At 60.9% G+C, this 230686-nt stretch carries 188 protein-coding genes and 2 pseudogenes (1 of these 190 cut by a window edge); 87 read left to right on the top strand and 103 right to left on the bottom strand.

The annotated features are described in order from the left end of the window. A protein-coding gene (locus ACLD1Y_RS07690) for an MFS transporter (RefSeq protein WP_429476910.1) crosses the window boundary here: on the bottom strand, positions 1-65 show its start. Its footprint begins 1339 nt before the window's first position; 65 of the gene's 1404 nt are visible here — the first part of the coding sequence; it begins with the start codon at positions 63-65; the stop codon falls past the left edge of the window. Between the two features lie 395 nt (positions 66-460). Here ACLD1Y_RS07690 and proP point away from each other — a divergent pair, with 395 nt between their 5' ends. Further along, positions 461-1963: a glycine betaine/L-proline transporter ProP gene (gene proP, locus ACLD1Y_RS07685; RefSeq protein WP_429476908.1), complete on the top strand. Its 1503-nt coding sequence runs from the start codon at positions 461-463 to the stop codon at positions 1961-1963. A 51-nt stretch (positions 1964-2014) separates the two neighbouring features. Further along, positions 2015-2521 carry a GAF domain-containing protein gene (locus ACLD1Y_RS07680; protein WP_429476906.1) on the top strand — a complete coding sequence of 169 codons (507 nt, stop codon included), beginning with the start codon at positions 2015-2017 and terminating at the stop codon, positions 2519-2521. 2 nt (positions 2522-2523) lie between these two features. Here the strand turns inward: ACLD1Y_RS07680 and ACLD1Y_RS07675 are convergent, their stop codons facing one another. Continuing rightward, the gene (locus ACLD1Y_RS07675; protein WP_429476904.1) at positions 2524-3345 is read right to left on the bottom strand and encodes an AraC family transcriptional regulator; all 822 of its coding nucleotides are present in this window, start codon (positions 3343-3345) and stop codon (positions 2524-2526) included. A 97-nt stretch (positions 3346-3442) separates the two neighbouring features. Here ACLD1Y_RS07675 and ACLD1Y_RS07670 point away from each other — a divergent pair, with 97 nt between their 5' ends. Continuing rightward, complete coding sequence (locus ACLD1Y_RS07670) at positions 3443-4654, top strand: MFS transporter (RefSeq protein ID WP_429476902.1); 1212 nt, start codon at positions 3443-3445, stop codon at positions 4652-4654. A 109-nt stretch (positions 4655-4763) separates the two neighbouring features. Beyond that, on the top strand, positions 4764-5930 hold the full coding sequence (locus ACLD1Y_RS07665; protein ID WP_429476900.1) for a GGDEF domain-containing protein: 1167 nt from the start codon (positions 4764-4766) through the stop codon (positions 5928-5930). A gap of 1 nt (position 5931) precedes the next feature. On the opposite strand, the gene ACLD1Y_RS07660 is transcribed toward ACLD1Y_RS07665, so the two are convergent. Further along, on the bottom strand, positions 5932-6957 hold the full coding sequence (locus tag ACLD1Y_RS07660; protein WP_429476898.1) for a LacI family DNA-binding transcriptional regulator: 1026 nt from the start codon (positions 6955-6957) through the stop codon (positions 5932-5934). A gap of 123 nt (positions 6958-7080) precedes the next feature. Between ACLD1Y_RS07660 and ACLD1Y_RS07655 the strand changes: the two genes are divergently transcribed. Genes ACLD1Y_RS07655 through ACLD1Y_RS07645 form a run of 3 tightly spaced genes read left to right on the top strand, consistent with a single transcriptional unit; the run spans position 7081 to position 10024 of the window. Next, positions 7081-7926 (top strand): SDR family oxidoreductase, encoded by an 846-nt coding sequence (locus tag ACLD1Y_RS07655; RefSeq protein WP_429476897.1) that lies wholly within the window; start codon positions 7081-7083, stop codon positions 7924-7926. Continuing rightward, on the top strand, positions 7926-9059 hold the full coding sequence (locus tag ACLD1Y_RS07650) for a phytanoyl-CoA dioxygenase family protein (protein WP_429476896.1): 1134 nt from the start codon (positions 7926-7928) through the stop codon (positions 9057-9059). Before ACLD1Y_RS07655 ends, ACLD1Y_RS07650 begins: the two co-directional genes overlap by 1 nt. Before the next feature lie 41 nt (positions 9060-9100). Then, positions 9101-10024 carry a sugar ABC transporter substrate-binding protein gene (locus tag ACLD1Y_RS07645; RefSeq protein ID WP_429476894.1) on the top strand — a complete coding sequence of 308 codons (924 nt, stop codon included), beginning with the start codon at positions 9101-9103 and terminating at the stop codon, positions 10022-10024. A gap of 157 nt (positions 10025-10181) precedes the next feature. On the opposite strand, the gene ACLD1Y_RS07640 is transcribed toward ACLD1Y_RS07645, so the two are convergent. Then, positions 10182-10499, bottom strand: coding sequence for a DUF2834 domain-containing protein (locus ACLD1Y_RS07640; protein ID WP_429476892.1), 318 nt, complete (start codon positions 10497-10499; stop codon positions 10182-10184). 83 nt (positions 10500-10582) lie between these two features. On the opposite strand from ACLD1Y_RS07640, the gene ACLD1Y_RS07635 reads away from it, so the two are divergent. After that, positions 10583-11353: a helix-turn-helix domain-containing protein gene (locus tag ACLD1Y_RS07635; RefSeq protein ID WP_429476890.1), complete on the top strand. Its 771-nt coding sequence runs from the start codon at positions 10583-10585 to the stop codon at positions 11351-11353. 72 nt (positions 11354-11425) lie between these two features. Further along, entirely contained in the window at positions 11426-13120 is a 1695-nt protein-coding gene (locus ACLD1Y_RS07630; RefSeq protein ID WP_429477079.1) for an amidase, read from the top strand. A gap of 116 nt (positions 13121-13236) precedes the next feature. Here the strand turns inward: ACLD1Y_RS07630 and ACLD1Y_RS07625 are convergent, their stop codons facing one another. After that, positions 13237-13968 (bottom strand): CPBP family intramembrane glutamic endopeptidase, encoded by a 732-nt coding sequence (locus tag ACLD1Y_RS07625; protein WP_429476889.1) that lies wholly within the window; start codon positions 13966-13968, stop codon positions 13237-13239. 235 nt (positions 13969-14203) lie between these two features. On the opposite strand from ACLD1Y_RS07625, the gene ACLD1Y_RS07620 reads away from it, so the two are divergent. Next, complete coding sequence (locus ACLD1Y_RS07620; RefSeq protein ID WP_429476887.1) at positions 14204-14635, top strand: nuclear transport factor 2 family protein; 432 nt, start codon at positions 14204-14206, stop codon at positions 14633-14635. Between the two features lie 7 nt (positions 14636-14642). Here ACLD1Y_RS07620 and ACLD1Y_RS07615 read toward each other — a convergent pair whose 3' ends face one another. Then, complete coding sequence (locus ACLD1Y_RS07615) at positions 14643-15968, bottom strand: PLP-dependent aminotransferase family protein (RefSeq protein ID WP_429476885.1); 1326 nt, start codon at positions 15966-15968, stop codon at positions 14643-14645. 90 nt (positions 15969-16058) lie between these two features. On the opposite strand from ACLD1Y_RS07615, the gene ACLD1Y_RS07610 reads away from it, so the two are divergent. Beyond that, positions 16059-16949 carry a DMT family transporter gene (locus ACLD1Y_RS07610; RefSeq protein WP_429476883.1) on the top strand — a complete coding sequence of 297 codons (891 nt, stop codon included), beginning with the start codon at positions 16059-16061 and terminating at the stop codon, positions 16947-16949. Here ACLD1Y_RS07610 and ACLD1Y_RS07605 read toward each other — a convergent pair. Then, positions 16946-17512 carry a YceI family protein gene (locus ACLD1Y_RS07605; protein WP_429476881.1) on the bottom strand — a complete coding sequence of 189 codons (567 nt, stop codon included), beginning with the start codon at positions 17510-17512 and terminating at the stop codon, positions 16946-16948. The genes ACLD1Y_RS07610 and ACLD1Y_RS07605 overlap by 4 nt on opposite strands. A 96-nt stretch (positions 17513-17608) precedes the next feature. Between ACLD1Y_RS07605 and yghX the strand changes: the two genes are divergently transcribed. Next, complete coding sequence (yghX, locus tag ACLD1Y_RS07600; protein WP_429476879.1) at positions 17609-18496, top strand: YghX family hydrolase; 888 nt, start codon at positions 17609-17611, stop codon at positions 18494-18496. 414 nt (positions 18497-18910) lie between these two features. On the opposite strand, the gene ACLD1Y_RS07595 is transcribed toward yghX, so the two are convergent. Continuing rightward, positions 18911-20095 (bottom strand): DUF2252 domain-containing protein, encoded by a 1185-nt coding sequence (locus ACLD1Y_RS07595; RefSeq protein WP_429476877.1) that lies wholly within the window; start codon positions 20093-20095, stop codon positions 18911-18913. 75 nt (positions 20096-20170) lie between these two features. Then, positions 20171-21046, bottom strand: coding sequence for a LysR family transcriptional regulator (locus ACLD1Y_RS07590; protein ID WP_429476875.1), 876 nt, complete (start codon positions 21044-21046; stop codon positions 20171-20173). A gap of 132 nt (positions 21047-21178) precedes the next feature. Here ACLD1Y_RS07590 and ampC point away from each other — a divergent pair, with 132 nt between their 5' ends. The 4 genes from ampC to ACLD1Y_RS07570 all read left to right on the top strand — a co-directional run bounded on the left by ampC (position 21179) and on the right by ACLD1Y_RS07570 (position 25853). Further along, positions 21179-22321 (top strand): class C beta-lactamase, encoded by a 1143-nt coding sequence (gene ampC / locus ACLD1Y_RS07585; protein ID WP_429476873.1) that lies wholly within the window; start codon positions 21179-21181, stop codon positions 22319-22321. A gap of 162 nt (positions 22322-22483) precedes the next feature. Continuing rightward, positions 22484-23380, top strand: coding sequence for a dihydrodipicolinate synthase family protein (locus ACLD1Y_RS07580; RefSeq protein WP_429476871.1), 897 nt, complete (start codon positions 22484-22486; stop codon positions 23378-23380). A gap of 90 nt (positions 23381-23470) precedes the next feature. Beyond that, on the top strand, positions 23471-25006 hold the full coding sequence (locus ACLD1Y_RS07575; RefSeq protein ID WP_429476869.1) for an aldehyde dehydrogenase (NADP(+)): 1536 nt from the start codon (positions 23471-23473) through the stop codon (positions 25004-25006). Positions 25007-25154: 148 nt separating this feature from the next. Then, positions 25155-25853 (top strand): GntR family transcriptional regulator, encoded by a 699-nt coding sequence (locus ACLD1Y_RS07570; protein WP_429476867.1) that lies wholly within the window; start codon positions 25155-25157, stop codon positions 25851-25853. Between the two features lie 51 nt (positions 25854-25904). Here ACLD1Y_RS07570 and ACLD1Y_RS07565 read toward each other — a convergent pair whose 3' ends face one another. Then, positions 25905-26906, bottom strand: a complete 1002-nt coding sequence (locus tag ACLD1Y_RS07565; protein WP_429476865.1) for a 4-hydroxyproline epimerase — start codon at positions 26904-26906, stop codon at positions 25905-25907. Between the two features lie 21 nt (positions 26907-26927). Further along, positions 26928-28172 carry an NAD(P)/FAD-dependent oxidoreductase gene (locus ACLD1Y_RS07560; protein ID WP_429476863.1) on the bottom strand — a complete coding sequence of 415 codons (1245 nt, stop codon included), beginning with the start codon at positions 28170-28172 and terminating at the stop codon, positions 26928-26930. Positions 28173-28546: 374 nt separating this feature from the next. On the opposite strand from ACLD1Y_RS07560, the gene ACLD1Y_RS07555 reads away from it, so the two are divergent. The 5 genes from ACLD1Y_RS07555 to ACLD1Y_RS07535 all read left to right on the top strand — a co-directional run bounded on the left by ACLD1Y_RS07555 (position 28547) and on the right by ACLD1Y_RS07535 (position 32810). Continuing rightward, a complete protein-coding gene (locus tag ACLD1Y_RS07555) occupies positions 28547-29377 on the top strand; it encodes a transporter substrate-binding domain-containing protein (RefSeq protein ID WP_429476861.1) in 831 nt (276 codons plus the stop codon). Between the two features lie 51 nt (positions 29378-29428). Next, a complete protein-coding gene (locus ACLD1Y_RS07550; RefSeq protein ID WP_429476859.1) occupies positions 29429-30091 on the top strand; it encodes an amino acid ABC transporter permease in 663 nt (220 codons plus the stop codon). Between the two features lie 6 nt (positions 30092-30097). Continuing rightward, on the top strand, positions 30098-30757 hold the full coding sequence (locus ACLD1Y_RS07545; RefSeq protein ID WP_429476857.1) for an amino acid ABC transporter permease: 660 nt from the start codon (positions 30098-30100) through the stop codon (positions 30755-30757). Then, a complete protein-coding gene (locus ACLD1Y_RS07540; protein WP_429476855.1) occupies positions 30750-31475 on the top strand; it encodes an amino acid ABC transporter ATP-binding protein in 726 nt (241 codons plus the stop codon). Before ACLD1Y_RS07545 ends, ACLD1Y_RS07540 begins: the two co-directional genes overlap by 8 nt. A gap of 135 nt (positions 31476-31610) precedes the next feature. Continuing rightward, positions 31611-32810: an MFS transporter gene (locus tag ACLD1Y_RS07535; RefSeq protein WP_429476853.1), complete on the top strand. Its 1200-nt coding sequence runs from the start codon at positions 31611-31613 to the stop codon at positions 32808-32810. Here the strand turns inward: ACLD1Y_RS07535 and ACLD1Y_RS07530 are convergent. Continuing rightward, positions 32766-33368, bottom strand: coding sequence for a tRNA-(ms[2]io[6]A)-hydroxylase (locus ACLD1Y_RS07530; RefSeq protein ID WP_429476851.1), 603 nt, complete (start codon positions 33366-33368; stop codon positions 32766-32768). The genes ACLD1Y_RS07535 and ACLD1Y_RS07530 overlap by 45 nt on opposite strands. A 149-nt stretch (positions 33369-33517) precedes the next feature. Here ACLD1Y_RS07530 and ACLD1Y_RS07525 point away from each other — a divergent pair, with 149 nt between their 5' ends. Further along, positions 33518-34381, top strand: coding sequence for a universal stress protein (locus tag ACLD1Y_RS07525; RefSeq protein WP_429476849.1), 864 nt, complete (start codon positions 33518-33520; stop codon positions 34379-34381). 135 nt (positions 34382-34516) lie between these two features. Here ACLD1Y_RS07525 and ACLD1Y_RS07520 read toward each other — a convergent pair whose 3' ends face one another. Next, a complete protein-coding gene (locus ACLD1Y_RS07520) occupies positions 34517-34987 on the bottom strand; it encodes a DUF1289 domain-containing protein (protein ID WP_429476847.1) in 471 nt (156 codons plus the stop codon). 397 nt (positions 34988-35384) lie between these two features. Here ACLD1Y_RS07520 and acnB point away from each other — a divergent pair, with 397 nt between their 5' ends. Continuing rightward, complete coding sequence (gene acnB / locus ACLD1Y_RS07515; RefSeq protein ID WP_429477077.1) at positions 35385-37994, top strand: bifunctional aconitate hydratase 2/2-methylisocitrate dehydratase; 2610 nt, start codon at positions 35385-35387, stop codon at positions 37992-37994. A gap of 153 nt (positions 37995-38147) precedes the next feature. Here acnB and ACLD1Y_RS07510 read toward each other — a convergent pair whose 3' ends face one another. Continuing rightward, positions 38148-39425, bottom strand: a complete 1278-nt coding sequence (locus ACLD1Y_RS07510) for a serine/threonine transporter (protein ID WP_429476845.1) — start codon at positions 39423-39425, stop codon at positions 38148-38150. A 385-nt stretch (positions 39426-39810) separates the two neighbouring features. Between ACLD1Y_RS07510 and ACLD1Y_RS07505 the strand changes: the two genes are divergently transcribed. The 4 genes from ACLD1Y_RS07505 to ACLD1Y_RS07490 all read left to right on the top strand — a co-directional run bounded on the left by ACLD1Y_RS07505 (position 39811) and on the right by ACLD1Y_RS07490 (position 43439). Continuing rightward, positions 39811-40335 carry a cysteine hydrolase family protein gene (locus ACLD1Y_RS07505; protein ID WP_429476843.1) on the top strand — a complete coding sequence of 175 codons (525 nt, stop codon included), beginning with the start codon at positions 39811-39813 and terminating at the stop codon, positions 40333-40335. A gap of 163 nt (positions 40336-40498) precedes the next feature. Continuing rightward, entirely contained in the window at positions 40499-41452 is a 954-nt protein-coding gene (locus tag ACLD1Y_RS07500; RefSeq protein ID WP_429476841.1) for a 2-hydroxyacid dehydrogenase, read from the top strand. A gap of 129 nt (positions 41453-41581) precedes the next feature. After that, entirely contained in the window at positions 41582-42649 is a 1068-nt protein-coding gene (locus tag ACLD1Y_RS07495) for a phosphotransferase family protein (RefSeq protein WP_429476839.1), read from the top strand. 22 nt (positions 42650-42671) lie between these two features. Continuing rightward, entirely contained in the window at positions 42672-43439 is a 768-nt protein-coding gene (locus ACLD1Y_RS07490) for an SDR family oxidoreductase (RefSeq protein ID WP_429476837.1), read from the top strand. A gap of 36 nt (positions 43440-43475) precedes the next feature. On the opposite strand, the gene ACLD1Y_RS07485 is transcribed toward ACLD1Y_RS07490, so the two are convergent. Then, positions 43476-45212, bottom strand: coding sequence for a hypothetical protein (locus ACLD1Y_RS07485; protein ID WP_429476835.1), 1737 nt, complete (start codon positions 45210-45212; stop codon positions 43476-43478). After that, complete coding sequence (locus tag ACLD1Y_RS07480) at positions 45209-48520, bottom strand: calcium-binding protein (protein WP_429476833.1); 3312 nt, start codon at positions 48518-48520, stop codon at positions 45209-45211. The genes ACLD1Y_RS07485 and ACLD1Y_RS07480 overlap by 4 nt, the downstream gene beginning before the upstream one ends. 153 nt (positions 48521-48673) lie before the next feature. Here ACLD1Y_RS07480 and ACLD1Y_RS07475 point away from each other — a divergent pair, with 153 nt between their 5' ends. Both ACLD1Y_RS07475 and ACLD1Y_RS07470 read left to right on the top strand, forming a co-directional pair. After that, positions 48674-50107, top strand: coding sequence for a PLP-dependent aminotransferase family protein (locus ACLD1Y_RS07475; protein WP_429476831.1), 1434 nt, complete (start codon positions 48674-48676; stop codon positions 50105-50107). An 84-nt stretch (positions 50108-50191) separates the two neighbouring features. Further along, a complete protein-coding gene (locus ACLD1Y_RS07470; protein ID WP_429476829.1) occupies positions 50192-50593 on the top strand; it encodes a cupin domain-containing protein in 402 nt (133 codons plus the stop codon). A 135-nt stretch (positions 50594-50728) separates the two neighbouring features. Here the strand turns inward: ACLD1Y_RS07470 and ACLD1Y_RS07465 are convergent, their stop codons facing one another. Then, positions 50729-51358: a DNA-3-methyladenine glycosylase I gene (locus ACLD1Y_RS07465; protein ID WP_429476827.1), complete on the bottom strand. Its 630-nt coding sequence runs from the start codon at positions 51356-51358 to the stop codon at positions 50729-50731. A gap of 217 nt (positions 51359-51575) precedes the next feature. Here ACLD1Y_RS07465 and ACLD1Y_RS07460 point away from each other — a divergent pair, with 217 nt between their 5' ends. The 6 genes from ACLD1Y_RS07460 to ACLD1Y_RS07435 all read left to right on the top strand — a co-directional run bounded on the left by ACLD1Y_RS07460 (position 51576) and on the right by ACLD1Y_RS07435 (position 58556). Then, complete coding sequence (locus tag ACLD1Y_RS07460) at positions 51576-52901, top strand: C4-dicarboxylate transporter DctA (RefSeq protein WP_429477075.1); 1326 nt, start codon at positions 51576-51578, stop codon at positions 52899-52901. Positions 52902-53112: 211 nt separating this feature from the next. Then, a complete protein-coding gene (locus ACLD1Y_RS07455; RefSeq protein WP_429476825.1) occupies positions 53113-53814 on the top strand; it encodes a FadR/GntR family transcriptional regulator in 702 nt (233 codons plus the stop codon). Positions 53815-53831: 17 nt separating this feature from the next. Next, complete coding sequence (locus ACLD1Y_RS07450) at positions 53832-54518, top strand: GntR family transcriptional regulator (RefSeq protein ID WP_429476823.1); 687 nt, start codon at positions 53832-53834, stop codon at positions 54516-54518. 72 nt (positions 54519-54590) lie between these two features. Next, positions 54591-55127, top strand: a complete 537-nt coding sequence (locus ACLD1Y_RS07445) for a sigma-70 family RNA polymerase sigma factor (protein WP_429476821.1) — start codon at positions 54591-54593, stop codon at positions 55125-55127. Next, complete coding sequence (locus ACLD1Y_RS07440) at positions 55124-56053, top strand: FecR domain-containing protein (protein WP_429476819.1); 930 nt, start codon at positions 55124-55126, stop codon at positions 56051-56053. The genes ACLD1Y_RS07445 and ACLD1Y_RS07440 overlap by 4 nt, the downstream gene beginning before the upstream one ends. 94 nt (positions 56054-56147) lie before the next feature. Beyond that, positions 56148-58556 (top strand): TonB-dependent siderophore receptor, encoded by a 2409-nt coding sequence (locus ACLD1Y_RS07435; RefSeq protein WP_429476817.1) that lies wholly within the window; start codon positions 56148-56150, stop codon positions 58554-58556. Between the two features lie 320 nt (positions 58557-58876). On the opposite strand, the gene ACLD1Y_RS07430 is transcribed toward ACLD1Y_RS07435, so the two are convergent. Next, on the bottom strand, positions 58877-63736 hold the full coding sequence (locus tag ACLD1Y_RS07430; protein ID WP_429476816.1) for an NAD-glutamate dehydrogenase: 4860 nt from the start codon (positions 63734-63736) through the stop codon (positions 58877-58879). Between the two features lie 413 nt (positions 63737-64149). Here ACLD1Y_RS07430 and ACLD1Y_RS07425 point away from each other — a divergent pair, with 413 nt between their 5' ends. The 10 genes from ACLD1Y_RS07425 (at position 64150) to ACLD1Y_RS07380 (ending at position 77309) form a co-directional block, all read left to right on the top strand. Beyond that, a complete protein-coding gene (locus ACLD1Y_RS07425) occupies positions 64150-64503 on the top strand; it encodes a hypothetical protein (protein WP_429476814.1) in 354 nt (117 codons plus the stop codon). A 293-nt stretch (positions 64504-64796) separates the two neighbouring features. Further along, the gene (locus tag ACLD1Y_RS07420) at positions 64797-65756 is read left to right on the top strand and encodes an AAA family ATPase (protein ID WP_017739127.1); all 960 of its coding nucleotides are present in this window, start codon (positions 64797-64799) and stop codon (positions 65754-65756) included. 5 nt (positions 65757-65761) lie between these two features. Next, positions 65762-66694 carry a DUF58 domain-containing protein gene (locus tag ACLD1Y_RS07415; protein ID WP_429476811.1) on the top strand — a complete coding sequence of 311 codons (933 nt, stop codon included), beginning with the start codon at positions 65762-65764 and terminating at the stop codon, positions 66692-66694. Further along, positions 66691-67185: a DUF4381 domain-containing protein gene (locus tag ACLD1Y_RS07410; protein ID WP_429476809.1), complete on the top strand. Its 495-nt coding sequence runs from the start codon at positions 66691-66693 to the stop codon at positions 67183-67185. Before ACLD1Y_RS07415 ends, ACLD1Y_RS07410 begins: the two co-directional genes overlap by 4 nt. Then, entirely contained in the window at positions 67178-68266 is a 1089-nt protein-coding gene (locus ACLD1Y_RS07405; RefSeq protein WP_429476807.1) for a vWA domain-containing protein, read from the top strand. Before ACLD1Y_RS07410 ends, ACLD1Y_RS07405 begins: the two co-directional genes overlap by 8 nt. Further along, entirely contained in the window at positions 68263-70008 is a 1746-nt protein-coding gene (locus ACLD1Y_RS07400) for a tetratricopeptide repeat protein (protein WP_429476805.1), read from the top strand. Before ACLD1Y_RS07405 ends, ACLD1Y_RS07400 begins: the two co-directional genes overlap by 4 nt. Beyond that, a complete protein-coding gene (locus ACLD1Y_RS07395) occupies positions 70005-71645 on the top strand; it encodes a BatD family protein (RefSeq protein WP_429476803.1) in 1641 nt (546 codons plus the stop codon). Before ACLD1Y_RS07400 ends, ACLD1Y_RS07395 begins: the two co-directional genes overlap by 4 nt. 197 nt (positions 71646-71842) lie before the next feature. Then, positions 71843-73084, top strand: coding sequence for an exonuclease SbcCD subunit D C-terminal domain-containing protein (locus ACLD1Y_RS07390; protein ID WP_429476801.1), 1242 nt, complete (start codon positions 71843-71845; stop codon positions 73082-73084). Further along, positions 73081-76719: an AAA family ATPase gene (locus ACLD1Y_RS07385; RefSeq protein ID WP_429476799.1), complete on the top strand. Its 3639-nt coding sequence runs from the start codon at positions 73081-73083 to the stop codon at positions 76717-76719. The genes ACLD1Y_RS07390 and ACLD1Y_RS07385 overlap by 4 nt, the downstream gene beginning before the upstream one ends. Continuing rightward, positions 76716-77309, top strand: coding sequence for a glutathione S-transferase (locus tag ACLD1Y_RS07380; protein WP_429476797.1), 594 nt, complete (start codon positions 76716-76718; stop codon positions 77307-77309). The genes ACLD1Y_RS07385 and ACLD1Y_RS07380 overlap by 4 nt, the downstream gene beginning before the upstream one ends. Positions 77310-77437: 128 nt before the next feature. Here ACLD1Y_RS07380 and ACLD1Y_RS07375 read toward each other — a convergent pair whose 3' ends face one another. From ACLD1Y_RS07375 to ACLD1Y_RS07355, 5 genes are all read right to left on the bottom strand, one after another. Then, positions 77438-77617, bottom strand: a complete 180-nt coding sequence (locus tag ACLD1Y_RS07375) for a hypothetical protein (protein ID WP_429476795.1) — start codon at positions 77615-77617, stop codon at positions 77438-77440. Between the two features lie 156 nt (positions 77618-77773). Further along, positions 77774-78949, bottom strand: coding sequence for a lactonase family protein (locus ACLD1Y_RS07370; protein ID WP_429476793.1), 1176 nt, complete (start codon positions 78947-78949; stop codon positions 77774-77776). Then, a complete protein-coding gene (locus ACLD1Y_RS07365; RefSeq protein WP_429476791.1) occupies positions 78936-79232 on the bottom strand; it encodes a DUF5629 family protein in 297 nt (98 codons plus the stop codon). Before ACLD1Y_RS07365 ends, ACLD1Y_RS07370 begins: the two co-directional genes overlap by 14 nt. Positions 79233-79310: 78 nt before the next feature. Next, entirely contained in the window at positions 79311-81686 is a 2376-nt protein-coding gene (locus ACLD1Y_RS07360; protein ID WP_429476789.1) for an efflux RND transporter permease subunit, read from the bottom strand. 15 nt (positions 81687-81701) lie between these two features. Then, on the bottom strand, positions 81702-82757 hold the full coding sequence (locus ACLD1Y_RS07355) for a WD40/YVTN/BNR-like repeat-containing protein (RefSeq protein ID WP_429476786.1): 1056 nt from the start codon (positions 82755-82757) through the stop codon (positions 81702-81704). 278 nt (positions 82758-83035) lie between these two features. On the opposite strand from ACLD1Y_RS07355, the gene ACLD1Y_RS07350 reads away from it, so the two are divergent. Next, positions 83036-84151, top strand: coding sequence for a Gfo/Idh/MocA family protein (locus ACLD1Y_RS07350; protein ID WP_429476784.1), 1116 nt, complete (start codon positions 83036-83038; stop codon positions 84149-84151). Positions 84152-84306: 155 nt separating this feature from the next. Here ACLD1Y_RS07350 and ACLD1Y_RS07345 read toward each other — a convergent pair whose 3' ends face one another. The 12 genes from ACLD1Y_RS07345 to ACLD1Y_RS07290 form a co-directional block, all read right to left on the bottom strand. Continuing rightward, positions 84307-86010 carry an AMP-binding protein gene (locus tag ACLD1Y_RS07345; RefSeq protein WP_429476783.1) on the bottom strand — a complete coding sequence of 568 codons (1704 nt, stop codon included), beginning with the start codon at positions 86008-86010 and terminating at the stop codon, positions 84307-84309. Positions 86011-86041: 31 nt separating this feature from the next. Next, positions 86042-87340, bottom strand: coding sequence for an acetyl-CoA C-acetyltransferase (locus ACLD1Y_RS07340; RefSeq protein ID WP_429476781.1), 1299 nt, complete (start codon positions 87338-87340; stop codon positions 86042-86044). Continuing rightward, positions 87337-88227, bottom strand: coding sequence for a MaoC/PaaZ C-terminal domain-containing protein (locus ACLD1Y_RS07335; protein WP_429476779.1), 891 nt, complete (start codon positions 88225-88227; stop codon positions 87337-87339). Before ACLD1Y_RS07335 ends, ACLD1Y_RS07340 begins: the two co-directional genes overlap by 4 nt. A 3-nt stretch (positions 88228-88230) precedes the next feature. After that, positions 88231-89574 carry a 3-oxoacyl-ACP reductase gene (locus tag ACLD1Y_RS07330; protein WP_429476778.1) on the bottom strand — a complete coding sequence of 448 codons (1344 nt, stop codon included), beginning with the start codon at positions 89572-89574 and terminating at the stop codon, positions 88231-88233. A gap of 145 nt (positions 89575-89719) precedes the next feature. Beyond that, entirely contained in the window at positions 89720-92245 is a 2526-nt protein-coding gene (locus ACLD1Y_RS07325; protein WP_429476776.1) for an acyl-CoA dehydrogenase, read from the bottom strand. A 282-nt stretch (positions 92246-92527) separates the two neighbouring features. Beyond that, the gene (locus ACLD1Y_RS07320; protein ID WP_429476774.1) at positions 92528-93943 is read right to left on the bottom strand and encodes an outer membrane protein transport protein; all 1416 of its coding nucleotides are present in this window, start codon (positions 93941-93943) and stop codon (positions 92528-92530) included. A 135-nt stretch (positions 93944-94078) separates the two neighbouring features. Continuing rightward, the gene (gene praB, locus ACLD1Y_RS07315; RefSeq protein ID WP_429476772.1) at positions 94079-94600 is read right to left on the bottom strand and encodes an alkane oxidation protein activator PraB; all 522 of its coding nucleotides are present in this window, start codon (positions 94598-94600) and stop codon (positions 94079-94081) included. A gap of 70 nt (positions 94601-94670) precedes the next feature. After that, the gene (gene praB / locus ACLD1Y_RS07310; RefSeq protein ID WP_429476770.1) at positions 94671-95177 is read right to left on the bottom strand and encodes an alkane oxidation protein activator PraB; all 507 of its coding nucleotides are present in this window, start codon (positions 95175-95177) and stop codon (positions 94671-94673) included. Between the two features lie 93 nt (positions 95178-95270). Then, a complete protein-coding gene (gene praB / locus ACLD1Y_RS07305) occupies positions 95271-95795 on the bottom strand; it encodes an alkane oxidation protein activator PraB (protein ID WP_429476768.1) in 525 nt (174 codons plus the stop codon). A gap of 134 nt (positions 95796-95929) precedes the next feature. Continuing rightward, positions 95930-96424 (bottom strand): alkane oxidation protein activator PraA, encoded by a 495-nt coding sequence (gene praA, locus ACLD1Y_RS07300; RefSeq protein ID WP_429476767.1) that lies wholly within the window; start codon positions 96422-96424, stop codon positions 95930-95932. Between the two features lie 134 nt (positions 96425-96558). After that, positions 96559-97839, bottom strand: coding sequence for an alkane 1-monooxygenase (locus ACLD1Y_RS07295; protein ID WP_429476765.1), 1281 nt, complete (start codon positions 97837-97839; stop codon positions 96559-96561). 294 nt (positions 97840-98133) lie between these two features. Continuing rightward, positions 98134-99132 carry an alpha/beta fold hydrolase gene (locus ACLD1Y_RS07290; RefSeq protein WP_429476763.1) on the bottom strand — a complete coding sequence of 333 codons (999 nt, stop codon included), beginning with the start codon at positions 99130-99132 and terminating at the stop codon, positions 98134-98136. 262 nt (positions 99133-99394) lie between these two features. Here ACLD1Y_RS07290 and ACLD1Y_RS07285 point away from each other — a divergent pair, with 262 nt between their 5' ends. The 3 genes from ACLD1Y_RS07285 to ACLD1Y_RS07275 are packed head-to-tail and all read left to right on the top strand — an operon-like array spanning position 99395 to position 102678. Then, positions 99395-100933, top strand: coding sequence for a flavin-containing monooxygenase (locus tag ACLD1Y_RS07285; protein WP_429476761.1), 1539 nt, complete (start codon positions 99395-99397; stop codon positions 100931-100933). Next, positions 100930-101820 carry an SDR family NAD(P)-dependent oxidoreductase gene (locus tag ACLD1Y_RS07280; protein WP_429476759.1) on the top strand — a complete coding sequence of 297 codons (891 nt, stop codon included), beginning with the start codon at positions 100930-100932 and terminating at the stop codon, positions 101818-101820. Before ACLD1Y_RS07285 ends, ACLD1Y_RS07280 begins: the two co-directional genes overlap by 4 nt. Positions 101821-101835: 15 nt before the next feature. Then, entirely contained in the window at positions 101836-102678 is an 843-nt protein-coding gene (locus tag ACLD1Y_RS07275; RefSeq protein ID WP_429476757.1) for a metal-dependent hydrolase, read from the top strand. Between the two features lie 629 nt (positions 102679-103307). On the opposite strand, the gene ACLD1Y_RS07270 is transcribed toward ACLD1Y_RS07275, so the two are convergent. Then, the gene (locus ACLD1Y_RS07270) at positions 103308-105383 is read right to left on the bottom strand and encodes a PTS sugar transporter subunit IIC/EAL domain-containing protein (RefSeq protein WP_429476755.1); all 2076 of its coding nucleotides are present in this window, start codon (positions 105381-105383) and stop codon (positions 103308-103310) included. A 457-nt stretch (positions 105384-105840) separates the two neighbouring features. Here ACLD1Y_RS07270 and ACLD1Y_RS07265 point away from each other — a divergent pair, with 457 nt between their 5' ends. Beyond that, positions 105841-106170 (top strand): DUF6388 family protein, encoded by a 330-nt coding sequence (locus ACLD1Y_RS07265; protein WP_429476753.1) that lies wholly within the window; start codon positions 105841-105843, stop codon positions 106168-106170. On the opposite strand, the gene ACLD1Y_RS07260 is transcribed toward ACLD1Y_RS07265, so the two are convergent. The 16 genes from ACLD1Y_RS07260 to tssA are packed head-to-tail and all read right to left on the bottom strand — an operon-like array spanning position 106167 to position 125972. Then, positions 106167-107000, bottom strand: a complete 834-nt coding sequence (locus ACLD1Y_RS07260) for a serine/threonine-protein kinase (protein WP_429476751.1) — start codon at positions 106998-107000, stop codon at positions 106167-106169. The genes ACLD1Y_RS07265 and ACLD1Y_RS07260 overlap by 4 nt on opposite strands. Positions 107001-107002: 2 nt before the next feature. After that, positions 107003-107710: a PP2C family protein-serine/threonine phosphatase gene (locus tag ACLD1Y_RS07255; RefSeq protein ID WP_429477073.1), complete on the bottom strand. Its 708-nt coding sequence runs from the start codon at positions 107708-107710 to the stop codon at positions 107003-107005. Continuing rightward, positions 107710-111087, bottom strand: a complete 3378-nt coding sequence (gene tssM, locus ACLD1Y_RS07250; protein ID WP_429476749.1) for a type VI secretion system membrane subunit TssM — start codon at positions 111085-111087, stop codon at positions 107710-107712. Before tssM ends, ACLD1Y_RS07255 begins: the two co-directional genes overlap by 1 nt. Before the next feature lie 15 nt (positions 111088-111102). Beyond that, a complete protein-coding gene (gene icmH / locus ACLD1Y_RS07245; protein ID WP_429476747.1) occupies positions 111103-111966 on the bottom strand; it encodes a type IVB secretion system protein IcmH/DotU in 864 nt (287 codons plus the stop codon). 5 nt (positions 111967-111971) lie between these two features. Next, positions 111972-113300 carry a type VI secretion system baseplate subunit TssK gene (gene tssK, locus ACLD1Y_RS07240; protein WP_429476745.1) on the bottom strand — a complete coding sequence of 443 codons (1329 nt, stop codon included), beginning with the start codon at positions 113298-113300 and terminating at the stop codon, positions 111972-111974. After that, entirely contained in the window at positions 113287-113787 is a 501-nt protein-coding gene (gene tssJ, locus ACLD1Y_RS07235; protein ID WP_429476743.1) for a type VI secretion system lipoprotein TssJ, read from the bottom strand. The genes tssK and tssJ overlap by 14 nt, the downstream gene beginning before the upstream one ends. Positions 113788-113792: 5 nt before the next feature. Continuing rightward, a complete protein-coding gene (tagH, locus tag ACLD1Y_RS07230) occupies positions 113793-114953 on the bottom strand; it encodes a type VI secretion system-associated FHA domain protein TagH (RefSeq protein WP_429476741.1) in 1161 nt (386 codons plus the stop codon). A 16-nt stretch (positions 114954-114969) separates the two neighbouring features. Next, positions 114970-115101, bottom strand: a complete 132-nt coding sequence (locus tag ACLD1Y_RS07225) for a type VI secretion protein (protein WP_429476739.1) — start codon at positions 115099-115101, stop codon at positions 114970-114972. Between the two features lie 38 nt (positions 115102-115139). Further along, positions 115140-116651: a sigma-54 interaction domain-containing protein gene (locus tag ACLD1Y_RS07220; RefSeq protein ID WP_429476737.1), complete on the bottom strand. Its 1512-nt coding sequence runs from the start codon at positions 116649-116651 to the stop codon at positions 115140-115142. Further along, the gene (gene tssH, locus ACLD1Y_RS07215) at positions 116648-119218 is read right to left on the bottom strand and encodes a type VI secretion system ATPase TssH (RefSeq protein WP_429477071.1); all 2571 of its coding nucleotides are present in this window, start codon (positions 119216-119218) and stop codon (positions 116648-116650) included. Before tssH ends, ACLD1Y_RS07220 begins: the two co-directional genes overlap by 4 nt. 12 nt (positions 119219-119230) lie before the next feature. Beyond that, on the bottom strand, positions 119231-120238 hold the full coding sequence (gene tssG, locus ACLD1Y_RS07210; RefSeq protein WP_429476735.1) for a type VI secretion system baseplate subunit TssG: 1008 nt from the start codon (positions 120236-120238) through the stop codon (positions 119231-119233). Next, positions 120202-121989: a type VI secretion system baseplate subunit TssF gene (gene tssF, locus ACLD1Y_RS07205; RefSeq protein WP_429476733.1), complete on the bottom strand. Its 1788-nt coding sequence runs from the start codon at positions 121987-121989 to the stop codon at positions 120202-120204. Before tssF ends, tssG begins: the two co-directional genes overlap by 37 nt. Then, a complete protein-coding gene (gene tssE, locus ACLD1Y_RS07200) occupies positions 121979-122380 on the bottom strand; it encodes a type VI secretion system baseplate subunit TssE (protein ID WP_429477069.1) in 402 nt (133 codons plus the stop codon). Before tssE ends, tssF begins: the two co-directional genes overlap by 11 nt. Positions 122381-122394: 14 nt before the next feature. Further along, entirely contained in the window at positions 122395-123870 is a 1476-nt protein-coding gene (tssC, locus tag ACLD1Y_RS07195) for a type VI secretion system contractile sheath large subunit (RefSeq protein WP_429476731.1), read from the bottom strand. Between the two features lie 28 nt (positions 123871-123898). Beyond that, positions 123899-124396, bottom strand: coding sequence for a type VI secretion system contractile sheath small subunit (gene tssB, locus ACLD1Y_RS07190; protein WP_429476729.1), 498 nt, complete (start codon positions 124394-124396; stop codon positions 123899-123901). 31 nt (positions 124397-124427) lie between these two features. Next, positions 124428-125972: a type VI secretion system protein TssA gene (gene tssA, locus ACLD1Y_RS07185; protein ID WP_429476727.1), complete on the bottom strand. Its 1545-nt coding sequence runs from the start codon at positions 125970-125972 to the stop codon at positions 124428-124430. A gap of 478 nt (positions 125973-126450) precedes the next feature. Here tssA and ACLD1Y_RS07180 point away from each other — a divergent pair, with 478 nt between their 5' ends. Further along, a complete protein-coding gene (locus ACLD1Y_RS07180) occupies positions 126451-126966 on the top strand; it encodes an Hcp family type VI secretion system effector (RefSeq protein ID WP_429476725.1) in 516 nt (171 codons plus the stop codon). Positions 126967-127018: 52 nt separating this feature from the next. Here ACLD1Y_RS07180 and ACLD1Y_RS07175 read toward each other — a convergent pair whose 3' ends face one another. After that, on the bottom strand, positions 127019-127840 hold the full coding sequence (locus tag ACLD1Y_RS07175) for an aldo/keto reductase (RefSeq protein WP_429476724.1): 822 nt from the start codon (positions 127838-127840) through the stop codon (positions 127019-127021). 106 nt (positions 127841-127946) lie between these two features. On the opposite strand from ACLD1Y_RS07175, the gene ACLD1Y_RS07170 reads away from it, so the two are divergent. The 12 genes from ACLD1Y_RS07170 to ACLD1Y_RS07115 all read left to right on the top strand — a co-directional run bounded on the left by ACLD1Y_RS07170 (position 127947) and on the right by ACLD1Y_RS07115 (position 143559). Further along, entirely contained in the window at positions 127947-128441 is a 495-nt protein-coding gene (locus tag ACLD1Y_RS07170; protein ID WP_429476722.1) for a DUF1543 domain-containing protein, read from the top strand. Between the two features lie 105 nt (positions 128442-128546). After that, the gene (locus ACLD1Y_RS07165) at positions 128547-128828 is read left to right on the top strand and encodes a peptidylprolyl isomerase (RefSeq protein ID WP_010210937.1); all 282 of its coding nucleotides are present in this window, start codon (positions 128547-128549) and stop codon (positions 128826-128828) included. Positions 128829-128958: 130 nt separating this feature from the next. After that, the gene (locus ACLD1Y_RS07160) at positions 128959-130806 is read left to right on the top strand and encodes an extracellular solute-binding protein (protein ID WP_429476719.1); all 1848 of its coding nucleotides are present in this window, start codon (positions 128959-128961) and stop codon (positions 130804-130806) included. Then, on the top strand, positions 130806-131870 hold the full coding sequence (locus tag ACLD1Y_RS07155) for a microcin C ABC transporter permease YejB (RefSeq protein ID WP_429476717.1): 1065 nt from the start codon (positions 130806-130808) through the stop codon (positions 131868-131870). Before ACLD1Y_RS07160 ends, ACLD1Y_RS07155 begins: the two co-directional genes overlap by 1 nt. Continuing rightward, on the top strand, positions 131870-132892 hold the full coding sequence (locus ACLD1Y_RS07150) for an ABC transporter permease (RefSeq protein WP_429476716.1): 1023 nt from the start codon (positions 131870-131872) through the stop codon (positions 132890-132892). The genes ACLD1Y_RS07155 and ACLD1Y_RS07150 overlap by 1 nt, the downstream gene beginning before the upstream one ends. 10 nt (positions 132893-132902) lie before the next feature. Beyond that, the gene (locus ACLD1Y_RS07145; protein WP_429476714.1) at positions 132903-134474 is read left to right on the top strand and encodes an ABC transporter ATP-binding protein; all 1572 of its coding nucleotides are present in this window, start codon (positions 132903-132905) and stop codon (positions 134472-134474) included. Positions 134475-134630: 156 nt separating this feature from the next. Continuing rightward, a complete protein-coding gene (locus tag ACLD1Y_RS07140; RefSeq protein ID WP_429476712.1) occupies positions 134631-136040 on the top strand; it encodes a sigma-54 interaction domain-containing protein in 1410 nt (469 codons plus the stop codon). A 273-nt stretch (positions 136041-136313) separates the two neighbouring features. Continuing rightward, on the top strand, positions 136314-137705 hold the full coding sequence (locus tag ACLD1Y_RS07135) for a GntP family permease (protein ID WP_429476710.1): 1392 nt from the start codon (positions 136314-136316) through the stop codon (positions 137703-137705). A 7-nt stretch (positions 137706-137712) separates the two neighbouring features. Next, positions 137713-138486, top strand: a complete 774-nt coding sequence (locus ACLD1Y_RS07130; RefSeq protein WP_429476708.1) for a 3-hydroxybutyrate dehydrogenase — start codon at positions 137713-137715, stop codon at positions 138484-138486. 161 nt (positions 138487-138647) lie between these two features. Then, positions 138648-140600 (top strand): acetoacetate--CoA ligase, encoded by a 1953-nt coding sequence (locus ACLD1Y_RS07125; protein WP_429476706.1) that lies wholly within the window; start codon positions 138648-138650, stop codon positions 140598-140600. 142 nt (positions 140601-140742) lie between these two features. Beyond that, entirely contained in the window at positions 140743-143238 is a 2496-nt protein-coding gene (locus tag ACLD1Y_RS07120; protein WP_429476704.1) for a PAS domain-containing protein, read from the top strand. Positions 143239-143283: 45 nt separating this feature from the next. Further along, a complete protein-coding gene (locus tag ACLD1Y_RS07115) occupies positions 143284-143559 on the top strand; it encodes a peptidylprolyl isomerase (RefSeq protein ID WP_003174397.1) in 276 nt (91 codons plus the stop codon). 120 nt (positions 143560-143679) lie between these two features. On the opposite strand, the gene ACLD1Y_RS07110 is transcribed toward ACLD1Y_RS07115, so the two are convergent. The 8 genes from ACLD1Y_RS07110 to ACLD1Y_RS07075 all read right to left on the bottom strand — a co-directional run bounded on the left by ACLD1Y_RS07110 (position 143680) and on the right by ACLD1Y_RS07075 (position 150278). After that, positions 143680-144585: a sugar kinase gene (locus tag ACLD1Y_RS07110; RefSeq protein WP_429476701.1), complete on the bottom strand. Its 906-nt coding sequence runs from the start codon at positions 144583-144585 to the stop codon at positions 143680-143682. A 110-nt stretch (positions 144586-144695) separates the two neighbouring features. Continuing rightward, positions 144696-145904, bottom strand: coding sequence for an amino acid deaminase (locus ACLD1Y_RS07105; protein WP_429476699.1), 1209 nt, complete (start codon positions 145902-145904; stop codon positions 144696-144698). Between the two features lie 9 nt (positions 145905-145913). Next, complete coding sequence (locus tag ACLD1Y_RS07100) at positions 145914-146678, bottom strand: IclR family transcriptional regulator (protein WP_429476697.1); 765 nt, start codon at positions 146676-146678, stop codon at positions 145914-145916. Between the two features lie 184 nt (positions 146679-146862). After that, the gene (locus ACLD1Y_RS07095) at positions 146863-147252 is read right to left on the bottom strand and encodes a RidA family protein (protein ID WP_078742925.1); all 390 of its coding nucleotides are present in this window, start codon (positions 147250-147252) and stop codon (positions 146863-146865) included. Positions 147253-147267: 15 nt separating this feature from the next. Continuing rightward, on the bottom strand, positions 147268-148050 hold the full coding sequence (locus ACLD1Y_RS07090) for an amino acid ABC transporter ATP-binding protein (RefSeq protein WP_429476694.1): 783 nt from the start codon (positions 148048-148050) through the stop codon (positions 147268-147270). After that, positions 148047-148709 carry an amino acid ABC transporter permease gene (locus ACLD1Y_RS07085; RefSeq protein WP_025857548.1) on the bottom strand — a complete coding sequence of 221 codons (663 nt, stop codon included), beginning with the start codon at positions 148707-148709 and terminating at the stop codon, positions 148047-148049. Before ACLD1Y_RS07085 ends, ACLD1Y_RS07090 begins: the two co-directional genes overlap by 4 nt. Positions 148710-148720: 11 nt before the next feature. Next, positions 148721-149383, bottom strand: a complete 663-nt coding sequence (locus ACLD1Y_RS07080) for an amino acid ABC transporter permease (protein ID WP_105699205.1) — start codon at positions 149381-149383, stop codon at positions 148721-148723. A gap of 46 nt (positions 149384-149429) precedes the next feature. Beyond that, entirely contained in the window at positions 149430-150278 is an 849-nt protein-coding gene (locus ACLD1Y_RS07075) for a transporter substrate-binding domain-containing protein (protein WP_094951635.1), read from the bottom strand. 333 nt (positions 150279-150611) lie between these two features. On the opposite strand from ACLD1Y_RS07075, the gene ACLD1Y_RS07070 reads away from it, so the two are divergent. The 3 genes from ACLD1Y_RS07070 (at position 150612) to ACLD1Y_RS07060 (ending at position 152427) form a co-directional block, all read left to right on the top strand. Further along, positions 150612-150860, top strand: a complete 249-nt coding sequence (locus ACLD1Y_RS07070; protein ID WP_429476691.1) for a hypothetical protein — start codon at positions 150612-150614, stop codon at positions 150858-150860. A 73-nt stretch (positions 150861-150933) separates the two neighbouring features. Beyond that, the gene (locus tag ACLD1Y_RS07065; protein ID WP_429476689.1) at positions 150934-151299 is read left to right on the top strand and encodes a thioredoxin family protein; all 366 of its coding nucleotides are present in this window, start codon (positions 150934-150936) and stop codon (positions 151297-151299) included. Between the two features lie 48 nt (positions 151300-151347). Further along, complete coding sequence (locus tag ACLD1Y_RS07060; protein WP_429476687.1) at positions 151348-152427, top strand: GGDEF domain-containing protein; 1080 nt, start codon at positions 151348-151350, stop codon at positions 152425-152427. Here ACLD1Y_RS07060 and ACLD1Y_RS07055 read toward each other — a convergent pair. Then, a complete protein-coding gene (locus ACLD1Y_RS07055) occupies positions 152408-153964 on the bottom strand; it encodes a TerC family protein (RefSeq protein ID WP_429476685.1) in 1557 nt (518 codons plus the stop codon). The genes ACLD1Y_RS07060 and ACLD1Y_RS07055 overlap by 20 nt on opposite strands. A gap of 476 nt (positions 153965-154440) precedes the next feature. Between ACLD1Y_RS07055 and ACLD1Y_RS07050 the strand changes: the two genes are divergently transcribed. Together ACLD1Y_RS07050 and ACLD1Y_RS07045 are read left to right on the top strand one after the other, a co-directional pair. Beyond that, entirely contained in the window at positions 154441-155448 is a 1008-nt protein-coding gene (locus tag ACLD1Y_RS07050) for a substrate-binding domain-containing protein (protein WP_429476684.1), read from the top strand. A gap of 64 nt (positions 155449-155512) precedes the next feature. Continuing rightward, positions 155513-156628 carry an MDR/zinc-dependent alcohol dehydrogenase-like family protein gene (locus tag ACLD1Y_RS07045; RefSeq protein ID WP_429476682.1) on the top strand — a complete coding sequence of 372 codons (1116 nt, stop codon included), beginning with the start codon at positions 155513-155515 and terminating at the stop codon, positions 156626-156628. A 234-nt stretch (positions 156629-156862) separates the two neighbouring features. On the opposite strand, the gene sohB is transcribed toward ACLD1Y_RS07045, so the two are convergent. After that, entirely contained in the window at positions 156863-157888 is a 1026-nt protein-coding gene (gene sohB, locus ACLD1Y_RS07040; RefSeq protein WP_429476680.1) for a protease SohB, read from the bottom strand. A 194-nt stretch (positions 157889-158082) separates the two neighbouring features. On the opposite strand from sohB, the gene ACLD1Y_RS07035 reads away from it, so the two are divergent. Both ACLD1Y_RS07035 and ACLD1Y_RS07030 read left to right on the top strand, forming a co-directional pair. Continuing rightward, the gene (locus tag ACLD1Y_RS07035) at positions 158083-158793 is read left to right on the top strand and encodes a histidine phosphatase family protein (RefSeq protein WP_429476678.1); all 711 of its coding nucleotides are present in this window, start codon (positions 158083-158085) and stop codon (positions 158791-158793) included. Between the two features lie 56 nt (positions 158794-158849). Further along, a complete protein-coding gene (locus ACLD1Y_RS07030) occupies positions 158850-159164 on the top strand; it encodes an SCP2 sterol-binding domain-containing protein (RefSeq protein ID WP_429476676.1) in 315 nt (104 codons plus the stop codon). 100 nt (positions 159165-159264) lie between these two features. Here the strand turns inward: ACLD1Y_RS07030 and ACLD1Y_RS07025 are convergent, their stop codons facing one another. Next, the gene (locus ACLD1Y_RS07025; protein WP_429476674.1) at positions 159265-160608 is read right to left on the bottom strand and encodes an MFS transporter; all 1344 of its coding nucleotides are present in this window, start codon (positions 160606-160608) and stop codon (positions 159265-159267) included. A gap of 39 nt (positions 160609-160647) precedes the next feature. Then, positions 160648-161697 carry a gentisate 1,2-dioxygenase gene (gene gtdA / locus ACLD1Y_RS07020; protein WP_429476672.1) on the bottom strand — a complete coding sequence of 350 codons (1050 nt, stop codon included), beginning with the start codon at positions 161695-161697 and terminating at the stop codon, positions 160648-160650. A gap of 111 nt (positions 161698-161808) precedes the next feature. Between gtdA and ACLD1Y_RS07015 the strand changes: the two genes are divergently transcribed. Next, positions 161809-162762, top strand: coding sequence for a LysR substrate-binding domain-containing protein (locus tag ACLD1Y_RS07015; protein WP_429476670.1), 954 nt, complete (start codon positions 161809-161811; stop codon positions 162760-162762). Positions 162763-162768: 6 nt separating this feature from the next. On the opposite strand, the gene ACLD1Y_RS07010 is transcribed toward ACLD1Y_RS07015, so the two are convergent. Then, positions 162769-165402 (bottom strand): MGH1-like glycoside hydrolase domain-containing protein, encoded by a 2634-nt coding sequence (locus ACLD1Y_RS07010; RefSeq protein WP_429476668.1) that lies wholly within the window; start codon positions 165400-165402, stop codon positions 162769-162771. A gap of 70 nt (positions 165403-165472) precedes the next feature. Next, on the bottom strand, positions 165473-166882 hold the full coding sequence (locus ACLD1Y_RS07005; protein ID WP_429476666.1) for an OprD family outer membrane porin: 1410 nt from the start codon (positions 166880-166882) through the stop codon (positions 165473-165475). A 289-nt stretch (positions 166883-167171) separates the two neighbouring features. Between ACLD1Y_RS07005 and hglS the strand changes: the two genes are divergently transcribed. Continuing rightward, a complete protein-coding gene (gene hglS, locus ACLD1Y_RS07000; protein ID WP_429476664.1) occupies positions 167172-168548 on the top strand; it encodes a 2-oxoadipate dioxygenase/decarboxylase HglS in 1377 nt (458 codons plus the stop codon). A 156-nt stretch (positions 168549-168704) separates the two neighbouring features. Here hglS and ACLD1Y_RS06995 read toward each other — a convergent pair whose 3' ends face one another. Next, entirely contained in the window at positions 168705-168929 is a 225-nt protein-coding gene (locus tag ACLD1Y_RS06995; protein ID WP_429476662.1) for a YdcH family protein, read from the bottom strand. Between the two features lie 174 nt (positions 168930-169103). Here ACLD1Y_RS06995 and tkt point away from each other — a divergent pair, with 174 nt between their 5' ends. Then, a complete protein-coding gene (tkt, locus tag ACLD1Y_RS06990; protein WP_429476661.1) occupies positions 169104-171158 on the top strand; it encodes a transketolase in 2055 nt (684 codons plus the stop codon). Positions 171159-171455: 297 nt separating this feature from the next. On the opposite strand, the gene uvrA is transcribed toward tkt, so the two are convergent. From uvrA to ACLD1Y_RS06955, 7 genes are all read right to left on the bottom strand, one after another. Beyond that, a complete protein-coding gene (gene uvrA / locus ACLD1Y_RS06985) occupies positions 171456-173963 on the bottom strand; it encodes an excinuclease ABC subunit UvrA (protein ID WP_429476659.1) in 2508 nt (835 codons plus the stop codon). A gap of 8 nt (positions 173964-173971) precedes the next feature. After that, positions 173972-175672 carry an ATP-binding protein gene (locus ACLD1Y_RS06980; protein ID WP_429476657.1) on the bottom strand — a complete coding sequence of 567 codons (1701 nt, stop codon included), beginning with the start codon at positions 175670-175672 and terminating at the stop codon, positions 173972-173974. Positions 175673-175781: 109 nt separating this feature from the next. Then, positions 175782-178874: an error-prone DNA polymerase gene (locus ACLD1Y_RS06975; protein WP_429476655.1), complete on the bottom strand. Its 3093-nt coding sequence runs from the start codon at positions 178872-178874 to the stop codon at positions 175782-175784. Continuing rightward, on the bottom strand, positions 178850-180265 hold the full coding sequence (locus ACLD1Y_RS06970) for a Y-family DNA polymerase (protein ID WP_429476653.1): 1416 nt from the start codon (positions 180263-180265) through the stop codon (positions 178850-178852). The genes ACLD1Y_RS06975 and ACLD1Y_RS06970 overlap by 25 nt, the downstream gene beginning before the upstream one ends. Positions 180266-180272: 7 nt before the next feature. Then, complete coding sequence (gene imuA / locus ACLD1Y_RS06965; RefSeq protein WP_429476651.1) at positions 180273-180887, bottom strand: translesion DNA synthesis-associated protein ImuA; 615 nt, start codon at positions 180885-180887, stop codon at positions 180273-180275. After that, complete coding sequence (gene lexA, locus ACLD1Y_RS06960) at positions 180887-181504, bottom strand: transcriptional repressor LexA (RefSeq protein WP_429476649.1); 618 nt, start codon at positions 181502-181504, stop codon at positions 180887-180889. The genes imuA and lexA overlap by 1 nt, the downstream gene beginning before the upstream one ends. Before the next feature lie 120 nt (positions 181505-181624). Continuing rightward, complete coding sequence (locus ACLD1Y_RS06955) at positions 181625-182062, bottom strand: DUF3995 domain-containing protein (protein ID WP_429476647.1); 438 nt, start codon at positions 182060-182062, stop codon at positions 181625-181627. A 93-nt stretch (positions 182063-182155) separates the two neighbouring features. Between ACLD1Y_RS06955 and ACLD1Y_RS06950 the strand changes: the two are divergent. Together ACLD1Y_RS06950 and ACLD1Y_RS06945 are read left to right on the top strand one after the other, a co-directional pair. Next, positions 182156-182545 (top strand): annotated as a pseudogene (locus tag ACLD1Y_RS06950) (DUF2946 domain-containing protein). 94 nt (positions 182546-182639) lie between these two features. Further along, positions 182640-184766, top strand: coding sequence for a TonB-dependent receptor (locus tag ACLD1Y_RS06945; protein ID WP_429476646.1), 2127 nt, complete (start codon positions 182640-182642; stop codon positions 184764-184766). 140 nt (positions 184767-184906) lie between these two features. On the opposite strand, the gene ACLD1Y_RS06940 is transcribed toward ACLD1Y_RS06945, so the two are convergent. Together ACLD1Y_RS06940 and ACLD1Y_RS06935 are read right to left on the bottom strand one after the other, a co-directional pair. Further along, positions 184907-185923, bottom strand: a complete 1017-nt coding sequence (locus ACLD1Y_RS06940; protein ID WP_429476644.1) for an ABC transporter substrate-binding protein — start codon at positions 185921-185923, stop codon at positions 184907-184909. Positions 185924-186037: 114 nt separating this feature from the next. Beyond that, entirely contained in the window at positions 186038-186487 is a 450-nt protein-coding gene (locus tag ACLD1Y_RS06935; RefSeq protein ID WP_429477067.1) for a hypothetical protein, read from the bottom strand. 417 nt (positions 186488-186904) lie between these two features. Between ACLD1Y_RS06935 and ACLD1Y_RS06930 the strand changes: the two genes are divergently transcribed. The 3 genes from ACLD1Y_RS06930 to ACLD1Y_RS06920 all read left to right on the top strand — a co-directional run bounded on the left by ACLD1Y_RS06930 (position 186905) and on the right by ACLD1Y_RS06920 (position 187823). Beyond that, entirely contained in the window at positions 186905-187180 is a 276-nt protein-coding gene (locus tag ACLD1Y_RS06930) for a hypothetical protein (protein ID WP_429476642.1), read from the top strand. A 110-nt stretch (positions 187181-187290) separates the two neighbouring features. Further along, the gene (locus ACLD1Y_RS06925) at positions 187291-187521 is read left to right on the top strand and encodes a hypothetical protein (RefSeq protein WP_429476640.1); all 231 of its coding nucleotides are present in this window, start codon (positions 187291-187293) and stop codon (positions 187519-187521) included. Between the two features lie 65 nt (positions 187522-187586). After that, positions 187587-187823 carry a DUF2789 domain-containing protein gene (locus ACLD1Y_RS06920; protein WP_135288323.1) on the top strand — a complete coding sequence of 79 codons (237 nt, stop codon included), beginning with the start codon at positions 187587-187589 and terminating at the stop codon, positions 187821-187823. A gap of 3 nt (positions 187824-187826) precedes the next feature. Here ACLD1Y_RS06920 and ACLD1Y_RS06915 read toward each other — a convergent pair whose 3' ends face one another. From ACLD1Y_RS06915 to ACLD1Y_RS06860, 12 genes are all read right to left on the bottom strand, one after another. Then, on the bottom strand, positions 187827-189059 hold the full coding sequence (locus ACLD1Y_RS06915; protein ID WP_429477065.1) for a methyl-accepting chemotaxis protein: 1233 nt from the start codon (positions 189057-189059) through the stop codon (positions 187827-187829). 547 nt (positions 189060-189606) lie between these two features. Beyond that, entirely contained in the window at positions 189607-190011 is a 405-nt protein-coding gene (locus ACLD1Y_RS06910; protein WP_135288325.1) for a TraR/DksA family transcriptional regulator, read from the bottom strand. A gap of 422 nt (positions 190012-190433) precedes the next feature. Further along, positions 190434-191456: an ABC transporter permease gene (locus ACLD1Y_RS06905; RefSeq protein WP_135288327.1), complete on the bottom strand. Its 1023-nt coding sequence runs from the start codon at positions 191454-191456 to the stop codon at positions 190434-190436. A gap of 27 nt (positions 191457-191483) precedes the next feature. After that, positions 191484-193037: a sugar ABC transporter ATP-binding protein gene (locus ACLD1Y_RS06900; RefSeq protein WP_429476638.1), complete on the bottom strand. Its 1554-nt coding sequence runs from the start codon at positions 193035-193037 to the stop codon at positions 191484-191486. A 64-nt stretch (positions 193038-193101) separates the two neighbouring features. Further along, a complete protein-coding gene (locus tag ACLD1Y_RS06895) occupies positions 193102-194037 on the bottom strand; it encodes a sugar ABC transporter substrate-binding protein (protein ID WP_429476636.1) in 936 nt (311 codons plus the stop codon). 49 nt (positions 194038-194086) lie between these two features. Continuing rightward, positions 194087-194272 (bottom strand): hypothetical protein, encoded by a 186-nt coding sequence (locus ACLD1Y_RS06890; protein WP_429476634.1) that lies wholly within the window; start codon positions 194270-194272, stop codon positions 194087-194089. Between the two features lie 128 nt (positions 194273-194400). Further along, on the bottom strand, positions 194401-195429 hold the full coding sequence (locus ACLD1Y_RS06885) for a Gfo/Idh/MocA family protein (RefSeq protein WP_429476632.1): 1029 nt from the start codon (positions 195427-195429) through the stop codon (positions 194401-194403). A gap of 155 nt (positions 195430-195584) precedes the next feature. Then, positions 195585-196595 (bottom strand): Gfo/Idh/MocA family protein, encoded by a 1011-nt coding sequence (locus ACLD1Y_RS06880; RefSeq protein WP_071490057.1) that lies wholly within the window; start codon positions 196593-196595, stop codon positions 195585-195587. A 19-nt stretch (positions 196596-196614) separates the two neighbouring features. Next, entirely contained in the window at positions 196615-198546 is a 1932-nt protein-coding gene (iolD, locus tag ACLD1Y_RS06875; RefSeq protein ID WP_429476630.1) for a 3D-(3,5/4)-trihydroxycyclohexane-1,2-dione acylhydrolase (decyclizing), read from the bottom strand. 10 nt (positions 198547-198556) lie between these two features. Next, a complete protein-coding gene (gene iolB / locus ACLD1Y_RS06870) occupies positions 198557-199345 on the bottom strand; it encodes a 5-deoxy-glucuronate isomerase (RefSeq protein ID WP_429476628.1) in 789 nt (262 codons plus the stop codon). Further along, positions 199342-200235, bottom strand: coding sequence for a myo-inosose-2 dehydratase (iolE, locus tag ACLD1Y_RS06865; protein WP_429476626.1), 894 nt, complete (start codon positions 200233-200235; stop codon positions 199342-199344). Before iolE ends, iolB begins: the two co-directional genes overlap by 4 nt. Positions 200236-200404: 169 nt before the next feature. Further along, complete coding sequence (locus ACLD1Y_RS06860) at positions 200405-202342, bottom strand: bifunctional 5-dehydro-2-deoxygluconokinase/5-dehydro-2-deoxyphosphogluconate aldolase (RefSeq protein WP_429476624.1); 1938 nt, start codon at positions 202340-202342, stop codon at positions 200405-200407. Between the two features lie 284 nt (positions 202343-202626). On the opposite strand from ACLD1Y_RS06860, the gene ACLD1Y_RS06855 reads away from it, so the two are divergent. After that, positions 202627-203535 carry a MurR/RpiR family transcriptional regulator gene (locus tag ACLD1Y_RS06855; protein ID WP_429476622.1) on the top strand — a complete coding sequence of 303 codons (909 nt, stop codon included), beginning with the start codon at positions 202627-202629 and terminating at the stop codon, positions 203533-203535. Positions 203536-203624: 89 nt separating this feature from the next. Here ACLD1Y_RS06855 and ACLD1Y_RS06850 read toward each other — a convergent pair whose 3' ends face one another. Together ACLD1Y_RS06850 and ACLD1Y_RS06845 are read right to left on the bottom strand one after the other, a co-directional pair. Next, positions 203625-204524 (bottom strand): hypothetical protein, encoded by a 900-nt coding sequence (locus ACLD1Y_RS06850; RefSeq protein WP_429476621.1) that lies wholly within the window; start codon positions 204522-204524, stop codon positions 203625-203627. A 391-nt stretch (positions 204525-204915) separates the two neighbouring features. Further along, the gene (locus ACLD1Y_RS06845) at positions 204916-205800 is read right to left on the bottom strand and encodes a hypothetical protein (RefSeq protein ID WP_429476619.1); all 885 of its coding nucleotides are present in this window, start codon (positions 205798-205800) and stop codon (positions 204916-204918) included. A gap of 411 nt (positions 205801-206211) precedes the next feature. On the opposite strand from ACLD1Y_RS06845, the gene ACLD1Y_RS06840 reads away from it, so the two are divergent. Further along, a complete protein-coding gene (locus ACLD1Y_RS06840) occupies positions 206212-206895 on the top strand; it encodes a response regulator transcription factor (protein WP_010564812.1) in 684 nt (227 codons plus the stop codon). Then, a complete protein-coding gene (locus ACLD1Y_RS06835; protein ID WP_429476616.1) occupies positions 206873-208267 on the top strand; it encodes a sensor histidine kinase in 1395 nt (464 codons plus the stop codon). The genes ACLD1Y_RS06840 and ACLD1Y_RS06835 overlap by 23 nt, the downstream gene beginning before the upstream one ends. Positions 208268-208403: 136 nt before the next feature. On the opposite strand, the gene ACLD1Y_RS06830 is transcribed toward ACLD1Y_RS06835, so the two are convergent. The 4 genes from ACLD1Y_RS06830 to ACLD1Y_RS06815 are packed head-to-tail and all read right to left on the bottom strand — an operon-like array spanning position 208404 to position 212631. After that, positions 208404-208814 (bottom strand): SRPBCC family protein, encoded by a 411-nt coding sequence (locus tag ACLD1Y_RS06830; protein ID WP_429476614.1) that lies wholly within the window; start codon positions 208812-208814, stop codon positions 208404-208406. Between the two features lie 55 nt (positions 208815-208869). Continuing rightward, a complete protein-coding gene (locus ACLD1Y_RS06825) occupies positions 208870-210165 on the bottom strand; it encodes an NAD(P)/FAD-dependent oxidoreductase (RefSeq protein WP_429476612.1) in 1296 nt (431 codons plus the stop codon). After that, entirely contained in the window at positions 210162-211250 is a 1089-nt protein-coding gene (locus ACLD1Y_RS06820; protein WP_429476610.1) for a polyamine ABC transporter substrate-binding protein, read from the bottom strand. The genes ACLD1Y_RS06825 and ACLD1Y_RS06820 overlap by 4 nt, the downstream gene beginning before the upstream one ends. A 22-nt stretch (positions 211251-211272) precedes the next feature. Then, positions 211273-212631: a glutamine synthetase family protein gene (locus ACLD1Y_RS06815; protein ID WP_429476608.1), complete on the bottom strand. Its 1359-nt coding sequence runs from the start codon at positions 212629-212631 to the stop codon at positions 211273-211275. A gap of 129 nt (positions 212632-212760) precedes the next feature. Between ACLD1Y_RS06815 and ACLD1Y_RS06810 the strand changes: the two genes are divergently transcribed. Continuing rightward, entirely contained in the window at positions 212761-213648 is an 888-nt protein-coding gene (locus tag ACLD1Y_RS06810; RefSeq protein ID WP_429476606.1) for a helix-turn-helix domain-containing protein, read from the top strand. A 132-nt stretch (positions 213649-213780) separates the two neighbouring features. On the opposite strand, the gene ACLD1Y_RS06805 is transcribed toward ACLD1Y_RS06810, so the two are convergent. From ACLD1Y_RS06805 to ACLD1Y_RS06795, 3 genes are read right to left on the bottom strand one after another with little or no spacing between them, the layout of a single operon-like run. Then, positions 213781-214884 carry an acetoin dehydrogenase dihydrolipoyllysine-residue acetyltransferase subunit gene (locus ACLD1Y_RS06805; protein WP_429476604.1) on the bottom strand — a complete coding sequence of 368 codons (1104 nt, stop codon included), beginning with the start codon at positions 214882-214884 and terminating at the stop codon, positions 213781-213783. Next, the gene (locus tag ACLD1Y_RS06800; protein WP_429476602.1) at positions 214881-215900 is read right to left on the bottom strand and encodes an alpha-ketoacid dehydrogenase subunit beta; all 1020 of its coding nucleotides are present in this window, start codon (positions 215898-215900) and stop codon (positions 214881-214883) included. Before ACLD1Y_RS06800 ends, ACLD1Y_RS06805 begins: the two co-directional genes overlap by 4 nt. Before the next feature lie 23 nt (positions 215901-215923). Continuing rightward, positions 215924-216901, bottom strand: a complete 978-nt coding sequence (locus tag ACLD1Y_RS06795; protein WP_429476600.1) for a thiamine pyrophosphate-dependent dehydrogenase E1 component subunit alpha — start codon at positions 216899-216901, stop codon at positions 215924-215926. Positions 216902-217199: 298 nt separating this feature from the next. Here ACLD1Y_RS06795 and ACLD1Y_RS06790 point away from each other — a divergent pair, with 298 nt between their 5' ends. Further along, on the top strand, positions 217200-219062 hold the full coding sequence (locus tag ACLD1Y_RS06790; RefSeq protein WP_429476598.1) for a sigma-54-dependent Fis family transcriptional regulator: 1863 nt from the start codon (positions 217200-217202) through the stop codon (positions 219060-219062). A 65-nt stretch (positions 219063-219127) separates the two neighbouring features. On the opposite strand, the gene ACLD1Y_RS06785 is transcribed toward ACLD1Y_RS06790, so the two are convergent. Further along, complete coding sequence (locus ACLD1Y_RS06785) at positions 219128-219907, bottom strand: acetoin reductase (RefSeq protein ID WP_429476596.1); 780 nt, start codon at positions 219905-219907, stop codon at positions 219128-219130. Between the two features lie 194 nt (positions 219908-220101). Here ACLD1Y_RS06785 and ACLD1Y_RS06780 point away from each other — a divergent pair, with 194 nt between their 5' ends. Beyond that, a complete protein-coding gene (locus ACLD1Y_RS06780) occupies positions 220102-222252 on the top strand; it encodes a TonB-dependent siderophore receptor (RefSeq protein ID WP_429476594.1) in 2151 nt (716 codons plus the stop codon). Positions 222253-222380: 128 nt separating this feature from the next. Here the strand turns inward: ACLD1Y_RS06780 and ACLD1Y_RS06775 are convergent, their stop codons facing one another. The 3 genes from ACLD1Y_RS06775 to ACLD1Y_RS06765 all read right to left on the bottom strand — a co-directional run bounded on the left by ACLD1Y_RS06775 (position 222381) and on the right by ACLD1Y_RS06765 (position 225475). After that, complete coding sequence (locus tag ACLD1Y_RS06775; protein ID WP_429476592.1) at positions 222381-222818, bottom strand: carboxymuconolactone decarboxylase family protein; 438 nt, start codon at positions 222816-222818, stop codon at positions 222381-222383. 98 nt (positions 222819-222916) lie between these two features. Continuing rightward, positions 222917-224362 carry a mechanosensitive ion channel domain-containing protein gene (locus ACLD1Y_RS06770; protein ID WP_429476590.1) on the bottom strand — a complete coding sequence of 482 codons (1446 nt, stop codon included), beginning with the start codon at positions 224360-224362 and terminating at the stop codon, positions 222917-222919. Positions 224363-224608: 246 nt separating this feature from the next. Then, complete coding sequence (locus ACLD1Y_RS06765; protein ID WP_429476588.1) at positions 224609-225475, bottom strand: pirin family protein; 867 nt, start codon at positions 225473-225475, stop codon at positions 224609-224611. A 180-nt stretch (positions 225476-225655) separates the two neighbouring features. On the opposite strand from ACLD1Y_RS06765, the gene ACLD1Y_RS06760 reads away from it, so the two are divergent. Together ACLD1Y_RS06760 and ACLD1Y_RS06755 are read left to right on the top strand one after the other, a co-directional pair. Further along, the gene (locus ACLD1Y_RS06760; protein ID WP_429476586.1) at positions 225656-226399 is read left to right on the top strand and encodes a response regulator transcription factor; all 744 of its coding nucleotides are present in this window, start codon (positions 225656-225658) and stop codon (positions 226397-226399) included. 20 nt (positions 226400-226419) lie between these two features. Beyond that, complete coding sequence (locus ACLD1Y_RS06755) at positions 226420-227739, top strand: ATP-binding protein (protein WP_429477063.1); 1320 nt, start codon at positions 226420-226422, stop codon at positions 227737-227739. Here the strand turns inward: ACLD1Y_RS06755 and ACLD1Y_RS06750 are convergent. Further along, entirely contained in the window at positions 227736-229676 is a 1941-nt protein-coding gene (locus ACLD1Y_RS06750; RefSeq protein ID WP_429476584.1) for a TonB-dependent receptor domain-containing protein, read from the bottom strand. The two genes, ACLD1Y_RS06755 and ACLD1Y_RS06750, sit on opposite strands and share 4 nt — an antisense overlap. Before the next feature lie 701 nt (positions 229677-230377). Here ACLD1Y_RS06750 and ACLD1Y_RS06745 point away from each other — a divergent pair. Next, positions 230378-230584: pseudogene (locus tag ACLD1Y_RS06745) on the top strand (efflux RND transporter periplasmic adaptor subunit); the annotation flags it as partial. Positions 230585-230686 lie beyond the last annotated feature (102 nt).

The following is a 230686-nucleotide window of genomic DNA, read 5'->3' as shown; positions in this document are numbered from 1 at the left end:
GTCCAGCGATAGTTGCCTACCGCTTGGCCAACGCGATGGGCGTTGATGGGCTCGTTCAAGTTCATGGCATCACTTTTTTATTTTTGTTAGGTAGGACATATGTAACGTCATATGTCGTCGTACAACTGTGGCTTTTATATCGGGGCAACTGAGGGGTGTCAATCGGAAAGATTCAGGTTTGTTGGAAGGCACGAAATGCAGTTGTAGGACGACGCCATTTATTGTGGTGAGCGGGCTTGCCCCGCGCGGCGCCCCTCCAGACAAAACTCGGTCGCCGGTTTTGGGGCCGCTTCGCAGCCCAGCGCGGGGCAAGCCCGCTCACCACAGAGTCCCGCTTTTTAGCCCTCTGCAAAAAATCGAAATTAGTGGTGAATTATTTCGTGTCGGCTTGTATCTGAACTGACAGAGCGGTGCCATCGCGGCGATGGCACTTCCCCTGTTCAGTTTTAGAGTGGTCCCCATGAAATCTCGTAAAAACCGCGTCAACCCCATCGGGTTGAAAGACATCACCATTGTCGACGATGCCAAGATGCGCAAGGCGATCACCGCCGCTGCGCTGGGCAATGCCATGGAATGGTTCGACTTTGGCGTGTATGGCTTCGTCGCCTACGTACTGGGCAAGGTGTTCTTTCCCGACGCGTCTCCCAGCGTACAAATGATCGCTGCACTGGCAACCTTCTCGGTGCCGTTCCTGATCCGCCCCTTGGGTGGCCTGTTCTTTGGTGCATTGGGCGATAAATACGGACGGCAAAAAGTCCTCGCCGCCACCATCGTGATCATGTCCCTGAGCACGTTTGCCATCGGCCTCATCCCCGGTTATGCCTCGATTGGCATCTGGGCACCGATCCTGTTGCTGCTGTGCAAAATGGCCCAAGGCTTCTCGGTGGGCGGTGAATACACCGGCGCCTCGATCTTCGTCGCCGAATACGCGCCAGACCGCAAGCGCGGCTTCCTGGGCAGCTGGCTCGACTTCGGCTCCATCGCCGGTTTCGTGCTGGGTGCCGGTGTGGTGGTGCTGATCTCCAGCGTACTGGGCGAAGCCGAGTTTGAAGCCTGGGGCTGGCGCCTGCCGTTCTTCCTCGCCCTGCCCCTGGGCATCATTGGCCTGTACCTGCGCCACGCCCTGGAAGAAACCCCGGCGTTCCAACAGCACGTCGACAAGCTTGAACAAGGCGACCGCGAAGGCCTGAGCCATGGCCCTAAAGTGTCCTTCAAGGAAATCGCCACCAAACACTGGCGCAGCCTGTTGACCTGCATCGGTATCGTCGCGGCCACCAACGTGACGTACTACATGTTGCTCACCTACATGCCGAGCTACCTGTCCCACAACCTGCACTACAAAGAAAACAGCGGCGTGCTGATCATCATCGCAATCATGGTCGGCATGCTGTTCGTGCAGCCATTCATTGGGTTTGTCAGCGACAAGATCGGCCGCAAGCCATTTATCATCGCCGGCAGCATTGGCCTGTTGGTGCTGTCGATCCCGGCGTTCATGCTGATCACCAGCGGCAAGATCGGCCTGATCTTCGCAGGCCTGTTGATCCTCGCCGTGGTGTTGAACTTCTTTATCGGCGTGATGGCCTCCACCCTGCCCGCGATGTTCCCCACGCACCTGCGCTACAGCGCGCTGGCCAGTGCGTTCAACGTGTCGGTATTGATCGCCGGTGTCACCCCGACGGCGGTGGCCTGGCTGGTGGAAAGCACCAACGACCTGTACATGCCCGCCTACTACCTGATGGTGTTTGCGGTGGTTGGCTTGGTCACCGGCCTGACCATGAAGGAAACCGCCAACAAACCGCTGCGTGGCGCAGCACCGGCGGCGTCGGACATGGAAGAAGCCAAGGAATTGCTGCAAGAGCACCACGACAACATCGAGCAGAAAATCGAAGACATTGATGCCGAGATTGCCGAATTGGAAGCCAAGCGCAAGAATCTGGTACAGCAGCACCCACGCATTAATTAGGGCGCGTCCCTGCGTGGCGACCCCGGTCGCCACGTCCTTGGAGTTTTGAGCATGGTTCCAAGTGTCACCGCAGCACATTCATTACTCAGCGCCGAAGAGCGCGCCGCCATTGCCGAAATCGAGGCCACCACCAGCATTCTTCACCTGGTCACTCGCCTGACCGGCATGCGCTTTGCCGGCATCGCCAAGTTCACTGACTTGGAATGGGTGGTGTGCTCGGTCTATGACCCATTGGAAATGGGTATCTGCGCCCATGACGTCCTCGACCTGGAAACCACCCTGTGCAGCGAGTTCTGCATCAACCCTCAGGCATTGTTCATTCCCGAGATCAGCAAGAACGGCCGATTCGCCACGCGCCCCGTGGTCAGGCAATTTGAAATCGAAAGTTATGCCGGGGCGCCGATCTTCCTGCCCGATGGCCGCCTGTACGGTGCGCTGTGCGCGCTGGACTCGCGCGCGATGCTGTTCGACGACCCCAACCTGCCGGAAACCCTGAGCCTGTTTGCGCGGCTGGTTGGCTGTATTTTCTACGCCAACCTGACGACGCCCCACCCGTAGCCCTACCGAAAAAACTGACTCGGCGTCTTACCAAACTGTTTCCTGAACATGCTGGTAAAGGCGCTGGGGCTTTCGTAGCCCAACTCCAAGGCCACATCGATAATCTTCTCCCCCACCGCGATGCGCTCCAGCGCCAGCAGCAAGCGTGCCTGTTGGCGCCATTGGCCGAAGGTCATGCCGGTCTCCTTGCGGAACAGGCGCTGGATGGTTTTCTGGTCCAGGTCCAGGCGCGCGCTCCAGTCGGCCACGGTGGAGGCATCCCCCGGATCGTGCTGCAACGCCAGGCAAATGCGGTTTACACGCGGATCGGCCGGCTGCGGAAGCGACAGCGGCAAGGCAGGCAGGATGGCCAGTTCGTCGAGGATCAGGTGCATGATGCGCGCATCACGCGAGTCTTCGGCGTAGGGCGGTTTTAAACTCACCGACGCCTTGATCAGCTCACTCAGCAGCGGCGAGATGCTGACCGTTTTCGGCTCACTGGGCATGTTGGGGAAGCGGTCCGGGCGCACAAACACGCTGCGCATTTTCAGGCTGCCGACACAGCGCAGGGAGTGCACTTGCCCGCTGGGCATCCACATGCCACGGTTGGGCGGCACGGTCCACTGGTTCAGTGCCGAATACACCACCATCACGCCGTCGATGGCGTACAGCAGTTGATGCTTCTCGTGGCTGTGGTCGGGGATCACCCAATTTTCGGGATAATCGGTGGCCGAACTGATGACAGCCCAATCGCCTTCGTCGATCTCCTGCAAAAATATATCCAGTGATTTGATCATTTCGCCCTTTTTGCGATGATTGCCGCCCGAATTTCGCGAGACAGGCATTTGTGGCAAATCTAGCATGAACGCCGAATTATTTTGAAATAGATGGCGGGCTCAAGTACTCGCCCTCTTTGTTTGCTGCCTTGTATGGAATGCCTGCATGTCGACCCTCACCGCGTCACCCGCTGCTGCAACCAGTACGCCCCAGACAAGCCCCTTGGTCATGCGCATCCTCGGCGCCTGCGCCCTGGCGCACTTGATCAATGACCTGATCCAGGCCGTGCTGCCGTCGATCTACCCGATGCTCAAGGCCAACTACGGCCTGAACTTTGCCCAGGTGGGCCTGATCACCCTGACCTTCCAACTCACCGCCTCCCTGCTGCAACCGTGGATCGGCTATCACACCGACCGTCATCCCAAGCCCTGGCTGCTGCCAGCGGGCATGGTGTGCACCCTGATCGGCATCCTGATGCTGGCGTCTGTCGGCAGCTTCCCGTTGATACTGCTGGCGGCGGGCCTGGTGGGCGTGGGCTCATCGACCTTCCACCCGGAAACCTCCCGTGTTGCACGCCTGGCCTCCGGCGGTCGCTACGGCCTGGCGCAATCCACCTTCCAGGTCGGCGGCAATACCGGCAGTGCTTTCGGACCGTTGCTGGCGGCAGCGATCATCATTCCCTATGGCCAGGGGCATATCGCTTGGTTCGGGCTGTTTGCAGTGTTCGCGATCATGGTGCTGTACGGCCTGAGCCGCTGGTACCGTAACCACCTCAACCTGTTCAAGCTCAAGCAAGGTGGCAAGGCGACCCACGGCTTGTCCAAAGGCCGCGTGACCTTTGCCCTGGTGATACTGGCGGTATTGGTGTTCTCCAAGTACTTCTACATGACCAGCCTGACCAGCTACTTCACCTTTTACCTGATCGAAAAATTCCACCTGTCGGTGGCCAGTTCCCAGATGTACCTGTTCCTGTTCCTGGGTGCGGTCGCGGTTGGCACCTTCGCCGGCGGCCCGATTGGCGACCGCATCGGCCGTAAAAAAGTCATCTGGTTCTCTATCCTGGGGGCTGCGCCCTTCACCCTGGCCCTGCCCTACACAGACCTGTTCTGGACAGCGGTGCTCAGCGTGGCGATCGGTTTTATCCTGTCCTCGGCGTTCTCGGCCATTGTGGTGTTTGCCCAGGAACTGGTGCCTGGCAATGTGGGCATGATCGCCGGGATTTTCTTTGGCCTGATGTTCGGCTTTGGCGGTATCGGTGCGGCGTTGCTGGGTTTGCTCGCCGATAGCCACGGCATCGAGTACGTGTACCAACTGTGCTCGTTCCTGCCGCTGGTGGGCATCCTGACCATACTGCTGCCGTCGACCAAGGGCGTTTGACCGGCCAATCATCGGGCTGGCTGTGTGCCAGCACGAAGATTGTTCTGTAAAACCTGCGTGTGCGCTTACAATCCCGTTCTAAACGCACACCAGGCAGACCCGGCAAGAAATGACGCTCGACCCTCCTACGATATTGGCCCTCACGGTGGCCCTCGCCGCCGCAGCTGCCCTGTACCTCTACATTGAATGGCGCAGTGTGCGCGAACCTTCGCTGCTGTTCTGGAGCGCGGGCTTTGCCACCATCACCATCGGTTCAACCCTGGCGTTGTTGCGCATCAATGGCTTCTTGATGATCGGCATCTGGTTCGCCAATGGTTTGCTGGTGACCGCGCACTTCCTGTTCTTGCTCGGTGTGGCACGGTTTACCCAGGCCAACCTGTCACGGCTGTGGCTGCTGATGCCCGCCATCTGGTTTGGCATGCTGACACTGCCCGTTGACCTGGCATGGTCCAAAGTCATGCTGGGGGTGCAATCGCTGCTGGTTGCCCTGCCCACCTTGCGCGCCAGTTTCCTGCTGCGCCCCCATGGCAAGTCCTTGAGCATTGGTGCGGTGCAACTGCGCTATGTGCTGCTGTTCCACGGCTCGTTCTACGTGGCCAAGGCGTTGTCGGTATTGATCCCCGGCACCTTGATCGACCTGGCCTCGTTCAAGGGCGAGATCATCCAGATCTCCTTGGTGGAAGGCGCGATGGCAATCATGCTGATCGCCCTGTCGATGACCGGCTCCGAACGCTACCGCCGCGAACAGCAAATCGCCCGCCTCGCCGCCCGCGACCCGCTCACCGCCCTGTACAACCGCCGCGCCCTGGACTTGCGCGCACCGCGCCTGTTGGACCAGGTGTCACCGGCACAACCGGGTGCGCTGTTGTTGATCGATATCGACAATTTCAAACTGGTCAACGACCTGTTCGGCCATACCGCTGGCGACCGCTTGCTGATCGCCTTGAGCGAGATGATCCGTAGCCTGGTGCCCCGAGGTGCGCTGGTGGCGCGGCTAGGCGGCGACGAATTTGTGATCCTGTTCAATCGCGCCACCACCGAGCAGATCGTCGAACTGGGCAGCCACCTGCGCGAGCAATTTTTTCGAACCGCCTCGCAAACCTTTGCGACCCCGGCGCCCGTGACGTTGAGCATTGGCGCCAGCCTGTTTGACCAGCCGCCGGCCAGTCTCACCGCATTGATCGAGCAAGGTGACACTACGCTGTACGAAACCAAGCGTGGCGGGCGCGACAGTATTCGGTTGGTGGATCGCACCGGGGTCAGTTCCTACAACTAGGTCACTGCGGCAAATTAAACGGCGTCACAATCTGCACCTGCGACGGCGCAATCGGCCCGGCCTTCCACAGCCGGTGAAATTGCAGGATGTGCAGGAACACATGGCGCGCATCGATTTGTAGGTTGTGGTCGATGATCGCCGCGACTTTCTCCTCGCGCAGCAACTGGCGGTTTTCTTCGTCCAGGTCGTGGGCGATAAACACCTCCAGTGGGCGTTCAAGACCGGCAAAGGCATCGACAATCGCCCGGTTGCCACCGCCGACGCTGTACACCGCCTTGAGCTCGGGGTGTTGTTTCAGCGCCTGGGTGACCCGCTCAAAGGTACGGTCGTACACCCCATAACCGCCGCTGATATCCAGCACCCGCAGGTGCGGCGCACGCCCACGCAGCCAGGCGCGAAAGCCCATCTCGCGCTCTTCTTCGCCACGGAACAGTTCGCTGCCGATCACCACCGCCACGTCTTGGGGCTGCGCGGGCAGCCAGCGCGACATCAAGTAGGCGGCGGTCTGGCCAGCGGTGCGGTTGTCCATGCCGACATAGCCGATGCGCTCGCTTTGCGGTAAATCCGTGACCAGGGTCACCACCGGGATGCCCGCCGCAATCAGTTGCTTGACCGCCAGGTTCACCGCCGGCTCATCGGCGGCCTTAAGCACCACGCCCTGGGTGCCGGTGCCCAGGCAGCGCAGCAGTTGGTCGTGCATGGCCTGGGGTTCGATCTCTTCGAACAGGTGAAAGCGCGGCGCGATGCGAAACGGCGCCAGGCTCGCCAACTGCGCAATGATCGCCGCCTTCACTGCGGCACTGAAGCGCTTGGGGGTGTGCATGATCACATCCACATGAAAGGTGCGCCCCACCGCCAGGCCGTTTTTCTCCTGGGACTCCAACTCATCCAGCGCCTGCTCGATCCTCCGTCGAGTCTGCGCATGCACGCTGCCACGCTGGTGCAGCACGCGGTCGACCGTGGCTTTGCTGACGCCCGCCTGGGTCGCCAGTTGCTTGATGGAGAAGTGTTTGGCGCGTTCGAGCATGCTGTCCGCCTGAGGTTTTTCTGAGGTGTTTTTTGGGTATTCCTGAGGTTTTGCAATGCTAATCTCAGTTTTGCCCGCCGTCGAGTCGGGCGTAGAACAACAACAAGAATTGCGGAGAACTGCATGCCTACTACCGATCTCGCCACCTCGTTCAGCGGCCAATACTTTGTCGTTACCGGCAGCACCCAAGGCCTGGGCGCGGCGGTGGCCCACACCTTGGCGCGGCGTGGTGCGGCCGGGCTGATCATCTGCGGACGTCGCCGCGCCCAGGGTGAAGAACAAGTACGTCAACTGGCCCAACTCGATTGCCAGGCTTTTTTTGTCGAGGCTGACCTGGAAAAGGTCGAGGATTGCCGCGCCATTATCGACGCAGCACGCACCCACTTTGGCACCCTGCACGGCCTGGTGAACTGCGCCGGCATGTCGGATCGCGGCACCATCCTGGACAGCTCGCCGGAACTGTTCGACCGCCTGTTTGCGGTGAATGTGCGGGCGCCGTTCTTTCTGATGCAGGAAGCCTTGAAGCTGATGATCAGCCAGGGCGTGGAAGGTGCGGTGGTGAACATCCAGAGCGTCACCGGGCATGGCGGGCAGTCGTTCCTCAGCGCCTATGCGGCGTCCAAGGGCGCACTGGCGATTCTCACCAAAAACGTGGCGTTCAGTGCGCTGCGCAACCGTATCCGCGTCAATGGTTTGAACATCGGCTGGATGGACACACCCCACGAAGATGACATTCAGCGCCAGTACCACGGCGCCCAGGACGGCTGGTTGGCCGAGGCCGAAGCCGCGCAGCCGTTCGGACGCCTGCTCAAACCTGAGGAAGTGGCGCAAAGCGTGGCGTTCTTGCTGTCCCGAGAGTCTGGGATGATGACCGGTTCAGTCATCGACCTGGAGCAAGGCGTGGTCGGCTGCACCGCCACCGGCAGTCCGCAACCGTTTGAGGCGCTGAGCCTGCCGGGAGGTGTGTGATGTCGGCGTTTGTCACCAGCGATGCCGTGCACCTGGCGGATTTCAGCCGGATTTGCACACAACAGGCCCATCACGAGGAGTACCCGCTGTGCGCCGAGGTGGTGAGCAATGTGGTGATCTACGAAGCCCACACCCTGCGCCACAGTGACCGCATGGCGGTGATGGATGAACTGCACCGTCTGTTTCGTGATGGTCCAGGGGTGATGGTGGTGCGCCGCGCTTATGAAGACTTGGAGGTGGTCGACCGCCACAGCCAAGTGTTCAACGAGATTTTTGCCCATGAGGCCGCCCAAGGCGTGGCGGCTGACCACTTTGCCAAGGCGGGCAGCAATGGGCGGATCTGGAATTCATTGCAGAAGGCGGCGGTGCAGTCGCCAGAATCCTTTGTCGAGTACTACGCCAATCCACTGCTGGGGCTGATTGCCGAGGCGTGGCTGGGGCCGAGCTTTCAAGTGACTGCCCAGGTCAATGTGGTGCACCCCGGCGGCCAGGCGCAACAACCGCACCGGGATTATCACTTGGGCTTCCAGACCAATGACGTGGTGGAGCGCTTCCCCCTGCCTTTGCATGTGTTGTCCCAGTACCTGACGTTGCAAGGCGCGGTGGCCCATTCCGACATGCCCCTGGAAACCGGCCCGACCCAATTGCTACCGTTTTCCCAACAGTACGCCTTGGGCTACCTGGCCTGGCGGCGCCCGGAGTTTATCGACTACTTCCAGCAACACGCGGTGCAACTGCCGTTGAACAAAGGCGACCTGTTGTTCTTCAACCCGGCGCTGTTCCACGCCGCCGGCACCAACCGCACGCCAGACCGCCAGCGCATGGCCAACCTGCTGCAAATCTCTTCGGCCTTTGGCAAACCCATGGAGGCGCTGGACCGCGACCGCATGATGCTGGCGGTGTACCCCGCCCTGATGGCCAACACCGCACTGGATGCCCAAGCCGTGGAGGCCGTGATCGGCTGCACGGCGGACGGCTACTCCTTCCCCACCAACCTCGACACCGACCCGCCGCTCAAAGGGTTGGCCCCACAAACCGGGCAGCAACTGATGGTGCAGGCCCTCAACGAACGCTGGCCACTCGCAGACTTCGCCGCGGCTGTAAAGCAGATGCGAGACAAACGCCAGGCGTGAAAAACCCGCTTTCACAACAACAAAAATAACGGAGCAAAACCATGAAGAAGCAACTCCTTGCCGCACTCTTTACCCTGGCTGTGACGCCTTGGGCGTTGGCCGATATCCGTATCGGCGTGAGCATCGCCCAGGTCGACGATGTATTCCTCGCGCAAATGCGTGACTACATGGCCGCCCACGCCAAGGAACTACCGGGCGTGACCCTGCAATTCGAAGACGCCCAGGGCGACGTGGTGCGCCAACTCAACCAGGTGCAGAACTTCACCGCCCAAGGCATGGACGCGATTATCGTCAACGCGGTGGACACCGCCGCCACCGCGAAAATGACCGTCAATGCCCAGCAGGCCAAGATCCCATTGGTGTACGTCAACCGTCGCCCCGAGTTCAAGGAAGTACCGACGGGCGTGGCGTATGTGGGTTCCGACGAGATCAAGGCCGGTGAGATCCAGATGCGCTACCTGGCCGAGCAAATGGGCGGCAAGGGCAACCTGGCGATCATGCTGGGGTTGCTGTCCAACAACGCCACCCATAACCGCACCCAAGGCGTGAAGAATGTGCTCAAGGACTATCCCGGCATCAAGATCGTCGAGGAGCAGAGCGCCGAATGGCAGCGCAGCAAGGCGATCGATCTGATGAACAACTGGATCGTGTCGGGCACCAAGATCGATGCGGTGGCGGCGAACGCGGACGAAATGGCCATCGGTGCGGCCATGGCCATCAGCCAGGCGGGCATGCAACCGGGCAAGGACATTTTGGTCGCCGGCAGCGACGGTGGCGCGGCGGGGTTGGACGCGGTGAAAAAGGGCTTGTTGCTGGTGACGGCTTACCAGGACAACAAAGGCCAGGCCGTCGGCTCGGTGGACTTGGCGGTGAAGATGGTCAAGAAGCAGCCCTATGACGCTGAACTGACCATTCCTTATCAGGAGATCACCAAGGCCAACTACCAGGCGTTTCTCAATCCTTAACCCCTTACAACCGCTCGCCATGTGGATGCGAGCTTGTGTGGGAGCGGGCTTGCTCGCGAAAGCGGTGGGTCAGATACGAGTCCGGTGGCTGACACTGTGCATTCGCGAGCAAGTCGAATCGTCGCACCGCCACTCCCACACTCGACCGACGGCGTGTTCAGGAAGGCTGGCTGGGCAGAGACCGCTCCTTCATGACGATATAGAGCAACGGCCCTATCGAAACGAATACCGCCGTCAGCAACAAATACGGCACCACCGAAGCCACCGAGCGCCCGCGCCGCCGCGTATCCCGGTACATCCACACGCACGCCAGCAGCGCCATCAGGTACAGGTCGATGACCACCTGCGCCGTGTCCGGCCGCGACATTAATTCCCGTCCAAATGCCCATAACGACTGCTCGGCCGTCAGCAGCGTGAACAGGGTGTACAACGAAAATCCCAACAGTCCGATCAGGGCGAAATAGGGTCTTGGCATGATGGCTTCCTTGGCGTGATGAAGGCCTACGTTAGTGATAAGGTTCTGCCCCTAGCAATGACCTCGGAGGTCATAAACGCCCCATGGACAAGCCCTCTACTGCTGGCGAGCAGCTGCGCCAGTTACGCTTTGGCGCCAAGCTGAGCCAACTCGACCTGGCGTTGATCAGCGGCATTTCCCAACGCCATCTCAGTTGCATCGAAACCGGCCGCGCCGTGCCCAGCCCTGGCACCTTGCACAATGTCCTCAACGCGCTGGAAACACCGCTGGTGCAGCGCAACCGCGTGTTCCTCGCCGCCGGCTTTGCCCCGCGTTACGTCACCACCCCGCTCGCCTCACCCGCCATGGAAGCGATTCGTGAAGCCGTCGATCATGTGCTCCATGCCAACAACCCCGCCCCCGCGGTCCTGCTGGACAGCCAGTGGGACGTACGCGCCGCCAATGCCAGTACCGGCGTCTTGTTCAAGCTGGTAGGTATCCCGCCAAACGCGGCCGAGGGCCTGAATTTGCTGGCCACGCTGCTGCAACCCGGCGGGCTCGGCGATCACTTGATCAATGCCGAAGAAATCCGCACCGTGGCCTGGCAACGGGCTACCCGTGAAGCGCTGGCCAATCCTGAACTGGCGACATTGCTGGCGGGTTTGCCTGCACCAACCCGCAACGATCTACTCAAAGAAATGCCGCCATTGGTGATGACCCGCCTGCGCTCAAGCCAGGGCGAGCTGAATTTCCTGTCTACCTTCACCACCTTCGGCATGCCCCAGGACATCACCCTCGCCTCCCTGCGCATCGAACACCTGATTCCCGCAGACGCCCACACCTGGCAAGTGATGCGCAACGCCTATGCCGAATAGGCCGCGCTGGTTTTGTGAAATATCTGTACGTAGACTGCCGCCATACCCCCACTTGAAGGCGGCGAAAAAAACCTGATGCAAGTTACCGAAGTCTCCATTGCCCAATTGCGCGCGGCGCTTGAATCCGGCCAGACCACGGCCGTTGAACTGGTCCAGGCGTACCTGGCACGGATCGAAGCCTACGACGGCGAGTTGAACGCCGTGGTGGTGCGCAACCCCGAAGCCCTCTCGGAAGCCGAAGCGTCCGATGCACGCCGAGCCAAGGGCGAAACACTGGGGCCACTGGATGGCATTCCTTACACGGCCAAGGACAGTTACCTGGTCAAAGGCCTGACGGCGGCATCCGGTAGCCCGGCATTTGCCAACCTCGTCGCCCAGCGTGATGCGTTCACCATCGAGCGGCTGCGGGCCGGTGGTGCCATCTGCCTGGGCAAGACCAACATGCCGCCGATGGCCAATGGCGGGATGCAGCGCGGCGTGTATGGGCGCGCAGAAAGCCCGTATAACGCCGACTACTTGACCGCACCCTTTGCCTCCGGCTCGTCCAATGGTGCTGGTACGGCAACCGCTGCGAGCTTTTCGGCCTTCGGCCTGGCCGAAGAAACCTGGTCCAGTGGGCGTGGCCCGGCGTCCAACAATGGCCTGTGCGCCTACACCCCGTCCCGTGGGGTGATTTCGGTGCGCGGCAACTGGCCGCTCACGCCGACCATGGACGTGGTGGTGCCCTACGCCCGTACCATGGCCGACTTGCTGGAAGTGCTCGACGTAGTAGTGGCCGAAGACCCGGACACCCGTGGCGACCTGTGGCGCCTGCAGCCTTGGGTGCCGATCCCCAGTGTTGCCTCGGTGCGTCCTGCGTCCTACGCCGAACTGGCCGTCACGGCCGAATCCCTGGCGGGCAAGCGCTTTGGTGTACCGCGCATGTACATCAATGCCGACGCGGATGCCGGCACCAGTGAAAAACCCGGCATTGGCGGCCCCACCGGGCAGAAGATCAACACCCGCGCCAGCGTCATCGACCTGTGGCAAGACGCACGCCAGGCCCTTGAAGCGGCGGGTGCCGAAGTGATCGAGGTGGATTTCCCGCTGGTGTCCAACTGCGAAGGCGACCGCCCTGGTGCGCCGACGGTGTTTACCCGTGGCCTGGTGTCCAAGGCGTTCTTGCACGACGAACTGTGGGAATTGTCGGCGTGGGCCTTTGATGACTTTCTACGCGCCAACAACGACCCGAGCCTCAACCGCCTGGCCGATGTAGAGGGCTTGAAGATCTTCCCCCACGACCCTGGCACCCTGCCCAACCGTGAAGATGACCTGGCCGCTGGCATGGACGAATACGTGCGCATGGCCGAACGCGGCATCACGCCATGGAATGAAATCAGCACCGTGCCCGACGGCCTGCGCGGCCTTGAACAAACCCGGCGTATCGACCTGGAAGAGTGGATGGACAAGCTCGGCCTGGATGCGGTGCTGTTCCCAACCGTGGCCGATGTAGGCCCAGCGGATGCCGACATAAACGAAGCCTCGGCCGATATCGCCTGGAGCAATGGCATCTGGGTGGCCAATGGCAACCTTGCGATTCGCCACCTGGGCGTGCCGAGCGTCACCGTGCCGATGGGCGTGATGGCGGATATCGGCATGCCGGTAGGGCTGACGTTTGCCGGGCGTGCGTATGATGACTCGGCGCTGTTGCTGTTTGCGGCGGCGTATGAGGCCACCGGCAGCAAGCGCCAGGTGCCGCCGCGTACACCGCCGCTGCCAACAGAATAAACGCGGTAACACATGTGGGAGCGGGCTTGCTCGCGAATACGGTGGGTCAGCCAATACATCAGGTGACTGATCCACCGCCTTCGCCAGCAAGCCCGCTCCCACAGTTAGCCAGCATTTCAGATCGGCACCGCAATCAGCAGAATGGCCGTGCCATGCGCAATCGTCGCCGGCAGCACGCCATAGCGCATACGCACCAACGCACACGCCAAGCCTTCAATCAAGGTAAACACCAACACCGGCCAGCCCAATTGAGTCACGCTCAAGGCCAGGAAAGCATGACAGGCCGCAAACGCCACCCCGCTGATCAACGCCGCACGCAACGGCGCTGTGTGCTGCTCCAGGTAACCCTGCAAACACCCACGAAACAACACCTCTTCCAACGCGTTGGCACCATAGGCCAACACCACCATGCCTGGCAGCCACACCCAGTACCCGGGGATCGCTGAGGCCGCGAGCCCTTGGTAAACCCGTAATGGCACGCCGATCAGGCACCCTACCCCCAGCCCGACAAGCACGCCAATGCCGGGGTTGCCGATAGACCAGCGAATCAGCGACCACAGGTCTGGTGCAATACGTGCGAGCACGAGAATCGTCAGCACCGACAGCCCGCCCAACGCTGCCAGCACAAAGGCATTGGCACTGAATGCAATCTGCACCTCACTGCCCAGCACCCACAGGCCCAGCGGTGTCATCACGTCGCGCATCAGCACAAAGGCCATTAACAAAATCAGGATGCGCAACGCAGTCAACGCCCTGGGCGTAAGCGCAAACCACAGCCCGAATAACAACAGGCCAGGCGCCAGGTGAGTGGCGTAATCGGCGAGTACCCACATGCCTTCGGTGATCACAGCCCTTGCCCCTCGTTTTATTGACTGAGCAGCAGCATAGCGATGTGCCACTTGCGCAGGAAGTTTAACCCCGCGCGACCCGTTGTCATGGGACGTCGCACAATAAGGAATAAATATTAAGTCCAACATTTACTGGATATTTCAAATTTCACTTTCCTAACCAGTGAAAATTATTGCATGGTTGTACGACGACATTAACTGTCGTCCACACCCCTACAACAATAAGGAAACACCCATGCCCAACGTCAAAGTGCTGATCGGTTTTCTGTGCCTGTTTTCCGGCTACGTCGCCGCCGCTCCAGCCCCCGCCGAAAAGGATGTAGCTCAAGCGGTCGACCAGTTGACCCAAGCCATGCTGCACCTGGACCTCAAGCAACTGCATGCCCTGACCTCGGACACACTCACTTACGGCCACTCCAGCGGCAAGGTGCAGAACAAGGCGCAATTCATCGCCGACCTGGAAACCCACACCAGCGCGTTCAAGACCCTGGAAATGCAGAACCAGACCATCACCTTGAACGGCGATACCGCGCTGGTACGCAACCATTTCCATGCCTTGGCGGTGAACAGCGGCGTCGAAGTGCCCACCGACATCGACAACTTCCAGGTCTGGCAGAAGCACCAAGGCAAGTGGCTGCTGATTGGGCGCCAGGCATACAAGTACTAAGGCCGGCTTACCACGCCACCACCTTGCGCACCTTAGCCAAGGCTTCGCCCAGCGCGGCCATTTCCACCGAGCCCAGCGCCAGGCGTAACGCGTGGGGCACATGGTTCGAGACGGCGAACGGCTCGGCGGTGGAGACCCAGACGTTCTCGCGCTGCAAGGTCATCGCGACCTGATCGGCGCGCACATCTTCGGCCAGGGGCAGCCATAGGAAATAAGACGCGGGGTGACCGATAGCGCCCATCCCGCTCAATACCTGGGCAGCCACTCGTTGGCGCGCTCGGGCATCCTCGCGTTTTTGCGCTTCGAGTCGGGCGACTGTGCCGTCCTCGATCCACGCCACCGCTATCGCACTCATCACCCCTGGGACGTTCCAGGTGGTCGCCATGATGGTGCGCTCCAACTTGCCCAGCCACGCGGCTGGCGCCGCAACAAACCCAACGCGCAAACCGGTGGCGACGCTTTTTGACAGCCCGCCGACATACACCGTACGTTCCGGCGCCAGGGCGGCTACGGGTGGTGGTGCGTCTTCCACCAGAAACGCGTAGGCCGCGTCCTCGATGATCATCAGATTGTGCTGACGGGCAATGCCCACCAACTGCTCGCGCTGCGCCTGGTCCAGCACCCAACCCAACGGATTGTGCAAGGTCGGCATGCAGTAGACCGCACGCACCGGACGCTTGCGACACAGGGTTTGCAGGTAATCCAGATCTGGCCCGTCGGCGCTCACCGGCACGGCGACAATTTCCAGGTGCAAGGTCTCGGCCAATACCTTGAACCCCGAGTACGTCAGCGCATCGACGGCAATCACATCCCCAGGCTTGAGCAACGCCATCATCGTTACAGCCAACCCATGCTGGGCGCCGCTGACCACCAGCACCTGCTCGGCCGTCACCGTCAGCCCGCGACTGCGCAGATGCTGCGCAACCACCGCGCGCTCATGCAGACGACCGGCGTGGGGCTGGTAGCGCAACAGCGCCTCCAGGTCGCCGGACAGTGCCAACTGGCGCAACGCCGTGCGCAGTAAATCCGCCTGGTCTGGTAATGAGGGGTAGTTGAAGTTGAGGTCGAGCATGCCCGTTGCCAGTGTCATCTGCCCGCTGCCCTGCCCCGGCGGCAACGCGATCTCGCGTACAAAGGTGCCCCGCCCGGTTTCGCCGCTGACCAGGCCCATGGCTTCCAGTTCGCCATACACCCGGCTGGCGGTGACCAGCGCCACGCCATGGTCGGCGGCCAATTGCCGGTGGGTCGGCAGGCGCGTACCCGGCGGCAATTTACCGCTGCGGATGGCTTCGGCGAAGGCGTCGACCAGCGACTTGTAGCGGGCACGTGGCATAGCGGATGTATCCATGACAATTTTTTGATTGTCTTAATCTTCAACCCTAGGATGACCGGCACACAATCTTTCTTTTTCAGGCATGCCTTCATGGAACGTACGTCACGGCTCAACACCCTGGACAACAGCACCCAGGGCTGGATCAACGGTTTTATCGGCGTGGTGATCTTCAGCGGTTCATTGCCGGCCACGCGCCTGGCGGTGATGGAGTTCGACCCGGTCTTTCTCACCATGGTCCGTGCCGCCATCGCTGCCGTGCTGGGGCTGCTTGTGTTGTGGCTGTTCCGGGAGAAGCGCCCCGCGCGCAACCAGTGGGTGCCCTTGGTGATTGTGTCCTTTGGTGTGGTGATCGGTTTTCCGCTGCTCACCGCACTGGCGTTGCAATACGTGACCTCGGCACACTCCATTGTGTTTATCGGCTTATTGCCACTGGCAACGGCAGTATTTGGCGTGCTGCGCGGTGGTGAGCGTCCGCGCCCGGTGTTCTGGCTGTTTTCGATCCTGGGCAGCGTACTGGTGATGGGGTATGCCTTCGCCCAGGGCCTCAGCGCCGCCCCTGCTGGGGATGTGCTGATGCTGCTGGCCGTGCTGGCATGCGGCCTGGGGTATGCCGAAGGCGCCAAGCTGTCGCGCAGCCTGGGTGGTTGGCAGGTGATCTGTTGGGCATTGGTGGTGTCGATGCCGGTGGTGGTGCCACTGAGCGTAGTTCTCGCACCGGCCAGCTTCAGCGGCATCAGCCTGCCCGCCTGGCTGAGCCTGGGCTATGTGGCGCTGTTCAGCATGCTGATCGGTTTTGTGTTCTGGTACCGCGGCTTGGCCCAGGGTGGCATCGCCGCCGTTGGCCAGTTGCAGTTGCTGCAACCCTTTTTCGGCCTGGCGCTGGCGGCCGGATTGCTGCATGAGCACGTCAGCCTGGGGATGGTGCTGGTGACTGTCGCAGTAATCGGCTGCGTGGCCGGCGCCAAAAAATTCGCCCGTTAACGCTGCGGCGCAACCATCTTGAATTTGATGTTGATGTCATTGGACACCACGCTGTTGCCAGCCCATTCACCCTCACCGATCTTGAAATCGCTGCGCTTGAGAATGAACTCGCCATCAAATACGCCGATGCCGTCCTGCTCCTTGAGCAGCACCTTCACCGTAACCGGGCGCGTAGCGCCCTTGATGGTCAGGTTGCCGTCGATCTTGTAACGGTTGCCTCCCAGGGCCGTGACGCTGGTGGACTCGTAGATGCCCACTGGGAAGGTCGCTGTGTCGAACCAAGAAGCACGTTGCAGTTCGTCGTTGGCGTCTGGGCTGCCCGCGTCGATGCTGGCGAGTTGGATCTTGAGCAACGCATGCCCCGCGCCGGGCCGTTGCGTATCGAAGTTCAGGCTGCCTTCGAAGTCACTGAAGGTGCCGTATACCCGCTGCCCCAACTGTTTATAGGTGAAGCTGATTTGGCTGGCGGCTCGATTGACGTCCTTGTACTCCACCGCCTGGGCAAAGGAGCCGTAGGAAAAGATCAGTGCCAATGCCGCAACCGGAATAGTTCGACGGTTCATACACCCCTCCGCAAGAAGTTAGGACACAGTGTTCCCATCCTGCGCCTGTCCTGCTAAACAGAGTAGTAGCCCGCAAAACTATCGAGGATTGCACCGATGACCCGTCTCACCGCGAAAGACTTTTCCCCCGAACTGCTGGAACTCTACGACGGCTACGCCCACGGCAAGATCAACCGCCGCGAATTTCTCGACCGCGCCGCGCTGTTTACCTTTGGCGGCCTCACCGCATCTGCCCTGCTGGCGGCCCTGAGCCCCAACTACGCACTGGCCGAGCAGGTGAAATTCACCGACCCGGACATCATCGCCGACTACATCACCTACCCCTCGCCCAAAGGCAACGGCACTGTTCGCGGCTACCTGGTGCGCCCGGCCAAAGCCAGCGGCAAGTTGCCCGCCGTGGTGGTGGTGCATGAAAACCGTGGCCTGAACCCCTATATCGAAGACGTCGCCCGACGCCTGGCCAAGGCTGGCTTTATCGCCCTGGCGCCGGACGGCCTGACCTCCGTGGGCGGCTACCCCGGCAACGATGAAAAAGGCGTGGCGCTGCAACAAAAAGTCGACCCGACCAAACTCATGAACGACTTCTTCGCCGCCATCGAATGGCTGATGCACCACGACAGCAGCACGGGCAAGGTTGGCATCACCGGCTTCTGCTACGGCGGCGGTGTGACCAATGCGGCCGCCGTGGCCTACCCGGAACTGGGCGCGGCGGTGTCGTTTTACGGGCGTCAGCCAGAGGCCAAGGATGTGCCCCGGATCAAGGCGCCGATCATGTTGCACTACGGCGAGTTGGATACGCGCATCAACGAAGGTTGGCCTGCGTATGAGCAGGCGTTGAAAGCCGCGGGCACGACGTACGAGGCGTATATCTACAAGGGCGCCAACCATGGTTTCCATAATGACTCCACACCACGGTATGACGAGGCGGCGGCGAACCTGGCGTGGGAGCGCACGTTGGGGTGGTTCCGCAAGTACTTGGCCTAGAGGCTTTCAAATATGTGGGTCTTGCCCCAATGCCTGTGGCGAGCGGACTTGTTGTGGTGAGCTGGCTTGCCCTAATGCCAGTCAGTTAAGGGCAAACACCGTCAGTGTGGCGAGGGAGCTTGCTCCCGCTGGGCCGCGTAGCGGCCCCAAAGATGGGACTGCTGCGCAGTCCNGAGCGGGCTTGCCCTAATGCCAGTCAGTTAAGGGCAAACACCGTCAGTGTGGCGAGGGAGCTTGCTCCCGCTGGGCCGCGTAGCGGCCCCAAAGATGGGACTGCTGCGCAGTCCAGCGGGAGCAAGCTCCCTCGCCACAGGTTAGCTTTTACTCTTTCTAACCCTTAACTGACTGGCATTGGGGCTTGCCCCGCTCACCACAACAAGCCCGCTTACCACAGAGGCCATCTTGCATGCGCGATCAGTGTTCCAGCGCATACCGCCGGCAATGGTTGAGATAGCCCTGTTCATGGCTGCCCACCAACTGCACCACGCTGGTCCACAGCCACGACGGTGCATCCAGTTGCTTGGAGCGGTTCTCTTGCAGCACCGCCATCCAGTCCTTGCGCGTGTCCCGGTCCATCTGCCGGGCATGGGCGATGCCGACCACCCGGGCCAGGTAACCGGCGGCGTGCATGGCATCGGTCTCGCTCAGCTCATCGAGCTCCAACTTCATATCCTGCGGCAGCAGTTCGCGGATGAAAAACCCGTGGTCCAGAAAACGCGTCGCCACCATGCGCTCACCCAAACCCGGTGACAGCTGGCGGGCGCCTTCCACTACCCGGCGGCCGTTGTCTCTTGGCATCTTCGCACGGGCTGCACGGGGGGCTGCGGCGCCGACGGCTTCCTTGATGTCGATCAGGCAATATTCCTGATCGTGCTTGTCACCCACGCCCAGCAACACCGCATAGCGCAGCAGCCCAAGGGAGCTGCAACCCTTGACCCAATAGGCCGAGTCCAGCAGCTCAACCCGAGCATCCTTGGGGCGGCCCTTCAGGTTGGTGACCAACTGGTGGATTTCATCCGAGGCGCACACCATTTCCAGCGCGTTTTTTTCGGCCCGCGACAACGACCAGAAATGCTTGCCCAACGGAATGGTCGGCCGGGCGTTTTCGATGCGCTCACGGGCGAGGTTCTTCCAGGTGCGCTCCACCGCGCTGCGCATCCCGGCCTTGACCTGGGAGGGGCGCGGCGGCGCGGCGTCGGGTTTGTCTTTGAAGGCCTGCTCGTAACCCACCATCATCTCTTCGAGCATGCGTGCCGTGGTCACACCGGGCAGGTCCGAACCGCGTGCCGCAGTGGCCAAGGACAAGGCCAGACGCACCAGGTCATGGGCGGGATTGCCGATCACCGCCTGGTCGAGGTCGCGGATATGCATGTCGATGCGGCCCTTGTTATCGCCGGTCGGGCCCAGGTTGCCTGCGTGGCAATCGCCACAGATCCAGATCGCCGGGCCATGGGGCAAACGCCGCCCCGGCAGGCTGTGCAGCCATTCATAGAACTGCACCGTACTGCCACGCACATAGGCGTGGGCGGAACGGGCCATTTTCAGATTACGCAATTGGGTAAGGTGGGGCATGCGGGCGGAGGGACGTGGACTGTTCATGAATGCGCTCGGGTCGGGGTACGGTAGAGGTTAGCCCGAAGCAAATGTTTCATTTTGTTTCTTGATTTCCAGTGCCTACGTTCTGATCGCTGCGCACAACCACGCCTTGAACGCCAGCATTGCCGCCGTCTCTGCCCGCGATTGCAAGCGGGTCAACCAGTAACTGCCGATGGTAATGCCCACGGCGAACGGCTGGCGAACCTCATCGGCCTCCAACTGCCGCGAAAACATCAGGGCTGGCGCCAGGGCCACGCCGGTGCCTTGCAGCGCCGCTTCCATCATCGCCAATGACGAATCGAACACGATGTTGCGAGGCATCAGGGTGTCGCCGGGCAAGCCAGCGGCCTGGAACCACAGGTTCCACTCATCAGCGCGGTAGGAGCGCAACAGTGTGTGCTTCAACAAGTCGGCAGGTACGCGCAGTTGCTCGGCGATCCGGGGCACACACAATACGGTGAGGGGCGCCTCGAGCAGTTGGCAGGCATCTGTGCCGTGCCAGGCACCGCTACCGAAGCGGATCGCATAATCCAGGCCTTCGGCGGCCACATCCACCCGGTTGTTGTGCGTGGACAGGCGCAGGTCGATAAACGGGTAGCGGCCTTGGAAATCCGCCAGGCGCGGCAACAGCCAACCTACCGCAAAGGTACCCACCACTCCCACCGAGAGCACTTCGCGGTAATGCCCACCTTCAAACTGGTCCAAGGTATGCGCGATGCGGTCGAAGGATTCGCGCAACACCGGCAGCAGGGTTTCGCCCTCGCGGGTCAGCATCAGACCACGAGGCAGGCGCTTGAATAACGTCACATTCAGTTGCACCTCCAGGCTTTTTACTTGATGGCTGACCGCCGCCTGGGTAACACATAACTCGATGGCAGCCCGGGTAAAGCTCAGGTGACGGGCCGACGCCTCGAATGCGCGCAGGGCATTGAGGGGCAGATGAGAGCGCAACATGCTTATACCCTAGATTTTCTAATGACTGATGCGAGATATGATCGTTTGTCCGCTGCACAGAATCCACCTAGATTTGCCACGCCTGCGTAGGCCTTGATCGCCTTTACATCATTTACATGGAAGCGAATAACCATGAACCCAAATGTACGAAACGTCTTTATTTCTGCCTTATTCATGACGTGCGGTACGGCTATGGCCGGTACCGACCTGCAAAAGGTGGTGGACGACAACGTCAAACCGTTGATGCAGCAACAAGGCATTGCCGGCCTGTCGGTCGCCGTGGTGAACCAGGGCAAGGTGCAATACTTTAACTACGGCGTTGCCAACAAGGACAATGGGCAGCCCGTCACCCAGGACACCCTGTTCGAAATCGGCTCCGTGAGCAAAACCTTCACCGCCACCCTCGGCGGCTATGCCCAGGCCAGCGGCAAGATCAAGCTGTCGGACAGAGCCAGCCAGCATCTGGCTGCGCTCAAAGGCAGTGCCTTCGACACCATCACACTCCTGCAACTGGCCACCTACACGCCAGGTGGCCTGCCGCTGCAATTCCCCCAGGACGCCGACAGCGCCGAGACCATGCTCGGTTACTTCCAACACTGGAAGCCGACCTACGCGCCTGGCACTCATCGCCTCTATTCCAACCCCAGCATCGGCCTGTTCGGCTACCTCACCGCCCAGAGCCTGGGCCAGCCGTTCAACGTCGCCATGGAGCATACGCTGCTGCCAAAACTGGGCCTGAAGAACACCTATGTGAACGTGCCAGCCGATCAGGCCGGTCGCTACGCCCAGGGCTATGACAAGGATCAGAAGCCCGTGCGTGTCGGCCCCGGCGCATTGGACAGTGAAGCGTATGGCATCAAGACCAACACCCAGGACCTGGCGCGCTATGTGATGCTCAACTTGCACCCCCAAACCCTGGAGCAACCGCTGCAGCAGGCGATCGCCGCCACACACACCGGTTACTACAGCGTAAACGGCATGACCCAGGGCCTCGGCTGGGAGTTCTACCCCTACCCGATCAAGCTGCGAGCGTTGATAGACGGCAACTCCACGCCGATGGCGATGGAGCCGCACACGGTCAAATGGCTGATTCCTGCACAGCCGCAACCCGCCAACGTGCTGTACAACAAAACCGGTTCGACCCGTGGGTTTGGCGCCTATGTGGCGTATCTGCCGAGCAAGGACAGAGGCGTGGTGATTCTGGCGAACAAGAATTACCCGAATGGGGAGCGTGTAAAGATAGCCCATAGGATTCTGAGCGCGCTGGATCAATAAAAAGCAGATACACCGAGCCCTGATCAGAGCGAAGGCGAGCCTGCCGAGGATTTTTTGCGGAGAAAACCGAGTTTTGGGTGGACAACTTAAATTGCAAGATTGTAGATTGGATACAGTTGACAATTTTAAGACCCACTCAAAACAACAAAAAAGGTACTCGAAATGGCAATCTGGAAAGGCGTTTTCCCCGCAGTCACCACCAAACTGAACAGGGATGGCGAAGTCGATTTGGCGGCCACCCAAGCCAGCATTGATCGCTTGATCACCAACGGCGTCTCAGGCGTTATCGTCCTGCCGATGCTGGGCGAGAACGCATCAATAAGCCTGCAGGAGCGCGAGTCGGTCATTCGCGCGGCGGTCGAAGTGGCAGGCGGGCGCGTGCCCGTGCTATCCGGCCTGGCAGAAATCACCCTGCAAACCGCAAAAAAAAATGCGGCGCTGTATAAGCATTTTGGTGCCCAAGGCTTGATGGTTTTTCCAAGCCTGGGATACAAGACTGACCATCGCGAGACGGTGCAGTGGTACAAGGGCATCGCCAGCGCAACCGACCTGCCGATCATGATCTACAACAACCCGATCGCCTACGGCGTGGACTGCACCCCGGCGATCCTGGCAGACCTAGTGGATACGCCCGAGATCGTTTGCGTCAAGGAAGAAACCGGAGACATCCGGCGCGTGACCGACCTGTATGTGGCGTTCGGCGATCGCTTTAGCATCTTTTGCGGGGTCGACGACCTGATCGTCGAAAGCAGTGCGCTGGGCGTGACCGGCTGGGTATCAGGCATGACCAATGTGTGGCCGGCAGAATGCGTAAAGCTCTTCAACCTGTGTGCCCAGCAACGGTTCAGTGAAGCCCGAGAGCTGTACCACATCCTCACCCCGTCCTTTCACTTGGATGTGCACGTTAAATTGGTGCAATACATCAAGCTCGCCGAGCACCTGGTCTACGGCGCGCCCGAGTGGACCCGCGCACCGCGCCTGGCCCTGGAGGGCCAGGAGCGCGAATACGTGATCAACACCGTCCAGAAAGCCATCGACACCCTTGCCGCTCGCGGTTAGCACAACGGGCCCCTTGCCATGGCAAGGGGTCCGTTTCATAAACAATCCCCACTATCCGACACAGTCATGTTCCATTGAGCGAGGCTTCTTATGCCCATTACAGGTGAGATGCTGATCGGCCAATCGAAGGTTCGCGGCAAAGCTGGCCAGGTCTGGGGAGTCAACGCCGCCACAGGCGAAACCTTGTCCCCGGCGTTCGGTGGTGCTACGCCAGGCGACCTCGATACCGCCTGCGCCTTGGCGAGCAGAGCTTTCGACACTTACCGCGAAACCACGCCAGAGCATCGCGCGGTTTTCCTGGAAACCATTGCGCGCAATATCCTCGCGCTGGGGGATGCCCTGATCGAACGCTGCATGGTCGAAACCGGCCTGCCGCGCGAGCGCCTCGACAGCGAACGGGCTCGCACGGTCAACCAGCTTGCCCTGTTCGCCTGCGTTTTGCGCGATGGCCGCTTCCAGGAAGCTCGCATTGATCCGGCGCGCCCTGGCCGCACGCCTCTGCCACAGCCGGATATCAGATTGCGCAACATCGCCCTAGGCCCGGTTGCCGTGTTCGGCGCGTCCAATTTCCCGCTGGCGTTTTCCGTCGCTGGGGGCGATACCGCGTCCGCATTGGCTGCCGGCTGCCCGGTGATCGTCAAGGCCCATTCGGCGCATCCAGGCACCTCTGAGCTGGTGGGCCAAGCGATTCAACGCTCAGTCAGCGAATGCAGATTGTCGGAGGGCGTGTTTTCTCTGCTGTTCGATTCGCAATACAGCATCAGCCAAGCCCTGGTTGCCGATCACCGGATCAAGGCGGTGGGCTTTACGGGCTCGCAACGGGCAGGCATGGCCTTGATGAACATTGCGGCAGCGCGCAGAGAGCCGATACCGGTCTATGCGGAAATGAGCGCGATCAACCCTGTGGTGCTGCTGCCCCACGCCCTGACCGAGCGCAGTGGGGCGATCGCCGATGCCTTCGTCGCCTCGCTCACCCTGGGTGCAGGCCAGTTTTGTACAAACCCTGGATTGATACTGGCGGTTAAGAGCCCGCAACTCACAGCCTTCGAGCGCGCGGCAATCGCCACCCTGAGCGCAGTACCGGCGGCAACCATGCTGACGCGCCTGACCTACGAAAGCTACTGCGATGGCGTTGCGAAGCTGAGCGCACAGCCGGGTGTAGAGCTGCTTGGACGAGGTCGGCCGGGTGGGCGTTTTCAAGGACAGGCCGCGCTGTTCGCCACCAGTGCACATGCGTTCCTCATGCACGTGGCACTGCGTGACGAGGTGTTTGGCGCTTCGTCGTTGATTGTTCGATGCCCTGATATTTCCACGCTGCTGCAGGTGCTGGAGGCGTTGGATGGTCAACTCACAATTGCCGTTCACGCCTGCGCTAATGACTACCCCACACTCACCTCGCTGTTGCCCACTCTGGAGAGAAAGGCCGGCCGTATTGTGCTGAACGGTTTTGGTACTGGTGTAGAGCTCTCTCAAGCCATGGTTCACGGCGGACCTTACCCAGCGACTTCAGACCCTCGCACCACGTCGGTCGGCAGCCTGGCGATCAACCGATTTTTGCGGCCCGTGTCCTACCAGGACTTTGCCCAGGCGCTGCTGCCCCCGATCCTACAGGGCGGTAACCCGTGAGGCCTCGGCCAGCGGGTGAACGGCACAGTAGAACCCTGACATGTTTCGTGCTTGTTAACTGGAAGCGTCCTACACCCGTGTGGCTGAGGTATGATCGACCGATGGGGATCTCAAATCCTGGATCCATTCACCTGTCAGTAGTTGAAGAATGCCTAAAAAAGAGCCTTTGCCCAACCTGCGCATCAAACGTCAAAGCTTGCCCGAAACCCTGGCCGAATCACTGCGTGAACGAATTCTCAATGGAGAGTTCAAGGAAGGCGAGTCGCTGATCCAAGAGACGATTGCTACCGAGTATGGCGTGAGCCGCATGCCGGTGCGTGAAGCGTTCAAGGAGCTGGAGGCATCCGGACTGATCACGACTCAAATTCACAAAGGCTCCGTGGTGAAATCCATCCCTGTGGAGCAAATTGCGGAGCTGTTTGATCTGCGTGCGTTATTGGAAGCCGAGTTACTGGAACGCTCCCTGCCGAACATGACAGAGGCACACTTTACGGCCACCAAACACCTACTACCGCAACTTGAAGACGCTTACCTCGACGATGACATTGCGCAATGGGGCAAGCTTAACTGGCTGTTCCATGAAAGCCTGTACGCAGCTGCCGATCGCGTGCAAACGCTGGCCATCGTTCAAGGGATCAACGTCCAGACGGATCGTTATATCCGCTTGCAACTGTTGCTGACCGCTGGAAAAAAAGAAGCCGAAGTTGACCACCGCGAACTGCTCAAGCTGTGTGAACAAGGCGATACCAAGAAGGCTGTCCAGTTTCTGCGCAAACACATCCAGCGCGCAGGCACTGACCTTGTAACGCTGCTGAAGAAAAAACGCGACAAAGACACCCAGGCTTGAACCCAGGCGCCTGCCCTTGCAGCAAAACGAGGGCGCCCGCTGTCTTGGGATTCACCCCAGTTGAAACCCGAGTGCCAGTGGGTCGCGGTCATCCACAAAAATCGTGTTGTAACCGGTCACTTGGGCCCAGCCGGCAATGCTCGGCATAATGCCTGGGAACCCGCCAACCTCCGTTGCCGATTCGACCCGACAGTCGAACAGTGTGCCGATGATGCTCTCGTGGACAAACCCATCGCCCACCTTCAGGCGGTTTCGCGCAACCAGTTGTGCCATGCGCGCCGAGGAACCGGTGCCGCAAGGCGAGCGATCGATGGCCTTGTCGCCATAGAACACGGCATTGCGTGCATGGGCACGCGGGTTCTTGGGTTTGTCGCACCACATCACATGACTGACGCCCTGGATACGGCTGTCTACCGGGTGTACCGGCGCCAGCAGCGTCTGCGCCGCCTGCCGTACCAGCGGGCTCAACCGAACGATTTCACTCGCCGCCATGGTATCCAGCCCCTCCCAACCCGCTTGCGGCTCGATGATCACGTAGAAGTTGCCTCCGTACGCCAGATCGACGTTCAGCTTGCCGAGGGTGGGCACCTCAAGCTCCACATCGGCGGCGTGAAGATAGCTGGCAACGTTATACAAGCGAACCTGCTCCACCGTTTCGCCCTTTCTGACGTAGTCGATAGCGACGCGCCCCGCAGGCGCCTCAATGGCCAGCGTGCCTTCAACCTTCGGCACCACCAAGCCGGCTTCCAGCGCGGCCGTCACCGTACCGATGGTGCCGTGACCACACATTGGCAGGCACCCACTGACCTCAATGAACAGCACGCCGATGTCGCAGTCTTCACGGGATGACGGATACAGGATGCTGCCCGACATCACATCATGACCACGGGGCTCGAACATCAAGGCTTGGCGAACCCAATCATGCTCACGCAGGAAGATCTGGCGTTTTTCAGCCATCGACACAGCGGGCAGCAAAGGCCCTCCGCCGGTCACGACGCGCACGGGGTTGCCGCAGGTGTGCGCATCGATGCAAAAGAAGGTATGACGAGACATAGGAACTCCCTTTTGAGCGATTTAGTTGAAACGGCTGATTGCATAGGGTGCAAGGTCGACCAACGAGGGATTGCCCAGTGCAATATCGCTGACCAAGCGACCAGTTGTAGCCGCCTGTGTCAGGCCCAGGTGACCATGGCCAAAGGCATAGATCACTGCGGGATGACGCGGTGAAGCGCCGATCACCGGCAGGCTGTCAGGGGTCGCCGGGCGATGCCCAGCCCAACAGGTGCCACCCTCCGTGCGCAGCCCAGGAAGATAGAGCGCAGCCAACCTGGCCAGGGCCTGGGAGCGCTTGAAGTTGGCAGGCGCATGCAACCCACCGAACTCAGCGGCGCCACCAATCCTCAAGCCACACCTCAACGGCGTGGCCACGAAATGGCGCTGCGCAAAGATAACTTCTCTGGACAAGACGACGCCTGGCTCCGCAAATGTAGTGTTGTAGCCGCGCTCGCTTTCCAGCAGGACCGTGTCCCCAAGGCACCGGACCAGCGCGCCCGACCATGCGCCAGCGGCGACCACGACCTTATCGGCGGTTATCCACCGACCATCGCTGAGCCCCACCGACACCGCGCGGCCCTCAACGCCAGGCCGAATATCGCAGACTTGGCCGACCTCGATATCAAGACCTCTGGCAAGCAATGACTGACGTAATTTATCAACCAGGGTTTTGGGGTCCCTGACATGCGACCACTGGGGAGTGAACACTCCTCGAGTGATCGACCGACCGAGCGCAGGCTCGATTTCACGGGCTTCATCACCACTCACGGTGCGCACCTCGATGCCCCAGGCACGCTTGATGTCCCACTGCATTGTATCCTTGTTGAACTCCGCCTCGTTCTCGTAAACCGTCAACGCGCCGAGCTGCTGCAATTCTTCGTGCAGATTATGTTCGGCGAGCAGCGGCAACAGGTCGTCATAGACCCGGGCGTTAATCGCCGCCAATGCCGACACTATGCGAGTGAACTCCGAGGGCCTGCCGGCACGGGAGAAGCGCAGCAGCCACGGTATCAGCCGGGGCGCGTGCCACGGACGTATCGCCAACGGCCCCAAGGGGTCCGCCAGCCAACCGGGTACCTTCCATAAAACCCCCGGCACCGAGGCTGGTATCACTTCCGTAACCGCAATGCCGCCAGCATTGCCGAACGACGCCTTGTCACCCTCAGGATCGCGGTCGACCACCGTGACGCGCACACCCCCAGTCAGTAGATGGTGCGCCGTCGCCAACCCCACGATGCCAGCGCCAATGACAATTACGTGCCTCATGAATCACATCCTTCTCAGATGGAAAGAAACGCACCTTTCTTAAAACGACCATGGCGAGTCTGTTCGCCCCATTCACTCGATGTATATTGGATACACTAAACACAAACTGTCAACCATCCGTGTAGCGCCCGACAAACGCCGATACATTTCATACGCAGCAACATCTTTTTAAAAATACATAACTAATTGTTTTTAAATTCTTTATGTTCAACCTCTCCTGCCCAACTGACGCAGCTATGCAAAAAACACATTGTTACCCCCTTCTTTTGCGGATAAACATTTGCTAGATTTTTACTCGGGATGTTGATTGGATACAAAATACACGAACGCCACACCCCCTCAATAATAAAATGACAACCAGATCGGGGACTCACATGAACATCACGCGCCGCGCAAGCGCCTCTCTCCTGCTCGCCCTCGCCACAACCGCAACCATCGCCTCAGCCGTTGCCGACTCGACCCTGGACCAGGTCATTTCGTCAAAAACCCTAAGGTGCGGTGTGCAACTCGACTATCCACCGGCCGGCTTTCGCAACCAGGCCAATGAGCCAGAGGGATACGACGTCCAATACTGCAAGGACATGGCCAAGGCCCTTGGGGCAAAGGCGGTGATTGTCGAAACGCCCTCCTCCGAACGCATTCCTGCGCTGGTGTCCAATCGCATTGACGTGCTGATCGCTTCCACCTCGATCTCACCCCAGCGCGCCTTGAGCGTGAGTTTTTCCCAGCCCTACGTGAACTACACAAACGTCGTGCTGACCCGCAAAGATGCCAAGATCGAAAGCTTCCAGGACCTGAAAGGCCGCAACATCGGCGGTGTCACAGGCACCACGACCGAGCAGGAGTTACAGGCTCTGCGCAAAGGCTGGAATGACCCGCGCGGCAGTTACACCGGTTTCGGCAGCGAAGCGGAGGGTTACCTGGCACTGGCCCAGGGCAAGATAGACGGCGTGATCATCGGAAATGCCTCGGCGGCCGCACTGGTCCAGAGCGGGCAATTCCCTACGCTGGCGATCAAGGGGGGCGCGCCTACACCGCCCGACCTGTGCGGCATCGCGGTGAGAAAGTCCGACGCGCAAATGCTCAATTGGGTAAAGACGTTCGTCTGGGCACAAGTCAAGAACGGTCGCTACCAAGAACTGTATGCGCAGTACTTCGGTGACGGTGAGGCGCCGTCGCTGACTGTCGCCGGCGTGGACTACTGACCTCACCCATTGAGCGGCCTGAAAAGGCCACTCCTGCTCGGAGGCTGCGCTATGTTCGGATACACATTTTACTGGTCAATGGTCTGGGAAAAGCTCCCCGAGCTGATCAATGGCGCCAAAACGACACTAGTATTGACCGTGCTTTCAATGATCCTCGGCACGCTGATCGCCCTGGCGCTGACCCTGCTGCGCCAACAGAACAAAGGCCTTGGATACGCCCTTGCCACATCCTGGATCGAAGTCGCGCGCAATACGCCCGCGCTATTTCAGGTGTACATGATCTATTTTGGCCTGGGCGCACTGGGGCTGCATTTCTCCAGCTACCTGGCGATGCTGCTGGCGCTATCGTTCAACAACGCCGGATACCTCGCCGAGATTTTTCGCGGCGGGATGCAGGCCATTCCACGACAACAACACAGGGCCGCCAGGTCGCTGGGCATCTCATCGCTCGGCACCTATACCCACGTGGTCTTTCCGCAGCTGTTCAGGATTGTCTATTTCCCGTACGTCAACCAGCTCAACTGGGCCCTGCTCAACAGCTCACTGGGCATGATCATCGGCCTGCGTGAGCTCACAGGCGCCACGCAAGCCGCCCAGTCGGAATCTTTCAGGACGTTCGAGTTTTTCATCATCGCCGCCATGATCTACTTCGCCATGTCCAAGCTTATCGAAGGCGGCGCCCGATTCACCTTCTGGCGCATGTTCAAGGGGTAGGCGGCCATGCAATTTCAACTGGCCTATTCAGGCTTGCACTGGGGCGATGTTCCCTTCGTGCTTATCGGCATCTGGCACACCCTGTTACTGACGTTGCTGGCCACCGTGATTGGCACCCTGCTCGGCGTACTCGTCGGCTGGCTTCGTCAGGAATCGGTTTTCGCCCGAGTCGCTCTTGGCCCCTTCGTCAACGTCATCCGCAGCATTCCACTGATCATCCAGTTCATCTTGGTCAACAGTCTCTTCGCCATGACCGGCTTCGGGGTGAGCCCGCTGCTCATTGGCGTCGTCGTCCTCAGCCTCTACATGGGCATGTTGACTTCGGAACTGGTTCGCTCAGGCTTGCAATCCATCCACCCCCAACTGAAAAAAGCCAGCCGGTCGCTGGGGCTGAGCTATTGGCAGGAGCTGCGCCACATATCCACCCCACTTGCCTTTCGCACAGTGCTTCCCGGCTGGATAGGCACGGTAATAGGCCTGACCAAAGATACTGCCCTTGTAAGCGTGGTGGGCTATATCGAGCTGCTGCGGGCCTCTCAGATCCTGATCAACCGCTCAAACGAAGCTCTCCTGGTGCTCACCGGCGCCGGGCTTTTCTACTTTGCGATCTGCTACCCGATTTCCCGCTACAGCCGCCATCTTGAAAAGGAACTGCACCATGATTGATATCAAGGATGTCCGCAAAAGCTTCGGCCCCATTGAAGTCATCAAGGGCGTCAACCTGACGATCCAGAAGAGCGAAGTCCTGTGCCTGATCGGCGCCAGCGGCTCTGGGAAGTCCACCTTACTGCAGTGCATCAATGGTCTGGAGCCGATTCAAGGAGGCAGCATCCTGGTAGACGGGATTAATGTGCACGCCAAGGGAACCGACTTGAACACGTTGCGCCAGAAACTCGGCATCGTGTTCCAGCAATACAATGCATTCCCCCATCTCACCGCCCTGGAGAACGTGGCGCTGGCTCCGCGCCTGGTAAAGAAGCTGCCCAAGACCCAAGCTTTGCAATTGGCCCACGATCACCTGGCCTTCGTCGGCCTCGGCGATCGCGCAGACATGCGCCCCGCAAGCCTGTCCGGAGGCCAGCAACAACGGCTGGCGATTGCTCGCGCCCTGGCGATGCAGCCCGACTACATGCTGTTCGACGAAGTCACTTCCGCCCTTGACCCTGAACTGGTGGGAGAAGTGCTGGACACTATCCGCAAACTCAAGGATTCAGGCATGACCCTCATCATGGTGACCCACGACATTGCCTTCGCCCGTGAGTCGGCCGACCGAATCGCGTTCTTCGACAAGGGCTTGATCTGCGAAGTAGGTGACGCTCGCCAGGTCATCAATGAGCCACGTGAGGAGAGGACTCGGCAGTTCCTCCAACGGGTATTGCACTGACTGTCAACGTGCTGACGCCGATTGAACAGCGACCATTGCAGGTGGCAAGCTAGACAACCAGCCGACGACGCCTCTTACTACTGAGCGTGTCCAAGCAAAAGGCTGCCTGCTTAAACGCCACTCACAGGGAGTTGTATGCGCAAGGATTACCTGGCGTTTTTTGTGTCGCTGTTCCTGTCGCGGTTGGCGGACCAGATCCTGCTGTTTATCGTGCCCTTGATCGTGTTCCAGACTACACAAAGCGTGTCGCTGGCCGGCCTGGCATTTTTCGTCGAGTCGCTGCCACGCTTCCTGGCGTTCCCGGTATGCGGGGCACTGTGCGACAAGTATCCGCCGGTGCGCATCCTGCATATCAGCCAGGTTTACCGCGCACTCGCGTGCGTGATCGCGGTGGCGCTGTACGGTGTTTTCGACGGGATCTACTGGATCGTGTTGCTCTCGGCGCTGTGCGGGGTGTTGACCACCCAAGGCATCATGGCCCGCGAGGTGCTGATGCCCCATGTGTTCGCGCAGTACAGCTACGCCAAGACCCTCTCTTACTCGCAGATCGCCGACCAGAGCGGCCTGGTACTCGGGCCCCTGGTGGCGGCATTGATGCTGGACGTGTGGGCGTGGCACTGGGTGGTGCTGGGGGTGGCCGCGCTGTTTGTGCTGGCCGACCTGGCGATGGGCGTGTGGCAGCGCGTCAACACGGTGAACCTAGAGCGGTTCGAACAACATCGGGATATCTGGCTGCAACCGTTGCGGATTGCATTCGGGCATATCCGCAGCCTGGCGGGGTTGAAGCGTTTGATTGCACTGACGGTGGGGGTGAACCTGATCATCGGTGTCACCCTGGCCACGTCCGCCGCAATGGTCACCGGCCAGTTCGCCGAGGGCAAGGATGCTTATGCCGGGCTACAGGCAGCAGGCGCGCTGGTGACCATCGCGATTCTTTTCTACCTGGCCCGCACCACCTTGCCATTGAAATGGCTGGGCGGGTTGTCTTACGCACTGATCACTGTGGGCGCGCTGGTCATGGCGATCAGCCCGAACCTGTGGGTTTACGCCCTGGGGTTCCTGCTGGTGATCGGCTTCGACAAGATGTACAGCGTGTACATGCGCAGCGTGCGCCAGAAGGTCATTCCGGTGCAGGACTTCGGCAAGACAGTGGGCGTGATCACGCTGCTCAACAACTTGCCGCAACCGCTGGCAGGCCTGGTGGTTGCCCTGTTGGCGGCACCCTTGGGCACGCAAACGGTGATCCTGCTGCTGAGCGGGATCACTGCACTGATCGGCGTGGCGGTAGCCTCAGGCTGGCACGCCGCTGTGAAAGCGGAACTCGATATCGGGTGATTCGATCAGCTCCTGCTCGGTCGCTCTTACCCGCTCGATCACTTGGGCAACATCCTTGGCGTCACCGTATTGGTAGGCCAGCTTGAGGTAACCCTGGAAATGCCGGGCTTCGCTTTTCAGCAGGCCAAAGTAGAACTTGCCGAGTTCTTCGTCCAAATGCGGCACCAACGCTTCGAAACGCTCGCAACTGCGTGCTTCGATAAAAGCGCCCACCACCAGCGTATCCACCAGTTTGACCGGTTCATGGGTGCGCACCACTTTGCGCAAACCCGAGGCGTAACGCCCAGCATTCAATTGACGCAGCTCGACCTTGCGCTTTTTCATCAGGCGCATGACTTGTTCGTGGTGCACCAGCTCCTCGCGGGCCAGGCGCGACATCATATTGATCAGGTCGACATGGCTGTAGTACTTGGCGATCAGGCTCAAGGCGGTGCTGGCGGCTTTGAATTCACAGTTCTTGTGGTCGATCAGCAGGGTTTCCTGATCGGCCAGAGCGGCCTGGACCCAGGCGTCGGGGGTGCGGCAACCGAGGAATTCGTGGATTTCTGGCAGGTTCATCGGGCTCACGGGCAAAAGGATCACAAAAGGGCGCCGATTATACCGACCACGCCGCAGACCACCAGCCACTGGCCTTGATGTGCATCAACATGCCGTCTGGCAGGCAGCAACTATAGTTGTTGCATGCCCCTTTCCTGGAGAACCCGACCATGCAAGCCATCCGCAGCATCCTGGTGGTCATCGAGCCCGAACATTCGGAGAGCCTGGCCCTCAAGCGCGCCAAGCTGATTGCCGGGGTGACCGGTGCGCACCTGCATTTGTTGGTGTGTGACAAGAAGCATGAACATTCGGCGTTGCTGAGCTTGCTCAAGGCCGGTTTGCAGGAGGATGGCTACAGTGTGACCACCGAGCAGGCGTGGAGCGACAGCCTGCATAAAACCATCATCGAGGTGCAGCAAGCCGAAGGCTGTGGCCTGGTGATCAAACAGCACTTCCCCGACAGCCCGCTGAAAAAGGCATTGCTCACTCCGGCAGACTGGAAATTGCTGCGCTACTGCCCGACGGCGGTGCTGTTGGTGAAGACCTCTACACCTTGGGCTGGCCGGGTGATCCTCGCGGCCATAGACGTGGGCAACAGTGACGGCGAGCATCGCTCACTGCACAACGCCATCATTGACCATGGCTTCGACATCGCCAGCCTGGCCAAGGCGCAACTGCACGTGATCAGCGCTCACCCATCGCCGATGCTGTCGGCAGCGGACCCGACCTTTCAGCTTAAGGAGACCATCGAGGCGCGTTATCGCGAACAGTGTCGGGCGTTCCAGGCTGAATTCGACGTGGACGACAAGCACCTGCATATCGAAGAAGGCCCGGCGGATGTGTTGATCCCCCACCTGGTGCATAAACTGGAAGCGGCAGTGACCATTATCGGCACCGTGGGACGCACCGGGATTTCCGGGGCGCTGATCGGCAATACGGCGGAGGTGGTGTTGGATGCGGTGGAAAGTGATGTGTTGGTGCTTAAGCCTGAAACACTCATGGCACATCTAGAAGAACTGGCCAGCAAGCCCTGAAGCAATCTATAGAACGAAGGAGATCAAAATGTGGGAGCGGGCTTGCTCGCGAAGGCGGTGGGTCAGTCACCTAAGATGTCGACTGGCCCGCCGCCTTCGCGAGCAAGCCCGCTCCCACATTTGTTTTGTGTGGTGTCAGTTGGAAAACACATCTTTCAGAAACCCCGGCGCGATATAGCGCTGGTAGTGGGCCTCGGACAGGATAAAAAACTCACGATCAATGGCATCGCGCAGATCCGGCAAGGCCCACTCACGAAATTCCGGCAATAGCACCATGCCGTAAGCTTCCAGGTTGGAGATGACCCGTGCGCCCCGGGCGATCAACTGGTACGCCCAGCAGTACTCGGACTGGTGCGGCACGAAGCGAATCTTGCGCTGCTCCAATTGGCCACGCAGCATCTTGGGGTCAAAAACCTCCACCTTACCGGCCATCACCTGCACCAGCAGTTGCTCCAGGCGCAGCCAGACCGCGCGTTTTTCTTCCTCGTTGTAGCCATTCCACTGGATCACTTCGTGGTGGAAACGCTTGCAGCCACGGCACACGAGATCGCCGTAGACCGTGGAGCACAGGCCTACGCAGGGGGTCTTGATGGTTTGGTTGGACATGGGCGACAACACGCAAATCAGCGAAACAATGCGCCATGTTAGCCCTTTGTCTAACCTTCATCACCCTGCAAACTTACCAAGGCAACTTACCTTTAGAAATTTTTTGCCGTAGAATCATCCGGCCTTGTAAGGCGCCAATAATCCGCTGGAAGCTGTTTTCAAAGCGTCACGAGCACAGTCGTTCCTTCAGAACGGTGTTGGCGATGGTCAATGACTCGGTAGGTCAATGCCCTCGCCAACCCTCATCAGCTCCGTTCTGCAGGCGTAAAACTTTGAAAGCAGCTTCTGTGAGGAATGCCGGCAGCGCTGGCTTTGCGGCCCAAAAAGCCCCCGAGCGCATGCGTGCCGTTCATTTCTGGATGAGCGTCCCGTGGGACCACTGATGAGGGTAATAACTGTGCTTGAAGCCTACCGCAAACATATCGAAGAGCGTGCAGCCCTGGGTATTGTTCCCCAGCCGCTTAACGCCGAACAAACCGCAGGCCTGGTCGAGCTGCTGAAAAATCCTCCGGCTGGCGAAGAAGAATTCCTCGTTGACCTGATCACCAACCGCATTCCACCAGGTGTTGACGAAGCTGCCTACGTCAAGGCCGGTTTCCTGTCTGCCCTGGCCAAGGGCGAAGCCACTTCCCCCCTGATCAGCAAACAACGCGCTGTTGAACTGCTTGGCACCATGCAAGGCGGCTACAACATCGTGACTCTGGTCGAGCTGCTGGACGATGCCGAGCTGGCACCTGTCGCCGCCGCCCAACTCAAGCACACCCTGCTGATGTTCGATGCGTTCCACGACGTGGCCGAAAAAGCCAAGAATGGCAACGAGCACGCCAAAGGCGTGATCCAGTCCTGGGCTGACGGCGAGTGGTTCCGCAACCGCCCTACCCTGGCCGACAAGATCAGCCTGCGCGTATTCAAGGTCACCGGCGAAACCAACACCGACGACCTCTCCCCTGCGCCTGATGCCTGGTCCCGTCCAGACATCCCGCTGCACGCCCTGGCCATGCTGAAAATGGCTCGCGAAGGCATCGTGCCAGACGAGCAAGGCAAGACCGGCCCGATGAAGCAGATCGAAGAGATGCGCGGCCAAGGCTTCCCGATCGCCTACGTGGGTGACGTGGTAGGTACCGGTTCGTCCCGTAAGTCGGCGACCAACTCCGTACTGTGGTTCTTCGGCGACGACGTTCCTTACGTGCCGAACAAGCGCGCCGGCGGCTTCTGCTTCGGCAGCAAGATCGCTCCAATCTTCTACAACACCATGGAAGATGCTGGCGCACTGCCAATCGAATTCGACGTTTCCAACATGAACATGGGCGACGTGATCGACCTGTACCCGCATGCTGGCAAAGTCTGCAAACACGATTCCGACGAAGTCATCACCACCTTCGAAATGAAGACCCCGGTGCTGTTGGACGAAGTGCGCGCTGGCGGCCGTATCCCGCTGATCATCGGTCGCGGCCTGACCGACAAGGCCCGTGCTGAACTGGGTCTGGGTCCTACCGACCTGTTCAAGCTGCCAGAAGCGCCGGTCGACACCGGCAAAGGCTTCACCCTGGCACAGAAAATGGTCGGCAAGGCGTGCGGCCTGCCAGAAGGCAAAGGCGTTCGTCCTGGCACCTACTGCGAGCCGAAGATGACCACCGTGGGCTCCCAGGACACCACCGGTCCAATGACCCGTGATGAACTCAAAGACCTGGCGTGCCTGGGCTTCTCGACCGACCTGGTGATGCAGTCCTTCTGCCACACCGCGGCCTATCCAAAGCCGATCGACGTGACCACCCACCACACCCTGCCTGACTTCATCATGACCCGTGGCGGTGTATCGCTGCGTCCAGGCGACGGCATCATCCACAGCTGGCTGAACCGCATGCTGCTGCCGGACACCGTGGGCACCGGTGGTGACTCCCACACCCGTTTCCCAATGGGCATCTCGTTCCCGGCCGGTTCTGGCCTGGTAGCGTTTGCCGCAGCCACTGGCGTAATGCCACTGGACATGCCGGAATCGATCCTGGTGCGCTTCAAAGGCAAGATGAAACCTGGCATCACCCTGCGTGACCTGGTTCATGCCATTCCTTACTACGCGATCCAATCGGGTCTGCTGACAGTAGAGAAGAAAGGCAAGAAGAACGCCTTCTCCGGCCGCATCCTGGAAATCGAAGGCCTGAACGACCTGACGCTGGAACAGGCTTTCGAGCTGTCCGACGCCTCGGCTGAACGTTCGGCTGCCGGTTGCACCATCAAGCTGTCCAAAGACTCCGTCACCGAATACCTGAACTCCAACATCACCCTGCTGCGCTGGATGATCGGTGAAGGCTACGGCGATGCACGCACCCTGGAACGTCGCGCCCAAGCGATGGAAGCCTGGGTTGCCAACCCAGAGTTGATGGAAGCCGATGCCGACGCGGAATACGCCGAAATCATCGAGATCGACCTGGCTGAAATCAACGAGCCTATCCTCTGCGCACCAAACGACCCGGACGACGCCCGTCTGCTGTCGAGCGTTGCTGGCGAGAAGATCGACGAAGTGTTCATCGGTTCGTGCATGACCAACATCGGTCACTTCCGCGCTGCCGGTAAACTGCTGGAACAGGTCAAGGGTCAGCTGCCAACCCGTCTGTGGCTGTCGCCGCCGACCAAGATGGACGCTCACCAACTGACCGAAGAAGGCTACTACGGCATCTACGGCAAAGCTGGCGCACGCATGGAAATGCCGGGCTGCTCGCTGTGCATGGGTAACCAGGCACGGGTAGAGCCGAACTCGACTGTTGTGTCGACTTCGACCCGTAACTTCCCGAACCGTCTGGGTGACGGCGCCAACGTCTACCTGGCCTCGGCCGAGTTGGCGGCAGTTGCTTCCACCCTGGGTCGCCTGCCGACCGTCGAAGAGTACATGGGCTACGCAGCGAAACTGGACACCATGGCCAGTGACGTTTACCGCTACCTGAACTTCGACCAGATCGCCGAGTTCCGCAAGATCGCAGCAAGCGCCAACATCCCGGTGATTCAAGCCTAAGGTGTTGATGCAATAAAAACGCCGCGTATCGCAAGATACGCGGCGTTTTTTTATGCTTGGAATACTGACTTGATAACACCACAAAAAAATGTGGGAGCTGGCTTGCCTGCTCCCACATATTAGATCTGCACAGTCAGCCAGACCGCGTCAGCCTCAAGGAATCAGCGAATACACCACCGCCGTAATCGCCACCAGGCCTACCGCCGTAACGAACACATTGGAAGCCTGCCCACGGTACTTGGCCATGGCCGGCACCTTGCGAATCGCGTACATCGGCATCAGGAACAGGATCGACGCAATGATCGGGCCGCCCAGCGCTTCGATCATGCCCAGAATGCTTGGATTGAGCGTGGCAACGATCCAGCACACCACCAACATGAACGCAGCGGTCATGCGGTCCAGAGTCTTCGGCGCCGGACGGCGACCGGTCTTCACCACCAGGCCTTTAAGGCCTTCGCTGGCACCGATGTAGTGGCCCAGAAACGACTTGGCAATCGCCACGAACGCAATCAACGGCGCGGCAAAGGCGATCGTCGGGTTATCGAAGTGGTTAGCCAGGTACGACAAAATCGACAGGTTCTGCGCTTTCGCTTCGGCCAGTTGTGCCGGCGACAGGGTCAGCACGCAACTGAACACGAAGAACAGCACCATCACCACCATCAGCAGGTGTGCGCGGGACAGGATCTGCGAGCTGCGCGCATCGGCGTGGGCGCCGTACTGGCGTTTCTGGTCAACGGCAAAGGCCGAGATGATCGGCGAATGGTTGAACGAGAACACCATCACCGGAATCGCCAGCCACAAGGTGCTAAGCAACGCAGACGGCGCGGGGATCTCGCGGGCGGTGCTGAGGATGCCGCCATTCCAATGGGGGATCAGGTACACGGAGAGGAACAGCAGAGCGACGATAAACGGGTACACCATCAGGCTCATGGCCTTGACGATCACTTGCTCGCCGCAACGCACCACGGCCAACAGGCCAAGGATCAGCACAAACGACAGGATCGCCCGTGGCGGCGGCAAGATATGCAACTGGTGCTCCATGAAGCTGCCGACGGTGTTGGTCAAGGCCACGCTGTAGATCAGCAGAATCGGGAAGATCGCGAAGAAGTACAGCAACGTGATCAGCGCGCCAGCCTTGATACCGAAATGCTGCTCGACTACGTCAGTGATGTCGGCACCTTCACGACCGGACAGCACGAAACGGGTCAGGCCACGGTGCGCGAAGAACGTCATCGGGAAGGCCAGCAGCGCCAGGATCAGTAGCGGCCAGAAGCCTCCCAGGCCTGCGTTGATGGGCAAAAACAAAGTACCGGCGCCGATGGCGGTGCCAAACAGACCGAGCATCCAGGTGGTGTCCTGGCGGCTCCAGCTTGTGAGAGTTGCAGGTGTCGTTGCATAGCGCTCGTCGACGCTATTGGCCTGATCATTCATCCGGTCGGATCTCCGCATTTACACGGCCGGGACGAGTCAGAAAAACCTGACAGGCAGCGCCCCGACCATAGAAGGGCCGCGATTGTCCGGGATTCTTGTGAATAAGCAAAGACTTAGCTGAGGAACGATGGCGTGGCGCATCGACGCGTGACATTTATTTCAGACACATTTATTGACAACATAACGCCGCTCTTAGCATGATCGACCCATGAAACGTATTCAGCTGAACCTCACCCGTACCACCACCACGACCGCTTACGGCGGGCTTTGCGGTGGCTGTGGGTGCTTGAGCTAGACACTTCACAGATTCAACCCAAGGCCCCGCCAGCAATGGACGGGGCCTTTTTATTGCGCCGTCCGCCCGGCAACTACAAGGAGTAACACCATGGCTGACGCCCTGCTGATCATCGATATGCAAACTGGCCTGTACGACGGCCCGGAAAAGCCCTACGAGCGCGAACGCTTGCTGGACAACATCAATCATCTGATTGAACGCGCCCGCAAGGCCAACACCCCGATCTTCGTCGCCCAGCACACTGGCCCGGCAGGCTCGCCCATTGCAGCGGGTAGCCCGCTGTGGCAGGTGTGGCAAGGGCTGGATGTGGACGCGTCCCGCGACCATCTATTCAACAAGACGCGCCCCAGCTGTTTCCTGGGCACCGACCTGGAGCAGCAACTGAACGCTGCTCAGGTCAAGGCGCTGGTGATCGTGGGCATGAAAACTCAGTTTTGCATCGACACCACTTGCCGCGTGGCGGTGGAGCTGGGCTTTTCAGTGGTGCTACCGGAAGACGGCCATAGTTGCATGGACACCCCGGCATTGAAGGCCGAGGCGATTATCGAGCATCACAATGCGACGCTGGCCGGGGCGTTTGCAAAACGCGTAAAAACGCACGAAGTCGAGTTTTAAGTCTGTAGATACTGTAGGAGCGAGCTTGCTCGCGAAGAACGCTCAGGCACTGCGGGTATCCAGGTTTCCCGCGTTATCGTTGACGTTTTTCGCGAGCAAGCTCGCTCCTACAGTAAACATTCCCACATACTGCCCCCTCCAACCCCTCAGGAAGAGCCTGCCGATGTCCACCACCGTTCTGGTCCTGGTTGAAACCATCAACGAATACCTGCAAATCATCGAGAGCAATGACTTCCACGTCATTCTGGCGCCCACGCCAACGGAACGTGCCCAAGCCATCAAGACCCATGGCGCGCAGATCAAGGCCGTGCTCACCCGTGGCCCGCTGGGTTTATATGCCGAGGAAATCGCCGCCCTGCCCTTGCTGGAGATCATCTGCGTGATCGGCGCCGGCTACGAGCATGTGGACCTGCAGGCCGCCAGCAACCGTGGGATCGTGGTCACCAACGGTGCCGGGGTCAACGCACCGTCGGTGGCGGATCACGCCATGGCGTTGCTGCTGTCACTGGTGCGCGGCATTCCCCAGACCGACGCCGCCGTGCGCCGCAGCGAGTGGCCAAAAGTCATGCGCCCTTCCCTGGGCGGCAAGCAATTGGGCATCCTCGGCCTTGGCGCCGTGGGCCTGGAGATCGCCAAGCGCGCCGCCCTGGGGTTCGGCATGGAGGTGAGCTATCACAACCGCCAGCCCCGCGATGATGTGGACTACACCTACTGCGCCACGGCCGTGGAGCTGGCCCGCACCTCGGACTTTCTGATCCTGGCCACACCCGGCGGCGCAAGCACCCGCCATCTGATCGACCGTCACGCGTTGGACGCCCTGGGCCCCAATGGCTTCCTGGTGAACATCGGTCGTGGCAGCGTGGTGGTTACCGACGACCTGGTGGCCGCCCTTGAGCAACGCCGTATCGGCGGCGCCGCGCTGGATGTGTTCGACGACGAGCCCAAAGTGCCCGACGCCCTCAAGCGCCTGAGCAATACCGTGTTCACCTCCCACGTCGCCGGCCTCTCGCCGGAAGCCGCCCACGACACCGTGCAACGCGTGGCCGACAACCTGCTGGAGTACTTCGCCGGCCGCCCAGTGCTCACCCCCGTCCCATTGCCCGCGCCCGTAAAGTGACCGATCAGGCACGCTGATCATCATCCAACACGCTAACCTATTAAGCCGCCCCGACCTTGTCGCTGGGCGGTGCTGCGCATTAGATTAGGAAATAGTCCAAGGCCTTTAGAATAAGCAGAAGGGATAAGCATGGCGCTGAACGACCAATCGACCCAGATTCGCCCAGGCGAAGAACTTGATGCCAGCCTGATCGATCCCTACCTCAAGGCCCATATCCCGGGCCTTAGCGGCACGCCCACCATTAGCCAGTTTCCCGGTGGCGCGTCCAACCTGACTTACCTGCTGGAATACCCCGGCCAGGAATTCGTGCTGCGCCGCCCGCCCTTTGGTCACAAGGCCAAGTCCGCCCACGACATGGGCCGCGAATACCGCATTCTCAACCAGCTCAAGGATGGCTTCCCGTATTGCCCCAAGGCTTACGTGCATTGCACCGACGAATCGGTGATCGGCGCCGAGTTCTATGTGATGGAGCGGGTCAACGGCATCATCCTGCGCTCCGATCTGCCGCCGGAGCTGGGCCTGGATGCAACTAAAACCCAAGCCCTGTGCAAAAGCTTTATCGACAAGTTCGTCGAACTGCACCAGGTGGACTACGCCGCGTGCGGCCTGGCCGACCTGGGCAAGCCCGAAGGCTACGTGGAGCGCCAGATCCGTGGCTGGAGCGACCGCTACGAAAAAGCCCTGACCCCCGACGCCCCGCGCTGGGAAGCCGTACGCGCCTGGCTCAATGACAAGATGCCGGCCGATCACCCCACCTCCAGCATCGTGCACAACGACTACCGCTTCGACAACGTGATCCTCGACCCCCACAACCCGATGCAGATCATCGGCGTGCTGGACTGGGAGCTGACCACCCTGGGTGACCCGCTGATGGACCTGGGCAACACCCTCGCCTACTGGATCGAAGCGGCCGACCCCGCGCCCGTGCAACTGATGCGCCGCCAGCCCAGCAACGCCCCCGGCATGCTCACCCGCCGTGAGTTCGTCGACTATTACGCCGAGCGCTCGGGCATCCAGATCGACAATTTCGACTTCTACTACACCTACGGCCTGTTCCGCCTGGCCGGTATCGTGCAGCAGATCTACTACCGTTTCTTCCACGGCCAGACCCAGGACAAACGCTTTGCGCAGTTCATCCATATGAACAAGCTGCTGGAGCAGATGAGCCTGAATGTCATCGGCAAATCCGCGCTCTGATCGCCCATAACAAGGAACTCCCATGTCCAAGACCCATCTGTTCGACCTCGATGGCAAGATCGCCTTCGTCTCCGGCGCCAGCCGTGGCATCGGTGAAGCCATCGCCAAACTGCTGGCCCAGCAAGGCGCCCACGTGATCGTTTCCAGCCGCAAGCTCGAAGGCTGCCAACACGTGGCCGACGCGATCATTGCCGAGGGCGGCAAGGCCACCGCTGTTGCCTGCCATATCGGTGAAATGGAGCAGATTACCCAGGTGTTCGCCGGTATCCGCGAGCAATTCGGTCGCCTGGATATCCTGGTCAATAACGCCGCGACCAACCCGCAGTTCTGCAACGTATTGGATACCGACCTGGGCGCGTTCCAAAAGACCGTAGACGTGAACATTCGCGGCTACTTCTTCATGTCGGTGGAAGCCGGCAAGCTGATGCGCGAGAACGGCGGCGGCAGCATCATCAACGTGGCGTCGATCAACGGTATTTCCCCCGGTGTGTTCCAGGGCATCTACTCGGTGACCAAAGCCGCCGTGATCAACATGACCAAGGTGTTCGCCAAGGAGTGCGCCGAGTTCGGCATCCGTTGCAACGCCCTGCTGCCGGGCCTGACCGACACCAAGTTCGCCTCGGCGCTGGTGAAGAACGACGCCATTCTGAAAATGGCCCTGGCGCAGATCCCCCTCAAGCGCGTGGCCGACCCGAGCGAGATGGCTGGCGCGGTGCTGTTCCTGGCCAGTGATGCGTCCAGCTACACCACGGGTGTGTCGTTGAATGTAGATGGGGGTTTCCTCTCCTGACCTGAAGCTGCCGCCCCTCATAAGGGGCGGCATGCCTTACAGGCGCACCGGCCTCATATCGATCAAAAACAACAACAGCCGTCCCTCTGGCGTGGTCGCGCCGATCACCTTGAACAGTCGATTATACCGCATGGCCTGTCGCACCAAACTACCCGCCTCGCTGCGCCCAGCTTCAGTGCCCAACGTATAGTTGATCCAACCATCTTCCATCTGGAAGTCCGGGTTCACCCGCGCCATGTTCACATTGGAAAAACGGCCGCCGCTGGATGTTGAGACGTGCTTGACCTCCAGCAGATACACCGCATTGGTCGGGCCCAGGAAGACCAGATCAAAACCGTTCTGGCCCTGGTTGTAGGTGCCTCCCGGGATGATCCGATAACCTTCACTGGCGAGGAAATCCCGATACATCTGCTCATTCTTTGCCCCTCGCGCCAAGTTGGCATTTCTGTCCAGCGCACGCCATTCATTGAGCAGCACATCCTGCTCAGGTGTCCGCAAACGTGCCGGATAATGAAGCTGATCATTGGCTACCACCGCGTTGATGTTGAACCCACCTTCCCGGGTGGAACTTACCAGCCCCATACCCTGTAACGCATCGAACCTAGGCAGCCCAACGGGCAGCGCCTGGGCGTTGGCCTCGGCGGCGACAGCGGCACGCAAGTCATCGTAGGGGTAGCCATGCTGCCAGATATGCGCGTCGATCAGCCGCCCCTGTTCAAGCGCCGGCGCCGATTTGATGGACGGGGTATTGAATGCAATGAGCTGGCGCGCGTACTGGCGCAGGTAGCAGTAGGTCTTTCGATTGCTTTGCGACATGACCCCAACGGCCATAGAGCCACCGTCTGGGGTATAGCCGTGCAGGCGCCGTGCATCACGAATGATGTCGGTGATAGCGTCCAGCCGCAGTTCCGGGACCCATGCGCCTGTTCGGCCACCGGTCTCGATAGGGATATCCGGCAATCCGGCACTCGTGTCAGCGCACACCGTTCGCATTCTCCTCACCGGATCGACACCAATTCGACACACCGAACCTTGAAGCAATAGGTAGGTCCCCAAGCTTTCGCCATGGATCTGGATCATTGCGTCTTCTTCTATTTTCCCGCAGATCTTCCGGCTGCCCTGCGCATCGATTTTCTCAACGACAGATTTAGGCAGCCCCGCCTGTTCAAAGCAGTAATCACCCGACGGGGTCGAAAAACAGCGCTTGCCAGCAATCGAGGGCGTTGTGTGCCCAGCAGGGCCGTGCACTTGGTAGTCCGCCAGGGCCCACCAGGGATCCAGGCGCCCGGTCACGCGTACGGACGGTAAAGGCACCGACGCGGTGCCGAGGGGCGCGCCGGGCGCCAATCGTGTCCAGGTCAAGGAACCCGGTACCGGGTGCAACACAGGGCCGCTGGCATGCAGTGCATGGGGCAGGCGCTGTCGGTAGGTGCCGCTGGCGGGATCTTGGTCCACAAGGATCGTCTCGTTGCTGTCCAGGTTCAGGTAAGTACGTTGATTGACCGTACGTACACCGGTTGTCGAAGGCTCGCCCAGCGCGGCACTCTGTGGAACCAGTACCGCAACCGGAGCCGTCGGGGCAAAGTCAGGCAGCTCAAGCAGGCTTGGCACCTGCGCCCGCACCAGCGTCTCGCTGCCTTGAAGCCTTGGTGTGGAAGGAATACCAACCGCTCGCGGATGCTGCACGGCAAAATCCCGGGTAGTTTCACCCGTAGGCGTACGCCGGGCCTGGGTGGATGTGTCGGCAGACGTTGATTTGGGTGGCTTGTTCATAGCGTGGCAGGCCTCATCACCAGTTGTGCATGGGTCAACACGCGCGCGGGGTCAGATTCCAGCCCCCAGCGATCGCCCAACACGTCGTAAAAAATCACCGATTGCTCGTCACCGGCCAACCCCAGGCCGATCACCCGCAGCGTGCGTATCATCAGCGAGAGGAACTGGCGCAAGCGTTGCAAATGCGCCCAAGCGGCGGCGACGGTGGTGCAAAAATGCAGGTTCAGTTGCGACGGATACACGCTCGCCAGATCCTGGCGCACCTCGTAGACATCCCCGTCGCTGGTATGGATGCTCACGTGTTCCAGAGGGACAGCCGGGTCGGTGCTGTCGGGCAGGTGCAGCGTCACGTCCCCCAAGGTCAACATTGCCCCCTGGAGGCCGATTCGCCCGTAGTCGAGGGGCTCGGTGCGCAACAACCAGGAAGAGGCGTCGGCTGCCTTGGACAAGGCACCAGGCGTCGACAGATAGAGGGTTGCCCCGGGGCTTGTGATGACTTCATACGTCGAGGAGCGCCCCAGCAACACGTAGTCCTGCCGGTGCGGTGGCGCAGGAATCACGACCTTTTGCGGCAGCGACTGCAAGTGCACGCCTTTACCAACACGTGGCCGCACGAACGGATACACCCCAGCCCGAAGTAACAATGCGACGCGTCCATCCAGCGTCTTCAAGCCGGGTTCGGCGCGGTCCTGCAGATAGTGTTGCGGCACCGGGTCAAGCCGATAAGACACGCCATCGCTCAGAATCAAGACAAACCGGCAATCGAGTTTCAAACGGTTGGCCATGATGCTGGAGGTGACATTGGTGCGCGTCCCGCCTCTATCACTGGCGTAGTCCCGCACGACCAGGCGGCTACCGTCGCAGAAGACCAGAGTCAGGGCTACCTGCCCATACGTCAGCTGATCGAAATGCCCGAGCCGTCGGCAAGTCACGTGATAACGCGCCTGCACATGGACCAACTCCGAGGCGTCATAGTCCAGGTACAAGGTGCACGCCGTGACGTCCCCCTTGAGCGGTACCCGCACGGTTTTCTCTGCCGGCCCGCGCGTGATGAAGCAGCGACTGGCCAGGCCCGAAGGCACCACAAACTCACCCTCGCCCAACAAGTGTCGCAACTCGGGGCTGTCACGCGGGCCGTGCAAGGCAACCGTTACCGTACCGGCATCCTCTTCAGTCAACTCAGCCGCCAGCACCGGCACCAAGGTGTAGCCGTCTGCCGTGATGAAACGCAGGCGGTTGTTTCTCAACACCCGCTTGCCCGACTCACGTGCGTACACGCCTTCGATCTTGATTTCACGCTCAGCCAACTCACCGTCCTCACCCCGTCGCGACAGGATGATCAGCGCGCAATCGCGAATAAACCACGCGGCAATGGCGGCCGCCTCCCAACGCATCTCGACCAGGCTGTCTTGGTGCCAATCCTGCTCATGCAAGGTGACCGTGCCGCGATTGCTGGCAATCACATAGCGGTCCTTGCCCGAGCCGCCATCCACCCAGGCGTAAGTACCCTGCACCAACAGCGTATCGTCGCCGGGGCCGCCCTCGATCCGGTCGTTTTCGCCCTGGGCGATCAGGATATTGGCAGCGGACGTCCCCTTGACCTGGCTGGCCACGCCTGCCGGTGTCGAGACGTTTTCGATGGACTCCAGAACCATCACCTGCCCGGCATCAGCCAATCGCGTCACGCTGCCTTTTTCCAGGTCGATCCCATAGCCCTGGGTGTCTTCCGGATACTGGCTGGTATTGAGCAGGTGCAGCGTATTGTTGCCCTCACCGCCGCGCAGCGTATTGGCCGGCATTGCACTCGCCTTGTTGCCAAAGGTGCCCGCTGGAATATCAAACAAGAACTGGTCGTCGCGGCTGCCGCCGGTCAATTGCTTATGCCCATCGCCGTACGCAAAGAAATTCGGCAGGTTGCCCACGCCCTTTACATCGTCGTTTCCGCCCCCTAGCCGCCAGAGAACGCCCGCATCCGCAGACGCCTGGCCCTTCACTACACCGGGTAACTCATCAACGGTCAGCGAAGACGCATCGATAGCGTCGTCCGCATCACTGACCCGCGGCTGCGTGGTATCAACATAGGGCAACTCCCCCAGCGCCTCGTGCCATTGGTGCTTCCAACCCAGAACAGGGATCAAGCGAACCACATAGGCGCCATTGACCACCGCCTGCACCGTGCCCTTGAGCGCCCCCGTAAGCCAGGCCTCGGCTTGGGACGTCAGTTGCATGGCATACGTCTTGTCCATCTTGGATACGACGTAGCGGTCGTGCACGTCCTTATCCAGCGTCTTGCCGAGAAACGTGAACCACCCCGCCCGCAGCCGCTCATGCGTACTCAGTTCGATATAGTCATCGATCTCGTCCACCTGGCGCGCCGCGCCATAAATCTGCGCCCCCACAATCAGCACCACCGCGGCACCGATACCCAGGGGCCCGGTATAGCTGAACCCCGCCAGGGCGGCGATGCCCAGCACCACGCCCAAGGTGGCGCTGGCGATGCTGAAACCGGCGCTGACGTAATGGTCCATGGCTTCTTTGCCGCTGGTTTTTATCGCTTGCTTGAGAGAAGTAACAGCACTGGCGATGTCGAACGGCAACGTCAGGGCCAGGGCGAACAATCCTGCGCCTCGACGCAACAATTGGCCCGCCGAACTGACGGTAAAGCCTCTGAACAGGCGGGCACCGTTACCCAACATCCGCGTGCCCAGTGATTCCAGCGCAACTTCCAGTGCGCCAGCGGTCAGTTCCGCGAGCAATTCGGAACCGGTAGTCAGCACCTGCTCGATATCACCCTGCTGGATCGCCTCGACCAACGCATTGATCGCGCTGTAGTACCCATAGAGTTGCAGCCCATACGCCACGGTCGACAAGCCCCGACTTTTCGCGAGGTCCGCCCAGGGTGGCGCGCCCTCAAGGCGCGCCGCCTGGGTTAGGTTGATGCGTTGGACCGCGTTAAGCAGGCTGTCGAGTTTTCGCCAGGAGCCTTTGAGCGCCTCATTCGGGATCGACTGCATCAGGGGCGGCGCTTGCAGCGAACGCAAGCTGGCAAATTCGAACAGCAGGTTGGAGCTGCTGTCGCTGAGCGTTAAGTGAAGGCCGAGAAATTGCTTGAGCCTGGGTTCGGGGAAGCGGATCGAATCGATCAGTGTCTGATCGGCTTCGCGCCCTTTGAGGTGATCGGGATTGACGGGTATGCCCTGCACATGTGCGCCCATCTCGGCCAACGTGGTGCGATTGATCCTTAGCTCACCTACCACCAACGGGCCCAGGCGGGCATCCAGGCTGGCGTGTGTCTGTGTTGTGGTCATGCGTGCGGTTCCCTGTGCCATGCCATTGAAGGGCGCAGGGTGGCTGGAAATAAAACGCATGCAGCGGTAGATAAGCCTATTGCGCTGCCAAGTCGATTTTCAAGCGAACGCCTGAACGCGTAACCTTGGGACAGACCCAGCCCCGGAAAACCCATGGAACTGCACATCGTCATCACCGGCCGCAAGGACCTGGCCGCCCAGCTTTACCAGCAATTGCGCGACGCTATCGCCTCGGGGCGCCTCGCCGCCGGCGCCCAACTGCCGCCCAGCCGCCTGCTCGCCGAGCAATTGGGCGTATCGCGCAAAACGGTATCCGACACCTACGCCACGCTTACCTACGAAGGCTTGCTGGTGGGCAAGACCGGCAGTGGCACCTTTGTGAACGCCTGGGCGCCCCAGCCCGGCCGCGTGCAAACCGCCACCGACCTGGCCTGCGCTGCCAACCTCGCAAAGTGGGCGTCGCTGCCCTCACCCATGCGCCACCCCACCCGCGACAGCACCTTGCGCTATGAATTTATCGGCGGCGCGACGTCGCGCAATCAATTCCCCCAGGATGAATGGCGACGCTGCACCCAGGACGCCTTACGGCGCATCGCCCAGCACAGCGGTTTTTACAGCCAGCCCGAAGGCTTGCCGGAACTGCGCAGTGCCATCGCCGGGCATATCGCGTTTTCTCGCGGGGTGAAATGCCGTGACAGCGACATCGTGGTCACCAACGGCGCGCAACAAGCCCTGGACCTGATCGCACGCGTGGTACTGGAGCCGGGCACCATCGTGGCCATGGAAGACCCCGGCTACAGCCCGGCGCGCCAGTTGTTCGTGGCGATGGGCGCCAGCGTCGCCAGTGTGCCGGTGGATGAGCAGGGCATTGAGGTCGACAAAATCCCGGATGGCACGCGCCTGATCTACGTCACACCGTCCCACCAGTTCCCCCTCGGCATGCCCATGAGCCTGGCGCGCCGTGAAGCCCTGCTGGCCCGCGCATTCGAGCTGGGCGCGATCATCATCGAGGACGACTACGACAGCGAATTCCGCTATTCAGGGCGCCCTACCGACTCCCTGCAAAGCATGGACACGCGTGGTGTGGTCACCTACGTGGGCACCTTCTCCAAAACCCTGTTGCCCGAACTGCGCCTGGGCTATGCGGTATTGCCGCCAGCCATTCATGGCGCGGTACTCAAGGCCAAACAACTCACCGACCAACACAGCTCCACCCTGGCGCAATGGGCGCTGGCCAAGTTCATCAGCGAAGGTTACCTGCTCAAGCACATCCGCCGCTGCCACACGGTGTACGCCGGACGGCGCGAGCGCATCTTGCAGCGGTTGGCCGGCGACTTGTCGCCGTGGTTCGAAACCATCCCTACGGTGGCGGGATTTCACATGGCCGCACTGTGCAAAGTGCCGGTCGATGTCCCACTGCTGATCGCCCAGGCACGCGAGGTGGAGGTGGGGTTGTATCCGCTGGAGGTGTTCTTCCATGACGTGCCGGTGCGTTCGGGCCTGATCCTTGGTTTTGGCGCTATCGAGTCCCTGGACATCGACCCGGCGCTGGACAAGGTGCGCGACATTCTCCAGCAAATTGGCTAGGGCATTTTCCGCCGGATTGGACATTGGTCACCTGCGCCCACGGGCGTAGGGTGACCAGGTCTCGAACCACTCGGAAACCTCACCATGAAAACCCTGCTCGCTGCCGCCATGATGCTCGCCTCCCTCAGTGCCTTCGCCCATGAACCGGTGTACAACCAGGAATCGATCAAGGTGCTGCAGGAACACGCACTGACCAATGTGCCTGGCAAGAAAACCATCATGCTGACCGTGGACTACGCGCCGGGGCAAGCCACTGTGCCCCATAGCCATACTGGGACCGCAGTAGCGTACGTACTCGAAGGCGCCATCACTTCGCGGGTCAATGATGAGAAGGCGGTCACCTACAAGGTCGGCGAGTCGTTTTATGAGCCGGCCGGTTCCCGGCACTTTGAATCGAGCAATGCCAGCCAGACCAAGCCGGCCAAACTGCTGGTGGTGATGGTGCTGGATGATAAGGCCGAGGTGCTGACGCCCCTGCCCCAATAACCCGCCACACCACAAAACCCATGTGGGAGCGGGCTTGCTCGCGAAAGCGGTGTGTCCGTATCAGATGTACTGACTGATGTACCGCATTCGCGAGCAAGCCCGCTCCCACACTTTGATCTGTGTTTAAACCGAGGTTCAGGGGCGTTTGAACTGGCGCCGTAGAGCCTCAATCTGCGGGCGGCACACACAGCCCTCCAGATGATCATTGACCATCCCCATCGCCTGCATCAGCGCATACATCGTGGTCGGCCCCACGTAGGTCCAGCCACGTTTCTTCAGGGCTTTGGATAACCGTACCGAGGCTGGCGAGGTTGGATTACCGTTCCAGAAAGCCATATCCACCACGTCGGGGCGCTCGTCCTCGGCGGGCTCAAATCCCCACAACCAACGCGCCAACGAGCCGGTCTCGTCCACCAACTCACACGCACGGCGCGCATTGTTGATCGCCGATACGATCTTCGCCCGGTTACGCACAATGCCCGCGTCCTGCATCAACCGCTCGATATCCGCCTCGCCATACTGCGCCACCCGGCGAAAATCAAAGCCCTCGAACGCCACCCGGAACTGCTCGCGCTTGCGCAGGATGGTGATCCACGCCATGCCCGCCTGGAAACCTTCCAGGCAAATCTTCTCGTACAGCGCACTATCATCCGCCACCGGCACGCCCCATTCATGGTCGTGGTAGCGCGGGTATTCCGGCGCGGCCGTGCGCCAGGTGCAGTGCGTGAGGCCTGTTGCATCGGTGGTCAGCCCTGGTTTGTCCATCCATCACCTCATATGCCGAGCGGCGGATGATAAGCGAAAAAAATTTCAACCTGCCAACCGCTCAAGCCTCGCCCTCACCGACCAACTGGTCAGACCGGGACCGGTCAACCCTTGAATATTTACTTGTGATTTCAAAAAAACCCGGCGTAGACTGGCCCAGCACTGGACTTACCGGTATGACCACAACAATTAAGCCCTGGAACCACCAGGGCACCGAATAGAGATCCCTCCCATGCTCAGATGGTGCTCGCGTTCGATTTTCCTGCAAGTCGTGATTGGCCTGATGCTAGGCGTAATCTGCGGCCTGGCCCTTCCCGAATTCTCCACACAACTCAAACCCCTGGGTGACGGCTTTATCAAGCTGATCAAGATGCTGATCGGCCTGATCGTGTTCTGCGTGGTGGTCAGCGGCATTTCCGGCGCGGGCGACCTGAAAAAGGTCGGACGCATCGGCCTCAAGTCGGTGATCTACTTTGAGATCCTCACCACCGTCGCCCTGGTGATTGGGCTGGTGATGGCGTTCAGTACCGGCATCGGCACCGGCGCCAATATCCATCTGGAACAACTGTCGTCTGCCGGCCTGAATGAATTGGCCGACAAGGGCCAGCACATCCGTGGCACCAGCCAGTTCCTGATGGACCTGATCCCCAACTCGGTGATCGGCGCCTTTGCCGACAACAACGTGCTGCAAGTGCTGCTGTTCTCGGTGCTGTTTGGCAGCGCGCTGAACCTGGTGGGCGAAGCCGCTTCCGGCATCTCGCGGCTGATCAACGAACTGAGCCATGTGATCTTCCGCATCATGGGCATGATCGTGCGCCTGGCGCCCATCGGTGTGTTTGGTGCGATTGCCTTCACCACCAGCACCTACGGCCTGGACTCGCTGCAACACCTGGGCAGCCTGGTGGGGTTGTTCTACCTGACCTGCTTTGCCTTCGTCGGGCTGATTCTGGGCCTGGTGATGCGCCTGTCGGGCCTGCGCATGTTGCCGTTGCTCAAGTACCTGCGCGAAGAACTGCTGATCGTGATGGGCACCGCTTCGTCCGACGCCGTGCTGCCACAGATCATGCGCAAGCTGGAACACCTGGGCATCGGCAGCTCCACCGTGGGCCTGGTGATTCCAACCGGGTACTCGTTCAACCTCGACGGTTTCTCCATCTACCTGACCCTGGCCATCGTGTTTATCGCCAACGCCACCGGCACACCGCTGTCGATGACCGACCTGCTGACCATCTTGCTGGTCTCGCTGATCACCTCCAAGGGTGCCCACGGCATACCGGGTTCGGCCCTGGTGATTCTGGCGGCCACACTTACCGCGATCCCGGCGATTCCGGTAGTTGGTTTGGTGCTGGTGCTGGCGGTGGATTGGTTCATGGGCATTGGCCGTGCGTTGACCAACCTGATCGGCAACTGCGTAGCCACCGTGGCGATTGCCCGCTGGGAAAAAGACATCGACATCCAGCGCGCTAATAAGGTGCTCGACGGCCAGCAAGGCTATGCATTCCAGGCCAAGAAAGCGGTGTTGCCGGCGCATCAGGAGTTCTAACAGATTTCACGAGCGACGCAGGTCCAAATGTGGGAGCGGGCTTGTTGTGGCGAGCAAGCTTGCTTGCGCTGGGGTGCGAAGCGCCCCCAAAAAGCCGGCTCCAGCTGCGCTGTCGAACGGGAGCAAGCCCCCTCGCCACAACAAGCCCGCTCCCACACTTTGGCCATCGCCAATTTCACTATTGTGTTTGTAACTTAAAGGAGGCGTAGACGTGATCAGCACCTCAACCGTCGTCAATTCAGTGGTAGAAAAACTGCGCGCCGCCCTCAAGCGCGGCCAGTGGCGCCAGGGCGAAATGCTTCCTGGCCAACGCGAACTGGCCGAACAAATGGGCATCAGCCGCCCAAGCCTGCGTGAAGCGGTGATCGTGCTGGAAACCCTGGGCCTGGTGCGTTCCATGCCCGGCAAAGGCGTGGTCGTGCTGGAAACCAGCGTCAGCGAGCCGCAATCGGCCGACGCCGTGGCTGACGCCAGCCTGGAAGATATCCTGCAACTGCGCTACACCCTCGAACCCTTTATCGTCGGCCTGGTGGCGCAGTCCATCAGCAGCAAGGAAGTCGGCCAACTGCGCCTGACCCTGATGGACATGCGCGAAGCCCTCGACGCCGAAGACGCCGAGGCGGGCATGAATGCCTATATCGACTTCCACGAAGAACTGTTCGCGCTGACCTCCAACCCGATCTTCCAGAACGTGGTGCAACAAACCAGCAATGCCCTCAAGCAAAGCGCCCAAGTGTTACGCAACTCGCCGGAACACCTGGCCGAGCGCCTGCGGGAAAACGAGGCGGTGGTGCGCGCCATTCGCAACAAAAACAGCGCCCTGGCCAGTGCCGAAATGCGTCGGCACATCCTCCAGGAAGGCCTGCGCATGGGCATTCGCTTGAACATCCCGGACGACCATCTGGGCAGCTGACTTATTGGAGACTGGCCATGACTGCTTACGCGTTGCAACGCGACCCTATCTTCCCTGCCCTGCGCTTGATTGCCGGCAAAAAGCCCTCGGTGGATGACATCTACCCGCGCCTGTTTGACGCCATCCTCGAACAACGTATCGCCCCGGCCAGCCGTTTTACCGAAGAGAGCCTGGGTGAAACCTTTGGTGTCAGCCGCAGCGTGATCCGTCGGGTGCTGGCCAAACTGTCCCATCAGCAAGTGGTAATCCTGCGCCCCAACCAGCGTGCCCAAGTGGCCGCGCCGGACGCCCAACAAACCCGGCAGATCCTCGAAGCCCGGCGCCTTACGGAAATCACCGTGGTGCAACTGGCCTGCGTACACGCCACACCGACCCAAGTGCGCCAACTGCGCGAGCTGATCGCCCGCGAGCGCGAGTGCATCGAGCGTGACCAGCGTGGGCCGGCGATTCGTTTGTCGGGTGAATTTCACCTGCAACTGGCAGCCATGGCACGCAATGCCCCATTGGCGCAATTCCTGAACAGCCTGGTGCCGCTGACCTCACTGATCATTGCCCAATTTGAGACCAAAGCCTGCACCTACTGCGCGTGGCAAGAGCACGAGGCGATTGTCGATGCGGTGGAACAACGGGACGCCAACGCCGCCGTTGGCCTGATGACACAGCACCTGGATCATCTGGAATCGAAGTTGCTGAAACGCAACTGACGGCGGTCGCTGGTTGTCACCTGCGAGGGAATAATTGATAATCGCTCTCATTCCCGCACAGATTGTTACAAAATGCCGCCAGCCACCGCCCTTGATCGCCCCGAAGCCACTCCCCTGCGCGAACAGATTCTGAGGCAGTTGTTTGGCGATCATCACGGCTGGCTGCTCGACCGTCTGCGCGCCCGCCTGGGTTGCCGCCACGATGCGGCCGACATGGCCGCCGAAACCTTTGTGCAGGTCGTCGCACTGCCGGCGCCGCAGACGATCCGCGAACCCCGGGCCCTGCTCACCACCATCGCCAAGCGCCTGATCTACGACACCTGGCGCCGCCGCGACCTGGAGCGCGCCTACCTGCAAGTGCTGGCCGCCCAGCCCGAAGCCGTCGAGCCCTCCCCCGAAGAACGTGCACTGGCAATGGAAAGCCTGATGGCCGTGGACGCCCTGCTCGATGGCCTGTCGCCGCGTGCGCGCACGGCGTTTTTGTGCAGCCAGTTGGACGGCATGAAGTACGCCGACATTGCGGCGATGCTCGGCGTGTCGACCATCCGCGTGCGCCAATACGTGGCCAAGGGCTTGCGCCTGTGCTGCCGTGAGTTGCTTGAGCCATGAGTTCACGTGCCGCGATCGAACAAGCTATCGAGTGGAGCGCTTGCCTGCGGGATGAGTCGTTGCTGCCCAGCGAACGCCATGCGTTCGAGCGTTGGCTCGACGCCGACCCACTGAATGCCCAGGCCTGGAATGCCGTGCAAGGCCAAGTGCAACGCGTATTGATGCCAGCGGGTGAAACCCATGCACGACGCGTGCTGCAAGCCCCGCGCCCGAGCCGTCGCCATCTGCTGCGTGGCGCCTTGGCCATTGCCGGGATGGGCGTCGTCACTCAGGTGTTGCGCCAGCCGGGCATGCCATTGGCCGAGTTGAGCGCCGACCTGCGCACCGGCACCGGGGAGCGCCTGAACACCCAATTGGCCGATGGCAGCCGCGTGGTACTGGATGCCCAAAGCGCCGTGGATATCGAAATGGGCACGGATGTGCGCCGACTGTCACTGCGCACCGGCAAGATCATCCTCGACGTCAGCGACGACCCACGCCCCTTCAATATCCTCACCACTTTTGGCAACGTGCAGGCCAATGGCACGCGATTGATGGTGGCCGCCCATGAACACTTCACCCATGTCTGGGCCTTGGGTCCAGGCGTGCGCATCACCACCCGCCGCCATGCGCAGTTGGAACTGCAAGCCGACCAAGGCGCGCGCTTCAACGACCGCATCGAGCGCCTGGCCGCCAACCGCAGCGGCGAAAGCACCTGGCAGGACGGCTGGCTCAACGTGCAGGACTGGTCCCTGGGCGACGTGATTGCCGCCCTGCAACCCTATCGCCGTGGTGTGCTGCGCGTCAGCCCGAATGCCGCACGGCTAAGGGTGTCTGGCGTGTTCTCCCTCGACCACAGCGACCGTGCCCTGGCGGCGCTGGCGCAAACCATGCCGCTGCGCATCCAGCGCTACAGCGATTGGTGGGTCAGCGTCGACCTCGCCTGAAGTATTTTTACCCAGGCCTATATCGCTTTTCCGATCTCGTTGGACATACCCCATGAACCGCCCACGAATGCGGACCGCCAATGGAGCCCTCGTTATGTCCCGCAGCACCCGTACCCTGCTTCCGCTCGCCCTGTTGATGGCGCCAATGGCCTTTGCCGCCAACTTCGACTTGCCGCCCGCCAGTCTGGCCACCACCTTAGGCCGCATCGCCCAGCAAAGCGCCCGTGAAATCGTGTATGAGCCCAGCCTCGTCTCGGGCCTGCAAGCACCCGCCGTGCGCGGAGACATGAGCACCGAGCAGGCACTGAGCCAGGCGCTGTCAGGTTCGGGCCTGGGCCTGGACACCACCGAGGGCGGCGTTTTAACCCTCAAGCCACTGCCCTCCGGCACCGTCAACCTGGACGAAACCAGCATCAATGCGCGTGCCGCAGATAACGAAGAAATCGGCGACACCAGCTACGTGGTCAAACGCAGCCGTGGCGGGACCAAGACCGACACGCCGTTGGTGGAAGTCCCACAATCGATCTCGGTGGTTTCGCGCAAGCAGATGGATGACCAGGCGGTGCAGGATGTCAGCCAGGCGGTGCGCTATACGCCGGGCATCTACGGCGAATACACCGGCAGCAACAACAGCCGCGAACAGTTCCGCGTACGCGGTTTTTCACCCTATGTGTTCCAGGACGGCCTGATGTTGCCGTATGGCGAAAGCGGCCAGGGCAGCATGTCCGAGCCCTATGGCTTGCAAAGCGTCGAAGTGCTGCGCGGCCCCAGCTCAATGCTCTATGGCCAGAGCCGCCCGGGTGGCCTGATCAACCTCACCAGTAAAATGCCCAGCACCACACCGATTCACCAGATCCAGGTGCAAGGCGGTAGCCACGACCTCAAACAGTTCGGCTTCGACTTTGGCGGCCCCCTGGATGACCAAGGCGAGTGGAGCTATCGCCTGACCGGCCTGGTCAAAGACAGCGGCACCCAGGTCGATCACGTCGACAACAACCGCAACTTCATCGCCCCGGCCCTGACCTGGCGCCCCAACGATGACACCTCGCTCACCCTGCTCGCCCAATACCAGCGCGACTGGGGCGGCACCACCGAACAGTACTACCCGCAAAAGGGCTCGCAGCAAGGTTCGCCCTGGGGTCATATCGGCAGCGATACCTTGCTGGGCGATCCGAACTACGACCAACTGCGCCGCGAAAGCTACCAGCTCGGCTACCTGTTCGAGCATCACCTGAACGACACCTGGACCCTGCGCCAGAACCTGCGCTGGAGCAAAGTGAATATCCAGAACCGCTCGGCCTTCAACAACGGCTACGCCAGCGCCACCAGCCCCACGCTGCTGCGCCTGGCGTCAGACATCAAGCGCAATATCCAGATCTTCAACGTCGACAACCAGGCCCAGGCCCACTTCAATACCGGCGCGCTGGAGCACACCTTGCTGATGGGCGTGGACTTTCGCCGCAACGCCCTGGACAACGATGTGGTCAACGGCACCTTCACTTCCATCGACCCCTACAACCCCACCTACAACGGCAGCGTGAGCAACCAGTACGTTGGCCGCGACATGTACCAGACCCAGAAACAGACCGGCGTGTACCTGCAAGACCAGATCAAGCTCGACCGTTGGATCCTGACCTTGGGCGGGCGCTACGACTGGGCCAAAGCCACCAGCGACTTTCGCCCCGACCGCGCCACGCCGCGTGACCGCGTGATCAAGCAGAACGACGAAAAAGGCACCTGGCGGGCGGGCCTCGGCTACCTGTTCGACAACGGCGTCATGCCCTACGTCAGCTACTCGCAATCCTTCGACCCGACGCTCAACACCAGCGTCAGCTCGACCACGCCGATCTTCAAACCCACCGAAGGCGAGCAATACGAAGCCGGCGTGAAATACCAACCGCCCGGCCAGGACAGCTTTATCACCGCCTCGGTCTACACCCTGACCCAGAAAAACCTCACCACCGTCGACCCCGTAGACATCCGCAACACCGTGCAAATCGGCGAAGCGCGCAGCCGTGGGTTTGAGCTGGAAGGCAAGGCGGTGCTGAGCCATAACCTGTCGTTGATCGCCTCGTACACCTACACCGACAGTGAGATCACCAAGAGCGGCTATGTGACCTCGGCCTACACCGACAAGGGCTACGAATTGCCGTTCACCCCACGTCACCAAGCCTCGGCGTGGCTAGATTACACCCTCGATGACGGCCCGCTCGCAGGCCTGGGTTTGGGTGCCGGCGCACGTTACACCGGCGTGTTGTGGGGCAGCTCGGCAGTCTCGACCACCGCTGCACGTAATCGCATCGAGAGCGGCAATGTGACGGTGTTTGATGCGGCGGTGCACTACGACTTGGGCAAACTCTCCAGCGAGTTGCAGGGCACGCGGGTGGCGGTGAATGCCAGCAACCTGTTTGACAAGGATTATGTGACCGCGTGTACCAATGTCACCGCGTGCTACTACGGGCCGCGCCGTAATGTGACAGCCACCCTGACCTACGACTGGTAAAACACCGGTTTCAAGGCAATCGAGATTTAATGTGGGAGGGGGCTTGCCCCAATGCCAGTCAGTTAAGGGTTAGAAAGAGTAAAAGCTAACCTGTGGCGAGGGAGCTTGCTCCCGCTGGACTGCGCAGCAGTCCCATCTTTGGGGCCGCTACGCGGCCCAGCGGGAGCAAGCTCCCTCGCCACACTGACGGTGTTTGCCCTTAACTGACTGGCATTAGGGCTTGCCCCCTCCCACATTTAAACCCCGTCGCTTCGAGAGGTAATAAAAAGCCCCGTATCTCGCGATACGGGGCTTGTTGTTTTAACGCTGAACAGCTGCCGTTACAGCACCGACTGACCGCTCAACGCCAGGTCCAGCAACTCACGGTTGGCCACCGCATACATGGCGTAGTCCGTACCCACAGCAGCACGGATTTCCACCATCATCGACACCCAACGATCCGCCATGTCCTTGTGCTGCTCAAGCCAAAGGGCCACGCGGGCTTCCATGTCTTGTGGCGCATCGGCCATTTGCAGGACCGAAATGGTGATCGCACGTTGCTGCCAGTCCACATCGTCGCGGAACGCTTCGCGGGCCTGGGCCTGCCAGTTGTTGGCCACCGGCAGATCGCTGATCTGCTGCAGGTACCACGGCAAGTCCAGGGCGCTGCCCACGGCGAAATAGGCCTTGGCCACTTCGGCGGCGTCGTGCCCGGTGACGTCGGCGGCTTCGATGATCGGCAGCAAGGTGTACAGGTGCGTGGTGCCTGCAACCATGCGCGCCAACAACTCCGGCACACCGGCTTCGGTGTATTTGCCGTAGCGGTTCTGCCAGCCTTCGCGGGTCGGGCCTTCCAGCAGTTCGTCGAGTTTGAGACCCAACGCTGCCAGGTGCGGACCGAAGTGCGCGGTGTCACGACCAGCGTCCTGCTCGTTGCGACGGCTGCGCAGGAACCAGCGCGTAGCACGACGGCCCAGGCGCATCAGCTCGTCCATCAGCTCCAGTTGCACGTCAGCGGAAACCTGGTGGTCCAGGGCTTCGATCTGGCGGAACCAGTGCGGGAGATGGAAGATGTCGCGCACGATCACATAAGCGCCCGCCACGTTCGCCGGGCTCATGCCCGTTGACTCTTTGAGTCGTTGAACGAAGGTGATACCCATGTGGTTGACCAGGTCGTTGGCGATCTGGGTGCTGACGATTTCGCGCTTCAGGCGGTGACGACGCATGGCCTCGCCGAACTTGGCCACCAGGCTCGGTGGGAACGCGGTCTCCATGTCACGGGTCAGGTAGTCGTCATCCGGCACCTGAGACTTGAGCAAGGCTTCCTTGAGGTCGATCTTGCTGTAGGAAATCAGCACCGACAGCTCCGGACGGGTCAAGCCCTTGCCGTTCGCGGCGCGCTCGACGAGCTGCTCCTCGGTCGGCAGGTACTCGATGGCGCGGTCCAGCTTGCCACGGCCTTCCAGGTCGCTCATCAGGCGCTTGTACTCGGCAGCACGCTCGTAGGCACGGCGCGCCGCCAGGGACAGGGCCTGGGTTTGCTTGTAGTTGTTGCCCAACACCAGGTTGCCGACTTCGTCGGTCATGCTCGCCAGCAACTGGTTGCGCTGCTTGTCGGTCATGTCACCGGCCTGCACCACTTCGTTGAGCAGGATCTTGATGTTCACTTCGTGGTCGGAGCAATCCACGCCACCGGCGTTGTCGATGAAGTCGGTGTTGGAGCCGCCGCCATTGAGGCCGAATTCCACACGACCCAACTGGGTCATGCCGAGGTTACCGCCCTCGCCCACCACCTTGCAGCGCAGCTCATTGCCGTTGACGCGCAGTGCGTCGTTGGCCTTGTCGCCCACGTCGGCATGGCTTTCGGTGCTGGCTTTGACGTAAGTACCGATACCGCCGTTCCACAACAGGTCCACCGGCGCCTTGAGCAAGGCGTTCAGCAGTTCGGTCGGGGTCAGCTTGTCGGCCGAGATGTCGAAGCGTTCTTTCATCTGTGGCGAGATGGCGATGCTTTTCGCGCTGCGCGAGAAGATACCGCCGCCTTCGGACATGATGCTGGTGTCGTAGTCGGTCCAGGCCGAACGCGGCAGCTCGAACATGCGCTGACGCTCGACGAAGCTGGTGGCCGGGTTCGGGTTCGGGTCGATGAAGATGTGCAGGTGGTTGAAGGCCGCAACCAGTTGCAGCTTGTCGGACATCAACAGGCCGTTACCAAACACGTCACCGGCCATATCGCCGACGCCAACCACGGTGATGCTGTCTTCCTGCACATTGATGCCGCGCTCACGGAAGTGACGCTGCACGCCGACCCACGCGCCCTTGGCGGTGATGCCCATTTTCTTGTGGTCGTAACCGGCCGAACCACCGGACGCAAACGCATCCCCCAGCCAGAACCCGTAGTCGATGGCGATGCCGTTGGCGATGTCGGAGAAGGTCGCAGTGCCCTTGTCCGCCGCTACTACCAGGTACGGGTCATCGTCGTCATGACGCACGACGTTGGCCGGCGGCACCAGGGCGCCGTCCTTGAGGTTGTCGGTGATGTCCAACAGACCGGAAATGAAGATGCGGTAGCAAGCGATGCCCTCGGCCGCGATCTCGTCGCGGGTGCCGCCCAGTGGCAGGCGACGCGGCAGGAAGCCACCCTTCGCACCCACCGGCACGATCACCGAGTTCTTAACCTGCTGGGCTTTTACCAGGCCCAACACTTCGGTACGGAAGTCTTCTTCGCGGTCGGACCAGCGCAGGCCGCCGCGAGCGACGTTGCCGAAGCGCAGGTGCACACCCTCAACCCGTGGCGAGTACACGAAGATCTCAAACTTCGGCACCGGCTTAGGCAGCTCAGGGATCGCACGCGGGTCGAACTTGAAGCTGAAGTACGACTTGTTCTGGCCGTTGGCGTCGGTCTGGTAGAAGTTGGTACGCAGGGTGGCCTTGATCAGGTCCAGGTAGCGACGCAGGATGCGGTCTTCGTTGAGCACCTGAACGTCGTCCAGGGCGCTGAGGATCGCTTGTTCCAGGCGCTGCTGCTTGTCTTCCAAGTCATCGCTGGTGAGCTTGCGCGCCAGGTAGAAGCGGGTCTTGAACAACCGGGTCAACTCGCGGGCGATGTCGGTGTGGTTGTTCAGGGTGCTGGCGATGTAACCCAGGTCGAAGCCCAGGCGGATCTGCTTGAGGTAACGGGCGTAGGCACGCAGCAGCGCCACGTCACGCCATGGCAGGCCGGCAGTGAGTACCAGGCGGTTGAACGCATCGTTCTCGGCATCGCCGTGCACGATGTGTACGAACGCGTCTTGCAGGGTGTCGTTGAGCTGCTGGATATCCAGGTTCACGCCTTCGGCGGCGATGAACGCAAAGTCATGGATCCAGAACTCGCGGCCATTGGCATGGCGCAGGCGATACGGGAATTCACCCAGCACGCGCAGGCCAAGGTTTTCCAGGATCGGCAGCACGTCGGACAGTGCCAGCGGGGTATCGGCATGGTAGAGCTTGCAATGCAACTCACGCTGGCCGGAAACCTGGCCCAGCGGCTGGTAGAAACTCATCACCAGCGGGTTGGCTTCGGTCAGGCTGTTGAGGTGCTGCATGTCGACCACGGCCGAATGCGCCGCGAAACGCTCGCGGTAGCCGGCCGGGAAGCCTTTCGGGAAGTCTGCCAGCACGTTGGTGCCCTGGGCTTCGCCGAAGCTTTCAATCACCAGGCTCGAGTAGTCGTCCTGCCAACTGCGGCAGGCCTGCACCACTTCTTTTTCCAGTTGCAGCGGGTCGATGTCGAGGCGGTTCTTCGGGTCAACCCGCAGAATCAGCTGTACACGGGCCAGCACGGACTCGGAGAAGAACGTCCAAAACTCGCAATCCGAGGCTTTCAGGCGATCCATCAGCACTTGCTGGATTTTCTGGCGCACTTCGGTGGAATAGATGTCACGCGGCACGTAGGCCAGGCAGTAGCAGAAACGACCGTAAGGGTCTTTGCGCAGGAACACGCGGATCTTGTTGCGCTCCTGGATCTGCACGATGGACATCACAGTGCTGAACAGCTCGTCCACCGGGGTCTGGAACAGGTCATCGCGAGGCAGCACCTCAACGACTTGTGCCAGCTCCTTGCCCAAGTGGGCCTTGGCCTGGAAGCCCGAGCGGCGCTCGATTTCCGCGACCTTGCGACGGATATAAGGGATCACCCGCACGCTTTCGCCGTACACCGACGAGGTGTACAGGCCCATGAAGCGGTGTTCCTTGATGACCTTGCCGTCGGCGCTGATCTCGCGGATCGACACATAGTCCGGGTAGGCCGGGCGGTGTACACGGCTTGGGTGCGCGGCCTTGGCGAACGACAACACGGTCGGTTCGCGCAGGTAAGCCACGGCGTAGTCTTCGATGCGCAGGTCATCGGCGGTGAGGCCGGCACGTAGCAGCTTGGTCAGACCGAGGAAGGAATTGGCGTCATATTCGATATGACCACCGTCCGCCTCGTCACGTACCACGAATTCTTCGTAGCCGAGGAAGGTGAAGTGGTTGCCCACCAGCCATTCCAGGAAATTCTTGATCTCGGCTTTTTCTTCACCGTCGATGGCGAACTGGCTGGCATCGATACCGGCCAGCAGGTCCTGGACCTTGGCTTTCATCGGCTCAAAGTCAGCCACCGCCACGCGCACTTCGCCCAATACCTGCTCAAGCTCTTTGCTCAGCACGTTCAATTCGGCGGCGTTGGCGCAACGGTCGATTTCCAGGTACATCAGCGATTCTTGCTGGATGCCTTCGCCCTGGGTGCCTTTTGGCAGGATTTCCAGCAACTCGCCCTTGGCCCCACGACGCACGCTGAGCACGGTGGTTTGCAGGGTGTGGATGCTGTAGCCGCGACGGTTCAGCTCGGTACGCACCGAGTCCACCAGGAACGGCAGGTCATGGTGCAGCACTTCGACCGCGGTGTGGGTCGATTGCCAGCCGTGACGTTCGTAATCGGGGTTGTACACCCGCACTTGCGGTTGGGTGTGGTCAAAGCGCTCAAGCAGGCGCCACGCAGAGAGGGTGCAACCGGCCAGGTCGGAAAGGCGACGCTGGGTCAGTTCGTCCAGGGAAATGATGCCGAAAAATTGTTCAGCGAACAGCGCCACTTGTGGCAGTGCCTGTTCACTGATGTGCTGCGCCAGTGCCGCTTGCAGTTGATGCTGGAAGTCGGCCTTGCTGGCTGCGGTGAAGAACGCCATCTGTGGTACTCCGCTTGGGCTTGTTATTGATGAAAGCGTCGCGTGTTATCCCCTTGCGGGGAGACCGTCTGCTCTGTTCGCACGTTAACCATAGCGAATCAAAGCGACAGGAGGGTGAAGCTGCACAAGACAACGGGGTCACATACAACTTCCACAAGATGTACACCTGGCCAGATGACGGTACGACGGGCAGGTCAGGCGCCTGGCCCATGCACATCCGTTGCGCAGCTTAACGAGTGTGGGAACGCCGCTGCTTGCGGTGCTGCGACATATTCGGACATCGGTACGCAGGGGCGGGGTTGCGACGGGTGCAACCCGGCAGTTATGCAACAGGTCTGACACAGGATGCAGCACAAAATACGCCGCAATGGCACAATCCCCGCATTACGCCCTACCCCAGACAGGATTGCCCCATGCTGCAACTGAAAACCGACGCCCTGATGGCAACCCCGTGCGACGACGAAGAAGACAACATGGCGATGCTCTGCTGCCACGGCAAGAACGGCGAAATGTTCATGCTCACCCGTTACCCGGATGAAGATGAGGTCGAGCTGACCTGGGATTATGAGCCGTCGACGCTGGATGGGCTCAAAGTCACCTTGAGCGCAACTACCTTGCTGGTGGAGCTGGCGGCTGGCGATGCGGACGCGCTCGGCGGCAAGGATCAGTTGGAAATCAGCCACACCACTGCTGCATCCGACTTGGTCGAAGTGGAAGAAACCTTGCAAAACATCCTCAAGGGAACGGGCACTTTCACCCGCACCTAAAGGCACCGCCGATCTAATGTGGGAGGGGGCTTGCCCCCGATGGCAGTGTGTCAGTTGATACATCGATGACTGACAGTCCGCCATCGGGGGCAAGCCCCCTCCCACATTGCTGGTGTTCACAACAGCAAGTCCTGCTGCAACCATTCCTGCACTCCACACAAAAATCCTACAAGTTTCGCCAAAAATACCCGTTACGCCGTTAGTCGCCACCCCCCTCGATGCATTAAAGTAGACGCCCCAGCCCGGCGTCTGCCCCAAACCGCCCGTGCTTATCTTTCCAGGAACCGTCATCGATGGAACATCGTGAAGCGCTGCTTGCGCTGCGAACCTTTCTTTCTACGCAGATTCTCGGCCAGGAAAAACTCATCGATCGCCTGCTGATCGCCCTGCTTGCCGACGGCCATATGCTGGTGGAAGGTGCGCCAGGGCTGGCCAAGACCAAGGCCATCAAAGAGCTGGCCGAGGGCATCGAGGCGCAGTTCCATCGCATCCAATTCACCCCCGACCTGTTGCCCGCCGACATCACCGGCACCGAGATCTATCGCCCGGAAACCGGCAGCTTCGTGTTCCAGCAGGGGCCGATCTTCCACAACCTGGTGCTGGCGGACGAAATCAACCGCGCCCCGGCCAAGGTGCAATCAGCCCTGCTGGAAGCCATGGCCGAGCGCCAAGTCAGCGTCGGGCGCAGTACCTACGAGCTGTCGCCGCTGTTTTTGGTGATGGCCACGCAAAACCCGATCGAACAGGAAGGCACCTACCCGCTGCCCGAAGCCCAGCTCGACCGCTTCTTGATGCACGTAAAAATCGGTTTCCCGGACGCTGCCGTTGAGCGGCGCATCCTGCAACAGGCCCGTGGTGAAGCCCTCAACGGTGAAACCAAGCCCGAGCGTCGCGTGAGCCAACAGGCGATCTTCGCCGCCCGCAAGGAAATCCTCGGCCTGTACATGGCCGATGCGGTGGAGGAATACCTGGTGCAACTGGTCATGGCCACGCGCACCCCAGCCAAATTCGACCCAGAGATGGCCGAGTGGATCGCCTACGGCGCCAGCCCGCGCGGCTCCATTGCCCTGGACCGCTGCGCCCGCGCCCATGCCTGGCTGGCCGGTCGCGACTTCGTGAGCCCGGAAGATATCCAGGCGGTGCTGTTCGACGTGCTGCGTCATCGCATCATCCTGTCGTTCGAGGCCGAAGCCGCTGGCATTGACCAGGACCGCGTGGTGCAGCGCATTCTTGACGTCGTTGCCGTCGCTTGAAACCCATGAACACCGGCGATGGCATCCGCGTCTCCCTCAGCGAATTGATCGAGATGCGCCATCGCGTGCGTGAAGTGCAGCTGTTTTCCACGCCGAGCCAGCGCAGCCCGCTGATCGGCCTGCACCACTCCAAGCTGCGCGGACGCGGTGTGGATTTTGACCAGGTGCGCGTGTACCAGGCCGGTGACGATGTGCGCACCATCGACTGGCGTGTGACGGCCCGTACCCAGGAGCCGCACACCAAACTGTTCCATGAGGAACGTGAGCGGCCGATCTTCATCATGGTGGAGCAAAGCTGCCGGCTGTTTTTCGGCTCGGGGCAGATGTTCAAGTCGGTGCTGGCAGCCCAAGCCGCCAGCCTGATCGGGTGGGCGGCCTTGGGGCATAACGACCGCGTGGGCGGCCTGGTGTTCGGCGACAACGAGCACTACGAGATCAAACCCCGGCGCAGCAAGCAAAGCCTACTGCAATTGCTCAACCGCCTGGTGCGCGTCAACCAAAGCCTGAACACCGAGAGCCGCCCCGAAGCCGACGCCCTGGGCATGGCCCTGCGCCGAGGCCGGGAAGTCTTGCGCCCCGGCAGCCTGGTGATTGTGATCTGCGACGAGCGCGCCCTCACCGAAGGCGCCGAGCAACAACTGAGCCTGCTGTCGCGCCATTGCGACCTGCTGCTGTTGCCGATCTCCGACCCTCTGGACCACGCCCTGCCCGCCGCCGGGTTGCTGCGTTTCGCCGAACGTGGCGCTCAGCTGGAGTTGGATACGCTCAACTACGATCTACGCCAGGCCTACAAGGCCCAGGCCGAAGCGCGTATCGCCCGCTGGGAGTTACTCGCACAAAAGCTGCGGATTCTGCTGATGCCCTTGAGCACCCAAAGCGAAATGGTTGAGCAATTGCGCGAATACCTCAACCCGCAACGCCCGGTTAAAAAGCAATGAGCAGCCTCGACCAACTACAGCCGCTGATCGCCCCGCCGGCCATCGGCTTCTGGCCACCTGCGCCCGGTTGGTGGCTGTTGCTGGTATTAATTCCGCTGTTGGGCTGGGGCTTGTGGTCGCTGCGCCGCTTCCTGCCTACCCGCCGCCCGGTGGCACGTGCCGAGCAACCCTTGGACCCACTGCGCATCGCCGCCCTGGCCGAACTGGCACTGATGCCCAAGCCCTACGACGGCGCCCCCGCCGGTGCCTGGCTGCAGCAACTCAATGGCCTGCTCAAACGCCTGTGCCGTAACGACTACCCCTACAGCCAAAGCCACACCCTCAACGGCCGCAAATGGCTGGCGTTCCTCGACAACCGCTGCCCCGCTGCCGGCCTCACCCGCTGGATGATATTGGTAGAGGGCGCGTATAAACCCGAATGCAAACTCGACGACAAGGCCATCGCCGGCCTGACCCAAGCCGTTGATACCTGGATTCGTAAACATGTTTGAGTTCGCCTGGCCGTGGATCTTCGCCCTGCTGCCGCTGCCGTGGCTGATGCGCCTTATCCTTCCGGTGGCCGACAGTGGCGAGCCCGCGCTTAAAGTCAGCTACCTCAGTGACCTCGAAGGCCTGGCCCGCCGCCGCGCCCGCGTCAACCTGCCGGGCTGGCGTCAACAAGCGCCGTTCGTGGTGCTGTGGCTGTTGCTGCTGACCGCCGCCGCGCGCCCGGAATGGCTCGGTGAACCCTTGCCGATTGCTGCCAGTGGCCGCGACTTGCTGGTGGCGGTGGACGTGTCCGGCTCCATGGACTTCCCCGATATGCATTGGCAGGGCGATGACGTCAGCCGCCTGAGCCTGGTGCAGCACCTGCTCGGGGACTTCCTGGAACACCGCGAAGGCGACCGCGTCGGCCTGATCCTGTTTGGCAGCAAGGCGTACCTGCAAGCACCGCTGACCTTCGACCGCCGCAGCGTGCGCACTTGGCTGGATGAAGCACGCATCGGCATCGCCGGCAAAAACACCGCCATCGGCGATGCCATCGGCCTGGCCCTCAAGCGCCTGCGCCAGCGCCCTGCGCAAAGCCGCGTGCTTATCCTGGTCACCGACGGCGCCAACAACGCCGGGCAGATCGACCCGCTGACCGCCGCGCGCCTGGCCGCCGAAGAAGGCGTGAAGATCTACCCCATCGGCATCGGCGCCGACCCGGAACAAACCGGTTCCTTAGGGATTCTGGGCGTCAACCCGAGCCTGGACCTGGACGAGCCTGCGCTCAAGGCCATTGCCGACGCCACCGGCGGCCAATACTTCCGTGCCCGCGATGGCGAAGAACTGCAAACCATCAAGCAAACCCTCGACCAGCTCGAACCGGTGGAACAGCAACCGACCCAGGCGCGCCCGGCCCAGGCGCTGTACAGCGCGCCGCTCGCGTTGGCGCTGGTACTGAGCATGCTGCTGGTGATCCAGGAGCGCTGGCCAAACAACGCGCTGCAACGGCTGTTCAATAAGCTCACCAGCAAGGGGATTTTCCTGCAACAGCACCCGGAATGGCGCCAACGCCTCAAACGCCTGCGCTTGCGGAGGCGTCGATGATCGACCTGTGGCCGCATTGGTTCCGTCCCTGGTGGCTGTTGCTGCTGCCCCTGCTCGGCTGGTTGCTGTGGCAGCTGTGGCACCGCCAAAAACGTGCCGGGCGCTGGCAAATGATCCTGCCGCCAGCCTTCCACGCCGTGTTGCTCAGCGGCGGCAATGGGCGTGAAAGCAAATCGCCGTGGGTGGTATTGGGGATTGCCTGGCTGCTGGCCGTCCTGGCCTTGCTGGGCCCGAGCTGGCAGCGGGTCGAGCAGTCCAGCCAGAAACCGTCCGACCCGCTGGTGGTGCTGCTGGAGCTGACCCCGGAAATGCTTGCCACCGACAGCCCGCCCAACCGCCTGGAGCAAGCACGGCGCAAGCTGTATGACCTGCTGCAAGCGCGCAGCGACGCACAAACCGCCATCGTCGTGTATGCCGGCAGCGCCCACACCCTGGTGCCGCTATCGGACGACCTCGCCACCAGCCGCAACCTGCTGGAAGCCCTGCGCCCGTCGATCATGCCCGAGCCGGGCCATCGCGCTGACCTGGCGGTGGAGAAAGCCCTGGGGTTGCTCAAGCAAGGTGGCCTGGGCCAGGGCCGCCTGCTGCTGATCGGCTCATCCCTGTCCAAGCAGGAACGCCAGGGCATTCGCCTGCTGCTGCAAAGCGCGCAATCGCCCAGCCTGTCGATCCTTGGCATCGGCAGCCGTGAAGGCACCCCGGTGACCCAGGAAAGCGGCGAGTTCCTCAAGGACGAACAAGGCGCGATCCTCGTACCACGCCTGGACAGCCCCACGCTCAAGGCCTTTGCCAGCGAAATGGGCGGCCGTTACCGCGCCGCGCGCCTGGACGACAAGGACCTGCGCCAACTCGGCGTGATGGATACCCCGCAAGCGCTGCGTAACGACGGGCAATTGCTGCACCTGGATACCTGGGCCGACCAAGGCTATTGGTTGCTGCTGCCGCTGTTGCTGCTGGCCGCCTGTGCCGGACGGCGGGGCTGGTTGTTCTGCCTGCCCTTGCTGCTATTGGGCGCGCCCCAGCCCAGCTATGCCTTTGGCCTGCAAGACCTGTGGCTGCGCCCCGACCAGCAGGGCCAGTATTTGCTCAAGAAGAAACGTCCTGCCGAGGCCGCCGAACACTTCCAGGACCCGCAATGGCAAGGCGTCGCACTCTACGAAGCGGGCAACTACGCCGAAGCCATCAAGCGTTTTGCCGAAAGCGATAGCGCCTACGCCCACTACAATAGGGGTAATGCCCTGGCCAAGTCCGGCGAGCTGGAGGCCGCGATCGACGCGTACGAGCAAGCCCTGGAAGCCCAGCCCGACCTGCAACCGGCCCTGAAAAACAAGGCCCTGGTGGAAGCCCTGCTACAAGAACAGGAACAGGCACAGCACGACGCCGAAAAACCGGCAGAAAACGAGGATGACGAAACCACCCAACCCGGCCAAACTGCGCAACCAGGCGCCAGCGGGCAAACGGACACGGGGGGCGAGCAATCATCCCAGGGCCAGGGTGAAGCCGGTGCCGGCGATAAGCAGGCGGACGCCACCGCGCAAGCCGGTGGCAACGAAGTACCGGGCAGCGAGCTTGAAGATGAGCAAACCACCACCCCGCCGCTGCGCCCCAACGATGCCAGCCTCGACGGTGAACACCGCCAGGCCCTGGAGCAATGGCTGCGGGAGATCCCGGACAACCCCGGCGAACTGCTGCGGCGCAAATTCTGGTACGAACAGCAACAACATCAGGACAAGACTCGATGAGCCGCCGCACCACCCTACTGCTCCTGCTCGCCTTGTCGGCAGGCCACGCCCAGGCGGCGAACCTGGTCGCCAGCGTTGACCGCAGCCGCCTCAATTCCGGCGAAACGGTCGAGCTGACGGTGGAATCCAACGACGTCACGCTGTTCGGCAAACCCGACCTGTCGCCCCTGGATGCGCAATTCGAAGTCAGCGGCACCCGCCAGTTGAACCAGCTCACTACCTTGGGCGGCGATAACCACGCAACCACCCGTTGGATCATCACCCTGCTGCCCAAACAAAACGGCACGGTGGTCATCCCGCCACTACAGGTGGGCGACTACACAACCCAGCCCATCAACTTGACCGTGGTGGAAACCTCAAGCCAGGACACCAACGCCGAACTGGCCCCCGTGTTTGTCGAAGCCAACCTCGACCAGACAGCGGTGTACGTGCAGGCCCAGGCGCTGTTGACCGTGCGCGTGTACCACTCGGTGTCGCTGTATGACGACAGCAGCCTCACACCGTTGCAGATACCCGATGCCCGTGTGGAGCAACTGGGGGAATCGCGCACCTATGAAAAAGTGATCAACAGCATCCGCCATGGCGTGATCGAAACCCGCTACGCGATCTACCCGCAACACAGCGGCACCCTGGACATCCCCGCGCAAACCTTCAGCGCCACCCTGGTGGAATCGCGCCCGCCCCAAGAGAACACCCTGCAAGGCACCAAGCCGGGCAAGTTGATCCACGTGAGTTCAGCGCCATTGCCGTTGACGGTAAAGCCCAAGCCGGCGCTGTATCCCGCCGATACGCCATGGCTGCCAGCGCGTAGCCTGACCCTGAGCGAAAGTTGGAACCCGGAACCGGAACACGTCCAGGTCGGCGACTCCCTGACCCGCAGCCTCACGGTCAACGCCGAAGGCCTCTCCAGCGCGCAGTTGCCCGCTTTGCCCAGCGTCGAAATCAACGGCCTGCGCCGCTACCCGGACCAACCCGTGCTGGGCAACCAAACCAACGAGCGCGGCTTGATCGGCAGCCGTGAAGACCGCGAAGCCCTGGTACCCACCCGCGCCGGCGCCATAGAGATGCCCGCCGTCGAAGTGGTGTGGTGGAACACCCACGAAGACCACCTGGAACGCACCAGCCTGCCAGCGCGCACCCTGCAAGTGGCCACCAACCCAAGCCTGGTGGTGGACACCCCTGCTACCCCCACCATCATCACCGCGCCCGACGACAGCCGCCTGTGGCTGTGGCAACTGAGCACCTTGATGCTTGCCTGCACCACCCTGCTGGGATTCGGCCTGTGGTGGCGTGCGCGCTGGCAACCGGCCGTGCTGCGTGCCGCACAAACCGGCCCAAGCCCACGCACCTTGCTGGACGACCTCAAGCGCGCCACTCAGGCCAACGACCCCCAAGCCACCCGCCAGGCGCTCGACGCCTGGGCGCGCCAACAGCCGGAAACCCTGGCCGACATGGCGGCGCGGTACATCCCCTTGTCCGATGCTCTGGACGGGTTGAACGGCGCGCTCTACAGCGAAAGCGGCCAGTACTGGCTGGGCGAAGACCTGTGGCGGGCGGTCAAGTCCATCCCGGTGGCCGAACGTGAGCTGGACCCCGCCACCGACGCCACCAGCTTGCCGCCGCTATACCCCAAGTAACCCCCCCCTGATTCAACACAAATCAAAATGTGGGAGCGGGCTTGCTCGCGAAAGCGGTGTGTCAGTTGCAGATGAGCTGACTGACACACCGCTTTCGCGAGCAAGCCCGCTCCCACATTTGATCTCTATCGCCTGGGGCAACGGGGTCGCATAACAGGTAAACTCCCCTCCTTTTCCTATTCTCCACGGAGTTCGCCTTGCGTCTGTTTCACACCTCCGACTGGCACCTTGGGCAAAACCTGCATGGCCAGGAACGCGATTACGAACACGCCTGTTTCCTCGACTGGCTGCTGGGCCAATTAAAGGCCCACGCCCCGGATGTGTTGCTGATCGCTGGCGATATCTTCGACACGGTCAACCCGCCGCTCAAGGCCCAGGAGCGGCTGTATGACTTCATCATCAGTGCCCACGAACAAAACCCCACGCTGACCATCGTGATGATCGCCGGTAACCACGACTCCGGCTCGCGCATCGAATTGCCTGCGCCGTTGATGCGCCGTTTGCGCACCCACGCCCTCGGTCGCGTGCTGTGGCTCGACGATGGCCAACTGGACGCCGAACGCCTGCTGATCCCGCTGCCGAACGCCAAGGGCAAGATCGCCGGCTGGTGCCTGGCGCTGCCGTTCTTGCGCCCGGCGGAAGTCACGGGTGCGCAGTTGGGCGACGACTACCTGCGGGGCATCGGCCAGGTGCATGAACAACTGATCGCCGCCGCCAATGCCAAACGCAAAAAAGGCCAGGCGCTGATTGCCATCAGCCATGCCCATATGGCCGGTGGCTCGGTATCGGAGGACTCCGAGCGCAGCTTGATCATCGGCAATGCCGAGGCGCTGCCCGCCAGCCTTTTTGATCGGACTGTTGGCTACGTTGCTCTCGGCCATTTGCACAAGCCGCAAAAGGTCAATGGCGAAGACCGCATTCGCTATAGCGGCTCGCCGATTCCGCTGTCGTTTTCCGAGATCGGCTACAAGCATCAGGTGCTTGACGTGACGTTCCAAGGCCAGAGCCTGGTGAGTGTCGAACCGCTGCTGATCCCGCGCTCGGTTGACCTGCAACGCCTGGAAGCCGCGCCCCTGGCCGACATCCTCACTGCCTTGGCCGCGTTGCCGGACGTCGACCTGCTGGCCGAAACCCAACGCCACCCGTGGCTCGAAGTGCGCGTACGCCTCGACGAACCCCAGCCCGACCTGCGCCAGCAAATCGAAACCGCCCTGCAAGGCAAAGCCGTGCGCCTGGTGCGCATCGCCGCTGAATACGCAGGCGTTGGCCGCCGTGAAGACGACAGCGACGACCCACTCATCGAACTCGACCAGCTCACTCCGCAAGAATTATTCAGCCGCGCCTGGCAGGACAGCTACGGCAGCGAAGTGGACGAACAAACCTTGAAGGACTTCGCCGTGCTGCTCCAGGAAGTGCAACAGGAGGACGAACAGCCATGAAGATCCTCGCCATCCGCCTGAAAAACCTCGCCTCCCTGGCCGGCCCGTTCGAGATCGACTTCACCGCCGAGCCGTTGGCCAGCGCGGGCTTGTTCGCCATCACCGGCCCCACCGGCGCCGGCAAAAGCACCCTGCTCGATGCGCTGTGCCTGGCGCTGTTTGGTGCAGTGCCGCGCCTGGGCGATACCGGCCAGGCCAAGATGCCGGACGCCGACAGCGACATTTCCATTGGTGACCCGCGCACCCTGCTGCGCCGGGGTACTGGCGGCGGGTATGCCGAAGTGGATTTCGTCGGCGTCAACGGCCGACGCTACCGTGCGCGCTGGGAAGCCAACCGTGCCAGGGACAAGGCCAGCGGCAAGTTGCAGAACAGCCGCCAAAGCCTGATCGACCTCGACAGTGATCAACTGCTGGCCAGCCAGAAAACCGAATACAAGACCCAGCTGGAACTGGCCCTGGGCCTGAACTTCGAACAGTTCACCCGCGCCGTGCTGCTGGCACAAAGCGAATTCAGCGCCTTCCTCAAGGCCAACGACAACGAACGCAGCGAACTGCTGGAAAAACTCACCGACACCGCGCTCTACACCCAGCTCGGCCGTCGTGCGTTCGACAAGGCCAAGGACGCCAAGGACGCCCACAAACAACTGCAAGACCAGGCCACCGGCGTTGTGCCGCTGGCGCCCGAAGCCCGTGCCGAGCTGGATCAACAGTTCAACCAGGCCCAGCAGCAGCTCAAGACCCAACAAGCCCAACTCAAGCAGTTGGAGTTGCAACACACCTGGCTCAAGGAACTGCGCGAGTGGCAGGAACGCCAGCTCAGCGCCACCGAACAGCTGCAACGCGCCCAGGCCGATTGGGACAGCCAAGGCCCACAACGCCAGGACCTGAGCCGCCTGGACCAGTTGGCGCCGCAACGTCACCACTTCGCCCGCCAGGCAGAACTCGGCCAGCTGTTGTCGCCGTTGGCCGCGCAGATTCAGCAACACATCGAACAGCAAGCGGTGCTGAACACGCGCCAGGAACAGGCCCAGCAACAACAGGCGAGCGCCCAGACCGCCCTTGCCGACGCCTTGAAAAGCCAGGGCGAGGCCGCGCCTCTATTGCGCCAGGCGTTTGACGAACAAAGCACCCTCGCCCACTTGACCAAAGACCTGGCCAAGCGCAGCGAAGACCAGTTGCAACACGAACAGGCCTGCACCGAAGGCCAGGCCCTGCTCAACGGCTTGCTGGACAAACAAACCCAAGTCGCCGAACGCCTGCAACGCCTGGCAGCCGGCCTTGAACGCAGTGCCGCACTGGCCCCGCTGAGCGATGCCTGGACGCTTTATCGCGAGCGCCTGCAACAACTGATGCTGATCGGCAACCGCCTGAACAAAGGCCAAGGCGAACTGCCACAGTTGGAACAACGCGCCACCAGCGCCGCCGAACGCTTCACCCAGCAGCGCGAAGCCCTGGACGTGCTGTACCAGGAAGCCGGCGCCGAACCCCATGCCGTGGCCGAACAGATCCAGTTGCTGGCCAGCCTGCTGCAAGACAATCGCAAGCAGCAACGTGCTTTCGAAGACCTTACGCGCCTGTGGGACAACCAACGCCAACTCGATCAACAGGCCGCAGCCCTCACACAAAAACTCACCGATGCCCAGCAGCAACGCGAACAACTGAACCAGACCGGCCTGCAAACCAAGGCCGAGCTGACCGTCGCCGAACAAACCCTGACGGTGACCAAGCAGTTGCTGGAGCGCCAACGCCTGGCCCGCAGTGCCAGCGTCGAGGAGTTGCGTGAACAGTTGCAGGATGATCAGCCGTGCCCGGTGTGCGGCAGCCACGAGCATCCGTATCACCAGCCCGAAGCCCTGCTGCAAAGCCTTGGCCGTCATGACGACAACGAAGAAGCTGCGGCGCAGAAAGCCGTCGACAGCCTCAAGGAAAAACTCAACGAGCTGCGCGGTGAAGTCGGTGGTTTGATCGCCCAGCAGAAGGAATTCCTGCACCAGCAAGAGCTCCTGGCAACCCAACAGCAAGCCCTGGCCCCGAGCCTGGACGCACACCCGTTAGCCGCCTCGCTGTTCAACCAGGACGCGGCCAAGCGCAGCGACTGGTTGGCCCAGCAAACGGGCCAACTGACCCAAAGCATCACCCAGGACGAACAGCGCCAAGGCGCCCTGCTCAACCTGCAACAAAACGCCGGGCGCTTGCAGCAACAACTGCAAGCGGCCCAGGACGCCAGCCAGCAAGCCCGACAATTGCTGGTGGACCAGCAGCGCGAGTTGTCCAACGACCGCGAGCGCCTGGACGAAGAACTCAATGCCTTCGCCAGCTTGTTGCCCGCCGACACCTTGGACGGTTTGCGCAGCGAGCCTGCGGCGACCTTCATGCAGTTGGACCAACAGGTCAGCCAGCGTCTTGAGCAATTGGGCCAACAACGCGATGAACTGGCAGAGCGGCAAGAGCGCCAGCAAACCCTCGAAAATCAACAGACCCACCAACAGCATCGCCAACAACAACTGGACGCCCTGCGCCTGCAAGTCAGCGAACTGACCGCTCAGCAACAGGCCGCCCAGGCAACACTCGGCGCACTGCTGGGCGACCACACCAGCGCCGAGCATTGGCAGCAGCAATTGGATCAAGCCGTCACCCAGTCGCGCCAACGCGAGACCGATGCCAACCAACAGTTGCAGGACACCCGCAATGCCTTGATCCAACTGGCCGCCGACCTCAAGGCCCAGCAAGAACGCCAACACGCCCTGCACACCGAACAACAGGCGCTCGATACCCGCATCAACGAATGGCGCGCCCTGCATCCTGAACTGGACGACAGCGGCCTCACTCGCCTGCTGGCCTTTGATGACGCGCAAGTCAGCGCGCTGCGCCAGCTCGTACAGCACAGCGAAAAGGCCGTCGAACAAGCCAAGGTCCTGCTGCAAGAGCGCGAACAACGCCTGGCCGAACACCAGGCCCTGCACAACGGCAACCTGGATGCCGAGGAACTGGACAGCACCCTGGCCGCGCTCAACCAGCAATTGGCCGATGGCGAGAAAGCAGTCGCCGAACTGCGTGCGCGCCAGTCCGAAGACCAGCGCCGTCAGGAGGCCAACCACACCCTCGCCGAGCAGATCGCCAAGGCCTATGACGAGTGGCAGCGCTGGGCACGCCTCAACGCGCTGATCGGCTCAGCCACCGGCGATACCTTCCGCAAGATCGCCCAGGCCTACAACCTCGACCTGCTGGTGCACCACGCCAACGTGCAACTGCGCCAACTGGTGCGCCGCTACCGCCTCAAGCGCGGCGGCAGCATGCTCGGCCTGCTGGTGCTGGACACAGAAATGGGCGACGAACTGCGCTCGGTGCATTCGTTGTCCGGCGGCGAGACGTTCCTGGTGTCGCTGGCGTTGGCCTTGGGCCTAGCCTCGATGGCGTCCAGCACCTTGAAGATCGAGTCGCTGTTTATCGACGAAGGCTTTGGCAGCCTTGACCCCGAATCCCTGCAATTGGCCATGGATGCCCTGGACGGTTTGCAGGCCCAGGGCCGCAAGGTGGCGGTGATTTCCCACGTACAGGAAATGCACGAGCGCATCCCGGTGCAGATCCAGGTCAAGCGCCAGGGCAATGGCTTGAGCACCCTGGAGGTCAAGTGAGCGAGGCGCTGCTGTATTCGTTCCGCCGCTGCCCGTACGCGATGCGGGCGCGGTTGGCCCTACGCTACTGCGGCGTACCGGTGCGAATCGTTGAAGTCAGCCTCAAGGCCAAGCCGGACGAGATGCTGGCGCTGTCGCCCAAGGGCACAGTGCCGGTGCTGAGTGTTGACGGTCGGGTGATTGATGAAAGCCTGGAAATCATGCAGTGGGCCTTGGCCCAGCACGATCCCGAGGATTGGCTGCTGCAAGGTGACCCGGCGGTCTTGGCGTTGATCGCCGAGAACGATCAGCAATTCAAGCATCACTTGAATCGATACAAGTACGCCGAGCGCTACCCGGAACACCCGATGGAACATTATCGGGCCGAGGGCGAGGTGTTCTTGCGCAAGCTTGAGGGATTGTTGGCCGAGCGGGATTACCTGCTGGCCAACCACCTGACCCTGGCGGATGCTGCACTGGCGCCATTTGTGCGCCAGTTTGCCCATGTGGATCGAGTGTGGTTTGCCGGTACTTCGTATAAGCGGTTGCAGGTTTGGTTACAGCGTTTTCTGGAATCACCGCTGTTTGTGGCGGTAATGGCAAAGGCTTGAACGCAACGCAATCCAAATGTGGGAGCGGGCTTGCTCGCGAAAGCGGTGTATCAGCTAAAGATGTTTCGACTGACCCACTGCATTCGCGAGCAAGCCCGCTCCCACATTTGAACTCATTGAGTTCAAGATCAGTGTTGAATCTTGTGATCCAACGCCGCATAGAAGTTGGCACTCTGTTGCAGGTATTTCTGGGTATAGGCACTGGTGCTGGATTTTTTACCGGCAACGTCCACGCTGGCAGCGGCTGGCAGGGCCACGGTAGCGGAAACAGCGGAAGCGGCGATGATGGAGAAGAGATTCAAGTTCATGTCGGTAACCCTTGTGTTCGTTTGGTTAGGTGGCCGGGGAAGGCCTTGGAACCAAACTTACGCCCGAGGGCTAAACCTTAGAAATGCTTTGAAACACTAGCCGCTATCAACAGAATTAATAGAAAGGCTCAGGCCCCGCAGTGCGGGGCCTGTGGCTTATTGACGCACCAGGAACTTGAGGTCGCTGGGGGCATCGATGGCCAGTTTCTGCACGGTTTTGCCAAGCAAGCCGGTCTTGGGGTCACGTTCGACCACCACGATTTCGTTGCTTTTCTGGTTGGCAATCAGCAGGAACTTGCCGCTCGGGTCCAGGCTGAACTCACGCGGGTGATCACCCTCGACGCTACGGCGTTGCAGTTCCTTGAGATGCGCGGTGGCCGGGTCGATGCTGAACACCAGCATCTGGTTGGCCGTGCCACGGTTGCTCACGTACAGGAACTTGCCATCGCTGGACACATGCAGCGCCGCACCGGCCTTGTCGGACACCGGTTGGCCGGCGGCGAAGTCCACCAGCTGGGTTTGGCTGAGCTTGCCGTCGTTGTAGTCAAACACCGCGACCTGGGCGCTCATCTCAGTGGTCAGCCAGGCGTGCTTGCCATCCTGACTGAACAGCAAGTGGCGCGGGCCGCTGCCCGGTGGCAGTTGCACCGACGCGGGAGTGGCCGGGGTCAGCGGCAGTTCGTGGTTGGCCTTGGGGTCATAGCGGTAGGCAAACACCTTGTCCGCCCCCAGGTCCTGCACAAACACGTACTTGCCATCCGGCGATGACACCACCGAATGCACATGGTTGGACGCCTGGCGCTCAGGGTTGACGCCACTGGCCGGGTGCCCGCTCAGTTGCACCGGGGCCGACAGTTTGCCCTTGGCATCAACCGGCAGCACCGCCAGGCTTCCACCCGGATCTTCCAGCACTGAATAGTTGGCAACGAACAGGTAGCGCCCATCAGCGGCCAGGCTGGAATGGGTCGGCTCATTGCCCAGGCTCTGCACCTGATTGATCAGGGTGAGCTGGTGATTTTGCGGGTCGATGCTGTAGCTGCTGACGCGACCCACGGCATCTTTTTGCCCTGGGCCGTTCTCGTTGACCACAAACAGGTGCTTCTGGTCTTTGGAAACGGTCAGCCAGGACGGGTTGGCCGCCTTGGCCGCCAGCACCGGCTGGCCTTGGAACGTGCCGGTACGGCTGTCGAATTGCAGGCGATAGATGCCTTCGCTGGTGCCTGCGGTGTAGCTGCCCACCAACAGTTCATAAGTATCGGCCGGCGCGGCCTGTACCGACATGGCGCCGACACTGCCAGCCATCAGCAGGGGCCAGAATTTACGCATCATCATCCGCTTCGTCCTCGTCGTTATTGTTGTCGCCCTTGATCGCGCTGAGGCAAACCAGACGGTGTTCACCGTCTTCGTTGATCAGGAGCCAGCTTTGCAAGCTGTCATCAAAGGTGGCGGCATTGAGTTGTTCTGGACTGAACTTCCAACGCTTGAGTTCCCGACCGTCCATGCTTTCGATCAGCAAGTGCTGGTCAAACGTGAAGTCGAAGGCGTGCAGCCCATTGATGATCAGCATGTCGCTGTCTTGGAGGGCGGTGCTCAGGTTGGGTGATGCGTCGGTCATGATGTGAAGTCACTGCGGGGGAAAAGACACATGATAGGTCAATTCCCCCGCCGTGCCTTGCGGCAATGGTCTAATCGATCAATGGGCGAACAGTGAGTTGCCCTTCTGCCCGGCCAGTTTCTCCGGCTTGATCAAGAACCGCGCCAGTGCCGGCAACAGCCACAGCGCCCCGAACATGTTCCACAGCAGCATGAAGGTGAGCATCAGGCCCATGTCAGCCTGGAACTTGATCGCCGAGAAGATCCAGGTGCACACGCCAATCGCCAGGCACAGGCCGGTGAACAGCACGGCTTTACCGGTGGATTTGAGCGTCTGGTAATACGCTTCTTGCAACGGCAGCCCCGCACGCAGGAAGCTTTCCAGGCGGCTGTAGATGTAGATGCCGTAGTCCACGCCAATGCCCACGCCCAGTGCCACCACCGGCAGGGTCGCAACCTTCACGCCAATGCCCATGAACGCCATCAGCGCGTTGCCCAGCACCGAGGTCAGCACCAGTGGCAACACGATGCACAGGGTTGCCGCCCACGAGCGGAAGGTGATCATGCACATGGTGGCCACGCACAGGTACACCAGGATCAGGATGGTCAGCTCGGACTCCTTGATCACCTCGTTGGTGGCCGCCTCGATCCCGGCGTTGCCGGCGGCGAGGATGAACTCCAGGCCCTCCGTGTTGTTTTCCTTGGCGAAGTCCTGCACCGCATGCACCGCACGGTCGAGGGTTTCGGCCTTGTGGTCGTTGAGGAACACCAGCACCGGCGCCAGGGAGCAGTTGTTGTTGTACAGGCCATCGGCGCGGGCGATGGAGTTGTTCAGCACATCCGGGTTGCGCGACAGGGTTTCCCATTTCAGGTTGCCCTCGTTCATGCCCTTGATCATCTGCTTGGACACGGTCACCAGCGAGATCGCCGACTGCACGCCCTCGGTGTTCTGCATCTTCCACATCAACTGATCGATGGGCGCCATGGCCTCATACCGCGAGCAGCCTTCGGCCTTGGTCTTGACCATCACCACCAGCACGTCGGAACTGGTGGAGTAGTTGCTGATGATGAAATTGTTGTCTTTGTTGTAGCGCGAGTCCGGGCGCAGTTCCGGCGCGCCCTGGTCGAGGTCGCCGATCTTGAGGTTCTGGCTGTACCAGAGGCCGCCGCCGAAGGCGACCAAGGCCAGGGCGATGGAGATCGGCGCGACTTTGGGGCTGGCAAAGTTCGACAGCAGGCGCCAGAACGAATGCTCGCGGTTCGCATCCTTCTTGCTCTTGGCGATGGCGCGCTTGCTGATGCCCACGTAGGAAATCGCCACCGGCAGCAGGATCAGGTTGGTGAACACGATCACCGCCACGCCGATGGACGCGCCGATGGCCAATTCGCGGATCACGCCGATGTCGATGATCAGCAAAGTGATAAACCCTACCGCATCCGCCAGGATCGCGATCATCCCCGGCAGGAACAGCTGTCGGAACGTACGTCGCGCGGCCGTCAACGCGTTATCGGCCTCACTGGATTGCAGGGCGATCCCGTTGATTTTCTGCACACCATGGGAAATGCCGATGGCGAAGATCAGGAACGGCACCAGCATCGAATACGGATCAAGGCCGAAGCCGAAAAAGTGCATCAAGCCCAATTGCCATATCACGGCCACCAACGTGGTACTCAACACCGCGATGGTGCTGCGCAGGCAGTTGGTGAACCACAGCAGCAGGATCAAGGTGATGACAAAGGCGATGCCGAAGAACATCACGACCATCACCAGGCCATCGATCAGGTCGCCGACCTTCTTGGCGAAGCCGACGATGTGGACCTTGACGTTGGGGTTCTGCGCTTCGAACTTGTCGCGGATCTTGTCTTCGAGTTCATGGGAGAACTTGCGATAGTCCAGGGCCAGCAACTTGCCTTGATCCTGCGGGTCCGGGTACGACTCCAACAGTGGGATATCCACAATGCTCGACTTGAAGTCGTTGGACACCAAGCGCCCGACCTGGCCGGACTTGAGCACGTTGTTGCGCAACTGATCAAGGCTTTGGGGCGAGCCGTTGTAGCTTTGCGGGATCACTTCACCACCGGCAAAGCCTTCTTCGGTCACTTCGGTCCAGCGTACGCTGGGGCTCCACAGGGATTTGAGGCCCGAGCGGTCAACGCCGGAGATGTAGAACACCTCGTCGTTGATCTGGCGCAGGGTCTCCATGTATTCCTTGGTAAAGATGTCGCCGTCCTTGGCCTCCACCGAGATGCGCACGGTGTTGCCCAGGTTGGCCAGGTCGTTACGGTGCTCCATCATCTTTTCGATGAAGGGGTGCTTGAGGGGGATCATCTTTTCGAAGCTGGTGGACGGGCGAATCAACGTCGCCTGCCAGAACAGGAAAATGCTCACCAGCAGGCAGATCACGATCACTGCCGGGCGGTTGTTGAAGATCAGGCGCTCAAGAAAGGTTGCTTTATCGTTGTGATGACTGCTCATTCTGTCCCCGCCTTCTTATTGTTTTACGAGTTCGGCGCCAGCCGGTGTTGCAACACGCACACCACCCTGCCCCGCGAGGATCAAATTGCCATTGCCTGCCGCCGTGACGGCCGACAGTGAAATACGATCCGGGCGATTGAACACGCTGAACGTCACCCCATCGTCATGGCTGACCACCACGCTGCCGCCGTTGCCCACCACCACGATGGAACCGTCATCGAGCAGGGTGGCGCCCGACAACCCGAACTCCAGCGCTCCCCGCGCGGCGTTCAGCTCGACTTGCTCCCAGGTGCTGCCGAAATCGGTGGAGCGGTACAGGTTGCCGCGCAAGCCATAGGCCAACAGGGTTTGTGGTTGCGCAGTGCTGATCACGCCAAACAGCGAACCCTCGTAGGGGCCTTCGAGTTTTTCCCAGATCTGGCCGTCATCGCTGGAGCGGAACATGCTGCCCTGCTCGCCGACGATAAACAGGCCGGCATCCTTGATATGCGCGATGGCGTTGAGGTGGTACTGGTCTTCGTTGTCGAGGCGCTCGCTTACATCGGCCCAGGTTTTGCCACCGTCGGTGGTTTCGATCAGCGCACCGTAGGCGCCCACGGCCAGGCCATGGCTGGCGTCGTTGAACCAGATATCGAGCAACGGCGCTTCGCGCTTGAGGTCTTGGTATTGCTGGGTCCAGGTGGCGCCGCCGTCGGTGCTGGCGAGGATCTGCGCATCATGGCCCACTGCCCAACCTTGTTTGTCATCGACGAAAAACACCGCCGTGAGCAGTTGCCGGGTCGGCACTTTGGCTTGGGTCCAGGTGGCGCCCTGGTCATCGGAATAGAGGATATGCCCACGATCACCGACCGCCACCAGGCGTTTGCCGGCGTGGACCACATCGATCATCAGGCCTTTAGCGGCCTTGGGGGATTCAATCGCAAACGCAGGCGTGGCTGCGGTATCGCTGGCTGCCAGCAGCGGTGTCGACAACGCGGCACCGGCCAGCAACGAGAGCGCTGTGGCCAGCAACGCAACCTTGCGTGCGGCGCGTGGGGGGCAAACAACCCAACCCATGACAGGCTCACTCATAGACCTTTCTCCTATTTATTATTGTTAGGGCCCTGAAACCTGCAATCTAGAGCGCCTGGAGACAGCAGCGGCCATCCTACGGGGCTTTCGAATCGTCTGACAATCGGCGCTACGTTATCTTTTGTTAACTGACGGCATTTGGCCACGGCCTGAATATAGCTGCATTCGCCAAAGTGATTACTGGCCCATCAATGAATTTTTATTCCATCTATTGAATTTAAGGAATTTTTATTCCATTAATAGCGCCTCTCACAACAATAATGCAAAGGACCACGGCTATGCGTGAACTTGGAATCGGCTTGATCGGCACAGGCTTCATGGGCCGCGCCCATGCCTTGGCGTTCAACAACGCCCGTGCAGTATTTGAACTGCCGGTACACCTCAAGCTGGCCGCCCTGGCCGACGCCGACACCGAACGCGCCGGGCGCTGCGCCAGGGATTGGGGTTTTGCCCAGGCCCATGGCGACTGGCAGGCGCTGATCAACGACCCCAACGTGGACGTGGTCGCCATCACCACCCCCAACCATTTGCACTTCCCCATGGCCATGGCGGCGATCGCCGCAGGCAAGGCGGTGTACTGCGAAAAACCCCTGGCCGTGAGCCTCGAACAGGCCGACGCCATGCGCCGCGCCGCCAGCGCCGCCGGTGTGGTGACGCGGGTCGGCTACAACTACCAGCACAACCCGATGATCGTGTTGGCCAAGCAGATGATCGCCAACGGCGAACTGGGCGAGATCATCAGCTTCCAGGGCGAGTTCAGCGAAGACTTCATGGCCGACCCTGAGTCGCCGTGGTCATGGCGCTGCGAGGTGGAACACGCCGGCGGTGCCCTGGCGGATCTGGGCAGCCACTTGCTGTCGATGGCTCGTTACCTGGTGGGCGACGTGGTCAGCGTGTGCGCCGACACCCAAACCGTCCACGCCCAACGTCCCGCGGTCAAAGGCAGCAGCGAACACAAAACCATTGCCGTGGACGACCAGGTGCATGCGCTGCTGCGCTTCGCCAACGGCGCGCGCGGTACGGTGAGCAGCAGTTGGCTCAAGCATGGCTACAAGAACCACCTGAGTTTCGAGATCAGCGGCACCAAGGGCACCTTGGCCTTCGACCAAGAGCGCTTGAATGAACTGCAGCTGTGCCGGGTCGGCCAGCAAGGCTTCCAGCGCTTACTCGCAGGCCCTGCCCTGCCCGGCTATGCGGCGTTCAGCCCGGCGGCGGGGCATCAGTTGGGGTACAACGAGTTGAAGACGTTGGAGGTGCAGGAGTTAATCCTGGCACTCGCGGGCCAAGGGGCCGATGGCACCGATTTTGAAGGGGCGTGGGCGGTGGAGCAGTTGGCGACGGCGATTCGTGTGGCGGCCAAGGAAGAGCGTTGGGTCAAAGTAGCCACAGTCTAAAAACCCAACTTCCCTCACATCTTGATTTGTGAATACATTCAAATGTGGGAGCGGGCTTGCTCGCGAATGCGGTGGTTCAGCCAACTTATCTGTAGCTGAACCACCGCTTTCGCGAGCAAGCCCGCTCCCACATTTGGATCTCCGGCAGGTTGAAATCAGCGCAAGGCCCGGCGTAAGACTTTACCCACCGTGGTCTTGGGCAACTCCTCCGTACGAAACTCCACATACCTGGGCAACTTGTACCCCGTCAAATACTCCCGGCAATGCGCCAGGATCTGCTCCTGGGTCAAGTTCGGGTCTTTGCGCACCACGATGATCTTGACCTTCTCACCGGTTACCGCGTCTTCCACGCCGATGGCGGCCACCTCACCCACCCCAGGGTGCATCGCCACCACGTCTTCGATTTCGTTCGGGTACACGTTGAAGCCCGAGACCAGGATCATGTCCTTCTTGCGATCCACCAGGCGGATATACCCGCGTTCATCCATCACGCCAATATCCCCGGTGGACAACCACCCCTCGGCATCCAGCACCTCGGCCGTCGCATCCGGGCGTTTCCAGTAGCCCTGCATCACCTGCGGGCCGCGCACTTGCAGTTCGCCCTGTTCGCCAATCTCGGCCAGCTCGCCGTCTTCACGCAGAAAACGCACCCAGGTGGACGGCAAGGGCACGCCGATGCTGCCGGTGAATTCCATCTCGCGCATGCGCGCAATGTTGATCGGGCTGATGCTCACCACCGGCGAACACTCGGTGAGGCCGTAGCCTTCGATGATCGGCAGCCCGGTGACTTCCTGCCAGCGCTTGGCCACTGCCGTATGGGTGGCCATGCCCCCGGCGATCACCATGCGCAGGTCGGAGAAGTCCCGCGCGCAGAATTCCTTGTTCTCCAGCAAGCCATTGAACAGCGTGTTGACCCCGGCAATCCCGTTGAAGCGCTCTTTGCGCAGGATCATCTGCACCCGTTTCACGTCCCGTGGGTTGGCGATCAGGATATTGCGCCCGCCCAGGCACATGAACATCAGGCAGTTCACCGTCAGGGAAAAGATGTGGTACAGCGGCAGCAAGGTGACGTTGGTCTCCTGCTTGTCCTGGTCCAGTTGGTCACCGACCCAGGCCTTGGCTTGCAGCAGGTTGGCGATGATATTGCGATGGCTGAGCATCACGCCCTTGGCGTCGCCTGTGGTGCCGCCGGTGTATTGCAAAAAGGCCAGGTCATCCAGGTGCATGTCCACTGGGAAGTGGTTGTACCCTCGCCCCTGTTTCAACACCTGGTTGAAACGCACCGAGCCGCGCAGGTTAAACGCCGGCACTTGCTTTTGCACACGACGCAGGATGAAGTTCATCGCCGCGCCCTTGAAGGTGCCAAGCAGGTCGCCGATGGCCGCCACCACCACGCGCTTGACGCTGCTGCCGGTGATGACTTTTTCCAGGGTGTGGGCGAAGTTTTCGAAGATCACCACGGTCTCGGCGCCGCTGTCCTTGAGCAAGTGCTTGAGCTCATGGGCGGTGTACAGCGGGTTGACGTTGACCACCACCGCCCCCGCCAAAATCGTGCCCAACAAGCAGATCGGGTACTGCAAACAGTTGGGCATCATCAGCGCCACGCGGTCGCCTTTCTTCACCCCTTGCCCCCGCAGCCAGGCGGCGAAGGCATAGCCTTGCACCTGCCAATCGGCGTAGGTCATTTCGGTGCCGATGCTGACGTAGGCCACCCGCTCGTGGAATTTTTCCAGGTGTTCCAGGAACACTTCACGCAGCGACGGGTAGTCTTCGATACCGGCATCGATGTCCGCCGGCACGCCAGGCAGGTAAGCGTTCAACCAGATCCGTTCGGTTTGTTCCAGGCTTACAGCGTTCATGGCAGTCTCCTTGTTGTTGTTTTTGATAGAGCTACTTTTCGACGATGGCGGTAATGCCCAGCCCGCCCGCCGCGCAGATCGAAATCAAGCCACGCCCGCCGCCGTTCTCATGGATGATCTTGGCCAGCGCCGCCAACTGGCGACCACCGGTGGCGGCGAACGGGTGGCCGCAGCCCAGCGAGCCGCCGTTGACGTTCATCTTGGCGCGATCGATGGGGCCCAACGGTGCGTCCAAGCCCAGGCGCTCGCGGCAGTAGTCGGGGTCTTCCCAGGCCTTGAGGGTGCACAACACCTGGGCGGCAAAGGCTTCGTGAATCTCGAAGAAGTCAAAATCCTCGAAAGTTAGCCCTTCGCGCTTGAGCATGCGCGGCACGGCGTAGGCCGGGGCCATCAGCAGGCCTTCGGTGCCGTCGACGAAATTCACCGCCGCGGTCTCGCCGGTGCGCAGGTAAGCCAACACCGGCCAACCGTTGGCCGCCGCCCATTCTTCGCTGGCCAGCAGCACTACCGAGGCGCCGTCGGTGAGCGGCGTAGAGTTGCCCGCCGTGAGAGTGCCGTTCTGGCGGTCATAGGCTGGGCTCAGGCTGGCGAGTTTTTCCAGGCTCGCGTCCGCGCGCAGGTTGTTATCCCGAGCCAGGCCGCGATGGGGGCTGATCAGGTCGTTGAAGAATCCGCGTTGGTACGCCGCGTCCAGCCGTTGGTGGCTGGTGAGGGTCAACTCATCCTGGGCCAGGCGTTTGATTTGCCAGCGCTTGGCCATTTCTTCGCAGTGCTCGCCCATGGACAGGCCGGTGCGCGGCTCGCCATTACGCGGCAGCAACGGCTTGAAAAACATCGACGGGCGCACCTTGAGCAGCGCCTTGAGTTTATCGCCCATGCCCTTGGCGCGGTTGGCCGCCAGCAAGGTGTGGCGCAGGGATTCATTGATGCCGATGGGGGCGTCGGAGGTGGTGTCGGCACCACCGGCAATACCCACCTCGATCTGGCCCAACGCGATCTTGTTGGCCACCAGCAGTGCCGCTTCAAGGCCGGTGCCGCAGGCTTGCTGCACGTCATAGGCCGGTGTGTCTGGGGACAAGGTGGTGGACAACAGCGATTCACGCGCCAGGTTGAAGTCCCGCGAATGCTTGATCACCGCCCCGGCAGCAAACTCCCCCAGGCGTTGGCCGTGCAGGTTGTAGCGGTCCACAAGGCCTTGCAGCGCGGCCACCAGCAAATCCTGGTTGCTGTCGTGGGCGTATACCGTGTTGGAGCGGGCAAACGGGATGCGGTTGCCGCCGATAATCGCCACGCGGCGCACCGGGGCGGGGTTGAAGCTGTAGTCAGTCATCTAAGGCTCTCATTCCAGATAAACAGCCCACGCATATGGGGTTTGTCGCCGGCAAAATTGCGCACTTCGAACGCGCGGCGCGGGCCGCTTGCGGGGTGGTTCCACAGCGCAACCTGGCCGGGCAGGAAGATCGGCAACTTGAAGTCGCAATGGGCCTCGGCCTGCTCCAGCCCGCCAGGCGGTTGCTGGGCGGCGAGCGCACGGCCGAGGGTCCACATGCCGTGGGCGATAGCGCGGCGAAAGCCAAAGATCTTCGCGCCAATGACCGAGGTGTGGATCGGGTTGAAATCCCCCGACACCTTGGCAAAACGTCGCCCCAGATCGGCCGGCAACACCCAGCGCTGGGTGCGTAACAGGCCGTCTTCCTGCAACGGTAATGCGTCGCCCCAGGGTTCGCCGACGGGGTCTTTAACGTCGCGGCGCAGGTACAGGCTGTCGCTCTCCCAAACCAGGGCGCCTGCGCTGTAGGCGCGGGTGGCGATGCTCAAGGCCTGGCCCTTGGGGTGAGCGACCCAGCGCTCGCAATACACCTCAAGGCGCAGGGCCTGGCCTTCGTGCAAGCGCTGGTGCTGACGGATGCGATTGGCCAAATGCACCATGCCGCTGGCCGGGTACGGAAAACTCGGGCGGGTCAGCAACATCAGGTGCAGCGGGAATGCCAACACATGAGGATAGGACAACGGCACGCCCTGCTCGCGACGAAAACCGCAGGCGCGACCGTAGGCGGCGATACCGGCGACGGACAGTTCTGCCGCCGAGCGCACCAAGCGTTCCTTGGGCAGCGCCGGTGGCCCGTCCAGCTTGGGCTTGCGCAAGGCACGCACACCGTCCATCAACAACTGCCCGCGTGAGGGCGGCGGGTCAATAATCTGCGTCACGTAGTCCATGGCTCAAGCTCCCAGCAGGCTTTGCCCGCACACGCGTACGGTTTGGCCGTTGACCGCGCCCGACGCCGGGTGTGCCAGCCAGGCAATGGTCTCGGCCACATCAATCGGCTGGCCGCCTTGGGACAGCGAGTTCATGCGCCGCCCCGCTTCGCGGATCATCAGTGGGATCTTGGCGGTCATCTGGGTCTCGATAAACCCCGGCGCTACGGCGTTCACCGTCACTTGCTGCGCCGCCGCACGCGGTGCCAGGCCTTGCACCAGGCCAATCACTCCGGCCTTGGAGGTGGCGTAGTTGCTCTGCCCCAGGTTGCCGGCGATACCGGAAATCGACGACACACAGACGATGCGCCCACCGGGGTTCAGGCCCTGGCTTTCCAGCAAGGCGTCGCTCAGATGCCACGGTGCTTCCAGGTTGACCGCCAGCACACTGCGCCAGGCCGCTTCGGTCATCTTGGCGATGGTTTTGTCACGGGTGATCCCGGCGTTGTGCACCACCACATCGAATGCGCCGTATTGGCTGATATGGGCTTGCAGTTGCGCGGCGGCATCCGCTGCGGTGATGTCCAGCGGTAACGACGAACCGCCGACACTCGCGGCCGCTTGTTCCAGGCTTTGCTGGGCCTGGGGCACGTCCACGCACACCACGTGTGCACCGTCGCGAGCCAACACTTGGGCAATCGCCAGGCCGATACCACGGGAGGCGCCGGTGACCAGCGCGCGGCGCCCGGCGAACGGTTTATCCCAGTTGACCGCGACATGGCCGTCTACCGGTTTATCCAGGCGCACCACCTGCCCCGACACATAGGCCGACCGGCGCGATAGGAAGAAACGCAGGCTGCTGTCCAGCGCGTCTTCGGCCCCCGGTGCAACGTAGATCAATTGCACAGTGATCGCCCGGCGCAGTTCCTTGGCCAGCGAACGCACCAGCCCTTCAAGCGCCCTTTGGGCGATGGCCTGGGGCAGGTCCTGGCAATGTTCCGGAGCGGTGCCCAGTACCACCACGCGGCCGTGTTGAGCGAGGCGCTTGGCGTTGGCGTGGAAGAACTCGTACAGCTCATCCAACTGTTGCAGGCCGTTCACGGCACTGGCGTCGAACACCGCGCCCTGTACCTTGACCGTGGACGGTGCCTTGAGGGTGGCCGGGGTGGCGGTGACGGTGTCGGTCGCTTGGAAAACCTGCTGTACCTGCGCAACCAGGCGCCCTGCCCCGGCCAGGATCACCGGGTTGGCCAAGCCTTGCTGGCCACTGCGATGGCGTTGCAAGGGTAAGGGTTGGGGCAAGCCAATGGCCTGGGCCAAGCGGCGGCCCCAGGGGGAATTAACAAAAGATAGGTAGCTGTCACTCATAAGGCACTCACACCACTGTATTGACCTGTAAACCCGTTACTTGTGGGAGCGGGCTTGCTCGCGAATGCGGTGGGTCAGCAGTGAATCAGTTGCCTGACACACCGCTTTCGCGAGCAAGCCCGCTCCCACATTGACCGTGTTTCTCTTAGTTGACCGAGGCGTTTTCACCTTGGTTAGCCTTGCGCTTTGCTGGCGGCTCCAACGCCTGTTTGCGCTGCTGCAACGCCTCCAGCAACCCAAAGTCCTGCGGGAAGTCGTCCACCTGGATGCCGTGGTCGGCGTATTCCACATAGCGCCCCAGCACGGCGTCTTCGTCTTCGCTGATCAGGTCCAGCGCTCGCGCCTTGACGCGCCAGGCGGTAAACGCCGAAGCGGAGATCGGCATGGGTTCGATCAGGCCTTGCTTGATGGCCGGCTTGAGCCGCGCCTCGATCAGCTCCACTTGCGGCAGCAAACGGAAGCCCAGTTCGCCGTAGGCCAACTTGTCGATTTCCGGGCGTGGGATGTAGGAATTGGCCAGCAAACGATCACGGGTTTCCCCGGGTGTCTGCACCACGTCAGCCACTTGGGCCAGCAGGCGATCCGACGGTTTGCGCAGAGGAATACCCAACGGGAAAGCCAAACCGCGCACCACCGCAGCGGCGGCCTTGGATGGGTAGTTTTCCAGCACTTCGGCCAGGGCTTCATGGGCCCGCAGCAACGCATCCTGGGCCGACCAGTGCACCAGCGGCAGATCAGCCTGGGGCCGACCGTCGTCCTCGAAGCGCTTGAGCACGCAGGACAAAATGTAGAGCTGCGACAGAATATCCCCCAACCGCCCGGTGATACTTTCCTTGCGCTTGAGGGCACCGCCCAGCACGCCCATGGAAATATCCGAGATCAACGCCAGGACCACCGACAGACGATTGGCCTGGCGATAGTAGGACGCCAGCGCCGGGTCGGTTTTGCCAGGTACGGAAATCAGCCGCCCACCGGTCAGCGAATGCACTGCGGCCCGTACGGTGTTGGCGAGTACAAAACTGATATGGCCGAACATCGCGCCGTCGAAATCTTCCAAGGCCTTGCGCCGGTCCGGGTTGCGCGCCGCCTCCATTTCGCGGAACACATAGGGATGGCAACGGATCAGGCCCTGGCCAAAGATGATCAGGCAGCGAGTCATGATGTTCGCGCCCTCCACCGTGATGGCGATGGGGCTTTGCTGGTAGGCGCGGGCCAGGAAGTTGTTCGGCCCCATGCAGATGCCCTTGCCAGCGACGATGTCCATGCCGTCATTGACGATAATCCGCGCCCGCTCGGTGACGTGGTACTTGGCAATGGCCGAAATCACCGAAGGTTTCTCACCCGCGTCCAGGGAGGCGACAGAAACCTTGCGCACCGCATCACAGGCATACAGGTGCCCGGCCATACGTGCCAACGGTGCCTGCACGCCTTCGAACTTGCCGATGGGCAGGCCGAATTGCTTGCGCATCGCCGCATACGCGGTGGTGCCCCGCACTGCGACCTTGCCCAGGCCAACGTTGGCCGATGGCAGGGAAATCGCTCGCCCCGCCGCCAGGCATTCCATCAGCATGCGCCAGCCGTTGCCGACCTGTTCACGGCCGCCGATCACCCATTCCAGTGGGATAAACACATCCTTGCCGGTGGTCGGACCGTTCTGGAACACCGCGTTGAGTGGCCAGTGACGCCGGCCGCTGTTCACGCCAGGGTGGGAGGTGGGAATCAACGCGCAGGTAATCCCCAGCGAACCGGCCGGGCCGAGCAAGCCTTCAGGGTCTTCGGCACGAAACGCCAGGCCCAACACCGTGGCAATCGGCCCGAGGGTGATGTAGCGCTTGTCCCAGGTCACGCGAAAACCCAGGACTTCCTGGCCTTCATGGGTGCCTTTGCAGACGATGCCCAAATCCGGGATCGCGCCAGCATCAGAGCCGGCATACGGGCTGGTGAGCGCAAAGCACGGAATGTCTTCACCCCGCGCCAGGCGCGGCAGGTAGTAATTGCGCTGGGCGTCCGTGCCGTAATGCAACAGCAGCTCGGCCGGGCCCAGGGAGTTGGGCACCATCACCGAAATCGCCGCCGCCGAGCAGCGCGTCGACAGCTTCATCACCACCTGCGAGTGCGCGTAGTGGGAGAAGCCTTTGCCGCCGTACTGCTTGGGAATGATCATGCCGAGAAACCCGGCATCCTTGGTGTACTGCCAGCCTGCGGGGGACATGTCCTGCCAGACCTGGGTGGTTTCCCAGTCGTTGGCGATGTCACACAGGGTTTCCACTTCATTGTCGAGAAAGGCTTGCTCTTCAGCGCTGAGGCTGGCCGGGGCCGCTTGCAGCAAGCGCTGCCAATCGGGCTTGCCACTGAACAGCTCGGCGTCCCACCACACGGTGCCGGACTCGATGGCGGCACGCTCGGTGTGGGACATCGCCGGCATAATCGTACGAAACAGGCCCAGGGCTTTGCTGGTCAACAACGCGCGCCGCAAGGGTTTGATGGTCATCAGCAACGCCGGTGCTATCACCAGCAACGCTGCGACAGTGACGCCGAAAGTGGCGACCACATTGAACAGGTAACCCGCCGCCAGCCACACCAGGCCAACGCCCAGCCACAGGGTGGCAGCGGCTTGTCGATACGCCAGGGCAATCGCTGCTGCGAAACCCGCCAATAACCAGATAACCATGGGGATACCTCTACTCGATTCAGGGTACGGCCTAGGCACGACAGGTCGAAATGACCTGCGGCGTAAAGCCACACTACAAACTTGCAAAGCTAAATTCAAATTTTGTTTTGAAATTTTTATTTAATGCTTTGGCGAAAAAATAGCGGCCGAACGAGTCAGCCTGATTGGTTGAATACATCAGAACATCGGAGCGGGTCGCGTGGGCAACCCGATGATGCATGTCCGGTGTGAAGAGTGCAGAAAGATGCGCTGACTGCACGTTCACACCGGCGTTGCAAACGATCAAAACTCGTAGGTGAACCCCAGGCTTGCGACATCGCCATAGGCTTTGGCTTTACCATCGAGCGACCCTGCGCCCAGCCGGTCCTGGTTTTGGGTTTTCAGTTTGGACTCTTCCACGAATTGGTGAGAATAAGAGAAATCAATGCCCAGACCTGGAATAGCGCGAACCTTATATCCGGCGCCCAGGGACGTGAAGATGCGGTCACCATCCGGGATACGGGGATCGCGAGTGGAGTTGCGGGTAGGTGTTTGGTCGGTTGCCACGCCGGCACGCAGGGTTAAATCGTCGGTGAGTTTATAATCGCCGCCGAGGGAGACCATCCAGGCGTCTTTATAGTTGTAAGGAATGGCGACGATGGTCGACCCATCGGATTTCAAGGTCAGGTTCTTAAATGATGACCACTGAGTCCACGTCACACTGGCACCGAGGGTGAAACGGTCCGTGAACTGGTGCAGCCAGTCAAAGGACGCATTGGCGGGGATATCAAGTTGGGTGGTCGCATTACCGTTCATTTGAAGGTTAAGGCCGGGGTACAACTGGTTAGGTAAACCCCCTTCAATCAACCCGGTCGACAATGGATCGGCGTAGATGTTGTACTTGCCTTCAAGCTTGTTCTTAATCTTGGCGTGATAGTTCAGGCCCAGGGTGTCTTGCGGCGTTGGCTTCCAGGCCACGCCGGCAAACCAGCCAACAGAAGTATTATCGACCTTAACGCGTATCAACGAAAAACCGACGCCAGCAGGAAACGGCGTATCGACACCTGGCGCATTCGCGGCAGCTGCGTATAAGTCAATGTTCTGGCTGACGAAGCCTTTGGTGTGCTGAACAATGGCACCACCGCCGATGGAAAACTGATCGTTAACTTTGAACGAGAGAGAACCCGTAACGCCGACCGTTTCGATACGTGTGTCAACGGCAAAATCTCGACCGACCCAATCGTCGTCCCAGGTGGTCCGTGCGCCCATCGGTACGACTTGGCTCAAGCCGAAGGCAAAGCGATCGCCGATAGGCATCACCATGAACCCGGTAGGCAGCCACGCTGTAAAGCCACCTTGCCCGCCGTCACCAGTGCGGGGAACAGTCGTCATGGCACCTGTATTGGGGTCAAGGTCGATGGCCACGGGATCATTGCCCGCGTAGTCCTTAGCCGTACCTTTGTACTTGATATTGATACGCGCGTAGTCAATGTTGAACTGCGCTATGTTACGGTCGATGAACGCCATGGCGGCAGGGTTGTTGTAGGCGGCTGACGGGTCATTTTTAAACATCGAACCACCGCCAAAAGCGCGGCCCCAGCCTTCCGCTCCGAACGTTGGCGTTGCAAAACCACCCGCCTGAACCGAGCCCGCAGCGACCAGCCCACTTAATACTGCCAGCCCTAATAATGTGCGAGCGTGTTGTTTTTTATTATTCATTTACCACTCCTGATTATTTTTATTACTTGAACTACGGGCATGCCTTGTATTAACGCCCCTGCGCACACCCCTTGCCTGAGTGACAACGTCTATCGTTTCATACCCAACCACTCATCAACGCCTCCTGCACAATCATTATGGAATAACAACGATGGGGAAAGTCGATACAACTAATACATTCAAACTGGACAATGTGCAGCTTCCCGACAGTGGTTGATTGGAAGACGTTAACTGCCGCATCACGTTATCGTAAAACACTGCAACCGTCGAAGGCCCACAATGTGACGACGCTCCCGTGACCAAACTAACGTGGTAACCCATATTTTCTAGGTTTCCCATTGAAAAGCTGCCGACCAGGCTGGTGGGCGTCCATTTCATGGGGTAATTCAATGTCGCCTGAGGTGTGTTACATAGTGCACTGCTGCCCGACATCGTCGCTAAAGTAAATCTACCCAACCCCATACTGTCGACATATCCAGACAGTGTCACATTACAACTAACCGGAAGCTGAACAGACGATGGAGACTTCACAACAACTGTGCCACTGGCCGTAAATGACTGATTGAGCGGAGACAAACTATACGCCCCGACATTCGACGCAGCACTGACACAAAAGATGATAGATATAAACGACAGGAGGCCATTGAAGACTTTCATTGTTTACCCTCATGATCCATCGGTGTGACGTCCTTTAAAAACACGAACTCCAGCCCCCATAAAAGTTCTATCAGGGCGTAACGGTAATGGTGTGATCCGGGGTCGCCGACAGGTTGGTTACCGTGCAACTGCCGCTGAGGACTTGGTTCGTAGCCGTCAGCTTGCTGCCGTCCCAGGCCACGTTGATACTGCTAGGGCCACAGTCAGTATCTACCCCCAGATCAATGGTGAACCCCACGTTGGAGACAGTACCGGCGGTGGCACTTGTCGCCGTCAACACCCAACCGGGTGCAGGGAGGTTTTTCATGTGCGGGAAGGTACACAAGGCACTGTTACCACTCCCCCCCAAACTGACGCCGTTGATGGTCACCGTGCCATTCGTGTTGACCACGCCGCTGAAGTTGATATCGCAGGTCAACGGAATTTGTAATGTCGAAGGGCTCTTCACGGTAATCGTGCCGCCGGGCGTATTGAACGTCTGGCCTGCCGGGCCAATGGTTGCTGCAGTTGCCATCGACGCTGCACCGAAACAGGCAACAAGCAAAGTTGTACTAACGATACTGTTCCAAGGTTTCATTGTTTTCCCTCACATAAACCCATTTGCCAACAGGCGCCCCGTTAGAGGCGCCTGCCTTTTGGCGGGTGATCAACCCAGAGTGCTAACCCAACATCAAGGAACAACGGTGATCGGGGTGGAGGTCGCCGAAACAACTGTCACGCTCAAAGATTGCACGGTGCAGCTGCCAGCCAGTGACTGGTTGGTAGCGGTCAGAACTTTGGTGGTGTTGTTGTACGCCACCGCAATAGTCGATGGGCCGCAGTTCGACGGGATAAGACCCGAGCCGCTGATGGTGTAACCAACGTTGTCCACGGTGCCTACCGCAGTAGGTGCCGTCAGGGTGGTGGCGGTCAAGGTCCACGGTGTGCCAGTGATTTGAGGCAGACCACACAGCGAGCTGGAACCGCTGACTGCGACGCCGGTGATTTTTCCAAGCCCCACATTGTCGACATTGCCGGTAAACGTCACGTTGCAGGTGATTGGCAACTGGAACGATGACGGCGACTTAACGACAATCGTGCCAGCGGCAGTGAAGTTAGTGTTGAGCGGGCTCAGACTAACGGCACTCGCCATCGACGCAGCACCCATGCAAACAACCAAAGCAGACAACGATACGAGGGTTTTCAAACTTTTCATTATTTTTCCTCACATGTTATGGCGAAGTCATTTTCGCCAGGGGTAATGGCCATGAACGAGAGGTCACGGTGAAACAAGCGGAACTTCCCTTTCCAGCCAAATCTCAATTCAATTACCGCAACACCATCTGACGCTTATTCGACAACTTTGAAGTTCGGCGGCATCTTGATCGACACCGTCTTGATCTTGCAGTCTTCGCCAATGGGCACATTGGCGGCTTCCAACTTGCCAGTGGCGTTGTCCCACGTTCCGTCGGCAGTCGAAGGGCCACATTTGCCGCCCAGGCCGAAGGCGTGTACGTCCACGCTGATCTTCGACATGGAGCCGCTTTTGGTGTCCTTGGCTATTAATACCCACGGCAAGTTGATGGCCTCGACCCGGCTGCACTTGAGGCCGCCGTCGAATTCAACCTTGTCGACATTCACCGAAGAACCATCCGCGGCCACCTTGCCGGCAACCTTGATGGTGCAGTCGGCGCTGATCAGCGCGCCCTTGGAAAAACTGATGGGGCCTTGGGCCGTGAAGGCGCTGCCGGCCGGCTCGATGCGGGCAGCCTGGGCCTGGTGATAGGCGATCAGCCCCAGTGCGGCCAATACGATATGGGTGGTGAACTTGGCAGGTGTGTGCATGGTGTACGTCCTTCCCTTGAAATTATTTTTGTTCGGGTCAAACAACTTTCTTGCAACTTAACAAGCAACACGTAGGCGATAAGAAGCGGCGTGGTACACAGACCGCGAACACGTTACTTATTGCTTAATGCGGATCAAAACGGCTTGGCACTGCCGCTGTACTTCTCCAGGTATTTCAAACGCTGTGACGGTTGAAGATTGGTCAGGCTGATATCACCGGCATAGTGATTGAGTACCCGATGGTCCATTCGGCGTCGCCACAAGTACGGCACATAGGCCCAGACAATCATGCTGGCGTAGCCGTACGGCAGTTGTGGCGATTCATCAAAGTGGCGCAGCGACTGATAACTGCGGGTGGGGTTTGCATGGTGATCGGAGTGCCGCTGTAATTGGAACAGAAATATGTTGGTGACAATCCGATTACTGTTCCACGAGTGGCGTGGCGAACAACGTTCATAACGACCATTGGGCAACTTTTGGCGTTTAAGGCCGTAGTGCTCAACATAGTTCACCACTTCCAGCAACGAGAAGCCGTAGATGCCTTGGATAATCAGGAACGGAATCACCGCTGCCCCCAACCAGGCGATCATTGCGCCCCACAACACCACGCTGTACATCCAGGCACTGAGCACGCCGTTCTGCCAGTGCAAGGCCGGCAGGCCGAGTTTGCGCAGGCGTTCACGCTCAAGGTTCCAGGCCGAGCGAGCGCTGCACCACACCGAGCGTGGCAGGAAGGCCCAGAAGCTTTCCCCAAGGCGCGAACTGGCTGGGTCTTCCGGGGTGGCGACGCGCACGTGATGACCACGGTTGTGTTCGGTGTAGAAGTGCCCGTAGAAGGTCGGTGCCAAGGTGACTTTGGCCAGGAACACTTCCAGCGGCTTGGGTTTGTGCCCCAGTTCATGGGCCGTGTTGATGGCGATGCCCGTGGCGGCGCCGGTGGCCATGGCCATGCCCAGGTAGGTGAACCAGCTTGGTTCGCCATGCAGCTGGGTACGGGCAGTGATGAACTGGGCGGCATGGGCCAGCCAGCTGGAAGGGTCAAGGTGAACCGCGGCTTGCAACAGCCCGCCCTGGATGATCCATTCGATACCGCCGGCGGCGAGCCAGCCGGTGATCACCACCGAGGAGATCACAAAGAGCACGCCGGTGTAGACGATCCAGCGGTAGTAGCTCTGGGTTTCGAGGTGGCTGACGGCGGATTCGGGCGGGTTGCTGACGTCTTCGCCCAGCAGGCCGTCAATCAGCGGGATAAGGCCGAAGATCACCAGCACGCCCACCCACCACAGTTGCTGGATGCCGGTGCCGATAGCCAGGGCGCCGGACAACAGGGGCGTGGCCAAGGGCATGATGCCCAACCACCACAGGTGACGTTTGCCGTCAGTCCATACGCCGGGTGCTGCCAGGGTCTGGTTCATGGCAGCCTCCGCGGCAGGGAGGTGGAAAACAGGTTCAAGGAGCGCTGAATGCTCCAGGAAATCAACCATGCGATAAAAGACGTTTTTTTCATTTTTATTCGCTCTTAGGCATTTCAAAAATCATTTCAAAATAAACATTGAAATATTTTTTTAAAGAAATAACGCGGAATCGATAGGTCGTCAACTACTTTTTTAAACCCTTTTAAACATGACCGGGCAGTCGTGTTTCTACGCGTTTGGTCAGCTCTCTAGGGCAGGCATTTGCGACCGCCCGACCGGCAATGAACAACCTGATTATTTATTCGCCAGGGCCAGCGGCGCACGCATCACCGTCAGGTTTTCCGGCATACCTGTGCGCTTGGCCAGTTGCTGCACCGCCTCCACCACGCGTGCCGTGGCAGTGATGGGCAGCATATGACCGCGCCCTTCCACCAGTTGCAGCTTGAGGCCAGGCACCTTGTCTGCCAGGGCCTGGCCGTGCCGACGAAAGTCCAGCACCTTGTCCTTGGCGCCATAAATGAGGCTGATGGGTACGCTCAATTGGGGGTAGCGCTTGACCATCCCCGGCAGGTAGTCGTTGACCAGGGCAATCTCGCTGGATGCGGCATAGAAATTGTCAGGGCGCATCCCCAACATCCCCCCGCCACGGGTGGCGAAATCGTCGGGGGCATGGTCGGGGGCAAATACGCCTTTGACCACAGAGCCACTGGTGAGCATGCCGATCGGCACGGTCAGGGTGTGGGCCACCCATCGACGCAACCATGCCGGGCGCACCGCCAGTGACCAGAACACCATCGGTAATGTGGGTTGGGGATGGGTCAACGGGGCCACCAGGATCAACCCGCTCACCGCATCAGGGTGGTCCAACGCCAACGCCAGGGAAATCGCGCCGCCCAGGGAATGCCCCAATACCAACGGTTTATCCAAGTCGAGGGCCTTGATCAGCCCAAGTATTTGCCGGGCCTGGGCCGGTAGATCAGCCGGGGTGCCTTTGTGGCGCGTGGAATAACCGGAGCCTGGGCGATCAATTGTGATTACCCGGAACTGCTTGGCCAGTTGGCCAGACAAGGCATAGGTGAGGTTGCGACTGCTGCCCATCAGCCCATGAATCATCACCAGCGGCGGGCCTTTACCTTCTTCTACATAGTGAAAGCGCTCGCCCTCCACCTCGACGAAGCGCCCATTGATCGGTACCGCCGCTTCAATGCGCCGCCTCATCCGCGCACTGAACCCCCACAACAAAGCGCTCACGCCCACAAATACGGCGCCAGCGGCAACCCATTCGACAGCCATAGCTCGGTCCTCTGCTTCCCTGCTGCTGGCGACCCGACCGGTATTGGTGCAGGCCTCAGCTACCGTTAACGCTCTGATCCTTAACTGCGTGCGCAAGGTGCTGTCCGTCGGACAGGTCGCACATGAGGAGCCAATGACTAGCGTAGGCGATATTTTCAGGTAGATTATTTAAAATCTTTTTTAAAATAATTAATTCATTTTTCCTTTGCAATGGTGTTCTATCTAAAAGACAAAACAAAAACAGGAGCACGGGAATCCGCCTATGAATGCCCACAGTGATCTAATCGACATCGCCATCATCGGCTCAGGCTTTGCCGGCCTGTGCATGGCCATCAAGCTCAAGGAGGCCGGGCTCACCGACTTCTTTATCGCCGAACAGGCCGACAGCCTCGGCGGCACCTGGCGGGACAACCACTACCCCGGCTGCGCTTGCGATGTGCAGTCCCATGTGTATTCGTTTTCCTTTGCGCCCAACCCCGACTGGACTCGCCAGTTCGCGCAGCAAGGGGAAATCCGGGACTACCTGGAGCGGTGCGCCGAGCGCTTCGGGCTGGCGCCCTACTTGCGTTTCGGTATGGGCCTGGAGCGGGCGGTGTTCGATGAGGTGCAGCAACGCTGGCAACTGAGCTTCAGCAATGGCCGCCAGGTCAGCGCACGGGTGTTGGTCTCGGGGATGGGCGGTTTGTCGCGCCCGGCATTTCCGGATATTCCTGGGCTCGACAGCTTCAAGGGTGAACGCTTCCACTCTCAGCAGTGGAATCACAGCTATTCCCTCAAGGGCAGACGGGTGGCGGTGATCGGTACGGGCGCCAGTGCCATTCAGTTCGTGCCGCAGATCGCCCCGCAGGTGGCCCATTTGGACCTGTTCCAACGCACGCCACCGTGGATCATGCCCAAGCCCGACCGGGCGATTTCGCCGGCCGAGCGCTGGTTGTTCAAGCATCTGCCCTTCACGCAGCGCTTGGTACGTGCCGCGTTTTATTGGGCGTTGGAAGGCCGCGTGGTGGGCTTCGCCCTGCACCCGAGGCTGATGAAAATGGTGCAGAAAATTGCCCAGCGCCACCTGCATAAACAAGTGGCGCGCCCTTCCCTGCGCAAGACCTTGACGCCCAACTACACCATCGGCTGCAAGCGCGTGCTGATCTCCAACGACTACTACCCGGCCTTGGCCCGCAGCAATGTGGAGGTGGTGACCAACCCTGTGCTGCGTGTCGAAGCTGACGGAGTGGTTACCGCCGACGGCATCAAGCACCCGGCCGATTGCCTGATTTTCGGCACCGGCTTCCAGGCCACCGACCCCCTGCCCCGGGACTGCATCATTGGCCGTGACGGCGTGGACCTTATGGACACCTGGCGCGACGGCGCCCATGCCTATAAAGGCACCACGGTGCCGGGCTACCCCAACCTGTTCCTGATCGTCGGGCCCAATACGGGCCTGGGGCATAACTCGATGATCCTGATGATCGAAGCCCAGGTCACTTATATCCTCGACGCCCTCAAGCACATGCAGCGACATCGCATTGCGACCGTCGACGTCAAACCGGCGGTGGAAAACGCCTACAACCAGCAACTGCAGGAGAAGCTCAAGCGTACCATCTGGAATACCGGCGGCTGCCAGAGCTGGTACCTCGACCCACGCACCGGCAAGAACACCACCCTGTGGCCGGGTTCGACCTGGCGCTTCAAGCAGGTCACCCGGCAGTTTGCGCTCAAGGATTACGTGGCGAACCTGCTGCCGATCAACGCGCCAGCCCAGCCAACCGCTGCGCCCCTCCCCTCTGCAGAAGGTAGCCTGTCATGAAGTCATTCAACGGCCGCGTGGCAGCGATCACCGGCGCGGCATCCGGCATGGGGCGCGCCTTGGCCCTGGCATTGGCGCGGGAAGGTTGCCACCTGGCGCTGGCAGATAAGAACAGCCAGGGCCTGGAAGAGACTCAGGCACTGATCAAGACCTCCACCCTGTCCCCCGTGACCATCACCACCCAAGTGCTGGATGTTGCCGACCGCCAGGCCATGGTGGACTGGGCCGAACGCTGCCTGGTCGACCACGGCCAGATCAACCTGGTGTTCAACAATGCGGGCGTGGCCCTGTCGAGCACCGTGGAGGGTGTGAGCTACGCCGACCTGGAATGGATCGTCGGCATCAATTTTTGGGGAGTGGTGCATGGCACCAAGGCGTTCCTGCCCTACCTGAAGGCCAGCGGCGATGGCCACGTGATCAACACGTCCAGCGTGTTTGGCCTGTTTGCCCAACCCGGTATGAGCGGCTACAACGCCACCAAGTTTGCCGTGCGCGGCTTTACCGAATCACTGCGCCAGGAGCTGGATATGCAGCGCTGCGGCGTATCCGCGACCTGCGTGCACCCCGGCGGCATCCGCACTGATATCTGCCGCAGCAGTCGCATTGACGCGAACATGACCGGCTTTCTGATCCACAGCGAACAGCAGGCCCGCGCCGACTTCGAGAAGCTGTTTATCACCGATGCCGACCAGGCCGCCAAGGTCATCCTTCATGGCGTGCGCAAAAATAAACGCCGCGTGCTGATTGGCCGTGATGCCTACTTCCTCGACCTGCTCGCCCGTTGTCTGCCGGCGGCCTATCAAGCCCTGGTGGTGTTCGCCAGTAAACGCATGGCGCCAAAGGCGCGCCGGCCAGTGTTTGAAACCAACGACGAGCCCCGTCTTTGAACAGGAGCACGCACCATGTTGCCTATCCGTCGCGATATCCGTTTTGCCCTGCCCGCCGAACGCATCACCAACTGGCATGAACAGGGCCCGTTCATCACGCATTTTTTCAATGCGTTGTCGCTGCTATTTCCCCAGGGCGAATTGTTTTTCATGGACAGCGTGCGTCACTACCGCCAACACATCCATGACCCCGAGCTGAAAAAAGAGATCCAGGGTTTTATCGGCCAAGAGGCCATGCACAGCCGCGAGCACGTGGCCTACAACGATCTGCTGCAAGCGGCGGGGCTGCCGGCCCATACCCTGGATCGCCGGCTCAAGTTCATCCTCGACTTGCAGAAGAAACACTTCGCGCCATCGTTCAACCTGGCGATCACCATTGCCTTGGAGCACTACACGGCGATGCTCGCAGAGATCCTGCTCAGCGACCCCTCCCGCTTCGGTGATTCGCTCAAGGGCTATCAACAAATGTGGTATTGGCACGCCCTGGAAGAAACCGAACACAAGGCCGTCGCCTTTGATGTGTGGAACGCCGTGATCAAACCCGGACCCAAGCGCTACCTGCTGCGCACCGGGACCATGCTGACCACGACCGTGTTCTTCTGGCTGGTGGTGCTGGACTTCCACCTGCGCCTGCTGATTGCTGACCGCAAGGCGGTCGGGTTCTGGACCGGCCTAGGGCGCATGCTCAAGTTTCTGTATGGCCCCAAGGGCGTTTTCCCACGGATGCTGCGGCCGTGGCTGCACTACTTCAAACCCGGCTTTCACCCGTGGGACCACGACAACCGTGCACGCCTGGCGCGCATCGACACGCTGGTGGAAGAGATCGAGCAAACGCGGCGTGGTTTTGACCCTGCCTAGGACGGCCTGAAATAGCGGTGGGTCTTACGGCATTTGCGGTGACTGACACACCGCCTTCGCGGGCAAGTCGAATCGTCGCACCGCCGCTCCCACAGGGGATCTGCGGTGTACTCAGTTTCCCGGCCTGGCGCAGATCAAAATGTGGGAGCTGGCTTGCCTGCGATGGCTGTGTGTTGGGCGCTGGAGCGTTTGGGTCGGAGTACATATCCGTTGTTTAGGTGATGGCTGATATGGGTTCCGCCCTTACGGCGGCTCACTTTGGAAAAGCCCCAAAGTAAGCAAAGGGCTCTTGCCCCACCACTCGGTGCCTCGCCTAGGCTCGGCATGCCCTCACTCCGGCTTGAATCCGTGGGCCACCGTCATGGGCCATCCTTGGCCCAGGACGGCTAACCCGGCGTCCTGCCGGGTTACCCACGGATTCAAGCCTGCGTTCGGCCAGCGTGGTTTAACGGGGCGCCTAAGATCAAGATCAAAAGCCAAATCAAAAGCCAGAGCCAGAGCCAGAGCCAGAGCCAGAGCCAGAGCTTCGGGGTTGGTCAGGTTTAATCGTTGTGTAGATACCTCTGCTGCGACAGCGGTGGGTCAGCCAGCATTTGCAGTGACTGACACGCCGCCACTCCCGCAATTGCCTAGGTCTCAGCCAACGCGGCGCGCTCGCGCACGAACCCTTGCAACTGATCGCCCGGCAGTGCCTTGCTGAAATACCAGCCCTGGATAATCAACTCGGCGCCGGTGTTCAGGAAGGCCAGTTGCTCGGCGGTCTCCACCCCCTCCACCACCACCCCCAGGTTAAGCGCCTCGCAAAAGCGCAGCATGCCAGTCAGCACCTGGGCGCCCTTGGGGTCGTGTTGGGCGACCACAAAGCTACGGTCGATCTTGATGAAATCCACTGGGAACTGGTGCAGGTAACTCAACGCCGAAAAGCCAGTGCCAAAGTCGTCGATATAGACCTTGGCGCCAATGGCTTGAAGCTTCTGGATGGTCTGACGCGTGGCCTGGATGTCGCTGACCAGCGCGTCTTCGGTGATTTCCACCGACACCTGCCCATGGGCCTGCGCGAGTATCTCGACGAGGCGCTCGCCAAAGGCAGCATCGGTCAGGGTGGCACTGGAGATATTGATGGTCATGGGCAGCGAAAAACCCAGTTTCTGCCATTTCTGGTATTGGCGCACCGCCTGGGAGGCCACCCATACATCCACGTCCGGCATCAAGCGCGCCTGGGACAACCACTGCAAGAACTCCCACGGTGAATGCACCGTTCCCTGGGCATCCCGGGCGCGCATCAGCGCTTCGCAACCGGTACACAAACCGGTGCGAGTCGAGACTTGTGGCTGGAATTCGAGGTAAAACTCGTAGTCGCTGATCTGCTGGATACGGCTCAGTTCGCTGGCCTGGCGCGCCAGGGTCTTGTGGGACGCCAGCACCGGGTCCAACTCCCGCAGCCGGCCCTTTTCTTCCAGGCCACGAAAGGTCATGTCCAGGGACTTGAGGTACACCGTGCCACCTTCGGCGGTCTGGCGATGGATCGCACGCACATACGGCGCATACACCAACGTACCAAGGCCCAACAGCAGCAGTTGCAGCGCCACCGCCGCCATATCGCCATGGGTGCTCAGGTAGGCATTGAGCAGCACGGGCGCGGTGAATGGCACGCTGGCCACCGCTGGCGATACCCAGCCCAGCAGCACCACCGTCAACGCCAGCATCGTATTGATCGCCGGCACCAGCAAAAACGGGATAAACAACCGCGGGTTCAGAATGATCGGCAGACCGAACAGCAACACCTCGCTGACGTTGAACAAAGACAGCGGCAGGCTTGCCATCGCCAGCAGACGCATCGATTGGCTCTTGGAAAACAGCAAGATCGCTACCAACAGGCACAACGCACTGCCCGAGCCGCCAATAAACGCGAAGCTGCCGAGCAAGCCGCTGTTCAACACGTATTTGATCGGCTCGCCGGCCGCCAGAGCCGCGCTGTTCAACACCACCGCCTGGTCAAGTACATCAAACAGTGGCTGCATGGCGTACACGCCATGGATGCCAAAAAACCACAGCAGCGAGTTCATCAGGGTCACGAACAGGCCGCTGCCATAGGGCGATTCCAACGCATCGAGCACCTGAGGCCCTTGCAGTTGCGCCACATAGGGCACCTGCAATAGCAAGGACAGCACCACCACCAGCGCCAGGGCGGTAATCGCCCCCGGCAATACCATATTGATGGCGCCCCTGAGGTTGTGCCCCACCAGCTCCTCATTGACCAGCCGGGTCCAGCGATAGCGGTGCAGCCAGGCCATGGCCGGGACATTCAGCAGCGGTGAGGCAATGGCGATGAACAGCACAAAGGTGGCTGAGGCCCGGGGATATTCGCGCAGGACAAACGTCGCCACCACCACATGAGCCAGGCACAAAAACGCCACCGGTAACTGCGGTAGGCGATGCTGGATCGCCAGCATGTAGCCGATGGAGGCCGCCACCAGCAGCGGGATCACGGAGCTGATTTGGTTGTGCAACCCTGAGAGAAAGGCCACTACCTGCGGGTCGAACCCCAGTACCCGGGCACATTCGGACAAAATCAGAAAGCCTGCCGACACCAACAGGCACGGCAGGATCCACAGCAGTCCTTCGCGGATCGCACGCAATGATTCGGTACTGGCCAAGGCGGCCAGACGTTGGGTAAAGAAAAGCTTGAACAGCGTTTGCGCCATGACCCATCCCTCTGCCAACGCCTGCGCCCCTGGAAGACAGGGCCGTAAACACGGGGCTAACGCTACACGCCCTGGCACTGTGCGCGAAAGCCTTTTGCCATCTATCCAGGTGTTTTTTGCGTAATGAATGTCACGCACGGCCTGGTTTGCCCAATAATCGGATCTTCGGGGCTAGCCCTAATGCCAGTCAGTTAAGGGCAAACACCGTCAGTGTGGCGAGGGAGCTTGCTCCCGCTGGGCCGCGTAGCGGCCCCAAAGATGGGACTGCTGCGCAGTCCAGCGGGAGCAAGCTCCCTCGCCACAGGTTAGCTTTTACTCTTTCTAACCCTTAACTGACTGGCATTGGGGCTAGGCCCTCCCCTAATCTGCTTCAATCAGTACTATCTGTGTTTTTTACGCCCACGCTGCAATGAGCCTGGGTTTTGAGTGTTCAACCCACCTGATCAGGAGCACGCCATTGTCCCCACCCGGCGAAAACCACCAACGCGCACTCGATAGGTTCCTGGCAGAGCACCCGCAGGTGGCCATGGAGCTGGACAACCTGAACCCGCTGGCTGCCCAGGCCAAGGGCGAAACCCAGGCGCAGTACCGTGCCGAACGCCTGCATGAAGCCTTCGAAGCCGAGGCCGAACGCCAAGGCCTGTTTGCCTGGGAACTCACCCTCATGTTGACCACCGAAACGGTCGAAGCCTTTGAAGCCCAGCGGCTTGAGGTGCACAAGGAAGTCGCGCAGATGGCCGGCCTTAGTTGGGCGCAGTATTGCCAGTTGCATGACCTGGCAGGTTAAACGAACCAGTGGCGCCGTCGACTCACCAAGGCTTCACGCAACGCGTCGATGCCCACATTGCGGTGTTCGGGATCCAGAGCCAGGGCTGAACGCAGCGCCGGCCAACAGTGCCTGGGTAGCTGCCGTGGCCGGGCAAGGGGCCGACCCTCGCCGGGGCGTTTTCCCTGGGCCAGTTCATATAACACGCACGCGGCGCCATACAGGTCGGAGGGCGCCGACAGGCAACCACCGGCCAACAGTTCCGGTGCCGCGTAGGCCGGTGTCCAGGCATTCAAACGGCTGCGGCTCAAGCCTGGCAGCCCAGCTGCGTATTGGGCTTGGGCGTGGCCAAGGCCAAAATCAAACAGACGCACCCCCTGCTCTCCCAGCATGACATTGGCCGGTTTTACATCACCATGCAGCACCCCTTGCTGATGGCTATAGGCAAGCGCATCCAGCAGTTGCACGGCGATGGGTTGCAGCTCCGGCCACGGCAGGCCATCGGGGCACTCCACCAGCAATCGGTCCAGGGTCAGACCGTGCATCAACTCCATGGTGAAAAATGCCAACTGGTGGACAGTGTCCACTTCGAAGGAAAATACGCGCACCACATGTTCATGCCGCACGCTGCGGGTCAGCGCAAACTCGCTGTAAAGCAATACATGGGCGTCGGGAGATTCGGCAAATGCCTCGCCCAGGAGTTTCAGCGCCACACAGGAGTCGGGCTCGCCAAAGGCCTCATGCAATAGGTCGCGCGCACGGTAAACCACACCCATGCCTCCCACCCCCAATACCCGTTCAAGTTGGTAGCGCCCGGCCAGCAGGTTGGGCGTCCCCGTTGTCGAGCTCATGCTCATGGCTGTACCACCACGGCGGTGCAATCATCCTGCGCCGCCCCACGCAAGACAGCGCTAAACAACCGCTCCAGCACCTGCCGCGGCGCACCCACCGCCATGGCGCGCCCCAGCTCGCTATGGCTGAGGCCTTGGTACAAGCCGTCGCTGCACAGCAAAAAAACGTCGCCGGGATGGGTGCGCAACTCCAACACCTCAAGGTTCAACGGCTGGCGGGCACCAATGGCACGGGTCAAGGCACGGGCATCCGGATGGGCCTGGGCCTGCGCCAGGCTCAAGTGTTGCTGGTCCATCAATTGTTGCTGCAGGGAATGGTCCCGCGACAGTTGGTAAAGGCGCTGCCCTCGCCACAGGTAACAACGACTGTCCCCCGCCCACAGGCACGCAGCGCGACGGCCCTCAAGCAACAGCGCAACCACGGTGCTGCCAGTTATACCTGGCAGTCCATCGGTGTGACCCAGTTGGCTGTCGAGGGCCCGCATGCAGCGACGCACCTCTTCGATGCGCTGATCGAGGCTACCGTGGCACGATAATGAACCGAGGCTGCTGACCACCCGCTGACTGGCTACGTCGCCGGCCCGATGACCGCCCATGCCATCGGCCACAGCCCAACAACCAAGCTGCGGACAATCAAGGAACGCATCCTCGTTGCGTGAGCGTTTATTACCGCGTGTGGTGCGCCCCGCACTGCGCCATGCGGCCTGGATCACAGCTGCTCCGGCAGGCGAAAGGTGCGCCAAGCCGCCATCTGGAAGGGGCTGGGGTTGCGCTGGCTGGTCAACAGGTAGTTGGCGCGCAGCCCGCCCAAGTCGGCCTTGAGGATCTGGGCGCCCCTGCCACTGGCGGGTTCACTTTGCATCAGGTCCACCAAGCGAAACCACGTCCAGGCCCCGGTGCTTTTCTCGATACCCACCGGCCTTGCGGCACCGCGTTCCAGCACCAGGCTGCTGCGACCATTGCTGGCGTCACTGGGCCATTGGAAGGCCATGGGCACGATGGGGCCGTGACGGTACTCAAGCTGATGATCGCCGATCCGCAGGATCGCCCGGTTGACCGCCTGATCCAGGCTGTAGGGTGCCAGCGTGAAACGCACCGCCCACTCGCCCTGTTCCTCACTGAAAAAACCTTGGCGAATCACCAGGGCCTTGCCCATCTGGTCCAGCCACGCGCGTGAGAGCGGCAGGCTGCGCCCATCCAGGCCACGCAACCGATATCGGCCGCCCTCGATGCTGACAAAAGGTCGCAAGTACCCCTCGTTAAACCGCGACAGTATGCCCCGCCCCTTGAAAAACTCCTGGAAATCCGCCAGGGCAACCTCACTACTCGCATGGGCATTGAACGGGTACCGCCGCTGGATCGCCTTGGCGTAAAAGCTATGGACCTCGCTTTGGTAACGCTCGTTGACGTAGCCATAGGCCTCATCCAGCAACAGTCGCCAACTGTCGTCGGCAATGCCTTTGAACCAGCCCTTGAGTGGCAACGGCAGACGCGCAGACGCGTCACGCACATCACCCAGTAGAGGTTGCTGGCCCTCCATGCGCTGCTTCACAAACTTGAAGGCCGCCTGATCCGGCGCGCTCTCGCGATTCAACGCGGTTAATTGCAGGTGCAGCTCATCAAGCAGGCGCAAGGCCTGCGTCAACTCAGTACCGGGATTAAGGTGTTCATCCAGCAACTGGTGCAGGCGTTCGAAGCGACGCTGCAGCGCACGCCGGGCAGAATCGGGCGGCGCCGCCCCAGACAACTGATTGAGCAGCAACAGGCTCGACGCGGCCTCGCCCAACTCGCCCACCTGTTGACGGACCGCGTCAACGCGTTCGCTGGTCGATAGCAGGCGGGTGTTTTCACGAACCTGCTGCAACAGTTGCACCAACGCAGACTGGGCGGAAGTCAGGCTCCCCAGTTGATCGGTAACGTGGCTCAGGCTGTCGACATCCAGCAGGTGCACCTGGCCGAGGGCGTGACTCCAGGCATCGGCGTACTCACTGAAATAGCGCTGTTCCAGTTCCAGCATGAGCCGCTGCAAGTCCATGGCACTGAGGTCGGTACCCGCACCCAACACCCAGTTGTCCTGGGTAATCCCATTGACCAGTCGCGCCCCCTGGGTTTCAAAGTACTGCACATACCTTTTGGTGTAGAAGCCCGGAATGGGCGGTTCGACACCCGCCAATACCCGCCCTTCGGCCAAGCGCAGGGGCTCCAGGCCTGAAGCCTGCTCCCGCAGGGTACGGTAGACCACATTCGCCAAGGACTCACCGCGCAATTGCAGGCGCGCCTCGGCTACCAATTCATCGTTCAGCGATACCTGGAAAGGTTGTTCAAGCAGCCGCCCAAGGTGTTCATTCAGGCGCTTCTGCACCGAGATATCTCCCGGGTACTTTGTAGACCAATGGCCGGCTATATGCGTTGCCAGCCAGGCGCCGTCACGTCGCTCACGCAGGTTGAGCATCAGGTAGGCACGCAGGGTCTCCAACAACCGATCACGGTCGCCAAGGCTCACGCGCAGTTGCTCTTCCAACAGGCTTGCCACATGCGCTAACAGTTGCCGGCGCAAGGCGCCAGCATAAGCATCGACCAACAACGGGCGGCTGGCCTCCCCCTGGTACAAGCCAGCACGGTCCACCCATCGGGCGTCTGCCAGCGTTGGGAACACCCGGGTCGCCGCCAAGTGCCGGTCCAGCAGTTCCAGCAACACCTGGACCTCATCCGTGCCGCGCTGGGCGAGCGGTCGGGGCTTGGCCAATTCAGCCAGTTGCGCCAACCGCTGATGGTTGACTCCATAACTGTGCCCCCACAATGTCACCAGCGCACCGATGACTGCCAGCGCAGCCACCAGCGACAAGCGCTGACGACGCTGAATACGCTGGCGCTCTGGAGTATGCAGCCCGGCAAGATCGGCCTCGGCGAAGATCACCCGGTGAAACAGGCCGTGGGCAAAGTGCGCACGCTTGTCACTTACCCCCGTCCCCGTTAAATAGAACCCACGCAAACCGTTGATTCGCTGATAACGATGGGCCGAGAATGCGGTCCCGACAAACAGACACAACCGTTCACCCAGGTGCGCAGCCTGCCGGGGAAAGTCCAGCATCTGTCCGCGCCGGTCGACGCTGCGCTCCTGATGCAGACGCTGGATCAGCTCTGTGCCCAGGCGTTGCAGCAGCGTCTCGAACGCTTGGCGCACTTGGGTGATTTCGGTCCCCGCCTTGACCACCGCCAAGCATTCACCCAGCACCGCTTCGGCACTGTCGCCCTGGGAGCCATCGAAGAACTCGGCAAACCCCGCCAGCCGATCAGCCTGGGTCAGTACCAGGTAGACCGGCACGTCCACATGCAGAGTTTGCTGGATGTCCTGTAAGCGGTTATGAACGTGACGCGCATGCAGATCCAGGTCATGTTCGTTGCAGCTCACCAGTGTATCCACCGATAACGTCACGACCACGCCGTTCAACGGACGGGCTCGACGGCGCGACTTGAGCAAGCCCAGCAATGTCGACCAACCCGCCGCGTCCACCGCCGTGTCAGGCTGTTCCAGATAGCGCCCGGCCGTTTCCACCACCACTGCCTCGTCTGCGAAATACCAGTCGCAGTAGCCCGTGGCGCCAGCCGCCAAGGCGTCGCTTCGGTCCAGTGCAAACGGCAAACCGCCGGCAGCTAGCAACTGGGTCTTGCCACTGCCCGGTTGGCCGATCACCAGGTACCAAGGCAATTCGTTGCGCCAGCGCTCGCCGCGCTCACCGTAGCGGCGGGTCGTTTTCAGCGCCTGCAGTGCTTCCTTGAAGCGCCCTCGCAACTGCCTGCGCTCATCCTCAACCAACCCCAGGCGTTGCTGGCGCGTCTGGTGCTCCGGTTGGCTGAGGCGCGTGGCTCTGCGCCCACTCACCATCACCATCGCCAGCCCCCATAGCAGAAACAGACCGCTGATGGTCAACAAGCGCGCCGTCGAACCCTGCCAGAACCGATGGTCATCCACCGCCAGCAATGGGCCGAAAAACCACACGAACAATGCGCTGGCCAACACCAGTAAAAGGCTCCAAAACCAAACTTTGCGCAGCAGCGCGCCCGCGCTCTTGAAGAATGCATTCATTCATTGCTCCCAGCATTACAAGGACGGCCGACTCTGATCCGGCGCCATGGATTGAAAAGGTTGCAGCGCAGTTTCTCGCTCGTTACCCAACACCCAGGCAAACCCCGAATAAACCGTCAACAGACAGGCCAACCCAAGAAGGCTGATCCAGGCAGTGGAAACCACCCGTAACCGTGGCTGGCTGAGCGGCTCGCTGCCGGGTGGCGCGGCCTTCGATGGGCGATCCCCTCGCACATGCCTGATCTGGCGATACAAGGCATCGCGCACTGTCTCAAGCTGCGCCGCCCCGCGCGCCATGACCCGGTATTTACCTTCGAACCCCACCGACAGGCACAGGTACAACAACTCCAGCATCGCCACGTGCTTCAAGGGCTCGCGGGACAAGCGCTCCAGTAACTGGAAGAACTTTTCACCACCAAACGTTTCATTGTGAAAGCGACTCAACAGGCTTGTCTTTGACCATTCGCTGCGACTCCCCCATGTTGTCGTGGTCACGGCTTCATCAATGACACTGCACAACACGTAGCGCGCCGACATGACCTGGCTGTTGTCTGCCCCAAGGTGCAGGGCATGGGTTTCAAACGAGGTCACCGCCAACAACAAGCGGTCATTGAGGGCCTGTAGGGTTTCACGGCCGGCACACGTCTTGAGCTGGACCACCTGTACCAACAGCTCCCAGGCAGCGTCCACCAGAATGTTGGGGCCGATAGCGAAGCTCATCGCGCCCTGCAAGCGCGCGGTGTAGATCATCCGGTCTTCCAGTTGCTCAAAGCGTGGCGCCGATGGGAAGTCCGTCACTGCCCCCTGGGCCGGGTGATGCCCCTCATGGTCGAGCAGTACGGTTTTTTCGTCCTGTGGGTATTCGCTGTCGATGGTCATGGCGTTCAGTTCCTGATGGCCCAGAAGTTGAGCTCCAGCTCGGCAAATTCACCACTGGCATGGAAAGCGAAACCGCCCGACTGCTCCAGCTGAGTGATGTCACGGGCACTGAGTTCGAGCATGAAGTAGGTCTTGCCGGCATGGAACGGGATCTGCCGCGGCGCTACCGCAAGTGGCTTGATCTTGATGCCTGCCAGCTGCAAGTTGACCAGTTCGCGAATGCGCTCTACCGGGCCGATCTTGAGGTGCGCCGGCAGACGATGGCGCAGCTCCTCCGAGTCGCACTGGGCGGTGGCGGCCAGAATGAACGTTGCGCTGCCGAGCAACTTGAGATCGCTGACCGGACAGACCAACACCCCATACTGGCGCGGCTGCAAGGCCAGCTCGATGGCGTGCTGCTCAAGCACTCTCGACAACATCGTACGTAACCCGTCCATCAGCCCGCGAAAGCTGGTGCCCTGGTCATGGTGCTGGTAATGCACATCCAACTGCGCGCGTTTGCTATCGATGGCAAATGTGGACAATTCGCCGAAGATCGACAGTAACGCTCGGAACACCGCTTCAGGGCGAACATGGGGCTGACCCAGGTAGTGACGCAGGACCAACTCGGTACGATTGATCAGTTGCAGCATCAGAAAATCACCGACTTGCGCGCCTGCCGACGCGCTACCGCCCTCGATACGCGCAGCGATTGCATCACCCCTGGAAGCCAGTAGGCTGATCACCTCCTTGATGCACGACGACACATAGCCTGAACCCTGCAGGTAAATGAAGGTGGGGATATAGTCAGGATCCAGCCTGACGCCGCCCTCGCTTGTCGAGTCCAGGATTTGCGCGACCTGCAATTTCACGTATAGCGCGTCTTGGCTATGCTCCCCCAGCAACAGGCGCAAATCCGGGCGTGCGCAATTGATCTCGCAGCGCGAGTCAGTGCCCGCGTTGGAGTCGCCGACCTGCGTTTCATAGGCGACGTAGCGCGCCAATACCTCACCTTGCTCTTGCCTGCGGGTTTCGACCTGATGATCGGTGGCCAGCGGCAACGCCAGGTACACCGCTTGCCGGCCCGCGTTGGCTGGCACCTGCAACACCAACGGCTCCATCGCGCCGCTCAACTCGAACAACGTACCGTCGGGCAATACACCGCTGGCCTGGTTGACCACGACTTTGCCCAGGTTGAGGTACTGCAGATCGACATCCAGGCGTAGGAACCCCCAAGCGTCACTGCCCATCAGGCGGGTATGGTTGAGTTGCTGCTGGTAATGACGATCGTTTTGCTGCAAGTGCTGGGGGCGTAGCAACATACCTTCCTGCCACATGACTTTAAGGGCGTGCATCGGCGTCCTCCATCGCGAGGGCGTGGGAACCCTCATGCCGAATACCACTGTGGTCCAGCACCAGTTCGGCCCGTGCCAATTGCCGATGGGCCACAGGCAACACCGTTCGCCATTGCACATGGGGCAAGTCGCGATAGGCCGCGAGCACGCCGACATAGCGGCTGTGCGATCCGACACTGAGCTTTAGCACGACCTGTTCACCCGGACGCAGTTCCAGCTCTTCGCCAGCGACCCAGTCCTTGGGCAGCGTTTGCTCAGCCCGGCCGTACAGGCTGAAGAAGTCAGCATTTTCAAAAGCCACGGGGTGCCTCAACTCAAGCAACTGCACCACCACTGGGGACGGGCGACCGTTCTGGTCGGGGTTGACCTCGTCGCTGGCGGTCAACGTCAGGTCGAGCTTGGTCAGCGTCGAGAAAGGTGAAACGCTGCTGCAACCGGCCAACAGACCCAGTGATAGCAACATTGATACAACGGTGATTCGATACATGAAGATCATCCTTGGTAGGCCGCATGCAAGGTGTTAACGAGTCGTAGCTGCTGCGCGTAGGCATCAGAAAAGTCATGGCGAAATAGCTGCCTGGCCAAGCTGTCCTCATCAACCTGGCGTTGGTAATGACGCTGATAGGCCCGCCAATGGGCGCCGTCGGTGCAGAACCTGGGCGGCTTGCCCTCGCGCTCAAAACACAGCAGCAGATGGCCGGGCGCGAACGCTGCCAGCGCGCTGCGCACCGCAACCCGGCAGGCGGCGACCAGGGCCAGTTGATGGACCTGTATTTCCCGGCAGGCGTCGGCCACCGCCAGTTCGGCAGACAACCGCCCTGGTTCGCTGGCGCCCAATAGCGCCACCATCGTCGCTTGGATATCAGCGCCTTCTGCAAAGGGTGTTTGGTGCCTGGGCGTTGGGCGGGTCCACGCAAGGTTCAACTCATTGTTCAGCTCGTCGCGGATGCGAAGGCTCTGTTGCAAGCCTTCAGTGGTTTGCCTGAAAAGCCCCGCGACCTTGATCGCCAAGGTTTCGCGGGCCTGGCTGTCGAGGGCATCCACGGACATGCCCAACGCCGCACCGAACTGCTGCCAGAAACCGTTGGGGGTTACCGGTGCAGCCGTGACGGGCAGCGCCGTCGTCGGCTCAGCCCATCGCGGCAAGACCAGGTGATCACCTTCGACAGCCCCGTGACCTATCGGCGGGTCAGGTGTGGGCGATGCAGTATCCAGGGCATCCAGTTCTACGGATGACTCGCTTCGTCGCTGTGCAAGACCCACCGTATCCAGGGAGGCCAGCCCCAGAAAGACATCTTCGGGAATCATCGCGTCATGGCCAAACGCATACCGGACATTCCCCTTGAGCCGGGCACGAACCTCCACCGACCCCAGTTGATAAACGTCGCCCTCGCTGATTGGCCGCGCCTGCCCCCTGCGCAAGCGCTCAGGGCTGCCCGCCACACCGATCCCATTGCTGCTGATATCAGTCAAGAAGTATTGGCCATCGCGGTAACTGACCAAGCCATGGTGGCTGGACACCAAACGAAGGGGATCGACAATGATCCAGTCACAGGTCGCACTTCGACCAATGACACCTCCAGCTCCGTCAAACACCTTATGGGCCGGCGGCTCACCGCTGCCGTCAGTACAGATCTCAAACACTAATTGCATGGCAAGACCCTCCTGTTCAGTGGCCGCGACGTGCGGCCTGGGGATCACCCAGCGGACGGTAGTCGGCGTCATCAAAGACGTAATTGGCGTTACAACCACTCAGCAAACACAACACGAGCACTACGGCTTGCCAGGGACGAGAAAACATCAGGTATCTCCCAAAAAAGTAAGGTATCCACAGGTGGGTCAATCAACACGCCCCTCGGCAGTCGCCGTCGGGATCTTCAAGCGCGCAAGGCGGTAGAGCAGCGTGCGACGTGCAACGCCCAGTTCGCGTGCGGTACGGGTTCGATTACCGCGGTTCTTGTGCAGGCAGTCGATCAGGAACGCCCGCTCGACCCGCTCCATGCGCTGGCGCAGCGTTGTCTCAACGCTTGCCGTGGAGGGTGTCGATGGCAAGGACAGGTGCGCGGGCAGAATCACCCCGTCGTCGCAGAGCAGCACCGCACGCTCCACCAGGCACTTAAGTTCGCGGACATTGCCAGGAAACCCATGGCTGGAGAGCTGATCAAGAGCATCGTTGGACCATTCCACGGGCGCACGGCCAAGCGCAGCGCAGGCCGCGTGTGCGAAGTTGCGCGCCAACGGCCACACGTCGCCTTCGCGCTCGCGCAATGCGGGCAATTCAATGGGGAACTGCGCCAAGCGGTAAAAAAGATCTTCGCGAAAGGTACCTTGGGCGACCATGGCGTCCAGGTCGCGGTGGGTCGCGGCGATGATGCGCACGTCGACCTTATGGGCCGTGCTCGCTCCCAACGGGCGCACCTCACCTTCCTGCAGTACGCGCAGGAGTTTGGCCTGGAGCGCCAGCGGCATATCGCCGATTTCATCCAGCAGCAAGGTGCCGCCGTGTGCCGCATCGAACAACCCGGTGTGATGACGTTCGGCGCCGGTGAACGCACCTTTGCGGTAGCCGAACAGTTCGCTTTCAAGCAGCCCTTCCGGAAAGGCCGCGCAGTTTTGCACCACGAACGCCTCGTCACGGCGTGGCCCGGCAGAATGGATGGCACGCGCCACCACTTCCTTGCCGGTGCCGGTTTCGCCACGCAGCAGCACGGTATAGGTCGTATTCAGCACCTTACCGATCAGCCGGCAGGTTTGCTCCATCGCCGTGCTGTTGCCGATCAACCCAAACGCTGCTGGGCTCACAGGCTCGTTGGGGCTCGGCGCAAGGCCTGGACGCATACGCCGCCATAGCGAGAGTTGATGCAAGGCGAAGCTACCTAGTTGCCTCAATGAAGGAAGGTAATCCTCCAAGGGTTTGGAGCGCTGGCTGGCGCAGAGCAACAGACCGGCGACGGTCTTGTGCCGGTCAAGCAGTGGCACGCACGACAACGCACGCCAAGGTGCCTGCGCCGCGGGCAAGAATTCGCTCTCGTAGACGCTGCCCGCTAGATCATCCAGGCTCAAGGCGCAGTTTTGCGCAAGCACATAGTGCAGCAACTGTTCGTGTTGAAAGTCGCCTCCCGAAAGCGGCGCCCCAGTTAGATGTTGAGCGATCAAGTCAAGTCGGCCGGTCGTCTCGTCGCGCCAATACAACTGGCCAAGTTCGCACTGACTCAGTTCCGCCGCCGCCGTTGCGCACAGGCCCGCCAAGGTAGCCTCGTCAGCTTCGATGCCCAGGCGAGCGAACCAGCCTACCAAGGTGTCGGCGTAAACCAGCGGGTTGGGTAAATGGGTAAACCGATGATCAGTCATTGGCTGTACTCGCAGACCGGCTGCCCATCGGTATCAAGACTGGCATGTACTCGCGCCAGGCGCTCTCCGACCGCCATGGCTGCCAGCCGACGGTCGACCACCTGGGGCAACAGGCACGTGTCGATCCATTGATCGATGTAGCGTGCGCCACTGTCGCCATGGGCACAGCGCTCGGCCATTTGCGTGACCAGCGCCGGCGCATAGCTAAAGGCCAATTTACGCAGTAGCAGGCGCTGGCCAAGACGCTCAAGTTTCAGCCTGACCAGGTCATGCATCACGGGCCCTGTGACCGGGTAATAAGGCACCACGCGCATTCGCGCCAACAACGCCGGTTTGAAGTGGTCGCGCAGCAAAGGGCGAATCGCCTCCTCCAACACGTGGGTATCCGGGCGCTGGTCGCCAAGGCATAAGTCGGTGATGCATTGGCTGCCCAGGTTGGAAGTCATCAGGATCAGTGTGTTGCGAAAATCGATTTCACGACCTTCGCCATCATTGGCCAGGCCCTTGTCGAATATCTGGTAAAACAGGTTCAACACCTCCGGGTCGGCCTTCTCGACCTCATCTAGCAACACCACCGAATACGGACGCCGACGCACGGCCTCCGTGAGCGCCCCGCCCTCGCCATAGCCGACATACCCCGGTGGTGCGCCAATCAGCCGGGACAGCGAATGTTTTTCCTGGAACTCCGACATGTTGAGAGTGATGACGAAACGCTCGCCGCCATACAGAAGGTCGCCCAGGGCCAACGCGGTTTCGGTCTTGCCCACACCACTTGGCCCCACCAGCAGGAACACCCCTACCGGCGCTTCGGCCTTGTTGAGCCCGGCAGCAACGATTCGCTGGTTGCGGTCCAGCGCCTGCACGGCCGGTTCCTGGCCAAGGATGCGCAAGCGCAATGCGTCCGCAAAACCGACCACCCATTCACTGTGTTCGTGGGCCAGTTGTTCAACGGGGATACCGGTCCAGGCGCTGATCACCTGTGCAACCAAACGCGGGCACACCTCGAAGCTGGCCAGTGGCTGTTCGCTCTGTAGCGCGAGGAGTTTCTCCCGATGTTCCACCAGGCGCCGCTCCAGGGCATCGACGCCTTGCCCCGCAAGACGGGCTTCGTCTAATTGCCTGCGTACGCCAAGCACTTGGTCCGCCAGCGCTTGCTGTTCAAGCCAGGCGTCTTCCAGCTGCCGGCGCTCGCACTCGATAGCCTCCAAGCGCAGGTTCAGCCTCTGCATGACCTGCGCATCCACCGCCAGCCCGGCGTCCCTGTCACGGCTCAACGCCTGACGTTGTCGCACACCTTCGGCCTCTTCTGCATAGAGTGCCTGCAACGTCAGCGGCGCAGTCACGCGGCTGATCTGCACGCGCGCGCAAGCGGTGTCCAATACATCGACGGCCTTGTCAGGTAACTGTCTTCCTGCCAGGTAGCGCGCGCTCATACGCGCCGCCGCGACCACCGCATCGTCACGCACATACACACCATGGTTGGCTTCATACACCGGCACCAGGCCCCGTAAGATCGTCACCGCTTGCTCAACGCTGGGCTCTGCAACCCGCACCGGCTGGAAACGCCGCGCCAGTGCCGGGTCTTTCTCGAAATACTGCTTGTATTCCGACCAGGTCGTCGCCGCGATGGTCCGCAGCTCACCACGGGCCAGCGCCGGTTTGAGCAAGTTGGCCGCATCGGCCCCTCCTGCCTGTCCCCCTGCCCCCACCAGGGTGTGCGCCTCGTCGACAAACAGGATCACCGGCTTGGCCGAAGCGCCGACTTCATCGATCACACCCTTGAGCCGACGCTCGAACTCTCCCTTGATACTGGCGCCGGCTTGAAGCAAGCCCATGTCCAGGCTCAACAGCCGAACATCCTTAAGCGGTTCCGGCACCTGCGAACGAGCAATACACAAGGCAAGGCCTTCGACAACGGCTGTCTTGCCCACACCCGCGTCACCGACAAGAATCGGGTTGTTCTTGCGCCGCCGCACAAGGATGTCGACCAACTGGCGGATCTCGGCATCGCGACACAGCACCGGGTCGATCTGCCCTTCATAGGCTTGCCGTGTCAGGTCACGGGTAAAGCGCTCCAACAACGACTCGGCCGTGGGCGCATGAACATTTGCGCAGGCTTGGCTCAATACAAAGTCGCGTACACGGCGCGTATCCAGGCGGCTCAATAACACCTGGTAGCCACTGCCAGCCTGCTGCTGCTGCGGGTGGTTGAGCAAGGCCAGTAACAAAGCGCCGTGATCCACCTCGGTTTGGCGCAGTTCCAGGCGAGCGACCATCAATGCCTGTTGCAGCCATTGCACCAAGGCTTGGGCAAACACGGGGTTACGTGACGCGCTCGCTTCACTTTTGGGTTGCAGCACTGCCTGCAAATCACTGGCCTGAATACCGGCATCGGCCAACGCCCTTGCCAGGAGGCCATCGTGATGCTCCAACAGGGCCAGCAGCAGGTCTTCCACCAACACCTGCGTGCCGTTGCGCAGTACGCAACGCTCGGCCGAGCGTTCAAGGTCCCGGCGAGCCTGGGGAGTCAGGGTCTGTACCAGTTGTTGCAAGTCCACATTCATCATATTCATTCGTCCCTATTGAGCATTGCTGGCCACAATCACCACAACGTCGGCGCATTCATGCACCAGCCAACTCGTCCAGCCCAGGCGACAGGTGTTGGACTCACCCACGGAAAAAGGCTGGATCTCGTCCTTGTCCAGCATCAGGCGCACGTCATATTCCAGCGGGTCGCGCGCGGTGAGCCGCACCAACGAGCAAAGCGCCTGGAAGTCCTTACCCGTGGGCAGAAAATCGTGGAATCGCCCCCAGTCCAAGCGCTGCACATGCACCCGAAACTTACCGCTGCGGTCAGGGACCCGGTGGCCCAACACCTGGTCATGGCCCAGCCGGCTGTTCGCACTGCCCATTCGATTACGCTGCGCGAGGGCGATCACCACCGAGCGCTCAACACACTGCTCGATAAACAGGCAGGCGTGCTTGAAGTAGTAACGCAGCACCGTCTCGATCAGCGCGGCCGAATGCGCCCGCAGGCTCAACAGCCCCAGGTAGGGCAGCAGGCGTTTGCAGTCCAGATGCGCCGCGTTGCGCAAGTGCGGGCTGCCCAACCCGATCAGGGCAAACATCTGCCCGGAGAACGCATCGCTGGCTGCGGCGCGAAAGCACGCTTGATAGCGATATTTGCGCCATATGGGCAGCATCAGCCGTTGCAAACGATGGTGAAACAGGTCCAGGAACTCCCGCGTCGGATTCCCTCGTGCACCGTCGGCCAGTGCCTGTTCGCCATAAAACGCTGGTAAGGGAGAGCCCGAGCCGCAAAGGCCCAACACGTTGATGCGAAGGCGCGCGCGTAATTGCTCGTGTTCGATAAAAAACTCCACCTGATCAATATCGTGCCCGGGAAAACCAAGGCCTGGGTTGGCCTGGAACTCCAACAGGTCATACAACGCGTCCTCATCCAGCAAAGGGTGGGCCTCGCGCAATTGCCGGATCACCTGCAACACCGCTTGAAACAGCGAGTATTGGCGAATGATCCGGGATAATTCGGTCAAAGCAGGGGCTGCTTGCCCATCCTGGGTGGCCATAGGTACACGTCTCCTTGTGTGCTGATGACTCGTAGTTCGTGGTAAGTATTGAGGCTGGCGTACAGCGCAAAAAACTCGTTGAGCACCGACGCGAACACAAACACCTCGCCCTGGCCAAGAAAGCCTTGGCCATCGACGCTCAGGTCAACGCGCACACCTCGAAACGGCAGCCCAAGGTGCAACCGGTCAGCCGCCACATGGTTGATGGCGCGCAATGCATCCAGGCGTCGGCGGCTGACCTTTTGCGCCTGCCGGTCGTGAAAGCGCGGCAGGTCGTAGGTTTCGAGGATTACTTTCAAGGCGTGGATGTCGGTCAGCGACAGGTAGTTGAGCGACATGTTGCTGATCAGCCGCCAGATAAATTCCTGGTCCAGGGGCGGTGCGAAACTCGCCGTCGGTGTGCTGATATTGCGAAACGACAGCCCTTGCGGTGTCTGTTCGCAAGGCTGGTTGATCGCCCCTACCGGTAAATGCCGGGGCAGGTTGTGATTGGTACAGGTCAGCTCGATCGACAGCGTTTCCTGCTCATGCCCCTGGCAGTCGCCAAAGCCCAGCCAGGTGTCGAGTTGATCCTGCTGCGCCGACAAACGCTGGCGAAGGCTGTAGCTGGGAGGGGCTACCGAAAGGTGGGTGTCGCCGTCATGCTCAAAGGATTCGAACGGCACGTACGCACGATAGCCTAGCCCACCGGGCCGCCAACCCGTCACGCTGTCCACGGAAAACACACTGGCATGCCCACGGGCATATTCCCCCGGTATCAGCAGGTATTCGTCCTGCTTGCCGTCCAGGCGGATCGGCACCGCATCGTGCTTGAACAGGTTGACAATCGGGGTGCAATACAGCTTTACGTTATCCAGGGTGACACGTGCAGGCTCATGCCCCTGGGTGCGTAACGCAAAGCGCAGGGTCAAGCCATGCACTTGCTCAAGCACTTCGCCAGGCAGTGTATGCACGGCATCCAGCCCCCTTACATCGACAAACAAGTACTTCTCAGGAAAAGCGAAGTACTCCTGCAGATACCGATAGCCACTAAAGCTATTCAGTGGATAAGGAACCAGCGCCTGGTCCTCTCCAAACCCCACCGCTTCGACCTGGTCGGCAGCCAGTCGAAACGACAGCGGCTGGCCGTCGCCGCCAATCAACGGCAGGCCACCCTGGCCGAACGGAAGTAGCTCGATACCCTCAACATGACGCAGTAGGCTCAGGTATAACCCTTGGCTCACGTAAGAGTCGCCCGCCAGATGCAGCCGTAACCGGTCAAACACACATTCGCTGAAACGCCCGGCGCCACTTCGTTCCAGGCGCAGGCTCAAGACGCTGCGCGGTCCTTGGTTGTTGTACTCCAGGGCGCTCAAGTGCAGTGGCAGGACCTGGGTGGCGTAGCAGGTCCGGAAGCGACATCGTTCATCATTGACCACGGCGCTTTCGACAGGGGTATCACGCGCCACCATCACGCCAGGCCCCATCGTTTTCAGCGGGTCGAACTGCAACATGCTGAACGCCGGCGTCGGACGCATGTAGTGGGGCCACAACAAATGCATCAGGGAATGGGTCAACTCCGGCAACTCGTCATCCAGCTTCTGTCGCAGGCGACCGGTGAGGAACGCAAAGCCCTCCAGCAGCCGCTCGACATCTGGGTCCTGGCCGGGCTCCGCCAGAAAGGGGGCCAGTGCAGGATTGCGCTCGGAAAAACGCCGCCCCAGTTGCCGCAGCGCACTGAGTTCACTGTGGTAATACCGGTTAAACGACATCAGGCAAGACCTCGACACGCGCGGCATCACGCAGCCTTGCAGTGAAAGACACGGGCTGGGTGACGCCGTCGACCGTCAATATGGCCTCTATGGTAAATGCCAAGGCCAAGGGGTCGTGATCACGGGGCAATGCTCTCACCCGAACATGCCTCAAGCGCGGTTCATAGGCCCGAATGAAGCGTTCGATCAGCAGGCGCGATTGGCTTAACGACTCATGCAGGCTCTGGCTCATGTCATTGAGGTCAGGTAAACCGTAGTCCGGCAGTGTTTGTACACTGCCTGCACGGATACTGAGCATCTTCCCCAGGTGCGCGGCAACGGATGCCACCGCGCCGGCTGAAGGGGCTGACGGGCGCTCAAGGCGCTCAAACAGGCTCGAATGGTGGGACATCCCCTGGCCTTTGCTCATTCTTTGTCGAGCTTGCCAACCAGGGACAGGGTGAAGTCCGCCCCCATGTATTTGAAGTGCGGGCGCACGCTCAGGTTGACGCGGTACCAACCAGGTTCGCCCTCCACATCACTGACAACGATTCGGGCTGCCCGCAACGGACGCCGGCCACGCACCTCGGCACTGGGGTTTTCCTGGTCGGCGACGTACTGGCGAATCCACTTGTTCAGCTCCAGCTCAAGGTCAGTGCGCTCCTTCCACGAACCTAATTGCTCGCGCTGCAACACCTTGAGGTAATGGGCCAGGCGGTTGACCACCATCATGTAGGGCAATTGGGTGCCCAGTCGGTAGTTCAATTCGGCTTCCTTGCCCTCGGCACTGATACCGAAATGTTTCGGTTTTTGCACGGAGCTGGCCGAAAAGAACGCTGCATTGTCACTGCCCTTACGCATGGTCAAGGCGATAAAGCCTTCTTGCGCCAGTTCGTACTCTCGACGGTCGGACACCAACACCTCGGTGGGGATCTTGGTTTCGATTTCGCCCATGCTGTGGAAATGATGCAGCGGCAAGTCTTCTACAGCCCCCCCGCTTTGCGGGCCGATGATGTTCGGGCACCAGCGAAACCGCGCGAAGCTGTCTGTCAGGCGGGTAGCGAAGGCATAGGCGGTATTGCCCCACAGGTAGTGTTCGTGGCTGCTCACCACGTTTTCCTGGTAGGCGAAGGTCTTGACCGGACACTCAAGGGGGTCGTAAGGCGTGCGCAGCAGAAAGCGTGGCACGGTCAGCCCGATGTAGCGGGCATCTTCGCTCTGGCGAAAGCTTTGCCACTTGGCAAACTGCGGGCCTTCGAAGTGGTCCTTGAGGTCTTTGAGATCGGGCAGTCCGGTGAAGCTTTCCAACCCGAAGAAACCCGGCCCTGCAGCCGCGATAAAGGGCGCGTGGGCCATGCATGCGACACTGGATGCGTACTGCATCAGCTTCACATCCGGTGCGCTGGGCGAGAGGAAATAGTTGGCGATGATCGCGCCTACGGGTTGGCCACCAAACTGGCCGTACTCAGCGCTATAGATGTGCTTGTACAGCCCCGACTGAGTCACCTGCGGCGAGTCTTCAAAGTCGTCTAACAAATCTTGCCGGGAGACATTCAGCAGTTCGATCTTGATGTTTTCGCGGAAGTTGGTGCGATCGACCAGCAACTGCAACCCTCTCCATGAGGCTTCCAGCGCCTGGAAATCCGGGTGATGCAGGATCTCATCCATCTGTTGGCTAAGCTTGGCATCAATCTCGGCGATCATCCGATCCACCAGGTGTTTCTTGACAGGCTCCCCGCTGTTGTGAGGCTTGATTAATTCCTCGATGAACGCGCAGACGCCGCGCTTGGCAATGTCGTAGGCCTCGTCGTCGGCACTCAGCAGTGTCTGGGCGACAATGTTGTCGAGGATGCTGTAATCGCCCGCAGTGGGTGCCGTTATCGGGTGTTGGTGGGTGCTCATGGCGTCAGTGTCCTTTTACTGAAAAATGTCAGGCGGTTTGGTCGCTCAGGCCCAACTCGGCCAAGACTCGGGCGCGGGATCCGTCATCGGCCAAGGCTTGCTCGATGGCCTTGCGAAAACTTGGGGTGTTACCCAGCGGCCCCTTGAGCGCCATCAGCGCCTCGCGCAATGCCATTAGCTTGTGCAACTCGGGAACCTGCTCCACCAGGCTGGCCGGGTTAAAGTCCTTCATCGAGTTGATGCGCACCTGGATCCCCAACTCATCGATGCCAGCGCTCTCTTGAAGGCGATTGGGCACACTTAGCGTCAAGCTCAACGCCTGCTTGGCCAGTACCTCGTCGAAGGTGTTCTGGTTGATTGCAATCGGCTTGCGATCTTCGAGCTTGCGCGGTTCCTCGCGCAGGGTGAAATCCCCCAGCACCAGCAGTTTCAACGGCAACTCGACCTCTTCCTGCGCACCGCCAATAGCAGGCTTGAACGTAATATTGACGCGCTCCTTGGGTGCTACCGAACCTTCTTTGGCCATGGTGTTTCTCCTTTTTTAGTGGCTGGAAAGCCTATTCAAGTACTGCCTCGAGATCGAAAATGCAGAGCCTGCGATGGGTGTCTTCCTTGCGCTCACGCACAACGTGACTTTGTGGTAATAGGTCGTAGCAGCGATGCAAAAGCTGTATCACTTGCAGCCCCAGTTCCGGTTCCCAGCGCTCCAGGCCTGCGCGGTGTAATTGGGCATCAAGGTGTTCAAGCTGGACCTTCGCCAACTCGTGCTTCCCCGCCTGCACACACAGGCGCGCCTGGGCCAGCCGCCAATGAAAACGCGCACGCTCGCCTTGGGCGGCGCACATGCCTTGCTTGAGTATTTGCACCGCTGCCTTTAGCCCATCTCTGTGCAGCCTGGATGCCGCGTCCGAAAACGCGATTTCCCAGGGCGCAGCATTCGTATCGATTACTAAAGGGTTTGCCTCGGGTGCCTGCAAATGGGGAGTCACCTGCTGCGCGATCCAATCAAGCGTGGCGTCGTCGGCAAACACGGTACCGTCGAGGAAGCGAAACTGCGGCAGGTTGGGAAAACGTTGCAGCAACAAAGCGAACGTCACTTCCAACTCGGTCATGGCCTGGTCGGCATGCAAGGCTTGCAGGCACCGCCAGACCATGTGGAGCCCGTCGAACCAGAACATCGCGCCCGTGAGGCTGGCTTCGAGTTCCAGGATCAGGTCGGCGTAATGACCTTGGGCGAAGCGCTCCCGGCAATGCTTGAGCTTTTCGGGGGCCGGAGCACGCAAGGTCGTGACCCGCTCACCATCGGCGTGCGGATAGTTAACCAGGGCCAGCCATGCCAGCGTCCGATTAAGGCGCAAGGCACGCAGGTCGGTGGCGCTCTGGCGCAACCACCAGACCGACAGGGGACGGGCTTGCTCCTGCAACGCACGCAGCAACTTCTGCGCATCCTTTTCGTTGCTCAACACCGTTTCGGGCTTGATTAACTGGGCCGTCGCTTGCTTGACCTGGGCAATCACGGCCACGGCTGGTGGGGCTTCAGGTGGCACATGCTCCAATCGCTGGGCCAGTTGTCGCCGGGTCGGCAGCAGCAATGGCGCGTCATCGCCCAGCTGTTGGGCCCACAACGCATCGAGACGCACCAGATGATCAAGCAGCGCTTGGAACAAAGGGCGCTGCTCCTGCAACGATAGGCTGTGTGCAAATAACGGCTCCAGGCGCATTACCAACCAATCAAACGCAGCCCCACGGGTGCGGCGCTTTTCGGGGTAGACCACCGACCAGTGATGCTCACAGAGGCGGCATAGCAACCCTAGCCCCGCCAGCAGCCCTGCAAAGGATTCGCGCTGATGCAACGCCCAGGTCAACCACACCGCCACGCGCAGGTCCTTGGAGTGCTGACACAACAAACGCTCACTGGTGTCGATAATTTTTTGCCAATCCGGCTGGGCAGCACCGTGGATCGAATGCGCCTTGCCCAGTTCGCTTTCCACGAATTCATACTCACTCGAAAAGCGCATATCACTGCCCGCAAAGTTAGTTGGTGAGCAGGGCTGACTTGCAAGTTCAAGGTAATAATCGTAGAGCTTGTCTGAATAAACCATTCGGGACCACGCGGAACTATTCAAGGCAGCAAAGACCAACTAACCACATTGAAGCTGCGATCTAGAACGGCCTATTAATTTCACAGGTTTCGCCATGAAGCCTGCAAACCTTAGCCACGAAAAAAATATTCAGCAAGCATCACGTCGACACTTAAGGATTTTCCTACAACCCACAACAACCAAGCCTGCGCAGCATCTTGCACACTTCAAAACCTTTACCAACCTTGGTCTGCGCAGATAATCCAGATATTCATAACGCACCTATAACCAGCAACTAAGTGCACACGTATGCGCAATAAATCACACGCAAAACAGCTCAAATTATGTTTTCAACTTTCAAATATGTCGGCATAACAACGCCTCCCCCGCAGCCCTATTGACCTGCACTGTTTCAGGCACGCTTTTTGTTAGGGCCAATGAACCCATCGACGCTGTTGTCGGTTGGAACTACCTCTTCAATCAGGCAAGGAAACCAATTATGCCAACACCCGCGTATCTCTCTGTCACCGGTGTCAAACAGGGTTTGATTACGGCAGGCACGTTTACCCAGGATTCGGTAGGCAGCATTTACCAGGAGGGCCATGAGGACCAAATACTCGTCCAGGCCTTTGCGCATCAGGTGATCATTCCCCGTGACCCGCAATCGGGCCAACCCACGGGCCAGCGGGTCCATAAGCCACTGATGATCAGCAAGGTCTTCGATAAGTCTTCACCGTTGCTGTTCAGCGCATTGACCAGCGGCGAAGAGGTCAGCTGTCGGTTGGAGTGGTTCCGGCATTCGGCCGTCGGCGCCCAGGAGCACTACTTCACCATTGAACTCGAGGGGGCGACCATCGTGGATATTCAGTCACGCATGCCCAGTTGCCAGGACCCGAACAACGCCCACTTCACCCATCTGGAGGATGTGCACTTCACCTACCGCAAGATCGTGTGGACCCACGAGGTGTCCGGCACTTCCGGGTCGGACGACTGGCGTAACCCGGTGGCGGGTTAAGCCGCATTAAGCCTGGAACGGCGTCATGGACGGCGCCGCTCCTGCCCACGGGCTAAACCATTGCCAACGGATGTTTGCGCTGGGGTGCACCGAATACACGGTCGATGGCATCCAGGTCGTGCTCATCCAGCACCAACTTGGCAGCAGCGGCATTGAGCCGTATATGCTCGGGTGTGACGGCCTTGGGAATGGCGATCACCCCATCCTGGCGCAGTACCCAGGCCAGGGAAACCTGGGCAGGCGTGGCCTCATGACGGCGGGCAATCTGCTTGAGCGTCGGGCTGGACAGCAAGTCTCCACCCTGGGCAATCGGGCAGTAGGCCATCAACGGCAAATGGTGCTGTTGCCACCAGGGCAGCAGGTCGTACTCGATACCGCGCTCTTCGATGTTGTAGAGCACCTGGTTGGTGGCACACGCCGGGGCAGCAAGCTCCTGCAGGTCGGCTACGTCGAAATTGGAAACGCCCCAGCGGCCGATCTTGCCGGCATCACGCAGGCGCTCGAATGCGTCGACCGTTTCTTCAAGGGGGTATTGGCCGCGCCAGTGCAACAGGTATAGGTCGATATGCTCGGTGCCCAGGCGCCGCAGGCTGGCGTCGCACGCACGGGGCACACCCTTGTGGCTGGCGTTGTGCGGGTAGACCTTGCTCACCAGGAACACCTGGTCGCGACGGCCGCGAATGGCTTCGCCCACCACCGTTTCGGCACCGCCCTCGCCGTACATTTCAGCGGTATCGATCAGGGTCATGCCCTCGTCGATCCCCAGTTGCAACGCCGCGACTTCGGCGCGGTGCTGGTCGGGGTTTTCGCCCATGCGCCAGGTGCCCTGGCCGATAACAGGGACGGGAACACCCGCCAGATCAATGGTACGCATGACAACCTCCAGATGAGTTCGCGGTGTAAGAGTGTGGCATTCGCTGGACAGCAGGGTTCAATCGAAGGATGGTTGCTTCCTGCCAATTTGCCAGGACGATTCGCCAATGCTGTTTGTTGTCATGCTCGGGGGCAAGCACCCACGGGCGAAAATTGAAGTGCACGATGTGGTGTTCGCCGCCGCCGATACCTTGCTAGCCGCCTACCCACAATTGCTTGATGGCTGGTTTGGCAGCCCCAGGGGCGTGCATATCGACGCGTGGATGGCGGTAGACGGTGTGGACGGCTGGAAGGTCGAGCTCAGCCACTTGGCCCCACAAGCGGATGCGCAGCGCCTATATTTCATCAACCTGGGCGGGTATGAAACCAACAGCTTTGGCGAGGCGCACCACTACGTGCTGGTGGTTGCCCGCAACAAGCAGGAGGCCAAAAACAAGGGCAAGCAACAGATGCTACGCCAGTGGTCCCAGGCCCATACCGATGCGGTGCTGGACGTTGACGACTGCCTGCCCATCGACCTGGTGGACGGCCGCTACGTTCACTTGGTGCAAGGCCTGCATCGGCCGATCATCCAGCACAATGACTACATTGTGCTGGCCTAGATCCAAATGACGCCCCGCCTTGCCCTGAAGGCCACGGGAACTTTGCCAGGAAATAAGCGCCTGAATCCGGTAGGCTCACCCTTTTTACTCAAGGAGTTATTCCCCATGGCCAAAGCCACCGCCCGTCACATCCTCGTTTCCACTGAAGACAAGTGCAACGAACTCAAGGCCCAAATCGAAGGCGGCGCTGATTTCGCAGAAATCGCCAAAGCCAACTCCAGCTGCCCATCCAGCCGCGACGGCGGCAACCTGGGTTCGTTCGGTCCAGGCCAGATGGTCAAGGAATTCGACACCGTCGTATTCAGCGCCCCGGTCAACACCGTGCAAGGCCCGGTAAAAACCCAGTTCGGCTATCACCTGCTGGAAGTCACCAGCCGCCAGGACTGATCCTGTCTGTGCTGATGCCTTAAACAACGGCCCGCCTTTTGGCGGGCCGTTGTGCATGTGATGACTGGCGAGGCTGATGCCGTTAGCGTACAAATCCCTATTCTTTTACACGCGGCGTTCAAGGCTGATAATGCGACTGGCTTTTTCTACCCTGTTTAGCTCCACCCTGGCCCTGCTGCTGGCCAGCACCGCCGTGATCGCGGCGCCTCAACCGTACCTCACCGTGTACGGCGAACCGGCCAAGTACCCCGCCGGCTTCACCCATTTCGACTACGCCAACCCCAACGCCCCCAAAGGTGGCAGCCTCAAGCGCTCGGCCATCGAGATCGGGCGCTTTGACCATGTGTTGCCGTATATCGACAAAGGCATCGGCGTGTCCCAGGTTGATGGCTGGCTTTATGCGCCCCTGGCCCAGCGCTCCCTGGACGAGCCCTACACGGTCTACGGCCTGGTCGCCGAGAAGATGGAGCGCGCCGATGACGGCCTGTCCCTGCGCTTCTTCCTCAACCCCAAGGCACGTTTTGCCGATGGCAAGCCGATCACCGCCGAAGACGTGCGCTACAGTTTCGACCTGCTGATGACCCAAGGCAGCCTGCGCTTTCGCACCCTGTTCGCCGACGTGAAACACGTCGAAGTCGAAGGCGAGCGCCAGGTACGCTTTGATTTTTCCAGCAATGAAAACCGCACCCTGCCCCTGGATATCGCCACGCTGCCGGTGTTCCCCGAGCACTGGTGGAAAACCCGCGACTTCGCCAACGGCGGCGGCTACGAGGCGCCCCTGGGCAGCGGCCCCTACAAGGTCAGCAAGATCGACTCCGGCAGCACCATCACCTTCACCCGCGACCGCGATTGGTGGGGCAAGGATTTGCCCGTCAGCCGGGGCCTGTACAACTTCGACCACCTGAGCCTGGAGTATTTCGGCGATACCGAAGTGGCGCGCCAGGTACTGCGCGGCGGTGCCTACGACTTCAACCGTGAGTTTTCTGCCACGGGCTATTCCATCGGCTACAACGGCCCTGCCCTCGACGATGGCCGTCTGCAACGCGCCCACTTGGCCAAGGAAATGCCGCAAGCCGCACAGGGTTATGTGTTCAACGTGCAAAAGCCAATATTCAAGGACCGCCGCGTGCGCCAGGCCCTGGCGATGCTGTGGGACTTCGAGTGGGCCAACCGGCAGATGATGCGCAATATGTACATTCGCCAGCAGAGCTTCTTCTCCAATAGCCCGCTGGCCGCCAGCCAACCGCCCACCAAAGAAGAACTGGCGATTCTTGAACCGTTGCGCGGCCAAGTGCCCGACGAGGTGTTCACCCAGGTGTTCAAGGCCCCGGTCACCGACGGCAGCGGCATGATCCGCGACAAACAACTGCAAGCCCTGGGCCTGCTGGAAGAAGCCGGCTGGATGCCCAAAGGCGACAAACTGGTCAACGCCGAGGGCGAACCCCTGGAGTTCACCTTCCTCAATGCCCAGAGCGGCATGGAGCGCCTGCTGCTGCCCTACAAGCGCAACCTCGCGCAGATCGGCATCACCCTCAACATCCGGCGTATCGACTCATCCCAGTACGTCAATCGGGTGATGGCACGGGACTACGACATGATCGTCACCGGCTTCCCGGTCACTACCTCCCCCGGCATGGAGCTGTACAACTACTTCGGCTCAGCCGCCGCCTTCGACCCCGGCGCCAACAACTACATGGTGCTCAAGGACCCGGCCGTAGACAGTCTGATCAAAGGGCTGGTCAAGGCCGACACCCAGGCGCAGATGCTCACCTATGCCCACGCCTTGGACCGGGTGCTGCAATGGAACTACCTGTGGATTCCCAACTACTACCCGCCGGGCACCTCCGCCGCGTGGTGGAACCGCTTCGGCCGCCCGACCATCGAGGCGAAGAATGATGAAGCGCTGGAAACCTGGTGGGAAATCAGCCCCACGCCGCTGACCAATGAACAGATGAAACAACGCGCAGGGAGCCACTGATGTTTGCTTATATCGTGCGGCGCCTGCTGCTGATCATCCCGACGCTGGTGATCATCCTGCTGGTGAACTTCGTCATCGTCCAGGCCGCCCCCGGCGGCCCGGTAGAACAAGCCATCGCCCACCTGCAAGGCATCGGCGGCAGCGGTGCTGTCGGCGGTTCCTCCGGTGACAGCGTCAGCGGCGGCTCCCGCGCCAGTCGTGGCTTGGACCCGAAGCTGATCAAGGACATCGAAAAACAATACGGCTTCGACAAGCCCGCCCCGGAACGCCTGTGGCTGATGCTCAAGAGCTACGCCCAGCTGGATTTCGGCAACAGCTTCTTTCGCGGCAAGACGGTGATCGACCTGATCCTGGAAAAAATGCCCGTGACCATTTCCCTCGGTCTGTGGGCCACGTTGATTACTTATCTCGTCTCGATTCCCTTGGGCATCCGCAAAGCCGTACGCCATGGCAGCAGCTTTGATGTGTGGAGCAGCACCGCCATCGTCATCGGCTATGCGATGCCGTCGTTCCTGTTTGCGATGTTCCTGATCGTGGTGTTCGCCGGTGGCACCTCGCTGAACTGGTTCCCGGTGCGCGGGCTGGTGTCGGAAAACTTCGAGGAGCTGAGCACTGTCGGCAAGATCGCCGATTACTTCTGGCACCTGGTGCTGCCCGTCACGTCGCTGGTGATCGGCGGGTTCGCCACCTTGACCATCCTCACTAAGAACTCGTTCCTCAATGAAATCACCCGCCAATACGTGGTCACCGCCCGCGCCAAAGGCCTGAGCGAACGGCGGGTGCTGTACGGCCATGTGTTCCGCAACGCCATGCTGCTGGTGATCTCCGGGATTCCCCAGGCGTTTATCGCGGTGTTCTTCGCCGGTTCCTTGCTGATCGAGGTGATCTTCTCCCTCGACGGCCTGGGCCGCATGAGCTACGAAGCGGCCGTGTCCCGGGATTACCCGGTGGTGTTCGGCTCCCTGTTTATCTTCACGTTGTTCGGCCTCTTGATAAAACTGATCGGTGACCTCTGCTACACCCTGGTGGACCCGCGTATCGACTTCGCCGCGAGGAACGCCTGATGCTCAATCTGTCTCCCGTGGCACGCCGACGTTTCGAGCGCTTCAAAAAGAACCGGCGTGGCTGGTGGTCGCTGTGGCTGTTTATCGGCCTATTTATCCTGACGTTGGGCGGTGAGTTGATCGCCAATGACAAGCCGTTGGTGCTGAGCTTCAAGAACGAGCTGTATTTCCCGGTATTCAAGCGCTACACCGAGCAAGCATTCGGCGGCCAGCTGCCGTTCCAGGCGGATTACCGCAGTGACTACGTGCAAAAACTGATCAAGCAGGACGGCGGCTGGATGCTGTTCCCGCCGATCCCGTTCAGTGACGACACGCCCAATTACGAACTGACCCGCCCTGCCCCCAGCCCGCCCTCGGCGGTGAACTGGCTGGGCACCGACGACCAGTCGCGGGACGTGTTGGCGCGGGTGATCTTCGGCGCTCGGGTGTCGATCCTGTTTGCCTTGGCGCTCACGGCGATCAGCGCGGCCATTGGGATTGCGGCTGGGGCATTGCAGGGCTACTACGGTGGCTGGGTGGATTTGATCGGCCAGCGCGTGCTGGAGGTGTGGTCGGGGCTGCCGGTGCTGTACCTGCTGATCATTTTGTCGGGTTTTGTCGAGCCCAATTTCTGGTGGTTGCTGGGGATCATGGCGCTGTTTTCCTGGCTGGCCCTGGTGGACGTGGTGCGCGCCGAATTCCTGCGCGGGCGCAACCTGGAATACGTCAAGGCGGCGCGGGCCTTGGGCCTGGGCGATGGCAAGATCATCCGCCGGCATATCCTGCCCAATGCCATGACCGCCACCTTGAGCTATTTGCCCTTTATTTTGACCGGCGCGATCTCCACCTTGAGCGCCCTGGACTTCCTCGGCTTCGGTATGCCGGCGGGCAGTGCCTCCCTCGGCGAATTGATCGCCCAGGGCAAGCAGAACCTGCAAGCCCCGTGGCTGGGCCTGACGGCGTTTTTCACCTTGGCGCTGATCCTGTCGCTGCTGGTCTTTATCGGCGAGGCGTTGCGTGATGCCTTCGACCCACGCTCATGAGTGACTGCGTATGAACCTGATCGAAATCCGCGACCTCAGTGTCGCCTTCAGCGGCCAGACCGTGGTGCGCAACATGAGCCTGGACGTGCGCCCCGGCGAATGCCTGGCACTGGTGGGCGAGTCGGGCTCGGGCAAGTCGGTGACGGCCCATTCGATCCTGCAACTGCTGCCCGAGGCCGGTACGCAAACCACCGGTTCCATCCGCTACCGTGGCCAGGAACTGGTGGGCGCCTCGGCCTCGACGTTGCAGAAACTGCGGGGCAACCGCATTGCAATGATCTTCCAGGAACCGATGACCTCCTTGAACCCGCTGCATAGCATCGAAAAGCAGATCGGCGAAACCCTGCTGCTGCACAAAGGCCTGGGCGGCAAGGCGGCCCAGGCGCGCATCCTCGAACTGCTGGAACTGGTAGGTATCCAGAAACCCCAGGAACGCCTCAAGGCCTATCCCCACCAACTCTCCGGCGGGCAACGCCAGCGCGTGATGATCGCCATGGCCCTGGCCTGCGAGCCGGAGCTGCTGATCGCCGACGAACCCACCACCGCGCTGGATGTAACGGTGCAGCGCAAGATCCTGCTGCTGCTCAAGTCCCTGCAACAACGCCTGGGCATGTCGCTGCTGCTGATCAGCCATGACCTCAACCTGGTGCGCAGCATTGCCCAACGTGTGTGCGTGATGCGCGCTGGCGAAATCGTCGAGCAAGCCGACTGTCAAACGCTGTTCAACGCGCCCCAGCACCCTTACAGCCGTCTGCTGCTGGATGCGGAACCGGCGGGCGACGCGCTGTGCAGCGATGAGCGCGAAACCGTTTTGCAGGTGGACAACCTGACCGTGCAATTCCCCCTCGGTGGTGGCTTGTTCCGACGCAAGACCTATTTACAGGCAGTGGATGGCATCAGCCTCAGCGTGCAGCGTGGCAAGACCCTGGGGATTGTCGGCGAGTCCGGCTCGGGCAAGTCCACCCTGGGTCAGGCGATTTTGCGGCTGTTGGACTCCACCGGCAGCATCCGCTTCCAGGGTGCGGCCCTCGACCCACTGAACCATCAGCAAATGCGCCCATGGCGCAAGCAGATGCAGGTGGTGTTCCAAGACCCTTACGGCAGCCTCAGCCCACGCATGACCGTGGAGCAGATCATCAGCGAAGGCCTGGAAGTGCACGCGCCGTGCAGCCTGGCCGACCGCGATGCGCAGGTAATCCAGGTGCTCAAGGACGTGGGCCTCGACCCCGACAGCCGCCACCGCTACCCCCACGAGTTTTCCGGTGGCCAGCGCCAACGCATCGCCATCGCCCGCGCCTTGGTGCTCAAGCCCGCGCTCATGCTGCTGGACGAACCCACCTCGGCCCTGGACCGGACCGTGCAAAAACAAGTGGTGGCGCTGCTTCGGGAGTTGCAGGAGAAATACGGCCTGACCTACCTGTTTATCAGCCATGACCTGGCGGTGGTGCGGGCCATGGCCCACGACATGATCGTGATCAAGGACGGCAAGGTGGTGGAGGCTGGCGCGAGCCATCAGGTGTTTGATGCGCCGCAGCATCCCTATACCCAGGAGCTGCTTGCCGCCGCGAATGTCCCCGTGTAAACACGTCCTCCTGTGGGAGCGGGCTTGCTCGCGAAGGCGGTGTGTCAGTGCCGAATACACTGACTGACACACCGCATTCGCGAGCAAGCCCGCTCCCACACAAGCCCGCTCCCACAGGATCGCGCCCCACCCACAATTTGCGTTGACGGCATCCATATGAACACCACCGATAGCCTCAAGGACTACCAACAGGTTCGCGGCCTGGCCATCCAGTCGCTGTTCGAGATTATCGAGCAGTCCAGCGAAGGCACGGTGATTGTCGACCGTGACGCCAATATCGTGTGGATGAACGAACGCTACGCCAAGCGCTTCGGCCTCAAGAGCGCCGACGAAGCCATCGGCCAGCCCTGTGAGCAGGTGATATCCAACAGCCTGCTGCGCCAGGTGGTGCGTAACGACCAGCCGATCTTGCTGGATATCCAGGACACGCCCAAGGGCCCATTGGTGGTAATGCGCCTGCCGATCCACAACGACGCGGGCGCGGTGATCGGGGCCATTGGCTTTGCGCTGTTTGATGAACTGCGCAACCTGTCGCCATTGATCGAACGCTACCTGAGCATGCAGCAGGAGCTGGCCTCGACCCGCTCGTTGTTGCGCTCACGTCAGAGCAAATACAACTTCGCGCACTTTATCGGCACCAGCGCCGCCAGCCTGGAAGTGAAACGCCGTGCGCGACGCAGTGCCAGCGCCGAATCGCCGGTGTTGCTGCTGGGGGAAACCGGCACCGGCAAGGAGTTGCTCGCCCAGGCGATTCACGGCGCGTCACCGCGTGCGCACAAGGCGTTTGTCAGCGTCAACAGCGCGGCGATTCCCGCCGACCTGCTGGAAGCTGAGTTCTTCGGCACCGCGCCCGGCGCCTTTACCGGCGCCGACCGCAAGGGCCGCCCCGGCAAGTTCCAGATTGCCCAGGGCGGCACGCTGTTCCTGGATGAAATCGGCGATATGCCCTTGCCGTTGCAAAGCAAGTTGCTGCGGGTATTGCAGGAAAAGGAATACGAGCCGGTGGGCTCCAACGAGATGCTGCACAGCGATGTGCGGGTGATCGCGGCCACGTCCACGGACCTGGAAGCGGCGATCAAGCGTGGGGAGTTTCGGGCGGATCTGTATTACCGGCTCAATGTGCTGCCGATCCAGGTGCCGCCCTTGCGCGAGCGGTTGGACGATATCCCGGCGTTAAGCGAGGCGATCCTGGAGGAGCTGCGCAGCCAGCATGAACTGGACCGTGAAGCCCTGGCATTGTTGGCGCAACATGCGTGGCCGGGGAATATCCGTGAGCTGCGCAATGTGTTGGAGCGGGCGGCGTTGTTGAGTGATGACTTGGTGTTGGATGCTCGGGAAATTCGTGCAGCAATTGGCACCTTTACTCCCGTCGAGCGCAATGCTGTGGCGGCGGTAGAAGGCGAAAGCTTCAGCGCGGCGCGGGAGCGGTTTGATCGGCAGGTCATCGCGGCGGCGCTGGTGGCCTGCGGGGGGAATGTGGTGGAGGCGGCCAAGCGATTGGGGCTTGGACGGTCGACGTTGTACAAGAAGATGGTTGCCCTGGGCATCGCGCAATCTCCATATTGAGATACCACTCTCAAATCCAAGACAATCCAATGTGGAGGGGGCTTGCCCCCGATGGCAGTGTGTCAGCTAGCAGGTTTCATAACTGACACTCCCTCATCGGGGGCAAGCCCCCTCCCACATTGGACCCTCATTTTTCTCAAGATAAAGACAGCACTCGACATCACTCATAAATTATCCATATTTATCAAATACTTAAGTATTTGGCACACATTTAGCTATAGCTTTTCCCTACAGCACCACCCCACAAAAATAACAATCCGATGGAGACACACCATGAGTGTGATCATTGCCCTGGCAGCGCTCGCGTTGCTGATGCTGGCTGCCTACCGTGGCTATAGCGTTATCCTGTTCGCCCCCATCGCCGCCCTCGGCGCTGTCCTGCTGACCGACCCATCTGCCGTCGCACCCGCGTTCACCGGGGTGTTCATGGAAAAGATGGTCGGCTTTATCAAACTGTATTTCCCGGTGTTCCTGCTTGGCGCGGTGTTCGGCAAGCTGATTGAGCTGTCGGGCTTTTCCCGTTCGATTGTGGCCGCCGCGATCCGCTTGCTCGGCACCCGCCAGGCGATGCTGGTGATCGTGCTGGTCTGCGCCCTGCTCACTTACGGCGGCGTGTCGCTGTTTGTGGTGGTGTTTGCGGTGTACCCGTTTGCGGCGGAAATGTTCCGCCAGAGCAATATCCCCAAGCGCCTGATCCCGGCGACCATCGCTCTGGGTGCGTTCTCGTTCACCATGGACGCCCTGCCCGGCACGCCGCAGATCCAGAACATCATCCCCAGTACCTTCTTCAACACCACCGCCTGGGCGGCGCCGTGGCTAGGGTTGATCGGCACCCTCTTTGTGTTCTGCACCGGCATGCTCTACCTGGCACGCCAGCGCAACAAGGCCCAGCGTGCCGGTGAAGGTTATGGCACGGAGCTTCGCAACGAACCGGAAACCGCCGACAACCTGGCGTTGCCCAACCCGTGGATCGCGCTGTCGCCGCTGATTTTGGTGGGGGTGATGAACCTGCTGTTCACCCACTGGATTCCACAGTGGTACGGCAAGACCCACAGCCTCGCCCTGCCGGGCATGAGTGCACCAGTGACCACTGAGATCGCCAAGCTCACCGCGATCTGGGCGGTGCAGGCGGCGTTGTTGGTGGGCATCATCATGGTGTTGGTGTTTGGCTGGTCGGCGATCAAAAGCAAACTCGCTGAAGGCAGTAAAAGCGCGGTGAGCGGCGCGTTGCTGGCGGCGATGAATACCGCATCGGAATATGGCTTTGGCGCGGTGATTGCCTCGCTGCCGGGCTTTCTGGTACTGGCCGACTGGCTCAAGGGCATCCCCAATCCGCTGGTGAACGAAGCGATTACCGTGACCCTGCTGGCCGGCATCACCGGTTCCGCGTCGGGCGGCATGAGCATTGCCCTGGCGGCCATGTCCGAGAGCTTTATTTCGGCGGCCCATGCGGCCAATATCCCCCTTGAAGTGCTGCACCGGGTCGCGGCCATGGCCAGCGGCGGCATGGACACCCTGCCCCACAACGGCGCGGTGATCACGCTGTTGGCGGTCACCGGCCTGACCCACCGCGAGGCCTACAAGGACATTTTCGGCATCACGATCATCAAGACCCTCGCGGTGTTCGTGGTGATCGCTACTTTCTACGCCACCGGCATTGTGTGAGGTTTGTATGACGACATTGAACGGCAAGACCGCCCTGGTTACCGGTTCCACCAGCGGCATCGGCCTAGGGATAGCCTTGAGCCTGGCCAAGGCTGGCGCCAACCTGATCCTCAACGGCTTCGGCGACGCCAGCGCGGTGATCGCCCAGGTGCAGGCGTTTGGCGGCAAGGTCGGCCATCACCCGGCCGACGTCAGCGACCCGGCGCAGATCGCCGACATGATCGCCTACGCCGAGCGTGAATTTGGCGGCGTGGATATCCTGGTGAACAACGCCGGTATCCAGCATGTGGCGGCGGTGGAAGATTTTCCGGCGGAGCGTTGGGACTCGATCATCGCGATCAACCTGTCGTCGGTGTTCCACAGCACGCGCTTGAGCCTGCCGGGGATGAAGACCAAGGGCTGGGGGCGGATCGTCAACATCGCCTCGGTGCATGGCCAGGTGGGCTCGGTGGGCAAGGCGGCGTATGTGGCGGCCAAGCATGGGGTGATCGGCTTGACCAAGGTGGTGGGGCTGGAGACCGCCACCAGCAATGTGACCTGCAATGCCATCTGCCCGGGTTGGGTGCTGACGCCGCTGGTGCAGAAGCAGATTGATGATCGCATCGCCACCGGCGTGGACCCGCAGCAGGCGCAGCATGATTTGCTCGCGGAGAAGCAGCCGTCGCTGGAGTTCGTGACACCGCCGCAGTTGGGTGAGTTGGTGTTGTTTTTGTGCAGCGAGGCTGGCAGTCAAGTGCGCGGAGCCGCCTGGAACATCGATGGCGGCTGGTTGGCCCAATAATCCAGACACTGGAGATCCAAATGTGGGAGGGGGCTTGCTCCCGATGGCGGTGTGTCAGCCACTGCATACATCAACTGACACTTCCTCATCGGGAGCAAGCCCCCTCCCACATTGGCCCGGTGTTGACGGGTAGATTTATACAAGAACAAGAGACCTTGCTTATGTCCGACATCCTCTGGCAACCCTCCCCGGAACGCATCGCCGCCACGCGCATGGACCAGTTCCGCCGCTACATCAACGAGCACTACAACCTGCAACTGGCCGACTACCCCGCCCTGCACCAGTGGAGCATCGACCAGCGCCCCGACTTCTGGCAGGCCATTGTCGCGTTCTTCGACGTGCAATTTCGCAGCCCGCCCAGCGCCGTGCTCATCGAAGGCGATGAAATGCCCAGCGCCCACTGGTTCCCCGGTGCCACGCTGAACTTCGCCGAGCACCTGCTGCGCCGTCGCGACGATCACCCCGCCGTAGTCGCCATCGGCGAAGACGGCCAGCGCGAACAACTGACCTACACCGAACTGGCCGCCCACGTCGCCGGCCTGCAAAACAGCCTGCGCGCCGCAGGCGTCACCCAAGGCGACCGGGTGGCGACGTGCATGCCCAACACCTGGCAAACCCTGGTGGGCATGCTCGCCGCCACCAGCCTGGGGGCCATCTGGTCGTGCTCCTCGCCCGACTTCGGCACCCAAGGCGTGATCGACCGGTTTGGCCAGATCGAGCCCAAGGTGCTGATCACCTGTGGCGGTTACCGATATGCCGGTAAAAACATCGACCAGACCGCCAAGCTCAATGAAATCCTCGAACGGCTGCCCTCTCTGGAACAGCTGATCATCGTGCCTTACACCCGGCCCCAGGCGCGGCCCGAGGCGTATCAGACCCAAGCCCGCGTGACCCTGTGGGACGACTTCTACCAACCCGGCGGCGAACCGGACTTTGTCGCGGTGCCTTTCGACCACCCGCTCTACATCCTCTATTCCAGCGGCACCACCGGCGTACCCAAGTGCATCATCCACGGCACCGGCGGCGTGCTGCTCACCCACCTCAAGGAGCATGGCCTGCACGCCGACCTGACGGCGGACGACTGCCTGTTCTACTACACCACCTGCGGCTGGATGATGTGGAACTGGCTGGTCTCGGTGCTGGCCATTGGCGCCACGGCCGTGCTGTATGACGGTTCGCCGTTTCATCCGGGGCCGGAGCGACTGATTGACCTGATTGATGCAGAAAAGATCAGCGTGTTCGGCACCAGCCCCAAGTTCCTCGCTACCCTGGAAAAGGCCGGGCTGCAACCGCGCCTGAGCCACCACCTGGGCAGCCTCAAGGGGATGATTTCCACCGGCTCGCCGCTGTCGCCCCAGAGTTATGACTACGTGTACCGCGAGATCAAGGGCGAGCTGTGTCTGTCATCCATGTCTGGCGGCACCGATATCGTTTCCTGCTTTGTGATCGGTAACCCGGTGCTGCCGGTGCGCCGTGGCGAAATGCAGTGCAAGAGCCTGGCGATGGCCATCGAGGTGTGGGACGACCAAGGCCAGCCGTTGGTGGATGAAAAAGGTGAGTTGGTGTGCACCCGCCACTTCCCGGCGATGCCCATCGGCCTGTGGAACGACCCCGACCAGAAGAAGCTGCGCGCCTCGTATTTCAGCCAGTTCCCCGGCGTGTGGGCCCAGGGCGATTACGCCGAACAACGCTCCAATGGCAGCCTGCTGATTCACGGGCGCTCGGATGCGGTGCTCAACCCCGGAGGCGTGCGCATCGGTACGGCGGAGATCTATCGCCAGGTGGAGAAGGTCCCGCAGGTACTGGAAAGCCTGGCCATTGGCCAACGCTGGCAGGACGACGTGCGGGTAGTGCTGTTTGTGCGCCTCAACGATGGCGTAGAGCTGGATGAAACCCTGGAACAGCAGATTCGCCAGGTGATCCGCGCCAACACCACACCGCGCCACGTACCGGCCAAGATCCTCACTGTCACTGATATCCCCCGCACCATCAGTGGCAAAATCGTGGAATTGGCGGTACGTAATGTGGTGCACGGCGAGCAGGTGAAAAACACCGATGCCCTGGCCAACCCGCAGGCATTGGAGGAGTTTCGCGACCGCCCTGAACTGGCTTGAAGATGAAAGGTTTCAGCCCTAATGCACTCATTTGAAGACAAAACCCCAATGCATGCTATTTTTCGGGGGTAGTCAGCCGTTCCCGAGTCACGGGATAATCTGCGTTTGTCATATTTCAAAGCATTACGCTCAGGGTTTTTTCATGAATGGAACATCCACCGTCAGCGAAGCCGCCGCATTGATTGCACGGCTGGACTGGGCGCAAAGCCCACTCGGTGCGGCCAACGAATGGCCTCAAAGCCTGCGCACAGCGGTGGATATCGTGGTCCACTCACCGATGCCCATGCTGCTGCTATGGGGCAGCCAACTGACCCAACTCTACAACGATGGCTTTGCCGCGCTGGCCGGCAACAAGCACCCCGAGGCCCTGGGCCAACCGGCGCACCAAACCTGGCCGGAGCTGCAAAGCTTTACCGCACCGATCTACGACGCCGTGCTCGACGGTCAGGTGCGCACCTTCACCGAACAGCGCTTTATCCTGCAACGCAATAACCGCGACACGGAGATCTGGCTGGACCTCACCTACAGCCCGATCCGCGATGAAAGCGCCAACGTGGCCGGCATCCTGGTCACCGCCATCGAAACCAACGAGCGCCGCAAGGCCCGGCACAACACCGAGCAACGTCTGCAATTGGCCCTGGCGGCGACCGACGCCGTGGGCACCTGGGATTGGGATATCGGTGAAGACCGCTTTATTGCCGACGACCATTTCGCCTACCTGCATGGGGTTGATCCCAGCCAGGCGAGCCTATTACCCATCAGCGACTACCTGCACGGGGTGCACCCCGAAGACCGTGGCATGGTGGCGCGCAGCATCAAGCACTGCATCACCTTCGGCACCGAATACGCCGAGGAGTATCGCCTGCTGCAAGCCGATGGCACGCTGCGCTGGGTGTTTGCCCGCGGCCGTTGCTACAAGGACCACCAAGGTCGCCCGGCGCGGTTTCTCGGCGCGGCACTGGACCTCACCGAACGCAAAAACACCGAGCAAGCGCTGCGCCAGAGCCAGACCGAGCTGCAACTGATCATCAACGCCATGCCGGTGCTGATCGGTTATGTCGATCACGAGCAGCGCTTTCGCCTGAACAACAGCGCGTACCTGGAGTGGTACGGCATGACGCCCCAGGAGTTGTACGGCAAGACCATCCATGAAGTACTCGGCGACGAGGTGTATGCCGGGCGCGAGGACCAGATCAACGCCGCGCTCAAGGGCAAGGCCTGCAGCTTCATGACCATCACCCCGCACCGCGACGGCCGGCCCCGCCACGCGCTGATGAAGTACCTGCCGCGTTTCAGCAATGACGGCTCGGTGAACGGGTTTTACATCTTTGTGATCGACGAGACCGAACGCAAGCTCACCGAAGAAGCCCTGCGCCATCTCAACGAAAACCTCGAAGAGCGCGTGGCCCAGCGCACCCAGGCGCTGGCTGAAGCCAATCAGCGCCTGCAAAACGAGATGTACGAACGCGAGCGTGCCGAAGACGCCCTGCGCCATGCCCAGAAGATGGAAGCGGTGGGCCAGCTCACGGGCGGTATCGCCCATGACTTCAACAATATGCTCACCGGCATTATCGGCAGCCTGGACTTGATGCAGCGCTACATCGCTGCTGGGCGCAGCGATGAGATCGGCCGGTTTACCGATGCCGCCGTGTCCTCCGCCCACCGTGCCGCCGCCCTCACGCACCGTTTGCTGGCATTCTCGCGCCGCCAGTCCTTGGACCGCCGGCCGCTGGACCCGAACCAACTGGTGGCGTCCCTGGAAGACCTGTTCCGGCGGACCAAGGGCGCGCACATCGCGCTCAAGGTGCAACTGGGCCACGACATCTGGCCGGTGAACACCGACGCCAGCCAACTGGAAAACGCCCTGCTCAACCTGGTGATCAACGCCCGCGATGCCATGCCCGACGGCGGCGAGCTGCTGATCGAAACCGCCAACAGCTACCTCGACGGCACCGACATCACCACCCTGGAACCGGTGAGGGCTGGCGACTATGTGATGCTCGGCGTCAGCGACAACGGCAGCGGCATGGCGCCGAAGATCCTGGCCAAGGCCTTCGACCCGTTCTTCACCACCAAGCCCATCGGCCAGGGCACCGGGTTGGGTTTGTCGATGATCTACGGTTTTGCCCAGCAGTCCGGGGGCCACGTGACCATCCACAGTGAACCGGGCCATGGCACCTGCGTGCGCTTGTACCTGCCGCGTCTGCATGGCACCGCACTGGAAAGCAGCCAGCCGCAACACTTGAGCGAAGCGCCAGTGGCGTTGGCCGGTGAAGCGGTGGTGGTGGTCGAGGACGACCCGGCGGTGCGCATGCTGGTGGTCAACGTACTCGATGAGCTGGGCTACACCGCCCACCAGGCCGCCGATGCACGCACCGCGTTGCCGCTGCTGGAATCGGATTTGCGCGTGGATTTGCTGGTGACCGACGTTGGCCTGCCGGGCATGAACGGCCGGCAACTGGCGGAAATCGCCCGCCAACGTCGCCCAGGCCTCAAGGTGTTGTTCATGACCGGCTACGCGGAAAAAGCCGCCGAGCGCCAGGGCTTCCTGGAGGATGGCATGGACATGGTGGCCAAGCCGTTTTCCATCGACCTGTTGGCCACGAAAATCCGCAGCATGATCAGCGTGGTCGAATGAGTTCAGGCATAATCGCCCGCCGTTGCATGTACCTGGTAGAGATCAATGAAAGCCCAAGCCCGTCATATCCTGGTGAAAACCAGTGAAGAAGCCGAACAACTCAAGCAGCGCATTGCCAAGGGCGAAGCCTTTGATGTGCTGGCCAAGAAGTACTCCACCTGCCCGTCCGGCAAACGCGGGGGCGACTTGGGCGAGGTGCGGCCAGGGCAGATGGTGGGGGCGATTGATGCGGTGATCTTCAAGAAGCCGGTGAAGGTGGTGCATGGGCCGATCAAGAGCAAGTTTGGGTATCACTTGGTGCAGGTGTTTTACCGGGACTAAGGGGTTGCCTTTAGACCGCTTTCGCGAGCAAGCCCGCTCCCACAGTTGACCGCATTTTATCTGAAGGAATGCACTCGAATGTGGGAGCGGGCTTGCTCGCGAACCGCCAAAGGCGGCCATTCAACGAGGGATCAAGGCTCCTGACACTTGAATAACCCGACTCGCCAGTCGATGCCCGGCAATGGCGGCTTGTTCGGGCGAGTCCCGTTTGAGCCGACTGGCCAAATACGCCGCACTAAACGAATCCCCCGCCGCCGTGGTATCCACCACCTTCTCAACCTTGACCGCTGGCACCGCAAACCGCTCACCTGCGCAGCGGACCAAACACTCATCCGCGCCACGCTTGAGCACCACCTCCTCAATTGTCGGGTATGCGGCAAACACCTGCTCGCTGTCGGCATAACCAAACAACGCCAACTCGTCGTCCTCGGTCAGCAAAGCCATGTCCACCTGCGCCAATACCGTGCGATACGCCACACGCGCCGCCTCGACACTGGCCCACAGCCGCGGCCGGTAGTTGTTGTCGAATACTACTTTGCCGCCGCGCCGACGGGTCTCGACCAGCGCTCGCAGCAAGCGCTCACGCCCGACCTCCCCCAGCACCGCCAAGGTGATGCCGCTGAAATACACCACGTCATAATCCGGCAGCGCAGCCAGGATGGGCTCGGCAGCAGCCGTGGTGAAGCAGTCGCGCACGGCTGCTTCGTTGCGCCAGTAAAGGAATTTGCGCTCGCCGTTGGCATCGGTCTGGATGCAGTACAAACCCGGCAAGCGTCCGGGCAGGCGCTGGACCATGGACAGGCCAAGGCCTTCATCGGTCCATTGCTGGCACATGGCATCGCTGAAACTGTCGTCGCCCAAGGCGGTGACGTAGTCAACACTGCCGATATCGCCTAGCTCACGGCGCAGGTAAACCGCCGCATTGAGGGTGTCGCCGCCGAAGCTTTGGTGCAGGCTGCCGTCGGCGCGGTGTTGCAGTTCGATCATGCATTCGCCGATGAGGGCGATTCTGGGGGTTGTGTTCATGCCTGAATCTCTGGTGTGGCTGATGGTCTCTTCGCGAGCAAGCCCGCTCCCACATTTGGAATCCATTTCAAGTGTGGGAGCGGGCTTGCTCGCGAAGGGAGCGACTCGGTCTAGAAGCAGGTATGCAAGCTCTCAACCACCTGCAACTGCTCATCCACCAGGCACCCCACCTGCCACTTGTCAAAGGTCAGGCACGGGTGGGACGTACCAAAGGAGATGATGTCGCCAATGCGCAACTCAACCCCCGGCGCCACGGTCATGAACGCATGCTGGTCCATCACCGCCGTGACCTTGCATGCCCCCACGTCATCGCCTTCTGCCGGCAGGATACCGGCCTTGTAGCGCTTGAGCGGCACCGGCAAACCGGCGTCATAGGCCACGTCGCGCTTGCCCAGGGCAATCACCGCAAAGCCTGGCTCGGGCAACGACTGCACATGGGCCCAGACTTCCAGGGCCGGGCGCAGGCCTTCGCTGAGGTCGCGGCGACGGTCGAGCACGCAGCATTGCGCGTCTTTGTAGATACCGTGGTCGTGGGCCACATAGCTGCCCGGGCGCAGTACGCTGAGGAAGCGGCCAGCAGCGTTCTGTTCTTCGAAGGACTCGGCGATCAAGTCGTACCAGGCCGAACCCGAGGCAGTGACGATAGGCTTGGGCAGGTCGAAAGAGCCGTTGTTTTGCAGGTCGACCGCCAGGCGCACCAGGCTGGCGGCGAACGCGCGAATGCCGCTGATGGCGTGCTCGCCGTGGATCACCCCTTCATAACCTTCGATACCGGTAAGGGCCAGGGCCGGCTGGGCCTTGATCGCCTTGGCCAGCTCACGCACGTCCTGCTCGCTGCGGCAGCCACAACGGCCACCCACCACACCGTACTCGATCATCACGTTCAGGCGCAGGCCACGGGCGGCGAAGAACAGGCCCAGGTCGGCGACGTTGTCCGGGTGATCGACCATGCAGTGAAAGTCAAAATCCTGGTCGGCCAACAGGTCAGCGATGAGCGCCATGTTCGGCGCGCCCACCAGTTGGTTGGCCATCAATACGCGGCGCACGCCACCGGCATAGGCGGCGCGGGTCTGCACGGCGTTGGCCAGGGTGATGCCCCAGGCGCCAGCTTGGATCTGGCGCTGGAACAGCGCCGGCATCATGCTGGTCTTGCCGTGGGGCGCAAGCTCTGCGCCGCTGTTGCTGACAAAGTCCTGCATCCAACGGATGTTGTGTTCCAGGGCGTCGCGGTGCAACACCAGGGCCGGCAGGCTGACGTCACGGACCAGGTGGGCACCGACGGCGGCGGCGCCCTTTTCAACGGCATTGATGGCAGACATGAAATGCTCCTATTCGTTGATGCGACGGGCCAGGTGGTTGGCGCTGTCGATCAACACCCGGCGATAGTCGTTGTAGTTTTTAATGGCATCGGCACGCGGCGCGACAATGCACAGCGTCGCAATGCTGATGCCTTGCGCGTCCCGTACCGGGGCCGCAAAGCAATGGGTAAAGGTGTCGGCCACGCTGTCGAAGGAAAAGAAGCCATCGAGGGTGGCCTGGCGGATTTGCGCCAGGAAGGTCTCCAGTGGCAAGCGCTGGCCGTCCGGCAGGATGAAGTCGTCGTGGTCGATCAGGTCGATGATCTGCTGATCGCTCAGGTGCCCCAGCAACAGGCGCCCCGAGGCGGTCCAGGGAATGGGGGCGTTTTCGCCGATATCCGACGAGATCCGGAAATGCCGCTCCCCTTCGCGCATCAACGCCACCGTGTATTTGCGCCCATTGAGCAGGCACATCTGTGCGGTTTCGTGGGTTTGGCTGACGATCTCCTGCAAGGCGTGGTCGGCCTCGCGGGTCAGGTCGAAATGCCGCAGGTGCGCCTGGCCAAGAAAATACAACTGGCGACCGAGGTACACGTGTCCGTCCTTGCCCACGGTTTCCAGGATGCGTCGCTCCAGCAGGGACGCGACCAATTCGTAGACCGTGGACTTGGGGCTGCCGATGCCGCTGGCGATATCATTCGGGCGCAGAGGCTGGCCGATTTCCTTGAGAAAATCGAGGATATCGAACGCCCGGTCCAGGCCTTTGGCGCGGCGTTTGATGGTGTCTTCGGTCATGGCAATTTCGGTCCGGTCAGATTTAACAGCTGGTAATAACCCTGTGGCGAGGGAGCTTGCTCCCGCTGGAGTGCGCAGCGCTCCCGCTTTTTGGGGCTGCTTCGCAGCCCAGCGGGAGCAAGCTCCCTCGCCACAGCAAGCCCCCTCCCACATGAGTTCTGCGCTGATTTCAAGAGTGGGGCATTTAGCCTTTTTTCTTGTAGGCCACGCAATCGATCTCCACCTTGCAATCGACCATCATATTGGCCTGCACACAGGCGCGAGCAGGCGCGTGTTCAGGGGTGAAGTATTCGCCGAAGACCTTGTTGAAACTCCAGAAGTCCCGTGGGTCTTCCAGCCATACACCCACGCGCACCACGTCTTTGAGTTCGTAGCCAGCTTCTTCGAGGATCGCGACCACGTTGCGCATGGTCTGGCGGGTTTGCTCGACGATGCCGCCATTGATGATTTCACCGTCCACCGCTGGCACCTGGCCCGAGACGTAGAGCCAGCCGTCCGCTTCCACCGCACGGGCGAAGGGACGCGGTTGGCCGCCGCCGGCGGTGCTGCCGGTGCCGTAACGAGTAATGCTCATAAAATGTGCTCCTGATTAAAAACGAATGTTCTTCAAAAATTCCGCCAGGCGCGGCGACTGTGGGCGCTCGAAGATGTCCTTCGAGGTGCCCTGCTCTTCAATACGGCCCTGGTTCATGAATACGATCTTGTCCGAGACTTCATAGGCAAAACGCATTTCGTGGGTGACCAGCAACATGGTCATGCCCTCTTCCGCCAAACCCTTGATCACACTGAGCACTTCGCCCACCAACTCCGGGTCCAGCGCGGAGGTGACTTCGTCGAACAGCATCAGGCTGGGGTTCATGGCAATCGCCCGGGCAATCGCCACGCGCTGTTGCTGGCCGCCGGAAAGCTGGCCAGGGAAGTGGTTGCGGCGCTCCAAAAGGCCTACACGCTCCAGCCATTTTTCGGCCAGGGCCACGGCTTCGTCCTTGCCCATCTTTTTGACCTTGAGCAAGCCGAGGGTGACGTTCTGCAAGGCGGTCAAATGCGGGAACAGGTTGAACTGCTGGAACGCCATGCCCGTCATCGCGCGGTGCTGGGCAATCACCCGCTCAGGATGGCGCACACGCTTGCCGGCGACTTCGCTGTAGCCGATGGACTCGCCATCCAGGGTGATCTGGCCACCCTGGAATTCTTCCAGCAAGTTGACGCACCGCAGCAAGGTGGTCTTGCCCGAACCGCTGGAGCCGATCAACGTGACCACGTTGCCGCGCTGCATGGACAGGTCGACGCCCTTGAGCACTTCGACCTCGCCGTACTGTTTGCGCAGGCCACGGATGTTCAGCAGCGGTGGGTTGGTGTGAGGTTGGTTCATGGCAAGGCCACCCGCTTTTCAATGTAGCGCCCGAATAATTCGATGGCGTAGTTGATGACAAAGAACAGAAAACCCGCGAACAGGTAGAACTCCAAGGTCATGAAGGTACGTGCGATCACTTGCTGGGTGCTGAGCAGCAATTCGGCCACGCCGATCACCGAGAGCAAGGTGGAAGCTTTGACGATTTCCGTGGAGGAATTGACCCAGGTCGGCAGGATCTGGCGCAGCGCCTGGGGCAGCAACACATAGCCCAGGGATTGGTAGAACGTCAGGCCAATAGCCTTGCCGGCTTCCAGTTGCCCACGGGGAATGGCTTGCAATGCACCGCGTACGATTTCCGACACGTGGGAGCCGCAAAACAGCGTGAGCCCGACCGCACCGGCCTGAAACGCCGTGATCTGCCAACCCAAGGCCGGCAGCATGTAGAAACACGCCAGCACCAGCACAAACACCGGCGTACCACGGATCAAATCCACGTACAGGCGAAACGGCGCACGCATCCAGAACTTGCCGTAGGTCAGGATCAACCCGGCGACGATGCCAATCAGGGTGCCGAAGATAATCGCCAGCGCAGAGACATACACGCTGGCCTGAAAGCCCGCCCACAGGGTATCCCGGGCGATCCACAACTCATGCAGCCAGCTTGGGGACTCGTACATAAAAGCCCTCCTTAACGACGGATCGCCAGACGCTGTTCCAGGTAACGGAGCAGCATGGCAATGAGGTAACAGGCAGCCACGTAGAGCGCGGTCGTGACCAGCCAGGTTTCAATCACCCGGTAGCTTTCGACGTTGATCTTGCGGGCGTAATAGGTCAGCTCCGGGACCGCGATGGCGGCGGCAAGGGAGGTGTCCTTGAACAGCGAGATAAAGTTGTTCGACAGTGCGGGCAGCACGTTGCGCAGCATCACTGGCACGGTGATGTAGGCACGGATACGCCACTCACCCAAGCCGATCGCCAAGCCGGCTTCACGCAGGCCCTTGGGAATATTCAGCAAGCCTGCGCGGAACACTTCGGTCAGATAGGCACCGGCGTAGAGCGACAGGGTGATGATGAACGAGGGGATTTTATCCAGGCGAATCCCGAGCGAAGGCAACGCAAAGTAGATCAACAGGATCAGCACGAGGATCGGCGTATTGCGCACCACCGTCACGTACACCGACGCGAAGATTCGCAATGCGCGGTGCTTGGACAGCATGGCAAATGCCATCATCAGGCCGATCACGCAGCCGATGGCGATGGACAGCAATGCCAGTTGCAGGCCCAGCCCGAGCCCCGCCAGCAAGGTGTCGAAATCGCGCCAGACGGCGGCAAAGTTCAACTGATAGTTCATGGTCAGCAGTACCTGAATGGGGCGCCGTGACCGGCGCCCCGGTTATTCACTTGAATTCAACAGGGAAGCCAATCGCAGGTTCCGGCAGGTCCACGCCAAACCATTGCTTGAACGAGGCCTTGTAGGTCGGGAACTCCACACCGGTCATGGCTTCGTGCAGAGCGGTGTTGACGAAGTTCAACCAGTCCTGGTCGCCACGTTTGACGGCGCACGCGTAGGTTTGCGGGCTCCAGGCGTAGGTCGGGCTGCGGTAGCGGCCAGGGTTCTGCACCATCAGGTACTTAACCGAAGACTGGTCGGTGGCGGCGGCATCGGCGCGGCCGGAGTTCACGGCCTGGTACATCAGGTCAACGCTGTCGTACTGGTCGACCTTGGCCTTGGGCAGCGCCTGGTGCACCAGCTCTTCGGCATACACGTTTTGCAGCACGGCCACGGTGACGCCGTCGCCGCCGGCTTGCAGGTCTTCGATTTCTTTGTACTTGCTGTTGTTCGGCAGCAGCAGGCCAACGCCTTCGCGGTAGTACGGCAGGGTGAACGCCACCTGCTGGGCACGGCTGGCGGTGACGGTGATGAACTGGCAGCTCATGTCGACCTTGTTGGTGAGCAGGTTGGGAATCCGCGCATCGGAGGACTGCACCACAAACTCGACCTTGCTCGGGTCATTGAACAGCCCCTTGGCCACAATGCGGCCGATGTCGATATCAAACCCTTGCAACTTGCCATCCGCTCCCTGGAAGTGCCACGGCGCATTGGTACTGCCTGTACCCACGATCAAGTGCCCACGCTTGAGCACATCATCGAGCTTGCTGTCCGCCGCCTGCACAACGCTTGCGAGGGAAGCCGATGCGGCGAAGAGAAAAACACACGCTTTAAACACGGAAGGTCGGTGATGCATGACAAGCACTCCAGGAGTTGTGTATTCCGCTATACCGGAACTTAGTATGTAACAACGGAATAGACAGCAGAAAGTGTGCCACACGCTGAAATAGAAAAATATGATCGAATTAAAATTGTTAAAAATCAGAGAGATAAATGTTTTGGCGGACCAAGGCGTTGCGCCAGCACCTGCACGCACATTGCTACCCAAGGCCCCACGCCGCGGTGACAGGCCCCACACCCGTGCGCCACAACGGCGTTACCGCGCACCTTTGCAGTGCGCCTGCCCTATGGAAAAATCCCCACGCTGGGCTAGCCTTGCCACATCCCTGCTGACAAGGACTGCGCCCCGATGAAGTTTCGTCTCACCCTGGTTCTGCTCTCCTTTGTACTGGCCGGCAGCGCCACTGCCAGTAACGACCGCCGCGACTGCAAGGAAGAACTGCGCAAGCTCAACGAAGTCCTGAGCAGCAGCTACACCACCCAAAATCATCACGGCTACCGCAAGGCGAAAGCCTCCCGGGACAATGAGGAATATAAGAAGTGCGCGACCCAGGCGCGCAAGGAGCGTGAGCGCCTGGAACGCGACACCGACCTGTAAAGGTTGACAGTAGACGGCTGGAACAGCCCGATTTAGCGTAGGCAAAAACCTGCATTTCCAAAAGGAGATCACCATGGGGATTGCCACCGCCGTTATCGCCAACGCCGAAGATTTTCAACGGGTACTGAACACCAAACACCCGGTGTTCCTGCTATTTATCTCTCGGCACTGCCCTGCCTGTGGCGACGCCGGCCCCTTGTTCGAACTGATCGCCAGCAAATATCCCTGGGTCGTGAGCCTGGTGCTTGATTGCGCTGAGACCCCCAGGCACGACGAAGTGACCGGCACTCCAACCTTGCTGGTTTTCTTGAACGGGGTACTGATGGAAAAACTCAGGGGCTTCGGCCCGGAAGAAGGCCAGGCAGCGTTGGTGGAGCAAACCTTCAAGCGTTACGCCAAGGCTGGTCGGCAGGTCAAACCGCACCTTGCACGCCCCTGACACCCGGCTACGCTGACCACAGCCGTCTCAGCCGAACCAGGGTCAGCAATGTTCAAGACCATTGAAGCCGAAGTCCTGAAGAAACACCCCTCGACCGCCCTGCAACTTGAGTTCGCCCAGCATGATTTCGAGCGACTCAAGCCGTTCTGCCTGCTGGTCTACGGCGCCAGCATTGGGATCTGGCTGGTGTTCGACCTGATCGTCAGTTTTCGTGCGCACCAGGGCTTTACCTACTACTCGATGATCTTCCTCTGCCTGCTGGTGATCACCCTGCTGGTGCTGGCGTTCAACCGACGCGCCCGCTACTTCCAGTGGATCAACCTGGCATTTGTCGGCGTCATCGCGACCGGCATCCGCCTGGTGATCGAAGGCCTGCCGATGGTGCTGCACCCGGGCTGGCTGATCCTCGGCGCCTCGACCATCCTGTACAGCGCCTCCGTGCTACCGCTGAGCCGCTGGTCTTTCATGACCACGCTGATGATCACGTGGGTGGTGCTCAACCCGTTCTACCTCACCGAGACCTCGCTGCTGGAAGTCAAAGGCACCATGGTGTTCTTCTACGCAGCCTTTTTGAGCATCCTCACCCTCTACAGCTTCCTGAAACTGCGCCAGCTCAAACTAAGCAACTACATCATGGCCAAGCTGCTACTGAACCAGGCCTACGTCGACCCACTGACCGAGATCCCCAACCGGCGTTCGTTCATGGCCAGCGCCGGCAAGAAACTCGACCATCAGCCGCGCACCCACGACCATTACCTGGCGATGATCGACATCGACAACTTCAAGAAAGTGAATGACCAATACGGCCACGATATCGGCGACGAAGTACTCAAGCGTGTGGCCCAGGACATCCAGGCGGTGATGCTCGACTTTGACTACGCCCGCCTGGGTGGCGAAGAATTCGCGATCTACCTGGCGGGTGTACGCCGCGAAGACGCGGCGCACCTGGCAGACCTGCTGTGTGCCCGCGTGCGTGAAATGCCCAGCCAGCACCCGGTGACCATCAGCATCGGCCTGGCTCGGGTGGAGACTGGGGAAACCTTGAACCAGGCGCTGATCAAGGCGGACCAGGCGCTATATGTGTCTAAGCATGCGGGCAAGGATCGCTTTACGTTTCACGCGCCATAGACACCTGCGTCACCCGCCGATCTTCCACCGCCGCCACGCTCAAGCGCCAGCCCTCATGCATCAGGCTGTCGCCCACCACCGGCAGGCGGTCCAATAGGCTCATCACCAGGCCCGCCAGGGTTTGGTAGTCCTCGGTGGCCACAGCCCGGAAACCGGTGCGCTGGCGAACCTGATTAAGGTTCAAGGCACCGTTGACCCGAAAGCCTTCGCCCTCTTCGACAATGTCCGGCCCCTCGATTTCGCTGGCATCGGGTAGCTCGCCGGCAATGGATTCGAGAATGTCGGTCATGCTCAGCACGCCCATGAAGTCACCGAATTCGTTGATCACGAAGGCGATGTGGGTCGACTCCTGGCGCATCTGCTCCAGGGCGTTGAGCACCGAGAAACTGTCCAACAGGTTGATCGCCCGGCGCGCCAGATGTTCCAGGTTTGGCTCATTACCGGCCAGGTATTCCTTGAGCAACTCCTTCTTGTGCACAAACCCCAGGGGTTCATCTACCGCGCCATTACGGATCAACGGCAGGCGCGAGTAGGACGAATGCATCAGCTTCAGGCGAATGCTCTCGGGGTCGTCGGCCAGGTCGATGTAGTCAACCTTGGCCCGTGGCGTCATCAGGCTGCGGATCGGCCGCTCAGCCAATTGCAGCACGCCACTGATCATCACCCGTTCGCGTCGGTCAAACAGCGGGCCTTGCATCGCATCCGGCTCGCCGAGCAGGTCGGCGACGTCTTCACCCACCTCTTCCACCGCCAGGCTGCGGCCACCCAGCAAGCGCATCACCGCATGGGCTGTGCGCTCACGGATCGGCAGCGCGCCTTGCGCCGACTTCTTGCGACGGGCGCGGGCAATCTGGTTGAACACTTCGATCAGGATCGAGAAGCCGATGGCCGCGTACAGGTAACCCTTGGGAATATGGAAACCCAGGCCCTCGGCGGTCAGGGCGAAACCGATCATCATCAAAAAGCCCAGGCACAGCATGATCACCGTTGGGTGCGCGTTAACGAAGCGGGTCAACGGCTTGCTCGCGACAATCATTAGGCCGATGGAAATGATCACAGCGATCATCATCACCGCCAACTCATCCACCATGCCCACAGCGGTAATCACTGCGTCCAGGGAGAACACGGCGTCGAGCACCACGATCTGCGCCACGATGGGCCAGAACATCGCGTAAGCCACGTTGCCGGTGCGTTGGGCCACATGCCCTTCAAGGCGCTCGTGCAACTCCATGGTGGCCTTGAACAACAGGAACACACCACCAAACAGCATGATCAGGTCACGGCCGGAGAAGCTCTTGTCGAACACCTCAAACAGCGGCTGAGTGAGGGTCACCAACCACGAAATACTTGCCAGCAGGCCCAAGCGCATCAGCAACGCCAGGGACAAACCGATCAACCGTGCACGGTCACGCTGCTCCGGCGGCAGCTTGTCCGCAAGGATCGCGATAAAAACCAGGTTGTCGATGCCCAGCACCAGTTCCAGCACAATCAAGGTCAACAGGCCGAGCCAGGCCGTTGGATCCGCTAACCATTCCATTTATAGGGTCTCTTTATTCGTTGTTCAGAATGCCAGGCACGGCAAGGCGCGGTCGGTGGACCGGTACAAGGCTAGCAGGGGAAATATGGGGTGTTTCAGCGGGAACGGCGGCAGCGGATGTCTTGGAGAAAGACGACTGGGGGGCTCCGAGAGGGTGTTCATGCAAATCCTGTCATGGCAAAAGGACTTGAATCGTACAGCTGAACCGGAAATTTCCCACAGCGCAAAACTATTACAAGATCTGTAAAGCGCGCCAATACGCCATGACCATATGATCACATAGTGAAATTAAGATCACACCACCAACAACAATAATCATGCCAAACAGCAAAAAAATGCCGTAAAGCACCCTGAAACCGCCTATTTTTGAGTTTTAATCAAAAGAGTTTGACTGATCAGATTTTCATTTGATAAACATATGTTCACGGCAAGACAATGAATGAACGACTACTACAACAATAAATGGGGTGCTCATCATGAAACTTGGTACGACCTTCGCCGCCGCTGCGGCCCTCTCCCTCCTCGCCAGCAGCATCGCCCTGGCCGCCGATGGCAAGACCTATAAGGTCGGCGCCGCGGTCTATGGCCTCAAGGGCCAGTTCATGCAGAACTGGGTGCGCGAACTCAAGGAGCACCCCGCCGTAAAAGACGGCACCGTGCAGCTGACCGTGTTCGACGGCAACTACGACGCGCTGACCCAGAACAACCAGATCGAAAACATGGTGACCCAGCACTACGACGCCATCCTGTTCGTGCCCATCGACACCAAGGCCGGCGTCGGCACGGTCAAGCAGGCCATGAGCAATGACGTGGTGGTGATCGCCTCCAACACCAAGGTCGCCGACGCTTCGGTGCCATACGTGGGCAACGACGACGTGGAAGGCGGCCGCCTGCAGGCCCAGGCCATGGTCGACAAGCTCAACGGCAAGGGCAACGTGGTGATCATCCAGGGCCCGATTGGCCAATCGGCGCAGATCGACCGGGAAAAAGGCGAGCTGGAAGTGCTGGGTAAGCACCCCGACATCAAGATCATCGAGAAAAAGACGGCCAACTGGGACCGTGCCCAGGCCATGACCCTCACCGAAGACTGGCTCAATGCCCACCCCAAAGGCATCAACGGTGTGATCGCGCAGAACGACGACATGGCCCTCGGCGCCGTACAGGCGCTGAAGTCCCACGGACTGACCTCCAAGGACGTGCCCGTGACCTCCATCGACGGTATGCCGGATGCCATCCAAGCCGCCAAAAAAGACGAAGTAACGACCTTCCTGCAAGACGCCCAGGCCCAGTCACAAGGCGCACTGGACGTGGCGTTGCGTGCTCTGGCCGGTGACGACTACAAGCCCAAGTCGGTGATTTGGGAGCGCTACGCCAAGGACGTGAAATGGGGCGATGGCACCGCGAAGAACTACATCCTGCCTTGGGTGCCGGTGACCAATGCCAATGCCGACGCGCTGTACAAGCAAGTCAGCGGCGCCAAATAGCCCATTGCCGGTAGATCGCTCCCGGCGCGGGAGCGGTCCGTTCATCTTTGTTGTGAGGTCTGCCATGTCCACCGCCACCGAACGCCCGCAGGAACAACTGCATCCAATTATTCCGAAAACCATGCAGGCCGTGGTGTGCTACGGCCCGGAAGACTATCGACTGGAAACCGTCGACGTGCCCACACCCGGCCCCGAGGAGATCCTCACCAAGGTCGAGTTGTGCGGTATCTGTATGGGCGATATCAAGACCTACCGCGGCGCCCCTTCGTTCTGGGGCGATGCCGAGCAACCGCGCTACGTGAAGCCACCGATGATCCCCGGCCATGAATTCGTGTGCCGCGTGGTCGCCCTAGGCCCCGGCGCCGAGAAGCGCGGCGTGAAGGTCGGCGACCGGGTGATCTCCGAACAGATCGTGCCGTGCTGGGGCTGCCGCTTCTGCAACCACGGCCAATACTGGATGTGCCAGAAGCACGACCTCTATGGTTTCCAGAACAATGTGCAGGGCGCCATGGCCCAGTACATGATCTTTACCAAGGAAGGCATCATCCACAAAGTGCCGGACTCGATTGCGCCGGACGAAGCGATTTTGATCGAGCCTCTGGCCTGCTCACTGCACGCGGCCGAGCGCGCCAATGTGGATTTCGATGATGTGGTGGTGGTCGCAGGCGCCGGCACGCTGGGCCTGGGGATTATCGGCGCGGTGCGCATGCGCAACCCCAAGAAACTCATCGTGCTGGACATGAAACCCGAACGCACCGCCCTCGCCTTGCGCATGGGCGCCGACGAGGTGTGGAACCCGGCCGAAGTGGACGTGCTGGCGAAGATCCGCGAGATCACCGAAGGCTACGGATGTGACATCTATATCGAAGCCACCGGCCATCACAAAGCGGTGAACCAGGGCCTGGCAATGCTGCGCAAGCTGGGGCGATTCGTCGAGTTCAGTGTGTTTAATGACGAGGCCACGGTGGACTGGTCGATCATCGGCGACCGCAAGGAACTGGACGTGCTCGGCTCGCACCTGGGGCCTTACATGTACCCACGCGCCATCGACTTTATCGGCAACCGCAAGATCGACATGCGCGACGTGGTCACCCACAAATTCGCCCTGGCGGACTTCAAAGAAGCGTTCGCGGTGATGGAGCGTGGCGACAAGTCGCTCAAGGTGGTGCTTGAGCCTTGATCGCCACCTGAAATCACACCGTTGTGGTGAGCGGGCTTGTCCTAGTGCCAGTCAGTTAAGTGCAACACGGCCTCTGTGGTGAGCGGGCTTGTCCCGCGCTGGGCTGCGTAGCGGCCCTAAAACCAAACGCCGCATTCTGTCAGACAGAATGCGGGGTTTTTATTGGGGCGGCTTCGCCACCCAGCGCGGGACAAGCCCGCTCACCACAGGGGGCATCTTAAATTTTCGGTTCGATTACCAAAACCGCTGCTGGGTCAACCGGCTCCACCAGGTCAACAGCACCCGATCCACCGACCCACTGGCGGCCAACCCCACACGCTCCTGCAAGCTCTTGCGCTCGGCATAGTGCAGGTGAAACACCTCGGCGGTCTTGGCCTTGGTGGCCAGGTATTCGTCGCTGGTTTGCAGCTCATCGACCAACTGCTTGTCGAGGGCTGCAACCCCCAACCACACTTCACCGGTCGCCACCTCATCAATCGCCAGCTGCGGGCGGTAGCGCGACACGAAGTTCTTGAACAGTTGGTGGGTGATGTCCAGGTCTTCCTGGAACTTCTCACGGCCCTTCTCGGTGTTTTCGCCAAATACGGTAAGGGTGCGTTTGTACTCACCGGCGGTGAGCACTTCGAAGTCGATATCGTGCTTTTTCAACAGGCGGTTGACGTTGGGCAACTGCGCCACCACGCCGATGGAGCCGAGGATGGCAAACGGTGCGCTGATGATCTTCTCACCGATACACGCCATCATGTAGCCGCCACTGGCCGCGACCTTGTCGATGCACACGGTCAGGGGTACACCGGCCTGGCGGATACGCGCCAACTGGGAGGATGCCAGGCCGTAGCTGTGGACCATGCCGCCGCCGCTTTCCAGGCGCAGCACCACTTCGTCCTCGGGGGTGGCCAGGCTCAGCAACGCAGTGATTTCGTGGCGCAGGCTCTCGGTGGCCGAGGCCTTGATATCGCCGTCAAAATCCAGCACGAACACCCGTGGCTTGGCCTCAGGCTTGTGCTTGCCCTTCTTCTTTTCTGCCTTGCCTTCGGATTTGCGCAAAGCCTTGAGCTGGTCCTTGTCGAGCAGGGTCGACTCCAGGCGCTCACGCAGGCCCTTGTAGAAATCATTGAGTTTGCTGACCTGCAATTGGCCGGCGGATTTGCGGCGACCTTTGCTGCGCAGGGCTGCGAAGCTGATCAATACCACCACAATAGCGACCACCAGGGTGACGGTCTTCGCCAGAAAGCTCGCGTATTCGGCCAGAAAATCCATGTTGCTCCTTACAGTTGCAGTGCGCCACGCGCGGAATGGCCCAAGCATACCGACGGGGCTTGCCGGGAGCTAGCGCTCAAACCGCCAGCAGACGCCCTCCAACGAGCTTTTAAAACAAGCGTATGTTTTTTCATTGACAGGTCGCAGGCATCCTCATAACCTCGCCAGACTTTCAACGTACCGGGAAAACGGACGTGGGCAGCATCTATCTGATTCGACATGGCCAGGCCTCCTTCGGTGCAGACGACTACGACGTGCTGTCCCCCGTTGGCGTGGAGCAGGCACAGGTACTCGGCCGCCACCTGGCAGACATGGGCCTGGTATTCGACCGTTGCGTGGCTGGCGATTTGCGGCGCCAACAGCACACCGCCACCGCCGCTTTCGATCAATACAGTGCCCTCGGCCTGCCGGTACCGGCGCTTGAAGTCGACAGCGCCTTCAATGAATTCGACGCCGACGCCATCATCCGCGCCCTGCTCCCCGACCTGCTCGGCAGCGAGCCTGGCGCGCTGGAGATCCTGCGCAATGCCGCGCAGAACCGCAGCGAATTCCAGCGTATCTTCGCCCTGATCATCGAGCGCTGGCTGGCCGGCACCTACGACCCGCCAGGCCTGGAAAGCTGGCTGGGGTTTGTCGAGCGGGTCCAAGGTGGCCTACAACGCATTCTTGAAGCCGCCGACAACTCACAGAAGATTGCTGTATTCACCTCCGGCGGCACCATCACCGCCCTGCTCCACCTGATTACCCGGATGCCTGCAGCCCAGGCCTTCGAACTGAACTGGCAAATTGTTAACACCTCGCTCAACCAGCTGAAATTCCGCGGTCGCGAGGTGGCACTGGCTTCCTTCAACAGTCATGCCCACTTGCAACTGTTGAAGGCGCCGCAGCTCATCACGTTCCGATGAACTGCGGCCAACCGTGACCCCAAGGTCACTGGACTCTACCCTTAAGGATCGAAACCATGACTGACGTAGCCAACCTTGTAGAAACGATGAAAACCAAGTTCAACCCAGCTGCCGCTGCTGGCCTGGACGTTATCTTTGGTTTCCGTATCGACGAGAGCAAACACTTCTCCCTGATCGTCAAGGACGGCACTTGCGATTTGCAGCAAGGCGAAAACCCTGACGCCAACGTGACATTGGTCACCGACAGCGAAACCATGGCAGGCATCGTCAGCGGCGAGACCGATGGCATGCAAGCGTTCATGGGCGGCAAGCTGCGCGTTGAGGGCGACATGATGTTGTCCATGAAACTGAGCGAACTGTTCCCATCCTGATCCACGCTGACTCAATGAAATCCCGCCGTCCTGGCGGGATTTTTTTGGCCGATGCTTTGCAATCGATAACGTCCGAATGCCGGTTGGACGTGGCCTGAGGCTACAGAGCGGTATCACGGCCGCCGCCAAGGCCTGGAGCACTGCGATAACGACGCCCCATCACCAAGACCGAAGCCGCCGCCAGCAGGGCCGGCAAGGTCAGCCATAAAAAGACCCCACTCAGGCCCAACCCCACCTCCAGCAACATCCCTCCCGCCAGCGTGCCGCCGATAGATCCAACGCGCCCAACCCCGTGACACCAGGCAATGCCGGTGGCCCGGCTGGTGGTGGGATAGAACCCTGCCGCCAAGGCATTGGCCCCCACCTGGCCGCCGCTGATACAAAACCCTATGGCCGTGATGCAGAGCACCAGCACCGGGAAATACATGTACCACTGGCTGACCACGAGCATCATCAACGCGCCGCCCACGTAGGCCAGCGCCAGCACACGCCACGCGTCCAGGCGATCCATGGCCGCCCCCAGCACGATTGCGCCGAGCGTACCGCCCACCTGGAACATCGCGCTGCCCAATGCCGCCTGGGACAAACTCCAGCCGGTGTCTTTGATCAGTGTGGGCAGCCAATTGGTCATCATGTAGATGATCACGAATCCGCTGAAAAACGAGCCCCATAACATCCAGGTTCCCAAGCGCAGTCGCCCGCTCAGGATTTGCCCCACCGGCGAGCCCTTGGCCTGGTCCGTCCCAAGATGAAAGGTTGCCTGTTCAGGCAAGGGCGCGATACGCCGCAGGATCCGACGGATGTGCTCTGGTTCATCGCGTCGCGCAATCAGGAAGCGCACCGACTCTGGCAACAGCACCAGCAGCAACGGCAGGCACGACAGCGGCAGCAACCCGCTGACCAGCAATACGCCACGCCAGCCGATCATCGGCAACCAATGGGCGACTAGCACGCCCCCCAAGGCAGACCCCAGCGTGAACCCGCAGAACATCACGGTCACCATCAGCGACCGGTGCCGCGCCGGGCAATATTCGCTGGTCAGCGTCACAGCATTAGGCAACGCGCCACCCAAGCCAAGACCAATCACGAAGCGCAACACGGTCAGGGCCAGCACATCATTGGCGGTGGCCGATACCACACTCACACCGGCAAAAATCAGCACCGACACCAGCAACACGCGCTTGCGCCCGAACCGGTCCGCCAGCGGCCCGGCGGCAAACGCGCCGCACATCAACCCCAGCAATACCGCGCCCAGCAGCGGGTTGAGCTGGGCAGCCGTCAAGCTCCATTCTTCACGCAGCACCGGCGCAATAAAGCCGCCGACGGCGGTGTCCAGGCCGTCGAGTGCCGCTACCAGAAAACACAGCACCAGGATACGCAGTTGAAAGCGCGACACCGGGTGTCGGTCGATAAAGCCCTGTACGTCGAGCGATGCTTGCGACATCGCAGACTCCTCGGGTCGCTCGGAGGCTGTCCCCATTGATCAGAACGTTTCGCGCAACTCACGCAGTAGCCCCAGTGCCTGCTGCACCGGACGGTCAGAAAAACTGAAAAGCACGCACTCCTGCTCCGCCGAAAAACTGACCTGCGCCCAACTGGGTACCACAAAAATATCCTTGGGTTCAAACGCCAGTCGCTGCCCGCCAATGCAGACGCTGCCGCGACCTTCCACCACCGAAAAAACGCACGCGTCAGTGCTGCGATAAGGCTGGCCGCGAAACCCCTTGGGCAACAATTGCATAAAGGTGGCAATGGTCGGCATCGGCCAACCGCCGGTCAGCGGGTTGACATAGCGCAATTTGATGCCGTCCCACGGGTCCAACGGGTCCTGATGCAACAATCTGGCGAGCGTCTCGCGGGTGCGGGCATAGGGATAGTTGACGATGGGCGATGCCAGGGAGCGGGACTCATGCCGCATCGGCAGTAGGTTCTGGCCGTAACGCAACAGACTGTTGCCTTCGTCACGGGTCACGGCCGATACCGCCTGCTCATTATTTTCGGCAAACCCCGCATCGAAGAAGCGCACCATGGGAATATCCAGTCCATCGAGCCATATCACCGGTTCGCCACCCTGCTCGGCAAGTGGGTTACCGTGATCGTGCCACGTCCAGGACGGCGTGATGATGAGGTCCCCCGCAGACATGCGGGTACGCTCGCCCTCCACCGAGGTAAACGCACCCTGCCCCTCCACCACAAAACGCAGCGCCGATTGGCTATGGCGATGGCTCGCGGCAATCTCGCCCGGCAAAATCAACTGCAAACCTGCGTACAAGCTGGTAGTGATCGAGGCCTGCCCGCGCAGCGCCGGGTTTTCCAGCACCAATACCCGACGTACCGCGTCCTCGGCGCTGATCAGTTTCCCGGCGTCTGTCAGCAAAGGCCGTAGGTCGCGATAACCCCACAGCGCCGGCATGCAGGCGGCAGCCGGTTCCTTGGGCACCAGCCTATGCAAGCTCTCCCACAACGGCGCAAGCCGGTGATGGTCAATACGCTGGTAGAACGCATCACGCGCACCGTCAGTGAGGCTGTTCATCGATTCACCCGCTGGGACGGACTAGGGCCTGTGAGTATCCAACCATGCCCTATGGGTGAATAATGCCGATTCATGATGTGTCCATACCCATTTACATATGGCCTACCTCCCATGAACTGGACCCGACGCCTGCGCCTGCAACACCTGCACCTTCTGGTCAGCCTCGCTGAAACCGGCAGTATCAGCGAAGCGGCCCGGGTGTCGTTCACCACTCAACCGGCCCTGTCCAAGTGGCTCAGGGAGCTGGAAGAGAGCATTGGCGCGCCACTGTTTGAGCGCCACGCCCGAGGCTTGCACCTTACCGCCCATGGCAGCCTGCTGCTCGCCCATGCGCGCCGCGCGCTCAGCGAAATGCAGAGGGCGCGCCACGCGCTCGACACTCTGCGCGACGGCAACAGCTTTCGCGTGGCCATCGGCACGTCACCTGCGCCGGCCCCCAACCTGGTACCCGCAGCGATCATGGAATTCCTGCGCCTGCACCCCAGCGCCCAGGTGACGCTGGAAGAAACCCCCATGGACATGCTGCTCGAACGCCTGGAACTGCGCCAACTGGACCTGGTGGTCGGGCGCCTCGACAACTACGCCCCGCGCCAGCCCCTGCGCAGCGAACGGCTGTATAACGACCAACTGCGCATCGTCTGCCGCGCGGGCCATCCATTGACCCGGCGCATGCACCTGACGTGGGAGGAGCTCTACGCCTTCGACTGGATCGTCTGGCCCGGCGGCACGCCGGTGCGCAGTACATTCGACATCGCACTGACCGCCGCCGGCCGCCCGCCACTGCCATGTCGCATCGAATCATCCTCGCTGGTGGGTAACCTGTGGTTATTGCAATACAGCGACCTGCTGTCAGTCACATCGGCGCGGGTGGCCGAGCACTTTGCCCATCGCGGCCTGTTGGTCTCCCTGAACTTCGCGCTGGGAACCAACACCCCGGTCGGCATGTGTTGGCGCGACGAACCCTTCGCTGATGCCGGGCTGCCGCAGATGATGGAATGCCTGCGCACTATCGCAGCTGCCGAGCCTGGACGGCTCGACTCGTACCTGAATCCAAAGGAGCCGTAATGGCCGTCACCCTGGCTGCAACAACAGCGCCACCAGTGCGCTCCACCCCGTCTGATGGGATGCCCCCAACCCACGCCCGGTCTCGCCATGAAAATACTCATGGAACAACACCAGGTCGCGGCTCGCCGGGTCTGCCTCCAGCTGCGCATACCCCGCCATCGACGGGCGCAAGCCATTTTCGTCCCGTAGAAACAACCCAGTCAGCCGTTGACTGAGGCTGTCAGCCACTTCCTCAAGGGAGGCCAGATAACCACTGCCGGTCGGGTATTCCACCGAGAAGTTATCCGCGTAGTAGCGGTGAAACTCGCGCAGGGACTCGATCAGCATGTAGTTCACCGGTATCCACAACGGCCCGCGCCAGTTGGAGTTTCCGCCATACAACCGCGAGTCGGACTCACCCGGTTGGTAACTGGCGCACAGGGTGTTGCCATTCATCTTCAACGCCAGCGGCTGCTCGGCAAACGCCTTGGACAGTGAGCGCACGCCAAACGTCGATAGAAACTCGCTGTCATCGAGCATGCGCCGCAGCAGGTCTTTGGTACGCTCACCGCGCAGCAAGGCCAACAGCAGGCGGTTGCCCTGTCCTGGTTCATTCCAGCGCGACACCAACTTGGCCAAGTCCGGCCGGTGTTTCATAAAGCCCAGCAGCCGTTCACGCAGGCCTTCCAAGCCCTCATGCTCGCGCTGTTCCAGCACCAACACGGCAAACAGCGGCATCAAGCCGACGATGGAGCGCAAGCGCACCGGTTCATTCGGGCCATCGGGGCGATGCAGTACGTCGTAGAAAAACAGGTCATGCTCGTCCCACAAGCCTTCGGCACCGTCATCCACCCGGTTGATGGCCCCGGCGATATACAGGAAGTGCTCGAAAAACTTCACCGCGATGTCCACATACACGCCATTACGCTTGGCCAGCTCCAGGGCGATGCGCATCAAGTCCAGGGCATAGGCAGCGACCCACGCCGTGCCATCGGCCTGATCCAACTGATAGCCCGGTGGCAGAGCGGCCGAGCGGTCGAACAAGGCGATGTTATCCAGGCCCAGGAAGCCGCCCTGAAACAGGTTGCGCCCCTCGGCGTCCTTGCGGTTGACCCACCAGGAAAAATTCAGCAGCAGCTTGTGAAAGATCCGCTCCAGAAAGTCCAGGTCGCCTACGCCGGTCAGCGCCTTGTCCTGCTGATACACCCGCCAACTGGCCCAGGCGTGTACCGGTGGGTTGGCGTCATCAAAGCGCCACTCGTAGGCCGGTAACTGGCCGTTGGGGTGCATGAAGCGGTCCTTCACCAGCAACAGCAGTTGTTGCTTGGCGTAGGCCGGATCGATCAGCGCAAAGGCCACGGCCTGGAAACCTTGGTCCCACGAGGCATACCACGGGTACTCCCAGGTGTCGGGCATGGAGAGGATGTCGAAGTTGGACAAGTGCCGCCAATGGGTATTGCGCAGATGCAGGCGCTCGGGCGGCGGCGCGGGCTGCGCTGGGTCACCGTCAAGCCATTGGTTGACGTCGAAATAGTACAGCTGCTTGGACCACAGCAACCCCGCCAATGCCTGACGCTGCACGTTACGCGCATCCTCAGAAGCAATGCCGTGCTGCAGGGCGGCGTAGAAGTCATCGGCCTCCTGGCGGCGCTGTTCGAAGAGCTTGCGGGCGTTGACTTGGGGAGCGTCCACCGGGGCAAACCGCAGGTACAGGATTTTGCTTTGCAGGCCCGTCAGTTCGAGGATAAAGCGCGCGGCCACCTTGGTGCCGCGGTCACGGCGGATCGCCGTTTGATCACCACCCACCACGTAATCGTTGATCCCATCCTTAAACGGCCCCGACGCCGGCTGCCCATCCAGCCGCGGCAGGTTGCTGTCGTTTTCGCAGAACAGCCATTCCACCGCGTCCTGGCCCCAGGCACTGAGGTGGCGGTCAGGCAACTCATGATGACGGGCCAGTACGTATTCACCCACCAATTGCAGCTGGGGCTTGGGGGCATCAACGGTCCAGCTCCAGTCATTGCGCGCCCACAGCTGGGGCAGCACTTGCAAGCGCGTGGGCTGTTGCGAACGGTTATGCACGGTGACCCGCATAAAAATATCGTCGGGTTCATGCTTGGCGTATTCAACGCAGACGTCGCAATAGTGGTTGTCTTCGAACACCCCGGTATCGAGGATCTCGTACTCGGCATCCGCCAGGCCACGGCGGGCGTTCTCGGTGATCAGGTCGGCATAGGGGAACGCGGCATGGGGGTATTTGTAGAGCATGCGCATGTAGGCATGGCTCGGTACGCCATCGACGAAAAAGTACAGTTCCTTGACGTCTTCACCGTGGTTGCCCTCGGCATTGTTGAGGCCAAACAGGCGCTCTTTGAGGATGCTGTCGCGCTCGTTCCACAGGGCCAGGCCCAGGCACCAGCGTTGCGCCTTGTCGCTGAAACCGGCCAGGCCGTCTTCGCCCCAACGGTAGGCGCGGCTGCGGGCATGCTCATGGGGGAAGTAAGCCCAAGCATCGCCATCGGCGCTGTAGTCTTCGCGCACCGTGCCCCATTGGCGTTCACTTAAGTAAGGCCCCCACTCGCGCCAACGCTCGGCCTGTTGGGTTGCCAGGCGCTGGCCTTCGAGGGTGTCGAGAATTCGGGTTACGGGCGTGGCCGTCATTGGGTCCTCTCTCTCCTTTCAAAGTGAGGAGCAGTGTAGAACCCATCCACGCCCGTGTGCACATGAAGGTTTAGAAGATCGCGTAGGTGTAGTTGAAGATCAGGCGGGTTTGATCCTGGTCGGCAGTGCCGGTGTTTTTGCCGTGATAGGTGCCGGTACGCAAGGTGGTACCGAAGCCTTTCAGAGGACCGGCCTGTACCACGTAGTCCAGGCGGAAATCGGTTTCGTTTTCCTTCTGGTCAGGGCCACCGGCAGTGGCGGACTTGATGTCTTTACCGTCCAGGTAAGCCACCGAGGCTTTCAGTCCTGGGACATAGGCCTTGAAGTCATAGGCGTACTGGCCGAAGTTGACCTGCTCGCCCGCGCGGGAGAACTGGCCCACCACCGCATCGGTAAACAGGTAGAAGTCGCTGCCGCCCGCCCCTTGTGCGTGTGGGTCGGCAAGGCTGCCTTGGTTGACCCAGACGAAGCCACCGTCCCCGCCCACGCCGATATGGCCCAGCATCAGGCTGCTGCCGCCCAACTGGTAGGTGAAGGCCGCACTGTAGGTTTTGTTGTCCACTTCGCCTGCGTGCTTGGCATAGCCGCCGTTGTTGTTGAACTTGTAGCCGGTTTCGCCATTCTGGCCGTCACTGCTGCTGTCGAAATAACGCAAGTCGGTCTTGAACGACTGGTCATTGCCCAGGGGCAGCACGTGCACCAGGCCGACATAGTTCTGTTTGTAGAAGTCCTCAAGGTTGGCGTAGTAATACTGCAACGTCAGGTTTTTCGCGATGGCGTTGTCGGAAGATCCAAAGGGTTTGTAGTCCACACCACCAAACTTGAAGCTGTTGCTGTCGCGGGTGCCGCCGGCCACGCTCAAGCCGGTGGAGTTGCTCGATGCACGGCCCTGGGCGTGGTTCAGCTCACCGCCGGTAAAGGTCACGTTGGGAATATCGTTCGAGGTCAGGATGCCGCCATCAAAGGTTTGCGGCGCGACGCGGCTGTCGTTGGACACCAGGATCGGCAGTACCGGCGCCAAGCCGCCGCCCACGTGCAACTCGGTCTGGGAAATACGGAACTTCACGTTGCCTGCCGCACGACCAAAGGAGTCGGCAGGTTCAGTGCCGTTGTTTTTGGTCGGGAAGAAGCTGTTGCCGTTACCCGACAGGCCTGCACCTGCGGTGTGGCCATCGCCACCGTCCAGTCGCAACGCACCAAAGGCCATCACGTCGAAACCGACGCCAAGGGTGCCTTGGGTGTAACCGGACTTGTAGTCAAAACGCAGCGCAGTGGCGGTTTCGCGCAGGTCGTGGTTGGTGCCCGAGCGGTTATCGGCGCTGTAGTACATGGTCCGCGAACTGACGGACGCATGGCTGTCTTCAAGGAAACCGCTGTGACCGGTACCGGTGCCCAGCGAGCCGAGTCCGAAATCATCAGCGTAAGCCTGTTGTGCAAGAACGGCGGCGGTGATCGACAACGCCAGTGTAGAAATTTTCATTAACGACGGCCCCTAAACATATTTTTATGTGTGTGATGTGCATAACGGCGTTTTCATCCTTGCAAACGTGACGATTCTTTCATGCCGGCCGGGGCGAACTCCGTGAAGAATTAGTTAGGAAAACCGCCGAAAAATGAAATTTACACAGGGTCGATTTTTGTCATATTCACGTCATCTCATTCATTTGCAGAATGAAGTCCTGAAGATTCTTCGTTTGCGCGTCCAACGCCGGCCCAACAAAATCCAGGCATCGGCCACTTTCATCGCCACCGCCATCAGGAATTTTTCTATGCCCACCACCGCACATATCAGCCCCGACGAGATCCGCAAGGGCTTTTCCAAGGCCATGTCCGATATGTACCGAGATGAAGTTCCGCTGTATGGCGCGTTGATGCAGTTGGTGGCCCAGACCAATACCCACGTGCTCGCCCGCGATCCGGACGTGGCGCAGCAGTTGCAGCGCACCGGCGAAATCCAGCGGCTGGACATGGAACGCCATGGCGCCATCCGGGTCGGCACGCCTTTTGAGCTGGCCACCATTGGCCGCCTGTTCGCGGTGATGGGCATGCAACCGGTGGGCTACTACGATTTGACCCCGGCTGGCGTGCCCGTACACTCCACCGCGTTTCGCGCCGTGCATGAACAGGCGCTGCAAACCAGCCCGTTTCGCGTTTTCACTTCATTGCTGCGCCTGGAGCTGATCGAAAACCCCGAGCTGCGCGCCTTCGCCGAAAGCGCCCTGGCCAAGCGGGCGATCTTCACCCCCCGCGCCCTGGCGCTGATCGAACAAGCGGAAAACCACGGTGGCCTCAACGCGGCCGACGCCGATGAATTTATCCGCCAGGCCCTGGAAACCTTTCGCTGGCACCACACCGCCACCGTTACCCGCGCCCAGTACCAGCAATTGAGCGACCAGCATCGCCTGATCGCCGACGTGGTGGCCTTCAAGGGCCCGCATATCAATCACCTGACGCCGCGCACCCTGGACATCGACCAGGTCCAGGCCGCCATGCCAGGCAAAGGCATCACGCCCAAGGCGGTGATCGAAGGCCCGCCGCGCCGCCGCTGCCCGATCCTGCTGCGCCAGACCAGCTTCAAGGCCCTGGACGAACCCATCGCCTTCGCCGACGCCCAAGGCAGCCACAGCGCACGCTTTGGCGAAATCGAACAACGCGGCGTGGCGCTTACGCCAAAAGGTCGTGCGCTGTACGACCAATTGCTGAACGCCGCACGCGATGAACTGGGCGCCTTTCCCAATGAGGGCAACGCCGAGCGTTATACACAGTTGATGGAACAGCACTTCGAGGCCTTCCCAGATACCCACGCCCAGATGCGCGAGCAAGGCCTGGCGTACTTTCGCTACTTCGCGACGGAGCAGGGTTTGGCAGCACGGGGTACAGGGGAACCACCACGCACGCTGGACGCGCTGATCGCGGCGGGTCATGTGGACGTGGAGCCGTTGGTGTATGAGGACTTCCTGCCGGTGAGTGCGGCGGGGATCTTCCAGTCGAACCTGGGGGATGGGGCGCAGAGTCACTATGCGGCCAACTCGAACCAAGCCGAGTTTGAAAAGGCGCTGGGGCGCAAGACGCTTGATGAATTGAAGCTGTACAGCGACACCCAACAGCGTTCGATGGATGAGTGCATCCAGACGCTGCGGGCTTAAGAACAGATGCCCACCCGGCTCATCAGCGCAATCCTTACGCTGTAACAGTCCCCTGAGCCGGGTGGGCGATGGGGATCATAGGGAGTGAAGACCCCACTGTCCCTCAGACAATTCTGAACAAACATGTCCGCGCCCTGTAGGAGCGCGGCCCCATACCTACGCTAACTTCGCCACAATTTCATCTTTGATCGACAGCCGTTTCTTCTTCAGTTTCTCCACATCCTCATCGCTGGCACTTGCCGACTCCGCCTTCAACACCTCCCCGTCGGCAGCGTCGTATTGAGTGAGCAACGAATCCAAACGCTTGTCGCCCGCCCTGCGTTGGTGAACGACTTCCTTGCTCAACCCCAAGTCCTGATACAGGTCGTGTTTCACTGGCATGGCGTACCTCCGCAAGTTGATCAATGGCTTACGCCCTTGAAGCTAGACCATTACACGGGGTCTTGTCATGTTTGCGGTCAAGACTCCCCGTTCGTCGTAGCGTGGGGAATCGGATCAAACCTTTGCCGTGCCCGGCCCTCCACTCTAGATAGCCATCCGAGGGAGACCGGTTTCATGACTCACGCCGCCACCGCTGTCGACACCCAGTGCATCAATACCCTTCGTACCTTGGCGATGGACGCCGTGCAAAAGGCCAACTCCGGTCACCCCGGCACACCCATGGGCCTAGCGCCGGTAGGCTATACGCTGTGGAGCCGGTTTCTGCGCTACCACCCGCAACACCCCGACTGGCCCAACCGTGACCGCTTTGTATTGTCGGTAGGGCATGCCTCGATGCTGTTGTATTCGCTGTTGCATCTGGCCGGGGTGGTTGAGCTTGACGCTGATGGCCAGCGCTCAGGCCTGCCTGCGATCAGCCTGGACGACATCAAGCAGTTCCGGCAAATGGGCTCCAAGACCCCGGGCCATCCCGAGTACCGCATGACCACGGGGGTGGAAACCACCACCGGCCCCCTCGGTCAGGGCTGTGCCAACAGCGTGGGCATGGCGATGGCTGGGCGTTGGCTGGGTGAGCGGTTCAACCGCGACGGCCAGGTGCTGTTCGATTACAACGTCTACACCCTGTGTGGCGACGGCGACATGATGGAAGGCATCAGCAGCGAAGCCGCGTCGATGGCCGGGCATTTGCAGTTGGATAACCTGTGCTGGCTCTATGACAACAACACCATCAGCATCGAAGGCCACACCGAGCTGGCGTTCAGTGAGGACGTGATCAAGCGCTTCCAGGCCTATGGCTGGCACACCGTGCACGTCACCGATGCCAATGACTTGCAGGCCCTGAGCAACGCGCTGGAAAGCTTCAAGGCCCACACAGGCGCGCCGACCCTGATCGTGGTGGACAGCGTGATCGGCTACGGCTCGCCCCATAAGCACAACACCGCCTCTGCCCATGGCGAGCCGTTGGGCGAAGAAGAAATTCGCCTGACCAAGGCCGCGTATGGCTGGCCCGAGGATTCCAGCTTCCTGGTGCCCGATGAGGCGCGCACAGTTTTACGCGATGCCTTGACCGAACGTGCCGAGCCGCTCTACCAACAGTGGAACCACACCCTGTCCACCCTCGACCCGCAATTGGCCGACGAGCTGCAGCGCATGCGCGCCGGTGAAATGCCCACGCAGTGGCAGGCGCAACTGCCACGCTTTGCCGCAGACCCCAAGGGCGTGGCCAGCCGAGCCTCGGGCGGCGAGGTGTTGAACGCGTTCGCCCAGCAAATCCCGTGGCTGCTGGGCGGTTCGGCAGATTTGTCGCCGTCGACCAAGACCAACCTCACCTTCGACGGCGCCGGGCGTTTCAGTGCCGAGGACTACAGCGGGCGCAACCTGCATTTCGGTATTCGTGAGCACGCCATGGGCGCGATTGCCAACGGCATGGCGTTGTCCTACCTGCGGCCGTATACCTCGACATTCCTGGTGTTCAGCGACTACATGAAACCGCCGATCCGTCTGGCAGCCATCATGGAGTTGCCAGTGGTATTTGTGTTCACCCATGACTCCATTGGCGTGGGCGAGGATGGCCCGACGCACCAGCCCATCGAGCACCTGACGCAATTGCGCGCAACGCCGGGGCTGCTGACCCTGCGCCCCGGCGATGCCAATGAAACCCTGGAGCTGTGGAAGGTGGCGCTGGCGCAGACGCATCGCCCCAGTTGCGTGGTGTTGTCGCGCCAGGCATTGCCGACGTTGGATCGCACAAAATACGCATCGGCAGCTGGGGCGGCCAAGGGTGCCTATGTACTGGCCGCAGCGGACAAGCCTGAAGTATTGCTGTTGGCGACCGGCAGTGAAGTCGGCCTGGCAGTGGCGGCCTATGAGCAACTCAAGGCCGAAGGTATTGCCGCGCAGGTCGTTTCAATGCCCAGCTGGGAGCTATTCGAAGACCAGGACCAGACCTATCGCGACAGCGTATTGCCGCCATCGATAAAGGCGCGGGTTGTGGTGGAACAGGCCGGCCCCTTGGGGTGGGACAGATATGTGGGACAGACCGGGGCCAAGGTCGTAATGAACAGCTTTGGCGCGTCGGCACCGCTGGCCAAGTTGCAGGAAAAGTTCGGGTTTACCGTTGAACATGTGGTGAAGCAAGCCAAGGCCCAAATCCAACTGGCCCAACGCTGATCCACATTGTGGGAGCGGGCTTGCTCGCGAAGGCGGAGTACCAGTCGATGCATATGTTGACTGACCCAACGCATTCGCGAGCAAGCCCGCTCCCACATTTTGATCTATGCCAGGCCGGGAAANTCCCCCCCCCCCCCCCCCCCCCCCCCCCCCCCCCCCCCCCCCCCCCCCCCCCCCCCCCCCCCCCCCCCCCCCCCCCCCCCCCCCCCCCCCCCCCCCCCCGCTCCCACATTTTGATCTATGCCAGGCCGGGAAACTGAGTACACCGCAGCTCCCTCATTTGATCTCATCTGCCTGTTAGATAAGCGCTCGGGCCAGGAAGGGCGCGGTGCGGCTGGCTTTGCTTTTGGCGACTTTCTGCGGCGTGCCGCAGGCAACAACCTTGCCGCCCATGTCCCCTGCCCCCGGGCCGATATCAATCACCCAATCACTCTGGGCCACCACGCGCATTTCATGCTCGACCACGACCACTGTGTGCCCCGCATCTACCAGGGTATTGAGTTGGCTGAGCAAACGGTCCACATCCCTTGAATGCAAGCCGGTGGTGGGCTCATCCAACACATACAAGGTGGCACCCCGTGCATTGCGTTGCAGCTCGGTGGCCAACTTGATGCGTTGCGCTTCGCCCCCGGACAGCTCGGTGGCGGGTTGCCCCAGCCGCAGATAGCCCAGACCGATATCCCGCAGTACCTGCAACGAACGCAACACCCCAGGCTGCTCGGCAAATACGTCGACCGCCTGTTCCACGGTCAGCCCCAACACTTGGGCGATGTTCAGGCCTTGCCATTTGATCGCCAAGGTCTCTGGGTTGTACCGCGCCCCGTGGCAGGTCGGGCACGGCGCATACACGCTGGGCATAAACAGCAACTCGACACTGACAAAGCCTTCCCCTTCGCAGTTCGGGCAGCGGCCCTTGGCGACGTTGAAGGAGAACTGCCCGGCATCGTACTTGCGTTTTTGCGCAGCCGGCGTGGCGGCAAACAATTTGCGCACGTTGTCGAACAGCCCGGTGTAGGTCGCAAGGTTCGAACGTGGAGTGCGGCCGATGGGTTTCTGGTCGACCTGTACCAGGCGACGGATATGTTCCAGCCCGGCACCGATACGCCCACCGCTGGTTTGCGGGGCGTCGTCTTCCAGGCTGGGTTCTTCGTCGTTTTCCATCACACGGCCGAGGCCTGCGCCCACCAGTTCCAGCAAGGCCTGGCTGACCAGGCTGGATTTGCCCGAGCCGGAAATCCCGGTCACGGCCGTAAAGCAGCCCAACGGAAACGCCACGTCCAAGCTCTTGAGATTATTGCGCGTCACGCCTTCCAGTGTCAGCCAGCCGCTGGGCTCGCGGCGCGCCGGGTTTGAAACGCGTTGTTCGGCAAACAGGTACTCGCGGGTTTGTGACGCTTCAATCTGCGCCAACCCGGCAGGTGGCCCGCTGTACAAGACTTGCCCACCATGCTCACCGGCCGCCGGGCCCACGTCGATCAGCCAGTCGGCGCGGCGCATGGTTTCCAGGTCATGCTCCACCACAAACAATGAATTGCCCGCCGCTTTTAAGCGATCCAGCGCGGTGAACAGTGCTTCGCCATCCGCCGGGTGCAGCCCTGCCGAGGGTTCATCCAGCACATAAATCACACCGAACAACTGCGAGCCCAATTGCGTGGCCAGACGCAGCCGCTGCAATTCACCCGACGACAGGGTGGGCGTACTGCGCTCCAACGACAGATAGCCCAAGCCCAACTCGGTCAAGGTGCTGACCCGCTCCAGCAGGTCCTGGGCAATACGCTGGGCAGCCAAGCGTTTTTCCACCGACAATTTCATCTTGTCCTGCCCCGCCGCCACCGGCTTTAGCAACTGCGCCAACTGGGCCAACGACAGCTGCGACAACTCACCAATGTCCACCCCGGCAAACTTCACCGACAGCGCGGCCTTGGTCAGGCGCTTGCCCTCGCACAACGGGCAGGCACTGCCCTGCATGAATTGCGACACGCGCTTTTTCATCAGTGCACTTTGGGTGTGGGTGAAGGTGTGCAGGATGTAGCGCCGCGCACCGCTGAAGGTGCCCTGGTAACTCGGTTCCAGCTTGCGCTTGACTGCATCTCGGGTCTGTTCGGGAGTAAAACCGGCGTACACCGGGGCGGTTGGGGTTTCTTCGGTGAACAGGATCCAATCGCGCTGCTTTTTCGGCAGGTCGCGCCAGGGGATATCTACGTCGTAGCCCAGGGTTACCAGGATGTCCCGCAGGTTCTGGCCCTGCCACGCCAACGGCCAAGACGCCACGGCGCGCTGGCGGATGGTCAGGGAGGGATCGGGCACCATCAGCGCCTCAGTCACTTCATACACGCGCCCCAGGCCATGGCACTGCGGGCACGCGCCTTGGGGCAGGTTGGGCGAGAAGTCCTCGGCGTAGAGCATGGCCTGCCCCGGCGGGTAACTGCCGGCGCGGGAATAGAGCATGCGCACCAGGCTCGACAAGGTGGTGACACTGCCCACCGATGAGCGCGCACTCGGCGTGCCGCGCTGTTGTTGCAGGGCCACGGCGGGGGGCAGTCCCTCGATGGAATCCACGTCCGGCACGCCCACTTGGTCGATCAGCCGCCGTGCATAGGGCGCCACCGACTCGAAGTAACGTCGCTGCGCCTCGGCATACACCGTGGAAAACGCCAGGGAGGACTTGCCCGAACCCGACACCCCGGTAAACACCACCAGGGCATCCCGTGGAATATCCACATCGACATTACGCAAGTTGTGTTCGCGGGCGCCGCGCACCCGCACGAAACCGAGGTGTTGGGGGATGTTGCGCTGTGAAGTCATGGTCAACCTTATCGTGCGGTGAGCACACTGCGTACCCGTTGCGTCAGGGCTTCGGGGCTGTAGGGCTTGCTCAGCAGATGAATATCGGCGCTCAGCAGGTGATTGCTGGAAAGAATGTCGCGGGTGTGGCCGGAAGTGAACAGCACCGCCACGGGAGGGTTCTGTGTACGGGCCCAATGGGCCAGGTCGGTACTTTTGATACGCCCAGGCATCACCACATCGGTGAAGATCAGGTCCGGCAGTACACCGCCTTGCAGCGCCTGCATGGCGCGGTCACCGTCTTCGGCGGTCAGTACGGTGTAGCCCGACTGTTGCAGCAGTTCAACCACGGTCAGGCGCACGCCTTCGTTGTCTTCCACCACCAGGATGGTTTCCAGGCCGCCGCTGTGGGCCACAGGGTCGATATGCAAGTCGTGGCTTTCCGGTTCCAGGCTGTGGGGGAAGTACATCTGCACCACCGAGCCCTTGCCCTCTTCACTCCACATTTCCACGTGCCCACCACTCTGGCGCACAAAGCCGAACACCATGCTCAGGCCCAGGCCGGTGCCGTGGCCTTCGCGCTTGGTGGTAAAGAACGGCTCGAACACGCGCTTGAGGATCGCCGGCGGCATGCCAATGCCAGTGTCGGTGACGGCCAGGCGCACGTACTCGCCGGGCTTGATGCTTTTGCCCACGCAATCGGCGGGGTTGAGGATGATGTTCTCGCCCGTGATACGAATCACGCCCTCGCCCTGCATAGCGTCGCGGGCGTTGATAGCCAGGTTGAGCAGCGCGTTTTCCAACTGGTTGCGATCGACATTGATGAGCCAGGCGTCCAGGGGCATTTGCACATCGATATGAATGGTTTCCCCCAGCGCCCGCTGCAGCAATTCACCCAGCCCGGCGTAGATGCGATGCGGGTTGTACACGGCGGGGGACAGCGGCTGGCGGCGGGCGAAGGCCAGCAATTGCGCCGACAGCTTGGCGCCCCGCTCCACGGCGGCGATGGCAGCCGAGACGCGGCGCTGCACCTGGGCGTTGTCCGGTTCATGGCGGGCCAGCAAATGCAGGTTGCCGGCGATCACTTGCAGCAGGTTATTGAAGTCATGGGCCACGCCGCCGGTGAGACCACCGATGGCTTCCAGTTTCTGTGATTGACGCAATTGGTCTTCGGCGGCGTAGCGCGCCTGCACTTCGGCGGCGACACGCTGTTCAAGGTTATGGGTCAGTTCCTGGCGCACCTGTTCAGACTTCACCAGTTCGGTGGTCTCCACCACGATCGCCAGCACACCGGCTGGGTGTTGGTTGTCTCCGGCGACCGGGCTGTAATAGAGATCCAGCCATACGGTTTCTGGTTTGCCATTGCGCAGAAGCACCAGATCCTTATTGTTGAACGACAAGGTGCCACCGGCCAGGCAAGTATCGACGACATGACGGTTGAAGTCGGCCACCTCCGGCCAGCCTAACTCTACCGGCGTCCCCAGCAGATACGGGTGGCGACCGCCGGCAAACACCGAGTAACTGTCGTTGTAGATCATGTAGCCCAGACGCCCCCACAACATCACCATGGGTACGGGCGAGGCCAGCATCATCTGTACGGTACAGGCAAGGCTGGTGGACCATCGGTCAATGGGGCCAAGGTCTGTGGCTGACCAATCGAACTCACGGATTCGCTGGGCCATTTCACCGGCCCAGCCTTCACAGCCGTGGGGATTGGATAAAAACTGCATGGTTGAACTCTGCGCAAATAAAAGACGGTCGCAAAATTTGGAGCACACCAGGAGCTGATGGTTTCATCTTGTATAACTTAGGGGGTTAAGCGCTGGGATGCCACCGGCCTCAGTGAAAATCCCGGCTGCGCACATTCATCCCGTCCAGCAAGGGTGTCAGGTCGGTAAGACGCCCGGCGATCAGGTGCCGCACCTCGCCCACCGCCTCCCACCGCCCGTCTACTTTCAGCAGGCGTGCCCCCACCAGTGCCTGGCGCTGACGCTCGGCCAGGTCGCGCCAAACCACCACATTGAGGTTGCCGAATTCATCTTCCAGGGTGACAAAGGTCACACCACTGGCAGTGCCAGGGCGTTGGCGGCCAGTCACCAACCCCGCGACGCTGACATTGCGTCCATGCTCCACCGCCATCAGTTCCTGAGAACTGCGGCAGCGCCGCTTGCGCAACTCGGCGCGCAGCAATGCCAGCGGATGCGGGCCCAAGGTGGTACCGACCGTAGCGTAGTCTGCCTGCAAGTCTTCGCCCACCGTGGGCGTAGGCAGTTCCACCAGCGCTTCGTCCGGGCTGGGCAGGCCGGCGAACAGCCCAAGCTGCTTGTGCACACCCGCCACTTCCCAGCGCGCCTTATGCCGGTTGCCAGCCAACGCACGCAAGGCGCCCGAATCCGCCAGCAGCGCCTGGGCGCGGGCATCCAGCCCAGCGCGTTCGTCCAAGTCGGCGATGTCGCTAAATGCCCGGCGTTGGCGTGCCGCTTCGATGCGCCGCCCATCCTCTTCACGAAACCCCGAGATCATGCGCAGGCCCATGCGAATCGCCGGCTGCGCCCCGTCGATGGGCTCCAGGCTGCAATCCCAGTCGCTGGCCAGCACATCCACCGGGCGGATCTGCAGTTTATGTCGCCGCGCATCCTGCAGGATCTGGTCCGGGCTGTAGAAACCCATGGGCCAGCTGTTGATCAGCGCACAGGCGAACGCCGCCGGTTCATGACACTTGAGCCAGCAACTGGCGTAGGTCAGCAAGGCGAAACTGGCGGCATGGGACTCGGGAAAACCGTAGCTGCCAAAGCCTTTTATCTGTTCGAATATCTGCGCGGCGAACGCTTCGCTGTAGCCGTTCTTCAACATGCCGCTGCGCAAGCGCGCCTGATGCGGTTCCAATCCGCCGTGGCGCTTCCAGGCGGCCATGGAGCGGCGCAACTGGTCGGCCTCGCCGGGGCCGTAATCGGCGGCGACCATGGCAATCTGCATAACCTGTTCCTGGAACAACGGGATGCCCAGGGTGCGCTCCAGCACGGCTTTGAGTTCCGGCGAAGGATAGGTGGTCTCCTCCTCTTTGTTCCGGCGGCGCAGATACGGATGCACCATGCCGCCCTGGATCGGCCCAGGGCGCACAATCGCCACTTCGATGACCAGATCATAAAAGGTCTGGGGCTTGAGCCGGGGCAACATCGACATCTGCGCCCGCGACTCGATCTGGAACACGCCAATGGTGTCGGCCTTGCTGATCATCGCGTAGGTGGCAGCATCTTCTCTGGGGATGGTCGCCAGGGCCAGGTCGAGGTTGCGATGGCGGCGTAGCAGGTCGAAGCAACGACGGATCGCGCTGAGCATGCCCAAGGCGAGGATATCGACCTTGAGCAGGCCAACGGCGTCGAGGTCGTCCTTGTCCCATTGGATGATGGTGCGTTCAGCCATGGCGGCGTTTTCCACCGGCACCAGGGTGTCAAGGGGGTATTCGGATATCACGAAGCCGCCGGGGTGCTGGGACAGGTGCCGAGGAAAGCCGATCAACTGCTGGGTGAGGGTGAGTACTCGGCGCAACAGCGGGCTTTCGGGGTCGAAGCCGCCTTCGCGCAGGCGTTCCAAGGGCGGCGCGTCGTCACTCCAGCGTCCACAGCAGTCGGCCAGGGCGTTGATCTGGTCCGGCGGCAAGCCCAGGGCCTTGGCCACGTCGCGCACCGCACCGGCGGCGTGATAACTGCTGACCACCGCCGTGAGTGCTGCACGGGTGCGGCCATAGCGCTGGAACACGTACTGCAGCACCTCTTCGCGGCGTTCGTGTTCGAAGTCGACATCGATATCCGGTGGCTCGTTGCGCTCGCGGGACAGGAAACGCTCGAACAGCATGTTCATCAGGCTGGGGTTGATCTCGGTGATGCCCAAGGCAAAGCACACCGCCGAGTTGGCCGCCGAGCCCCGGCCCTGGCACAGGATCGAGCGGCTGCGGGCAAAGCGCACAATGTCGTGCACAGTGAGGAAGTAACTTTCGTAGCCCAGCTCGCTGATCAGCTCAAGCTCGTTGTTGATTTGCTGCAAGGTCTTGGCGTCCACGCCTTGCGGCCAGCGTTGGGCAATGCCTTCTTCGGTCACGGCGCGTAGCCAGGATTTGGCATCGTGCCCGGCAGGTACCAACTCCCGTGGGTAGTGGTAGCGCAACTGGCTGAGGTCGAAGGTGCAGCGCCGGGCGATGGCCTGGGTTTCGTCGAGCAAACGTTGCGGGTACAGCGCGGCCAGGGCGTCGAGGCTGCGAAGATGCCGTTCGCCATTGGGGTGCAGGCGCGTGCCGGCTTCTGCCACGGGTACGTGATGGCGGATGGCGGTCATGGTGTCTTGCAGGGCACGGCGGCCACGGGCATGCATGTGCACATCGCCGCAGGCCACCGCCGGGAGATGCAGGCTGGCGGCCAATTGCAGGCGTTGTTCCAGGTGGCGTGCATCGTCCTGGCCGCAGTGCAGGTGCACCGCCAGCCACAGGCGCTCGCCGAAGGTGCGGCGCAGCCATTGGATATCGGCCTGGGTGTCGCGGTCTTCGGCGACCCACAGCGCCAACAGGCCGGGCAGCGGCTGCGCGAAGTCCTCTCGCAGCAGGCGATAGCGGCCCTTTTCGGCGCGGCGTCGGGCCAGGGTAATCAGGCGGCACAGGTGCTGATAGCCGCTGAGGTCTTCCACCAACAGCACCAGTTTCGGGCCGTTTTCCAGGCGCATCTCACTGCCGATGATCAGCGGTAAATCCACCGCCTTCGCCGCCTGCCAGGCCCGCACGATGCCCGCCAGCGTGCATTCATCGGTGATCGCCAGGGCGCTGTAGCCTTGGCCCTTGGCCCGCTCGAACAATTCCAGCGCACTAGACGCACCACGCTGAAAGCTGAAATTGGACAGGCAATGCAACTCGGCGTAACTCATGCAAACCAGCCTTGCAGCCACAGCCCATCGTTTTGCCCAACGGTGCGGAAGGCCCAGCCTTGTTGGCCGGCGCGGGTTTGGACCAGGTAGTAGTCGCGACGGATATCGGCACCGTCCCACCAACCGGATTCGATGCGTTCCGGGCCCATCAGAATCTGCACGCCGTGTTCAGCCAACAGGGTCGGCTCGCTCAGTAGCCAGCCGGGACGCTGGACTTTATTCAACGTGGGGCATGGGGATTTATCGGCGGCGGCTTGCCAGGCGCATTCGGGGCGATGGTCGGCGTGAAAGCGCAGGCCTTGCACGGCCTCGTCCCCCAGCCGCGCGCGCAGGCGTTCGCGCAGTTGCTCCCAGGGCAGGGTCTGTTGCGGGCGGTCGTCGAACAGGTCCTGGCGCTGTGGCACAAACACCGGCAGGTCCTGGGCTACCAGGCGAAAGCCGCGTACCGGTGAGGTGACTTGTACTTGCTCCAGGCGGCCGCGGGCCAGTTCGAACAGCATCGCCGGTTCGCGCTCGGCGCTGAGCAGGCCGACCTTGATCACACTGTCGGGCGCCTGGGCGTGCTCCAGGTGCAAGTCGAAACGCTGCACGCCGCTGTCGCGACCACACAGGAACGCGGACAGGTCGCCGGTCAGGCGGCGCAGGGGAAACAGCAGTGCCTGGTGGGATTGCACGTCGTAATTCAATTCGATGCGCACATCGAACTGGTCCGGCGGCTGGTAGAACGCCAGGGCCAGCGGCCGCTGCCCGGTCAATGCGTCCAGATGCTTGAGCAGGCTCGCGTCAAAGCGTCGTGCCAACGTGTGTCGAGGCAACGCCTGCACCTGGGCCAAGGTGCGCAGGCCCATGCGTGACAACGCGGTGGCGGCGTGAGGGTCGAGGCCGGCACGGTCGATGGGCAATGGCGCCAGGGCCTGCATCAGCGTGTCTTCATCAGCCACGGCCAGGCCATCGTAAAGATTGGCCAGCACCCGCGCCGCCGCCGGGTTGGGCGCGGCAACGATGCGGTGGCGAAAGCCCAGTTCGGTCAGTTCCTGGCGCAAACGCGCTTCAAATTGCGGCCATGGCCCAAACAAGCCCAGGCTGGACTCGATCTCGAACAGCAAGGCACGCGGGTAATACAGGCTGACCTGGGAACTGAAACGGTAGGCCCAGGCGGCGAGAAACTGCTGCCAGCGCTCGATCTCTGCGGGGTCGTATTCGGCGCTGGCAAAGGTTTTGGCCAGGGCATGGGCGGCGGTCAGGGACTGGCCAGGGCGCAAGCCCAAGGCGCGGGCGGCTTCATTGACGGTTTGCAGCACGCGCCGCTGAGGCGTACCGGCCAGCAGAGCCAGGGGCTGGTCCGGTTCGGGGTGCACACGTTGCACGCCGTCCAGCGCCAATTGCGGGAAGACAATACACACCCAGCGCATGGCAACCTCAGTGCCCCGCCAGGGCAATCGGCGCCGGATGGGCCAAGCCGCCGCGGCACTTGAGTACCCGCACTTGCGCGGGCCTGGCCTCCACCGCCAGGCGCAGCGCGGCCGGTGATGAGTTGATCGCCTCGCCCAGAGAGCGCCAGGCAAATGCCAGGGTCTGCCCGGTTTCCGCCGCCACCTGCAAGCGCCGCAGTGCCCGGTCATCGGCCTTGCGCGGCCAGCACAGCACCGCGCCGCAACTGCCGGAGCGCAGGCATTGCTCCACGGCCCACAGCGCGTCGCGCTCCTCGGCCTGGATGACCGAAAGCAGGCGCAGGTCCACCCCGGCGTTCTGCCAGGCATGGGGATACGGCGTGTAGGGCGGCGCCACCAGCACAATGCGTTCACCGGCCTGTGATAAACGTGCCAGCGTCGGCAGCACCAGTTGCAACTCGCCTACACCCTCCTTCGCCACAAGGATTTCACTTAAGGCCGACTCCGGCCAGCCGCCCGTAGGCAGCACCGCGTCCAGCGCCTTGAGCCCCGTGGGATGCGCACTGGCGGTTGGCGCGGCGGGCCGACCTTTCCACACGCGGCCGCCATTGAACAGCGTGTCCAACGCAACAACGGCGCCCATCAGCCTTGCCTCACCAGGCCGCAGAACACCCCTTCGATGGCCAGGTCCTGGTCGGGACCTACCACAATGGGTTGATACGCCGGATTGCGTGGCAGCAGGCGCACACTGTCGCCAGTGCGCTCAAACCGTTTGATGGTCACTTCACCGTCCAGGCGCGCCACCACAATCTGCCCGTTCAAGGCCTCGGCACTGCGCCGCACGCCCACCAGGTCACCGTCGAGGATGCCGTCTTCGATCATTGAGTCGCCCTGCACCCGCAACAGGTAATCGGGGGTTTTCGCGAAGGTGGCGGGGTCCAGTTGCAAGCGGCTGTGCACTTCGGCATCAGCCCCGATAGGCGTGCCCGCAGCCACGCGGCCGAGTACCGGCACATCCAGCCATTGCGGACGCACCGGCTGGTTAAGCAGGCGAATGCCTCGGGCCTGGTTAGGGTTGACCTCGATAAACCCGGCTTCGGTCAACGCCAGCACATGCTTGCGCGCCACGCTGCGCGAGGCAAAACCGAACGCCTCGGCGATCTCGGCGAGGCTGGGAGACTGGCCTTGCTGCGCGATACGGTCGCGGATAAAGGTCAGGATGGCGGTACGTCGGGGGGTTAGAGTCGTCATGGAGTACATTTGTACTCCTGTGGGAAATTTCTGACAATAGCCGCCAGTCGAACGGGGGAGTCTAAAGGTCCTACGCGCAACGAGTGACCCAAGGGACAGATTTACTGACTGATCAGATATGACCCCCCCTCACCCCCACGCCACCACCAACAACCCCACCCCCAACACCAGGCACAACGGCGAATAAAAATACGTATCCAGCCTGGCAAACCGCGATCCACCCACTTTCTTGAAAAAACCCACCAACTCCGAATCCCCAATCGCCCTGGCAAACATCACCAGCGCAATTGCACTGATCCCCCACTGCAATGCGCCATGGGACACCGCCGAAAAATACAACCCGGCCCGTAGGCACACCAGCAAGGCAATCGCGACCAACCCCAATGCGACCAAAAAGGTACCCAATGCCGAAGGCTTGAACGCCGGCCGTGGCCCACTGGCAAACTCACCAGGCAATTGAGGAATGGCAGCCTGGAAGCCCAGTTTGCCGCCCGCCGCCCAGTACAAATGCACCATGCTGATGCAGGTAAACACCCCGACGATCCATCGCGCAATGACAAAGCTCATGGCTGGCGCTCCCTGAAAATGTGCGAATGAGGATAGTCGCCCAGCGTTTTTTTGCAGGCATTTCGTCGGCGGCTGGTGGTAAAGTGCCGCCCCATGAAATTCGCCCGTGCCGATCATTCGCTCATTGCCTGGATGCTTTATTGCTGCGTCCTGTTCAATGTGTTCGCCTGCAGTATTGGCCATGGGCAGATGGTGGGGATGCAGCTCAATGGCATCGGCGGCTAGTTCTGTACGGTGGACCCGCGCACGCAAGCGCCCACGCCCACCAACTCCAGCGATGAGAGCCTGCCGACGCTGTCCAAGGCGTTTGGTTGCCCGCTGTGTTCCACCGGGGGCATGGGCCCAGCGCTGAATTCCAGCCTGGATGTAGCGGTATTGCCCCAACCCCACGCGCCACCGCCGGCGATCATCGTCACCGCTGACATCCCTACCCGCTTCACCTGGCCCACGGCCCATCCACGCGCGCCGCCTGCTGTCGCCTGATCCCTTCGCTTTCTGATCTGCACTGACCACCGTTCCCCATGGGAATACGCGCGGCTGTGCGTTGCTTTCAAGCCAAGTTTTTCAGGATTCAACCATGAAACATTTACCCCTGTTGGCGGGCCTGTTCGGCTGCCTGCCTGTCTGTGTGTGGGCTATCGAGTTGGCCCCAACTACCATTGATGGCGAGCAAACCACCGAGCCCGGCCTGGCCCTTGACCAATCCAGCGGTGTGGCCTCACGGCTGGGATTGAGCGTGCGGGAAACCCCGGCGTCGGTCGCCATCGCCAACCGCAACGATATCGAGCGCCATGGTGCCAAGACCTTTCGCGATGCCGCCAACACCTTGCCCGGCGTCAATGCCAGTGCGCCGCCGGGGTTTGGCGGGTTTGTGTCGTATCGTGGATTCACCAGCAGCCAGATCACCCAGATGTTCAACGGCATCAACGTCGCCACCGGCCTGGCGCGGCCGGTGGATGCGTGGATCTATGACCGGGTGGAACTGGTGGGCGGCCCCTCCTCCCTGATCAACGGCGCCGGCTCCGTCGGCGGCTCGCTCAACTACGTGACCAAGCTCGCCACCCGCGAGGAACAGGCCGCCGAAGGCCAACTCAGCTACGGCAGCTACGACACCGCCGGCATGGCCTTGGGTGTCAATCACGCCCTCACCGAGCCCGGCGCCGCAGTGCAACACTACGCACGCCTGGATGTGAGCCGCAATACCAACCACAGCTACATCGACCGCGATCAGCGCGAGGCATGGAGCCTGGCGTTTTCCTTGCTCAGCGACCTCACCCCCAACCTGTCCCATACCCTGGCGCTGGAATACCAGGATGAACACGAAGACAGCCCCTACTGGGGCACGCCAGTGCTCAACCCCAAGGCCGGTGTGTTGAAGATCGACAAGCACAACCGCTTCAACAACTACAACGTTGCCGATGGCCGCTACGAACAGCGCACACTCTGGGCGCGCTCGATCATCGACTACCGCATCAATGACAACACCACCTTGAAAAATACCCTCTACCACCTGGACAGCCAGCGCGACTACCGCAACCTGGAAACCTACCAGTACAACGCCGACAACAGCGCCGTGAACCGCTCCACTGCCTACCAGGTACGCCATCAAGGCGAGCAAAACGGCAACCAGTTCGAACTGCGCCATGACGACAGTCTTTTTGGGCTGTCGACCACCTGGTCTGGCGGCTTCGAGTACAAGGTCAACAGCACCACCAACAGCCCGCTGAACGTGGCGGGCAACAGTAGCGTTGACCCGGATAATTACGACCCAGGCCACTTTTATGGCATCCCGGGTACCAGGCCGGGCTTCGTCAAAGACAAGACCAACGAAGTGACGACCAAGTCAGTGTTTGTAGAGAACCGCTTGGGCCTCACCGACACACTGTCGCTGCTCACCGGCCTGCGTTACGACGCCATCGACCTGGATGTCACCAACCACCGTACGGTCACCGCCACCAACCCGCGCCACTTCAAGCGCAGTTGGGAGCCGGTGACCGGCCGCGCGGGCCTGACCTACCAGTTCATCCCATCGGCCAATGTGTACGTGCAATACAGCACCGCCGCCGAACAACCGAGCACCACCACACAGGTGTTCGATGTCTCCACCGGCAAACAATGGGAAGTAGGCAGCAAGTTCGATTACCTGGACGGCCGTGGTTCCGCCACCGTGGCGGCCTACAAAATCGAGCGCAAGGACTTTGCGGTCACCGACCCGCAGGACCCGACCAGTAGCATTCCGGTGGGCGCGCAATCATCCAAGGGCATTGAACTGGCCAGCTCCTTGCGCATCACGCCGAGGCTGTTGGCCGAAGGCAACTTCGCCTGGGTGGATGCCGAATACGATGACTTCAACGAGAAAACTGCCAGCGGTGCAGTGGTTTCGCGCAAGGGCAACACACCGACCAACGTGCCCAAGCGGGTGGGCAACCTGTGGCTGACGTATGACATCACCGAGGACTGGCAGGGTGGCGTGGATGCGCGGTATGTGGCCCAGGTGTATGCAGACAACGCCAACACCCTGACGGTGCCCGCCTACACGTTGTTCGGAACGTTCCTGCGTTACAAGGTGGATGCGCATACCTCGGTGACCGGACGGGTGCGCAACTTGACCAATGAGGTGTATGCCGAGTTTGCCCATGTGTCGCCGGCTTACTACCTGGGCTCGCCGAGAACCTTTGAGTTGGCGGTAAACACCCGGTTCTAACCTGAAATACAATTAAAAATGTGGGAGCGGGCTTGCTCGCGAATGCGGTGGTTCAGTCGACTAATCCAGTGCCTGACACACCGCGTTCGCGAGCAAGCCCGCTCCCACACTTTTTAACTGCACTCTGCTGGGAGATTGAGTTACTTCAGGCTTGCCTCAACCTTCTGCGCCACATCCCCCGGCAACCATGCCTTCCACACCTCTGGATGTTCCTTGAGGAACGCCTGGGCCACTTCACGAGGCGCCGTGTGGTTCTCGCTCATGGTTGCCAGGGCTTTGTTCAGCGGTTCGATGGGGAACTCAACCTTTTCAAAGAACTGGGCAATTTGCGGGTGCGCCTTCTGGAACGGCGTAGACACCCCAATGCTTAATTTGGAGGCCAATGACCGCGTAGGTTTGGGATCGGGATTATCCGCATCCGTGAGGGTCTTCCACGCCGCGGCATCAAACGGTGGTTCTTCCAACTGGATCAGCTTGTAGCGGCCCATCAACGGCGTTGGCGACCAGTAGTAGAACAGCACCGGCTTGCCCCGACGGATCGAGGAAGCAATCTCGGCATCCAGCGCGGCACCCGAGCCACTGCGGAAGTTCACGTAGCTGTCATCCAGGCCATAGGCCTTGAGCTTCTGTTTGTTGACCACTTCCGAGGTCCAGCCGATAGGGCTGTTGAGAAAGCGCCCCTTGCCGGGGGATTCCGGGTCCTTGAACACGTCCTTGTAACGTGCCAGGTCCGTCACGCTCTTAAGGTCCGGTGCCAGAGGCTTGAGGCCTTTGGCAGGGTCGCCCTTGACCACGTATTCCGGCACCCACCAACCTTCGGTAGCGCCCTTGACCGTATCCCCAAGACCCACCACCTTGCCTTCGGCTTCGGCCTTGACCCACACCGGACTGCGGCCAGCCCACTCTTCGCCGATCACCTGGATGTCGTTCTTGGCCAGGGCGGTTTCCAGGGTGATGGTAGTGCCGGGCAAGGTGTCGGTGGGCAAGTCATAGCCCTTCTCGACAATCACCCGCAGCACTTCGGTGATCAGGCTGCCACTTTCCCAGTTCAGGTCGGCAAAATGTACCGGTGTTTCGGCGGCCGAAACGGGCAGCGTAGCCACCGACAGGCTCAAGGTGGCCAGGGATGCGGCCAACAGTGTTCTAAATCCTTTCATGCCTTAGCACCTCGCGATATCGCAGCCAATGGCGAACGGCTTTGCTGCGGATGCGCGAAGCCTCTGAATAGTTAAGTCAACTCAACTGTAGTAGAGGTTCCGGGAGTTACAGCGTTACTCGCTGGCCTTGAACGTTACCAACTCACCCTTGCGCCACTTGGCGGCCTTGCCGGTCACGGCTTTGAGGGTCTTGGTCAGGCCTTCTTGCAGTTGCTCATTGGCGGCAAACACCAGCATCACGCTGTGGCCTTCCTTGAATACGATGCCCTGGCCTTCGGCCGATGAAACGAAGGCGTAGTCGCCCAGGCCATACACCGTCAACTTGATGTCACGGAACTTCAATTCAAACTTGCCGCCTTCGCGGCTGGGCAATACTGCCGCACGAAAATGGTCACCCACTTTGAGTTCCAGACGCTGTTTGTCATCGACCACCAGCGCCGTTTCAGTGTCGATTTCGGCAATGTAGATGCCTTCCGGCGTCTGCTCGGTGATGTAAACAAAACGGGATTGAAACTGTTTGACCAACTTTGCGCGCAAATCACCCAGCACGAACAACGCGTGCATATCCAGATTACTGACTGCCAAGGAAACGCCCCCACATCGAAAAGAGCGCTGTCCGCCAGAGCGGGCAGCACAAAAAAACGGCCTTTACGGCACGATCACACAACACACTCATTGAAAAAAACTGAAGACGATCCGCTGCAACGCCATAAGACTAGTACAGACGTACGCGATGGGCCTTGTGCAAGGTCATCAGGCACAACAGGAGATCACAGGTTCAAGGACCCGAGAACACGGGCCGACCAACTTCAGAGAATAACCCATTTAAAAGCGCAGTTTTCCGACATCGAACACAAAACCACATACTTGAGCAGGGAACCGGGCGTCGGCGGCTGACAACAATACTAAAACAGCAGTACAGGTCAAAACCACCTAAAACATAGCCTTTGAGTCAACCAGATCGATCGACAGGAGCAGGCCATGCAACGACCATCCGACCACGCCATGCCTTTGCGCACTCGCTCATCATGCCAAGACGAGGCCCAATACTACCGCTTGCGCGGCTACGACGGGTACTTGGATTCGATTCTTTACCAAGTTGTACCTGCTGGACGAAACTTCTTCCATATCCGTGAAGTACTCAGTGGTCGGGTCAAAGGCTTTCGCAGCGATCATATCCAGGCCTGCGAGCTGGCGAAAAAACTCGAAGCCAGCCTGCACGCCCGTCATGGCGGGATCGTTTCGTCACCCGGATGACTTTACTGCGCCGTAGCCTCCCAACAACTGCCATACTGGCCCGTCCACTGAAGTTTGTGCCCTGCGGGCCAGGTTTCTCCAGTGCAGTTATCTCCAAGGGAAGGCTCTACGTGACGGAATTTGATATCGGCGAATTTTTCATCCATGGCGACGTGAGGGAAGTAGAAGGTGAGTTTCAAGCGGTGATCGTGATGCGGGCCAAGCCACCGCTGAAAACCGTCACAACCCACCAGGTGGAGAAAGATCGCTGGTTCAAAACCGCCGACGCCGCTGCCATCGCTGGCAAAGACGCCGCCAAGGCGCTGAAAACCGCTGTAGACGGCGGAGCGCTCAATTCCTGATCCAATAGAACTCTGGGGCGTGCGCACCCTCCCATGCATAACCCCCCTTCTGCATGGAGAACGATATGGACGCCCCAATCCCCACACTTGAAACCCTATTTGAACAACTGGGCCTGGACTCAACCCCCGAGGCCATCGACGCCTTTATCGTCGCCCACCCCTTGCCCGAAGACGTAAAACTGATTGATGCCCCCTTCTGGTCGCCTCAACAAGCCCAGTTCCTCAAGGAAGAACTTCGCGAGGATGCCGACTGGGCTATTGCGGTGGACGAACTGAACCAGCGCCTGCATCAACCGCACTGACCCTCAGCGCGCGCTCTTTGCGCCTTCTGGCTTATAGCCCAGGCGCAAACCGCCCCAATGCCGCCCCCTGACCATAATCGGCACCGACAAATCGTGCATCAGCTCTCCGGTATCGCGGGTGTAGGTTTGCAGCAGCACGGCTTGCTGATGGCTACCGCAACGTATACCCGTGCGATCTTCAAACTTGCGCTTGGTGCGGTTCTGCACCGCGTCCACCTGTTCATCGCCGGTCAGGGCCTGGGAAAACGCTTTGTTGTGCGTGGGCACATAGCCTTGAGGCGTGCAGGCGATGGCAAACACCAACCCTTCATGACGCGGCAGCAGCGCTTCCTGGATCGTCGGTAAAACCTGGTCTGTGTAGCCATCAAAGCGCGTGTGGTACTTGCTCGGGCGGGTATTGGGGATAGGGGTGTAGCTGCGGTCGAACAGGTCATCCAGGCTGATGCGGTTTTGCTGCACGTCGGCTTCGAACTGCGCGGCAATTCGGCCTGCACCTTCGCGGGCCAGGTCGTAGATACGCTGGTGATAGTCATCCAGCCCGACTTCGGCCAGGCGCTCGCTGATGGTCTCGGCCTGCCCTTCCATCTGCACGGCGGCGTCGGCCAGTTGGCGGGTTTGCTGGTCACTCACGGTCAGGTCGCTGCGCATTTGTTCCACGGCATGGAACAGGCTATCGAGCTGGATGCGGTTGGTGTCGGTGCCCTGGGCGATTTCATTGACTTGGCCTTCCACATCCGCCGCCAGGCTGGCGATGCTGTGCAGTTGCTCGCCCGCGTGCTCCACCTGCTCTACACCGGTGTGCAAATCTGCCGAAAGCTGGCGGATCTGCTCCACCACTTGGGCGGTGCGCTGCTGGATGTCCGCCACCATCACCCCGACTTCATCCGTGGCCGTGGCCGTGCGACCGGCCAGGCCGCGCACTTCATCGGCCACCACGGCAAAGCCGCGACCGTGCTCACCGGCCCGCGCCGCTTCAATCGCCGCGTTAAGGGCCAGCAGGTTGGTCTGGCTGGCGATGGACTGGATCACCAGGGTGACCCGTTGGATTTCTTCACTGCGCTGGCTCAGGGCTTCAATGAGTTCCCGACTGGCATTCGCACGTTGGCTGAGCTGGTGCATGCGGGTGATCGACTGGGCCAGCACTTCGCGGCCCTCGGTGCTGCGCTGATGGGCCTGGCTGGCGGCGCCCAAGGCTTCACGGCTGAGTTGAGAGGTGATCTTTTCGGTGCCAATCATCACTTCGGCACTGCTGACAATCTGCTTGGCCGCACTCAATTGCGACTGCAAGCGCGCCGCCAATTGCTTGACCGAATAGGCCACGCCCGCAGCAGAGAGTGCGTTATGGCTAGTGGTATAGGACAGGTCGCGGGTCAGCTCGCCCATGGCATCGCCCGCCTCGGAAGGCGCAACAACCGGTGTCGGGTTTTTCAGGCGGGGCAGCCAGATCACCAGCAAGGCCAGCGGCAGGCAAAGATAAAGCGGCAGGCTGGCAAGTGCCAGGCCCAGCAGTACCAGCACCAAGGCAGTGCTCTGCAACAGAGGCGTCAACCAGCCGGGCAGCCTGCGCACCACCGTTTGCGGTGGCACTGTTGCGCCCATCAGAGATCCGTCTCCAGCCATCGTCGTTACCCCACTGCTTGTCATTATTGTCGCTGCATTAAACGCCACTATCGGGCCATTATCCATGGGCCTTTAGTGGGGTAGCTTGCAGCAGATCAATAGACGGGGGTGTAACCGGTATTTCCCTGGGAAACCGCATAGGCGGTTCCCCAGCTTCACCGCATCAGGCTTGGCGCTGGTGCTTGTCGATCTGCTCGTGGCGCTCTTGCGCTTCGATGCAGTACTTGGTGGTAGGGCTGATCAGCAGGCGCTTGAGGCCGATAGGCTCGCCACTGTCATCGCACCAGCCAAAGGAATCTTCCTTGATGCGTTCCAGTGCACGCTCAAGCTGCGGCAGCATGCGCTGGTCGCGGTCGATGGCGTTGACCAGCCAGGTACGCTCTTCTTCCACGGAAGCGGCGTCGGCCGGGTCGGCCGGGGTATCCAGGCTTTCAATGGCGATACGGTTCTGTTCAATGCGCTCGTGGTGTTCCACTTTCATGTCTTGCAGCATCTGCTCAAAAAAAGCGTGCTGTTCGGCATTCATGTAGTCATCCGCCGGCATGGCCAGCAACTTTTCCTTTGTCATTGATTTCTCTATAAAAAATACGTGCATTAAGGCGAATAAGGGAGCGTTCCGGCCGACCTCTGCAGGTCTCGGAAAGGCGCCATCCATTCCAAGCGCCACCCGGCACTCAATTTACGAGGGGCGGCAGTCTAAGGCCGACTTGAGGGCGCAGCAACTGAAAAGACAGGCAATTTTTCCGAGATAACCCCCAAAAGCACCAGGACGGGCTCGGCGAACGGTTATCGGAGTGCGTTTATAGCAAGAAATTCAGTGTTGTGGAGCTATATAGAAGACAAACGGCTTTTCCTGAGGGGTATTTATCAATTGTGGGAGGGGTCTTGCCCCCGATCGCGGTGGGTCAGCCCTATATAAGCCGGCTGACACTCCGCCATCGGGGGCAAGCCCCCTCCCACATTCGGTTCTACTCCAACCATTGAACGCTATTAGCGTTTGAGCTTGCGCTTGTTGCGGTATTGGTCAATCACCACCGCCACCACGATGATCAAGCCCTTGATGATGTCTTGGATGTAGGCATCCACTCCGACAAAGGTAAACCCGCTGGCCATCACGCCAAGGATCAGCGCGCCGATCACCGTGCCAGTGATACGCCCTACCCCACCTGCCAGGCTGGTGCCGCCGATTACCGCTGCGGCAATCGCATCCAGTTCATAGGACATGCCCATCCCCGCCTGGCCAGTAGCGGCGCGTGCCGAGGCCACCACACCGGCCAAACCTGCGAGCAAACCGGCGATGCTGTACACGATGATCAGGTGACGCTTGACGTTGATGCCCGACGTGCGCGCCGCCTGCATGTTGCCGCCGATGGCGTAGGTGTACTTGCCGTATTTGGTGTAGCGCAGCGCGATATGGAAGATCACCGCCACCACCAGGAAGATGATCACCGGCATCGCACCATGGCCGATGGCCGTGTACGAATCCGAGAGCATGCTCACCGGCTGGCCTTCGGTGTAATAACGCGCCAGGCCACGGGCCGAAACCATCATGCCCAGGGTCGCAATGAACGGCGGGATACCGGTGACGGCAATAATGCTGCCGTTGATCGCCCCCGCCAGCAGCCCTACGCCGAGCCCCATCGCCACCGGAATCCACACTGGCAAGTCGGTCAGGCTGGGGAACACGGCCCGTGAAAAGTCAGATGTCTGCGCCAAACTGGCAGCGATCATCGCCGAAAGAGCCAGCACCGAACCCGAGGACAAATCGATACCCGTAGTGATGATCACCTGGGTCACACCAATGGCCAGCAGGCCAATGATCGACACCTGCAGGATCATCAACACCAATCGCTGCGAGTTCATCAAGAAACTCTGGTCACGCACGATCCAGCCAAATAGCTCGAACACCAGGCCAATGCCGATCAGTACCAGGAAGATGCTCAGCTCGGTCGGCATGCGCCGACGGCTTTTGGTCGGCGCCACGGCCGGTTTGTTATCCGTTATTGCGTTCATAACCCATCACCTTTTTTATTCTGTACGTCAGTGAACTGCCGTCATACCGGACGCCAACTGCATGACTTTTTCCTGAGTCGCCTCATCGCGGTCCAGGGTGCCCATCAATTCGCCCTCGTGCATCACCATCACCCGGTCGCTCATGCCCAACACTTCGGGCAGCTCCGAGGAGATCATGATCACCGCCATGCCTTCGCTGGCGAGGAAGGAGATCAAGCGATAAATTTCGGCCTTGGCGCCCACGTCGATGCCCCGGGTGGGCTCGTCGAGGATCAGTAGCCGTGGGTTGGTCATCAGCCAGCGCGCCAACAGGGCTTTTTGCTGGTTGCCGCCGGACAAGGTGTCGATGCACTGCTCAAGGGACGGGGTTTTCACCCGCAGTTTCTTGCACATGTCTTCGCACAAGGCGCGCAAGGCTTTCTGCTGGATAAAACCGTTGCCGGTGTAGTGCGGCAGCACGGCCATTTCCATGTTTTCCAACACTGACAGGCAGGGGAACAGGCCACTGAGCTTGCGGTCTTCGGTCAACAGCGCAAAGCCTTTCTCGATGGCCATGTGTGGGTCAGTGATGCGCACCGCTTTGCCGTCGAGGCTGATCTGGCCGCTGCTGCTGGGGGTGATGCCAAAAATGGTTTCGGCCACGTTGGTACGCCCCGAGCCCATCAGCCCGGCGATGCCGAGGATTTCACCGGCATGCAGGTCGAAGGACACGTCCTTGAACACGCCGTCCAGGGTCAGGTCGCGCACCGATAGCAGCAGGTCACCGATAGGCGTCTCGCGCACCGGGAACAACTGGCTGAGCTCACGGCCGACCATCATCGAGATCAAGCTGTCGCTGTTCATGCTGTCGGCGCGTTGCAGGCCAATGTAGTGGCCGTCGCGGAACACCGCCACTTCATCGGCGATGGCGAACACTTCATTCATTTTGTGCGTGATATAGACGATGCCTTTGCCCTGGGATTTGAGGTCGGCAATGATCGAAAACAGGTGGGCCACTTCTTTATCGGTGATGGCCGAGGTCGGCTCATCCATGATCAGGATGTCGGAATCGTAAGAGACGGCCTTGGCAATCTCGACCATCTGCCGCTCGGCGATGCTCAGGTTGCCCACATGCTCCTCGGGGTCGAGGTTGATGCGCAGGCGCGCCAGCAGCTCGGCGGTGCAACGATGCATCTCGCGGTGGTTGACCATGTGCAGGCCGTTGAGCTGCTCACGGCCGATCCAGATGTTCTCGGCGATGCTCATGTGGGGCATCAGGTTCAGCTCCTGGTGGATCATCGCGATCCCGGCCTTCTGGGCCGCCAAGGGCGTTTCGAACACAATCGGTTTGCCACGCAGGCGAATTTCCCCAGCGTCGGGCTGGTAGATGCCGGCGATAATCTTCATCAACGTCGACTTGCCCGCACCGTTCTCGCCCATCAGCGCCAGCACCGTGCCGGGGCGTACCCGCAGTTGCACATCGGCCAGGGCCACGACACCGGGGAAGCCTTTGCTGATATTGCTGATTTCCAACAGGTAGGGTTCTTCCAGTTCAACAGGCTGGATACCGGGAGGCTGCGAGGTAGCGGCTTGAGCGAGCATAGGGAGGTACTCCATCTGCAGGGCGGCCGAAGCTGCCCTGCTGGCTTATTGTTGTTATGTAAGGCTATTTGAAGTCTTTGACGTTTTCAGGCGTGATCAGCTTGAACGGGATGACGATGTTCTGTTCGATCGTCTGCTTCTTCGCCAACTGGCGTGCCGCATCCACCGAACCGACCGCCTGGCCCTTGGCGTCCTGGAACACCGACACCGTCATGTCGCCTTTGGAAATGGCGTTCAGGCCGTCCGTGGTGCCGTCGACACCCGCGATCAACACGCTGCCGGGCTTGGTCCCCGCCGACTTGAGGGCCATGGCCGCGCCAATCGCCATTTCATCGTTGTTGGAGAGCACCGCGTTGAACTCACGCCCTTGGGTCAGCCAGTCGTTGACCAGGGTCATGCCCTTGTCGCGCAGCCAGATACCGGTTTGTTCCTGCACGATCTTGATGTCCGGGTACTGGGTCAGGACTTCCTTGATGCCTTTGGTGCGGTTGGTGGTGGAGTTGTTTGCCAGGTCACCCAGCAGGATCACGATGCTGCCCTTGCCACCGAGTTTTTCGGCGATGTACTGCATTTGCAGGCGGCCGGCCTCTTCGTCATCGGAGGTCACGGCGGCCACACCTTTTGGCAAATCTTTCTGGTCTGGGCGGCGGTTGACATAGACCAGCGGGATGCCCGCCTCAGTCGCCGCCTTGCTGATGCGCGCCGTGGAGGCGGTGTCCACTGGGTTGACGATGATTGCATCAACACCCTGGCCGATAAAATTCTCAACCTGGCTCAGTTGTTTCACGACATCAGCGCGTGCGTCTTCAAATTGCAGCTTCACGCCATCGCCCTTGGGAAAGGTCTTCACGTGCTCGACCATGCCTTCACGCACGCCGGTCAGGTAGTTGTCATCGAACGAGGACATGCTCACGCCGACTTTCATGTCGGCAGCCAAGGCAGCACCGCTGGCCAACAGCATGGACAAGGCCAGCGCGGTAAAACGGATCGGGGTCTTCATGAACGGTCTGTCTCCACTTTCTTGTTGGTTTTGTTAGACGTTGCGTTGATCAGAGCGGGTCTTGCGAAGTCGCCAGTCGAACGATGGGTGCGCCGGGAATGCAGCAGACCAGCGCGCCTTTGTTTTCGACGCACAGCACATTGAGGAAGGAGAAGTAGAACGGCCGAGCGCGGGGCAGAGCGCGAGGCGTTGAGGCAAGGCGGAAAAGGTGCAGTACAGCGTTGAAGATTTTCATCTGACGGTACCTGGTTGTTTTTGATCTTGTTTTTGTTTGAGTCGTGCGGGTCGAGCCCGAACGTACTTATTGCAACCTGGAAAAGACTTTATTGGAAAATAATTTCCATATCAACTTCTTTTAGAATTTTATTCTATTTTTATTGAAACCACCTGCTGGCGCTCGGCGCTCAGGCGTGCGGCGTCCAATATACGGGTGGTTTCCAGCGCGTCATAGGCGTCGACCGGCAACGCGCCCTGCCCTTGCACCGCACTTTGCAGCTGGCGATAGAACTGGGTCCAGCAGCCCTTCTCTGACGGCACCCGCTCGCGCTCCGGGCCTTGTTCGAACCAGCCCCAGCGTCGATGCTCTTCGGCGCCCCAATGCTCGCCTTCGGTTTTTGGCGACTTGCCCGCCATCAGCGCTTCTTCCTGGCCATCCAGGCCGTCGACGGTGTAGCACCCAGAGGTGCCGCTCACGCGAAAACGCGGTGCCTGGCTGTTTTGCAGGGCGTTGCCCCACAGGTGGGAGATCACGCCGTTGGCGTGGGTCAGGGAAACAAAGAAGCCGTGGTCGAGGGTTGGATGTTCGGGACTGAACTGCAATTGCGCGAACACCCGATCCACCGGACCAAACAGTTGCAACGCCTGGTCCACCAGATGGCTGCCCAAGTCCCGCAGCCAACCGCCACCGCTGGCATTGCCGACGGCGTCTGGTGTGTAGCGTTCTACGCGGGACTCAAACCGGGTGATGGTGCCCAGGGCGCCGGCATCGATGAGTTTGCGCAGGGTCAGGTAGTCCGAGTCCCAACGACGGTTCTGGTAGACGCTGAGCAGCACCTCGTGACGTTCTGCGGCGGTGATCAGTGCCTGGGCCTGTTCGGCGTTGGCGGCGAAGGGTTTGTCGCTGACCACCGCGACACCGTGTTCGATGGCTTCCAACACCAGGGCCGGGCGGCCTTTGAGGGTGGTGGAGATGACCAGGGCATCGACACCGGCCTCGACGAGCTGGCCGATGGAGTCGAAGGCTTTTACGCCGGGATGGTCGGTGTTCAGTTGCTTACGGCGTTCTGGGTATCGTGTAACGACGCCAACGAACGTGGCGCCAGGCAGTGTTGCAATCAGCGGCGCATGAAAAAAGCGCCCTCCGTGGCCGTAGCCGACTAATCCGATTCGCATGATTTCACTCCTGTTAGAAGTGGAAACCCAATCTAAGTGTGGGAGCGGGCTTGCTCGCGAATACGGTGTGTCAGTCAATGACTTTGTAGCTGACACACCGTATTCGCGAGCAAGCCCGCTCCCACACTGACCGAATTTCAACTTAAGGTTGTGGGTCAGCCGTAAAAGCGCGGGCGATCCGGCAAGCTGACTTTCACAATCTGCTCACTGCCCTGCGCTTCAATACATGCATCCGCCGCAACGGCCGCCGCAAACCCATCCCACGCCGACGGCCCACCCACTTGCCCGGCGCGCACGCTGTCGATAAACGCCTGCAACTCCACGTCGTAGGCACCGATAAAGCGGTCCTTCCAGTCCATCAAAATCGCATTCGACAACTTCGCGCCGCTGCGCAACTGCACCTGGGACGGCTCCGGCAGCTTGGCAATACCGGTCTCCCCTACCACTTCGCACTGGATGTCATAGCCGTACTGGCAGTTCACAAACACTTCCACATCGATGCGCGTGCCCTTGGCAGTTTCCAGCAGCACGATCTGCGGGTCGCGCAGGTGGGCCAGGGCCTTGCTGGATTTGCGTGGGAACACCACTTGCACCGACACATAGTCGTCGTTGAGTAACCAGCGCAGTACATCCAACTCGTGGATCAGGGTGTCGGTGATCGCCATGTCAGTCTTGTAGTTCTCGCCCACCGTGGGGTTACGGTGCGCGCAGTGCAGCATCAATGGCTCGCCGATCTGACCGCTGTCGATCACGGCCTTGAGTGCGCGATAGCCTTCGTCGTAGGGGCGCATAAAGCCCACTTGCACCAGGCGCTTGCCGTAGGCCACTTCGGCATCGACGATTTTGCGGCAGCCCTCGGCGGTGACGGCCAGGGGTTTTTCGCAGAACACCGGTTTGCCGGCGGCGATGGCGGCGAGTACGAACTCTTCGTGGCTCGGGCCCCAGGAGGTCACCAGCACCGCCTCGACCTGTGGCGAGTTGATCAGCGCATGGCCGTCGGCATACACCTCGGCGTCCAGCTTCAAATCGGCGACGACCTTGGCGGCTTGCTCAAGGTTGATGTCGGTTACCGCGACTACCTGGCTGTTAAGCAGCGTCTGGCTGCAACGACGGATATGGTCGCGGCCAATGGCGCCTGTACCGATGACTCCAAGCTTCAACGACATACAAAAACCCCTCTTGTTATTAGTACTGCCGAGCTTTCGCCAGCTGTTCATTGAGTTTTTTTGCAGCAGCATTCGTACGCTCACTGGTGGATACCTGCGCCACGCCCACCCGCCACCACGACAGGTAACCGTGGATCATGGTCTTAGGCAGCACCTTGATATCGATCAGCGTTGAAACTGTTTGGCTGCGCGCATCGGCCAGCGCCGCTTCGAGTTGCTCCACGGTGCTGACCTTGTAGGTCTTGCAGCCGTAGGCCGCCGCGCTCATGGCGAAGTCCACTGGCACCAGGCCGCCGTCGAGCTTGCCGCTCTCGGGGTTGCGATAGCGGAACTCGGTGCCGAAGCTGTCCATGCCATTGCCGATCTGCAGGTTGTTGATGCAACCGAAGGCCATGTTGTCCAGCAGCACCACGTTGATCTTGCGGCGTTCCTGGATCGAGGTGGCCAGCTCCGAATGCAGCATCATGTAGGAGCCATCGCCGACCAGCGCGTACACCTCTTTGCTCGGCTCGGCGAGTTTCACGCCAAGGGCGGCGTTGATCTCGTAGCCCATGCACGAATAGCCATATTCGACGTGGTAGGTGTTGACGCCCTTGCTGCGCCAAGCGCGCTGCAAATCGCCGGGCAAGCTGCCGGCGGCGGCGACGATGATCGCGTCGTCGGCCAGGGTGTCGTTGAGCACGCCAAGCACACGGCTCTGGGTCAGGCAGGAGCCGGTCAGCTCGATGAATTCGCGCAGCACGCTGCGGTCCAGGTGGTCGTCGACCTCGGGCACGAACCCATCACCCGAATATTCGACCTGATGCACGCGGTCCACTTCAGCCTCCAGTTGCGCCTTGGCGTCCTGGACCTGCCCGCCCCAGCCGGAGCGGTAATCGCCCAAGGCATCGGCCAGCGCATCGAGGGCGACCTGGGCATCGGCCAACACTTGCACCGCGTCGAGTTTCAACACGTCGGCAGGGCTGATATTGAGGTTGAGAAACTTCACGTCCGGGTGCTTGAACAGCGACTTGGACGAGGTGGTGAAGTCGGTGTAACGGGTGCCGATGCCGATGATCAAGTCAGCCTCTGGCGCCAGCAGGTTGGCCGCCAGGCAACCGGTTTCACCGATCCCGCCCAGGTTCAGCGGATGGCTGGACACCACTGCGCTTTTGCCCGCCTGGGTTTCCGCGAAGGGAATGTCAAAACGTTCGGCAAACGCCTGCAGTGCGGCATTTGCGCCGGAGTATTTCACCCCGCCACCGCAAATGATCAGCGGCTTGCGCTTGCCCCGGAACGCGGCCAGTGCATCGCCGATCATCGCGGCGGTAGCCGGGCGACGGTCGATACGGTGCACGCGTTTTTGCAGGAAGTAATCCGGGTAATCCCAGGCTTCGGCCTGCACATCCTGCGGCAATGCCAAGGTGACAGCGCCGGTTTCCGCAGGGTCGGTCAGCACGCGCATGGCGTGGATCGCAGCGGTCATCAATTGCTCGGGGCGGTTGATGCGGTCCCAGTACTTGCTCACCGAACGGAAGGCATCATTGGTGCTGATGCTCAGATCGTGGAACTGCTCGATCTGTTGCAGTACCGGGTCCGGCTGGCGGCTGGCGTAGACATCGCCGGGCAACAGCAACAGCGGGATACGGTTGGCGGTGGCCGTGGCAGCGGCGGTCAGCATGTTGGCGGCGCCAGGGCCGACCGACGCGGTGCACGCGTAGATCTTGCGGCGCAGGTGTTGCTTGGCAAAACCGATGGCAGCGTGGGCCATGCCCTGCTCGTTACGGCCCTGGTGCACCACCAAATCACCGGCATCTTGCTCCAGCGCTTGGCCCAGGCCCAGCACATTGCCGTGGCCAAAAATGGTGAACACGCCGGCGACAAACTTGCTCTGCACGCCATCGACTTCGATGTATTGGTTATCCAGGAACTTCACCAGGGCCTGGGCCATGGTCAGTCGGGTGGTAGTCATGTCGCGCCCCTTAAAGGTCCAGTAGCCAGCTGTGCTGCGGGTCGTTGTGGAAATGCCAGGCGCGCTTGGGGCCGGCCATCACGTTCAAATAATAGGACTCGTAGCCATACGGCACGCTGACCGGGTGATAGCCCTTGGGCACCACCACCAGGTCGCTGTTTTCCACGGCCATGGCCTGGTCGATGCTGCGGTCATCGGTGTAGACGCGCTGGAACACAAAGCCCTGGGGCGGGTTGATCTGGTGGTAATAGGTTTCTTCCAGGAAGCTTTGGTGCGGCAAGTCGTCGGTGTCGTGCTTGTGCGGCGGGTAGCTTGACGAATGCCCGGACGGCGTGCGCACTTCCACCACCAGCAGCGAATGGGCCGGCGAGGTGTCCGGCAGGATGTCGCACACGTAGCGGGTGTTGGCGCCCTTGCCACGCACGCTGCGCTTGCAGTCTTGCGGGCGGATCAGACGCGGTTCGTAGCCTTCGGTGCCAGGGGCGGCGCACACGGCGATCTGCACATCGCTCAAGGCGGTGACCTGGGCCGTGGTGCCGGGCGGCAGGTAGGCAGCGAAAGGTGACTTGTCTTCGAACACCGACTGGCGATCCCCCAGGTTCTGCCAGTTGAAGCCCTCGCCTTCGATATTCACCCGGCCGCTGAGCAGCACCAGGCACAGTTCTTTATCGCCTGCGTTGACCGGCAGGGTTTCCCCCAGGCTCAGGCGGTAGGCTTTGAAGCCTACGTATTCCAGGCGCCCTTCTTCCAGGGCCACCATGGTTTGCCCACGTTTGTTGCTCTTGACCAGCAGGCTCATGCTTTTGTCCTCTCGGTAAGCAGCGCGCGCAGGGTGTCGTAGCCCTTTTTCGCATACACGTAGCTGGGCGCCACGGCCGGGTCCTGCTCGGCTTCCACCACCAGCCAGCCTTGGTATTTCGCGGCCAGCAGCACGTCCAGCAGTTCGGCGAAGTCGATATCACCGTCGCCGGGCACGGTGAAGGTGCCGTTGACGATGCAGTCGGGGAAGCTCCACATCTGGTTGCGCGCCAGTTGCACCACCGGCTTGCGCACGTCCTTGAAGTGCACATGGCAGACGCGATCAATGTGTTTGTTCAGTACGTGCAGCGGATCGCCGCCGCCCATGTAGCAGTGGCCCGAATCGAACAGCAGGCCGACTTCCGGCCCGGTGCGTTGCATCAGTTGGTCGATGTCTTCCGGGGATTCGACATAGGCGCCCATATGGTGGTGGTAGGCCAGGCGTACGCCTTGGGACAGGGTGAAACGCGCCAGCTCAGTGAGCTTGTCGGCGTAATCCTGCCAGGCTTGTTCGCTGTGGAAACGCGGGCGTTCGATCAGGCGGATGCGCGAACCCTGGATGGAGTCGGCGACTTCGCCGTACACCAGCACCGTGGCGCCGTTCTGTTTGAGCAGCTCGACGTGGCCGGCGATGGCCTCGATTTCTTCGGCCACCGAACGTTGCGCCAGGCGGCTTGAATACCAGCCGGACACCAGCGCCAGGTCATAGGGGCGCAGTACATCGCAGACGCCCTTGGCGTCCTTGGGAAACTTGCCGTTGAGTTCGAAACCTTCGTAGCCGATTTCCTTGCCTTCGGCGAGGGCGGTGCTCAAGGGTGTTTCCCCCCCCAAGGCCGGCAGGTCGTCGTTGCTCCAGGAAATCGGGTTGATGCCAATTCGGATTGCGGGCATGGCTGCACCTTTTGTTTTTATCTAACTTAAGCCGGGTGAAATTTGCTTTATGTGGGAGCGGGCTTGCTCGCGAATGCGGTGTGTCAGATAAAGATGCTGTGACTGATACGCCGCATTCGCGAGCAAGCCCGCTCCCACATTTGATTGCATTCCACATTTAGAACTGTATTTATGCGCGGGCACTGCGCCAGGCATTGATCAACTGTTCGAACGTCGCCTGAACCCGCTGAATCAAGGTCTCATCATCAATCTCACCCGCCAGCCACGCACGGCTCGGTTCCTGGAAGATCGTGCGGCCCACGGCAAAGCCGCGGCAGGTCGTACTCTGGCTGGCTTGCTGGAAACCATCGGCGAGAAACTCCGCCGAGGCGTTCAGGCCCAGCAGGACCACGCCACGGCAGTACGGGTCGCGTTCCTGAATCAGCTCATCAAGCTTCTTCCAGTCTTGGGCCGACTGCGCTTCGATCTTCCACCACGCCGGGTAGATGCCGAGGTTGTACAGGCGCTTGAGGCTGCGATACAGCACGTCCGGGTAAGTGGACGGGTGCTCCTTGGGCGGGATGACTTCCAGCAGCAGCTCATGGCCGCTGACCACAGAGGCGTCGTACACCGCCTTGAGCTGGGCTTCCTGCTCAAGACGCAGCAGCGGTTCATCGTCCGGGTGGTATTGCACCAGGCACTTGATGATCTGCTCTTGCGGCCAGGCAATCAGGTTGCTGCCAAGGGAGCGCCCGTGTTCAAACGCCAATGGTCGCGAGTTTTGCACTTCCACCGGGCGGGCGATCCACCAGCCGCGACCGCTGGCAGCGTTGAGGGCGTCCTGGCCAAAGCGCTGGTCGGCCAGCAGGCCGACATCGGCGGCAACGCCTTGCTCGGCGAGTTTTTTCTCGACCCGTTCGATGGCCTGGATAAACAGCTGCTTGGCCGCGCTGATGCGCGTGGTGTCCTGGCCGCCGCGCTGGGCCAGGTCCACCAGTTGCCAGCGGTGATCGAAGGCAAAGATGAACAACTGCTTCCACTGCTTGCGCGGCACCGACACGCGGTGCAGGCGTTGCAGGGTCACGTCCTGGTCCGGCCGGGTGATCGGCACCGGGCTGTTGAACAGGTATTCCAACTCAGCCGGGGTCGGCATGGCCGGCGCGCAGGCGTGGCGCGAGACGACGAGACCGCCGCAGGCATTGGCCAATTGGCTGCAACGTTCGTCGCTGGCGTCATTGATCCAGCCGCTCAGGAACCCCGACATAAAGGCATCGCCCGCGCCCAGTACGTTGAGCACTTCCACCCGTACGCCAGGGTAGATCGCACCGTCTTCCAGGCGCGCGGGGATGGCGCCGTGGATCACCGTGCAACCCTGTGGGCCGAGCTTGACCACCAGGGTGGCTGGCGTCAGTTCGCGTACGTTGCGCAGGGCGGTGAGCAAATCTTCACTGCCACCGGCGATCAGGAATTCTTCTTCGGTGCCGACGATCAGGTCGAAGCGCGGCAGGATCTTCTGCACATGGGCGCTGACGTTCTGGTCGGCCACAAAACGGGTCTCCCCATCCGCCTTGCCCGCCAGGCCCCACAGCACCGGGCGGTAGTCGATATCCAGCACGCGTTTTACGTTGTGCTTGGCCGCGTAGTCCAGGGCCTGGATGCTGGCCTTGTACACGCTGTCGGTGGAGAAATGGGTGCCGGTGATCAGCAAGGCTTTGCTGGAGGCGATAAAGGCTTCATTGATGTCTTCGGCGCGCAAGGCCATGTCGGCGCAGTTTTCGCGGTAGAACACCAGAGGGAAGGTTTCGCGGTCCTTGAGGCCCAGCAGCACCAGGGCAGTGAGGCGTTCCGGGTCAACCTTGATGCCGCTGACATCGCAACCTTCGCGGGCCAGGGATTCCACCAGGAAGCGACCCATGTGGTCGTCCCCTACCCGGCTCAACATCGCCGACTTGAGCCCAAGCCGTGCAGTGCCGAAAGCTATATTGGCGGAGGAACCGCCGAGGTATTTGGCGAAGCTGGACACGTCCTCAAGCCGCGCACCGACTTGCTGCGCATAGAGGTCGACGCCCAGGCGCCCGAGGCAAATCAGATCCAATTGACGCCCACTGGCAAAACGAGTCTGGCCCATGCTGGCTCCTGTTATTTTTATCAGCCTGCGTTGTACCGCCGTGGTGACGGCACACGCTCTTGGTGGGTGCAGACTAGAACGTCCGGCGGCGGCAATCAATATTTATTCCATAATTATTTTTAGTGGAATATTTTTTCCAATACGTCAGCATAGGGGCACGCCAGCCGCCGTGCATCGTTTCAGCAGGCCACGCAGGCCGTGATGCCGGGGTATTTTTTTGCGCCTACCCTGTAGACTTGCGCCACCCATCAGCGCAACAGAACAACACGCCAGAAGGATTGCCCATGTCCAGCACCGATCCCGAGACCACCCTGGAAGACCCCGTCGCCAGCCCTCCGGTCAATGCCGAACGCCTGTTGCAGCTGATCACCGACGAATATGAAAGCCTGCCACGCCAACTCAAACGCATTGCCAGCTACATGAGCCAGCAGAGCGACCGCATCATGGTCGACCGCATCAGCGACATCGCCCGCGAGTGCGAAGTGCACCCGTCGGCCATCGTGCGGTTCTCCCAGCGTTTTGGCTTCAGCGGGTTCAGTGAAATGCAGGCGCTGTTTCGCGAGGCCTACACCCACAAGACCACGCCAGTGCAGAACTACCAGCAACGTATCCGCAGCATGATCGCCAACAAATCGCAGAAGGCCAGCGGCGGCGACCTGGCGCGCGAATGCGTGAACGCCACCCTGTCCGGTATCGAGCGTCTGGGGTTGGAATTAGACGATGTGGCCTTCGACAAAGCCGTCGACCTGGTGGTGAATGCCGACAATATCTACGTGGTCGGCGTGCGCCGCTCCTTTGCGGTAGCGGACTATCTGGTCTACAACCTGCAGCACACCAACAAGCGCATCCACCTCATCTCGGGCCTGGGCGGCAGCTACCGCGAACAGATGCGCAGCGTGCGCGCCAATGACCTGGTGATCGCCATCAGCTTCACGCCCTACGGCAAAGAAACTCAGCATTGCTTGCGCATTGCCCAGCATCACCAGGCCAAGACGTTGATCATCACCGACAGCAACCTGTCGCCCCTGGCCAAGCGGGCGAATGCGGTGTTGTTGGTGAATGAGGGGTCGTCGTTTGCCTTCCGTTCGTTGAGCGCCACGTTGTGTTTGTGCCAGGCGTTGTTTATTGCGGTGGCGTATCGCTTGGAATTGAAGGTGGATGAGATTCATGAGCAGGTGGGTTTCGACGATTAATCTGTATGCCGACTGCGTCGGAGTGGGCTCATGAGCTGAACCCACTACCGCCATTTTCACGACGCGGCGGGCTCTGGCGCCCACCCGATCTAAGTGATATTAAACGCCATCTCCATCACGTAGTCCGCTGGTGAGTTGCCGGTCATTTTAACGTCTTTCGATTCCCCTACCGCCTGGCCGGTTTCGGGCCGACTGAAAAACTCCAATGTTCCAGCAATGGCCTCCCCAATCAAACTTTGATTAAACCGCAGGTAGGTGACGGCCACATCAGTATTACCTGCCAGATCAAACTTATTGCCTACAGCGCCATCTACTATCGTAACAACCACCAAGTTCTGGATAGGGGGAAATTCATCGTACCAATACGCGCGTAACAACCAGTAGGCTTCTAGCCCAATTATGGGATTGGCTGGTACAAATATCCTCTGCACTTCAGTGGCGGAAAAATCAGCCACTGGACTTGGCCCACCGGACATCTTCCCATGTAGGGTGCCTACGCCGTTCCGCCCAGCGACTGCCGCTTGGCGGTCGGTACCAGGAGTAATGAAACCTGTCAGATCAACCTGCCCGTTTTCGAAGTGGACCTGTTCACTGTTGAACTGCGCCTGACAATTGAAAGCCCCCCACAGCCGTTCTTTATCGTCCAAGGATACCGAGAACTTTCCGCTTTTTATCAAATAGGGTTTGTACGCAGCCCCTTCAAGAACGCCATATTGCGCAAAAATTTTAGATGAGTCTGAAAAATCCAGGACCGTGGAACTATCCGCTGGAATATCGCCAAAAGAAAACGCTAGAAAATGCTCAGTCATGAGGCCTAGATCGACGGTCTGCGACACTAAAACATGAATCTGACCATTATTACGGTACATCTGGATACGGTGGGCGTCCGACGCAAACTTATACAATGGCGGATCATACTGCCCATTAAACACATCCGAACCGACAACACCAACTGTTTGTCCTGCCTCTTGGTTATTTGAAGTATTCATCACTGCCTCCATTAATTTAGGCCTATTTATTAAACATCTAGGGTGCCTCCATATTAAGAGATGACAAATACAAAAATATACTGTCAACCCTGACAGTTCTGTATATGTATTTTTTTATAACCAACGACTCTATAAGAGTCTTGAGTCGCGGCTGACAATCGAGCCGACGCAGGTGAACACGCAATCAATTGTAGGAGCGGGCTTACCCGCGAAAGCGGTGTGTCAGTCGATGCATACGGTGGCTGGCACGCCGCTTTCGCGAGCAAGCCCGCTCCCACAGGGGACCGAGCCAGGCTCAGGGTCAGTGCATGAAAAGGGCAATCAGGATGATGATCGGGATAGGTACGCCGAGGAAGAAAAGCAGAATTGAGCGCATGATGTTCTCCTTGAATTAACGGACAAAATGTTCAGTTTCGACATACACCACCGCATCCCGACGACGACCGCCATAGGTTGCAGCGAAGCTGGCAAAGAACGCGCCGATCAGCAGCGCAATAAAGGTCCACAGCGAGGTATAGGCAGCCACCTTCGCAGCCGTGTCAGCGGCCTGTTTGGCTTTGAGCTTGGCGTCTTCCAGTGCCTTGCGGGCGTCGCCGTAGACCTTGTCGATCCGCGCTTCGGCGTCGGCCTGGCTAAGGTTGGTGCGCTGGCTGATCAGTTGAGCCAGGTAGGCACGATCTTCGGCGGCCAACTGGCCGTCGTTGCTCAGGGTGCGGGCGAAGATGCGCGCCACCACGCCGTGGGCCGCGTCATCGCTGACGGCAACTGGGCGGTCGTCACGGAACAGGCTGTCGACGTAGTAGCCGAAGTCGTCGCCTTTCACGGCCGTACCGGCAGCTTGGGCCGCGCCAGACACCACACTGGCACCGGCTTTTACGCCGCCACCGACCACGCTGCTGACCGAGCCGACCACCAGGATCGCGGTGATCAGCGTCGCCACGGCCCAGGCCAGGAAGCCATGGGCGGTGTCGCGGAAATACACCTCATCGCCGTGCATATTGGCCCACTTCACCCGCAACCGACCGGCGATGTACCCGCCCAGGCCCGATGCGACGATCTGGGTAAACGCCAGCCAGATAATTGTGGAAATGCCCAGCCCCTTCGCACTCATACCGCTGTCGGCCCACGGCGACACCGCCGAGAAGCCCAGGCCGAAGCCCAGCAGTACGAGGATCAGGGACAGCGCAGCCGCCGCAGCGGCCCCGGCAAAAATCGCCCCCCAGGAAACCCCGGAGCGCGTGCTCGACTCTTGCAGCGTGGATGAGGATGTGATCATTGTTGTTGTGCTCCCGGCAGGAAAAATGATGTTACAAGTCTCGGGAGGGAGAGTGCAGGCGGCGTGCCAGTCGCCTTGAAATTTAATATCCAATGTTTTCAACAAGTTAAATAACTTGAACTTCCTAGGACCATGCAACTTGCAAGAAACACAGGGTTAGGACGGGCGTTATGCAACCTCAAGCTGAACTCGGTCAGTGTGGGAGCGGGCTTGCTCGCGAAAGCGATCGTTCAGTGACAGTAATGCTGTCTGACACACCGCTTTCGCGAGCAAGCCCGCTCCCACATTGAACAACGCCAGCCAATAGAAACCTGTTGGCTTTGCCAAGATGAAGTTTAATTTAGGAAGCGTTCAGGCATTTGTTGGCAAAATGTCCCCACTTCTAGTGTGAATCGCTCACCAGGTAATCCTATGACCCGCATTTTGACCATCGAGGATGACGCCGTTACAGCTCGCGAGATCGTCGCCGAGCTGAGTAGCCATGGACTGGACGTAGATTGGGTAGACAACGGCCGCGAAGGCCTGGTCCGTGCCGTCAGCGGCGATTACGACCTGATCACCCTCGACCGCATGCTTCCCGAACTCGATGGCCTGGCCATCGTCACCACCTTGCGCACCATCGGTGTGTCGACGCCGATCCTGATGATCAGCGCCCTCTCCGACGTGGACGAACGCGTACGCGGCCTGCGCGCTGGCGGTGATGACTACCTCACCAAACCCTTCGCCTCCGATGAAATGGCCGCCCGCGTGGAAGTGCTGTTGCGGCGCAAAAGCACGGTCAAGGAATTCGAAACCGCCCTGCGCGTGGCCGACCTGGAACTGAACCTGATCAGCCGCGAAGCCAGCCGCGCCGATCAGCCGCTGAGCCTGCTGCCCACCGAATACAAGCTGCTGGAATTCTTGATGCGCAACACCGGGCAGATCCTGTCGCGCATGATGATCTTCGAGGAAGTCTGGGGCTATCACTTCGACCCGGGCACCAACCTGATCGATGTGCACATCGGCCGTCTGCGCAAGAAAATCGATCCACCGGGCCTCACGCCGCTGATCCGCACGGTACGAGGTTCCGGCTATGTCATTGCTGAACCCCTCTAAGGGCTGGCGTTCTTCCAGCAGCCGTTTGCTGGCGTTGTACAGTTCGTTGTTCGTGGCGTGGAGCTGCATCCTGATGGGGGTGCTGTACTACGAGGTGTCCGGGTACCTGGGCGACCTGTCGCGCCACTCCCTGATGCAGCGCCAGCACCTGTTTCAGCGCTTCGACGGCGAAGAACTGGTGGAAGCGCTGACCACCAGCATGACCTTCGACATGAAGGGCGTGGACGCCTATGGCTTGTTCGATGAGCAATTCAAGCCATTGAGCGGGCCGATCCGCGCCATTCCCCCCGACCTGCCGCTGGACGGCAAGATCCACGCCCTGGCCAACTGCGTCGATTCCGACGACCCCAAGTTGCCCAAAGACAGCTGCGACGCCGTGGCCACCCACACCGACGACGGCCGCTGGCTGGTGCTAGTGCGCGCCAACGGTTCGTTGTTTGGCGTGACCCGCATCATCTGGCACGCGTTGTTGTGGGCGCTGTCGTTGACCATCATCCCCGGCGCCGCTGGCTGGCACTTGCTGCGCCGTCGCCCGTTGCGACGGATTCGCGGCATTCAAGCCAGCGCCGAAGCTATCGTCGCCGGCGACCTCACCCACCGCTTGCCGCTGTCGAATCGGCGCGATGAGCTGGACATGCTCGCGGCCATCGTCAACGCCATGCTCGACCGTATCGAGAAGCTGATGAACGAGGTCAAGGGTGTATGCGACAACATCGCCCACGACCTGCGCACCCCGCTGACCCGGCTGCGGGCGCAGTTGTATCGCATCCGCCAGGAGGCCGAAGAGGGTTCGGGCTATGCGGTGAAGCTCGATGATGCGATTGCCGAGACTGACACCTTGATGGCGCGGTTTCGCGGGCTGTTGCGCATCTCGGAACTGGAAGACCACCAGCGCCGCTCCGGCTTTTTGGTGATGGACCCACTGCCGTTATTGCGCGAGCTGCATGACTTCTACCTGCCCCTGGCCGAGGAAGGCGAGTTGCAACTGGTACTCGAAACTCCGGAGTCGTTGCCATGGATCACCGGCGACCGGGCGCTGCTGTTCGAAGCCCTGGCCAACTTGCTGAGCAACTCGATCAAGTTCTCACCGGCCGGTGGCGTGGTGGTGTTGCGGGGCGTCAACGACGGCGGCAGCACCCGCATCGAGGTGCACGACTCCGGGCCGGGCATACCGGCGGCGGAGCGCGATGCGGTGTTCCAACGGTTTTATCGGGTGGACGAGAGCGACCAACAAGGCGGATTTGGGTTGGGGCTGTCGATTGTGGCGGCGATCATCAACCTGCATGGGTTCAGGCTGGATGTGGGGACCAGTGAGCGCGGGGGCGCGCGGTTGGTGCTGGAGTGTCGTCAGCAGCTCATGCCAGAGGCCTGAGAATCCCCTCGGTCAAAAATGTGGGAGCGGGCTTGCTCGCGAATGCGGTGTGTCAGTCAACAGATCTGCTACTGATAGACCGCATTCGCGAGCAAGCCCGCTCCCACATTCGACCTGCATTGCCTGGTGGATCGAGTTAGAAGTTGGCCCGCAGTGCCTCAACCCCACCTTTGTAGACACCGGCAAACAACTCTTCAACCGCGGCATCCGTAGTGCCCGCCGCTGGCGTGAACACGCCGGACCAGGTCACCTTCGCCGACGAATCGGTCAACGCTTCAACCTGCAACGTCGCCAGGTACGCACTCACCGGAAACGGCGACTCTTCGATGGTGTAGCTGTAAGTGCGCCCCACGTTATCAAAGCTCTGCAAACGCTCGACAATCACGGCGCCGTCGGCCGCTTGCAGGTGACGCACGCGGCCGCCCTCGCCTGGCTCGCTCTTGACGATCAACGGCAGCCATTTGGGCAGGTCGTTGAAGCCGCCGACCAATTCCCAGACCTTGTCAGCGGATACCGGGATTTCAATTACTGCGGATGCTGTTGGCATGTTGAATCTCCAGAAGTCATAGGAAAACGTCGCCCAGCCTGCCACGCATGACCCATCAATGCATCATTTCCCGCAACCGATACCACAACATCCCCAGCGCCAGCAGCGGCGAGCGCAAGGCCTTGCCGCCGGGAAACGTCATGTGCGGCACCTGGCTGAAAATATCCAGGCCCTGGCTGTGCCCGGCGTGGATCGCTTCGGCCAGCAGGCGTGCGCACCAGTGGGTCACGTTCAGCCCGTGGCCGGAATAACCTTGGGCATAGAACACATTGGGGTAAAGCTGTAATCGCCCCACCTGCGGGAAGCGGTTGGCGGTAATGCCGATCTTGCCGCCCCACTGGAACTCGATCGCGGTGGCCGCCAATTGCGGGAACACCTTGAGCATTTTCGGCTGCATATACGCGGCGATATCCACCGGATCACGCCCCGAGTAATGGCAGGCGCCGCCGAACAACAGGCGACGGTCGGCAGACAAGCGGTAGTAATCCAGCCCGACTTTCTGGTCGCACAGCGCCAGGTTTTGCGGGATCAGTTCGTTCGCCAATGCCACCGACAACGGCTCGGTGGCGATGATGTAGCTGCCCGCTGGCAGCACCTTGCCGCTCAGGCGCGGTTCCAGGTCATCAAGGTGCGCGTTACAGGCCAGTACCAGGCTCGCCGCGCGCACCGTGCCACCGGCGCACCGCACCTGCACCGTGTCGCCGTGGATCAGCTCCAGCACTTGGGTGTGCTCGAAGATCCGCACACCCAGAGACTCGGCCACCTGCGCTTCGCCCAGTACCAGGTTCAGCGGATGCAGATGCCCGGAGCCCATGTCCACCAGGCCACCGGCATACACCGTCGAGCCCACCACCTGTTGCATCTCCTGCGGGCCCACCAGGCGGGTTTCATGGGCATACCCCATGGCCGCCAAGTGTTCCTGTTCGCCCTTGAACGCGGCGAACTGCGCCGGGGTGTTGGCCAGTTCGCAAAAGCCCCAGCGCAGGTCACAGTCGATGCCGTGCTCGCGGATGCGCTCGCCCACCTGTGCCACCGACTCAATGCCGGCCCGCTCCAGGTAGCGCACACCCTCCTCGCCTACGTATTTGGCGAACCCCGAGACATCGTGGCCGATGCCGCGAATCAACTGCCCGCCGTTGCGCCCGCTGGCGCCCCAACCAATACGCCGGGCCTCCAGCAGGATCACCGAGAACCCGCGCTGGGCCAGTTCGATGGCGGTGTTCACGCCGGTAAAACCACCGCCGATCACACACACGTCGGCGCTCAGGTCGCTGCCCAATACCGGGCGCTCGGGTATGGCATTCACTGACGCGCGGTAGTAAGACTGGGCGTGGTCGCTGGACTGGATCATTTGTTGGTCTTCACTTTGCTCCAGGCGCGGGTCATCAGGCGCATGGTCGCAGGCGTTGGCGTGGTCGAAATATAAAGTTTGTCGAGCACTGCCTGAGGCGGGTACACCTCAGGGTTGTTCACCAGTTCGGGGTCCATGAAGGCCTTGGCCGCCGGATTGGCGTTGGCGTAGCCCACCGAGGCGCTGACCTTGGCGATCACCTCAGGGTCGAGCAGGTAGTTGATGAAGGCGTGGGCTTCTTTCGGGTTGCTCGCGTCGGCCGGGATGGCCAGCAGGTCGAACCACAGGTTGGAGCCTTCCTTGGGAATCGAGTAGGCGATGTTCACGCCGTTCTTGGCTTCCTTGGCGCGGTTGGCCGCCTGGAACACGTCGCCCGAATACCCAAAGGCCACGCAGATATCACCGTTGGCCAGGTCCGAAATGTACTTGGACGAATGGAAATAGGTGATGTACGGGCGCAGCGTCAACAGCTTGGCCTCGGCCTGTTTGTAGTCTTCGGGGTTCTCGCTGCGCGGGTCCTTGCCCATGTAGTTGAGGATCGCCGGGAACAGCTCGTCTGCCGAGTCGAGGAACGCTACGCCGCACTGGTTGAGCTTCTTGATGTTCTCGGGCTCAAACAGCACTGCCCACGAGTCGATATGGTCGATGCCCAGCACCTGCTTGACCTTGTCGACGTTGTAGCCGATGCCGTTGGTGCCCCACAGGTAGGGCACCGAGTGGGCATTGCCCGGGTCGTTCTTCTCCAGCAGTGCAAGCAGCTTGGGGTCGAGGTTCTTGAAGTTGGGCAGTTGCGAACGGTCGAGCTTGAGGAACGCACCGGCCTTCACCTGGCGCGCCAGGAAGTGATTGGACGGCACCACCACGTCATAGCCGGTACGCCCGGCGAGCAACTTGCCCTCCAGGGTCTCGTTGGAATCGAACACGTCATAAATCGGCTTGATCCCGGTCTTGGCCTGGAAGTCGGCCAAGGTGGTTTCGCCGATATAGTCGGTCCAGTTGTAGATGCTTACCGTCGGCGCCGCCTGGCTGGCACCGCTGAATGCGGCCACCAGGGCCAGCGGGAGAAGCTTGTTCACAAGACGCATAGCCACACTCCTTTATGATTTTTTAAACGCTCAACAGCAGGAACTCACGTTCCCAGGAACTGATCACCCGCTTGAAATTCTCATGCTCGGCGCGCTTGACCGCGACGTAGCCACGCACAAACTTGTCGCCCAGGTACTGCTTGACCGTGTCGCAGGCCTCCATCCGCGCCAGGGCGTCCTCGATGGTGATCGGCAGGCGCAGGTTGCGGCGCTCGTAGGCACGGCCTTCCACCGGGGCGCTGGGTTCGATCTGTTCGATCATCCCCAGGTAGCCACACAGCAGACTAGCGGCAATTGCCAGGTACGGATTGGCATCGGCGCCGGGCAGGCGGTTTTCCACGCGCATCGCATCGGGGCTCGAGGTGGGCACGCGCAGGCCAACGGTGCGGTTTTCTTCGCCCCACTCCACGTTGACCGGGGCCGAGGTGTCCGGCAGGAAGCGGCGAAACGAGTTCACGTTGGGCGCAAACATCGGCAGCAGCATGGGGATGTACTTCTGCAGGCCGCCGATATGCTGGAGGAACAGTGGGCTCATCTTGCCGTCGGCATCGACGAATACCGGCTTGCCGGTGGCGATGTCCACCACGCTCTGGTGCAGGTGCATGGCGCTGCCCGGCTCGTCGGCCACTGGCTTGGCCATAAAGGTGGCGGCCACATTGTGCTTGAGCGCGGCTTCGCGCAGGGTGCGCTTGAACACGGTGATCTGGTCGGCCAGGTCCAGGGCATCGCCGTGGCGGAAGTTGATTTCCATCTGTGCCGGGCCGTCTTCGTGGATCAGCGTATCGAGGTCCAAGCCTTGGGCTTCGCACCAGTCGTAGACGTCTTCGAACAGCGGGTCGAATTCGTTGGCGGCGTCGATGGAGAACGACTGGCGCCCCGTCTCGGCACGCCCGGAGCGCCCCACCGGGGTTTTGAGCGGCAGGTCCGGGTCTTCGCAGCGCTGGGTCAGGTAGAACTCCATTTCCGGCGCGACAATCGGCTGCCAGCCCTGGTCGGTGTAGAGCTGCAAGACCTTCTTGAGCACATTGCGCGGCGACAGTTCGATGGGGTTGCCGTGCTTATCAAAGGTGTCGTGGATCACAATCGCAGTGGGCTCAATAGCCCACGGCACCACATAAGTGGCGTTGGACACCGGGCGGCAGACCATGTCGATGTCGGCCGGGTCCAGCAGGTCGTAGTAGATATCGTCGTCGACAAAATCCCCGGTCACCGTTTGCAGCAGCACACTTTCCGGCAGGCGCATGCCTCGCTCATGCAGGAACTTGTTGGTGGGCGCAATCTTGCCGCGGGCGATGCCAGTCAAATCACTGATCACGCACTCGACCTCGGTAATCTTGTGTTCTTTCAGCCAGGTGGAGAGCTGATCGAAGGGGGCGTTCATAAGGACCTCGTCATGGATGACCGGCTTGTATTGCCAGCGCATTGAGGTCTATCTTGGGCCGGCCTTCGAACGGCATCTATCCACTTTGCACGAACCACAACGCACCAATAGAGTGCGCACGGATCTCCCATGACACAGGCAACCGCCTTGCGCGTACAGGCCTTCACCACCGGTGATGTGGCCGCCCAATGCAGTGCGACACCCGGCTGGGTTCAGCAGTACCAGCAAATGTCCCCAGGGCATTTTGCCGGGCAGATCCGCTACCTCGACCTGCACGGTGTGCAGGTGTACGAAGAATGCATGAACACCCGCGTGGAACAGCATTTCAATGCGCCGCCAGGTTCCCTGGCATTCTGTTTTGACGGCAGCGACAACGCGCTGTACCTGCTCAATGGCGAAAGCCGCAACACCTGGATCACCCCGGAAAACTACCGCGAAGTGGCGGTGGTGTTCGGGCCGCAGTTCGTGCAACGCCATGGCTTGGATGTGACCAGGTTGGAAGGCCTGTTCATGGCGCCGTTGACCTGCCAGCAGAATGCGCTGTTCACCCGCTGGCTCAGTGGCACGCTGACGCGTTTGTCCACAGAGATCGACCCCATCGCCCTCACGCAGCAACTGCTCGATGACTGCCTGTACATCCTCGACAACGCCTGTGTGTGCCTGGACCACAGTGGATTGCAAAAACGCAGTGAGGAGCGCCGGTTGATGGCGCGTATTGGCGAATGGGCGGCGGATGCGCCAGACGAAACCGTCAACCTGCTGGAACTGGCGCAGATTGCCGGTGTGCCATTGCGCCAGTTGCAGCAAGGGTTCAAGACCTACACCGGGATGAGCCCGGCGCAGTGGTTAAGATTGCGCCGGTTGAATGGGGCGCGGCGGGAGTTGTTGGGGGCCAGCGATACCACGGTGGCTGAGGTGGCGATGAATTGGTCGTTTTGGCATTTGGGGCGGTTTTCGAACAGCTATCGGGCGTTATTCCAGGAGCTTCCCAGCGAAACCCTGAAACGTCACTGTTAGAACGCGGTTGAACATGTGGGAGCGGGCTTGCTCGCGAATGCGGTGGGTCAGCCAAAACATCTGTGTCTGATACACCGCTTTCGCGAGCAAGCCCGCTCCCACAGTTGACCGCGTCCTACCTTTGGATCTTGGTCAAGCTTGAGATTTGAGGAACGTCGCCATCAGTTGGTTGACCTGCTCCGCCGCCTCCAACTGCACCATATGCCCCTGCCCCGGCAGCACCTCCACCTGCGCCTCCAACCCCTGCGCATGCCGCACCGGGATGATTGCATCATCACTGCCCCAGACCACCAGGCTCGGCTGGCGCCCCACCACGTGGCGCGCATCCACCTTCTGCTGCCCACCCTCAAACAACGCGGTATTGAGCTGGCGCAGCGCCTGATCCACACCTTCCAAGCGTTTGAACTTAAGCATGTCCTCCAGCATCTGCCGCGTCACCAACGCCGGGTCGCTGAACAGTTGGGTCAACTGCGGCTTGAGCGCATTGCGGTTGTTGGCCTCGGCAAAACCTTGCAGGTAATCACCGTTGATATCGGCCCCCAGGCCAGCGCTGGCAATCAGGGTCAGTGAGGCCACGCGTGCAGGGGCCTGGTCGGCTACTGTCAGCGACACCAGCCCGCCCATGGAATGCCCGGCCAGGTGCACGCGCTCCAGTTTCAGGTGGTCGAGCAGGTCCAACACTGCTTGGCTCAGTTCCTTGGCATCGCCGCTGTGCAGGTGCTTGCCCGACTCACCATGGCCGGGCAAATCCAGGGCGATCACCCGGCGTTCGGCGGCCAGCGCCGGTTGGTTGAACAGCCAGTTGTTCAAGTCACCGCCAAACCCGTGCACCAGCACCAGCGGCGTACCGCCTTCGCCCACGTCGAGATAGCGCAGCAGGCGCCCGCCAATCTCGACTTTTTGCGCACTCGGGCCGCTGGCTTCAGCCTCGGCCGTATTGGCGACAAAACCGGCATTGAAGCTGCCGATCACTGCATCGATTTGCGCTTCGCTGGCGTCACCTTCTACGACGATCCCCAGCAACGCCCCCACCGGCAACGTCTCATCACTCAACGCCAACACCCGGCGCAGTACGCCACTGAATGGCGCCTCCACGCTGCTGGAGATCTTGTCGGTCTCCACATCCAGCACTTCCTCGCCCTTCTCCACCCGGTCGCCGGGTTGCTTGAGCCAGATATCAATGCGGCCCTCGGTCATCGACAGCCCCCATTTGGGCATGGTCAGGGTATGGATCATGCGGCATTCCTCTTGTCGGCGATCTTCAGCACGGCGGCCTCGACCTTCGCGGCGTTGGGGATGTACAGGTCTTCCAGCGCATCGGAGAACGGCACCGGCGTGTGGGGCGCGGTGACCATTTGGATCGGCGCGCGCAGGGACGCAAATGCCTGTTGCGCCACCAACGCGCTGATATCGGTGGCAATGGAGCAACGCGGGTTGGACTCGTCGATCACCACCAGGCGCCCGGTTTTTTCCACGCTTTCCAGGATGCTGTCTTCGTCCAGGGGGCTGGTGGTGCGCAGGTCCAGCACTTCGCAGTCGATGCCCTGGCGCGCCAGGTTGGTAGCGGCTTCCAGGGCGATATGCACCATGCGCCCGTAGGTTACCAGGGTCACGTCCTTGCCTTCGCGCACAAAGTTGGCCTCGCCAAAGGGCACGGTGTAGAGCTCTTCCGGAACCTCGCCTTGGAGGCTGTAGAGCATTTTGTGTTCAAGGAAGATCACCGGGTCGTTGTCGCGGATCGCCTGGATCAACATACCCTTGGCGTCATAGGGCGTGGCCGGGCACACCACTTTGAGGCCGGGGATGTGGGTCCACATCGAGGTGAGCATTTGCGAATGCTGTGCCGCCGCACGCAGCCCGGCACCATACATGGCGCGGATCACCAGCGGTGTGGTGGTCTTGCCGCCGAACATGTAGCGGAACTTGGCCGCCTGGTTGAGCAACTGGTCGAGGCAGCAGCCGATGAAGTCGACAAACATCAATTCGCACACCGGGCGCATGCCTCGGGTAGCGGCGCCTACGGCCATGCCGACGTAGCCGACTTCGGACAACGGCGCGTCCAGCACGCGGTCGGGGAACTGCGGGTACAGGCCTTTGGTCACGCCGAGCACACCGCCCCAAGCGTCTTGCTCGCCTGGGGAACCGGTGCCGCCGGACACGTCCTGGCCGATGATGAACACGCTCTGGTCCCGGCGCATTTCCTGGGCCAGGGCTTCGTTGATTGCCTGCTGGTAGCTGATTTTGCGAGCCATAGGATTTTCTCCAGATATTGTTATTAGGGGTAGGCGACGTAGACATCACTGAGCAGGTCGGCGGCCTGGGGCTTGGGATCGGACTTGGCACGGCGCACGGCGTCTTCGATCAGCTGCGCGACTTCACCGTCGATGCGTTCGAACTGCGCCGCATCCAGCCAGCCTTCGGCGTTGCAGCGTTGGCGGAAAAGCGCCAGGCAGTCGGCGCTTTCACGCAGGTTCTTCACCTCATCGGGGCCGCGATAGGTCTGCGCATCGCCCTCGAAATGGCCGTAGAAGCGGCTCAGCTTGACCTCCACCAAGGTCGGGCCATCGCCCTCGCGCGCACGCTCCACAGCGACGCCCAGCGCCTCGTGCACGGCGAAGAAATCATTGCCGTCGACAATCACTCCCGGCATGCCAAAGCCCACTGCGCGCTCGGCGATGTCTTTGCACGCCACTGACCAACCGGAGCCTGTGGCCTCGGCATAGCCATTGTTTTCAGCGACGAACAGGCACGGCAGTTTCATGATCGCGGCCAGGTTCATCGCTTCGAACACCGCACCTTCGTTGGAGCCGCCATCGCCAAAAAACGCCACGGCCACGCCCTGGCTGCCCTTGAGTTTGGACGCCAGTGCCGCGCCTGCGGCCAGCGGCGCACCGGCCCCGACGATGCCGTTGGCGCCGAGCATGCCCTTCTCCTGGTCGGCGATGTGCATGGAGCCGCCCTTGCCGCCGCACACGCCGGTTTTCTTGCCGTAGATCTCGGCCATCATGCCGAACACATCCACGCCCTTGGCGATGCAATGGCCGTGGCCACGGTGGTTGGAGGCGATGCAGTCTTCATCGTTGAGGTGGGCCATCACCCCTGCAGCGCTGGCCTCTTGGCCCGCATAGAGGTGCACGAAACCAGGGATCTCGCCGGTGGCGAATTCCACATGCAAGCGTTCTTCGAAATCACGGATGGTGCGCATCACGGTGTAGGCATGCAGCAATTGATCGGTGGTCAGGTGAGTGGACATCTTGTTGTTCTCCAGGTTGTCTCGACACACAAAAGGCTGATGGTGCTCAGCTACAAGCCCTTCAGCACAGCCTGTGCCAAAGCGCTAAAAAACCTGGCAAAGCCTTGACCCAGAGCAGTTGTCGCACTGCCCTGCCCTGCGCAGAATGAGACGGGCCATTGCAACCCGCAGGCGCCGTCTCAGGCACAATGAGACGCTGCGTCTCAGGCCGGGCGGTTGGTCAGGCCGCACTTGTCCCACGCGCCCCTTGCGCGCTTAATGGCGGGCATAACAACAAAGATCGAGAACCGGAGGCCTTATGCTCGCCGCGAACTCCAGGGAACACGTCGACTGCGTCAGTCGCGTGGTCCGCAATGCCGATCGCCTGCCCCAGGCGCCGGTGCCATCGCTGATCTTCGACTCCTGGCGACGCTCCATGGAGCAACATCACCTCGACCCCGGCTCCCTGCAGGGGCCGCGTATCCTCACCGAACCCTTGCTCAAGGAATGCCGCGAGCACGCCGAACTGTTCATGCGCATCGCCAGTGAAGCCGTCGGCCAACTGCACCACCGCGTGCGCCAGGCGGACTACTGCGTGATGCTCACCGACGCCCAGGGCCAGACCATCGACCACCGCGTGGACACCGCGATCCGCAACGATTGCCGCAAGGCCGGCCTGTACCTGGGCACCTGCTGGTCGGAAGCCGAAGAAGGCACCTGCGGCGTGGCCACCGTACTCACCAGCAAGGCCGCCGTGACCGTGCACAAGCGCGATCACTTCCGTGCCGCGTTCATCGGCCTGACTTGCTCCGCCGCACCGATCTTCGACCCCCAGGGCAACCTGCTGGGGGTGATGGACGCCTCGGCGCTCAAGTCCCCGGACGACCGGCGCAGCCAACACCTGGTGCGCCAGATGGTGGCGCAAAGTGCCGAGGCCATCGAAAACGCCTTCTTCATGCACAGCGCCCGCCAGCACTGGGTGCTGCAAGCCCACAGCACACCGGGCTACGTCGATAGCCAGCCAGACCTGCTGCTGGCCTGGGACCAAGACGGACGCCTGCAAGCGTTGAACAGCAAGGCACGCCAGGCCCTGCGCCTGCGTTTTGGTCAGGTGCCGGGGCATATCGGCGAAGTGTTCGACCTGGATGCGTTGCGTGCCGTCACCGATCAATCGGCCCAGCAACTGCACTGGCTGGGGGAAACCGGAACGCTGCACGTGCGGGTCAACGCACCTCGTCGCAAGCCGGCGCGGCCGGCTTTGACCCCTTTGGTGGATGCCCGCGTGGAGGAACACCTGCGCCTGGCTGTGCGGGTCAAAGACCGCAACCTGCCGGTGCTGGTGCAAGGCGAAACCGGCGCGGGCAAAGAAGTCTTCGCCCGCCAGTTGCATGAACACAGCGCTCGTCGCACCGGCCCATTTGTGGCGGTGAACTGTGCAGCGATCCCTGAGAACCTGATTGAGAGCGAGCTGTTTGGCTACGTGGCCGGGGCCTTTACCGGGGCGTCCAGCAAAGGCATGCCGGGGCTGCTGTTGCAGGCTGATGGCGGCACGGTGTTCCTTGATGAAATCGGCGACATGCCATTGGCCTTGCAAACGCGGTTGTTGCGCGTAATGGCTGAGGGTGAAGTGGCACCCCTGGGCTCGGCAAAAACCCGCAGCGTAGACATCCAGGTCATTGCCGCCAGCCACCGCGACCTGGCCGTGTTAGTGAGCGAAGGCCGCTTTCGTGAAGACCTGTACTTTCGCCTCGGCTGCGCGCGTTTCTGCCTGCCGCCGTTGCGTGAGCGCACCGACAAGCTGGCATTGATCAATCGTTTGCTGGAGCAGGAAGCGCGCAACAGCGGGGTCTCGGTGGGTATCGGCCACGCTGCGCTGGAGCGGCTGCTGGGGTATGCCTGGCCGGGCAATGTGCGGCAGCTGCGGCATGTGTTGGCGTATGCCTGTGCAGTGTGTGAAGGCGGCACGGTGCAGGTGGCGGATTTGCCGGTGGAGGTTCGCGGAGAACAGCTGGAAGAGTTGATTGAAGAACCTGTGAGCCCGGAACGCCAAGTCGTTCTCGATGCGCTGATCCGCCATCGCTGGAAGCCGTTACCGACCGCGCAGGCGCTGGGAATCTCCCGAGCAACCCTGTATCGCCGGGTCAACCAACTGGGCATCGACATGCCCAACAAAACCACCTGACACCGTAGGATCAAAATGTGGGAGCAAGCCCCCTCCCACCTTTTGATCCCATTTACCCTGAGGGATCAGCGGTAGACGAGGCCGCCGTCGATCAACGGCGCCTGCCCGGTCATGTAATCCGCATCCGGCCCAGCCAGGAATGACACCAACCCCGCCACATCCTCCGGTGTTTCCGCGCGGCCCAAGGCGATGCCATCCACATACTTCTTGTACGTCGCCCCGACCTCAGCGCCGGTAATCTCGGCCATGCGCTTATCGATCTCCACCCACATATCGGTGCCGACCACGCCAGGACAATAGGCGTTCACAGTGATCCCGCTGCTGGCCAGTTCCTTGGCCGCCGCCTGGGTCAACGCCCGCACGGCGAACTTGGTGGCCGAGTACACGCCCAGCAACGCAAAGCCTTCATGGCCAGCGATGGAACAGGCGTTGATGATCTTGCCCTTTTGCTGGAGCGCCTTGAACTTCTTGCCCGCCGCCTGGATGCCCCACAACACGCCCTGCACGTTGATGCCCAAGGTGCGCTCAACCTGCTCCGGGCTCACGTCCAGCAGCGAGTCGATCTGCGCAACGCCTGCGTTGTTGACGATGATGTCGAAGCCGCCCAAGGTCTGGTGCGCGTGTTCCACCGCCGCCACCACCTGCTCGCGTTTGGACACATCGGCGATAAACACTGACGCCTTGCGCCCCAGGGCCACCACCTCGGCCGCCACGGCTTCGAGCTTGGCACCATTGATGTCCACCAGGGCGATATCGGCGCCGTCTTGAGCCAGACGCAACGCAATGGCGCGGCCGATGCCTTGCCCGGCGCCGGTGACCAGCGCAACTTTTCCAGCAATAGCCATGACAATCTCCTGCAATCGATGAGGGAAGCCTTGTCTATCGCAGGTCTACACCACGACTGTCGAGGCTCGGATGAGTTGGCGTAAAGGCTGAGACGGGCTGTCTCAAGCCGCGAATCATTCTCGAAAACTTGTAAAAGTGCGCACTTATGCCTAGCTTATGCGCCCCCCGCCCTGCGCTTTAAGGCCCTGCCCCCATGGTTTTGCGTTTTCGTCCCGTTGTCACTTCACGTGTTGCCCTTGGCCTGCTGCTCAGCGGCGGTATTGGCAACAGCTTTGCGGCTGAGCTGGTGCTGCCCGAGGTCAAGGTCCAGGGCCAGGATGAATCCGGCTACCGCAGCGACACCGCGTCGGTGGCGGGCTTTGGCGAAGCCCCGCTGCTGGATACGCCGGCCTCGATCACGGTGCTCAATGCCGCCCTGATCAAGGACCAGCAAGCGCGCCTGCTCAGTGAAGTGCTGCGCAACGACGCCTCGGTGGGCGACAGCTATGCGCCCATCGGCTACTACGAAAACTTTGTGGTGCGCGGTTTCTCGTTGAACGCGGCGAGCAGCTACAAGATCAACGGGCGCACCATCACCGGCGAGCAGAACGTCGCCCTGGAAAACAAGCAGCAAGTGGAAGTGCTCAAGGGCCTGGCCGGTTTACAGAGCGGCATTTCCGAGCCCAGCGGCGTGATCAACTACGTGACCAAGCGCCCTGAGGATGTGCGTTCGGTGACCGTCTCCACCGATGATCGGGGCAGCGGCTACATGGCTGCCGACGTCGGCGGCTGGTTTGGCAGCGAACAGCAATTTGGCCTGCGCGCCAACGTCGCCCATGAAGATTTGAACTCCTACGTGGAGCACGCTAACGGCCAGAGGGACTTTGTGTCCCTGGCGTTTGACTGGAACATCAGCCCCGACGCCGTGCTGCAACTGGATGCCGAATACCAGAACAAGCAGCAGCGCTCGGTGCCAGGCTACCAGTTGCTGGGCGGTACCGAAGTGCCCAATGATGCCTCGCCGAAAAAACTGCTGGGGCACCAGAGCGGGTCCAAGCAGGTGGGGATTGATTCGCTGAACCTTAACGGCAAGTTTGAATACCGTTTCAGTGATCAGTGGAAGGGCAGTGTCAGCGCGGCGCGCAGCAAGGTGGTGATCGACGACTACAGCTCGTTTGCCTATGGCTGCTTCTACGTGACCGGCTGCGAAGCCGCCACCTTCGGCCCTACCGGCGACTACGACGTCTACGACTACCGCAGCCCTGACGACACCCGCCGCGACGACGAAGTGCAGGCGGCCATGACCGGGCTGTTCGACACCGGCGGCCTGGGCCACGAGCTGACCTTTGGCACCAGCGCCTTCCGCCGGGTGATCGACAAGCGCAAGTCGGTCAATGAGTACATTGGCAGCACCAATATCAACGTCGACGCCCCGACCTTCGACCCTACCGACGTGCCGCTGAACGACAAGCAACGGCGCCTCGACAGCCGCCAGTACGGCGTGTTCGTCACCGACCGCATCCGTTTCAACGAGCAATGGCAAACCATCCTCGGTGGCCGCGAAGTGCGCCTGGATGAAAAGGCCTTTGATAAAGACGGCAATCAGGAACGCCACACCCAAACCTACGAGTTCCTGCCCCAGGCATCGTTGATCTACAAACCGGTGGAAAACGTGTCGCTGTACACCAGCTACAGCAAGGGCTTGTCCTTGGGCGGCGAAGCGCCGTGGACCACCAGGAACGACGGTGAAACCTTAGCCCCCACTACCTCGCGACAGATTGAAGCCGGGGTGAAATACGACTGGCGGCGCATCAGCTTCACCGCTGCGGTGTTCCAGACCCGCCAGGCCTACCAGTACGCCAAGCCCGAGGCTGCTGGCACCTTTATCTACGTGCAACAAGGCGAGCAAAAGAACACCGGTCTGGAATTGTCGGCCAATGGCTGGGCCACCGAGCGCTTGCAGATTGCGACCAGCGTGGCGGCAATTCGCGCGCGGGTCACCGGCAGCGGCACCCCGGAATACGAAGGCCACCAGGCGATCAACGTGCCCAAGCTGCGGGCCAGTGTGTATGCCGATTATGCGTTGCCGTGGGTCAATGGGCTGGCGGTGCTGGGTGGCGTGCAATACAGCGCCAAGAAGTACGCCGACCGTACCGGCAATGTTGAGGTGGGGGACTACGCGGTGGTGAATGTGGGCAGCCGCTACACCACCAAGGTGGACGGCTATGAAACGGTGTTTCGCCTCAGCGTCGACAACCTGTTCGACAAGCGCTACTGGCGCGACGTGGGCGAATACATGGGCGATGACTATCTGTTCCAGGGCGCGCCGTTGACGGCGCGCTTGAGTGCTTCGGTCAATTTCTGACACCGCCTTACCTGTAGGAGCGAGCTTGCTCGCGAAGATCGTCAACCGTAACGCGTGCATCCTGGATGAACGCGCTGTGCTTGAGTTTTTCGCGAGCAAGCTCGCTCCTACAGGTGGGGGGGCGGGGGTTATTTAGGCATCTTGCGGAAACCCACCGCCAGACGGTTCCAGCTGTTGATGGTGGCAATGGCCACGCTCAGGTCGATCTGTTCCTGGGCGTTGAATTGCTTGGCCAGTGCGTTGAAGTCTTCATCCGGGGCGCGGGTTTCGCTGATCAGGGTCAGGCTCTCGGCCCAGGCCAGCGCGGCACGTTCACGCGGGGTGAAGAACGGCGTTTCACGCCAGGCCGACACGGTGTACAGGCGGCGCTCGGTTTCACCGCCCTTGCGGGCATCGGCGGTGTGCATGTCGAGGCAGAACGCGCAGCCGTTGATCTGCGACACGCGCAGGCGCACCAGCTCCAGCAGCGGCAGTTCGATGGAGAGTTTGCCGACGGCCGCTTCCAGGGCCAGCATGGCTTTCATGGCATCTGGGGAGGCGGTGTAGAAATCGGTACGGGTTTGCATGGGATAACTCCAGAACGGTGGGGATTGGTGGCTAGATTAGTCACCGCACCGCTCGGGAGAAATATCCAATTCTGGCTAAGAACAGGTGACCAATCCGCCTACAGCCCGCGCTTGCGCAGCCATTGCAGGAAGCCCTTCTTCACCGGCACCACAGGTGCCTCCTGGGTCAGGGCCTGCGCTGCATGCACGCGAAAGTCCAGCAGCGCCTTCATGGCTTCGCCGATGTCATGCCGTGCGTCCAGGCAAGGCTTGAGGTATTCCTTTTCGATGCGATACAGGGTGCAAAAGGTCTTGGCCGAAAAGTCCGCCAGCGCGGCCTGATCGGACAGGATGCCCGCCTCGCCAATCACTTCGCCCGGCCCCATGCGCCCGGCTTCGAACTTGTGCCCATCCTTGGTCAGCCCCACCGAAACCACACCGGTCTCGACGATAAACAAGTGATCACTCACCTCTCCCGCCGGCAAGATCATCTCGCCGGTGCGGTAGGTGTGCAGGGTCATGTTCTGGCTGAAGGTGTCTTTCTCATCCTGGCGCAGGGTGGAGAAAATCGATGAGCGCTCCAGCAACGCCCGCGCGGCCGACATGGCCGGTGGCGTGCTGTTTTCGGTGGCCGACAACAGGCTCACCCCCGCCGCCTGCAAGTGGCGGAACGCCAAGTCATACAGCTGGTTGCGCACTTCGCGCTTGAGGGTCATGGCCGGCACAAAGCCGCTGATCTCGTACTCCACGCCGCCACTGGCGCAGGTCTTGAACGCCACGCTGGGCGCCGGGGTGGCCAGTAGCGGCCGACACCCTTGCATCGCCCGCTCCAACGCCTCGATCACCGTTTGTGGCCGCGCATGGGGGCTTACTTGCAGGCTGACCGCCAGGCCGAACATATCCGCCGGGCGCGAAAAGTTGATGATCTTGGCCTTGGCCGCCAGGGAGTTGGGGATCACCGCCATGCTGCCCTGGGAGGTTTGCAGGCGCGTGGCACGCCAGTCGATATCCGTGACGCGGCCTTCGGTGCCGTCGATGGAGATCCAGTCATCGAGCTGGTACGGCTTGGTGGTGTTGAGCACGATGCCGGAGAACACATCGCTCAAGGTACTTTGCAACGCCAGGCCGACAATGATCGCCACCGCGCCGGACGTGGCGAGTACACCCTTAACCGGCAGGTCGAGCACATAGGCCAGGGCGGCGATGATCGCAATCAGGAAGATCACCGCACCCAGCAAATCCTGCAACAGCCGCCCCGTGTGACCGACGCGCTGCATCATCACCGCACCGAGCAACACCGTTAGCGTACGCGCCGCAAACAACCACCAGCCGATCTGCAAGGCCGTGGCGGCCAGGTGCAAAGCCGTGTTGTCGGCGTACGGCGCCACCAGCATGGGGTTCATGCCATCGTTGAACAGCACCGCGCTGAACACCGCGAAGATCAGCAGGCGAGCGGCGAGTTTCCAGTTGGCGAGGTTGGCAGAGATAAGCCGCCAGACGGCGATGTCGATGAAGATCAGCGCCAGGGCGCAGAGCATCGGGTGATCGGAGATAAATGACGGCATCCAGGCGACTCCAGGGCGAATGCGCAGAAGATCGCATGAAATGGGGATGGCGGGTATAGCGCAGAGCAAAATGTGGGAGCGGGCTTGCACAGTTGGGCTTGTGCCAGGCCGATAAACTGAGTACACCACTAATCCCCTGTGGGAGCGGGCTTGCTCGCGAAGGCGGTGTGTCAGTCGCCACAAATGCTGGCAGACCCTCCGCTTTCGCGAGCAAGCCCGCTCCCACAGAGGTTTTGCAGTGGTCGGTTAATCTTGCATCTCCCCAAACCGCCCCGACTGAAAATCCTCAAACGCCTGATGAATCTCCCGCTCGGTATTCATCACAAACGGCCCATGACCCACGATGGGTTCATCAATCGGTTCGCCACTGAGCAACAGCACCTTGGCATCGTCATTGGCCTCAAGGCTGATCTGGCTGCCATCACGCTCAAACAACACCAATTGCCCTTGGCGTGCGACTTCCTCGCCATTGATCAATACCGTGCCGCGCAGGATCACCAGGGCGGTGTTGCGCCCGGCGTGCAGGTCCAGGGTGGCTGGCTTGCTGGCGTTGAGGCGCAAGTCCCACAGGTCAATCGGGGTAAAGGTGCGCGCCGGGCCTTGTGCGCCAGCGAATTCACCGGCAATCAGCCGCAGGTGCCCGGCGTCGTTGGCCAGGGGCAGTACGGGGATGTCGCCGTCGACGATGGTCTGGTAACCGGCATCGGCCATTTTGTCCTTGGCCGGCAGGTTGACCCACAGCTGCACCATCTCCAGCGCGCCGCCTTTGCGGGCGAAGGCCTCGGAGTGGAATTCTTCGTGGATGATGCCGCGGGCGGCGGTCATCCATTGCACGTCGCCGGGGCCGATGATGCCACCGCCGCCGCTGGAGTCGCGGTGTTCGACTTCGCCGTCGTAGACGATGGTCACGGTTTCAAAGCCGCGATGGGGGTGTTGGCCGACGCCACGGCGTTGCTCGGTGGGGGTGAAATCGGCCGGGCCGGCGTGGTCCAGCAGCAGGAATGGGCTGATGTGTTTGCCCAGGTTGTCGTAGGAAAACAGCGTGCGCACCGGGAAACCGTCGCCGACCCAATGGCCGCGTGGACTGGTGTAGATGCCGATGAGTTTTTTCATGGTGATCCTCCAAAGTGAATACACCATAAATCCGTTAGCAATTACGCGCTAGACGGCAAAAACACCCCAGATCGTTCCACTGATGGAACGGCATACCGGCGAATCGCCACAAAACCCACGTTAATGATAATGACTCGTAGTAATATCCGCCCTCTCCTGCTCAACCCTCCGAGGGCTGCAATGCCGTTTGCCGCAGCAACTGTCGCACCGCGCGTGCTGGTGGTGGATGACCACCGCAAAATCCGCGAGCCCCTGGCTATCTATTTGCGCCGACATACCTTCGAGGTACGTACCGCCGAGGATGCGGCCGGTATGTGGCAATTGCTCAAGGCCCAGGCCTTCGATGTGGTGGTGCTGGATGTGCTGCTACCCGATGGCGACGGCTTTGAGTTGTGCAACCAGTTGCACCGGCGCAGCAACACCCCGGTGATCCTACTGACCGCCCGCGACAGCGCCGCCGACCGTATTCGCGGGTTGGACCTGGGGGCCGACGATTACGTCACCAAACCCTTCGAACCCCGTGAACTGGTGGCGCGTATCAACAGTGTGCTGCGGCGCCAGGGCCGTAACACCGGTCCTGTTGCGCCCAGCAATGGCGTGCGTGCGTACCAATTTGCCGGTTGGCAATTCAGCGTGGCCAACGCCATGTTGAAGCGTGAGGGCAGCCAGCCCATCCAACTGAGCACCGCCGAAAGCCGCTTGCTGCAAGTGTTCCTCGAACACCCCAATACCCTGCTGCCCCGCGAGCGCCTGATCGACCTGACTGCCGCCGCCGACAGCGACGTGAGTGACCGCGCCATCGACCGCCAGGTCAGCCGCCTGCGCCGCAAGCTGGCCCAGGGCGACGAGGCGCTGGACCTTTTGCGCACGATCTGGGGCGGCGGTTACCTGCTGGCCGCCGAGGTCAGTGAATGCGCGCCCTGACGCGACTATGGCCGCGCACCCTGGCACGCCAGCTCAGCGTATTGTTGTTGCTGGCGCTGCTGGCATCGAACGCCATTGCCATGCTGTTTTTGCAACGCACCGGTAGCCTGATCCACCCGTTGTCCCGCAGTTTCAGTCTGGAACGACTGGGCATCGCCCATCACACCGCCATCGACCTCCCCCGCGATGAAACCGCACACCTGCTGGCAGCGATGAGCAGCGGTGAAACACGTTTCTGGATTGCTCCCAGCCCCGAAGTGGCGCCATTCGAACCGCGCCCGGAAGAACAGCGGCTGGCCACCGAACTGCGCAGCCAATTGCAACTGGATAACGCTGACAGTATCGGCATGCAGCTGGAGAGAGTCAGCGGCGCCAACGCCCGCACCCATGTGTTCAGCCCCGCCGGTTGGGCACCGTTGCGCTTGCGCAGCAGCATAAAACTGCCGGACGGAACCTTCTTGAACGCCGTGCAATACCCCGCCGGCGCCTATGAATGGGGCCGCGTCCTGGCCTACAGCCTGCCGGTCACGACCTTGCCGGTGCTGCTGATCGTGATGTTTTTTATCGCCCGCGTGGTGCGCCCGGTGAAAACCCTGGCCCAGGCCACCGAGCGCGTCAGCCGTGGCGAATGGATCGCCCCGCTGCCAGAGACCGGCCCCCAGGAAGCCCGCGACCTCACCGCCGCCTTCAACACCATGCAGGCCAACCTTGCGCGGCATGTCGAGGGCCGTACGCGAATGCTCGCCGCCGTCAGCCATGACTTGAATACGCCGATCACCGAACTGCGCCTGCAAGTGGAGTTGCTGGAGCCCAGCGAAGGCCGCGACGACATGCTCGAAAGCCTCGCAGAGTTGAGCGCAATGGTGCGCGAAACCCTGAACTTCGTGCGTGATGACGCCGTGCAAGAACCCACCACAACGCTGCCCCTGAGCGGGCTTTTGGATGATCTGGCCAAGCGTTATCAACGCTTGCAGCAACCCGTCACCTGGCACGGCGCGCCGCCGCTGATGCTGACCTGCCGGCCACTGGCGCTCAAACGCGCGCTGACCAACCTGATCGACAACGCCCTGCACCACGGCGGCGATGCCCAACTAAGCCTGGCACAACAGAGCAACGGCTGGCTGTGCGTGGAGATCCTCGACCACGGCCAGGGCCTGCCCGAAGACTGGCTGACCAAGGTGTTCGAGCCCTTCGTACAACGGGGCGTCAATGACGGCGGCGTGGGGCTGGGCCTGGCGATTGCACGCTCGTGCATCCAGGCCCATGGCGGCGAATTGGTGCTGGAGAACCGCCCGCCGGCCGGCCTGTGCGCGGTGGTGCGCTTGCCCGCAGCACTTTAGAAGTTGAGCGTGGCGCCCATCCACAGGGTGCGACCGTAGTTCACCGTGCCGTAGGTTTCATCGTCCAGGCGCTTGTCGGTGAGGTTGTTGAGGGAGGCGTTGAGGGTCAGCGAGTCGGTCACGTCAAACGAGCCACCGAGGTCGGCGGTGGTGTAACCCGGCGCGGGTTCGTCGGTGGTAATGGTGTTGCCGGTTTCTTCGCCGTAGTAACTCAGCGACGCCCAGGCTTGGGTGCGGTCGTTGATCGCCCATTCCGTGCGCACATTGGCTTTTTGCTCGGGTGTGAGGGCCAACGGTGCGCCCTTGTTGGCGCCGCTTTTTTGCTCCGAATCGGTGTAGGTGTAGTTGGCCTTGAGCAGCACGCTGTCGTTGATGTCCCATTGGCCGTTGAGTTCGACGCCCTGGATGATCGCCTTGTCGACGTTGACCCGCTCCACCACGGTGTAGCCGTTCCACATACGGTCGGTGGTGACCGTGGAGAGCTTGTCCTGGAAGTCGTTGTAGAACAGCGTTACGCCGCCCGACAGGTTGTCGCGGTTGCTCCACAGCGCCGAGACTTCATAGTTGGTGCTGGTCTCGGGCTTGAGGTCGGGGTTGCCGAACATCACGAAGCGGTTACGGCGCAGGTAGGCGTAGTCCTCGACCACGGCGCGCAGCTCGGGCGCCTTGAAGCCTCGGGCGATACCGCCTTTGAACGTCCATTCATCGGTGGCGCGCCATACGCCATAGACCCTTGGGCTGATATGGGCGCCGTACTCTTCGTGCTCATCCAGGCGCAGGCCGGTAGTAAGGGCGAAGGTGTCGGTGACCGACCATTCGTTCTCGGCAAACAAGGCTTTTTGCGCGACCGAGAATTGATAGTCCACGCGATCACCCAGGCCCTGGTTCCAGTCGGTCAACTCACTTTTATTCCATTGCACCCCCACGGTGCTGACGTTATGGGCGGTGGGCACCACCAACTTGGCGTCGAACACGGTGTTCTTGATCTCGGGTTTGCGCCCGTAGATATCGGTTTGCGCAGGCGTGGCCTTGCCTTCGCGGCTGGAGGTTTCCTGGGACAAGGCAATATCCGAGGTTGCCCAACCCCACCGGCCTTGATGGGACAACGACCAGTGATCACGGTTGTTTTCCTGCTCGCGGGTGGCCCAGTTGGCGCTGGTGCCGTCGCCGTTTTTCAGGCGGGTGGCGCCCGCTTCCAAGAGAATGTCGTGGTCAACACTGGGGGTGAAGGCCAGGCGTGCGGTGAGGTCGCGGTGGTCGGCCTGGCTGAAACCGTTGGTTTGTTCGATATCGTCATCGGCCTGGCGGTCCAGGTAACGGCCCCACACCTGCAAGCCGAGGAAGTCTTCCTTGAGCGGGCCGCTGAGGTAGAACTGGGTCTGGCGGGCGTTGCCCTGGTCGCTGTGCTGGCGGGCCGAGTAGTCGTAGCCGATGGAGCCGCCCCAGGTGGGCGAGACCTTGCGCGTGATCACGTTGATCACCCCGCCGATGGCGTCCGAGCCGTACAGCGAAGACATCGGCCCGCGTACCACTTCAATGCGTTCGATGGCGGCTGCCGGTGGTACGAAGCTCTGCTCGTAGCCACTGTTGCCGTTGACCCGCGACTCCCGCGCGCTCTGGCGTTTGCCGTCGACCATGATCAGGGTGTAATCGGCCGGCATGCCGCGGATGGAGATGTCGGTTTCGTTGGCGCCGCCGTTGACCGTCACACCTTCCACGTCACGCACGGCGTCGCCAAGGTCGCGGTAAGACTTGCGGCGCAGTGTCTCGCCATCGATCACCGTGACCGATGCTGGCGCGTCTTCCACGCTTTGCGCATAACCGGCTGCCGTGACCACGACATCGTTGAGTTCCAGGGCCACGGGTTCGTCGGCGTAGGCATTGAAGCTACCGGCGACCAGCAGCGCCAGGGGTGTGAAGCGAAAAGCAGGAAGCATGGGCGTGGACCTTAGGATTGGACTCAAAAGAGAATCGTAATCATCTGGCCCCGGATAACTTGGACAAAGTGTGACATCCACTCAAGAGCGCCGTCGTGGGAGCTGGCTTGCCTGCGATGGCGTTTTTTCGGTGTACATATCCGTTATTTGCGTTACGGCGGCTATTGGTTTCGCCCTTACGGCGAGTCACTTTTGGAAAAGAGCCCCAAAAGTAACCAAAAGGGCTCTTGCCCCACCACTCGGCACCTCGCTTAGGCTCGGTGTGCCCTCTCTCCGGCTTGAATCCGTGGGCCGCCGCAATGGGCCATCCCTGGCCCAGTGCGGCTAACCCGGCGTCCTGCCGGGTTACCCACGGATTCAAGCCTGCGTTCGGCCAGCGTGGTTTAACGGGGCGCCTAAGATCAAGATCAAAAGCCAGAGCCAGAGCCAGAGCCAGAGCCAGAGCCAGAGCGAACCACTATCTAACTGATGTATGAGATCCAAATGTGGGAGCGGGCTTGCTCGCGAAAGCGGTGTGAAGTTAACGGATTCATCGGCTGACACGCCGCATTCGCGAGCAAGCCCGCTCCCACAGTTGATCTCAGGCGTTTCCGATGACTGGGCAGAATCACCATCGAAGGGGCTGGCTAATTTTTTATTTCGACCATAATATTCAACAAAATATTACCAGCGTAATTTTTCGTAACACCCCGGAGCCCGCCATGACCCCTTCTCCCCAGCGCCTTCTCACACCCCTTGCCCTGTTGATCATCCTCAGCGGTTGCAACAGTCAGGCCGATACCACCACCCAACTATCTCAGCCGCGCCCGGTATTGGCCGCCAAGGTCGAAGCCGCCGGCACCCAGCAAAGCGCCTACACCGGCGTGGTGGCCGCTCGCACTGAAAGCGACCTGGGCTTCCGGGTCACCCTCCATGTCAGGATAGTTGTCGCTTCTTCAAAACTGGAGGGCGTAGGACTGTCGCTTGAAACAACGTCGCTATACCGAAGATGAGAAAACTTGGGTGCTGCA

This window comes from Pseudomonas sp. 18175 (assembly GCF_050432925.1).
GTDB lineage: Bacteria > Pseudomonadota > Gammaproteobacteria > Pseudomonadales > Pseudomonadaceae > Aquipseudomonas.
The sequence above is the reverse complement of the archived record's forward strand: the minus strand, read 5'-3'. Positions and strand labels throughout refer to the sequence as shown.

Coding starts and splice junctions, on each gene's coding strand:
- proP (WP_429476908.1), top strand. CDS start 461: ATGAAATCTCGTAAAAACCGCGTCAACCCCATCGGGTTGAAAGACATC.
- ACLD1Y_RS07680 (WP_429476906.1), top strand. CDS start 2,015: ATGGTTCCAAGTGTCACCGCAGCACATTCATTACTCAGCGCCGAAGAG.
- ACLD1Y_RS07675 (WP_429476904.1), bottom strand. CDS start 3,345: ATGCCTGTCTCGCGAAATTCGGGCGGCAATCATCGCAAAAAGGGCGAA.
- ACLD1Y_RS07670 (WP_429476902.1), top strand. CDS start 3,443: ATGTCGACCCTCACCGCGTCACCCGCTGCTGCAACCAGTACGCCCCAG.
- ACLD1Y_RS07665 (WP_429476900.1), top strand. CDS start 4,764: ATGACGCTCGACCCTCCTACGATATTGGCCCTCACGGTGGCCCTCGCC.
- ACLD1Y_RS07660 (WP_429476898.1), bottom strand. CDS start 6,957: ATGCTCGAACGCGCCAAACACTTCTCCATCAAGCAACTGGCGACCCAG.
- ACLD1Y_RS07655 (WP_429476897.1), top strand. CDS start 7,081: ATGCCTACTACCGATCTCGCCACCTCGTTCAGCGGCCAATACTTTGTC.
- ACLD1Y_RS07650 (WP_429476896.1), top strand. CDS start 7,926: ATGTCGGCGTTTGTCACCAGCGATGCCGTGCACCTGGCGGATTTCAGC.
- ACLD1Y_RS07645 (WP_429476894.1), top strand. CDS start 9,101: ATGAAGAAGCAACTCCTTGCCGCACTCTTTACCCTGGCTGTGACGCCT.
- ACLD1Y_RS07640 (WP_429476892.1), bottom strand. CDS start 10,499: ATGCCAAGACCCTATTTCGCCCTGATCGGACTGTTGGGATTTTCGTTG.
- ACLD1Y_RS07635 (WP_429476890.1), top strand. CDS start 10,583: ATGGACAAGCCCTCTACTGCTGGCGAGCAGCTGCGCCAGTTACGCTTT.
- ACLD1Y_RS07620 (WP_429476887.1), top strand. CDS start 14,204: ATGCCCAACGTCAAAGTGCTGATCGGTTTTCTGTGCCTGTTTTCCGGC.
- ACLD1Y_RS07615 (WP_429476885.1), bottom strand. CDS start 15,968: ATGCCACGTGCCCGCTACAAGTCGCTGGTCGACGCCTTCGCCGAAGCC.
- ACLD1Y_RS07610 (WP_429476883.1), top strand. CDS start 16,059: ATGGAACGTACGTCACGGCTCAACACCCTGGACAACAGCACCCAGGGC.
- ACLD1Y_RS07605 (WP_429476881.1), bottom strand. CDS start 17,512: ATGAACCGTCGAACTATTCCGGTTGCGGCATTGGCACTGATCTTTTCC.
- yghX (WP_429476879.1), top strand. CDS start 17,609: ATGACCCGTCTCACCGCGAAAGACTTTTCCCCCGAACTGCTGGAACTC.
- ACLD1Y_RS07595 (WP_429476877.1), bottom strand. CDS start 20,095: ATGAACAGTCCACGTCCCTCCGCCCGCATGCCCCACCTTACCCAATTG.
- ACLD1Y_RS07590 (WP_429476875.1), bottom strand. CDS start 21,046: ATGTTGCGCTCTCATCTGCCCCTCAATGCCCTGCGCGCATTCGAGGCG.
- ampC (WP_429476873.1), top strand. CDS start 21,179: ATGAACCCAAATGTACGAAACGTCTTTATTTCTGCCTTATTCATGACG.
- ACLD1Y_RS07580 (WP_429476871.1), top strand. CDS start 22,484: ATGGCAATCTGGAAAGGCGTTTTCCCCGCAGTCACCACCAAACTGAAC.
- ACLD1Y_RS07575 (WP_429476869.1), top strand. CDS start 23,471: ATGCCCATTACAGGTGAGATGCTGATCGGCCAATCGAAGGTTCGCGGC.
- ACLD1Y_RS07570 (WP_429476867.1), top strand. CDS start 25,155: ATGCCTAAAAAAGAGCCTTTGCCCAACCTGCGCATCAAACGTCAAAGC.
- ACLD1Y_RS07565 (WP_429476865.1), bottom strand. CDS start 26,906: ATGTCTCGTCATACCTTCTTTTGCATCGATGCGCACACCTGCGGCAAC.
- ACLD1Y_RS07560 (WP_429476863.1), bottom strand. CDS start 28,172: ATGAGGCACGTAATTGTCATTGGCGCTGGCATCGTGGGGTTGGCGACG.
- ACLD1Y_RS07555 (WP_429476861.1), top strand. CDS start 28,547: ATGAACATCACGCGCCGCGCAAGCGCCTCTCTCCTGCTCGCCCTCGCC.
- ACLD1Y_RS07550 (WP_429476859.1), top strand. CDS start 29,429: ATGTTCGGATACACATTTTACTGGTCAATGGTCTGGGAAAAGCTCCCC.
- ACLD1Y_RS07545 (WP_429476857.1), top strand. CDS start 30,098: ATGCAATTTCAACTGGCCTATTCAGGCTTGCACTGGGGCGATGTTCCC.
- ACLD1Y_RS07540 (WP_429476855.1), top strand. CDS start 30,750: ATGATTGATATCAAGGATGTCCGCAAAAGCTTCGGCCCCATTGAAGTC.
- ACLD1Y_RS07535 (WP_429476853.1), top strand. CDS start 31,611: ATGCGCAAGGATTACCTGGCGTTTTTTGTGTCGCTGTTCCTGTCGCGG.
- ACLD1Y_RS07530 (WP_429476851.1), bottom strand. CDS start 33,368: ATGAACCTGCCAGAAATCCACGAATTCCTCGGTTGCCGCACCCCCGAC.
- ACLD1Y_RS07525 (WP_429476849.1), top strand. CDS start 33,518: ATGCAAGCCATCCGCAGCATCCTGGTGGTCATCGAGCCCGAACATTCG.
- ACLD1Y_RS07520 (WP_429476847.1), bottom strand. CDS start 34,987: ATGTCCAACCAAACCATCAAGACCCCCTGCGTAGGCCTGTGCTCCACG.
- ACLD1Y_RS07510 (WP_429476845.1), bottom strand. CDS start 39,425: ATGAATGATCAGGCCAATAGCGTCGACGAGCGCTATGCAACGACACCT.
- ACLD1Y_RS07505 (WP_429476843.1), top strand. CDS start 39,811: ATGGCTGACGCCCTGCTGATCATCGATATGCAAACTGGCCTGTACGAC.
- ACLD1Y_RS07500 (WP_429476841.1), top strand. CDS start 40,499: ATGTCCACCACCGTTCTGGTCCTGGTTGAAACCATCAACGAATACCTG.
- ACLD1Y_RS07495 (WP_429476839.1), top strand. CDS start 41,582: ATGGCGCTGAACGACCAATCGACCCAGATTCGCCCAGGCGAAGAACTT.
- ACLD1Y_RS07490 (WP_429476837.1), top strand. CDS start 42,672: ATGTCCAAGACCCATCTGTTCGACCTCGATGGCAAGATCGCCTTCGTC.
- ACLD1Y_RS07485 (WP_429476835.1), bottom strand. CDS start 45,212: ATGAACAAGCCACCCAAATCAACGTCTGCCGACACATCCACCCAGGCC.
- ACLD1Y_RS07480 (WP_429476833.1), bottom strand. CDS start 48,520: ATGACCACAACACAGACACACGCCAGCCTGGATGCCCGCCTGGGCCCG.
- ACLD1Y_RS07475 (WP_429476831.1), top strand. CDS start 48,674: ATGGAACTGCACATCGTCATCACCGGCCGCAAGGACCTGGCCGCCCAG.
- ACLD1Y_RS07470 (WP_429476829.1), top strand. CDS start 50,192: ATGAAAACCCTGCTCGCTGCCGCCATGATGCTCGCCTCCCTCAGTGCC.
- ACLD1Y_RS07465 (WP_429476827.1), bottom strand. CDS start 51,358: ATGGACAAACCAGGGCTGACCACCGATGCAACAGGCCTCACGCACTGC.
- ACLD1Y_RS07450 (WP_429476823.1), top strand. CDS start 53,832: ATGACTGCTTACGCGTTGCAACGCGACCCTATCTTCCCTGCCCTGCGC.
- ACLD1Y_RS07445 (WP_429476821.1), top strand. CDS start 54,591: ATGCCGCCAGCCACCGCCCTTGATCGCCCCGAAGCCACTCCCCTGCGC.
- ACLD1Y_RS07440 (WP_429476819.1), top strand. CDS start 55,124: ATGAGTTCACGTGCCGCGATCGAACAAGCTATCGAGTGGAGCGCTTGC.
- ACLD1Y_RS07435 (WP_429476817.1), top strand. CDS start 56,148: ATGTCCCGCAGCACCCGTACCCTGCTTCCGCTCGCCCTGTTGATGGCG.
- ACLD1Y_RS07430 (WP_429476816.1), bottom strand. CDS start 63,736: ATGGCGTTCTTCACCGCAGCCAGCAAGGCCGACTTCCAGCATCAACTG.
- ACLD1Y_RS07425 (WP_429476814.1), top strand. CDS start 64,150: ATGCTGCAACTGAAAACCGACGCCCTGATGGCAACCCCGTGCGACGAC.
- ACLD1Y_RS07420 (WP_017739127.1), top strand. CDS start 64,797: ATGGAACATCGTGAAGCGCTGCTTGCGCTGCGAACCTTTCTTTCTACG.
- ACLD1Y_RS07415 (WP_429476811.1), top strand. CDS start 65,762: ATGAACACCGGCGATGGCATCCGCGTCTCCCTCAGCGAATTGATCGAG.
- ACLD1Y_RS07410 (WP_429476809.1), top strand. CDS start 66,691: ATGAGCAGCCTCGACCAACTACAGCCGCTGATCGCCCCGCCGGCCATC.
- ACLD1Y_RS07405 (WP_429476807.1), top strand. CDS start 67,178: ATGTTTGAGTTCGCCTGGCCGTGGATCTTCGCCCTGCTGCCGCTGCCG.
- ACLD1Y_RS07400 (WP_429476805.1), top strand. CDS start 68,263: ATGATCGACCTGTGGCCGCATTGGTTCCGTCCCTGGTGGCTGTTGCTG.
- ACLD1Y_RS07395 (WP_429476803.1), top strand. CDS start 70,005: ATGAGCCGCCGCACCACCCTACTGCTCCTGCTCGCCTTGTCGGCAGGC.
- ACLD1Y_RS07385 (WP_429476799.1), top strand. CDS start 73,081: ATGAAGATCCTCGCCATCCGCCTGAAAAACCTCGCCTCCCTGGCCGGC.
- ACLD1Y_RS07375 (WP_429476795.1), bottom strand. CDS start 77,617: ATGAACTTGAATCTCTTCTCCATCATCGCCGCTTCCGCTGTTTCCGCT.
- ACLD1Y_RS07370 (WP_429476793.1), bottom strand. CDS start 78,949: ATGATGATGCGTAAATTCTGGCCCCTGCTGATGGCTGGCAGTGTCGGC.
- ACLD1Y_RS07365 (WP_429476791.1), bottom strand. CDS start 79,232: ATGACCGACGCATCACCCAACCTGAGCACCGCCCTCCAAGACAGCGAC.
- ACLD1Y_RS07360 (WP_429476789.1), bottom strand. CDS start 81,686: ATGAGCAGTCATCACAACGATAAAGCAACCTTTCTTGAGCGCCTGATC.
- ACLD1Y_RS07355 (WP_429476786.1), bottom strand. CDS start 82,757: ATGAGTGAGCCTGTCATGGGTTGGGTTGTTTGCCCCCCACGCGCCGCA.
- ACLD1Y_RS07350 (WP_429476784.1), top strand. CDS start 83,036: ATGCGTGAACTTGGAATCGGCTTGATCGGCACAGGCTTCATGGGCCGC.
- ACLD1Y_RS07345 (WP_429476783.1), bottom strand. CDS start 86,010: ATGAACGCTGTAAGCCTGGAACAAACCGAACGGATCTGGTTGAACGCT.
- ACLD1Y_RS07340 (WP_429476781.1), bottom strand. CDS start 87,340: ATGACTGACTACAGCTTCAACCCCGCCCCGGTGCGCCGCGTGGCGATT.
- ACLD1Y_RS07335 (WP_429476779.1), bottom strand. CDS start 88,227: ATGGACTACGTGACGCAGATTATTGACCCGCCGCCCTCACGCGGGCAG.
- ACLD1Y_RS07330 (WP_429476778.1), bottom strand. CDS start 89,574: ATGAGTGACAGCTACCTATCTTTTGTTAATTCCCCCTGGGGCCGCCGC.
- ACLD1Y_RS07325 (WP_429476776.1), bottom strand. CDS start 92,245: ATGGTTATCTGGTTATTGGCGGGTTTCGCAGCAGCGATTGCCCTGGCG.
- ACLD1Y_RS07320 (WP_429476774.1), bottom strand. CDS start 93,943: ATGAATAATAAAAAACAACACGCTCGCACATTATTAGGGCTGGCAGTA.
- praB (WP_429476772.1), bottom strand. CDS start 94,600: ATGAAAGTCTTCAATGGCCTCCTGTCGTTTATATCTATCATCTTTTGT.
- praB (WP_429476770.1), bottom strand. CDS start 95,177: ATGAAACCTTGGAACAGTATCGTTAGTACAACTTTGCTTGTTGCCTGT.
- praB (WP_429476768.1), bottom strand. CDS start 95,795: ATGAAAAGTTTGAAAACCCTCGTATCGTTGTCTGCTTTGGTTGTTTGC.
- praA (WP_429476767.1), bottom strand. CDS start 96,424: ATGCACACACCTGCCAAGTTCACCACCCATATCGTATTGGCCGCACTG.
- ACLD1Y_RS07295 (WP_429476765.1), bottom strand. CDS start 97,839: ATGAACCAGACCCTGGCAGCACCCGGCGTATGGACTGACGGCAAACGT.
- ACLD1Y_RS07290 (WP_429476763.1), bottom strand. CDS start 99,132: ATGGCTGTCGAATGGGTTGCCGCTGGCGCCGTATTTGTGGGCGTGAGC.
- ACLD1Y_RS07285 (WP_429476761.1), top strand. CDS start 99,395: ATGAATGCCCACAGTGATCTAATCGACATCGCCATCATCGGCTCAGGC.
- ACLD1Y_RS07280 (WP_429476759.1), top strand. CDS start 100,930: ATGAAGTCATTCAACGGCCGCGTGGCAGCGATCACCGGCGCGGCATCC.
- ACLD1Y_RS07275 (WP_429476757.1), top strand. CDS start 101,836: ATGTTGCCTATCCGTCGCGATATCCGTTTTGCCCTGCCCGCCGAACGC.
- ACLD1Y_RS07270 (WP_429476755.1), bottom strand. CDS start 105,383: ATGGCGCAAACGCTGTTCAAGCTTTTCTTTACCCAACGTCTGGCCGCC.
- ACLD1Y_RS07260 (WP_429476751.1), bottom strand. CDS start 107,000: ATGAGCTCGACAACGGGGACGCCCAACCTGCTGGCCGGGCGCTACCAA.
- tssM (WP_429476749.1), bottom strand. CDS start 111,087: ATGAATGCATTCTTCAAGAGCGCGGGCGCGCTGCTGCGCAAAGTTTGG.
- icmH (WP_429476747.1), bottom strand. CDS start 111,966: ATGACCATCGACAGCGAATACCCACAGGACGAAAAAACCGTACTGCTC.
- tssK (WP_429476745.1), bottom strand. CDS start 113,300: ATGCACGCCCTTAAAGTCATGTGGCAGGAAGGTATGTTGCTACGCCCC.
- tssJ (WP_429476743.1), bottom strand. CDS start 113,787: ATGTATCGAATCACCGTTGTATCAATGTTGCTATCACTGGGTCTGTTG.
- tagH (WP_429476741.1), bottom strand. CDS start 114,953: ATGCAATTAGTGTTTGAGATCTGTACTGACGGCAGCGGTGAGCCGCCG.
- ACLD1Y_RS07225 (WP_429476739.1), bottom strand. CDS start 115,101: ATGTTTTCTCGTCCCTGGCAAGCCGTAGTGCTCGTGTTGTGTTTGCTG.
- ACLD1Y_RS07220 (WP_429476737.1), bottom strand. CDS start 116,651: ATGACTGATCATCGGTTTACCCATTTACCCAACCCGCTGGTTTACGCC.
- tssH (WP_429477071.1), bottom strand. CDS start 119,218: ATGATGAATGTGGACTTGCAACAACTGGTACAGACCCTGACTCCCCAG.
- tssG (WP_429476735.1), bottom strand. CDS start 120,238: ATGGCCACCCAGGATGGGCAAGCAGCCCCTGCTTTGACCGAATTATCC.
- tssF (WP_429476733.1), bottom strand. CDS start 121,989: ATGTCGTTTAACCGGTATTACCACAGTGAACTCAGTGCGCTGCGGCAA.
- tssE (WP_429477069.1), bottom strand. CDS start 122,380: ATGTCCCACCATTCGAGCCTGTTTGAGCGCCTTGAGCGCCCGTCAGCC.
- tssC (WP_429476731.1), bottom strand. CDS start 123,870: ATGAGCACCCACCAACACCCGATAACGGCACCCACTGCGGGCGATTAC.
- tssB (WP_429476729.1), bottom strand. CDS start 124,396: ATGGCCAAAGAAGGTTCGGTAGCACCCAAGGAGCGCGTCAATATTACG.
- tssA (WP_429476727.1), bottom strand. CDS start 125,972: ATGGTTTATTCAGACAAGCTCTACGATTATTACCTTGAACTTGCAAGT.
- ACLD1Y_RS07180 (WP_429476725.1), top strand. CDS start 126,451: ATGCCAACACCCGCGTATCTCTCTGTCACCGGTGTCAAACAGGGTTTG.
- ACLD1Y_RS07175 (WP_429476724.1), bottom strand. CDS start 127,840: ATGCGTACCATTGATCTGGCGGGTGTTCCCGTCCCTGTTATCGGCCAG.
- ACLD1Y_RS07170 (WP_429476722.1), top strand. CDS start 127,947: ATGCTGTTTGTTGTCATGCTCGGGGGCAAGCACCCACGGGCGAAAATT.
- ACLD1Y_RS07165 (WP_010210937.1), top strand. CDS start 128,547: ATGGCCAAAGCCACCGCCCGTCACATCCTCGTTTCCACTGAAGACAAG.
- ACLD1Y_RS07160 (WP_429476719.1), top strand. CDS start 128,959: ATGCGACTGGCTTTTTCTACCCTGTTTAGCTCCACCCTGGCCCTGCTG.
- ACLD1Y_RS07155 (WP_429476717.1), top strand. CDS start 130,806: ATGTTTGCTTATATCGTGCGGCGCCTGCTGCTGATCATCCCGACGCTG.
- ACLD1Y_RS07150 (WP_429476716.1), top strand. CDS start 131,870: ATGCTCAATCTGTCTCCCGTGGCACGCCGACGTTTCGAGCGCTTCAAA.
- ACLD1Y_RS07145 (WP_429476714.1), top strand. CDS start 132,903: ATGAACCTGATCGAAATCCGCGACCTCAGTGTCGCCTTCAGCGGCCAG.
- ACLD1Y_RS07140 (WP_429476712.1), top strand. CDS start 134,631: ATGAACACCACCGATAGCCTCAAGGACTACCAACAGGTTCGCGGCCTG.
- ACLD1Y_RS07135 (WP_429476710.1), top strand. CDS start 136,314: ATGAGTGTGATCATTGCCCTGGCAGCGCTCGCGTTGCTGATGCTGGCT.
- ACLD1Y_RS07130 (WP_429476708.1), top strand. CDS start 137,713: ATGACGACATTGAACGGCAAGACCGCCCTGGTTACCGGTTCCACCAGC.
- ACLD1Y_RS07125 (WP_429476706.1), top strand. CDS start 138,648: ATGTCCGACATCCTCTGGCAACCCTCCCCGGAACGCATCGCCGCCACG.
- ACLD1Y_RS07120 (WP_429476704.1), top strand. CDS start 140,743: ATGAATGGAACATCCACCGTCAGCGAAGCCGCCGCATTGATTGCACGG.
- ACLD1Y_RS07115 (WP_003174397.1), top strand. CDS start 143,284: ATGAAAGCCCAAGCCCGTCATATCCTGGTGAAAACCAGTGAAGAAGCC.
- ACLD1Y_RS07110 (WP_429476701.1), bottom strand. CDS start 144,585: ATGAACACAACCCCCAGAATCGCCCTCATCGGCGAATGCATGATCGAA.
- ACLD1Y_RS07105 (WP_429476699.1), bottom strand. CDS start 145,904: ATGTCTGCCATCAATGCCGTTGAAAAGGGCGCCGCCGCCGTCGGTGCC.
- ACLD1Y_RS07100 (WP_429476697.1), bottom strand. CDS start 146,678: ATGACCGAAGACACCATCAAACGCCGCGCCAAAGGCCTGGACCGGGCG.
- ACLD1Y_RS07095 (WP_078742925.1), bottom strand. CDS start 147,252: ATGAGCATTACTCGTTACGGCACCGGCAGCACCGCCGGCGGCGGCCAA.
- ACLD1Y_RS07090 (WP_429476694.1), bottom strand. CDS start 148,050: ATGAACCAACCTCACACCAACCCACCGCTGCTGAACATCCGTGGCCTG.
- ACLD1Y_RS07085 (WP_025857548.1), bottom strand. CDS start 148,709: ATGTACGAGTCCCCAAGCTGGCTGCATGAGTTGTGGATCGCCCGGGAT.
- ACLD1Y_RS07080 (WP_105699205.1), bottom strand. CDS start 149,383: ATGAACTATCAGTTGAACTTTGCCGCCGTCTGGCGCGATTTCGACACC.
- ACLD1Y_RS07075 (WP_094951635.1), bottom strand. CDS start 150,278: ATGCATCACCGACCTTCCGTGTTTAAAGCGTGTGTTTTTCTCTTCGCC.
- ACLD1Y_RS07070 (WP_429476691.1), top strand. CDS start 150,612: ATGAAGTTTCGTCTCACCCTGGTTCTGCTCTCCTTTGTACTGGCCGGC.
- ACLD1Y_RS07065 (WP_429476689.1), top strand. CDS start 150,934: ATGGGGATTGCCACCGCCGTTATCGCCAACGCCGAAGATTTTCAACGG.
- ACLD1Y_RS07060 (WP_429476687.1), top strand. CDS start 151,348: ATGTTCAAGACCATTGAAGCCGAAGTCCTGAAGAAACACCCCTCGACC.
- ACLD1Y_RS07055 (WP_429476685.1), bottom strand. CDS start 153,964: ATGGAATGGTTAGCGGATCCAACGGCCTGGCTCGGCCTGTTGACCTTG.
- ACLD1Y_RS07050 (WP_429476684.1), top strand. CDS start 154,441: ATGAAACTTGGTACGACCTTCGCCGCCGCTGCGGCCCTCTCCCTCCTC.
- ACLD1Y_RS07045 (WP_429476682.1), top strand. CDS start 155,513: ATGTCCACCGCCACCGAACGCCCGCAGGAACAACTGCATCCAATTATT.
- sohB (WP_429476680.1), bottom strand. CDS start 157,888: ATGGATTTTCTGGCCGAATACGCGAGCTTTCTGGCGAAGACCGTCACC.
- ACLD1Y_RS07030 (WP_429476676.1), top strand. CDS start 158,850: ATGACTGACGTAGCCAACCTTGTAGAAACGATGAAAACCAAGTTCAAC.
- ACLD1Y_RS07025 (WP_429476674.1), bottom strand. CDS start 160,608: ATGTCGCAAGCATCGCTCGACGTACAGGGCTTTATCGACCGACACCCG.
- gtdA (WP_429476672.1), bottom strand. CDS start 161,697: ATGAACAGCCTCACTGACGGTGCGCGTGATGCGTTCTACCAGCGTATT.
- ACLD1Y_RS07015 (WP_429476670.1), top strand. CDS start 161,809: ATGAACTGGACCCGACGCCTGCGCCTGCAACACCTGCACCTTCTGGTC.
- ACLD1Y_RS07010 (WP_429476668.1), bottom strand. CDS start 165,402: ATGACGGCCACGCCCGTAACCCGAATTCTCGACACCCTCGAAGGCCAG.
- ACLD1Y_RS07005 (WP_429476666.1), bottom strand. CDS start 166,882: ATGAAAATTTCTACACTGGCGTTGTCGATCACCGCCGCCGTTCTTGCA.
- hglS (WP_429476664.1), top strand. CDS start 167,172: ATGCCCACCACCGCACATATCAGCCCCGACGAGATCCGCAAGGGCTTT.
- ACLD1Y_RS06995 (WP_429476662.1), bottom strand. CDS start 168,929: ATGCCAGTGAAACACGACCTGTATCAGGACTTGGGGTTGAGCAAGGAA.
- tkt (WP_429476661.1), top strand. CDS start 169,104: ATGACTCACGCCGCCACCGCTGTCGACACCCAGTGCATCAATACCCTT.
- uvrA (WP_429476659.1), bottom strand. CDS start 173,963: ATGACTTCACAGCGCAACATCCCCCAACACCTCGGTTTCGTGCGGGTG.
- ACLD1Y_RS06980 (WP_429476657.1), bottom strand. CDS start 175,672: ATGCAGTTTTTATCCAATCCCCACGGCTGTGAAGGCTGGGCCGGTGAA.
- ACLD1Y_RS06970 (WP_429476653.1), bottom strand. CDS start 180,265: ATGCGCTGGGTGTGTATTGTCTTCCCGCAATTGGCGCTGGACGGCGTG.
- imuA (WP_429476651.1), bottom strand. CDS start 180,887: ATGGGCGCCGTTGTTGCGTTGGACACGCTGTTCAATGGCGGCCGCGTG.
- lexA (WP_429476649.1), bottom strand. CDS start 181,504: ATGTACTCCATGACGACTCTAACCCCCCGACGTACCGCCATCCTGACC.
- ACLD1Y_RS06955 (WP_429476647.1), bottom strand. CDS start 182,062: ATGAGCTTTGTCATTGCGCGATGGATCGTCGGGGTGTTTACCTGCATC.
- ACLD1Y_RS06945 (WP_429476646.1), top strand. CDS start 182,640: ATGAAACATTTACCCCTGTTGGCGGGCCTGTTCGGCTGCCTGCCTGTC.
- ACLD1Y_RS06940 (WP_429476644.1), bottom strand. CDS start 185,923: ATGAAAGGATTTAGAACACTGTTGGCCGCATCCCTGGCCACCTTGAGC.
- ACLD1Y_RS06935 (WP_429477067.1), bottom strand. CDS start 186,487: ATGCACGCGTTGTTCGTGCTGGGTGATTTGCGCGCAAAGTTGGTCAAA.
- ACLD1Y_RS06930 (WP_429476642.1), top strand. CDS start 186,905: ATGCAACGACCATCCGACCACGCCATGCCTTTGCGCACTCGCTCATCA.
- ACLD1Y_RS06920 (WP_135288323.1), top strand. CDS start 187,587: ATGGACGCCCCAATCCCCACACTTGAAACCCTATTTGAACAACTGGGC.
- ACLD1Y_RS06915 (WP_429477065.1), bottom strand. CDS start 189,059: ATGATTGGCACCGAAAAGATCACCTCTCAACTCAGCCGTGAAGCCTTG.
- ACLD1Y_RS06910 (WP_135288325.1), bottom strand. CDS start 190,011: ATGACAAAGGAAAAGTTGCTGGCCATGCCGGCGGATGACTACATGAAT.
- ACLD1Y_RS06905 (WP_135288327.1), bottom strand. CDS start 191,456: ATGAACGCAATAACGGATAACAAACCGGCCGTGGCGCCGACCAAAAGC.
- ACLD1Y_RS06900 (WP_429476638.1), bottom strand. CDS start 193,037: ATGCTCGCTCAAGCCGCTACCTCGCAGCCTCCCGGTATCCAGCCTGTT.
- ACLD1Y_RS06895 (WP_429476636.1), bottom strand. CDS start 194,037: ATGAAGACCCCGATCCGTTTTACCGCGCTGGCCTTGTCCATGCTGTTG.
- ACLD1Y_RS06890 (WP_429476634.1), bottom strand. CDS start 194,272: ATGAAAATCTTCAACGCTGTACTGCACCTTTTCCGCCTTGCCTCAACG.
- ACLD1Y_RS06885 (WP_429476632.1), bottom strand. CDS start 195,429: ATGCGAATCGGATTAGTCGGCTACGGCCACGGAGGGCGCTTTTTTCAT.
- ACLD1Y_RS06880 (WP_071490057.1), bottom strand. CDS start 196,595: ATGTCGTTGAAGCTTGGAGTCATCGGTACAGGCGCCATTGGCCGCGAC.
- iolD (WP_429476630.1), bottom strand. CDS start 198,546: ATGACTACCACCCGACTGACCATGGCCCAGGCCCTGGTGAAGTTCCTG.
- iolB (WP_429476628.1), bottom strand. CDS start 199,345: ATGAGCCTGCTGGTCAAGAGCAACAAACGTGGGCAAACCATGGTGGCC.
- iolE (WP_429476626.1), bottom strand. CDS start 200,235: ATGCCCGCAATCCGAATTGGCATCAACCCGATTTCCTGGAGCAACGAC.
- ACLD1Y_RS06860 (WP_429476624.1), bottom strand. CDS start 202,342: ATGGGCCAGACTCGTTTTGCCAGTGGGCGTCAATTGGATCTGATTTGC.
- ACLD1Y_RS06855 (WP_429476622.1), top strand. CDS start 202,627: ATGTCCAGCACCGATCCCGAGACCACCCTGGAAGACCCCGTCGCCAGC.
- ACLD1Y_RS06850 (WP_429476621.1), bottom strand. CDS start 204,524: ATGAATACTTCAAATAACCAAGAGGCAGGACAAACAGTTGGTGTTGTC.
- ACLD1Y_RS06845 (WP_429476619.1), bottom strand. CDS start 205,800: ATGATCACATCCTCATCCACGCTGCAAGAGTCGAGCACGCGCTCCGGG.
- ACLD1Y_RS06840 (WP_010564812.1), top strand. CDS start 206,212: ATGACCCGCATTTTGACCATCGAGGATGACGCCGTTACAGCTCGCGAG.
- ACLD1Y_RS06835 (WP_429476616.1), top strand. CDS start 206,873: ATGTCATTGCTGAACCCCTCTAAGGGCTGGCGTTCTTCCAGCAGCCGT.
- ACLD1Y_RS06830 (WP_429476614.1), bottom strand. CDS start 208,814: ATGCCAACAGCATCCGCAGTAATTGAAATCCCGGTATCCGCTGACAAG.
- ACLD1Y_RS06825 (WP_429476612.1), bottom strand. CDS start 210,165: ATGATCCAGTCCAGCGACCACGCCCAGTCTTACTACCGCGCGTCAGTG.
- ACLD1Y_RS06820 (WP_429476610.1), bottom strand. CDS start 211,250: ATGCGTCTTGTGAACAAGCTTCTCCCGCTGGCCCTGGTGGCCGCATTC.
- ACLD1Y_RS06815 (WP_429476608.1), bottom strand. CDS start 212,631: ATGAACGCCCCCTTCGATCAGCTCTCCACCTGGCTGAAAGAACACAAG.
- ACLD1Y_RS06810 (WP_429476606.1), top strand. CDS start 212,761: ATGACACAGGCAACCGCCTTGCGCGTACAGGCCTTCACCACCGGTGAT.
- ACLD1Y_RS06805 (WP_429476604.1), bottom strand. CDS start 214,884: ATGATCCATACCCTGACCATGCCCAAATGGGGGCTGTCGATGACCGAG.
- ACLD1Y_RS06800 (WP_429476602.1), bottom strand. CDS start 215,900: ATGGCTCGCAAAATCAGCTACCAGCAGGCAATCAACGAAGCCCTGGCC.
- ACLD1Y_RS06795 (WP_429476600.1), bottom strand. CDS start 216,901: ATGTCCACTCACCTGACCACCGATCAATTGCTGCATGCCTACACCGTG.
- ACLD1Y_RS06790 (WP_429476598.1), top strand. CDS start 217,200: ATGCTCGCCGCGAACTCCAGGGAACACGTCGACTGCGTCAGTCGCGTG.
- ACLD1Y_RS06785 (WP_429476596.1), bottom strand. CDS start 219,907: ATGGCTATTGCTGGAAAAGTTGCGCTGGTCACCGGCGCCGGGCAAGGC.
- ACLD1Y_RS06780 (WP_429476594.1), top strand. CDS start 220,102: ATGGTTTTGCGTTTTCGTCCCGTTGTCACTTCACGTGTTGCCCTTGGC.
- ACLD1Y_RS06775 (WP_429476592.1), bottom strand. CDS start 222,818: ATGCAAACCCGTACCGATTTCTACACCGCCTCCCCAGATGCCATGAAA.
- ACLD1Y_RS06770 (WP_429476590.1), bottom strand. CDS start 224,362: ATGCCGTCATTTATCTCCGATCACCCGATGCTCTGCGCCCTGGCGCTG.
- ACLD1Y_RS06765 (WP_429476588.1), bottom strand. CDS start 225,475: ATGAAAAAACTCATCGGCATCTACACCAGTCCACGCGGCCATTGGGTC.
- ACLD1Y_RS06760 (WP_429476586.1), top strand. CDS start 225,656: ATGCCGTTTGCCGCAGCAACTGTCGCACCGCGCGTGCTGGTGGTGGAT.
- ACLD1Y_RS06750 (WP_429476584.1), bottom strand. CDS start 229,676: ATGCTTCCTGCTTTTCGCTTCACACCCCTGGCGCTGCTGGTCGCCGGT.